The 224,320-nt window shown below is 67.9% G+C and carries 233 protein-coding genes, 2 tRNA genes, 4 pseudogenes and 1 CRISPR repeat array (2 of these 240 cut by a window edge); of the genes and pseudogenes, 113 read left to right on the forward strand and 126 right to left on the reverse strand.

The window, feature by feature from the left end; all coding sequences use genetic code 11:
• Positions 1–690: the 5' portion of a hypothetical protein gene (locus FHS44_RS21800; protein WP_184717472.1), read on the reverse strand. The gene continues 48 nt to the left of window position 1, outside the view; the window shows 690 of its 738 coding nt (coding positions 1–690); it begins with the start codon at positions 688–690; the stop codon falls past the left edge of the window.
• Between the two features lie 343 nt (positions 691–1,033).
• Here FHS44_RS21800 and FHS44_RS21805 point away from each other — a divergent pair, with 343 nt between their 5' ends.
• The gene (locus FHS44_RS21805) at positions 1,034–2,500 is read left to right on the forward strand and encodes an alpha/beta hydrolase (RefSeq protein ID WP_184717474.1); all 1,467 of its coding nucleotides are present in this window, start codon (positions 1,034–1,036) and stop codon (positions 2,498–2,500) included.
• 67 nt (positions 2,501–2,567) lie between these two features.
• Positions 2,568–2,644, forward strand: a tRNA-Thr gene (locus FHS44_RS21810).
• Positions 2,645–2,986: 342 nt separating this feature from the next.
• Here the strand turns inward: FHS44_RS21810 and FHS44_RS21815 are convergent.
• Positions 2,987–3,823 carry an ArsR/SmtB family transcription factor gene (locus FHS44_RS21815; RefSeq protein ID WP_312863763.1) on the reverse strand — a complete coding sequence of 279 codons (837 nt, stop codon included), beginning with the start codon at positions 3,821–3,823 and terminating at the stop codon, positions 2,987–2,989.
• A gap of 229 nt (positions 3,824–4,052) precedes the next feature.
• Between FHS44_RS21815 and FHS44_RS21820 the strand changes: the two genes are divergently transcribed.
• Entirely contained in the window at positions 4,053–4,961 is a 909-nt protein-coding gene (locus FHS44_RS21820) for an aldo/keto reductase (protein ID WP_184717478.1), read from the forward strand.
• Positions 4,962–5,101: 140 nt separating this feature from the next.
• Positions 5,102–5,506 (forward strand): hypothetical protein, encoded by a 405-nt coding sequence (locus FHS44_RS21825; RefSeq protein WP_184717479.1) that lies wholly within the window; start codon positions 5,102–5,104, stop codon positions 5,504–5,506.
• A 236-nt stretch (positions 5,507–5,742) separates the two neighbouring features.
• On the opposite strand, the gene fmdA is transcribed toward FHS44_RS21825, so the two are convergent.
• The 4 genes from fmdA to FHS44_RS21845 form a co-directional block, all read right to left on the reverse strand.
• On the reverse strand, positions 5,743–6,999 hold the full coding sequence (fmdA, locus tag FHS44_RS21830) for a formamidase (protein WP_184717481.1): 1,257 nt from the start codon (positions 6,997–6,999) through the stop codon (positions 5,743–5,745).
• 30 nt (positions 7,000–7,029) lie between these two features.
• Positions 7,030–7,158: a hypothetical protein gene (locus tag FHS44_RS41830; protein ID WP_281401529.1), complete on the reverse strand. Its 129-nt coding sequence runs from the start codon at positions 7,156–7,158 to the stop codon at positions 7,030–7,032.
• A gap of 566 nt (positions 7,159–7,724) precedes the next feature.
• A complete protein-coding gene (locus FHS44_RS21840; protein ID WP_184717485.1) occupies positions 7,725–8,342 on the reverse strand; it encodes a hypothetical protein in 618 nt (205 codons plus the stop codon).
• A gap of 41 nt (positions 8,343–8,383) precedes the next feature.
• A complete protein-coding gene (locus FHS44_RS21845) occupies positions 8,384–8,713 on the reverse strand; it encodes a PadR family transcriptional regulator (RefSeq protein WP_184717487.1) in 330 nt (109 codons plus the stop codon).
• Positions 8,714–8,901: 188 nt separating this feature from the next.
• On the opposite strand from FHS44_RS21845, the gene FHS44_RS41835 reads away from it, so the two are divergent.
• Positions 8,902–9,258 carry a helix-turn-helix domain-containing protein gene (locus tag FHS44_RS41835; protein ID WP_184717489.1) on the forward strand — a complete coding sequence of 119 codons (357 nt, stop codon included), beginning with the start codon at positions 8,902–8,904 and terminating at the stop codon, positions 9,256–9,258.
• A 15-nt stretch (positions 9,259–9,273) separates the two neighbouring features.
• Here FHS44_RS41835 and FHS44_RS21855 read toward each other — a convergent pair whose 3' ends face one another.
• Both FHS44_RS21855 and FHS44_RS21860 read right to left on the reverse strand, forming a co-directional pair.
• Positions 9,274–9,861 (reverse strand): ClpP family protease, encoded by a 588-nt coding sequence (locus FHS44_RS21855; RefSeq protein ID WP_184717491.1) that lies wholly within the window; start codon positions 9,859–9,861, stop codon positions 9,274–9,276.
• Positions 9,858–10,484: a ClpP family protease gene (locus FHS44_RS21860; RefSeq protein WP_184717493.1), complete on the reverse strand. Its 627-nt coding sequence runs from the start codon at positions 10,482–10,484 to the stop codon at positions 9,858–9,860. The genes FHS44_RS21855 and FHS44_RS21860 overlap by 4 nt, the downstream gene beginning before the upstream one ends.
• 180 nt (positions 10,485–10,664) lie before the next feature.
• Here FHS44_RS21860 and FHS44_RS21865 point away from each other — a divergent pair, with 180 nt between their 5' ends.
• The 10 genes from FHS44_RS21865 to FHS44_RS21910 all read left to right on the forward strand — a co-directional run bounded on the left by FHS44_RS21865 (position 10,665) and on the right by FHS44_RS21910 (position 25,231).
• Positions 10,665–10,925, forward strand: a complete 261-nt coding sequence (locus FHS44_RS21865) for a hypothetical protein (RefSeq protein ID WP_184717494.1) — start codon at positions 10,665–10,667, stop codon at positions 10,923–10,925.
• Positions 10,926–11,155: 230 nt separating this feature from the next.
• Complete coding sequence (locus FHS44_RS21870; RefSeq protein ID WP_221461112.1) at positions 11,156–11,593, forward strand: hypothetical protein; 438 nt, start codon at positions 11,156–11,158, stop codon at positions 11,591–11,593.
• 169 nt (positions 11,594–11,762) lie between these two features.
• Positions 11,763–12,281, forward strand: a complete 519-nt coding sequence (locus FHS44_RS21875) for a hypothetical protein (RefSeq protein ID WP_184717495.1) — start codon at positions 11,763–11,765, stop codon at positions 12,279–12,281.
• Positions 12,282–12,393: 112 nt separating this feature from the next.
• Positions 12,394–13,629, forward strand: a complete 1,236-nt coding sequence (locus tag FHS44_RS21880; protein WP_221461113.1) for an MFS transporter — start codon at positions 12,394–12,396, stop codon at positions 13,627–13,629.
• A gap of 320 nt (positions 13,630–13,949) precedes the next feature.
• A complete protein-coding gene (locus FHS44_RS21885) occupies positions 13,950–17,648 on the forward strand; it encodes a nitrate reductase subunit alpha (protein WP_312863764.1) in 3,699 nt (1,232 codons plus the stop codon).
• Complete coding sequence (narH, locus tag FHS44_RS21890) at positions 17,648–19,294, forward strand: nitrate reductase subunit beta (protein WP_184717496.1); 1,647 nt, start codon at positions 17,648–17,650, stop codon at positions 19,292–19,294. Before FHS44_RS21885 ends, narH begins: the two co-directional genes overlap by 1 nt.
• Positions 19,291–20,130 carry a nitrate reductase molybdenum cofactor assembly chaperone gene (narJ, locus tag FHS44_RS21895; RefSeq protein ID WP_312863765.1) on the forward strand — a complete coding sequence of 280 codons (840 nt, stop codon included), beginning with the start codon at positions 19,291–19,293 and terminating at the stop codon, positions 20,128–20,130. The genes narH and narJ overlap by 4 nt, the downstream gene beginning before the upstream one ends.
• Positions 20,127–20,855, forward strand: coding sequence for a respiratory nitrate reductase subunit gamma (narI, locus tag FHS44_RS21900; RefSeq protein ID WP_184717497.1), 729 nt, complete (start codon positions 20,127–20,129; stop codon positions 20,853–20,855). Before narJ ends, narI begins: the two co-directional genes overlap by 4 nt.
• Before the next feature lie 77 nt (positions 20,856–20,932).
• A complete protein-coding gene (locus FHS44_RS21905) occupies positions 20,933–21,850 on the forward strand; it encodes an RDD family protein (RefSeq protein WP_184717498.1) in 918 nt (305 codons plus the stop codon).
• Positions 21,851–22,021: 171 nt separating this feature from the next.
• Entirely contained in the window at positions 22,022–25,231 is a 3,210-nt protein-coding gene (locus tag FHS44_RS21910; protein WP_184717499.1) for an ATP-binding protein, read from the forward strand.
• Here FHS44_RS21910 and FHS44_RS21915 read toward each other — a convergent pair.
• From FHS44_RS21915 to FHS44_RS21925, 3 genes are all read right to left on the reverse strand, one after another.
• Positions 25,160–25,996, reverse strand: a complete 837-nt coding sequence (locus FHS44_RS21915; protein ID WP_184717500.1) for an ABC transporter permease — start codon at positions 25,994–25,996, stop codon at positions 25,160–25,162. The two genes, FHS44_RS21910 and FHS44_RS21915, sit on opposite strands and share 72 nt — an antisense overlap.
• Positions 25,993–27,009, reverse strand: a complete 1,017-nt coding sequence (locus FHS44_RS21920) for an efflux ABC transporter ATPase subunit, DrrA-related (RefSeq protein WP_184717503.1) — start codon at positions 27,007–27,009, stop codon at positions 25,993–25,995. Before FHS44_RS21920 ends, FHS44_RS21915 begins: the two co-directional genes overlap by 4 nt.
• A gap of 83 nt (positions 27,010–27,092) precedes the next feature.
• Entirely contained in the window at positions 27,093–28,883 is a 1,791-nt protein-coding gene (locus FHS44_RS21925) for an asparagine synthase-related protein (RefSeq protein ID WP_184717505.1), read from the reverse strand.
• Positions 28,884–29,010: 127 nt separating this feature from the next.
• On the opposite strand from FHS44_RS21925, the gene FHS44_RS21930 reads away from it, so the two are divergent.
• Positions 29,011–29,502, forward strand: a complete 492-nt coding sequence (locus FHS44_RS21930; protein ID WP_184717507.1) for a hypothetical protein — start codon at positions 29,011–29,013, stop codon at positions 29,500–29,502.
• Here the strand turns inward: FHS44_RS21930 and FHS44_RS21935 are convergent.
• The 7 genes from FHS44_RS21935 to FHS44_RS21965 all read right to left on the reverse strand — a co-directional run bounded on the left by FHS44_RS21935 (position 29,483) and on the right by FHS44_RS21965 (position 34,532).
• Positions 29,483–30,112 (reverse strand): hypothetical protein, encoded by a 630-nt coding sequence (locus FHS44_RS21935; protein ID WP_184717509.1) that lies wholly within the window; start codon positions 30,110–30,112, stop codon positions 29,483–29,485. The genes FHS44_RS21930 and FHS44_RS21935 overlap by 20 nt on opposite strands.
• Complete coding sequence (locus FHS44_RS21940) at positions 30,109–30,441, reverse strand: PadR family transcriptional regulator (protein WP_184717511.1); 333 nt, start codon at positions 30,439–30,441, stop codon at positions 30,109–30,111. Before FHS44_RS21940 ends, FHS44_RS21935 begins: the two co-directional genes overlap by 4 nt.
• A gap of 85 nt (positions 30,442–30,526) precedes the next feature.
• Complete coding sequence (locus FHS44_RS21945) at positions 30,527–30,859, reverse strand: hypothetical protein (RefSeq protein ID WP_184717513.1); 333 nt, start codon at positions 30,857–30,859, stop codon at positions 30,527–30,529.
• A gap of 184 nt (positions 30,860–31,043) precedes the next feature.
• A complete protein-coding gene (locus FHS44_RS21950; RefSeq protein WP_184717515.1) occupies positions 31,044–31,547 on the reverse strand; it encodes a P-loop nucleotide/nucleoside kinase family protein in 504 nt (167 codons plus the stop codon).
• Positions 31,548–31,630: 83 nt separating this feature from the next.
• Positions 31,631–32,428: an NmrA family NAD(P)-binding protein gene (locus FHS44_RS21955; RefSeq protein WP_184717517.1), complete on the reverse strand. Its 798-nt coding sequence runs from the start codon at positions 32,426–32,428 to the stop codon at positions 31,631–31,633.
• A gap of 30 nt (positions 32,429–32,458) precedes the next feature.
• Positions 32,459–33,895 (reverse strand): MFS transporter, encoded by a 1,437-nt coding sequence (locus FHS44_RS21960; RefSeq protein WP_184717519.1) that lies wholly within the window; start codon positions 33,893–33,895, stop codon positions 32,459–32,461.
• 268 nt (positions 33,896–34,163) lie between these two features.
• Positions 34,164–34,532, reverse strand: coding sequence for a hypothetical protein (locus tag FHS44_RS21965; RefSeq protein ID WP_184717521.1), 369 nt, complete (start codon positions 34,530–34,532; stop codon positions 34,164–34,166).
• Between the two features lie 116 nt (positions 34,533–34,648).
• On the opposite strand from FHS44_RS21965, the gene sigJ reads away from it, so the two are divergent.
• The 4 genes from sigJ (at position 34,649) to FHS44_RS21980 (ending at position 37,296) form a co-directional block, all read left to right on the forward strand.
• Positions 34,649–35,542 (forward strand): RNA polymerase sigma factor SigJ, encoded by an 894-nt coding sequence (gene sigJ, locus FHS44_RS21970; protein WP_184717523.1) that lies wholly within the window; start codon positions 34,649–34,651, stop codon positions 35,540–35,542.
• 327 nt (positions 35,543–35,869) lie between these two features.
• Positions 35,870–35,995, forward strand: a complete 126-nt coding sequence (locus FHS44_RS41840; protein ID WP_281401530.1) for a hypothetical protein — start codon at positions 35,870–35,872, stop codon at positions 35,993–35,995.
• A gap of 222 nt (positions 35,996–36,217) precedes the next feature.
• Positions 36,218–36,817, forward strand: a complete 600-nt coding sequence (locus tag FHS44_RS21975) for a TetR/AcrR family transcriptional regulator (protein ID WP_184717525.1) — start codon at positions 36,218–36,220, stop codon at positions 36,815–36,817.
• Entirely contained in the window at positions 36,808–37,296 is a 489-nt protein-coding gene (locus FHS44_RS21980) for a cupin domain-containing protein (protein WP_184717527.1), read from the forward strand. The genes FHS44_RS21975 and FHS44_RS21980 overlap by 10 nt, the downstream gene beginning before the upstream one ends.
• A gap of 7 nt (positions 37,297–37,303) precedes the next feature.
• On the opposite strand, the gene FHS44_RS21985 is transcribed toward FHS44_RS21980, so the two are convergent.
• Complete coding sequence (locus FHS44_RS21985; RefSeq protein WP_221461114.1) at positions 37,304–37,744, reverse strand: GNAT family N-acetyltransferase; 441 nt, start codon at positions 37,742–37,744, stop codon at positions 37,304–37,306.
• 350 nt (positions 37,745–38,094) lie between these two features.
• Here FHS44_RS21985 and FHS44_RS21990 point away from each other — a divergent pair, with 350 nt between their 5' ends.
• Positions 38,095–39,621 (forward strand): DUF2079 domain-containing protein, encoded by a 1,527-nt coding sequence (locus FHS44_RS21990; protein ID WP_184717529.1) that lies wholly within the window; start codon positions 38,095–38,097, stop codon positions 39,619–39,621.
• Here the strand turns inward: FHS44_RS21990 and helR are convergent.
• From helR to FHS44_RS22040, 10 genes are all read right to left on the reverse strand, one after another.
• On the reverse strand, positions 39,580–41,769 hold the full coding sequence (gene helR / locus FHS44_RS21995) for an RNA polymerase recycling motor ATPase HelR (protein ID WP_184717531.1): 2,190 nt from the start codon (positions 41,767–41,769) through the stop codon (positions 39,580–39,582). The two genes, FHS44_RS21990 and helR, sit on opposite strands and share 42 nt — an antisense overlap.
• Positions 41,770–41,942: 173 nt before the next feature.
• On the reverse strand, positions 41,943–43,289 hold the full coding sequence (locus FHS44_RS22000; RefSeq protein WP_184717533.1) for a glycosyltransferase: 1,347 nt from the start codon (positions 43,287–43,289) through the stop codon (positions 41,943–41,945).
• A 143-nt stretch (positions 43,290–43,432) separates the two neighbouring features.
• Positions 43,433–44,326, reverse strand: a complete 894-nt coding sequence (locus FHS44_RS22005; RefSeq protein WP_221461115.1) for a hypothetical protein — start codon at positions 44,324–44,326, stop codon at positions 43,433–43,435.
• An 80-nt stretch (positions 44,327–44,406) separates the two neighbouring features.
• Positions 44,407–45,054: a response regulator transcription factor gene (locus FHS44_RS22010; RefSeq protein WP_184717537.1), complete on the reverse strand. Its 648-nt coding sequence runs from the start codon at positions 45,052–45,054 to the stop codon at positions 44,407–44,409.
• On the reverse strand, positions 45,039–46,298 hold the full coding sequence (locus FHS44_RS22015) for a sensor histidine kinase (protein WP_184717539.1): 1,260 nt from the start codon (positions 46,296–46,298) through the stop codon (positions 45,039–45,041). The genes FHS44_RS22010 and FHS44_RS22015 overlap by 16 nt, the downstream gene beginning before the upstream one ends.
• Before the next feature lie 104 nt (positions 46,299–46,402).
• Complete coding sequence (locus tag FHS44_RS22020; protein ID WP_184717541.1) at positions 46,403–47,497, reverse strand: CU044_5270 family protein; 1,095 nt, start codon at positions 47,495–47,497, stop codon at positions 46,403–46,405.
• Positions 47,490–48,083, reverse strand: coding sequence for an RNA polymerase sigma factor (locus FHS44_RS22025; RefSeq protein ID WP_184717543.1), 594 nt, complete (start codon positions 48,081–48,083; stop codon positions 47,490–47,492). Before FHS44_RS22025 ends, FHS44_RS22020 begins: the two co-directional genes overlap by 8 nt.
• Before the next feature lie 95 nt (positions 48,084–48,178).
• Positions 48,179–48,418 (reverse strand): DUF2283 domain-containing protein, encoded by a 240-nt coding sequence (locus FHS44_RS22030; protein ID WP_184717545.1) that lies wholly within the window; start codon positions 48,416–48,418, stop codon positions 48,179–48,181.
• 11 nt (positions 48,419–48,429) lie between these two features.
• Positions 48,430–49,359 (reverse strand): WXG100-like domain-containing protein, encoded by a 930-nt coding sequence (locus FHS44_RS22035; protein WP_184717547.1) that lies wholly within the window; start codon positions 49,357–49,359, stop codon positions 48,430–48,432.
• Positions 49,350–49,670: a hypothetical protein gene (locus FHS44_RS22040; RefSeq protein WP_184717548.1), complete on the reverse strand. Its 321-nt coding sequence runs from the start codon at positions 49,668–49,670 to the stop codon at positions 49,350–49,352. Before FHS44_RS22040 ends, FHS44_RS22035 begins: the two co-directional genes overlap by 10 nt.
• A gap of 149 nt (positions 49,671–49,819) precedes the next feature.
• On the opposite strand from FHS44_RS22040, the gene FHS44_RS22045 reads away from it, so the two are divergent.
• Positions 49,820–50,218 (forward strand): YbaB/EbfC family nucleoid-associated protein, encoded by a 399-nt coding sequence (locus FHS44_RS22045; protein WP_184717549.1) that lies wholly within the window; start codon positions 49,820–49,822, stop codon positions 50,216–50,218.
• Between the two features lie 13 nt (positions 50,219–50,231).
• On the forward strand, positions 50,232–50,612 hold the full coding sequence (locus tag FHS44_RS22050) for a YbaB/EbfC family nucleoid-associated protein (RefSeq protein WP_184717550.1): 381 nt from the start codon (positions 50,232–50,234) through the stop codon (positions 50,610–50,612).
• A gap of 3 nt (positions 50,613–50,615) precedes the next feature.
• Here FHS44_RS22050 and FHS44_RS22055 read toward each other — a convergent pair whose 3' ends face one another.
• On the reverse strand, positions 50,616–50,930 hold the full coding sequence (locus FHS44_RS22055; RefSeq protein ID WP_184717551.1) for a MazG nucleotide pyrophosphohydrolase domain-containing protein: 315 nt from the start codon (positions 50,928–50,930) through the stop codon (positions 50,616–50,618).
• Between the two features lie 75 nt (positions 50,931–51,005).
• Between FHS44_RS22055 and FHS44_RS22060 the strand changes: the two genes are divergently transcribed.
• From FHS44_RS22060 to FHS44_RS22075, 4 genes are all read left to right on the forward strand, one after another.
• The gene (locus FHS44_RS22060) at positions 51,006–51,434 is read left to right on the forward strand and encodes a hypothetical protein (RefSeq protein ID WP_184717552.1); all 429 of its coding nucleotides are present in this window, start codon (positions 51,006–51,008) and stop codon (positions 51,432–51,434) included.
• Positions 51,428–51,652 carry a helix-turn-helix transcriptional regulator gene (locus FHS44_RS22065; protein WP_184717553.1) on the forward strand — a complete coding sequence of 75 codons (225 nt, stop codon included), beginning with the start codon at positions 51,428–51,430 and terminating at the stop codon, positions 51,650–51,652. The genes FHS44_RS22060 and FHS44_RS22065 overlap by 7 nt, the downstream gene beginning before the upstream one ends.
• 29 nt (positions 51,653–51,681) lie before the next feature.
• On the forward strand, positions 51,682–52,650 hold the full coding sequence (locus FHS44_RS22070) for an NAD(P)-dependent alcohol dehydrogenase (RefSeq protein ID WP_184717555.1): 969 nt from the start codon (positions 51,682–51,684) through the stop codon (positions 52,648–52,650).
• Between the two features lie 120 nt (positions 52,651–52,770).
• Entirely contained in the window at positions 52,771–53,043 is a 273-nt protein-coding gene (locus tag FHS44_RS22075; protein WP_184717557.1) for a DUF6355 family natural product biosynthesis protein, read from the forward strand.
• 4 nt (positions 53,044–53,047) lie between these two features.
• Here the strand turns inward: FHS44_RS22075 and FHS44_RS22080 are convergent, their stop codons facing one another.
• Entirely contained in the window at positions 53,048–53,620 is a 573-nt protein-coding gene (locus FHS44_RS22080) for a TetR/AcrR family transcriptional regulator (protein ID WP_184717559.1), read from the reverse strand.
• A 79-nt stretch (positions 53,621–53,699) separates the two neighbouring features.
• On the opposite strand from FHS44_RS22080, the gene FHS44_RS22085 reads away from it, so the two are divergent.
• The 4 genes from FHS44_RS22085 to FHS44_RS22100 all read left to right on the forward strand — a co-directional run bounded on the left by FHS44_RS22085 (position 53,700) and on the right by FHS44_RS22100 (position 57,550).
• Positions 53,700–54,119 (forward strand): hypothetical protein, encoded by a 420-nt coding sequence (locus FHS44_RS22085; RefSeq protein WP_184717561.1) that lies wholly within the window; start codon positions 53,700–53,702, stop codon positions 54,117–54,119.
• 199 nt (positions 54,120–54,318) lie between these two features.
• Positions 54,319–54,795, forward strand: a complete 477-nt coding sequence (locus FHS44_RS22090) for a hypothetical protein (protein ID WP_184717563.1) — start codon at positions 54,319–54,321, stop codon at positions 54,793–54,795.
• Positions 54,796–54,798: 3 nt separating this feature from the next.
• Positions 54,799–56,883, forward strand: coding sequence for a M48 family metalloprotease (locus tag FHS44_RS22095; protein ID WP_184717565.1), 2,085 nt, complete (start codon positions 54,799–54,801; stop codon positions 56,881–56,883).
• Positions 56,884–56,887: 4 nt separating this feature from the next.
• On the forward strand, positions 56,888–57,550 hold the full coding sequence (locus FHS44_RS22100) for a hypothetical protein (RefSeq protein ID WP_184717567.1): 663 nt from the start codon (positions 56,888–56,890) through the stop codon (positions 57,548–57,550).
• Positions 57,551–57,618: 68 nt separating this feature from the next.
• Here the strand turns inward: FHS44_RS22100 and FHS44_RS22105 are convergent, their stop codons facing one another.
• Positions 57,619–58,194, reverse strand: coding sequence for an SMI1/KNR4 family protein (locus tag FHS44_RS22105; RefSeq protein ID WP_184717569.1), 576 nt, complete (start codon positions 58,192–58,194; stop codon positions 57,619–57,621).
• A gap of 101 nt (positions 58,195–58,295) precedes the next feature.
• On the opposite strand from FHS44_RS22105, the gene FHS44_RS22110 reads away from it, so the two are divergent.
• Together FHS44_RS22110 and FHS44_RS22115 are read left to right on the forward strand one after the other, a co-directional pair.
• The gene (locus tag FHS44_RS22110; RefSeq protein WP_184717571.1) at positions 58,296–58,925 is read left to right on the forward strand and encodes a histidine phosphatase family protein; all 630 of its coding nucleotides are present in this window, start codon (positions 58,296–58,298) and stop codon (positions 58,923–58,925) included.
• 151 nt (positions 58,926–59,076) lie between these two features.
• On the forward strand, positions 59,077–59,499 hold the full coding sequence (locus tag FHS44_RS22115; RefSeq protein WP_184717573.1) for a YjdF family protein: 423 nt from the start codon (positions 59,077–59,079) through the stop codon (positions 59,497–59,499).
• A gap of 24 nt (positions 59,500–59,523) precedes the next feature.
• Here FHS44_RS22115 and FHS44_RS22120 read toward each other — a convergent pair whose 3' ends face one another.
• Both FHS44_RS22120 and FHS44_RS22125 read right to left on the reverse strand, forming a co-directional pair.
• Complete coding sequence (locus FHS44_RS22120; RefSeq protein WP_184717575.1) at positions 59,524–60,273, reverse strand: SDR family NAD(P)-dependent oxidoreductase; 750 nt, start codon at positions 60,271–60,273, stop codon at positions 59,524–59,526.
• 266 nt (positions 60,274–60,539) lie between these two features.
• Positions 60,540–61,712 (reverse strand): esterase-like activity of phytase family protein, encoded by a 1,173-nt coding sequence (locus FHS44_RS22125; protein ID WP_246435786.1) that lies wholly within the window; start codon positions 61,710–61,712, stop codon positions 60,540–60,542.
• 105 nt (positions 61,713–61,817) lie between these two features.
• Here FHS44_RS22125 and FHS44_RS22130 point away from each other — a divergent pair, with 105 nt between their 5' ends.
• On the forward strand, positions 61,818–62,294 hold the full coding sequence (locus FHS44_RS22130; protein WP_312863767.1) for a SigE family RNA polymerase sigma factor: 477 nt from the start codon (positions 61,818–61,820) through the stop codon (positions 62,292–62,294).
• Positions 62,291–63,541, forward strand: coding sequence for a hypothetical protein (locus FHS44_RS22135; protein WP_184717579.1), 1,251 nt, complete (start codon positions 62,291–62,293; stop codon positions 63,539–63,541). The genes FHS44_RS22130 and FHS44_RS22135 overlap by 4 nt, the downstream gene beginning before the upstream one ends.
• Positions 63,542–63,998: 457 nt before the next feature.
• Here FHS44_RS22135 and FHS44_RS22140 read toward each other — a convergent pair whose 3' ends face one another.
• On the reverse strand, positions 63,999–64,640 hold the full coding sequence (locus FHS44_RS22140; protein ID WP_184717581.1) for a response regulator: 642 nt from the start codon (positions 64,638–64,640) through the stop codon (positions 63,999–64,001).
• A 211-nt stretch (positions 64,641–64,851) separates the two neighbouring features.
• Positions 64,852–66,072 (reverse strand): sensor histidine kinase, encoded by a 1,221-nt coding sequence (locus FHS44_RS22145; RefSeq protein WP_246435787.1) that lies wholly within the window; start codon positions 66,070–66,072, stop codon positions 64,852–64,854.
• A gap of 153 nt (positions 66,073–66,225) precedes the next feature.
• On the opposite strand from FHS44_RS22145, the gene FHS44_RS22150 reads away from it, so the two are divergent.
• The 3 genes from FHS44_RS22150 (at position 66,226) to FHS44_RS22160 (ending at position 68,125) form a co-directional block, all read left to right on the forward strand.
• The gene (locus FHS44_RS22150) at positions 66,226–66,990 is read left to right on the forward strand and encodes a hypothetical protein (RefSeq protein ID WP_221461117.1); all 765 of its coding nucleotides are present in this window, start codon (positions 66,226–66,228) and stop codon (positions 66,988–66,990) included.
• A gap of 648 nt (positions 66,991–67,638) precedes the next feature.
• A complete protein-coding gene (locus FHS44_RS22155) occupies positions 67,639–67,941 on the forward strand; it encodes an ArsR/SmtB family transcription factor (RefSeq protein ID WP_184717585.1) in 303 nt (100 codons plus the stop codon).
• A gap of 108 nt (positions 67,942–68,049) precedes the next feature.
• Positions 68,050–68,125: transfer RNA gene (locus FHS44_RS22160), tRNA-Arg, on the forward strand.
• A 292-nt stretch (positions 68,126–68,417) separates the two neighbouring features.
• On the opposite strand, the pseudogene FHS44_RS22165 reads toward FHS44_RS22160, so the two are convergent.
• The 29 genes and pseudogenes from FHS44_RS22165 to FHS44_RS22300 all read right to left on the reverse strand — a co-directional run bounded on the left by FHS44_RS22165 (position 68,418) and on the right by FHS44_RS22300 (position 88,223).
• A pseudogene (locus FHS44_RS22165) lies at positions 68,418–69,408 on the reverse strand (IS481 family transposase).
• A gap of 720 nt (positions 69,409–70,128) precedes the next feature.
• Positions 70,129–71,520, reverse strand: coding sequence for a tyrosine-type recombinase/integrase (locus FHS44_RS22170; protein ID WP_184717587.1), 1,392 nt, complete (start codon positions 71,518–71,520; stop codon positions 70,129–70,131).
• Entirely contained in the window at positions 71,520–71,711 is a 192-nt protein-coding gene (locus tag FHS44_RS22175) for a helix-turn-helix transcriptional regulator (RefSeq protein WP_184717589.1), read from the reverse strand. Before FHS44_RS22175 ends, FHS44_RS22170 begins: the two co-directional genes overlap by 1 nt.
• 346 nt (positions 71,712–72,057) lie before the next feature.
• Positions 72,058–73,662 carry a hypothetical protein gene (locus tag FHS44_RS22180; RefSeq protein WP_184717591.1) on the reverse strand — a complete coding sequence of 535 codons (1,605 nt, stop codon included), beginning with the start codon at positions 73,660–73,662 and terminating at the stop codon, positions 72,058–72,060.
• A complete protein-coding gene (locus FHS44_RS22185; protein WP_184717593.1) occupies positions 73,659–74,558 on the reverse strand; it encodes a bifunctional DNA primase/polymerase in 900 nt (299 codons plus the stop codon). Before FHS44_RS22185 ends, FHS44_RS22180 begins: the two co-directional genes overlap by 4 nt.
• Before the next feature lie 60 nt (positions 74,559–74,618).
• Complete coding sequence (locus FHS44_RS22190) at positions 74,619–75,305, reverse strand: PP2C family protein-serine/threonine phosphatase (RefSeq protein WP_184717595.1); 687 nt, start codon at positions 75,303–75,305, stop codon at positions 74,619–74,621.
• Positions 75,306–75,339: 34 nt separating this feature from the next.
• A complete protein-coding gene (locus tag FHS44_RS22195; RefSeq protein WP_184717597.1) occupies positions 75,340–75,747 on the reverse strand; it encodes a hypothetical protein in 408 nt (135 codons plus the stop codon).
• A 387-nt stretch (positions 75,748–76,134) separates the two neighbouring features.
• Positions 76,135–77,100 (reverse strand): phosphoadenosine phosphosulfate reductase family protein, encoded by a 966-nt coding sequence (locus FHS44_RS22200; protein WP_184717599.1) that lies wholly within the window; start codon positions 77,098–77,100, stop codon positions 76,135–76,137.
• Between the two features lie 10 nt (positions 77,101–77,110).
• Positions 77,111–77,815 (reverse strand): hypothetical protein, encoded by a 705-nt coding sequence (locus FHS44_RS22205; protein ID WP_184717601.1) that lies wholly within the window; start codon positions 77,813–77,815, stop codon positions 77,111–77,113.
• A 227-nt stretch (positions 77,816–78,042) separates the two neighbouring features.
• Positions 78,043–80,214, reverse strand: a complete 2,172-nt coding sequence (locus FHS44_RS22210) for an ATP-binding protein (RefSeq protein WP_184717603.1) — start codon at positions 80,212–80,214, stop codon at positions 78,043–78,045.
• Complete coding sequence (locus FHS44_RS22215) at positions 80,211–80,528, reverse strand: hypothetical protein (protein ID WP_184717605.1); 318 nt, start codon at positions 80,526–80,528, stop codon at positions 80,211–80,213. The genes FHS44_RS22210 and FHS44_RS22215 overlap by 4 nt, the downstream gene beginning before the upstream one ends.
• The gene (locus FHS44_RS22220) at positions 80,525–80,710 is read right to left on the reverse strand and encodes a hypothetical protein (RefSeq protein WP_184717607.1); all 186 of its coding nucleotides are present in this window, start codon (positions 80,708–80,710) and stop codon (positions 80,525–80,527) included. Before FHS44_RS22220 ends, FHS44_RS22215 begins: the two co-directional genes overlap by 4 nt.
• Before the next feature lie 95 nt (positions 80,711–80,805).
• The gene (locus tag FHS44_RS22225) at positions 80,806–80,979 is read right to left on the reverse strand and encodes a hypothetical protein (RefSeq protein ID WP_184717608.1); all 174 of its coding nucleotides are present in this window, start codon (positions 80,977–80,979) and stop codon (positions 80,806–80,808) included.
• Between the two features lie 39 nt (positions 80,980–81,018).
• Positions 81,019–82,017, reverse strand: a complete 999-nt coding sequence (locus tag FHS44_RS22230; protein WP_184717609.1) for a conjugal transfer protein TraI — start codon at positions 82,015–82,017, stop codon at positions 81,019–81,021.
• 13 nt (positions 82,018–82,030) lie between these two features.
• Complete coding sequence (locus FHS44_RS22235) at positions 82,031–82,204, reverse strand: hypothetical protein (protein WP_184717612.1); 174 nt, start codon at positions 82,202–82,204, stop codon at positions 82,031–82,033.
• The gene (locus FHS44_RS22240) at positions 82,201–82,656 is read right to left on the reverse strand and encodes a hypothetical protein (protein WP_184717614.1); all 456 of its coding nucleotides are present in this window, start codon (positions 82,654–82,656) and stop codon (positions 82,201–82,203) included. Before FHS44_RS22240 ends, FHS44_RS22235 begins: the two co-directional genes overlap by 4 nt.
• Before the next feature lie 82 nt (positions 82,657–82,738).
• Positions 82,739–83,368 (reverse strand): hypothetical protein, encoded by a 630-nt coding sequence (locus FHS44_RS22245; RefSeq protein ID WP_184717616.1) that lies wholly within the window; start codon positions 83,366–83,368, stop codon positions 82,739–82,741.
• Between the two features lie 60 nt (positions 83,369–83,428).
• Positions 83,429–83,587, reverse strand: a complete 159-nt coding sequence (locus FHS44_RS22250) for a DUF3970 family protein (RefSeq protein ID WP_184717618.1) — start codon at positions 83,585–83,587, stop codon at positions 83,429–83,431.
• Positions 83,588–83,836: 249 nt separating this feature from the next.
• A complete protein-coding gene (locus FHS44_RS40210) occupies positions 83,837–84,499 on the reverse strand; it encodes an NUDIX domain-containing protein (RefSeq protein WP_184717620.1) in 663 nt (220 codons plus the stop codon).
• Between the two features lie 17 nt (positions 84,500–84,516).
• Complete coding sequence (locus tag FHS44_RS22260; protein WP_184717623.1) at positions 84,517–84,714, reverse strand: hypothetical protein; 198 nt, start codon at positions 84,712–84,714, stop codon at positions 84,517–84,519.
• A gap of 125 nt (positions 84,715–84,839) precedes the next feature.
• Entirely contained in the window at positions 84,840–85,322 is a 483-nt protein-coding gene (locus FHS44_RS22265; RefSeq protein WP_246435789.1) for a transcriptional regulator, read from the reverse strand.
• Entirely contained in the window at positions 85,319–85,621 is a 303-nt protein-coding gene (locus tag FHS44_RS22270; protein ID WP_221461118.1) for a WhiB family transcriptional regulator, read from the reverse strand. The genes FHS44_RS22265 and FHS44_RS22270 overlap by 4 nt, the downstream gene beginning before the upstream one ends.
• A 264-nt stretch (positions 85,622–85,885) precedes the next feature.
• On the reverse strand, positions 85,886–86,089 hold the full coding sequence (locus tag FHS44_RS22275; RefSeq protein ID WP_184717627.1) for a hypothetical protein: 204 nt from the start codon (positions 86,087–86,089) through the stop codon (positions 85,886–85,888).
• Between the two features lie 78 nt (positions 86,090–86,167).
• Positions 86,168–86,392 (reverse strand): hypothetical protein, encoded by a 225-nt coding sequence (locus tag FHS44_RS22280; RefSeq protein ID WP_184717629.1) that lies wholly within the window; start codon positions 86,390–86,392, stop codon positions 86,168–86,170.
• A 95-nt stretch (positions 86,393–86,487) separates the two neighbouring features.
• On the reverse strand, positions 86,488–86,715 hold the full coding sequence (locus tag FHS44_RS22285; protein ID WP_184717631.1) for a hypothetical protein: 228 nt from the start codon (positions 86,713–86,715) through the stop codon (positions 86,488–86,490).
• A gap of 4 nt (positions 86,716–86,719) precedes the next feature.
• On the reverse strand, positions 86,720–86,842 hold the full coding sequence (locus FHS44_RS41845) for a hypothetical protein (RefSeq protein WP_281401533.1): 123 nt from the start codon (positions 86,840–86,842) through the stop codon (positions 86,720–86,722).
• Positions 86,839–87,039, reverse strand: a complete 201-nt coding sequence (locus FHS44_RS22290) for a hypothetical protein (protein ID WP_184717633.1) — start codon at positions 87,037–87,039, stop codon at positions 86,839–86,841. The genes FHS44_RS41845 and FHS44_RS22290 overlap by 4 nt, the downstream gene beginning before the upstream one ends.
• Positions 87,036–87,212 (reverse strand): hypothetical protein, encoded by a 177-nt coding sequence (locus tag FHS44_RS22295; protein WP_184717635.1) that lies wholly within the window; start codon positions 87,210–87,212, stop codon positions 87,036–87,038. Before FHS44_RS22295 ends, FHS44_RS22290 begins: the two co-directional genes overlap by 4 nt.
• 150 nt (positions 87,213–87,362) lie before the next feature.
• Positions 87,363–88,223: a DUF4097 family beta strand repeat-containing protein gene (locus FHS44_RS22300; RefSeq protein WP_184717637.1), complete on the reverse strand. Its 861-nt coding sequence runs from the start codon at positions 88,221–88,223 to the stop codon at positions 87,363–87,365.
• 327 nt (positions 88,224–88,550) lie between these two features.
• On the opposite strand from FHS44_RS22300, the gene FHS44_RS22305 reads away from it, so the two are divergent.
• From FHS44_RS22305 to FHS44_RS22315, 3 genes are read left to right on the forward strand one after another with little or no spacing between them, the layout of a single operon-like run.
• Positions 88,551–89,405: an AAA family ATPase gene (locus FHS44_RS22305; RefSeq protein WP_184717639.1), complete on the forward strand. Its 855-nt coding sequence runs from the start codon at positions 88,551–88,553 to the stop codon at positions 89,403–89,405.
• A complete protein-coding gene (locus FHS44_RS22310) occupies positions 89,405–89,938 on the forward strand; it encodes a P-loop nucleotide/nucleoside kinase family protein (RefSeq protein ID WP_184717641.1) in 534 nt (177 codons plus the stop codon). The genes FHS44_RS22305 and FHS44_RS22310 overlap by 1 nt, the downstream gene beginning before the upstream one ends.
• Positions 89,939–89,949: 11 nt before the next feature.
• Complete coding sequence (locus FHS44_RS22315; RefSeq protein ID WP_184717643.1) at positions 89,950–90,597, forward strand: HAD family hydrolase; 648 nt, start codon at positions 89,950–89,952, stop codon at positions 90,595–90,597.
• Between the two features lie 1,113 nt (positions 90,598–91,710).
• Here FHS44_RS22315 and FHS44_RS22320 read toward each other — a convergent pair.
• On the reverse strand, positions 91,711–92,535 hold the full coding sequence (locus FHS44_RS22320) for an MBL fold metallo-hydrolase (RefSeq protein ID WP_184717645.1): 825 nt from the start codon (positions 92,533–92,535) through the stop codon (positions 91,711–91,713).
• Positions 92,536–92,579: 44 nt separating this feature from the next.
• Between FHS44_RS22320 and FHS44_RS22325 the strand changes: the two genes are divergently transcribed.
• Positions 92,580–93,014 (forward strand): MerR family transcriptional regulator, encoded by a 435-nt coding sequence (locus FHS44_RS22325; RefSeq protein WP_184717647.1) that lies wholly within the window; start codon positions 92,580–92,582, stop codon positions 93,012–93,014.
• Positions 93,015–93,420: 406 nt separating this feature from the next.
• Here the strand turns inward: FHS44_RS22325 and FHS44_RS42730 are convergent.
• The 3 genes and pseudogenes from FHS44_RS42730 to FHS44_RS22340 form a co-directional block, all read right to left on the reverse strand.
• Positions 93,421–93,759: pseudogene (locus FHS44_RS42730) on the reverse strand (tyrosine-type recombinase/integrase); the annotation flags it as partial.
• Between the two features lie 413 nt (positions 93,760–94,172).
• Positions 94,173–94,370 (reverse strand): annotated as a pseudogene (locus FHS44_RS42735) (N-terminal phage integrase SAM-like domain-containing protein); the annotation flags it as partial.
• 1,079 nt (positions 94,371–95,449) lie between these two features.
• Entirely contained in the window at positions 95,450–95,950 is a 501-nt protein-coding gene (locus FHS44_RS22340) for a hypothetical protein (RefSeq protein ID WP_184717649.1), read from the reverse strand.
• Between the two features lie 422 nt (positions 95,951–96,372).
• On the opposite strand from FHS44_RS22340, the gene FHS44_RS22345 reads away from it, so the two are divergent.
• The 4 genes from FHS44_RS22345 (at position 96,373) to FHS44_RS22360 (ending at position 100,615) form a co-directional block, all read left to right on the forward strand.
• A complete protein-coding gene (locus tag FHS44_RS22345) occupies positions 96,373–96,852 on the forward strand; it encodes a hypothetical protein (RefSeq protein ID WP_184717651.1) in 480 nt (159 codons plus the stop codon).
• Positions 96,853–96,884: 32 nt separating this feature from the next.
• A complete protein-coding gene (locus FHS44_RS22350) occupies positions 96,885–97,268 on the forward strand; it encodes a GIY-YIG nuclease family protein (RefSeq protein WP_184717654.1) in 384 nt (127 codons plus the stop codon).
• Positions 97,269–97,309: 41 nt separating this feature from the next.
• Entirely contained in the window at positions 97,310–99,040 is a 1,731-nt protein-coding gene (locus FHS44_RS22355) for an ATP-binding protein (protein ID WP_184717656.1), read from the forward strand.
• A 315-nt stretch (positions 99,041–99,355) separates the two neighbouring features.
• Positions 99,356–100,615 (forward strand): restriction endonuclease, encoded by a 1,260-nt coding sequence (locus FHS44_RS22360; RefSeq protein ID WP_184717658.1) that lies wholly within the window; start codon positions 99,356–99,358, stop codon positions 100,613–100,615.
• 65 nt (positions 100,616–100,680) lie between these two features.
• Here FHS44_RS22360 and FHS44_RS40215 read toward each other — a convergent pair whose 3' ends face one another.
• From FHS44_RS40215 to FHS44_RS22375, 3 genes are read right to left on the reverse strand one after another with little or no spacing between them, the layout of a single operon-like run.
• Positions 100,681–100,926 (reverse strand): transposase, encoded by a 246-nt coding sequence (locus tag FHS44_RS40215; protein ID WP_221461120.1) that lies wholly within the window; start codon positions 100,924–100,926, stop codon positions 100,681–100,683.
• A complete protein-coding gene (locus FHS44_RS40220; protein ID WP_221461121.1) occupies positions 100,907–101,746 on the reverse strand; it encodes a winged helix-turn-helix domain-containing protein in 840 nt (279 codons plus the stop codon). The genes FHS44_RS40215 and FHS44_RS40220 overlap by 20 nt, the downstream gene beginning before the upstream one ends.
• Positions 101,747–101,784: 38 nt before the next feature.
• A complete protein-coding gene (locus tag FHS44_RS22375) occupies positions 101,785–102,138 on the reverse strand; it encodes a hypothetical protein (RefSeq protein WP_184718002.1) in 354 nt (117 codons plus the stop codon).
• A 501-nt stretch (positions 102,139–102,639) separates the two neighbouring features.
• On the opposite strand from FHS44_RS22375, the gene FHS44_RS22380 reads away from it, so the two are divergent.
• On the forward strand, positions 102,640–103,890 hold the full coding sequence (locus FHS44_RS22380) for a hypothetical protein (RefSeq protein WP_221461122.1): 1,251 nt from the start codon (positions 102,640–102,642) through the stop codon (positions 103,888–103,890).
• 195 nt (positions 103,891–104,085) lie between these two features.
• Here the strand turns inward: FHS44_RS22380 and dndE are convergent, their stop codons facing one another.
• Genes dndE through dndB form a run of 4 tightly spaced genes read right to left on the reverse strand, consistent with a single transcriptional unit; the run spans position 104,086 to position 109,093 of the window.
• Positions 104,086–104,475 (reverse strand): DNA sulfur modification protein DndE, encoded by a 390-nt coding sequence (gene dndE / locus FHS44_RS22385; RefSeq protein WP_184717660.1) that lies wholly within the window; start codon positions 104,473–104,475, stop codon positions 104,086–104,088.
• Positions 104,465–106,456, reverse strand: coding sequence for a DNA sulfur modification protein DndD (dndD, locus tag FHS44_RS22390; protein WP_184717662.1), 1,992 nt, complete (start codon positions 106,454–106,456; stop codon positions 104,465–104,467). Before dndD ends, dndE begins: the two co-directional genes overlap by 11 nt.
• Positions 106,443–107,966 carry a DNA phosphorothioation system sulfurtransferase DndC gene (dndC, locus tag FHS44_RS22395; protein ID WP_246435791.1) on the reverse strand — a complete coding sequence of 508 codons (1,524 nt, stop codon included), beginning with the start codon at positions 107,964–107,966 and terminating at the stop codon, positions 106,443–106,445. The genes dndD and dndC overlap by 14 nt, the downstream gene beginning before the upstream one ends.
• Positions 107,963–109,093 (reverse strand): DNA sulfur modification protein DndB, encoded by a 1,131-nt coding sequence (dndB, locus tag FHS44_RS22400; RefSeq protein WP_184717664.1) that lies wholly within the window; start codon positions 109,091–109,093, stop codon positions 107,963–107,965. The genes dndC and dndB overlap by 4 nt, the downstream gene beginning before the upstream one ends.
• A gap of 83 nt (positions 109,094–109,176) precedes the next feature.
• Here dndB and dndA point away from each other — a divergent pair, with 83 nt between their 5' ends.
• A complete protein-coding gene (gene dndA / locus FHS44_RS22405) occupies positions 109,177–110,322 on the forward strand; it encodes a cysteine desulfurase DndA (protein WP_184717667.1) in 1,146 nt (381 codons plus the stop codon).
• Here dndA and FHS44_RS22410 read toward each other — a convergent pair.
• Genes FHS44_RS22410 through FHS44_RS41075 form a run of 6 tightly spaced genes read right to left on the reverse strand, consistent with a single transcriptional unit; the run spans position 110,319 to position 118,922 of the window.
• Entirely contained in the window at positions 110,319–111,767 is a 1,449-nt protein-coding gene (locus FHS44_RS22410; RefSeq protein ID WP_184717669.1) for a DNA phosphorothioation-associated putative methyltransferase, read from the reverse strand. The two genes, dndA and FHS44_RS22410, sit on opposite strands and share 4 nt — an antisense overlap.
• A 7-nt stretch (positions 111,768–111,774) precedes the next feature.
• Positions 111,775–112,260 (reverse strand): DNA phosphorothioation-associated protein 4, encoded by a 486-nt coding sequence (locus FHS44_RS22415; protein ID WP_184717671.1) that lies wholly within the window; start codon positions 112,258–112,260, stop codon positions 111,775–111,777.
• Positions 112,257–114,326, reverse strand: coding sequence for an AAA family ATPase (locus FHS44_RS22420; protein ID WP_184717673.1), 2,070 nt, complete (start codon positions 114,324–114,326; stop codon positions 112,257–112,259). The genes FHS44_RS22415 and FHS44_RS22420 overlap by 4 nt, the downstream gene beginning before the upstream one ends.
• Complete coding sequence (locus FHS44_RS22425; protein ID WP_184717675.1) at positions 114,323–114,505, reverse strand: hypothetical protein; 183 nt, start codon at positions 114,503–114,505, stop codon at positions 114,323–114,325. The genes FHS44_RS22420 and FHS44_RS22425 overlap by 4 nt, the downstream gene beginning before the upstream one ends.
• Positions 114,506–114,522: 17 nt before the next feature.
• Positions 114,523–116,658 carry a DEAD/DEAH box helicase family protein gene (locus FHS44_RS22430; protein WP_184717678.1) on the reverse strand — a complete coding sequence of 712 codons (2,136 nt, stop codon included), beginning with the start codon at positions 116,656–116,658 and terminating at the stop codon, positions 114,523–114,525.
• On the reverse strand, positions 116,658–118,922 hold the full coding sequence (locus tag FHS44_RS41075) for a sigma factor-like helix-turn-helix DNA-binding protein (RefSeq protein WP_184717680.1): 2,265 nt from the start codon (positions 118,920–118,922) through the stop codon (positions 116,658–116,660). Before FHS44_RS41075 ends, FHS44_RS22430 begins: the two co-directional genes overlap by 1 nt.
• A gap of 350 nt (positions 118,923–119,272) precedes the next feature.
• Between FHS44_RS41075 and FHS44_RS22440 the strand changes: the two genes are divergently transcribed.
• The 4 genes from FHS44_RS22440 (at position 119,273) to FHS44_RS42740 (ending at position 123,492) form a co-directional block, all read left to right on the forward strand.
• The gene (locus tag FHS44_RS22440; protein ID WP_312863768.1) at positions 119,273–119,878 is read left to right on the forward strand and encodes a helix-turn-helix domain-containing protein; all 606 of its coding nucleotides are present in this window, start codon (positions 119,273–119,275) and stop codon (positions 119,876–119,878) included.
• A 703-nt stretch (positions 119,879–120,581) separates the two neighbouring features.
• On the forward strand, positions 120,582–122,300 hold the full coding sequence (locus FHS44_RS22445) for a ParB N-terminal domain-containing protein (RefSeq protein ID WP_184717682.1): 1,719 nt from the start codon (positions 120,582–120,584) through the stop codon (positions 122,298–122,300).
• Between the two features lie 41 nt (positions 122,301–122,341).
• A complete protein-coding gene (locus FHS44_RS22450; protein WP_184717684.1) occupies positions 122,342–123,256 on the forward strand; it encodes an HNH endonuclease in 915 nt (304 codons plus the stop codon).
• A 116-nt stretch (positions 123,257–123,372) separates the two neighbouring features.
• Positions 123,373–123,492, forward strand: a complete 120-nt coding sequence (locus tag FHS44_RS42740; protein ID WP_446697305.1) for a helix-turn-helix domain-containing protein — start codon at positions 123,373–123,375, stop codon at positions 123,490–123,492.
• A gap of 646 nt (positions 123,493–124,138) precedes the next feature.
• On the opposite strand, the gene FHS44_RS22460 is transcribed toward FHS44_RS42740, so the two are convergent.
• Positions 124,139–124,654: a hypothetical protein gene (locus FHS44_RS22460; protein ID WP_184717686.1), complete on the reverse strand. Its 516-nt coding sequence runs from the start codon at positions 124,652–124,654 to the stop codon at positions 124,139–124,141.
• A 647-nt stretch (positions 124,655–125,301) separates the two neighbouring features.
• On the opposite strand from FHS44_RS22460, the gene FHS44_RS22465 reads away from it, so the two are divergent.
• Genes FHS44_RS22465 through FHS44_RS22490 form a run of 6 tightly spaced genes read left to right on the forward strand, consistent with a single transcriptional unit; the run spans position 125,302 to position 131,848 of the window.
• Positions 125,302–127,170: an ABC transporter substrate-binding protein gene (locus FHS44_RS22465; protein ID WP_184717688.1), complete on the forward strand. Its 1,869-nt coding sequence runs from the start codon at positions 125,302–125,304 to the stop codon at positions 127,168–127,170.
• Complete coding sequence (locus tag FHS44_RS22470; protein ID WP_184717690.1) at positions 127,157–128,086, forward strand: ABC transporter permease; 930 nt, start codon at positions 127,157–127,159, stop codon at positions 128,084–128,086. The genes FHS44_RS22465 and FHS44_RS22470 overlap by 14 nt, the downstream gene beginning before the upstream one ends.
• Positions 128,083–129,069: an ABC transporter permease gene (locus FHS44_RS22475; protein WP_184717692.1), complete on the forward strand. Its 987-nt coding sequence runs from the start codon at positions 128,083–128,085 to the stop codon at positions 129,067–129,069. Before FHS44_RS22470 ends, FHS44_RS22475 begins: the two co-directional genes overlap by 4 nt.
• Positions 129,062–130,096, forward strand: a complete 1,035-nt coding sequence (locus FHS44_RS22480; protein WP_184717694.1) for an ABC transporter ATP-binding protein — start codon at positions 129,062–129,064, stop codon at positions 130,094–130,096. Before FHS44_RS22475 ends, FHS44_RS22480 begins: the two co-directional genes overlap by 8 nt.
• On the forward strand, positions 130,093–130,989 hold the full coding sequence (locus FHS44_RS22485) for an ABC transporter ATP-binding protein (protein WP_312863769.1): 897 nt from the start codon (positions 130,093–130,095) through the stop codon (positions 130,987–130,989). The genes FHS44_RS22480 and FHS44_RS22485 overlap by 4 nt, the downstream gene beginning before the upstream one ends.
• A 10-nt stretch (positions 130,990–130,999) precedes the next feature.
• Complete coding sequence (locus tag FHS44_RS22490; protein WP_184717696.1) at positions 131,000–131,848, forward strand: alpha/beta fold hydrolase; 849 nt, start codon at positions 131,000–131,002, stop codon at positions 131,846–131,848.
• Here the strand turns inward: FHS44_RS22490 and FHS44_RS22495 are convergent.
• Complete coding sequence (locus tag FHS44_RS22495) at positions 131,835–132,797, reverse strand: LysR family transcriptional regulator (RefSeq protein ID WP_184717698.1); 963 nt, start codon at positions 132,795–132,797, stop codon at positions 131,835–131,837. The genes FHS44_RS22490 and FHS44_RS22495 overlap by 14 nt on opposite strands.
• Before the next feature lie 141 nt (positions 132,798–132,938).
• A complete protein-coding gene (locus FHS44_RS22500) occupies positions 132,939–133,667 on the reverse strand; it encodes a LysR family substrate-binding domain-containing protein (protein WP_184717700.1) in 729 nt (242 codons plus the stop codon).
• Positions 133,668–133,722: 55 nt separating this feature from the next.
• On the opposite strand from FHS44_RS22500, the gene FHS44_RS22505 reads away from it, so the two are divergent.
• Positions 133,723–134,100 carry a DUF5997 family protein gene (locus FHS44_RS22505; protein ID WP_184717702.1) on the forward strand — a complete coding sequence of 126 codons (378 nt, stop codon included), beginning with the start codon at positions 133,723–133,725 and terminating at the stop codon, positions 134,098–134,100.
• A gap of 107 nt (positions 134,101–134,207) precedes the next feature.
• Here FHS44_RS22505 and FHS44_RS22510 read toward each other — a convergent pair whose 3' ends face one another.
• The 11 genes from FHS44_RS22510 to lgt all read right to left on the reverse strand — a co-directional run bounded on the left by FHS44_RS22510 (position 134,208) and on the right by lgt (position 145,160).
• Entirely contained in the window at positions 134,208–134,903 is a 696-nt protein-coding gene (locus tag FHS44_RS22510; RefSeq protein ID WP_184717704.1) for an HAD family hydrolase, read from the reverse strand.
• 98 nt (positions 134,904–135,001) lie between these two features.
• Complete coding sequence (locus tag FHS44_RS22515) at positions 135,002–135,364, reverse strand: nuclear transport factor 2 family protein (RefSeq protein WP_184717706.1); 363 nt, start codon at positions 135,362–135,364, stop codon at positions 135,002–135,004.
• A 267-nt stretch (positions 135,365–135,631) separates the two neighbouring features.
• On the reverse strand, positions 135,632–135,745 hold the full coding sequence (locus FHS44_RS41080) for an ATP-binding cassette domain-containing protein (protein ID WP_184717708.1): 114 nt from the start codon (positions 135,743–135,745) through the stop codon (positions 135,632–135,634).
• Positions 135,746–135,796: 51 nt separating this feature from the next.
• Positions 135,797–136,807: a phosphatase PAP2 family protein gene (locus FHS44_RS22525; protein WP_221461125.1), complete on the reverse strand. Its 1,011-nt coding sequence runs from the start codon at positions 136,805–136,807 to the stop codon at positions 135,797–135,799.
• Entirely contained in the window at positions 136,791–137,636 is an 846-nt protein-coding gene (locus tag FHS44_RS22530) for a sterol desaturase family protein (RefSeq protein WP_184717710.1), read from the reverse strand. The genes FHS44_RS22525 and FHS44_RS22530 overlap by 17 nt, the downstream gene beginning before the upstream one ends.
• A gap of 27 nt (positions 137,637–137,663) precedes the next feature.
• Positions 137,664–138,854 (reverse strand): beta-ketoacyl-[acyl-carrier-protein] synthase family protein, encoded by a 1,191-nt coding sequence (locus FHS44_RS42395; RefSeq protein WP_184717712.1) that lies wholly within the window; start codon positions 138,852–138,854, stop codon positions 137,664–137,666.
• On the reverse strand, positions 138,851–140,554 hold the full coding sequence (locus tag FHS44_RS22540) for a beta-ketoacyl reductase (RefSeq protein ID WP_184717714.1): 1,704 nt from the start codon (positions 140,552–140,554) through the stop codon (positions 138,851–138,853). Before FHS44_RS22540 ends, FHS44_RS42395 begins: the two co-directional genes overlap by 4 nt.
• Positions 140,551–141,621, reverse strand: coding sequence for a MupA/Atu3671 family FMN-dependent luciferase-like monooxygenase (locus FHS44_RS22545; RefSeq protein ID WP_221461126.1), 1,071 nt, complete (start codon positions 141,619–141,621; stop codon positions 140,551–140,553). The genes FHS44_RS22540 and FHS44_RS22545 overlap by 4 nt, the downstream gene beginning before the upstream one ends.
• Positions 141,621–142,718 (reverse strand): 3-oxoacyl-ACP synthase III family protein, encoded by a 1,098-nt coding sequence (locus FHS44_RS22550; protein ID WP_184717716.1) that lies wholly within the window; start codon positions 142,716–142,718, stop codon positions 141,621–141,623. Before FHS44_RS22550 ends, FHS44_RS22545 begins: the two co-directional genes overlap by 1 nt.
• A gap of 8 nt (positions 142,719–142,726) precedes the next feature.
• The gene (locus FHS44_RS22555; RefSeq protein ID WP_221461127.1) at positions 142,727–143,545 is read right to left on the reverse strand and encodes a fatty acid desaturase family protein; all 819 of its coding nucleotides are present in this window, start codon (positions 143,543–143,545) and stop codon (positions 142,727–142,729) included.
• Positions 143,546–144,077: 532 nt separating this feature from the next.
• Positions 144,078–145,160, reverse strand: coding sequence for a prolipoprotein diacylglyceryl transferase (gene lgt, locus FHS44_RS22560; protein WP_184717720.1), 1,083 nt, complete (start codon positions 145,158–145,160; stop codon positions 144,078–144,080).
• Between the two features lie 93 nt (positions 145,161–145,253).
• Between lgt and FHS44_RS22565 the strand changes: the two genes are divergently transcribed.
• From FHS44_RS22565 to FHS44_RS22575, 3 genes are read left to right on the forward strand one after another with little or no spacing between them, the layout of a single operon-like run.
• On the forward strand, positions 145,254–146,465 hold the full coding sequence (locus FHS44_RS22565) for a hypothetical protein (RefSeq protein ID WP_184717722.1): 1,212 nt from the start codon (positions 145,254–145,256) through the stop codon (positions 146,463–146,465).
• A 32-nt stretch (positions 146,466–146,497) separates the two neighbouring features.
• Positions 146,498–147,745, forward strand: coding sequence for an AAA family ATPase (locus FHS44_RS22570; protein WP_184717724.1), 1,248 nt, complete (start codon positions 146,498–146,500; stop codon positions 147,743–147,745).
• Positions 147,739–148,938: a vWA domain-containing protein gene (locus FHS44_RS22575; protein ID WP_312863770.1), complete on the forward strand. Its 1,200-nt coding sequence runs from the start codon at positions 147,739–147,741 to the stop codon at positions 148,936–148,938. Before FHS44_RS22570 ends, FHS44_RS22575 begins: the two co-directional genes overlap by 7 nt.
• Here FHS44_RS22575 and FHS44_RS22580 read toward each other — a convergent pair.
• The 4 genes from FHS44_RS22580 to FHS44_RS22595 form a co-directional block, all read right to left on the reverse strand.
• Positions 148,887–150,158, reverse strand: a complete 1,272-nt coding sequence (locus FHS44_RS22580) for a cytochrome P450 family protein (RefSeq protein WP_312863771.1) — start codon at positions 150,156–150,158, stop codon at positions 148,887–148,889. The two genes, FHS44_RS22575 and FHS44_RS22580, sit on opposite strands and share 52 nt — an antisense overlap.
• Before the next feature lie 362 nt (positions 150,159–150,520).
• Complete coding sequence (locus FHS44_RS22585) at positions 150,521–151,615, reverse strand: endonuclease NucS domain-containing protein (RefSeq protein ID WP_184717728.1); 1,095 nt, start codon at positions 151,613–151,615, stop codon at positions 150,521–150,523.
• A gap of 548 nt (positions 151,616–152,163) precedes the next feature.
• On the reverse strand, positions 152,164–152,544 hold the full coding sequence (locus tag FHS44_RS22590) for a hypothetical protein (protein WP_184717730.1): 381 nt from the start codon (positions 152,542–152,544) through the stop codon (positions 152,164–152,166).
• A gap of 6 nt (positions 152,545–152,550) precedes the next feature.
• Entirely contained in the window at positions 152,551–153,312 is a 762-nt protein-coding gene (locus FHS44_RS22595) for an IclR family transcriptional regulator (RefSeq protein ID WP_184717732.1), read from the reverse strand.
• 279 nt (positions 153,313–153,591) lie between these two features.
• Between FHS44_RS22595 and FHS44_RS22600 the strand changes: the two genes are divergently transcribed.
• The 15 genes from FHS44_RS22600 (at position 153,592) to FHS44_RS22670 (ending at position 171,023) form a co-directional block, all read left to right on the forward strand.
• Positions 153,592–154,728 carry an ABC transporter ATP-binding protein gene (locus FHS44_RS22600; RefSeq protein ID WP_184717734.1) on the forward strand — a complete coding sequence of 379 codons (1,137 nt, stop codon included), beginning with the start codon at positions 153,592–153,594 and terminating at the stop codon, positions 154,726–154,728.
• A gap of 68 nt (positions 154,729–154,796) precedes the next feature.
• Positions 154,797–155,909, forward strand: a complete 1,113-nt coding sequence (locus FHS44_RS22605; RefSeq protein WP_184717736.1) for an ABC transporter substrate-binding protein — start codon at positions 154,797–154,799, stop codon at positions 155,907–155,909.
• A 45-nt stretch (positions 155,910–155,954) separates the two neighbouring features.
• Positions 155,955–157,754, forward strand: a complete 1,800-nt coding sequence (locus FHS44_RS22610; protein WP_184717738.1) for an ABC transporter permease — start codon at positions 155,955–155,957, stop codon at positions 157,752–157,754.
• The gene (locus FHS44_RS22615) at positions 157,751–158,767 is read left to right on the forward strand and encodes an arginase family protein (protein WP_184717740.1); all 1,017 of its coding nucleotides are present in this window, start codon (positions 157,751–157,753) and stop codon (positions 158,765–158,767) included. The genes FHS44_RS22610 and FHS44_RS22615 overlap by 4 nt, the downstream gene beginning before the upstream one ends.
• Positions 158,768–158,775: 8 nt before the next feature.
• Positions 158,776–159,843 (forward strand): alcohol dehydrogenase catalytic domain-containing protein, encoded by a 1,068-nt coding sequence (locus FHS44_RS22620; RefSeq protein WP_184717742.1) that lies wholly within the window; start codon positions 158,776–158,778, stop codon positions 159,841–159,843.
• Entirely contained in the window at positions 159,840–160,718 is an 879-nt protein-coding gene (locus FHS44_RS22625) for a sugar phosphate isomerase/epimerase family protein (protein ID WP_184717744.1), read from the forward strand. The genes FHS44_RS22620 and FHS44_RS22625 overlap by 4 nt, the downstream gene beginning before the upstream one ends.
• Positions 160,715–161,737, forward strand: coding sequence for a Gfo/Idh/MocA family protein (locus FHS44_RS22630; protein WP_184717746.1), 1,023 nt, complete (start codon positions 160,715–160,717; stop codon positions 161,735–161,737). The genes FHS44_RS22625 and FHS44_RS22630 overlap by 4 nt, the downstream gene beginning before the upstream one ends.
• A gap of 45 nt (positions 161,738–161,782) precedes the next feature.
• On the forward strand, positions 161,783–162,661 hold the full coding sequence (locus FHS44_RS22635) for a beta-keto acid cleavage family enzyme (RefSeq protein WP_184717748.1): 879 nt from the start codon (positions 161,783–161,785) through the stop codon (positions 162,659–162,661).
• Positions 162,658–163,518: a fumarylacetoacetate hydrolase family protein gene (locus FHS44_RS22640; protein WP_184717750.1), complete on the forward strand. Its 861-nt coding sequence runs from the start codon at positions 162,658–162,660 to the stop codon at positions 163,516–163,518. The genes FHS44_RS22635 and FHS44_RS22640 overlap by 4 nt, the downstream gene beginning before the upstream one ends.
• 56 nt (positions 163,519–163,574) lie before the next feature.
• Positions 163,575–164,696, forward strand: a complete 1,122-nt coding sequence (locus FHS44_RS22645; protein WP_184717752.1) for a glycerate kinase — start codon at positions 163,575–163,577, stop codon at positions 164,694–164,696.
• Between the two features lie 158 nt (positions 164,697–164,854).
• On the forward strand, positions 164,855–165,100 hold the full coding sequence (locus tag FHS44_RS22650) for a hypothetical protein (RefSeq protein WP_184717754.1): 246 nt from the start codon (positions 164,855–164,857) through the stop codon (positions 165,098–165,100).
• On the forward strand, positions 165,097–166,545 hold the full coding sequence (locus tag FHS44_RS41865) for a PrsW family glutamic-type intramembrane protease (protein ID WP_184717756.1): 1,449 nt from the start codon (positions 165,097–165,099) through the stop codon (positions 166,543–166,545). Before FHS44_RS22650 ends, FHS44_RS41865 begins: the two co-directional genes overlap by 4 nt.
• Positions 166,542–166,898, forward strand: coding sequence for a hypothetical protein (locus tag FHS44_RS22660; RefSeq protein ID WP_184717758.1), 357 nt, complete (start codon positions 166,542–166,544; stop codon positions 166,896–166,898). The genes FHS44_RS41865 and FHS44_RS22660 overlap by 4 nt, the downstream gene beginning before the upstream one ends.
• Before the next feature lie 4 nt (positions 166,899–166,902).
• On the forward strand, positions 166,903–169,158 hold the full coding sequence (locus FHS44_RS22665; protein WP_184717760.1) for a hypothetical protein: 2,256 nt from the start codon (positions 166,903–166,905) through the stop codon (positions 169,156–169,158).
• Positions 169,159–169,562: 404 nt separating this feature from the next.
• Positions 169,563–171,023 (forward strand): MDR family MFS transporter, encoded by a 1,461-nt coding sequence (locus FHS44_RS22670; RefSeq protein ID WP_312863772.1) that lies wholly within the window; start codon positions 169,563–169,565, stop codon positions 171,021–171,023.
• 6 nt (positions 171,024–171,029) lie between these two features.
• On the opposite strand, the gene FHS44_RS22675 is transcribed toward FHS44_RS22670, so the two are convergent.
• Positions 171,030–171,863, reverse strand: a complete 834-nt coding sequence (locus FHS44_RS22675; RefSeq protein ID WP_184717762.1) for an ABC transporter permease — start codon at positions 171,861–171,863, stop codon at positions 171,030–171,032.
• Between the two features lie 253 nt (positions 171,864–172,116).
• Between FHS44_RS22675 and FHS44_RS22680 the strand changes: the two genes are divergently transcribed.
• Complete coding sequence (locus tag FHS44_RS22680) at positions 172,117–173,805, forward strand: tetratricopeptide repeat protein (RefSeq protein WP_184717764.1); 1,689 nt, start codon at positions 172,117–172,119, stop codon at positions 173,803–173,805.
• Positions 173,806–173,850: 45 nt separating this feature from the next.
• Here the strand turns inward: FHS44_RS22680 and FHS44_RS22685 are convergent, their stop codons facing one another.
• Both FHS44_RS22685 and FHS44_RS22690 read right to left on the reverse strand, forming a co-directional pair.
• On the reverse strand, positions 173,851–175,185 hold the full coding sequence (locus FHS44_RS22685; protein ID WP_184717766.1) for a hypothetical protein: 1,335 nt from the start codon (positions 175,183–175,185) through the stop codon (positions 173,851–173,853).
• Between the two features lie 136 nt (positions 175,186–175,321).
• The gene (locus FHS44_RS22690) at positions 175,322–175,987 is read right to left on the reverse strand and encodes an SMI1/KNR4 family protein (protein ID WP_184717768.1); all 666 of its coding nucleotides are present in this window, start codon (positions 175,985–175,987) and stop codon (positions 175,322–175,324) included.
• A gap of 60 nt (positions 175,988–176,047) precedes the next feature.
• Between FHS44_RS22690 and FHS44_RS22695 the strand changes: the two genes are divergently transcribed.
• On the forward strand, positions 176,048–176,428 hold the full coding sequence (locus tag FHS44_RS22695; protein WP_184717770.1) for a nuclear transport factor 2 family protein: 381 nt from the start codon (positions 176,048–176,050) through the stop codon (positions 176,426–176,428).
• A gap of 12 nt (positions 176,429–176,440) precedes the next feature.
• Positions 176,441–176,872: a hypothetical protein gene (locus tag FHS44_RS22700; protein ID WP_184717772.1), complete on the forward strand. Its 432-nt coding sequence runs from the start codon at positions 176,441–176,443 to the stop codon at positions 176,870–176,872.
• A 28-nt stretch (positions 176,873–176,900) separates the two neighbouring features.
• Here the strand turns inward: FHS44_RS22700 and FHS44_RS22705 are convergent, their stop codons facing one another.
• On the reverse strand, positions 176,901–177,296 hold the full coding sequence (locus FHS44_RS22705; RefSeq protein WP_184717774.1) for a ChaB family protein: 396 nt from the start codon (positions 177,294–177,296) through the stop codon (positions 176,901–176,903).
• A gap of 136 nt (positions 177,297–177,432) precedes the next feature.
• On the opposite strand from FHS44_RS22705, the gene FHS44_RS22710 reads away from it, so the two are divergent.
• The gene (locus FHS44_RS22710) at positions 177,433–178,296 is read left to right on the forward strand and encodes an SDR family oxidoreductase (RefSeq protein ID WP_184717776.1); all 864 of its coding nucleotides are present in this window, start codon (positions 177,433–177,435) and stop codon (positions 178,294–178,296) included.
• A 5-nt stretch (positions 178,297–178,301) separates the two neighbouring features.
• Here the strand turns inward: FHS44_RS22710 and FHS44_RS22715 are convergent, their stop codons facing one another.
• A complete protein-coding gene (locus FHS44_RS22715) occupies positions 178,302–179,138 on the reverse strand; it encodes a hypothetical protein (RefSeq protein WP_184717778.1) in 837 nt (278 codons plus the stop codon).
• A gap of 51 nt (positions 179,139–179,189) precedes the next feature.
• A complete protein-coding gene (locus FHS44_RS22720; RefSeq protein WP_184717781.1) occupies positions 179,190–179,780 on the reverse strand; it encodes a hypothetical protein in 591 nt (196 codons plus the stop codon).
• Between the two features lie 125 nt (positions 179,781–179,905).
• On the opposite strand from FHS44_RS22720, the gene FHS44_RS22725 reads away from it, so the two are divergent.
• From FHS44_RS22725 to FHS44_RS22745, 5 genes are all read left to right on the forward strand, one after another.
• Positions 179,906–180,964 (forward strand): sensor histidine kinase, encoded by a 1,059-nt coding sequence (locus FHS44_RS22725; RefSeq protein ID WP_184717783.1) that lies wholly within the window; start codon positions 179,906–179,908, stop codon positions 180,962–180,964.
• A 269-nt stretch (positions 180,965–181,233) separates the two neighbouring features.
• Complete coding sequence (locus tag FHS44_RS22730) at positions 181,234–181,896, forward strand: response regulator (RefSeq protein WP_184717785.1); 663 nt, start codon at positions 181,234–181,236, stop codon at positions 181,894–181,896.
• A 131-nt stretch (positions 181,897–182,027) separates the two neighbouring features.
• Positions 182,028–182,723 (forward strand): ABC transporter ATP-binding protein, encoded by a 696-nt coding sequence (locus FHS44_RS22735; protein WP_184717987.1) that lies wholly within the window; start codon positions 182,028–182,030, stop codon positions 182,721–182,723.
• 2 nt (positions 182,724–182,725) lie between these two features.
• Positions 182,726–183,508: an ABC transporter permease gene (locus tag FHS44_RS22740; RefSeq protein ID WP_184717787.1), complete on the forward strand. Its 783-nt coding sequence runs from the start codon at positions 182,726–182,728 to the stop codon at positions 183,506–183,508.
• On the forward strand, positions 183,505–184,164 hold the full coding sequence (locus FHS44_RS22745; protein WP_184717789.1) for a hypothetical protein: 660 nt from the start codon (positions 183,505–183,507) through the stop codon (positions 184,162–184,164). The genes FHS44_RS22740 and FHS44_RS22745 overlap by 4 nt, the downstream gene beginning before the upstream one ends.
• A gap of 1 nt (position 184,165) precedes the next feature.
• On the opposite strand, the gene FHS44_RS22750 is transcribed toward FHS44_RS22745, so the two are convergent.
• Positions 184,166–185,137: an NADP-dependent oxidoreductase gene (locus tag FHS44_RS22750; RefSeq protein ID WP_184717791.1), complete on the reverse strand. Its 972-nt coding sequence runs from the start codon at positions 185,135–185,137 to the stop codon at positions 184,166–184,168.
• A 235-nt stretch (positions 185,138–185,372) separates the two neighbouring features.
• Between FHS44_RS22750 and FHS44_RS41100 the strand changes: the two genes are divergently transcribed.
• The gene (locus tag FHS44_RS41100) at positions 185,373–186,128 is read left to right on the forward strand and encodes a TetR/AcrR family transcriptional regulator (RefSeq protein WP_221461128.1); all 756 of its coding nucleotides are present in this window, start codon (positions 185,373–185,375) and stop codon (positions 186,126–186,128) included.
• Here the strand turns inward: FHS44_RS41100 and FHS44_RS22760 are convergent.
• Complete coding sequence (locus FHS44_RS22760) at positions 186,119–186,694, reverse strand: DinB family protein (protein ID WP_184717793.1); 576 nt, start codon at positions 186,692–186,694, stop codon at positions 186,119–186,121. The genes FHS44_RS41100 and FHS44_RS22760 overlap by 10 nt on opposite strands.
• A 19-nt stretch (positions 186,695–186,713) precedes the next feature.
• Complete coding sequence (locus FHS44_RS22765; protein WP_221461129.1) at positions 186,714–187,031, reverse strand: hypothetical protein; 318 nt, start codon at positions 187,029–187,031, stop codon at positions 186,714–186,716.
• A 352-nt stretch (positions 187,032–187,383) separates the two neighbouring features.
• On the opposite strand from FHS44_RS22765, the gene FHS44_RS22770 reads away from it, so the two are divergent.
• Positions 187,384–187,527 (forward strand): hypothetical protein, encoded by a 144-nt coding sequence (locus FHS44_RS22770; protein WP_184717797.1) that lies wholly within the window; start codon positions 187,384–187,386, stop codon positions 187,525–187,527.
• A gap of 5 nt (positions 187,528–187,532) precedes the next feature.
• Positions 187,533–188,702, forward strand: coding sequence for a methyltransferase domain-containing protein (locus FHS44_RS22775; protein WP_184717992.1), 1,170 nt, complete (start codon positions 187,533–187,535; stop codon positions 188,700–188,702).
• Between the two features lie 464 nt (positions 188,703–189,166).
• Here the strand turns inward: FHS44_RS22775 and FHS44_RS22780 are convergent, their stop codons facing one another.
• Positions 189,167–189,973 (reverse strand): SDR family oxidoreductase, encoded by an 807-nt coding sequence (locus FHS44_RS22780; protein WP_184717799.1) that lies wholly within the window; start codon positions 189,971–189,973, stop codon positions 189,167–189,169.
• Positions 189,974–190,015: 42 nt separating this feature from the next.
• Positions 190,016–190,675, reverse strand: coding sequence for a TetR/AcrR family transcriptional regulator (locus FHS44_RS22785; RefSeq protein ID WP_184717801.1), 660 nt, complete (start codon positions 190,673–190,675; stop codon positions 190,016–190,018).
• A gap of 104 nt (positions 190,676–190,779) precedes the next feature.
• Between FHS44_RS22785 and FHS44_RS22790 the strand changes: the two genes are divergently transcribed.
• From FHS44_RS22790 to FHS44_RS22810, 5 genes are all read left to right on the forward strand, one after another.
• Positions 190,780–191,424, forward strand: a complete 645-nt coding sequence (locus FHS44_RS22790) for a DUF5701 family protein (protein ID WP_184717804.1) — start codon at positions 190,780–190,782, stop codon at positions 191,422–191,424.
• 89 nt (positions 191,425–191,513) lie between these two features.
• Complete coding sequence (locus FHS44_RS22795; RefSeq protein ID WP_184717806.1) at positions 191,514–192,269, forward strand: SDR family oxidoreductase; 756 nt, start codon at positions 191,514–191,516, stop codon at positions 192,267–192,269.
• A 291-nt stretch (positions 192,270–192,560) separates the two neighbouring features.
• The gene (locus FHS44_RS22800) at positions 192,561–193,460 is read left to right on the forward strand and encodes an RNA polymerase sigma-70 factor (protein WP_184717809.1); all 900 of its coding nucleotides are present in this window, start codon (positions 192,561–192,563) and stop codon (positions 193,458–193,460) included.
• The gene (locus FHS44_RS22805) at positions 193,448–194,524 is read left to right on the forward strand and encodes a sigma-70 family RNA polymerase sigma factor family protein (RefSeq protein ID WP_184717811.1); all 1,077 of its coding nucleotides are present in this window, start codon (positions 193,448–193,450) and stop codon (positions 194,522–194,524) included. The genes FHS44_RS22800 and FHS44_RS22805 overlap by 13 nt, the downstream gene beginning before the upstream one ends.
• 32 nt (positions 194,525–194,556) lie before the next feature.
• Positions 194,557–195,042, forward strand: coding sequence for an Ohr family peroxiredoxin (locus tag FHS44_RS22810; protein ID WP_221461131.1), 486 nt, complete (start codon positions 194,557–194,559; stop codon positions 195,040–195,042).
• A 48-nt stretch (positions 195,043–195,090) separates the two neighbouring features.
• Positions 195,091–195,585: a CRISPR direct-repeat array (repeat unit 30 nt; unit sequence CGTTGCGAACCCTTCAGGGTGATGAGCGAC).
• A 391-nt stretch (positions 195,586–195,976) separates the two neighbouring features.
• On the opposite strand, the gene FHS44_RS22815 is transcribed toward FHS44_RS22810, so the two are convergent.
• The 4 genes from FHS44_RS22815 to FHS44_RS22830 form a co-directional block, all read right to left on the reverse strand.
• On the reverse strand, positions 195,977–196,576 hold the full coding sequence (locus FHS44_RS22815; RefSeq protein WP_184717815.1) for a YdcF family protein: 600 nt from the start codon (positions 196,574–196,576) through the stop codon (positions 195,977–195,979).
• 228 nt (positions 196,577–196,804) lie between these two features.
• Positions 196,805–197,278 carry a pyridoxamine 5'-phosphate oxidase family protein gene (locus tag FHS44_RS22820; protein WP_184717817.1) on the reverse strand — a complete coding sequence of 158 codons (474 nt, stop codon included), beginning with the start codon at positions 197,276–197,278 and terminating at the stop codon, positions 196,805–196,807.
• 141 nt (positions 197,279–197,419) lie between these two features.
• Positions 197,420–197,950: a GNAT family N-acetyltransferase gene (locus FHS44_RS22825; RefSeq protein ID WP_184717819.1), complete on the reverse strand. Its 531-nt coding sequence runs from the start codon at positions 197,948–197,950 to the stop codon at positions 197,420–197,422.
• Complete coding sequence (locus tag FHS44_RS22830) at positions 197,950–199,275, reverse strand: helix-turn-helix domain-containing protein (RefSeq protein WP_184717821.1); 1,326 nt, start codon at positions 199,273–199,275, stop codon at positions 197,950–197,952. Before FHS44_RS22830 ends, FHS44_RS22825 begins: the two co-directional genes overlap by 1 nt.
• A gap of 330 nt (positions 199,276–199,605) precedes the next feature.
• Between FHS44_RS22830 and FHS44_RS22835 the strand changes: the two genes are divergently transcribed.
• The 5 genes from FHS44_RS22835 (at position 199,606) to FHS44_RS22855 (ending at position 201,306) form a co-directional block, all read left to right on the forward strand.
• A complete protein-coding gene (locus tag FHS44_RS22835) occupies positions 199,606–199,929 on the forward strand; it encodes a hypothetical protein (protein WP_184717823.1) in 324 nt (107 codons plus the stop codon).
• Positions 199,926–200,231: a hypothetical protein gene (locus FHS44_RS22840; RefSeq protein WP_184717825.1), complete on the forward strand. Its 306-nt coding sequence runs from the start codon at positions 199,926–199,928 to the stop codon at positions 200,229–200,231. Before FHS44_RS22835 ends, FHS44_RS22840 begins: the two co-directional genes overlap by 4 nt.
• Complete coding sequence (locus FHS44_RS22845; protein WP_184717827.1) at positions 200,228–200,554, forward strand: hypothetical protein; 327 nt, start codon at positions 200,228–200,230, stop codon at positions 200,552–200,554. Before FHS44_RS22840 ends, FHS44_RS22845 begins: the two co-directional genes overlap by 4 nt.
• Before the next feature lie 281 nt (positions 200,555–200,835).
• Positions 200,836–201,069 carry a hypothetical protein gene (locus tag FHS44_RS22850; protein ID WP_184717829.1) on the forward strand — a complete coding sequence of 78 codons (234 nt, stop codon included), beginning with the start codon at positions 200,836–200,838 and terminating at the stop codon, positions 201,067–201,069.
• Between the two features lie 9 nt (positions 201,070–201,078).
• Positions 201,079–201,306, forward strand: a complete 228-nt coding sequence (locus FHS44_RS22855; RefSeq protein ID WP_184717831.1) for a BldC family transcriptional regulator — start codon at positions 201,079–201,081, stop codon at positions 201,304–201,306.
• Position 201,307: 1 nt separating this feature from the next.
• Here FHS44_RS22855 and FHS44_RS22860 read toward each other — a convergent pair whose 3' ends face one another.
• Both FHS44_RS22860 and FHS44_RS22865 read right to left on the reverse strand, forming a co-directional pair.
• Positions 201,308–201,760, reverse strand: a complete 453-nt coding sequence (locus FHS44_RS22860) for a pyridoxamine 5'-phosphate oxidase family protein (protein WP_184717833.1) — start codon at positions 201,758–201,760, stop codon at positions 201,308–201,310.
• Entirely contained in the window at positions 201,760–202,113 is a 354-nt protein-coding gene (locus FHS44_RS22865; RefSeq protein ID WP_184717836.1) for a VOC family protein, read from the reverse strand. The genes FHS44_RS22860 and FHS44_RS22865 overlap by 1 nt, the downstream gene beginning before the upstream one ends.
• 186 nt (positions 202,114–202,299) lie before the next feature.
• On the opposite strand from FHS44_RS22865, the gene FHS44_RS22870 reads away from it, so the two are divergent.
• Positions 202,300–202,728 (forward strand): hypothetical protein, encoded by a 429-nt coding sequence (locus tag FHS44_RS22870; protein WP_184717838.1) that lies wholly within the window; start codon positions 202,300–202,302, stop codon positions 202,726–202,728.
• 575 nt (positions 202,729–203,303) lie between these two features.
• Here the strand turns inward: FHS44_RS22870 and FHS44_RS42400 are convergent.
• Both FHS44_RS42400 and FHS44_RS22880 read right to left on the reverse strand, forming a co-directional pair.
• Positions 203,304–203,684 carry a LuxR C-terminal-related transcriptional regulator gene (locus tag FHS44_RS42400; RefSeq protein ID WP_184717840.1) on the reverse strand — a complete coding sequence of 127 codons (381 nt, stop codon included), beginning with the start codon at positions 203,682–203,684 and terminating at the stop codon, positions 203,304–203,306.
• A 39-nt stretch (positions 203,685–203,723) separates the two neighbouring features.
• Entirely contained in the window at positions 203,724–204,956 is a 1,233-nt protein-coding gene (locus FHS44_RS22880; RefSeq protein WP_184717843.1) for an RNA-guided endonuclease InsQ/TnpB family protein, read from the reverse strand.
• 285 nt (positions 204,957–205,241) lie between these two features.
• Between FHS44_RS22880 and FHS44_RS22885 the strand changes: the two genes are divergently transcribed.
• The gene (locus tag FHS44_RS22885) at positions 205,242–205,799 is read left to right on the forward strand and encodes an ABC-2 transporter permease (protein ID WP_221461132.1); all 558 of its coding nucleotides are present in this window, start codon (positions 205,242–205,244) and stop codon (positions 205,797–205,799) included.
• A 4-nt stretch (positions 205,800–205,803) separates the two neighbouring features.
• Here the strand turns inward: FHS44_RS22885 and FHS44_RS22890 are convergent, their stop codons facing one another.
• Positions 205,804–207,009, reverse strand: a complete 1,206-nt coding sequence (locus FHS44_RS22890) for a cytochrome P450 (RefSeq protein WP_221461196.1) — start codon at positions 207,007–207,009, stop codon at positions 205,804–205,806.
• 192 nt (positions 207,010–207,201) lie between these two features.
• Here FHS44_RS22890 and FHS44_RS22895 point away from each other — a divergent pair, with 192 nt between their 5' ends.
• From FHS44_RS22895 to FHS44_RS42405, 6 genes are all read left to right on the forward strand, one after another.
• Positions 207,202–207,900, forward strand: coding sequence for a GbsR/MarR family transcriptional regulator (locus FHS44_RS22895; protein WP_246435797.1), 699 nt, complete (start codon positions 207,202–207,204; stop codon positions 207,898–207,900).
• 63 nt (positions 207,901–207,963) lie between these two features.
• The gene (locus tag FHS44_RS22900) at positions 207,964–208,704 is read left to right on the forward strand and encodes a GNAT family N-acetyltransferase (RefSeq protein ID WP_184717849.1); all 741 of its coding nucleotides are present in this window, start codon (positions 207,964–207,966) and stop codon (positions 208,702–208,704) included.
• Complete coding sequence (locus tag FHS44_RS22905; RefSeq protein WP_184717851.1) at positions 208,701–210,011, forward strand: M20/M25/M40 family metallo-hydrolase; 1,311 nt, start codon at positions 208,701–208,703, stop codon at positions 210,009–210,011. Before FHS44_RS22900 ends, FHS44_RS22905 begins: the two co-directional genes overlap by 4 nt.
• A gap of 233 nt (positions 210,012–210,244) precedes the next feature.
• Entirely contained in the window at positions 210,245–211,129 is an 885-nt protein-coding gene (locus FHS44_RS22910; protein ID WP_184717853.1) for a DUF559 domain-containing protein, read from the forward strand.
• A gap of 4 nt (positions 211,130–211,133) precedes the next feature.
• Positions 211,134–211,781 carry a hypothetical protein gene (locus FHS44_RS22915; RefSeq protein ID WP_184717855.1) on the forward strand — a complete coding sequence of 216 codons (648 nt, stop codon included), beginning with the start codon at positions 211,134–211,136 and terminating at the stop codon, positions 211,779–211,781.
• A complete protein-coding gene (locus tag FHS44_RS42405; protein WP_184717857.1) occupies positions 211,778–214,900 on the forward strand; it encodes an ATP-binding protein in 3,123 nt (1,040 codons plus the stop codon). The genes FHS44_RS22915 and FHS44_RS42405 overlap by 4 nt, the downstream gene beginning before the upstream one ends.
• Here the strand turns inward: FHS44_RS42405 and FHS44_RS22925 are convergent.
• Positions 214,897–215,937 (reverse strand): acyl-CoA dehydrogenase family protein, encoded by a 1,041-nt coding sequence (locus FHS44_RS22925; RefSeq protein ID WP_184717859.1) that lies wholly within the window; start codon positions 215,935–215,937, stop codon positions 214,897–214,899. The two genes, FHS44_RS42405 and FHS44_RS22925, sit on opposite strands and share 4 nt — an antisense overlap.
• Entirely contained in the window at positions 215,934–216,485 is a 552-nt protein-coding gene (locus FHS44_RS22930) for a DUF4242 domain-containing protein (RefSeq protein WP_184717861.1), read from the reverse strand. Before FHS44_RS22930 ends, FHS44_RS22925 begins: the two co-directional genes overlap by 4 nt.
• A 121-nt stretch (positions 216,486–216,606) precedes the next feature.
• On the opposite strand from FHS44_RS22930, the gene FHS44_RS22935 reads away from it, so the two are divergent.
• The 3 genes from FHS44_RS22935 to FHS44_RS22945 all read left to right on the forward strand — a co-directional run bounded on the left by FHS44_RS22935 (position 216,607) and on the right by FHS44_RS22945 (position 220,123).
• On the forward strand, positions 216,607–217,188 hold the full coding sequence (locus FHS44_RS22935) for a TetR/AcrR family transcriptional regulator (RefSeq protein WP_184717863.1): 582 nt from the start codon (positions 216,607–216,609) through the stop codon (positions 217,186–217,188).
• 120 nt (positions 217,189–217,308) lie between these two features.
• Positions 217,309–219,297 (forward strand): ABC transporter substrate-binding protein, encoded by a 1,989-nt coding sequence (locus FHS44_RS22940; protein ID WP_184717865.1) that lies wholly within the window; start codon positions 217,309–217,311, stop codon positions 219,295–219,297.
• A 46-nt stretch (positions 219,298–219,343) separates the two neighbouring features.
• On the forward strand, positions 219,344–220,123 hold the full coding sequence (locus FHS44_RS22945; protein WP_184717867.1) for an ABC transporter permease: 780 nt from the start codon (positions 219,344–219,346) through the stop codon (positions 220,121–220,123).
• A 4-nt stretch (positions 220,124–220,127) separates the two neighbouring features.
• Here FHS44_RS22945 and FHS44_RS22950 read toward each other — a convergent pair whose 3' ends face one another.
• The 3 genes and pseudogenes from FHS44_RS22950 to FHS44_RS22955 all read right to left on the reverse strand — a co-directional run bounded on the left by FHS44_RS22950 (position 220,128) and on the right by FHS44_RS22955 (position 220,977).
• Positions 220,128–220,418: a hypothetical protein gene (locus FHS44_RS22950; RefSeq protein WP_221461133.1), complete on the reverse strand. Its 291-nt coding sequence runs from the start codon at positions 220,416–220,418 to the stop codon at positions 220,128–220,130.
• Between the two features lie 26 nt (positions 220,419–220,444).
• Positions 220,445–220,519, reverse strand: a pseudogene (locus FHS44_RS42745) (hypothetical protein); the annotation flags it as partial.
• A complete protein-coding gene (locus FHS44_RS22955; protein WP_184717869.1) occupies positions 220,516–220,977 on the reverse strand; it encodes a carboxymuconolactone decarboxylase family protein in 462 nt (153 codons plus the stop codon). The gene FHS44_RS22955 and the pseudogene FHS44_RS42745, both read right to left, overlap by 4 nt.
• A gap of 46 nt (positions 220,978–221,023) precedes the next feature.
• Between FHS44_RS22955 and pdxR the strand changes: the two genes are divergently transcribed.
• Positions 221,024–222,442, forward strand: a complete 1,419-nt coding sequence (gene pdxR, locus FHS44_RS22960; RefSeq protein WP_184717871.1) for a MocR-like pyridoxine biosynthesis transcription factor PdxR — start codon at positions 221,024–221,026, stop codon at positions 222,440–222,442.
• 95 nt (positions 222,443–222,537) lie between these two features.
• On the opposite strand, the gene FHS44_RS22965 is transcribed toward pdxR, so the two are convergent.
• Positions 222,538–223,023, reverse strand: a complete 486-nt coding sequence (locus FHS44_RS22965; RefSeq protein WP_184717873.1) for a cupin domain-containing protein — start codon at positions 223,021–223,023, stop codon at positions 222,538–222,540.
• 319 nt (positions 223,024–223,342) lie between these two features.
• On the opposite strand from FHS44_RS22965, the gene FHS44_RS22970 reads away from it, so the two are divergent.
• On the forward strand, positions 223,343–223,738 hold the full coding sequence (locus FHS44_RS22970; protein WP_184717875.1) for a hypothetical protein: 396 nt from the start codon (positions 223,343–223,345) through the stop codon (positions 223,736–223,738).
• Between the two features lie 147 nt (positions 223,739–223,885).
• On the forward strand, positions 223,886–224,320 hold the 5' portion of the coding sequence (locus FHS44_RS42410) for a DUF2975 domain-containing protein (RefSeq protein WP_184717877.1). It continues 180 nt past the right edge of the window; the window shows 435 of its 615 coding nt (coding positions 1–435); it begins with the start codon at positions 223,886–223,888; the stop codon falls past the right edge of the window.

The raw sequence follows: 224,320 nt of genomic DNA on the forward strand, positions 1-224,320 counted from the left end.
GTTTAGGTTGTTGATCACTTCTGCTCGCTGGGAGAGGTGGATTTCCTTTTCGGTCGAACCTTTGCCGGGTTCCGTGGGCGCCTTTTTTGGAAGGCGGTTGAGCTTCGCCGCGGTGATTTCCGGTGCCCAGATCCAGGCCGGGGCGGAGAGCTCCTTCTCCTGGACCATGACCGGGTGGAAGTCGTCCTTCGCGTAGGAGGTGTGCTCCTGGAGCACCACGTCCTCGAAGACCCGCTGGGAGAGGACGAGGACGATGTGCGCCTCCGGGCTGTCGCCGAAGAGCCGTTTCAGGGGACCCCAGTCGGCCAGCCGGGTCGCCTCGACCACCGCCTGACCCGCGTATCCGTTCGCCGCCGGATAGGCGGTGCCGAAGGCGAGCGCCACCCTGAGCCGGAACCGCTCCTCGGGTGCCAGGGGCGCGTTGCGTCGCACGAGTTCCTCGTGAAGTGCCCGTACGTACTGGTCGACGACGAGGGGATCGGGCTCGCTCGCCGGCAGGACGGCCAGCTCGCCGTCGCCGCCCTGCTGGATCCCCCAGGACCCACGGTCAAGTCCGGCCTGTATGGCGGCGGCCTCGTGTAGGTCGACGAAGGTCTTTTGCATGGTCTCGTGCCGTTTGTCGGTGCCCTGGCCGTAGCCTCTCAGGTCGCTCGACACGACAAGGGCACGCTCGAAGGGGATGTTTTCCATGGTTTTCTTGGCTTCTTGTCCTCTGATTGCCTGCTGCGCTTGATCTCGGACGAGGCATCAGTATGGGGCAGTGTGGCAAGGCACATCCCATACCAATATGGAATGCAGCCCGGTTGAACCGAGAGTGGCCCTTGTTTCCATAAATATGGATATTTCCGGTTAAAGCGGTCAGGTGTTGGCTTCCGGGGGCATCGCGGCTCAGGCGCGGTCGTCCGGTGGACGTTCCGTCGAACACGGCTCCTTCCACGACGTCCGTCCCCCGGGCGTACGATGTGCCGGCGGGTATCCGACTCGCCAGTCACCTCGTGCATCCTGTGGCCTGATCTATAGAGCGGACGAAGGCGTGAGATTCCCCCGTACGGCTGCCGCGCTCGCGGCGCTGGCGTTGTTCGCTACGGCCTGTTCGGGGGCTCGCGGTGGTGGCGGCGAGACGATCCCCTCGCTCTCGTGGGCCGCCTGTGGCGGGGGTTACGAGTGCGCCAAGCTGACGGTGCCCCTCGACTACGCCAAACCGGATGGCGAGAAGATCGAGATCAGCGTCAACCGGCTGCCCGCGACGGGCAAACGCCTCGGATCCATCCTGATCAACCCCGGTGGCCCCGGCGCCTCGGGCGTCGAGTACGCGCGCAACGCCCGCTCCGTGCTGAGCGACGCCGTACGGGAAAAGTTCGACGTGGTGGGATTCGACCCACGCGGGGTCGGCGGCTCCTCACCCGTCCGCTGCCTGTCGTCGAAGGAACTGGACGACTACACCGGCCTGGACGGCTCCCCCGACAGTCCCGAGGAGATCACCGCCCTTGAGGAGGGTGCCCGGCACTACGTCGCCGGATGCGAGGCCCGCTCGGGCAGGCTCCTGCCGTACGTCGGCACCGCAAACGCGGCAAGGGACATGGACCGGCTGCGCGCCGCCCTCGGAGACGAGCGCCTCACCTACCTCGGCAAGTCGTACGGCACGCAACTCGGCGCGGTCTACGCCGACCTGTTCCCCAAGCGGGTGCGCGCCCTGGTGCTCGACGGCGCCGTCGATCCCGCGCTCACCCCGCTGGAGATGAACCTCACCCAGGCCCGCGGCTTCGAGGTGGCCCTCGACGCCTTCCTGGAGAACTGCCTCACCACCCCCGACTGCCCCTTCCACGGCACGGTCGCCTCCGCCAGGGAACAGATCACCGAGCTGCTGAAGCGCGCGGACCGGCAGCCGCTCACCAACAAGACCGACAGCCGCGAGATCGGCGAGTCGTGGACCGTTCTCGGCCTGGCCACCCCGCTCTACGAACGGCAGGCGTGGCCGGTCCTGCGCCGCGCGCTCACCGACGCCCAGCGGGGCGACGGGACCACGCTGCTGCGCCTGGCCGACCTGTTGATCAATCGCGGTCGTGACGGGGAGTACGCCAACCAGACCGAGGCGAACACCGCCATCAACTGCGTCGACGCCACTTTCCCGCGCAGTTCGGCCGAGTTCGCCGCCGCCGCGAGCAAGTCGCTCAAGGACGCCCCCCTGTTCGGGCCGTACATCATGTGGGGGACGCTGCCCTGCGCCTACTGGCCGGTCAAGCCGGTCCCCAGGGAGAAGATCGACGCCCCGGGGGCCGCGCCCATCCTGGTCGTGGGAACCGAGCGCGACCCGGCGACGCCGTACGAGTGGGCCAAGTCCCTGGCGAGCGAGCTCTCCTCGGGGGTTCTGGTCGACTTCGACGGTGACGGCCACACCGCCTACCGCAGCGGCTCGTCCTGCGTTGACCGCATCGTTGACGACTACCTGATCAACCTGACGGTCCCCGAGGACGGTGTCCGCTGCCCGAAGATCGACTGACGTGGTGGAGCGCAAACCCCCGCGAAGCCTGTAGACTGCCGTAGGCCACGTCCTACAGACACGGCACGCCGCCTTAGCTCAGTCGGCCAGAGCACTTCACTCGTAATGAAGGGGTCTCGGGTTCGAATCCCGAAGGCGGCTCCAGGTCAGAGGCCCCCACTGGGTTCCGGTGGGGGCCTCTGCATGACCAAGGCTTTCGCCGCATCCTCAGAAGCCTGCGTCAGAAGGCTGGCCTAGTGACCCATCCGGCTTCGGGCAGGCTGCCAAAGCGCCGGGAGCATGGTCGGGGTGCCGCTCTCTTGCAGCCGGGCCGAGCGTCCGCTTCATGCGGATGTACTCGATCTCCGCTGGCTCGTGATAGACGCGCTCCAGGGCCTTGTCCATGAGCCGAGTGACTGCTTCGGCGTCTTCCTGATGAGGTTTCCGCTGGTGATGCCCTTGTCCTTAGTGGTCGACGCCGGAAGTCCTTCGGGGGTTGACGTGAGGTCAGGCGGAGGCGGCTCGGAGAAGGACTTCGGCTGCGGTGGTGCGTGCGTAGAGGACGGACCGGCCGGCGCGGTGGGCGCTGACCAGGCCCGCGTTACGTAGCGCGGTGAGGTACTGGGATACGCCGGCCAGGGAGAGTCCGGTGCGGTGGGCCAGCTGTGTGGTGGAGGCCGGGATCTCCAACTCGGTCAGCAGCAAGGTCCGTGAGCGCCCTAGGACGGCGGAGAGGGCGTCGGCCCGTGTAACGGGCCGTGCCTGCCAGAGTGAGCCGACACCCCGTGCCTGATAGGCGAGTTGAGGTGGATCCGGTGGCGTCGTTCGGGTGCGCAGCCCTGCTCCGGTGAAGGCCGAGGGAATCAGCAGTAGTCCCGTGCCTGCCGTCGTGCGGGTCAGTGGCTGCTTTCGGCGGGCCATCCGTAATGCGTTGTTATCCCAGCTCAGCGACGTGTGCAGGTCGTTGAGGAGGTGGCCGGTGCCGTGCTCGGCGGCCAGGCGGGCCCGGTAGAGGATGTCTGCGTCCAGGACTGCTCGGATTCGTGTCCAGTAGGGGGCGAGTGCCAGTCCCCAGTAGGTTTCGACTTCCTCTGCGACCTTGGCCAGGAGGCCCTGAGGGTTGTTGCGCAGGGCTCGTAGCCGGGGGCCGAGGGTCCCCTGGTGGCGGGCCAGGTGGTCGAGGTCATGGCGTACCCGGTCGGCGGGCGCGGCCTGGATCGCGTCCCGCTCTTCCGCCAGGGTGGGGGCCGGTCCGGTGGGGGCCGGGTTGAGGAAGTCGGGGATGTAGCCGCCACTGGGCGGGATCAACTCGTTGAGCCATCCCCGGTCCAGTCCGGCGGCCACCAGGCGCGGCCGTACCTGGTCGACCCAGGATCGGTGGACCGAATGCGTAGTGCTGGACCTCAGCAATCGGAAGCTGGGCGTGACCTCCCACATCGGTGAGACGGCGAACCGCACCTGCGCCAGATCGCTCGTCGAGAACGCCAGTTCCGCCAGGACAACCCCTCCTCAATAGATTCAGGCATGTATGAATCAATGGCGGGCCAGCTTATCGCGCGGGGATCATCCCGCCATGACCTCACAGACGATCACCGCAGCGGCATCGGGCACCTGGAAGCTCGGCGACCTGACGGTCAACCGGGTCGGTTTCGGCGCGATGCGCCTGCCGCAGTACGGCGAGGCGTTCGCACCCGATGCCGTTCCACGCGGCCGTGACCAGGCGATCGGTGTGCTGCGCCGCGCGGCCGAGCTCGGCGTGAACCACATCGACACCGCTGCCTTCTACTTCTCGCCGCTGCGCTCGGCCAACGAGCTGATCAACCAGGCGCTGGCCCCCTACCCGGACGACCTCGTCATCGCCACCAAGGTCGGACCGGGCCGCGATCCTTCGGGGCAATGGCTGCCGCACGCCACTCCCGAGCAGCTGCGCGGCCAGGTCGAGGAGAACCTGCGCCAGCTTGGCCGCGACCACCTCGACGTGGTGAACCTGCGCATCGTCGGGACCGATTCGATCGCCGAACGCTTCGGCGCGCTGGCCGAACTGCGCGAGGCCGGACTCATCCGTCACTTGGGCCTGTCCAACGTCCGTCCTCACCACCTCGCTGAGGCCCAGGCCATCGCGCCGGTGGTCTGCGTCCAGAACATGTACGGCATCGGCGCATCGTCCGAGCAGAAGGAGTTCCTGGACCTCTGTGGTGAACAGCGCATCGCGTTCGTGCCGTTCTACGCGATCGCCGGCGCCGGACGCACCGCCGGTGCGACCACCGCCGACAGCCCGGAGGTACACACCATCGCTCGCGCCCACGGCGTGAGCGCAGCCCAGATCCGGCTGGCGTGGACGCTGCACCAGGGTTCCCACGTGCTGGCCATCCCCGGCACTGGCGACCTCGACCACCTCGTCCAGAATGTCGCCGCGGGCTCCCTGCGACTGTCGGAGGAAGAACTCCTTGCCCTGGACCCTCTCCATCACGAGACGGCATGAGCAGGACCCCCATTGCATTGTGATTCACATCAGAGGCCCCCACCGGGTTCCGGTGGGGCCTCTGTGTGTCTATCCGCGTGGCTGCGGATTGGAAGAGTCGGCCACTGGTGGTGGGTTGCTCCTCGTGGGAGGTTGATGCAGTGAGTTCTGTAGACCAGCCTTCTTCGTGGTTCGACGCTCTATCCAGGCCGCAGCGGGTGACCGCAGTTGTTTTTGCACTGGTCGGTTCCGTAGGAGGGGCGGCCTATCTGCTGCTGGAACCGCCCACAACGCCCGCAGCGCTCTTTCTGATTTTTGCTTACATGCTGTTCAGCTTGATGGTTCTCAACGGCATCCCTCGTGTCCGTCTGTGGTTGGACGGGCGAGGCTATCTGCTCTACGCGGGCATCTTCGCCCTGTTCAAGGGAGCAGCGGGAGGGCTTCAGGCTCCCGCCCTCCGTATAGGCGTCTTCGCCGCGGGTGCGCTGATACTGGCCTATCTGATCGTCCGCATTGTCCGCATCGAACAGGGGCGGAAGCAGCGAATAGATCACACCACGCCGTAGCTTCCCCGCAGGTAGTTACGATTGTGACGATGGCGCCGCTCTGGGTGACGGCCCGGATCTGCTTGGGTAGACCAGCTCGGTTATGGACGTGCTGCGATGACCGATTGACTCGGCCGGGGTGGCGATCTTGCTGGTTGAGTGGCGAAAACGCCCCGAACGATCATCGTTCGGGGCGTTTTTGATCCTTGCTGACAGTGATGGTCCCACGCACTCGACTTCGATGTCGGTCCGGTGGTTCAGTTGAAGCTGGCGCGCGGTGCGCTGGTGCCCTGCGGGATTCGGAATGGGCCGGATGCGCCGGGGCGGACGTCGAAGTCGAAGATTGCGGTTGGTAGGTAGACGGTGGCGCAGGAGTTGGGGATGTCCACCACTCCCGAGAGTCGGCCCTCGATCGGGGCGGCGCCGAGCAACAGGTATGCCTGCTCGGGGCTGTAGCCGAACGCCGTCAGGTAGTCGATCGCGTGCAGGCAGGCCCGCTGGTAGGACAGCTGCGAGTCGAGATAGCGCTGCTCGCCGTCCAGGGTGACGGACACGCCGGAGAAGGCCAGCCACTCGCTGTACTGAGGGTCTGTGCGGCCCGGCATGAAGATGGCGTTCTCGCCGACACGGTACGTCTCCATGCCCCCCTTGATGACTTCGACCCGCAGGTCGATGAAGCCGCCCATCTCGATGGCACCGCAGAAGGTGATCTCGCCGTCGCCCTGTGAGAAGTGCAGGTCACCGAGCGACAGGTTCGCGCCGGATACGAACACCGGGTAGAAGATTCGGGAGCCCCGGGTGAGGTTCTTGATGTCCTGGTTGCCGCCGTTCTCCCGCGGTGGCGCGGTGCGGGCCGCCTCGGACGCGACCCGGTCGAACTCGGACGAGGGGACAGCGCCGAGGATGGCGTCCTGGGGCTCGGGAGGCAGGGCCAGCGGCGGCACCCTCTGCGGGTCCGTGGCTATCAGCGCCGCCTCCCGCGCGTTCCATTTCGACAGCAGTGCCGGTGACGGCGCGGTGCCCATGAGCCCGGGGTGGGTGATGCCGGTGAACGACACCGCCGGGATATGGCGTGATGTGGCGACCTGGCCAGAGAAGTCCCAGATCGCCTTGTAGGCGTCGGGGAACTGCTCGGTGAGGAACCCTCCGCCGTTCTTGGTGGGAAAGATCCCGGTGTAACCCCAGCCTTGACCGGCCAGCGGGCCGCTGTCCTCCTGGGGGATGGGCCCCAGGTCGAGGATGTCCACGACCAGCAGGTCGCCTGGCTCGGCCCCCTCGACCGCGAACGGGCCGCTGAGCGCGTGCACCGTCTTCAACGGAGCGTCACGGATGTCCTCGGCGGAGTCGTCGTTGTGGATCGCACCGTCGAACCACTCCCGGCAGTCGACCCGGAAGCTGTCGCCAGGCTTGACCCGTGCCACAGGCGGGATCTCGGGGTGCCAACGGTTGTGGCCGATCTTGGCCTGGTCGGTGAACTTCTTCTTCGAGTCGAGCGGGAAAATCAACTCTGGCACGGCTGGATTCCTTTCGGCACTGCGGGACGGTCACGGCCGCGGCAGGCGGCGGGTGGCGGGATGGATGGCCACCGCGCCTCTGGTACGGCGCTGCGGCAGGGACGTGACGACTTCGGGCTCGGAGGCGCTGCGCTCCGCGCGCTGCAACTGTTTGGACACGGCGGTCGGAATGCGCGCCAGCATCGGCGCTGAGAACGTCCGCGTCGAGACCGCGCCGCAGTCCGGGCACGGCACCGCAGCGGGTGCGGTACCCATCGGAAAACTGGCCTCAATTTCAGAGCAATGCGGACATCGGTACGCATATACCGTCATAGCATGCGCCCTTCGAGCGAATTCAAGCCGGTCCTCCCTGGTCGTGGTTCCTCTCTATCGATGTACCTCGGGAAGCAGTCTCAGAGTCTGATGTATCCGCAATTTAACGTTTGAACTGAATGCAATCCGTCTCACTTTTGCCAACTTGCTCACGCAGTAAGGTAGATCGCTCGGTTCATAGGCGGAAATATGGGGATATGTTTCTTCGTGTTGAATATATGAACTATGTTGCTGTTTGCCGACCAGGCTCTCCTGAAGCGGCCATGACCCATCCCACGGCCCCTCGCCGTGCCCGGGTCACGTTCACAGAGGTGCGATCCCGTACAGCGACGCCGTCTCACGTGAAGCCCGACGCGCGGCACGCCCCAATGCGTCAGCGGCGTAGCAGGGGCATGGACGCCTTCCAGCCCTGGTCAGGCCCGGTCGGTCTGCTCCCCGTCTGGATCTTCGGTGGAGCGCCTGGGCTTCACCGTGATCTCCCATCGGTGACGGAGCCACTCCACTCCGATGTGGAAGCCGATGATGGTCGGCAGCGTGTAGAACGCCGAGCCCCACCCCTGCGACCGGTGTACGTTCACCGCGGCGAAGACCAGCAGGGGGCCGAGAGGCCACCAGGTGCGCCGGTTGGAGGCCAGCACCCAGCGCGCACTCCTCACCAGCAGCCCGCCGAGGTCGTACAGGCGCATTTGTACGGCAGCGGCCACCAGGCCGAGGCCGTAGCGGCTCGGCCGTGGGCTCTCGGTGAGGGCCGCTCGCCAGTCCTCGGCCTGCCATGACCGGCTTCGACCATTGATCCATACGGCGACGGCCAGCGGGGCGGCGACTCTCGTCCGTCCTGCGATACGGCGAAGCCGCCGGGCGAGGTTTCCGGCGTCCACGACGGTGGAGAGGGAAGGGGCGATGGCGACGACAACAGCGACCACGGCGGCGACATTGCCGGTGCCGACATCGGTGAAGGCGGCGACGACGTTACGCACGGTCATGACACCGCCGATGGCGGCGGCGACGGCCATGACGGCGGCGATGAACACGGTGACAGCACTGGGAGAGCGGCGCCTACGGGAAACGCTTCTCAATGCCGCGCACCTCCCGGCGCCCATTTCCAGCGCGGCAGCCGTTCTCGTACGGCACGCAGGGCGGCGTACTGTTGGCGGCCGGTGCCGGACAGGGTGTAGAAACGGCGCCGTGGCCGGTCTTCAGATACTCCGGTCTCCCACGTGGCAGTGATCCATCTGGCCTTTTCCAGGCGTTCCAGAAGCGGGTAGACGATTCCGGGGCCGAGTCCGGTCTCTTCGGTGATCCGATATCCCCATAGTGGATCGTCGGGGCCGGTGGCCAGGAACAGGTCCAGAACAAGGCGCGTGGTGGTGGTCAGGCGGACTTTTGGTGCTGGTTCAGTCATCGCCTTCCCTTCCTCAGCCCTGTGTCGAGAACGATACGCGGCGAGGTGGCTACACGGTCCTGTCCGGATGGTCTGACCGCTGGCACCCGGCGCGACAGGGTCAGCCGCTCGGCGAGGAGGTGGAGGGGATGGTTCTGCTCTGCGCGGATCGGGGTGAACGTGGAGGCGTCGTCTCCCTAAAGTGAGGTATGGCCTCTTCTGTCTCGCCGCTTCGTCCCGTGGTTGATCGGGGTAACTCCAAGCCGGCCCCGGCTCGTGAGCCGTTGTGGCGGCATGCGCTTGGGGAGTGTCTCAGGGGGCTTCGCCATGAGCGGGGCGAGAAGTTGAGTGAGACGGCACGGCGCGCCGGGGTTTCGCCGCAGTATCTCTCCGAGATGGAGCGGGGCCTCAAGGAGCCGTCGAGCGAGATGATCGCCGCGGTCGCCGGCGCGCTGGATGTGACGCTGATCGATCTGACCCTTGCCGTCGCCGACAGCCTGCGGTCCGCTCAGAGCGACGTGTCGAGGGGTGCTACCTGCTCGGCGGCGTACGCCCTGGCCGCGTAGCGTGGCCTGAAGGGGTTACCGCTCCTCGATGATCTGGTCGAGGAGTCCGTACTCCAGGGCCGCGGTCGCGGTGAACACGCGGTCGTGGTCGGTGTCGGCGCGCAGGGTCTCGATCGTCTGGCCGGTGTGCCGCGACAGGATGCGCTCGATGTCCGCTCGGACGCGGACGACCTCGTCGGCCTGCAGGATGAGGTCGGGGATCGCGCCGCGCCCCTGGGCGGCCGGTTGGTGCAGGATCACTCGTGCGTGCGGGAGGGCGGCACGCTTTCCCTCGGTGCCCGCGGCGAGGAGGACGGCGCCCACCGCGACGGCCTGTCCGACGCAGGTCGTTGAGACCCGGGGGCGGATGTAGCGCATGGTGTCGTAGATCGCGAGCATCGCGCTCGGGTCCCCGCCCTCGCAGTTGATGTAGAACTGTATTTCGGCATCGGGATTGTCCGACTCCAGGAAAATCAGTTGTGCGATGAGCGCGTTCGCGACGCCAGCGTCGATCGCGGTGCCCAGATAGACGATTCGCTCGGTGAGCAGGTGCGAGTAGACATCCATGACGCGTTCGCCGCGAGGGTTCTGGGCGATGACGTTCGGGATCGTGTATGTGCTCACTGGTCGACTCCTTCTGAAATGCCGAATCCGAGCCGCGGGCGATTGCGCGGCGCGATTTCGTCGAAATTCTGCACGATCGCATCGATGAAGCCGTAGTTCAGTGCTTCCTGCGCCGTGTACCAACGGTCGTGCAGGGAGTCCTCGAAGATGCGATCGATGGGCTGGCCCGTGTCCTCGGCGATGAGACCGAGCACCGTGTCGCGGGTGTGCCGCAGGTCGTTGGCCTGCAGTTCGATGTCGACGGCGGTGCCACCGATCCCCGCGGAGCCCTGGTGCATCAGGACGCGTGAGTGCGGAAGGGCGCGGCGCTTCCCCCTGGCCCCCGACGACAGCAGGAACTGCCCGGCGCTGTAGGCGATCCCCAGAACGAGGGTCGAAACGTCACAGGGAATGAGCCGGATGACGTCGCGGATCGCGAGCATCGAGGGAACAGAACCGCCCGGGGAGTGAATCCACAGTGCGATGTCCGATGACGCGTCCTGCGTGGCGAGCGCTATCAGTTGCGTGGCCAGAAGTGTCCCGTTGTCATCGTCGAGAGGACCGTCGAGAACGAGAACACGCTGCTCGTAGAGTTCGCGCCTTGCCCGCGCGTCGAACATTGGAAGACTCGATTGTTCGCTCATGCGTCCATCATGTGAGGCGGTTCGGACCGGAGTCGACGTAATCTGCCTGGGGCGGATCTGCTCTGAGCAGCGTGAACCCGATTTCCGGCCCGGCTCGGGGGCGTCGAGCCCCGGACGGAGAGATCGGCCTGGGCGACCGAGGGCGCGCGTGTTCGGGAGGCGGCTCGTAGGATCACGGCCATGAAGGTCGTCGGTGTCCCCGTGCAGGTGTGGGGTGTGGTCGCGCTGGTCCTGGCCGTGGTGTGGGCGTTCGTGTGGCCCCAGCGCGACGTCGATGGGCTGGCCTATCTGATCCTGCGCTGGGGGCACGCGCTGGTATGGCTGTTGCTGGCGGTCACGGCGTTCCTTGCACCTGCCGCGTCGACGGCCGCGAAGAGAACGGGCATGGCCGCCGGGGTGGTCTACTTCGCGTTCCTGGCCACGATCACGATCACCGGCTGACATCCGTTCTGAAGGGAAGGCTCTGCCGTACACCGACCCGGGCGCTGGTGTGCGCGACGGTCCGGGCTTTTCGGCCTGGGTGACAAGCTCGTGAATCTGGGTGCGGGCTGCCGAGCGCGGGCTTGAGACGAGGCGGTTGGTTGGCTACCGCATTGCTCTGGCGGGGTTCGCTCCGAGTTGATTACTGCCATGGTTTGGACAGTTTGTGATCGTGAAGCTCAGCGACGTGGATGTGGATTGTGGATCTCTCGCGTGTGGAGGGCCAGCGCCTGGTCGCGGTCATCGGAGCCCTGTTCGTCCATGGGTCCGATGCCCCGGAGCTGTCCCACGTCTGGCTTCGGCTGGAGTCGGTGACCCTCCTGGTTCGTGTCGCCGCTGATTGGACGCTGCGGATCGAACCGGACGAGCCCGAGGAGAGTTACACCATGCCGGAGTGGGACAGCCGTGTCGACGTCGTCCCGGCCTCTGACGGGGTGCCGTTCGTGCGCCATGTCGGGGAACGGCTTGTGCGGGTGGTCGAGTGGTTCGATGTCGAGGACCACGACGAGTTGATGGAGGCGGAGTTCGTCTTCGACACGGGAAGCGTGGTCGCCTGGAGCTTCGGGGGCGATCTGCACCTGGCCGGAGGCCACGAACGTGTTCTTGGCGGTGGGGATCCCGCGCGGTGAGCGCTGATCAGGAGATTACGCGGACCGTACGGCGGTTGCGATGGCCGCGTCCATGACGTGACCGGTTCGGAAATCCTCAGGCCAGGGATCTTCGGCGTTTTCGCCAATGCCCGAGGTGAGTTCGAAGAATGAGCTGGTCAGGTGGTCGGGTGGGTCATACGCTCCGGTGGTGGCGGATATCGGCTACTTCGAGGCTTGGCGGATGTGGCTGGACGGCAGGTCCACCTTGGGAAACGACATGTTCGGCCTGCCGATGCTCTGGTGGGGCAGGACCGGAAAGATCGCGGCCTTCGTCAGTGGAATGACGATCCTGCTCGACATCGCAGGTCCCGAGCGTCTCGCGTCGTTCGCGGACTGGCTACACGCCCTCATTCAGGCTCTCTGGAGCCGCGCGCTGGTCTACTCGTTTTCGGTCGGCGCGCTTGTCCTGGCATTCGGCTGGGTCGCCATATGGGACATCGTGTGGAGCATTGACATTCCTGTACCGGGCCTGAATGTGCTGAAGGGGGTCGTCGTGGTCGTGCTGCTCTGCTTGGCCCCCCTGGCGGTGGCGGGAGCCGTACTCCTCGTCGACAAGGTGTGCGCGAAGCTCCCCGCGGTCTTCGCGCATCCTCGTGTGGTTCACATCCGCGTTGTGGCGGCCGTGCTCCTGATCGTCGGTTTCCACTTCGATCTCCTCGCCTCGTAGGCGATGGGTGACGCAGGGCCTGGATAGTGGGGTCGAAGGTCCCTGTCGTAGGGGAATGCTGGGCGGAAACGCTGTGTGCCTGGAGCAGCACGGTGACACAGTGGAGGCAACCATGAGTGCGGGAGACGCGCCGGTCGATCGGCGGCCGGCGTTGATGCTGACCTTGGCGACGGTCGGGTTCGCGGTCAACTTCTGGGCCTGGGCGCTGCTCAGCCCGCTGGCGCCGAGGTTCAAGGAGGCCCTGCACCTGAGTCCCTTCCAGCAGGCGCTGGTGGTGGCGGTGCCGGTGGTGGTCGGGTCGCTGGGCCGTATCCCGGTCGGCGCGCTGACCGACAGGTACGGCGGCCGCGTCATGTTCCCGCTGGTTTCGCTGGCGACCGTCGTGCCGGTGCTCTACCTGGGGCTTGCCGGGCAGACGTCCCTGGTCGGGCTGCTGGTCGGGGGCTTCTTCCTCGGCATCGGCGGTACGACCTTCGCGATCGGCGTGCCGTTCGTCAACGCCTGGTTCCCGCCCTCGCGGCGAGGGCTCGCCGTCGGCGTGTTCGGCGCGGGCATGGGCGGCACCGCGATCAGCGCGTTGACCACGGTCAGTCTGGTTGACGTGGGCGGAACCGCGACGCCGTTCGTGGTCACCGCCGTGATGCTCTGCGGGTACGCGGCGGTGGCGGCGCTGCTGCTGCGGGACGCGCCTGGCCGGGTGGTTCCCGATGAGTCGATGGCGCGGCGGCTTGCGGACACGGTCAGGCTGCGGGTGACCTGGCAGGCTTCGGCGCTCTACGCGGTGGCCTTCGGGGGATACGTGGCGTTCTCGGTCTATTTGCCCGCCTATCTCAAGACCGCCTATTCGCTGACCCAGGCCGACGCCGCCAACCGGATGGCCGGATTCGTGCTGCTGGCGGTGGTGATGCGTCCGATCGGCGGATGGTTGTCTGACCGGTTCACGCCGACCAGGGTGCTCGCCGTGACGCTGCTCGTCGTCGTGGTCGGCGCCACGGTCCAGGCGTTCACCCCCGGGCTGGCGCCTCTCGGGACGATCGCGTTCCTGTCCATGGCCGCTGCGCTCGGCGCGGGCAGCGGTGCGACGTTCGCCCTGGTGGCGCTGCTCGCCCCGGCGAACAAGGTCGGTTCGGTCACCGGGGTCGTGGGCGCCGCGGGCGGGCTCGGCGGTTTCGTGCCGCCGCTGCTGATGGGCGTCATCTACGGCTGGTACGGCACCTACGCCCTCGGACTGGTGCTGCTGGCCCTGGTCGCGCTGGCCGCCCTGCTGCTGGACACCACCGCCGTCGCCAGAACGGCCCGCCGCGCCCTCAGCCCGAACCTGGTCGAGGGCTCGAAGACACACGTCTGAGCGCGGGTGGCCGCCCCGGCCTGACCGCGGGGGATCGGCTGGTCGGGGCGGCGCGTGTACGGCGCGCGCCGTCGGCGACGAGGAGCACCCCGACGCGGTGAGGAGAAGCGCCCTGCAGGGCGAGGGGAAGCGCCTTGCAGGGGGGAAGCACCCCGGAGGGCGATGAAGGGGTGTTGTGGGACTTATGGCCCGGCCGATTGGGACCGTCGGCACCTGACGTGACGTCGGCGGCGCGGGAGTCTGATTACGCGGCGCGAAGTGCACCGCGTCGACCCCCAACGAGCTCAAGAACGACCCCCGAGATCGAAGGAGTGCACGTCGTGACACCACACCAGTCCCAGGACGCCCCCGCGACGGACTCGGTGCCCGGTGTGGCGCCGTTGCTGGCCGCGCGGCGCTTCCTGACGAAGGAGACGGTCGGAGACGGCGGGCGGACCCTGCACCAGATCGACCAGAACGCCTGGGAGACCTTCTACCGGGACCGGTGGCGTTACGACCGGGTTGTCCGCTCGACGCACGGGGTCAACTGCACCGGGTCGTGCTCGTGGAACGTGTTCGTGAAGGACGACCTCATCACCTGGGAGCACCAGGCGACGGACTATCCGACGACGGGGCCGGACGCGCCGGACTACGAGCCGCGTGGCTGCCCGCGCGGGGCGTCGTTCTCCTGGTACGAGTACTCGCCCTCCCGGGTGCGGCACCCGTACGTGCGCGGGGTGCTGGCCGAGATGTTCCGCGAGTCGCTGAAGCGCCTCGGGGACCCGGTGCTCGCCTGGGCCGACATCGTCGACAACCCCATGAAGGCCCAGGCCTACAAGAGCCAGCGGGGCCGGGGCGGCTTCGTGCGGGCCTCGTGGGAGGAGGCGATCACCATGATGGCCGCCGCCCACGTCCACACCACGAAGAAGTACGGCCCGGACCGCGTCGTGGGGTTCTCCCCGATCCCGGCGATGTCGATGGCGTCGTTCGCCGCGGGCACCAGGTACCACGCGCTGCTCGGCGGCACGCTGCTGAGCTTCTACGACTGGTACGCCGACCTGCCCGTCGCGTCCCCGCAGATCTGGGGCGACCAGACCGACGTCCCCGAGGCCGGGGACTGGTGGAACTCCACCTACCTGATGATGTGGGGCTCCAACATCCCGGTGACCAGGACCCCGGACGCGCACTTCCTGGCGGAGGCCCGCTACCGGGGCACCAAGGTCGTCGCGGTGAGCCCCGACTACGCCGACAACGTCAAGTTCGCCGACGACTGGCTCGCGCCGCACCCCGGCACCGACGGCGCCCTGGCGATGGCCATGGGACACGTCGTCCTCACCGAGTTCTTCCGCGACCGGGCGGTGCCGTACTTCACCGACTATGTCCGTCGATACACCGATCTGCCGTTCCTCGTCACGCTGCAGGAAAGGGACAACGGCACCTGGACGCCCGGCCACTTCCTGACCGCGAAGGACCTCGGGGACGAGGACCAGGCCGCGGCGCACAGGACGGTGTTCCTCGACGAGCGCACGGCCGAGCCGGTCGTGCCGAACGGTTCACTCGGTTTCCGGTACGGCGAGCGGGACGCGGGCCGGTGGAACCTCGACCTCGGCGAGGCCGTACCCGCACTCGGTCTGCTCGAAATGACCGACGAGGCCGTGGAGGTCGAGCTGGCCAGGTTCGACACCGGGGACACCGAGGGCGGCGCGACGATGCGCCGGGGCGTGCCGGTCAGGCGGGTCGGCGACCACCTCGTGACGACCGTGTTCGACCTGCTGATGGCACAGTACGGCGTGCGCCGCGGCGACCTTCCCGGGAGCTGGCCCACCGGCTACGACGACGCCGAGGAGCCCAACACCCCCGCCTGGCAGGAGAGCATCACCGGGGTTCCCGCCGCGCTCGCCGCCAGGATCGCCCGCGAGTTCGCGCGCAACGCCGAACGCAGCAGGGGCCGTTCCCTGATCGTCCTGGGCGCCGGGGCCAACCAGTGGTTCCACTCCGACATGACCTACCGGGCCTTCATCGCGCTCGTCCTGCTGACCGGCTGCCAGGGCGTCAACGGGGGCGGCTGGGCGCACTACGTCGGCCAGGAGAAGGCCAGGCCGCTGACCGGCCAGCAGCACATGTCCTTCGCCTTCGACTGGCAGCGCCCGATGCGCCACCAGGCCGCCACGCCGTACTGGTATCTGCACACCGACCAGTGGCGCTACGAGCGGGTGCCCGCGGACGAGCTGGCCTCGCCGCTGGGCACCGGCAGGTTCGCCGGGATGACGTTCGCGGACACGGTCGCCGCGGCCCAGCGGATGGGCTGGAGCCCCGGCCACCCCGCCTTCGACCGCAATCCCCTCGACCTCACCGACGAGGCCGCGGCCGCGGGCCGTACGGTCCAGGAGCACATCGTGGCGGAGCTGAAGGCCGGGCGGCTCAGGGGAGTCGCGGAGGACCCCGACGACCCCGCGAACTTCCCGCGTTGCCTCACCCTGTGGCGGGCCAACCTGCTGGGGTCCTCGGGCAAGGGCAACGAGTACTTCATGCGGCACCTGCTCGGCATCGACTCCCTCGCCAGCGCGCAGGAGTGCGAGCCCGGCCAGCGGCCCCGCGACGTGGCCTGGCGGGATGAGGCGCCGACCGGGAAGCTGGACCTGCTGACCGCGATCGACTTCCGGATGACCAACACCGGGCTGCACGCCGACGTGGTCCTGCCTGCCGCGACGTGGTACGAGAAGCACGACATCTCGACCACCGACATGCACCCGTTCGTGCACGCGTTCAGCCCGGCCGTCGCGCCGCCCTCGGACGCGCACACCGACTACGACACCTTCCTCGCCCTCGCCGACCGGGTCAGCGAGCTCGCGGCCACCCATCTCGGGGTACGGCGCGACGTCCTCGCGGTGCCGTTGCAGCACGACACCCCCGACGAGCTGGCGACGCCGGGTGGCAGGGTGCGCGACTGGAAGGCCGGGGAGTGCGAGGCCGTACCCGGCGTGACCATGCCGAAGCTCGTGGAGATCGAACGCGACTACACGCTGATCGGCGCCAAGATGCGGGCGGTCGGCCCGCTGCTCGACACCCTCGGCACCACCACCAAGGCGCTCACCGTGGACGTCACCCCGGAGATCGAGTATCTCGCCGAGAAGAACGGCGTCGTCACCGAGGGACCGTTCGCCGGACGCCCGTCGCTCGCGACCGCCGACCGGATGTGCGAGGCGATCCTGGCGCTGTCCGGAACCACGAACGGGCGGGTGGCCGCCGCGGGCTTCACCGCCCTGGAGGCGCGCACCGGACAGCCGTTCACCGACCTGGTCGAAGGCCACGAGAAGGACCACATCACCTACGCCGACACCCAGGCCGCGCCGCAGCCGGTGTTCACCAGCCCCGAGTGGTCGGGCTCGGAGAAGGGCGGGCGCCGCTACTCGCCGTTCACCCTCAACGTCGAGCGGTCCAAGCCGTGGCACACCCTCACCGGGCGGCAGCACTTCTTCGTCGAGCACGACTGGGTCGCCGAGCTGGGCGAGCAGCTTCCCGCCTTCCGGCCGCCGCTGAACATGGCACGCCACTTCGGCAGGCCGGGCGAGGTCGTCGACGGCGGGGTGACGGTCCGGTTCCTGACCCCGCACGCCAAGTGGTCGATCCACTCGATGTACCACGACAACGAGCTGATGCTCGCGCTGTCCCGGGGCGGGCCGGTCATCTGGATGAGCGTCGAGGACGCCGCGAAGATCGGCGTCAGGGACAACGAGTGGATCGAGGCGCACAACCGCAACGGCGTCGTCGTCGCCCGCGCCGTGGTCAGCCACCGGATGCCGGAGGGCACGGTCTTCCAGTACCACTCGCCGGAGCGGACGGTGAACGTGCCGAAGGCCGAGAAGAGCGGCCGTCGCGGCGGCTACCACAACTCGATGACCCGGCTGCTGGTCAAGCCGACCCACCTGGCGGGCGGGCACGCCCAGCTCACCTACGCCTTCAACTACTACGGCCCGATCGGCAGCCAGCGCGACGAGATCACGGTGATCCGCCGTCGTTCGCAGGAGGTGGAGTACTGATGAGAATCCGCGCACAGGTCGCGATGGTGATGAACCTCGACAAGTGCATCGGCTGTCACACCTGCTCGGTGACGTGCAAGCAGACCTGGACCAACCGCGAGGGCACCGAGTACGTCTGGTTCAACAACGTCGAGACCAAGCCCGGCATCGGCTACCCCAAGCACTACGAGGACCAGGACCGCTGGCACGGCGGCTGGCAGCTCGACCGCAAGGGACGGCTGACCCTGCGCTCCGGTGGCCGGGTGAAGCGGCTGACCCGCATCTTCTCCAACCCGGACCTGCCGTCGATCGACGACTACTACGAGCCCGCGACATTCGACAAGGACATCCTGGTCGGCGCTCCCGCGGGACTGAACGACACGCCGGTCAAGCGGCCCCACTCGGCGCTGACGGGTGAGCCGATGACCGTGGAGTGGGGCGCGAACTGGGAGGACAGCCTCGGTGGCGCCCACGAGCGGGCCGACCAGGACCCGAACATCACCGGGATGCCCCCCGAGGCGGCGGCGAAGGTCAAGTTCGAGTTCGAGAAGACCTTCATGTTCCACCTTCCGAGGATCTGCGAGCACTGCCTCAACCCGGCCTGCGTGTCCGCCTGCCCGTCCGGCGCCATGTACAAGCGCGAGGAGGACGGCATCGTCCTTGTCGACCAGAACAAATGCCGTGGCTGGCGGATGTGCGTCTCGGCGTGCCCGTACAAGAAGGTCTACGTCAACCACGCCACCGGCAAGGCCGAGAAGTGCACCTTCTGCTTCCCGAGGATCGAGGCGGGCCAGCCCACGATCTGCTCGGAGACCTGTGTGGGACGGCTCCGCTATCTCGGCATCGTCTTCTACGACGAGGACGCCGTCCTCGCCGCCGCGTCGGTCAAGGACGAGCGCGACCTGCTCGACGCCCAGCGCGACGTCTTCCTCGACCCCCACGATCCGGTCGTACGGCAGGCGGCCCTCGACGCCGGGATGCCCGAGGAGTGGGTCGAGGCCGCGAGGCTGTCCCCGGTGTGGCGGCTGATCAGCGAATATCGGATCGCGCTGCCGTTGCACCCGGAGTATCGGACGCTGCCGATGGTCTGGTACGTCCCGCCGCTGTCGCCGGTGCTCGACGCGACCGGTGCCGCAGGGCGTGACGACACCGACGCCGACGACGTCTTCCACACCATCCGCGACCTGCGCATCCCGGTCGAGTATCTCGCGGAGCTGTTCACCGCGGGCGACGCCGACGCCGCAGCCGGGGTCCTGATGAAGCTGGCCGCGATGCGCTCCTACATGCGGGCCAGGACCCTGGACGGCACGTTCGCCCAGGAGCTGCTGGAGGGCATCGGGATGACCGGGGAGCAGGTCGAGGCGATGTACCGGCTGCTCGCGATCGCCAAGTACGACGAGCGGTACGTCATCCCGACCGCCTACACCAAGGACGCCGCCGCCCTTGAGGCCCAGGCCACGGCGTCGGACGGCTGCTCCCTGGACTGCGAGGGCGGGCCGGGGATGGGCGGCTCCGACGGGATCAAGGCAGTCACCGAGCGCTTCCACCTGGTGGAGGACGGCGGGGACGGCGGGGACACGGTTCATGTCGGCAGGCGGGAACTCGTGACCCGGCGCCCGGACGGCCGGATGGGCCTGACCATCGACCCGACCCGGGAGCGGTCGTGAACGCCCCGCCGACCAACACGGCCCGCACGCTGTCCCCGGCGACCGCGACCACCACGATCCCCGTGGCCCTCGTGACCCCTGCGACCTCGGCAAAGGCGACCCCCATGACCCCCGCCATTCCCGCCCCCGTGCCCTCGGCGACCGGGACCCTTCACGCCCCCGTGTCCACGACTTCCGCGACCCCCGTGACCGCGACCGACCGTACCCGGCTCTTCCAGCTCGCCGCGGTGCTGCTCACCTACCCCGACGAGGTCCTGCTCGACGCCGCCGACGAGCTTCGCGACGCCGCCGCCCTGATCGAGCACCCCTGGCTGCGCGGGCAGGTCGAGGAGTTCCTCGCCTGGCTGACCGGCACGGCGCCGATCGACGTGCAGCGGCACTACGTGCAGACCTTCGACCTGCGTCGCCGGTCCGGTCTCTACCTGACGTACTACCTGCACGGCGACACCCGCAGGCGGGGCATGGCGCTGCTCGTCCTCAAGCAGCGCTACCGCGCCCACGGCCTGCGGCTGGCCCCCGGTGAGCTGCCCGACCTGCTGCCGGTCGTGCTCGAGTTCGCCGCCACGGTCGGTCCCGGCGAGGGGGAGGCGCCGCTGCGCCAGCACCGGCGCGGTGTCGAACTGCTCCGTGCCGCCCTGGCCGACCACGGCACGCCGTACGGCCTGCTCATCGAGGCGATCACCGCGGTCCTGCCCGAGCTGACCGAGGCGGACCGGGAGGCCGTGGCGCAGCTCGCCCTCGACGGCCCGCCCGTCGAGTCGGTCGGCCTCGACTCCCTCGGCCCGGACGGCTTGGCCCCGTATCCCACCTGCTCCTCGTCGGAGGCCCAACGATGAACACCGTCGTCTGGATCGTCCTGCCGTACCTCTGCCTCGCGGTGTTCGTCGGCGGCCACATCTGGCGGTGGCGCCACGACCAGTTCGGCTGGACCACGCACACCAGCCAACTGCTGGAGAACCGGATCCTGCGCCTGGGGTCGCCGCTGTTCCACCTCGGCGCGTTCGGGGTCATCGGCGGGCACGCCATGGGGCTGCTGGTCCCGGCCTCGCTGACCGCCGCGCTCGGGATTCCCGAGCACCTCTACCACCTGGTCGCGGTCTGGGCGGGCACGGTGACCGGCGTCATGCTCATCGTCGGCCTGGTCCTGCTCATCGCCCGCCGCCTGGTCAACGGCAGGGTCCGTCGGAAGACGACCTCGATGGACAAGGTGCTCTACGCCTCCCTCGCGGTCATGGTCGGGCTCGGCATGGCCGCCACGGTCGTCGTGAACCTGTTCGGTCCCGGCTACGACTACCGGGAGACGATCGCCGTCTGGTTCCGCAGCGTGTTCTGGCTCTCGCCGCGCAGCGACCTCATGATCGACGCGCCGCTGGTCTACCAACTACACGCCATCGGCGGCTTCCTGTTCCTGGCCCTGTGGCCCTTCACCCGACTTGTCCACGTATGGTCGGCCCCGCTGGCCTACCTGTGGCGCCCCTACGTCGTCTACCGAACCCGCCGCGGCCCCGTCCCCACCCCCCAACCTTCCCCGGCCACCGTCCGCGAGGCGACCCGCAGGTAGCTCGAAGTCCGTCGGTAAGGTGTCGTTTCCCATGGGGAAGGAGCGCTTTGCCACGGACGTCCCGGTTGGTGTGGCTGGTGGCCACGATTGTCGCGGCCTTTCCGACGTGGGAGCTGTGGCGGTGGCGACAGGAGCTTGGGACCTCCGAGGGCGGCGAGGTCTTCATGGTCGTGTGCCGGTTCGGCAGTGGATCGACGCTGTCCCCGCTCGCCCCGCTGCGTCGTGATCTCGAAACCGTCGGACCGCTCATCACGGAGTTGGCGATTCCGGCGCTGATGGTCCTCCTCGGCCTTGTCGCCTGCCTGAGCGGCAGGGATCCCGGGGCAACCGGCCGGCGGGTGGCCGGGCTCCTGGTCATGGGCGCGGCCGTCGACCCTCTCGCCTCGCTGTACGGCTATCGCGGGATCTGTCAGGACGAGATCCCGATATTCGGCGCCGAGTGGTTCGCGGATGTGGCCGGTGCCTGGGGAACGACCCAACTGTGCCTTCTGGGGGCCGCGGCGCTGGTGCTCGCCGTGTCACGCGAGGCGCGGGAAGGGTTGGTGTGGCGGCGAGGGGTGGCGGCCCTGGTCGACTACCTCGTCATCTGTGTGATCTTCAGCGTCGTCGTGGGGCTGGTGATCGGCATGAGCCCGGTGAACGGGATGGGGTACGGCTTCCTGAAGCGGGTCGAGGCGCGCCCGACGGACCTGGTCGTCCCGGTCAGTCTGTTCCTCTACTTCTGGCTTCAGCACACCCTGTGGGGGAGGACGCTCGGCAAGCGGCTGCTGGGGATCCGCGTCGTCGCCCCACGAGCGGGAGTGGGGCGGACGGCGCTCCGCTCGGTGGCCTTTCCGCTGCTCGCCCTCGTTCCCGGTGCCGGGCTGTGGTGCCTCCTGGTCGACGGGCTGTGGATGCTCTTCGACCGGGAGGGCCGGGTTCTTCATGATCGGTTGCTGGGCTTCGCGGTGACACGTGATCGGCCGACCTCGGACGTGGCCCCCGTCCCGGTCTGATGGGCCGGGCCGTACCGGACAAAGGTTGTGCCGGATCGGACAGGACCGGAACGGGCGCGAGGACGGTGATCGTCAGCCATCGAACCCCAGGTCAAAGGGTATTTATCCGGAAATTTCCCCCCTGACGCTGAGACGCTCCCGAGACTCCGATATCGCCGTAAGCTGGGATGTGTGGCTCCGGTGCTGACCCTGCTCAGTGGTGTCCGCTGGCAGGGTAGGCCGCTGGCGGGTGATCGCGCGCATGCCCTGCTGGCCGTGCTCGCGCTGTACGGAAGGGCCGGGGTCAGCGACGAGCGCCTGGTCCAGGAGCTGTGGCCCGAGGAGCCACCGGCCAATCCCGTCAAGGCGCTGCAGGTCGTGGTCTCCCGCACCCGCGCCGCCACCGGCTCCGACGTCGTGGTGCGTACGGCACGCGGCTACCGGCTCGGCCTGTCCACGGACCAGGTGGACGCCCTCCTGCTCGCCGATCTCGCCGACCAGGCGGTCAAGGCCCTGGGGCGCGGGGACACCGCCCAGGCTCGCCGGTGCGCCGAGGAGGCGATCACGCTGGCGGGCGACGGCCGTACGTCGTCCACGGGACCGCTGGCCGACCTGCACGCCGTGGCCGCCGGGCAGTTGGCCGAGGCACGCCGGGTGCTGGCCCTGGCGCGGAGCAGGGACGGTGACCACGCGGGCGCGCTGCCTCTCCTTGAGGAGCGCGCGGCCGGTCTCCCGCACGACGAGGAACTGCTGGCCTGCCTGCTGCGCAGTGAGGCGGCGGTGCGCGGTGCCGCCGCGGCGCTTGAGCGCTACGAGCGCTACCGGGCGGACCTGGCCGACCGGTTCGGCGCCGACCCGGGGCCTGAGCTTGCGCGGGTGCACGCCGGGCTGCTGGCCGCCGACCGGCCGGTGCGCGAGGGCCTGCTCTACGACGGCTCCTCGCTGCTTGGCCGTGAGGACGACATCCGTACGGTCCACGCCCTGCTGCAGACCAGCAGGGTCGTCTCGATCATCGGCCCCGGTGGGCTGGGCAAGACACGGCTGGCCCACGTGGCGGGCAGGAACGCCGTGCAGCCGGTGGCGCACTTCGTCGAGCTGGTCGCCGTGTCCTCCCCCGAGGGCGTGGTGGGCGAGGTGGGCTCGGCGCTGGGGGTGCGCGACTCGGTCGCCGGGCGGCGGGTGCTGACCCCCCAGCAGCGCTCCGACGTGCGCACCCGCATCGCCGGGCACCTGGACCAGGTGCCGTCCCTGCTCATCCTGGACAACTGCGAACACGTCATCGAGGCCGTGGCCGACCTGGTGGCCTTCCTCGTGGCCACCACCCGTGATCTTCGGGTGCTCACCACCTCGCGCGCCCCGCTGGCGATCCCCGCCGAGCGGATCCACCAGCTCGGCGAGCTGGCCACGAGCGACGCGGTCGAGCTGTTCGGCCAGCGGGCGACGGCGGCCAGGCCCGGTGTGCGGCTCGACGAGGAGGAGGTCCGCGAGATCGTCACCCGGCTCGACGGGCTGCCGCTCGCCATCGAGCTGGCCGCGGCCAAGACGCGGGTGATGTCGGTCGAGGAGATCAGGAGGCGGCTCACCGACCGGTTCGTCCTGCTACGTGGCGGCAACCGCAGCGCCCCCGACCGCCACCAGACGCTGCTCGCGGTGATCGACTGGTCGTGGAACCTGCTGGAGGAGCGGGAACGGCGCGCGCTACGTCAGCTTTCGCTGTTCGGCGACGGTTTCACGCTGGAGACGGCCGAGCACATGCTGGGCTCCGACGCGCTGCCCGCCGTGGACGCGCTGGCCGAGCAGTCCCTGCTGAGCGTCAGGGAGACGGCGTACGGCCTGCGCTACCGCATGCTGGAGACGGTCAGGGAGTTCGGTCTGATGCGCCTGGCCGAGGTGGGCGAGGAGGCGCGGGCGCGGGCGGCGCAACGGTCCTGGGCCATCGAGTACGGCGTGCGCCACGCCAACGAGCTGTTCGGCCCCCGCCAGTTCGAGGCCGTGGACGCGCTGCGCGCCGAGGAGGGCAACCTGGCCGACCAGCTACGCCGGGCGCTCGGCGAGGACGATCCCGCCACGGCGATGCAGTTGATGGCCGCCATGGGCGCGCTGTGGTCGATCCGCGGCGACCATCCCAGAATCGTCGTGCTCCGCGAGGCGCTCACCCAGACGCTCACCGGCTGGACTCCGCCCCCGGAGCTGGAGGAGATGACCAGGGCGGCCCTGCTCATCATGCTCATGAACACGATGGGGGTGGCCGACCGCGTACTGCGTGACCTGCTCACCGGCCTGCCCGACCATGGCACCTCCGACCGTCGCCAGGCCGCGATGACACAGGTGGTGTTGGCCAGTGATCCGGATGCCGGCGAACACGTCATCCACCGGCTGACGGAGTTGAGCCGGAGCCCCGATCGCCACCTGGCACTGACGGCCGGGCAGATGCTGGCCCACGCGCTGGAGAACGTCGGGGACTCGGTGGCCGCGTGCGCGGCGGCGGAGTGGGCGCTGGCCATGGCGCGGGAGAGCGACGGGCCGTGGGAGAAGGCCATCCTGCGGACCACGCTGGCCCACCTGACCATGCAACGGGGTGACCATGAGCAGGCGGTCCGCCACGCCCGGGAGGCCCTGCCCGTCATGATCAGGGTCGGCGCCACGGACGACGAGGTGCAACTGCGGGCCGTCATCATCCACGCGGCCGTCCAGGCGGGTGACCTGGAGACGGCCGAGTCCGAGCTGGCCGAGATGACGCGGATCAGCGAGAGTGAGGCGGTGCAGGGCGGGATGATGCTCATTCCGATATGCGCGGCCGAGCTGTTCCTCGCTCGCGGTGACGTCGCACGCGCCCTGGCCGACTACCGCCTGGCCGTACAGCAGGCCCGTGACGTGCGGATGACCGTCGGCTTCCCCCAGACCGGCACCGAACCGTGGGTGATCATCGCCGTGGGCTTCGCGCTCACGGCCCACGCCTACCACGCCGGCCCGGCGGACCTGTGGTACGGCGAGGAACTGTTCGCCACCTGGTCCATCCTGCTGGGCGGGGAGACGCTGAGCCCGGGCAACCCCTTCATGGACTATCCGGTGGTCGGGACGGTGCTGTTCGCGCTCGGCACGTGGGGACTGGTGCGGGAGGCCCTGCCCGCGGACGAGGCGGTCAGGCTGCTGGTGCTGGCCGAGCGCTTCTCCTACAACCGGATGACGTCCAGCATGGCCTTCGAGCGGATCGAGCCGTACGCGGAAAGGGCCGCGCCGGGTCTGCTCTCCGCCATACGGGCGGAGTACGGTGACCGGCGCGGCCCCGAGTTGCTCGGCGAGGTCAAGAAGACGCTTCGCGCCCATGGTTCAGATGTGCCGCTTGTAGGAGCGCACCGCCAGCGGCGCGAAGATCGCGACGCAGACCAGGCAGGCCAGTAGCGTCCAGGCGACCTCGCCGCTCACGACACCGGTGTTGGCCAGGTCCCGGGAGGCCGTGACCAGGTGCGAGACCGGGTTGACCCTGACGAAGGCGGCCAGCCAGCTCGGCAGCGTGTCCACCGGCACGAACGCGTTGGACAGGAACGTCAGCGGGAACATGATCATCATCGAGATGCCCTGCACGGCCTGGGCACTGCGGGCGATGGTGCCGACCCAGGTGAACGCCCACGCCAGCGACCAACCCGTGACGATCGACAGCACGATCGCGCCGAGCGTCCCGAACACGCCGCCGCCCGGCCGGTAACCCATGAGGATGCCCATGCCGAAGGTCAGCGCCGAGGCGATCGTGTAACGCACCAGGTCGGCGATCATCGGCCCGGCCAGCGGCGCGATGCGGGCGATCGGCAGCGACTTGAACCGGTCGAAGACGCCCTTCGTCAGGTCCTCACGGAGCTGGGTCCCGGTCGCCATGCAGGTGGTCAGCACGGTCTGGGCGAGAATGCCGGGAATGATCAGCGGCAGGTAGCTGCCCACGTCCCCGGAGATGGCGCCGCCGAAGACGTAGGCGAACATCGCCGTGAACAGGATCGGCTGCAACGCCACGTCGACGAACTGCTCCGGGTTGCGGACCATCTTCTTCAGTGCCCGCCAGGCCATCATCATGGTCTGGCTGAGCGTCTCGCTGAGTGAGACGTGCCGCCGCGCGGACGCCACCCGGTCGGCGGCCCTCACGGGCTGGCGGGCCGGTGCGGTCAGGGTGCTCATCGGGTCTCCTCGGTGTTGTCGTTCTTCTCGTCGGTCTCGTGGCCGGTGAGGGCCAGGAACACCTCGTCCAGACTGGGCTTGTCCACGCTGACCGACGCTACGGACACCCCCGCGGTGCGCAGCGCGATCAGTACGTCGGCGGCCAGGTCCGCCTGGCTGAGCGGGGCGGTGAGCCGTCCCTGCTCCGGGCTGAGCACGGGCTCGACACCGAGCACACGGCGCACGATGTCCGAGGCCTCCCGCGTCTCACCGGGTACGGCGAGCACCACCTGAAGGGCGGAGTCGCCGACCGTGGTCTTCAGCTCGTCGGGGGTGCCCTCGGCCACCTTCACGCCGTGGTCGATGACGGCGATCCGGTCGGCGAGCTGGTCGGCCTCGTCGAGATACTGGGTGGTCAGCAGGACCGTGCACCCGTCGGCGACCAGGCCGCGGATGGTGTCCCACATCTGTCCGCGCGTACGCGGGTCGAGCCCGGTGGTCGGCTCGTCCAGGAAGATCAACGGCGGTCTGGTGATCAGGCTGGCCGCCAGGTCGAGGCGCCGCCGCATGCCTCCGGAGAACTGCGAGATCGGCTTGTTGGCCGCCTCCTCAAGCCCGAACCGTCCCAGCAGGTCGGTGGCGATCCCCTTGGCCTCCCCGGAGCCGATGCCCTGCAGCCGTCCGAACAGCCACAGGTTCTCGCGTGCGGTCAGGTTCTCGTCCACCGACGCGTACTGTCCGGTGACCCCGACGAGCTGCCTGATCACGTGCGGGTTGGTGGCCACGTCCACGCCGAAGATCTCGGCGCGTCCGGCGTCGATCTTCAGCAGCGTCGCCAGCATCCGCATCGTCGTGGTCTTGCCCGCGCCGTTCGGCCCGAGGACCCCGAAGACCTCGCCCGGCCGTACGTCCAGATCGATCCCGTCAACGGCCCGGTGCGTGCCGAACGTCTTGACCAGCCCCTCGGCCCAGACGGCGCTCACCGCCCTCTCGGCACCGGACCTCGTCTGTCGTGTCTCTTGTGTGATGCTCATGGAAAGAGATTCGCGGACCCAGGTTTCACCACCCCTTCACCCCGGTTTCGCGCCACTTCCCCCGTGAAGCCGGTTGGTGAGCGTCAACACGGAATGGGAATGCGCAGGGAAGGCAGATCGGGGGAGTCCGGGGTGGCGAAGGCGTCGGTGAGCATTGTCGAGACGGTGTAGAGGTGCCACAGGACGTCCATCCGGGAGTCCGGCAGCCGCGCCACCTCGGCCGCGTTGACGATGTTCGCGAGTTCCCCGTGCTTGTCGATGACGGCCGCGCGCAGCAGGCCGGTCAGTTCCGGCGAGGGCTTCGTCCGCCAGTTCCAGGGTTTTCCGGCAGGAGTGGTCACGACGGCGGCTCGGGAGCGGAGCCGGTCCCACAGGCTGGGGCGTTGCTCCTTGGTGAACCGCCATGGGCGGCCCTCAAGGGGAATGCCACGCAACGAGGGCGCGAAGGCGTTGATCACGCCGTGGATGAGCGCCTCCGAGCGTCGCCATAGCGGGTCGATGCCGAGCGCGGTCCCGACGACCAGGTTGTCGAGGAACGGCGGGACCGGATTCTGGCCGCGCAGCAACGACGCGCGGGAGGCGGCGTGCCAGCGGCCCACGCGATAGGTCAGATACAGCCGGTCCAGAGCGCCGGGGCCGTCCAGATCCCGCCAGGGAGAGGCCAGAGTCCGGGCGTGCTGTCTGCCCTGGTCGGTCAGCAGGTCGGCGTTCCTGCTGAAAAGACCGTCGATCCGCCGCCTGACGGCCCTGTCGTCCAGGTCGTCCTGGTTGTGCAGGAACCCGCCCCGCAGAATCTCCCCGCCGTGTCCGGACATGCGAGGCGTGGGGTCGAACCGTACGGCGCCCGGAATGTTCTCGTAGGCCGAGATCATCCCCTCGCAGGCGAACAGCACATTGTGGCCGCGAACGTGGGGATGTGGAATGACCAGTTCCGTACCGTCGTCGGACCGCTTCGGCCGGGCGACGCTGTGCCGTACACCAAGGGCCTGGGCGACACGCCCGGCGAGCACCACGTCGGGGCTGTCGTCATGTCCCGAGGTGGCCGTCACGAACGGAATGTCCGCCCTGTGCAGCAGCGCGGCGAGGAGACGGCTGTCGCGGCCACCGGTGAGCGACAGCCGTACCGGCTCGACGGTGTCCCGCAGGGGCCGCACGGCGGCGAGCAGTGCGTCGGCGAGTTCGTCGACCTGGGCCCGCGCCGCACGCTTCGAGGCCGGCGTGGCGCGCGCCTCGGGGAGGGGGATCTCGGTGACGGTACGGCGCCCGCCCACGACACCGATCTCGGCGGCCGGGGGCAGCGCGCCAACCCCGTGGAAGGGCGTCTCGTCCGACAGGAAGTAGCCCGCCCGCACCATCGACTCAAGGGCGGCCAGGTCCCAGACGATCCCGGGGCGGCTCGACGACGTCTCGGCGGCCCTGGCGACGAGGTGGACGAGCAGCGCGCGACTGCCGATGACGTGGACGTCCGGCGTCTCGGCGTGGAAGACGGGGCACGCCCGGGTGAACCCCGTGGCCGCCCTCACTTCCGTCTCGGAGGCCCGGAAGACAGAGAAGACCCCGCCCGTGCGGGTGACGGTCTCTCCGAGGTGGGGTACGGCCAGCAGCCGGGCCACGTCGGCGGGCTCGGCCAGGTGCCCGGTGAGGCCCGCTACCCGGCCGTCGCCGGAGCACATGAGCGGCAACCCGTGCCCCTCGGGCTCGTTCGACCAGGAGAGCAACGCCGTGTCCCCGGTCGCCGAGCGCCATTCGTCCGAGGTCACGGTCGCGACGGGCACCGGGAAGGCACGGGAGATCGCCTGCCGCGCCGCGTCGAACACCACGGACGGCAGCGGAACGCCCGTCCGTCTGCCGACAACCACCAGATGAACACGCAAGGCGACCTCCCCGCTTGGCGACCCACACCGTTACTCCGCCGATGCCCGGGTTCGCCTTCACGAGGGCCGACGACGGCGGAACTGTCGTGGCCGCGTGCTGGAATGCCTGGACGAAGGGATGGTGTTCGTGGCCGAGTTGCTGGAGAGCGTGATTCTTGGCGTCAGCGAGGCGTTCTACGTGATGGACGGAGAGATCCTCGAAGGCAATCAGTCCCCGGGGCCTGGTTCGTGGGGCGAGGAGATCAGCCCGCCGGGGCAGGACTGGCTCGACGTCGGCTCCAGCAGCATCACTCTCTGGGGTTCCACGTCAGCCGAGGGGCGTTACATCCGGTTCGAGCTGTGGGACGGACCGCCCGCTGACTCCCCCTGGCCGAGGACCTGGGAGGGTGATCTTCTCCTGACCTCAGGGAAACTCCACGTCGTGCCGTTCAGCGATGTCGCGTTCCATTCGCTCCTCTTCGACGTGGGGCGAGGAGGAGAGGTCTGGCGGGTCCGGATGCGGACGAAGCTCGTCGAGAACGACCATGAGCCGGATTTTCCCCCCGGCATCTACCGGGTGGATCTGTACGTCATGCAGGTGTGGACATCATCCGGGCAGGTCAGTCGCCTTTCCGCTTGATGTTCCAGCGGCGGCGGAGGTGTTCGATGCCGAGGTGGAAGGCGGCGATGGTGGGGAGGGTGTAGAAGGCCGAGCCCCAGCCCTGGGAGAGGTGGATGTTGATCGCGGCGAAGGCCAGTACGGCGCCGAGGGGCCACCAGGTGCGGTGGTTGGAGGCGAGCATCCAGCACGCGGCCCTCAGCAGCAGGGTGCCGAGGTCGTAGAGCCTCATGTGCACGGCGGCGAGGACCAGGCCCAGGCCGTACCGGAAAGGGTGCGGGGACGTCTCGACGGCGACCTGCCAGTCTTCGGCCTGCCACCGCCGGGCACGGCCACCGATGCGCAGGGCGAGGTTCAGCGTGAGGGACAGGCGCACCCTGTCCCAGATCGTCAGGACGTCGAGGTTGATGACGATGACGGAGCCACCGGCGAACAGTGACAGCCCGGCGAAGGCGAGACCGGTTCCCAGTTCGCCCGTATCCAGCCCGGCGTAGACGCTGAAGGAGAGGAAGACGAAGGTCAGGAAGATGCCGATGCCGATGACCCCGCGGCGGTCGCGGTCGCTGAGTTCGGCGGGTTCCGGGGAGTCGGGGTCGAACCATGCCACTATGCCGTTCGGGTCGTCGATCACTGACCGGCCCTCCTCGGGTTCCACGACCACAGGGGGGTACGGCCCCGCCGGTCCTGCCGAAGGGTGGCGTACTCCTGGCGGCCGGTGCCGGACAGGATGTAGAGGCGCCGGCGGGGCCGGTCCTCGGGGACGCCCGTCTCCCAGGAGCCGGTGATCCATCCGGCCTTCTCCAGGCGTTCGAGCAGGGGATAGATCGTGCCGGGGCCGAGCCCGGTCTCCTCGGTGATGCGGTATCCCCACAGCGGCTCTTCGGGATCGACGGCCATGAACAGGTCCAGGACGAGCCGTGTGGTCGTGGTCAGCCGGATCTTCGGCGGCGGATCGGTCATCGAACACCCCCTATATCGATGACGATACAACCGCCGTGCCCCGAGCGCTCCGAGAACGCCCGGGACCGGGCTCATGCGGTAAAAATCAGCAGAAGACCGCCCCTACCACCTCGCGCTGTCCCCAGGTGTAGTTGAACTGGAGGAGCTGCCCGGGGGACACGCACTCGGTGCGGTAGCCGTACAGCCACGCGTCCACCTGGGGGTTGGGGTGTTTGACACGGTAGGAGAAGGCGTACTGGCCGTCTCCGCCGCTGCAGTAGTACCAGGCGGTTCCGCCCGTTCCGGTGGGGTTGAGGGTGCCTCCGCTGCATCCGGTCGGCTGGGCCTGGGCGGGGGCGGCGAAGATCGTGGTGGTGAAGAGCGCGGTGGCGGCGAAGAGGGACGCGGCCAGGGCCGCGGCGTGCTTTCCGGTGTGCATCTGCTGGCCTCCAGCAGGTAGAAGGGGGGCGCACTGTTAAGAAAGCTTCCTAAAAGGAAGATAGACGCACCCCGCCCGCCGTCAAGGCCCGGAAACGCACACATGAGGGAGACCATGGAATCGCCCGTGGACGACGACCGGAAGCCCCGGTTCGAGAACCTCTACCTCCGGTTGGGCGGCTGCATCAGTTCAGGTGGGTCATGGCGGTCTGCACGTTGGCGGGCAGTGGAGCGGTGGAGTCGAGGACGAGGCGGTCCTCGTCCCAGGAGCCGAAGGCCGTACGGCGTGCCTCCACGGACGCCCAGGTCGGCTCGGCGAAGCCGTCGATGTCCCGCTGACGGCCTTCCAGCCGTCGCCGATGCAGGGCACGATCGGAGCAGATCACTTCGATGTAGCGCAACGCGACGCTTCGGCGGTGGGCGAGGTCGCGCCATTGCTCCCGTGCCTCCCGCGCACCGTTCACCGCATCGACGATGACCGTCTGACCGAGCGCGAGAGTGTCGGAGGCAAGCGCCTCCACGACGACGTAGGCCGCCAGTCCAGTCGGCTGGCCACGGTCGATTCCCGCTCGCCACATCGCGGCCTCCACCGGATCGACCGACAGCACCGGAGCCGGAAGCAAACGGCCCAGCTCCTGGGCGATGGAACTTTTGCCGACGCCAGGTAAGCCGCTCATCACGATCAACATGCTCGGAACCCTGTCACACGGGCCAGACGGGTTTCCGCGTCGCCTCGTGTGGGGGGACGCGGAAACCCGTCGGTGTTCAGGTGCTAGAAACGGTTCGCGTGTTCGGTCGTCCACTGGGTGAACGTGCGGGCCGGGCGGCCGATGATCCGGGGGACCGTGTCGTCCACGGTTCTGGACGAGTCGTTGGATTCGGCGTACCAGCCGACGACGTATTCGGCGTCGGCCTGGGACACTCCGGTGGCCGTCAGCCTGTCGATCGCCTGTTCGTGGGTTATCCGCTCGAAGGTGAGGTCGCGGCCGAGTGCCCGGGACAGGATCGCGAGTCGCTCGCTCGGGGTGAGCGACTCGGGGCCGGTGAGGTTGTAGGCCTGTCCCGCGTGGCCGTCGTCGAGCAGTGCGACGGCTGCCACGGCCCCGATGTCGGCCTCGTGCACCAGGGCGCTGGGGAGGTCGTACGGTTCCCGGACGACTCCTTCGGCTCGGATCGAATCGGCCCAGGTCAGGGTGTTGGACATGAACTCCTGTGCTTCCAGACGCGTCCATTCCACACCCGAGTCCGCCACCGCCTGCTCGACCGGGCCGACCCAGCCGCCCCACAGCACGGTGAGGCGCCGGACGCCCGCGGCGACCGCCCGCCGGACCAGCTCGGGCCCGACCTCGGCGAGTCCGGGCGTCACCGTGATGTGCAGCCGGTCGACGCCGTGGAGCGCGGTGTCCAACGTCTCCGGGGCGTTGTGCGTACCGGTCACCGGCTCCACTCCGGCTGGAAACCTCGCCGCCGGGTTTCTTGTCAGGGCCCGCACCCGTTCTCCTCGGCGGACCAGCTCCGCCACGACGTGTCGGCCGGTGTTCCCGGTGGCACCTGTCACCAAGGTCGTCACAGTCGAATTCCTTTGCTTGATAAGTCGCTGTCAGCTTGCGGGGTACAGGTCGGCGTTGTCCTGGTCGGAGACCAGTTGGGCACGCGAGCCGGGGAGCCTGAGGGCGGCCAGGACGGCGGTCAGCATGACGGCGCCCAGGACGTAGACGGCGACGCGCATTCCCTCCGCGGTGGCGGCGGCCACGGCCTGCCCTTCGATGCCGTGGTTGGCGACGGCCACGAGCGCCGCCAGGCCCACGGCGGTTCCGACCTGCAACGCGGTCGAGGCCACCCCGGAGGCCAGGCCCTGTTCGTCCGCGGAGACACCGGTTCCGGCGGCGATCCACATGGCCTCGTAGGTGATGCCCATGCCCAGACCGATGACGACGACCCCGGCCAGCACGGTGAGGAAGGATCCCTGCGCGTGCATGCCGGGAGCGAGGAGCACGGCACCGACGGCGTTGGCGACGATGCCGATGATCAGCGTGTTCCGGGTGCCGAGGCGGTGGATCAGCCGTTCGCTGAGGAGGTTACCCGTCGTGATCGACAGGGTCGGGCCGAGGAACGCCAGCCCGGTCTCCAGGGCGCTGAAGCCGAGGACGTTCTGGAAATACAGCGTCAGGAAGTACGGCACGGCCTGCATGGCCAGTCCGAAGATGAGGATGACCACGACCGCCCCGCTGAGCGCGCGGTTGCGGAACAGCCGCAGCGGCATCAGCGGTGTCCGGCCACGGGCCTGAAGACGCAGGAACGTGGCCAGCAGGACCACCGCGAGAACTGCCGCGACGATCACCTCGGCCCGTGCCCAGCCGACCTCGGAGCCGTGTGCCACCGCGAAGATCAACAGTGTGATGCCCGCCGTACCGGTCAGAGCTCCGGGCACGTCGATGCCTCCTCCGGTGGCGGAGCCGTCGGGAGGCAGCAGGCTGAAGGCGGCGACGGCGCCTATGGCGGCCAGCGGGACGTTGACGTAGAACACGGCCTGCCAGCCCAGGGCCTGGGTGAGCACCCCACCGGCCAGCGCGCCCGCCGTGAGCCCACCGGCGCCCGCCATGGCCCAGATCGTCAGGGCGCGGTTGCGCTCCCTGCCCTCGGCGAAGGTGGTGTTGACCAGGGCAAGCACCGCCGGGAACAGCACGGCTCCCGCGAGTCCCTGCAGGGCACGCGCGGCAAGCAACACCGTCGGTGCCGTGGCCAGGCCGCCCAGCACGGAGGCCACGCCGTACAGCACCATGCCGAGCACGAACATCCGCCGACGTCCGACCAGGTCGGACAGGCGGCCGCCGAACAGTAGGAAGCCTCCGTAGAGGACGGCGTACGCGGTGATCACCCACTGCAGGGTGTGCGGGGTGAAGCCGACATCGGCCGCGATGTCGGGCAGAGCCACATAGATGATGGTGAAGTCGAGACTGATGATCAGGTGCCCGAGCGCGAGCAGCGCGAGGCTCCACCCCGGCCGCCTGCTGGCCGGGGGTTGGGTTGCGGACATGGGTGTGCCTTTCGTCCATATGTGGTTCGTTGGCCTGTCATGGCTGCACCGGAACCGGCGGACACTTGTTGGCACACCCCTTGAGGGCGCTGGGGTGGGCGGCGCTCGGGCTCGGCCCGTCCGGTCCGATCATCGCCCCTCCCCTCCTATGCGTTCTGCGCTGTTTTGTATGACTCTGCCGTCTGTCGTTGTTCACGACATCGGACATCGGGGGGGACCTTGGACCTAGGACCATCGGGCGGGGGTCCTGACAGGCCAACGGCGACCCTCACATCTGGGCGGCGGAGGCTCGGGTGGGCCAGAGGCGGGTGAGCTGGAGGAGGCTCGTGCCGAACATCAGGGCGCCCAGGGGGACGTGCAGGGTCGTCAGGTGCGCGATGCCCAGTGCCACCTGCGCGGAGGTGATCACCAGGAATCCGGCCGCGTACAGGATGGGCCCGGGGGAACCGCCGCCCGGCCGCCATGCCAGGATCGCGACGACCAGGTGCAACACCGCCACGACGAACACCGTGTAGGCCCCGGCGCTGTGCAGGGGGCCGTTGGTGGGCGAGGACAGCAGCAACCCCGCGGTGATCGTCTGGATGAAGACGGTCACGGTCAGCAGGACGCTCGCGGCGCGCAGGAACTTCGTGGGCATGGCGGGGTCTCCCTTCCTTTGAGGCTTTTGGTAGTCCGACGAGGCAGTCGCCCAGAATGTGAGGTATCGCAGTTCGATGGGCTGTCTTGTCGGTCTGGTGAGGGGAGGGGAGCACGATGACCACGCCGTCTGATCCCGGTCTGAGCGCGATCATGAGTGAGCGGCGCCAGTTGATCAATCTGGCGTACCGGCTGCTCGGTTCGCTGGCCGACGCCGAGGATGTCGTGCAGGAGACGTACGTCCGGTGGTACGCCATGTCCCGGGAGCAGCAGGAGGAGATCGTGTCTCCCGGTGCCTGGCTGACGAGGGTGGCCAGCCGGATCTGCCTGGACCTGCTCGGCTCGGCGCGGGTACGGCGTGAGCGTTATGTGGGCGAATGGGTCCCGGAGCCGTTGCCGGATCGTACGGAATGGGGCGGTGTTGGCGATCCGGTCGATCGGGTCACGCTCGACGAGTCGGTCAACATGGCCTTCCTGGTCGTGCTGGAGTCGATGACCCCGGCCGAGCGGGTCGCGTTCGTCCTGCACGACGTCTTCCGCTACCCCTTCGGGGAAGTGGCCGAGATCGTCGGCCGTACCCCCGCCGCCTGCCGCCAACTGGCCACCTCCGCCCGGCGCCGCATCCGCGCGGCGCGGGCCTCCACGGCTCCGACGGGGCTGCGGGCCGGGCTCGTCAGGGACTTCAAGCAGGCGTGGGAGGCCAAGGACATCGGCGCCCTCGTCGGCCTCCTCGACCCCGACGCCACGATGGTCGCCGACGGTGGCGGCCAGGCCAGCACGGCGCTCCGTCCAATCGAGGGCAGCGAGCAGATCGCCCGTTACGTCATCGCCATCGCCGACCTGGTCCCCGGTCTGACGATTCTGGAGCGTACGGTGAACGGCCAGCCCGGCCTGGTGGCGCAGCGGGACGGCGTCACCGTGACGGTGGCGGCGTTCGACGCTTCAGGCGACCGAATCAGGCAAATCTGGGTGGTCCGGAATCCGGAAAAACTCTGGCCCTGGACGGAATAGCATTCGTTTTCAGTGAGCACGGTCGCGCGTTCCCAAACTTTAAAGTTTCTTAAGCCAAGAAGGCGTGCACGTTATAACTGTGGCGTGGATGGACAAAGACGGCCCGGATGGGCTTCTCTATCTTGAGACGGGAAACTGGCTGATCATTTCGGCGCCTACGACGGCGCTGGGCAGACTTCCTTTCGGAGAGCGACCGGGGGCATACTCCCTGATCCTCAAGCTCTCCGACCGGGGCCGGTCGGCCAGTGGCGTGCGTGTTTCCATGCCGTTGGCCGCTTTCGAGAAACCCGGCAGGCAGGCCAGGAACGGTACGGGACAAGGAGAGAAATGTTTGGCATCGGCGCCACGGAAGCGATCGTCCTGCTGATTTTCATCCTGATGGCCGTGGGAGTCGTCCTGGGCATGACGGCGATCGTGAGGCTGGTCGTGAAAGGACGGCGGGAGAAGGAGTAGCGGCCTGAAAGGCCATTTTCCCGCCGGGTTTGTTTCGGGAGCCGTGGGATCGCCTCTCGGGGCCGAGGCTCCTGGCGCGGGCTCTCCGGCCGTGACGCCGGGGCCCGCCGTACGCCCGTGCCTACCCCGGGTCGCCCGCAATTACGAAACATGTGTTGCGTAATCGGGGTGCGAGGGGTAGCTTCTGTTTCGCAACAAGGGTTTCGGAAATGAGGGGTCGCCATGGCGCCGCGCGGACGGCCACGTGACACGCAGGTGGACGAGCGGGTGCTCCGCATCGCCGCCGCGTTGATCTTCGAGCGCGGGTACGGCGGGCTGTCCATCGACGAGGTGGCCGAGCAGGCGGGCGTGGCCAAGACCACGCTGTACCGCCGCTGGCCGACCAAGGACCACCTGGCCGTCGCGGTGGTTGCCCGCCTCCAGGCCGACGACGAGATCACCGACACCGGCGACATCCGGGCCGACCTCGTCGACTATCTGGAGAAGATCGCCGCCGCGCTCAACCGGATGCGCGCCGCGGGCGGACACAGGGGCCCGTCTGCGGGAACCGTCGGCGAACTCGTGGCCGCCGCGGCCCGGCACGAGGACATCGGCCACCTGACCCGCGAGCAGTACGCAAAACGCAACACCCTCGCACTCGCCCTGATCGAACGCGCCCGCCTACGCGGCGAACTGCGCGCCGACCTCGATGCCGAGGCGCTGTTCGACCAGCTCGCCGGAGCCCTCTACTACCGAGTAATGATCACAGGCGCACCGGTTGACCGAGCCTACGCGGAGCGGCTCGTATCCTGCGCGCTCGAAGGGAACATGACATGTCGCTGATCGTGGAAACCGCCGTCGTTCGGGAGATCGACGCCGAGACCATCATCTCGCCCACCGCCACGGGACGGCTGCTGCTCGACTCCAGCGACACCGGCGGCGCGCTGAGCACCCTCAGGATGACCCTCACCGAGGGCGCCGACGGCGCCGTGCCCCACCACCACGCCACCTCGACCGAGCTGTTCTACATCCTGGACGGCAAGGCCCGCGTCCTGGCGGGCGAGGAGATCGTGACACTGGAGGCGGGAGACGTGGCGGCCGTGCCCCCGATGACCCCGCACGCCTTCGCCGCCGCCCCCGGCCACACCGCCGACCTCCTCATCATCGTCGCGCCCGGTATCGAGCGCTTCGAGTACTTCCGGCTGCTCGACCGCCTGCGCAGGGGCGAGGCCACGCTTGAGGAACTGCTGGCCTCCCAGGAGCTGTACGACAACCACTTCCTCGACAGCCCCACCTGGACCCGCGACCGCCAGGCCTCCTGATCGGGGCTCACGGGCGGGCGAGATAGGCCGTCTTAGCGTCGGGCGAGAAACCGCATGCCCTGTAGAACGCGTGCGTGGCGGGATCGCGCGAGCCCGTCATGAGCATGACCTTGTAGCACCCCGAGTCCCACGCGGCCCGAAGCGCACCGGCCATGACCCGCCTGCCCAGCCCGGCGCCCCGCAGACTCTCCTCGACGACGACATTCTCAATGACCCCGTACGGCGAGGCCGAGCGCGTGAGGTTCGGGATCACGTTCAGATACGCCGTGGCGACCACGGCCCCGTCGGCTTCGAGCACGAACAGCTGCAGACCGGGCGATTCGAGGATCCGCGCGAAGGCCGCCACGTCGGATCCGTCGCTCAACACCGGATCCCCCGGCTGCAACTGCCGATAGAGCCGCATGACGTCAACGAAGTCATCGGCTTCGGCCTCACGAAAGAAAACCACAACCGCAGGCTAACGCCTACGTCCAGAATTTTCGCCGTGTTTTGGCCGGTATTTCGGGTGGCGTCTGATTTGGTGATAGGGCGACAACTGTGATTCTGGTCGACACCTCTTCTGCCAGGGGTCCCGCGACTTCGGGTTGGGAAAGGCCCATTGATCTCACCGAGAGTTGTGGTCCGGTCGCTGGGATGTCCAGCCTGCCTGATTCCAACTGAAAGCCGCTGAAAACGTCGGCAACCTCGCTGAAGGGCGGGTAGGCTGACCGAACACCGAAGAAGCTGCCGGTTTCTCCCTGTGACGGGATTAAACGGCAGCTTTCTTGGTGTCCTGAGGCTTCCGGGCAGAGAGGGCGCATGACCGAGACCTTGAGCAGGAGGAACTCCTTAGGAGGAGCGAACGTCCCGGAAAAGGGCCTGGTTGGAGCTCGGTCGAGGGCCCCTCTTTTTTTCGTCACGGTTCTCTCCGCCCTGCTCTACTCCGCGTACTCTCTCGTATCATTTGCGAGGTTCAGGGCGGGCGCCTACGATCTGGTGATCTTCGATCAGGCGGTACGGTCGTATTCGCGCCTGGGGCCGCCGGTGGCCATCGTCAAAGGTGTCCACAATGATTTCGGCGCGCAGTTCTCGGTGCTGGGGGACCACTGGTCGCCCATCCTCGCCGTGCTCTCCCCGTTCTACCGGATCCATGACGGGCCGGAGACGCTGCTCGTCCTGCAGGCGATCCTGCTGGCGTCGGCGATACCGTTCCTGTGGAAGTACGCCTTCCGGGCGTTCAGCGCCAGCCCGATGGTTTCCGAGCGTGGTGCCGAGCGCATGGCGTACTGCGTCGCCATCGCCTACGCGATCTCCTGGCCTGTCGCGGAGACCGTCGCCTTCGACTTCCACGAGGCCGCCTTCGTCCCGCTGCTGACGGCTGTCCTCCTTGAGCGTCACCAGGCGAACAGGAAGTGGCACGTCCTGGTGGTGGCCTTCCTGATCCTCCAGGTCAAGGAGGACATGGGACTCCTCGTGGCCGGTCTGGGGCTGTTCTTCATGACCAGGAAAGGGGACCGCGCCTTCGGGGCGCTTTTCGTACTGATGGGCGCGGCGGCGACCTACCTGTGCACCCAGGTCCTCATTCCACATTTCGGCGGCCGATCGGACTACTACTGGGCCTACTCGGGGTTGGGGCACAACTTCAGAGAGGCCGCCCTGCACGCTCTGACGCATCCGTTCGATGCCCTGGCGCTGCTCGCCACGCCTCCCGTCAAGGTTCAGACGGTGATTCTGCTCCTCGCCCCGCTTCTGTTCGCGTCGGTCATGTCGCCCATCACGATCTCCGTCGTTCCCCTGGTGATGGAGCGGATGCTCTCAAGCTCCTTCCCGAACTGGTGGGATTCGAAGTACCACTACAACGCCTTCATCGTGATGGTGATATTCGTCGGGGGAGTCGACGGATATCGAAGGCTGACGGCCCTCATGCCGATTTCCAGGGGCCCCGGACGACTCGGCCGCGCGGTTCTATGGTGGCCTTCCCTGGTCCTTCTGGTCAGTATCGCGATGATTCCCTTCTTCGCATTCGGAAGGTTCTTTAGCGCGGACTTCTACGCTTCGACGCCCAGAACCGAGGCAGCCGCCGTGGCAGTGGCGGCCGTTCCCGACGATGCCCTGGTCGAAGCCGCGAACAACGTCGCCCCCGCACTTTCGAGCCGGACCCGGACGTTGTTGTGGGACAGAACCGTACGCTGGGCGCCCTGGGTGATCGCGGACGTCCAGAAAAGGGTTTTTCCGTTCCTGTCACTCGACGAGCAGACCGCGCGGGTCACCTTTCTGCTCAGAAACGGCTACAGAGTCGTTTTCTCATCGGCCGGTTACATCGTTCTGGCCCGAACCGGGAACTGACCATCCGGTGAGGATGACCAGGCGCTGAGTTGCTCGGGTCATGGCGACGTAGCGGTCCACGGCGCCCTCTGTGCCTTCGCCGTACCTCTCGGGATCGACGAGGACGACCAGGTCGAACTCCAGGCCCTTGGCCAGTTCTGGGGTGAGGGAGCGGATTCGGGGGGTTTCCTGGAAGGTGGGGTGGCCGATGACGCAGGCGACTCCTTCGGCGTGCTCGGTGAGCCAGGTGTCGAGGATCGTGTCCAGGTCGGAGACGGGGCCGTGCAGGACGGGGATACCGCTGGTGCGGATGGACGTCGGCACGTTGGCGTCCGGGAGGACGGCCCGGATGACCGGTTCGGCCTCGGCCATGACCTCCTCGGGGGTGCGGTAGTTGACGCTCAGGGCGGCCAGGGTGATCTGGTCGAGCCCGACGCGTTCGAGCCGTTCCTGCCACGACTCGGTGAAGCCGTGCCTGGCCTGGGCGCGGTCGCCGACGATGGTGAAGCTGCGGGACGGGCAGCGCGACAGCAGCATCTGCCACTCGGCGTCGGTCAGCTCCTGGGCCTCGTCCACGACGATGTGCGCGAACGGCCCGGCCAGCGGGTCGGACTCGGCGCCGGGGAGCACGGTCTCGTCGACCAGGGAGTTGCGCATGTCCTCCCCGCGCAGCATCGTCACCAGCCCCTCGCCGTCAGGGTCGGCCTCGATCAGGTTGTCCACGACCCGCGACATGCGTTCGCGCTGGGCGGCGATGGCGGCCGCCTGCCGACGCCTGTGCCGCGCCGCCTCGGGGTCGCCGAGCCGTTGGCGTGCCGCGTCCAGGAGCGGCAGGTCGGAAACCGTCCAGGCCTGGGCGTTCTCGCGCTGGAGCCTGCGGATGTCGTCGCGACTGAGCCAGGGGGCGCACAACCGTAGGTAGGCGGGCACCGTCCAGAGGTCCCCGACGAGGTCGGTCGCCTCAAGCAGCGGCCACGCGCGGTTGAAGGCCGTCACCAGCTCCCGGTTGCGCGTCAGCGACCTGCGGAGCAGGTGGGCGGGAGCCTCCTCGTCGCCGTGCTTGTCCACCAGGATCGTGAGCAGCTCGTCCCAGATCTGGCCGCGCGCCTCGTTGTGCGGGGTCCCGGGATCCGGTACGGCGAACGCCTCGGCCCAGTCGTCGGGACCCAGCCAGATGTCCGACCAGTGGGTCGTGACCGTCATCCCCTCGGTCGGCGGGTTCTCGTAGAACCTGACGGCCTTGTCGATCGCCCTCACCAGGTCGGCGGACGACTTCAGCCTCGCCACCTCGGGATCGGCCTCGACCGCCGCCGCACCTCCCTCGGGGACGAGGTCACGCAGGGTGCACAGCCGTACGCCCTCCTCGCCGAGGCTCGGCAGGACGTCGGCGACATAGGCGAGGTACGGCTGGTGCGGACCGACGAACAGCACACCGCCCCGGTTGTGCCCGAGCCGGGGATCGGAGTAGAGGAGATAGGCCGAGCGGTGCAGCGCGACGACCGTCTTGCCCGTGCCGGGACCGCCGTCCACGACGAGGGCGCCACGGGAGCCCGCGCGGATGATGGCGTCCTGGTCGGCCTGGATGGTGCCGAGCACGTCCCGCATCCTGGCCGACCGGTTGCTCCCCAGGCTGGCGATGAAGGCCGACTGGTCGTCGAGCGCGGCGTGCCCCTCGAACCCCTCCTGGGTGAAGACCTCGTCCCAGTAGTCACTGATCCGGCCCCGGGTCCAGCGATACCTGCGGCGGCTCGCGAGCCCCATCGGGTTGGCGTGGGTGGCGCCGAAGAACGGTTCCGCCGCCGGGGAACGCCAGTCGAGCAGCAGCCGACGCCCCTCGCTGTCGGTGAGACCGAGCCGCCCGATGTAGACGGGTTCGGGGTCGTCCTGCCCGACCATGTGCCCGAGGCACAGGTCCAGACCGAAGCGGCGCAGGGTGCGCAGGCGGGCGGTCAACTGGTGGACCTGCATGTCCCGGTCCATCGCCTGGCGTCCCGCGCCTCCCGGCGCCCTGAGCTCGGCGTCGAGACGGTCGGACAGGTCGGCGATCGACAGTTCGAGGCTCTCGGCGATGGCCGCGAAGTGCCGTTCGTCACGGGCGATCAGCGCCGGGTCGGCCTTGGCGGCGAGACGCTCGGGCAGGTCGAACGCGCTGGTGCTCCGGGAGTTCACGTCTGTTCCGATCTGAGGGCCTTTGGCGGTGCGGCGGTTGGAGAGATCGGAGGCGTTGGTGCTCCGGGAGTTCACGTCGTTTCCGATCTGGCAGGTGGGGCGGTCGGTGCTGGTGCTCCGGGAGGCCGGGTGGCGGCTGGCGAGGCCGGACGTGCTGGGCGGTTCCGGATGGTTCACGGCCTCTGCCCACCGATCACGTTCCCGCCACTCAAGCCTTTGTCGCTCATGTTCCCGCCGCTCGTGTTTTCGCTGCTCATATTCCCGCTGGTCGCGTTCCCGCTGTTCGTGCTCTCGCCGGACGTGTCCCCACCGATCATGTCGAGCAGCAGTTGGGCGGCGACCGCCGTACCGTCAACGCGGATCGCACCGGCCACCGCCGTCGCCCGCGCCCGCGTCCCGGAGGTCAGCGCGCTCCCGAGCGCGGCCGACAGGGACTCCGCGGTCGGGACCGGACCGTCATGTGCCACGCCGATGCCCAGCTCGGCCACCCTGCCCGCCCAGTACGGCTGGTCCGCCGCCTGGGGTACGACCACCTGGGGCGTACCGGCTCTGGTGGCCGTGGTTGTGGTGCCCGCGCCGCCGTGGTGCACGACGGCGGCGACCCGGCCGAACAGCGCCTGCTGGTTGACCTCGCCGACGACGAAACAGTCGTCCCGGCCGTCGATCGGGTCCAGGTCGGCCCAGCCACGGGCGACGATCACCCGGTGCCCCTGGGCACGGACCGCCTCCACGACCGCCTTCGCCACGTTTTCCGCGGCGTGCATGAGCATGCTGCCGAAACCCACGTAGACCGGTGGCGTACCCGCATCGAGGAACGTCGTCAGCTCGGCCGGGAGCGGGCGTTCGTCGGGCAGGATCCACGCGCCGGTCTGCACGACGTCGCGCTCCGGCGTCTCCCGCCACGGGTCCAGGACCGGGTCCGTCGCCAGCCACGGCCGCTCGCCGACCACGTAACCGCGGACGTCGTCAACCGGTGGCAGCCCGGCCGACACCCGGTTGACGTTGAGCGCCTCGCCGAACAGGGCGTTGATGCTCTCGGCGTCCAGGTCCCACAACACCCGCCTGTCGGTCACCCCCGGTGGGAACGGCCTGCCCGGATAGGCCAGCGGCGCGTGGTACGGCGAAGGCAGGGTGACCTGCTGGAAGGTCACGGAGACCGAGGGGACGCCCAGCCTCTCGGCCACCGACAGCGCGCCCGCGGCGGCGGGCATCATGCCGGTCGCCACCAGCGCGTCACACCCCTCGGCCGCCTCGGTGAGCACGTCGAACTGACCGGCAATCACCTCGGCCGCGCGCTGGGGCAGGCCACCTCCCGACTGTGGCGCCGTGGCTGCCAGCGCACGGGCCGACCGGCCGACCGGCACCAGTGGCACGCCGACCCCGGCCAGCCGTCGCGCGAAGTCCTCGTCCGGCGGCGCGCACACCCGGACCTCCACATCGAGCTCCCGTAGCCGCACCGCGAGCGCCACCAGTGGTTCGACGTCCCCGCGCGAGCCGTACGTCGACAACACCACACGCATTCCGCGTCCCCCGTTTTCGCAGATCCTGGCCTCGGCCGACGATTCTGCGCCATCCCCGGGGCCTTGTGGCAAGCCCCCCTGTGCGCTATACGTTAAGAGTGGAAAGGGGCGAAGGCCCCGTTTTTCGTTCCCGGGTCGGGGCTCTAGACCGAGGGCGGAGATTTGAGCAGCGACGCCGCCTCCGGAAGATAGCCGCCGCGGCGTTGCCGTAGTCCGTATGCCGCGATGCGGACCAGATCGACGATCACTCCGGCGCCGCCGCTGGGGTCGTGCACCTTCAGTTTCAGGTCCAGGCTGACCGACGTCCCGCCCCACGCCTGAGCCTCGATGTTGATGTGCGCAACCTTGTGCGACCCCAGGTGCGGCAGGTATCCGAGCGGGGCCAGCTCCACCCGGCCCGCCGTGTTCAGGGCGTTGAGCTTGGACTCCATCTTGGTGTTGTCGTTCTCGACCAGGTTGCGGAAGTCCTCGGTGCCGCCCAGATTGACCTGGTAAGAGCTGGTCAGGGTGAGACCGCGCTCCTCCAGCAGCCGCAGCAGGGCGTGGTGCACGACCGAGGTGCCGAACTGGCTGGCCAGGTCGTCCCCCAGCAGGGGCAGCCCGGCCGCGACGAACCGGTCAAGCCATCGTGGGTCGCGGGCCACCGTGTCCGAGGTGATGTTGACGAACGCCGCGCCCGCCCGCAGCGCCGCCTCGGCGTAGGCGCTCGCCGTCTCCTGCCTGCCGCTGGGCGCCGCGTAGAGCACCACCTCGGCCCCGGCGAGGTCCTCGGCCACCCGCTCAATCTCGGTGGCGTCGGTGAGGCCGCGCCGTACCGTAACGCCTGATGGTGGCAGGTCGTCGGTGATCCGCGGGAAGTTGTTGGGCGGCGCGAAGATCGCCTCGCTGAGGTCCTTCCCGACCTTCTCCGGCGACATGGCGAACGCCGTCACGACGTCGATGTCACCGACGCCCATCCCGCCGAGCTCCGGATGACGGACCCCGACCAGGCTCCCCGTGCTCTGACACAGAGCCATCCCCTGGACCAGCGCGGACACGTTATTCCCGACGCCGACAAGTGCGACTTTCGCCCGCTTGATCACAATTTCAGGGTACGGCAGCGCTGTCCCAGACGGTGTCACGCCTTGTTCAGGTAGGTGAGGACGGCCTGGACTCGGCGGTTGTGGTGGTCGTCATTGTTGATGCCTAGCTTGTCGAACATCGTGGTTGTGTATTTGCTGATGGCGCTCTCGCTGAGGAACAGGCGTTGGCCGATTGCCTGGTTGGACAGGCCCTCGGCCATGAGGGCGAGGACCGCGTGTTCGCGTTCGGTGAGGCCGTCGAGCCGTCTGTTCGAGGAGCCGCTGGAGAGCAGTTTGGTGATGACGGCCGGGTCCATGGCGGTTCCGCCCCTGGCGACGCGTTCCAGGGCGTCGGCGAACTGGTCGGCGTCGAACACGCTCTCCTTGAGGAGATAGCCGACACCCCCGGCGCCGTCGGCCAGGAGTTCGCGGGCGTAGAGCTGCTCGACGTGCTGGGAGAGGATCAGAACCGGCAGTCCGGGCACCTCGCGGCGGGCGGCGAGGGCCGCCTTCAGGCCCTCGTCCGACTGGGTGGGCGGCATGCGGACATCGACGACGGAGACGTCAGGCCGCCACTTCAGCAGCGCGTCGAGCGTCTCGGGGCCGGTCGTCGCCGTCGCCACCACCTCGTGCCCGTACGCCGCGAGGAGGCGGATCATCCCGTCACGCAGGAGGTAGAGGTCCTCGGCTACAACGATTCGCATGGCACCATCATCCTCACGTGGGTCGGGCCGCCCTTCGGACTGGTGACCTCCAGGGTGCCGTCGAAGACGGCAAGGCGGCGGCGCAGGCCGTCGAGGCCGCCTCCGGTCCGCATGTCGGCCCCGCCCCGGCCGTCGTCCTCGACCTCGACGACGACGCCGGTCTCGTCCCGGACGACGGAGACGTGTGCCCGGGTCGCGCGGGCGTGCTTGGCCGCGTTGGTGAGCAGTTCGGCGACCCCGAAGTACAGGGCGGACTCGATCGGCGGATCCAGGTTCAGCCGTTCTTCGGCGCTGACCGCCGTTTCGAGCTGACTGTCCAGGGCGAGGGCGCGGACGGCGTCCACGAGCCCCCGCTCGGTCAGCACCGGTGGGTTGATGCCCCTGACCAGGTCGCGCAGCTCGGTCAGGGACGTGGCGGCACCGGCCCGCGCCTCCCGCAGCAGCTCGGCGGCCTGGTCGGGGTCGGTCCGCATCAGCCTCTCCACGGTCGCCAGCGACATCCCGAGCGCGACCAGGCGTGCCTGCGCCCCGTCGTGCAGGTCCCGCTCGATCCTGCGGATCTCGGCGGCCTGCGCGACCGTGGTGTCCGCGCGCTGGGCCGTCAGCTCGTCGATCCGCTCGCCCAGCGCCATCGCGGGCGAGGGCCTCAGGAAGCGGGCCGCCACCGGCTCGATGATCCTCCAGGCGTACGGCGCGCAGCCCACGGCCACGACCGCGCAGAGCACCCCGGCGAGACGCGCGACGGGCGACGGCTGGAGGAGGCCGAGGACCGCTCCCGCGACCCCGGCCGGGGGGACGGCGGCGACCACGCCCGCGGTGAACGGAATGATCCCCACGAACCGCAGGTCACGCCGGTTCGCGGGGTCACTCCACCGCAGCCGCCACCTCTGGTCCATGAGGGCGTCGCGGCTGGTGCGCTCGTAGGAGTGGCCGTTCCACCAGTAGCCGGTGGACAGCCGCGTCACCGGCCCCGGCTCCCGGTAGCCACCGGGGATGACGGTCCCCGTCCACTTCTCGACGAGGGAGCGGACCATCTGGCAGACCGGGCGGATCAGGGCGATCGTGCCGATGGACGCCCACAGGAACGGGACGATCCACGACCACCGGTCTCCGTGCCACCACCAGATCCACAGCACCACGCCCGCCGCCCACACGGCCGGGACCAGCAGGCTGACGCCCGTCACGACGCACGCCCGTACGAACCCGACACCCGCCCGCGCCAACCACGAACCCCGCCAACCCATGACTTTTCCTTCTTTTCCTCCGGTGCTCTCACTGTGCACCGTGCGGGGTGCGCGAGGGAGTGGGCCTGACCCCACTCCCTCGTACGTCCAGACCGATACTAGGTTTACGGCCGTGCCGGACGGTTCATGGGACTCTGCTTGGCGGGAAGGGCGGGCTCCTCGTCGGTCCAGGCGATGGAGTCGATCGCCGTGTAGATCTCGTACTGTCTGCCGTGGTAGGTGTAGGTCGACTCGGAGGCGAGCGGCTGTCCCGTCGCGGTGTCCAGCACGAACCGGGTCCGTAGGGCGGGCCCCTCCTGGAAGCTGACCGCCTGACCGGTACGGCCGAGCGGGTCGGTGACCTTGCCCAGGGCCGTCACCCCCGGCAGTGCGGCGCACATGCGGTAGACCGCGGCCCGCACCTCGGGGGAGACGGGGAAGTTCGTGACGAGCTGCGTGCCGACCCCGTAGAGCTCGGCGTTCATGTCGATCGGCTCGGAACTGTAGCCCTTGGTGATGACCTTCTCCAGGTAGGCCCGTATCCCCTCGGGGGTCGTCGGCAGCGCGTTCAGCGTCTCCGGGGTCATGGGGACGCCGAGCAGCGTCAGTGACTTGCCGGTGTCGTCCCACAGGGCGTGACGCTCACCCGGCTCGGCGCTGAGCGTGCTTTCCGGGTCGTGATAGGTCCAGCTCCGGGGGGATCCCGCGGCCCGCCAGGCCTTCTCGTCCTTGGGCGTCGCCGGGGCGGCTCCCTGCTCCTGCCTGATCAGCCACACGCGCCCACCCGGCGTCCGTGGGGCCCAGGTCTCGACCGAGGTGGTCTCCTGCAGGACGTAGCGGTTGTCGGGAGTGCCGTGCTGCATGCCGTTGACGGCTTTGCGCACCCAGTACTTCCCGGTCGCGGGCGTCCTGGAGGTCGAGTCCGCGGCGGCGAGGAAGACGTCCCTGGCCGACAGCGTCGTCACGGAGTGTCCCGGCGCCGGGGCCGGGGTCTCCGGCGACGCGAGCACGATGGCCGCGGTGGCCGCGACACCGAGCAGGCCCGCGCCGAGCGCGGTCCACCGAGCAGCCCGTACGGCCCTGCGGATCCTGCCGACCGTGGGTTCTCGACGAGTGGACTCCTGGAAGGCGGCGGTGAGAAGTGCCCTGCCTTCGGCGACCACCTCGGGCGTGGGCGGCGGCACCGACATCAGCGTGCGGATCTGGGCGAGGTCATCCATCCGATGCTCCGATCAAGGGGTTGACGCCGCCGAGGGCGGCTCGCAGCTTCTTGCGGACGCGGTTGAGCCGCGATCCGACGGTTCCCGTCGGGACGCCGAGGGCGTGCGCGATCTCCTCGTAGCTGAGGTCGGCCAGCGCGAGGAGCAGCAGCACGTCACGGTCGCTCTCCGGCATCGCCTCAAGGGCGGTCGCGAGCGGCCCCCGCACGCCCGCGGCGGTGAGCCGTCCGGCCACCAGCTCCTCGTGCCCGGCGTCGATCCCGTCGTCCGCCGACACCCGGCGCAGGGCGCGCAGGTGGCGTGCCTCCTGGCCACGGTGGTGGGCGACGAGGTTCGTCGCGATGCCGTACAGCCAGCCGCGAGCCGTACCCCGTGCGGGGTCGAAGCCGTCGCGCCCGCGGAAGGCCGCCAGGAAGACCTCCGCCGTCAGGTCGTCGGCAGTCTGGGTGCCCAGCCTTCCCGCGACATAGCGGTGGATGTCTGGAAAGTAGCGGTCGTAGAGCACCGCGAACCGTTCGGGGAAGCGCAGGGACTCCTCGATCGCGAGGGCGTCCTCGGTCTCCCGGGAAGGGGCGCTGACCTTCACGTCCTCACCCCCACCGGCGTTCTCTGTGGGTTCACACCTCTACTTGCCGCGACGAGCCCGTCTTCTTCACGCCGCACTCGTGTACGGCACGGGGCTCAGCCCTCGTACGGTGTGCCCTCCTCCTCGGAGCCGGTCAGGGTCTCCGGGGAGAGTACGGCGGAGGCACCGATGACCTCGATGCCCAGCAGGCGGCCGTGTTCGTCGAGGTCGAGGATCACCTCACCCCGCAGCTCCGGGTCCTCGACCAGGATCTGGGTCTTCGCCTCGCCCGGGGCGATCTCCTCGACCAGGTAGACGTAGGCGACGTCGTTCTCCCTGTCGTGTTCTACACGCAAGGTCAACCTCCCTACTTGCGTCGCCACATGGCCGAGACGATGCCTCCGGCCTTGTTCACCACGACGCGGACGTTCTGGCTCTCGTGGACCTTGGTGTCCTTGGTGTTGCCGGGCTTGCCTGGCGACTTCATGGCCTGGTCGATCATATCGTCGCTGATCCCGCGCTGGACCTGACGGATCTCGGTGTGCCCCGACTTCTCCCCGGCACCGGCCTGGTTGCCGCTACGGCCGCCGCTGCCACCGCTGCCGCGCCTGCCGCCCCGGCGGCCGTTGCCGCCCGACCTGGCGTTGTTGTTGCTGCGGCCCATCTGGGCCATGCCGTCCCTGGGGGAGGCCGCCCTCGGGCCGACGGTGCGGACCGGGACGCGGCCTCCGGCGAGCGCGAGGGGCGGCCCACCGGGGGGACGGAGGTTGTCGAGGATACGGCGGAACCGCTCGGTGACGCGGCGGTTGAGCGCGGGGGTCAGCACCCTGCCCGCGCCCTCGGCTCCCTCGCGCTGGAGGCGGCCGATCAGGGCACGCGTGCGGTACATCTCCGCCGTCGCCGCGGCCCCGCCGAGGGGGCCACCGGCCAGCAGTGCCCTGGCCACCCGCACGGAGGCGTAGACGGCGGCGGTCCCGACGGCGAGTTTCACGCCGGTGGTGAGCCAGGCGGTGTTGTCGAGCACCACGGGGGCGGACCTGACGGCGGCGGCCGCCTGGCCGAGATGACCGCCGGTCTCCTCCCAGTAGCTCGCCAGCTCGGTCGCGGAGTCGCCGCGGTAGCTCTCCTGCGTGCGCTGGACCGAAGACCGGGTCCCGGTGGCGGCCGGTTCGGCACCGGCGAGCACGGTCCGCCAGGCGTCGGCGTCCTTGCGGATCTCGTCCTCGTCGATGTTCGGCCAGGGCATGCCGAGCAGGCCGAGCATCATGTCGACCTGCGGCGGAACCGTCACGCCCATGCTTGGCCCGCCTGGCCGTACGGCATGCTCGCCTGTTCCGCGACCTCGGTGTTGGCGACCACGGTGCCCATGGCGCCACCGGTGCCGTCGATCACCTGGGACAGGCCGGTCAGGGCGTCGAGCCCGACCACACTGGCCTCGGAGTAGGAGCGGACGAACATGGCCAGCAGGCCGTTGTCCCCCCAGGACGAGCCGCCGAGTCCGCGTTCTCTGAGCCGTCGTACGGCCGCGGCGTAGTCCTCGCCGTGCGTCCGCATCCGGGAGGACTCCTGCTCCAGAGTCCCCCGGGAGATCTCGAATCCGTAACTCATGGCCGTGACCTTAGTCTGAAGATCCGGTGAACAGGCCATGAAAATGCCATAAATGGCGACATTTAGTGATCTATATCTCTTCGATGCGTTCGTCACCGGAGGGCGTTCTAGAGTTGGGGACCCATCAGCGCCTCACCGCCGGAGCCGACATGTCCACCGACCCTTCGCCCGACGACGACGTCGAGCGTCTGGAGCGGGTCCTGCTCCAGGGGCGCGGGATGATGGAGCGGCTGCGGGAGGCGCGTACCGAGGTCCGCGAGGTGTCCGGACGGGCGCACAGCGCCGAGGACCTCGTCGAGGTCGTCTCGAACGGGCAGGGCGACGTGACCGAGGTCCGTATCGACCCCCGTGCCATGCGGCTCGACCACGCGACCCTGGGCAGGCAGGTGACCGCGGTGCTCCAGGCCGCCCAGGACGAGGCGGCGCGGCTGGCCCGGGAGATCGTCGACAGGGCCCTCGCCGATACCGAGGGGCTGCCCGAGCCGCCCGACGAGCACTTCATCCGCGACCGGGTGGACCAGATCGCCCGCAACTGCTCTGAACTCTGACCCGGAGGCGCGCGTGTACGGCTCCCACATCGACCCCGCCGACATCCGTGAGGCGGACCTCGCCGAGGCCGACGCCAGGGCGGAGCGGGTCACGACCTGGATCCAGGAGACCGAGGGCGCCCTCGACGAGGTCGTCGGCGAGGGGCGCGGGGACTCCGGGCAGGTCACGGCGACCGTGACGGCCGAGGGGCGGGTTCTGGAGGTTGTGTTCGACTCCCGTGCCATGCGGCTCGGCAGCCATGTCCTCGCGGAGGAGGTGCGCTCGGCCGTCGCGCGGGCCAGGCTCGACGTGACGCGCAGGATCGAGGAGCTGATGCGCGGGGAGGTCGACGGGTTCGACCTGGCCAGGGCCGCCGCCCAGTTCGAGAACCTTCTCGACACCCCCTGGCGGTAGTCCTCACGCCCGGTCCGGATGCCAGGGCATCCACTTGCGGTCGATCTCGGCCTCCAGGTCGACCCCGTGGTGGCGGGCCATCAGCAGGACGTGGGCCAGGACGTCGGCCAACTCGGCGCGCAGTGCCTCATCGAGTTCCTCGGGGGAGCGGCCCTTGGTCCTGGCCTGCCCCGAGCGCATCAGGAAGGCCTGCGTCAGCTCGCCGACCTCCTCCTGAAGCTTCAGCAGGAACCAGGTGGCGTCCCTGGTGATGCCGTGTTTGCGGGCGTAGGAGCCCGACACGGCCTCGACCTCGTCCGTGAGCTGTCCCAGATCCATCCCGGGAGCGTACGGCCACACCCGGTGATGTAAAGAAAAGTAGACATGGTGTTTTGTTTGCTTTACATTTGAGGCATGTCGGCGGAAGAGAAACGTGCCTGGGTCATGCTGGTGGTCACGGTCGTGGCCTACGCGACCTACGTGCTGGTAATCCTCGGGCGGGTGGGAGACGCCTCCCTGGTCGCCGTGCCGTACGTCCCGGTGCTGCTGTGGACCGTCGGTTCGGCGATCGTCGCGACGATCGTGCTCAATGTGGTGATCGCGATAGCCTCACCCGAGGACGCCGACAGGAAGGACCAGCGCGACCGGGAGATCTACCGGTTCGGTGAGCATGTCGGCCGGTCGTTCCTCGTCGCGGGTGGCGTGGCGGCGCTCGGCATGGCCATGGTCAGGCTGGACCACTTCTGGATCGCCAACGTGATCTATCTGGCGTTCGTCCTGTCGTCGATCCTCGGATCCGCGACCAAGATCATCGCCTACCGCAGGGGTTTCCAGTCGTGGTGAAGCCGACCAGGGTCACGAACACGATCCGGTCCCTCAGGTTCGCCCACGGGGAGATGACGCAGGCGGAGCTCGCCGAACGCGTCGGCGTGACCCGTCAGACCGTCATCGCCATCGAGCAGGGCCGCTACTCGCCGTCCCTGGAGATGGCCTTCCAGATCGCCCGCGTCTTCGGCGTCCCGCTCGACGACGTCTTCCAGTACCCCGAGACCGAGGAGTAGCCGCTCCTCGTCAGTGAGGAGAGATGACCATGCGCGCGATCACCCACGAGCGGTACGGCCCGCCCGACGAGGTGCTACGACTCAAGGAGATCCCCAGGCCCGTCCCCGGCGACGGGGAGGTGCTGGTCAGGGTGCACGCGGCCCCCATCGGGGGAGACGACTGGCACATCCTGCAGGGCATGCCGTACGTCGCGCGCTTCGTCACCGGGCTGCGCGGGCCGAAGAACCCCGTCGCCGGGCTTGAGGTCGCCGGGGTCGTCGAGGCCGTCGGCGCGAACGTCGGTGACTTCCGGCTGGGCGACGAGGTCTTCGGCTGGTGCGGCGGCTCCTTCGCCGACTACGTCGCGGTCCCCCAGGGGCAACTCCTGCCGAAGCCGGTCAATCTGAGTTTCGAGCAGGCCGCCGCCGTACCCATCTCGTCGTTCACCGCCCTGCAGGGCCTGCGCCACGGGGGGATCGGCCCCGGTCAGCGGGTCCTGGTCAACGGTGCCTCCGGTGGTGTCGGCACGTTCGCCGTGCAGATCGCCCGCTCGTACGGCGCCGCCGTCACGGGCGTCTGCGGCCCGGCCAAGGCCGACCTGGTCCGTTCCCTCGGCGCCGAGGACGTCGTCGACTACACCAAGGAGAGGTTCGCCGACCGGGGGGAGCGCTACGACCTCATCCTCGACGTGCAGGGGAGCCCGTCCCTGTCCGACTGCCGCCGCGCGCTGACGCCCCGCGGGACCCTCGTGATCGTCGGGGGAACCGGTGGCCCCTGGCTCTGGGGAACCGGACGCTGGCTCAGGGCCTTCGCGCTTTCGCCGTTCGTCGGGCAGAGCCTGCGGGTGCGCGTGCACAGCGACGACCGCGACGACCTGCTTTTCATGAAGGAACTCATCGAGACGGAAAAGGTCACCCCCGTCGTCGATCGCACTTATCCCCTGGAGCGGGTGACCGAGGCGATTCGCTACGTGCAGAAGGGAAACGCGCGGGGCAAGGTCGTCATCACCGTCGCCTGATCAGGACTTTGGCAGCAAACCTTCCACGTTTGGCAGGAATCACGGTGGGGCGGAACCGTTCCCGGTGGATAACTTTGACGGAATTCCCGCGCGACAAGAAATGAGGTGCGCAATATGCGCATGAGGATTCTCACGGCGATCGGTGGAACGCTGGCCGCCCTGGCGCTGACCGTCACACCGGCGTCCGCGGGCACCACGGGAACCCTCGCGTGCGGCTGGGATCCCTCGGGCGCCGTCGCCTACTACAACCACTGCGGCTCCTCCGACTGGGTCCTCATCCGCGTCGAGCAGACCTTCGACCGGCCCGGCTACGACCAGTGCGTCAGGCCGGGCCGGACCCTGCTCGGCATGCTGTACGACATCAACTACGCCTGGGCCAAGGGCCCCTGCTGAACCGTCATGCCCGGCCCGGCTCTGGGCGGTCCAGGAGGTCGGCGAAGGCGTTGGCGGCGGCGTCGGCGCGGACGGGGTCGGTGCTGACGAGTCGGCTGAGCAGAAGCCCGTCGAGGGTGTCGAGGATGAGGTCGGCAAGGGTGGGAACCTGTTCCCGTGGTGTGCCGAGCTCGGCGAGGGTCTCCCGCAACATGGCCAGCCACGGCTCGCGTATCCGCTGCTGGGCCGCGCTCCAGCGGTCTGGTTCGCGTAGCGCCAGGACACACATCTCCAGGTAGAGCCGGATGGCGCCGGTGGCGTCGGAACCGGTCAGGGCCTGCCAGGCATAGCGGACGAACTCCCCGGGGCTCCGGACGGGCGGGGCGGCCCTGACCATGGACTGGAACGACACGGCGAACCGTTGGTTCGCCAGCGCGACCACGGCGGTGATCATCCCGTCCTTGCTGCCGAAATGGTAGATCAGCATGCGGTCGCTGGTGCCCAGCGCGGCGGCGAGGGGACGCAGCGAGAGGCCGATCAGTCCATGGGTGAGCACATGGTCGAGGACTTTCTCGGTGAGTTCGGTACGGCGGTCCACACCCGGCAGTGTAGCGACCGCTTCACATCCCATGTAGCGGTCGCTACACTGCGACGGGAAGGGGGAAATCATGATGAGAGTGTCCACAACGACACGCGCCACGGTCCCTGACGTGCGGTGGCTGCTGCGGCTGGACGCCGGGCTGGAGACGGTGCTGACGGTGGTGTGCGTGATCCTGGCGTACGGGCTCCTGGGCACCGACCGGTGGCGTGTACCGTCCTGGCTGTCCACACCGGTGCTGCTGGTGGTCGCGATCGCCCTACTCCTGGCGGCCGCGCTGCTGTGGTGGCTGAGCGACAGGCCCATCCCCGCCGCCGTCCGCGCGGTCGCCGTCGCCAACGGTGTCACGGCTCTGGCCTTCCTCACCTGGGCGATCATCGGTCTGGGGGCCGACGTCCGGCTACGCGTCCTGCTGGCGGTGACCGCCGTCCTGCTCGGCGTACTCGCCACCACGCAGTTCTCCTGGACGATCCGCCCCTCCGGGGAAAACACTTCCTGAACCGGGTGAACGTCCCCGACCTCAGAGATTCCTCCCCCATACGACGAAATATCGCTCTTGAGGGATATATCTTCCTTAAAGGTTAATATTCAGTTTTGGTATGGCTCATCTGCCGAAAATACCGCGACAGATGGCGCGATTCCCCATCGGGAGGAGTAGCTTCTGATACGCCTTATTCCCCTTGGCATCGGGAGCGTCAGTGTCGCAACGGCGCACGGCCTACGAGATCGTCGAGGCGGTCCTCACCCGGCTCGGACCCAAAGAACTTCCCTACCTGCCCCAGCTCTGGGCGGTTTACGTCAAGGACCCCACCGACAGCGAGCGTTCCAGGGAACGTCTCATGGGTTCGGGAATCCTGACCGAGGTCACCGCCTGGGCGCCCGTGGTCATCTCCTTCGTCGGCGGTGCCGTACTGGACGCCGCGAAGGACGAACTGTCCGACCAGACCCGCGCCGGGATACGCGGCCTCGTCGGACGGGTTGCCCGGCGTGGGAAGGCGCAGATCGTCGAGGAACCGCTGCCGCCCTTCGACGACCTGCAACGCCGCAGGATCGGGGAGTCCGTCCTGTCCCGCGCCCTCGCGATGGGCCTGCCGCGGCCCCGCGCCCAACTCCTGGCCGACGCCGTAGTAGGTGAACTCCAACGCGACCCACGACCTGACGAGCCCGAAGGCTGACCCGTGGCGGGGAGCGGCGCGTCCGGTCTGCCGCCGCCGAGCTTCGAGCGCCTGCGCCTGCTGTTCCTCACCGTCGCGGCGGGGGCGCTCTTCGGCGGCTACTGGTTCCTGGTGCTCCTCCAGGACGGCTGGAGCGAGCGCAACCGCGCCTGCGGGGCGCTGACCGGGCTCGGGGAGTTCCTCGACTGCACGACCCGGACCCTGGTGCTCCAGGCACTGGTCCCGCTGGCCGGTCCCGCACTGGTCGCCGTCCTGGTCGTGCCGACCTACCTTGTGGCGCCCGCCGTGATCACCCGCTGGCACGGCGCCCGCCCGCTCGACCCCTGGCCCGAGGCCGTACGAGAAACCGTCGAGCAGGCGGGTCTCGAACGGACGCCGACGCTGATGGTCAGCACCCGGGGCCTGTCGCTGTGGATGTTCACCTACGGCCGCCGCCCCCGACACCGCGTCATGCTCTCCGCCGCTACCGGCCTCTACACCCTGACGGACACCGCGAAGGTCACCGCGACGCTCGCCCACGAGCTCGGCCACCTGCGCAACCGGGACGTCGACCGTACCTACCTGGCCGTCCTCGCCGCCGCCTGCCTGGCGCTGGTGACGATCGTGCCGGTCGGGCTCTCCGCGGCGCTGACCACCGACCTCGCCCCGGCGCTCGCCGTCACCTGGCGCGACCTCGTGGTCGCGCTGCTGCTCGCGGGCACCTGGGCCGCCGTGGTCAGGACGCGCGAGCACGAGGCCGACCTGTGGGGCGGCGGCCTGCGGCCCCGCGACATGCTCGACCTGCTGACCGACGGAAAACAGGAACGCCGTCACCTGCTGCGCCTGCACCCGCCCCTCGACCGCCGTCTGAAGGTGCTGCGCGACCCGGACCTGCTGTTGCGGCCCTCCGCCGTCGAGGCCCTCGTCACCGGGATCGCGGCGGGCGTCGTCGTCACCGAACTCGGCGTGAGCCTGCGGGCCGTACTGCCCGTGCCGCCGCTCGTCACCTACTGGGCCGCCGGTCTCCTCGCCGCCGTGCCCGTCTCGGGGATCGTCGGCCTGGCCGTCTGGCGGGCGGGGGCGGCGCGGATCCTCACCCTGGAACGGGCCCTGGCCTGCGGTCTCGCGCTGGGCGCCGGGCTGGTGGCCGGGCTGGTCCTCGCGCCCAGGTCGGGGGTCCGGTGGAGCCGCTGGATCCCCGAGGCACCCGACTTCACGGCCGTGGCCGAACCGACCGGGATCCCACCGATCACCGCGCTCTGGATGACGGCGACGCTCCTGGTGCTGACCACCGCGGTGACCGGCTGGTTCGCCCTGGCCTCGCGCACGTGGACACCCCGGATGGGGACGCGCGCCTGGCGGTACGCGACCCCGCTCGCGGCCCTGATGCTCGCCGTCGTGATGGGCACCTGGTCCCTGGCCGCCCGCCTGGCGGCATCGGAACAGTGGAGCGCCGCGGCCCTCATCCACCTGCTGATCACCCCCCAGACCGCCCTGTTCCTCCTGACCCTCACCCTCCTCGCCCTGTGCCCCCTCACGCCCCCGCCCCGGTCCATCCGCCGTTCTCGTACGGCCCCGCCTCCTCCCACCCCGCCTTCTCGTACGGCCCGACCCTTCCCGCTCCCGCGTCCCCTCACGGCCCTGTCCCGGCTCACCCTGTATCTCCGCTCCCGCACGGCCCTGCCTCCTCGCACCCCGCGTCCCCGTACGGCCCCGCTCCTGCTCGCCCTCGGCGTCGCCCTCGTGCTCTCGTTGGGGCTGCCGTTCCTCTCGCCCGCGCCCGTCCTGTCCGTGACGACACAGGCGGCGCTGCCCGACTCGCCCCAGGCGGGGGTGATCTGCCTGGGGCTCTACACCGTCGGGTCGGCCGCCGCGGGTGCCCCGGCCGACCACGCCGCCAAGGAACGGCTCGGCGAGGTGCTGCGCGGCTCGGACGACGACCTGCTGCGTCAGGCCGGGGAGCTGTTCCTGCGCGGTGCCCGCATCCGGTCCCAGGACCTGGAGGGACTGGCGTGGACCGCGTTCGTCAGACGCTGCGACCACCTCAGGCGCTATCGCGGCGCACCGGTCCCCGAACCCGTCTCCCCGTTTCCTACAGAAGGCTGGTGACGCCATGTCCCGTGCCGGGACGCTTGGCCGTACCCTCCTGGTCGTCCCTCTCCTGCTCGCACTGCTGAGCGGTTCCACCCACGGCACCGCGCCCGCGCCTGCCCCCGCGCTCGGCCGTGGCCTGCTCACCCTGGCCGACCTGCCCGCCGGTTACGCCCCCTGGAGGCCCGAGTACGAGCCCTACAGCGCGAGCACCAGCCCGGAGTGCGCGGTCATCCTCGACGAACTGGAGTTCAACCGCTTCCGCTACCGAGGCGTCGAGTACGCCACGGCCGGGTTCGCCGCCGAGGGCCCCTTCGGGCCGTGGATCCTGGAGAACCTGCGGCGCTACCCCACGGCCACCATCGCCGACCACGACCTCGACCGCGTCCTGGGGGTGCTGCCCCGCTGCTCGTCCTTCGACCTCGCCTACCGGGGTGAGCGACCGTCCGTCTCCACGGTGCGGGTCACCCCGATCACCATGGCCCCCCTCGGCGACCGGAGCCGGGCCCTGTGGATCACCGTGAACGTCAACGGCGAGTGGGCCTACGGCGAGGTCCTGGTCCTGGCCAGGGCAGGCGACGTCCTGATGGTCCTCAGCCAACTCGCCTTCCGCCCCCCTGAGGCCACCACCGCCCAGACGATCGCCACCCGAGCGATCGAGAGACTCCGCACGGCCGGGTTCTAGAGCCTGTTCTGTAGGTCTTCGTCCCGATCTCAGGGCCGTGGAAGTTGTGCCAACTGGAAACGGCGAGGTCAGGAGCCGCGGTACTGGTCCTGCATCAGGTCCCAGAACGATCGGAAGCGGGAGGCTCCGGGCATCCATGGGGCCATGAACCAGGCTTCCCACTCGCCTTCGGCGGTCTTGATATGCGGATTGAGCAGGAAGACGCCGTCGTCGTGTTCGCCGATCCAGAGAGTGTCTGGAATGTACTCGGTCCGAAGGTGCAGGCAGCAGTCTTGTTCCTCGCCATAGATGAAGTACTCCTCGTCGGGCACCGGAGGCCCGGGGGGCCATGCCTCGGTCAGTCCTGGATCCACGTCTCGGAGCCAGCCGATTGCCGTGGTGGATGCGAGGTGTCCTGCTCCGTAGCCGACGATGTCCCAACCGTTGGCGACCTGGAGATAAAGCCGGTAGCTGGGCGGAAGGGTGATCCCGAGACGTTCCTCAGCCTGGGCGATCTCCTGCTCACCGGCACCGGTCGAGCCCAGCCGCTGAGGGTCTCGGTCCTCGTACTTCCGGTCCTCGGGATTGTCCTGGTAGGCCCGCTCAAGGATCTTCTCGCTACCGGTACGTAGAAGATCGAGCCAGTCGTGGGAGGGGGTGCTCATGGACGAAAAAGATAGGGGCGTGTCCCGACATTCAGCTCCCGAGACCGGAGAGCCAGCCGTGCCGTACCAGACAGGAAACAGGTCCGGGCACACTCGGCCCCATGAGAACTCGTTTTCTCTTCGTCAGGCACGGAGACTCCCTGCACAAACAAGAAGGTGTGACGGGCGGTCCCAGAAGCTGCCGAGGGCTCACGGTGGCCGGTAGGGAGCAGGCGCGGCGGCTCGGGAGGCGGCTTGCCGCTGAGATAGCCGGGACCGGGGCGTCGGTCTACTCCTCCGTCCTGCCCCGGGCTGTCGAGACGGCCGCCGCGATCTCGGCGGTCTGCGGTCTGCCCTTCTCCCGGGACTCCCAGGACTGCGGGCTGTGCACCTGGCACATCCCACCGGAGGCGGACGGCCTGTCCAACGAGGAGTTCCTGCGGCGCTTCCCCGCCGAGGGTGGCGGGGTCCACCGGCCCTTCCAGGTGGGCAACGAGAGCTGGGCCGAACTGGTGACGCGTGTCAGCCGTACGGTCGCCGACCTCGCCCACCGCCACCGTGGCGAGACCGTCATCGTCGTCGGTCACGCGGAGACGGTCGAGGTCTCCTTCAACGCGCTCGGGCTGCTGCCCGCCTACCGGTCCTTCGACCTGGAGGTCTCCCCGGCCTCGGTGACGGAATGGGTCACCGACGAGGATCCCGGGCAGTGGCCGCCGCCCCGGTGGACGCTCACGCGCTTCAACGAAACCTGAAACGGGGCGTACCATGTGATCGCACACGAAAACGCGGTCCGGTTGGTAGCCCGGGCATTGTCGCTCTCGTAACCGCCCTCTCCAGGGATGTCCGGTGTGTCGGAAAACGGTCTCGTCAGGCCGTTGGTCGGCATACACCTGGGAGGGCGTCGTGATCTCGCTGTCCGTTTACTACGAGGGACCTTTCTGGGTCGGTGTCCTGGAGATGGTCGAGGGCGACGAGCTGCGTGTGACGCGGTTCGTCCTCGGCTCCGAACCGACAGACCCGGAGCTGTACGAGTTCCTGATGCGGCACGGCAGCGCCCTGCTCGCACAGGCCGCGGGCTCGCGCGCCGTACCGGCCGGGGAGCGTGCCGAGCGGCGGACCAACCCCAAGCGTGCCGCCAAGCTCGCCGCCCGCCAGGCCGCCAGGATCTCCACCAGGAGTACGGCCTCGCAGGAGGCGATGCGGATCGAGCTTGAGAGCCGCAAGCGTGAGGCGGCGACCGACAAACGCGAGAGGAAGCGGGAGCTGGCCGAGTACAAACGCGAGGTCGCCCGGCGCAAGCGCATCGAACGCCGCCGCGACACCTGACCGGGACTTGCCAGGGACGGGGTGTTAGACGCCGCCGGTGACGGAGATGGTCTGACCGGTGATGCCGGTGTTGGCGGCCGAGCCGAGATAGACGACCGCGTTGGCCACCTCGCGGGCGTCGAGCAGTCGGCCGATGGCCGCCAGGTTGACGTAGCGCTGACTGAACGGCTCGATCCGCTCCTGGTTGCGCTCGGTCGCGGTGAGGCCGGGCAGGACGACGTTGGACAGGATGTCGCCGTCCCTGCCGAGGCTGAAGGCCGCCGACCGGCTGAAGCCGTGCACCGCGGCCTTGGCCGTCGTGTAGTACTCGGAACCGGCCATGCCCTCGTCCACGAGTCCGCTGGAGATGTGCACAAGACGTCCGAAACGGCGTTCGCGCATCCCCGGGGTGACCAGCCTGCTCAGATCGAGGTAGCCCTCGACGTTGCGCCGCAACATCTCACGCCAGGCCTCGTCCGGCACCTTCTCGAAGGACTCGCCGGGGCTCCATCCCACGGTGAACAGGGCGTTGTTGACCAGCACGTCGATCCGGCCCGTCCATTCGAGCGTGGCCGAGACCAGGGTGCGGGCCGAGTCGGAGTCGCCGAGATCGTAGGGGACGACCAGCGCGCGCTCACCGATTTCCTTGGCCACCTGCCCCGCCTCCTCGGGCGAACTGCGGTAGGTGAGCACCACGTCGGCCCCCTCGGCGGCGAAACCCCGCGCCACCTCCCTGCCGATCCCACCCGAGGCTCCGGTCACGATCACCGTGCGGCCGTCAAGTCCCAGATCCATGAAAATCCCCTCAACCGGTCGGTTCACTACGAAACATCGAAGCACCGGGGCAGGGGTCCCGGACGTGCGTTGGTGGTGCGGGCGGCGCCTGACCCCGCCCCTCCATACTCCGCTCCCCTCAAGGACTGTCAACGGTCATCCGGTTGAGGCTTGTAAGGGACGCCCTATATATGTCATTTTCGTTTCGCACAAAAAAGGGGTGGCGGGCTTCCGGACCCCGCGGGCTCTCCCCTCCTGCCGGGGAGGGTCCGCGGCCTCGGAGCCCGTCAGCGCTGGACGCGCGGGTCGGCCCCCAGCGGGCGCGGCAGCCGTACGGTGATGAACTCGTCGTTGTCGGGCTTTCCAGGAGTACGGCCCGCGGAGAACGGGAAGTTGTTGTCGTTCAGCACGCCCAGCGTCCTGTCGTCGAGGATCACCACGTCCTCGATGGTCTGGAACGGGAAGCGGAAGGTCTCCCCGAACCCGCCGAGCCCACGGGGGTTGGCCAGGTCGAGCAGGTCGGCGACCAGGGTCTTGCGCCCGTCGCGCAGGTCGATCTGGTAGATCCGCTTGAACGCCGCCGAGTCCCCCTGGAGGTTGTCCCGCTCGATGACCAGGAAGCGGTTCCTGTCCACCGCGATCATGTCGCCGATCGCGTTGTCCGGGCTCTCCAGCCGGTAGGTCCACCGCCTGCCGGTGTAGGAGCGCGAGCGCAGGTCGAACTCGTTGATCCGCAGCGTCCCCGCGAGGTCGCCCGCCACGGTCCCCTCAAGCAGCGGGTAGAGGACGCGCCCGTCGACCGAGCGGGCCATGCCCTCGAAGCCCTTGCTGGAGGCGAGGTTCGGCTGCTCGCCGTTCAGGGACGGGTTCTCCGGCGCCCTGACGCCCGGCAGCGGGACCGGCGCGTCGAGCAGCCTTCCCCTGGCCGAGAAGTGCAGCAGGAACGGGCCGAACTCGTCGCCGATCCAGTAGGTCCCGTCGCCGCTCCGCACGATCGACTCCACGTCGAAGTCGGCGCCGGTCAGTTTGCGGTCGGGGCGGGTCAGCGGCCAGGTCACCCGGCCTTCGGGGTCGCTCAGGTCGAACCCGCCGAGCACCCTGACCGTTCCGCGCCGGAAGTCCGGCCTGATCCGGTGGACCCGCAGCAGGAAGTCGGCGCTGTTGGCCCTGGCGCCGTAGCCGTTGTCCGACAGCACCTCGAAGGTGCCGTCGCCGCGCCGTACGACCCCGCTGAAGCCCTGCACCGGCTGGCCGGGGAAGGGCGGGGTCACCCCGTTGACCGGGGCCGTGCCGAGCTGGGCGCCGGAGGGCTCACTGCCGGGCACAAAGGTCTGCGCGGGCAGCGAGGCGAACCCTGTCAGTACGGCCCTGCGGTCGCCGGGGTGGTTGGCCGCCGCGGGGGTTGCCGTCGCCAGTGCCAGTACGGCCGCGCCGACCGTGATCGCCATGCGTCGTCTCATGTCGGCACGCTAGGCATCGTGCGTGAACGGGCGGTGGTGTGCCGCGGGCCGTACGGAAAATCTCGGGGGATGCAACAGATGGGCGGTGTCATACGTCCCTGGGGTGTGGAATTCGCCGATTTCGTCGCCGCGCGAGGGGACGCGTTGTACCGGTACGGATACGTCCTCACCGGCAACGCGGAGGACGCCGCCGACCTGACCCAGGAGGCGTTGATGCGTTTGGGGAACGCATGGCCACGGATCAAGAAAAAAGATGATCCGGAGGGATATGTCCGTACAACCATGGCGCGGCTGCACATCAGCATCTGGCGCAGGCTGCGCAGGGAACGGCTGGTCGCGACGGTTCCCGAAGGCACCCACACCGACGCCCGTCCCGACGAGACAGGCCTGTGGGACGAACTGCGGGACCTGCCGCCGAAACAACGGGCCGTGCTGGTCCTGCGGTACTACGAGGACCTTCCCGACCAGGAGATCGCCGACCTGCTCGGCATCTCCCGCGGCACGGTACGCAGCCAGGCGTCCCGCGCCCTCGACAAGCTCAGGATCCGGATGGACCCCGTGAAGGCGGAGGCGTTGCAGTGAACGACAGGACCGAGGCGGACCTTGTCCGCATGCTGGCCGACGCCGCCGAACGCGCGCCCGTCCCCGACGGAGACCTGGCCGGGGCGGTCCGGGTCAGGCGGCGCGCCCACAGGACGCGGATGGCACTCGCCTGCGCGGCCGTGGTCGCGATCGCGGTGGGCGGCACCGTCGCCGTCAGGGACGCCCTCCCGACCGCGAGCGAACCGGTCTCCCCGGCGGCCCAGGGGCCCTCGGAGGAACCTGCGGAGTTCGCCGTACGGCCCGCCTCCGAAGTCTGGCCCGAGGCGGTGACCACGATCCCGAAGAAGGCCGCGGACGGCCTGACCTACCGGCCGGTCGCGGCGCTGGGTCCGACGACACTGCTGCTGATCGCCGAGTCCTCCTTCGAGAAGGCGGCCAGGCTGGACACCTACGACACGACGACGGGCCGCGGCACGCCACTCGTCCAGGTGCCCTCCCCCGAGGGAAAGCGGCGCTACTACGCCCAGGCCGTCGAGGTGGGGGACGACACCGTCGCCTGGTGGGGCAACGTCCAGGGCAAATCCACCTGGGCCGACTTCTGGGTGGCCCCCAGATCGGGCGGTACGGCCAGGCAGGTCGGCGAGGTCACAGGGGCCCTCGCCGACGTGGAGCGGATCGGCGTCACACGGGACTCCCTGATGTGGTCGGTGCGTGGCGGTGGCGTGTACCGGATACCGCTGGAGGGCGGCACCCCCCAGCCGGTGCCGGGAGGGGAGGGGCTCAGTCTGGTCTCGTGGCCCTGGGCGTCCGACGCCTCCGAGGACCGCTCCAGAAACCAGACGAAACTCGTCAACCTCGCCACAGGGCAGACCATCCCCGTCAACCTTCCCGAGGGGGCGGACGGCGTCCGGTGCAGCCTCGTCTGGTGCGCCGGCACCCTGGGGGAGGGAAGCGTGGTGCAGCGCGTCGACGGAGGCGACCGCAGGACCCTGCCCGGCACCTCCTCCTGGGAGATGACCTCCCTGTCGGGAGCCAGAACCGGGTTCGTGGGCATGACCCAGGGGGACCGCTACGCGGCGGTCATCTACGACCCGGAGACCGGCCTGGCAGGGGGAATCGGCGGCCTCGCCAAGGACCGCGGAAGCTGGTTCGGCGTCGGCGTCTCCTCCTCCCCTCCCTCACTCGTCTACACGGACCCCCCCTCCGGGGAGGCGTGCAAGGGAAAGCCCGCGAAGTGCCAGAAGGAATACCTCGTCATCAACCTCCTGGCCCTACCTGCCTCATAGCCCTTCCGGCAGGACACGAGTACGGCGAGGCCACGCGCGGACCGGGTGACCACCGGGAGAGGGGGTCACCCGGCCTGGCCAAGGACTGCGGAAGCTGGTTCGGCGCCCCCTTCTCTCCCTCATCGCCCGGCTATACGGACTCCCCCTCCTCCAGAACGCCTGCCAGGGAAAACTCAGCAAATGCCGCCAGCACTACCTCGTCATGAACCTCCTGGCCCTCCCTGGCTCACAACTCCAGGCACGGGGACACGAGTACGGCGGGGCCGGGCGCGGGCGGGGTGGTCGTCACGAGTGGGGTGGGGCGCAGCCGTACTGGGCCTGGTGTGGTGCGGGCCGGGTGGTTGTCACGAGTTGAGCCAGCGCGGGAGAGAGGTCAACCGGCCTGGCGGGAGTATGAGGACGCGGGTGGGGCCGGGCGCAGCCGTACTGGATGCTCATGTGGCGCGGGCGCCGGGAGTCATGGTTGGTCGGGGGAGAGTTCCTGGGCGAGGATGGCGGCCTGGACGCGGCTGCGGAGGCCCAGTTTGTTCAGCAGCCTGCTGACGTGGGTCTTCGTGGTCGCCTCCGCCATGTCCAGTTCGACGGCTATCTCCGCGTTGGACAGGCCTCGCCCGATGCACGCCAGCACCTCGCGCTCGCGCGGCGTCAGGCCGCCGACCTCCGGCACCGGCCCGCGCGGGGGAGCCGCCCCCCTGAACGCCGCGATCAGCCGCCGGGTCACCGCGGGGGAGATCAGCCCGTCCCCCCGCGCGACCACCCGGACCGCCTCGACCAGTCCGTCGGCGTCGGTGTTCTTGAGCAGGAACCCGGCCGCCCCCGCCCGCAGCGCGCCGAAGACATATTCGTCGAGGTCGAACGTGGTCAGGATCAGCACGTCCGTGATCCCGCTCAGCGCGCGGGTCGCGGAGATACCGTCGAGCCTGGGCATCCTGACGTCCATCAGCACCACGTCGGGCCGCAGGTCACGGGCCATCGCCACGGCCCGCTCCCCGTCCTCGGCCTGCCCGACCACCTCGATGTCGTCGTGGCCGTCGAGGATCAGCACGATCCCGCTCCGCACCGCCGCATGATCGTCAGCGACAAGAACCCTGACCGTCACAGCGACCTCCCCTCCCGGCTCCTCGTACGGTCCGCGCCGCCTTTCGCAGGACCTTTTCGTGCGGCCCGGCCCGGAAACCGCAGCCTCGTGCGGCTTTGAGGACCGTCACGACCCCCGAGCAGCACTGCTTTTCCTCGTACGGCCCAGCCCTGAGGACCGCCCCCGGGTCCGTGGTCCTCGCCGCTCCCGTACGGCCCGGCCTCGGGGATCGTCACAGCACCCTCCCGCCGGGTAGCACCGAGGACTCCTTCGTTGGCAGTTCGGCGTGGACGCGCCAGCCGTCCTCGTACGGCCCGGCCTCGAAGGAGCCGCCGACCAGGCTCGCGCGTTCCCGCATCCCGACGATCCCGGCCCCGGCGCTGGGCAGGTCGGGGGAGCCGTGCCGTCTGAGGGCCCTCCGGGACGCCCCGACCGGGTTGTCGGCGACCAGGATGATCGTCCCGGCGCCGTACTCGACCGTCAGATCGACCCGTTCCCCGCCGTGTTTGAGGGCGTTCGTGAGTGATTCCTGGATGATCCGGTATCCAGCGAGATCGACAGCCGCGGGCAGTTCCCTGGGCTCGCCTTCGACGCGCAGCCGTACGTCAAGACCCGCCTCCCGGGCCCGCGTCGCCAGTTCGTCCGCCTCCGCGACCCGGCGCCGGGTCGCCTCGGCCTTCTCGCCGTTCTGCCTGAGCAGTCCGATCATGGAACGCATCTCGGCCATGCCCTGGACGCTGTTCTCCCTGACCGACTCGAGGATGCCCCGCACGGTCGCCATGTCGAGATCCTTGCGGGAGAGCACCGCCGTGGACTGGATGGCGATGGCGCTGAAGTGGTTGGCGATCATGTCGTGTAGCTCACGGGCCATCCTGGCCCGCTCGGCCTCGACCGCCTCCCGCCGGTCGAGCTCGGCCAGCCGCGCGACCTGCTCGGCCCTGGCCCGCTCAAGCTCGGCCTGGGTCCTGAACTGCCTGACGATGAGCGCGGTGGCGACCGGCATGGTCCCGATCAGGCCGAGTTCCGCCGTGGTGACCGCGAAGAGCCTCAGATCGTGGAAGAAGAACGCGATCATGGCTCCGCTGACGATGGCCACGGCCGAGATGACGCCGAACAGCCACCTGCCCAACCTGGCCGGGCCGTACAGGGTGGCGGCGTAGAGGTTGTCGGTGAAGATGATGATCGTGCCCAGGGAGTAGCCGAAGACCAGATCGAGTGTGATTCCCGTCGTCCCCAGCGCCAGGGCGCCGACCGGGCGGCTGCGCCGTACCGCGACACCGAGACAGGTGAGCAGCACCGGGATCGCGAGCAACTGGACGGGCACGGTCGCGGGCAGGAAGGTCGCGACGTCCTGCAGGGAGGCGGACAGCGGCCGGCGGTTGTAGGCGCCGGCGGCGAGCAGGATCAGCCCCATCACCAGGGCTACCGTGGCCCACAGGATGTCCCGTCTCATGGGTTCCATCTCATCATCCCGAGGTCGGCGCCCCATCCAGCGACAGACGGGTTCGCCGTACACACAAGGATGTAGACCGGTCCGCCGACTTCGTCAGCGCAGACGATGCCCTCTCCGGGGGTGGACGCCGATCCTTGAACCATGGTTCTGGCGGTGATCATCGGATGTGAGATCGGCTTCTGGGTCCTCCTCGGACTCGGCCTCGCCACGCGTTACCTGTGGCGCATGCGACGGCTCAGTACGGCGCTGCTGGTCGCGGTGCCGCTGCTCGACGTGATCCTGCTGGCCGCCGCGGTGATCGACATCCGTGGCGGCGCGGAGGCGAACTGGCGCCACGGCCTGGCCGCGGGCTACCTCGCCTACTCGATCGTCTTCGGCCACCGGACCCTCAGATGGGCCGACCAACGCTTCGCCCACCGCTTCGCCGGAGGCCCACCCCCTTGGAAACCCCCTCCCGGCGGCATGGCCAGGGCCCGCTACGAATGGACGATGTGGCTACGCACCGTCCTGGCCTGCGCCATCGCGGCTGTCTTGCTGTACGGCCTGGCGTGGCTGGTGGGGGACTGGTCGAGGACCACGGCACTGCTGGAGTTCGGGAGCGTCCTGCCAAGGATCGTCGTCATAGCTCTCCTGTGGCCCCTGAGCTACACCTTCTTCCCGAAGAAGGCTGGTGCTTCTGGGGCGCCTCATGCTTCAGAAGGTCCCTTCGCCCCTGGGACGGCCGGTTTCAACCCCGCCCCTTCGGAGGGGGCCGGTGTCTCCGGGGAGCAGCACCGTGTTCCTGGAGCACCTCATACTTCAGAAGGCTTCTCCGCCCCTGGGACGGCCGGTTCCGATCCCGCTCCTTCGGGGGAGGCCAGTATCCCTCACGCTTCGACTCCTGAGGCGGCCGGTTCCAAGTGGACCCCTCGCTCCTGAGGCGGTGGGGCATTCCCTGCGTCTGGAGAGCCTCACACTTCGGGGGTCTCTGCCCTGAGGAAGCCCGTCCTCCAGGAGGGCACCTTCGCTTCTGAGGCGACTTGGCTTCATGCCTGAGGCGGCTTGGCTTCCTCAAGGATCTCCTGTTTCTGAGGCGATCGGCGTTGCTGGAGCACTCCAGTTTCTGGGGAGCCTCATGTTTCAGGCTCTACGAAGATGTGCTCGCTTCTGAGGCAGAGGTTGTGTTCCTGGGGCTTTCATGTTCCAACGAGGTGTGCTTGCTTCTGAGGCTGAGCTCCTGGGGAGTTTTCGTGGTCCTGTTGTCTCTGCGGAGGGACTGCCAAAGGCTGAGACGTTCCGGTCAAGCTCGAGAGTTTCATGATCCCGTTGCCTCTGCGGAGGCTCTGGTTCCTGGGGGAAGCCCGGGTTCCCCCAGGAAGCTCTCCTCCCAGAGGCTTTCTGGAAACCGTCGAGGCGTAGGGTCCCCGTCCAGGAAGCTTGCCGGGGACCTCTGCCGACACCGAAACTCCCTGACACCAGCTCGTCGCGTTCACCGTGATGACGAGATCCCCGGGGCCATCGTCAATGCGTCGATACCCGTCAAACAGCCCCATGCTCGCCAAGGCCTCGATGCGTACCATGCGGGATATGCGCCCCCTCCACCACCCGGACGTCTCGACGATCACCCTGCCCATGATGCTGAGCGCCCTGGCCGACGAGGTCCGATTGACGGTCGTCCGCAGGCTCGCCGAGGCCGGGGGCGTGGTCTGCGGTCAGTTCGACGTCCCGGTGAGCATGTCCACGCTCTCCCACCACCTGAAGGTCCTGCGCGAGGCCGGTCTTCTGCGCGTCACCCCCGAGGGCAGCTTCCGGCGCCATGAGCTTCGCCTCCCCGAGATGGAGGCCCGCTTCCCCGGCGTCCTGTCCTCCATCATCAAGACCGCCCCCTGAGGACTTTGAGGACCTCCGGTGCCACAGCCGATTATTTGGCAGAGCACCCACCCACGCCTGGTAGAGTTATCCCCGTCGCCACGGCCACCAGGCCCCAACGACAGGCAAGCGGCCGTAGCTCAATGGATAGAGCATCTGACTACGGATCAGAAGGTTAGGGGTTCGAGTCCTCTCGGCCGCGCCATGCGGAAGCCCAGCTCGCCATCCGGTGAGCTGGGCTTTTTCGTGCTCTGGATCTCCGCCGGTGTCCGGCCGTGTCCGGCTGACACTGGACGACTCCGGCTGGCCGTGCCGAATACGTGCCGAAGATCAGCTAACGGCGCAGGCTCTGCCTTGACGATCAACGGTCCAGCTCTTGCCGTCCATGATGCAGCTCGTGTCGCGGGAACTAGGCCAGGACCGGGGCGGTAGAGCTGGCGTCCACCATGGACGTTGGCCGAGACTCCGTCCGACCGAGAAGTTTCAACTAGTCCCCGCTAGTTGTACTGACCTGAGAGGTTAGGTACGCGGCTGGCGGGTGGGCGGCCGCCGAGTGCGGTGTGTGCTCGGTGGTGATTGTAGGCGTGGAGCCAGGGGGCGAACGCGTGGCGGCGTTCGGTCTCGGAGGTGTAGGGGCGGCTGTAGGCCCATTCGTCGGCCAGGGTGCGGTGGAAGCGTTCGACTTTGCCGTTGGTTTGGGGCCGGTAAGGGCGGGTGCGTTTGTGGGTGATGCCCAGGCCGGTGAGAGTGTCGCGCCACAGGAAGGACTTGTAGCAGCTGCCGTTGTCGGTCAGAACCCGGCGGACGGTGATCCCCAGGCCGCGAAAGTGGGCATGGGCCCGGAGCCAGAACGCGGCGGCGGTTTCCTTGGTTTCGTCCGGCAGGATTTCGGTGTAGGCCAGGCGGGAGTGGTCGTCCAGGGCGGTGTGCAGATAGCTGTAGCCGATCTTGGGTTTGCCGTGCTTGTAGCGGGCGGTTGTGGTGGCCTTGCGGTTGTGATGGCCGGTCTGCCGGTCGGTGATGCGATGGCCGCCTCCGTCGGGGATGTTGCCGAGTTTCTTGACGTCCACATGCACCAACTCGCCCGGCCGGTCATGTTCGTAGCGGCGGATGGGCAGGGCGGTGGCGCGGTCCAGATGCCGCAGCCGGGCCAGCCGGTAGCGGGCCAGGACCCGGTGCACGGTGGAGGGGGGGCAATCCCAGCAGGTAGCCGATGCGGGCCGGCCCCCAGCGGCGCAGGAGCCGCACGTTGATGATCCGCCGTTCGGTTCGGGTCGGGGTGCGGCGGGGACTGCGGTGTGGCCGGGAGGATCGATCGGCCATGCCGGCCGCGCCGTGTGTGCGGTAGCGGTCGGCCCAGCGTTTTGCCGTGCTCACTGCTACCTGGAAGCGTTCGGCGGCCCGGCGCAGGGGCCAGCCGTCGTCGACGACACAGCGGGCCAGCCGGAGCCGGCCCGTTTCACTCAGCGGGGCGTTACGGTGGGACACGAGGGCCTCCGGGAAGCTCGGCGTAGATGTCGCAATCCACACCGAACCCGCAGGCCCTCACTCATTTCAACTACATCGGGCTCGTGTCCTTGGCGTACTCAACCTCTGTGGTCATTACAGCTAGTACTTACTAGGTGCTGGTATTGGTTTCCAGTACCTCCAAAGCCGCTTATCCGATACCTTCGAGCGTAGATGTTGCGTGCGTGCATGCAATCCATGCACGCACGCAACGATTCGGTGGAATCGCTACCAAGTGATCAAAGGCAGATTCTTAACCGCGATGAAGACGCCTACTGCTGCGGCGATGGCCAGCAGTAGCAGGCACATTCGGACGGTACGGCCCCAGTTCGCTGCAACGAACCGGGCCGTCCGTCCGACCTCTTCGGATGCTCCCATGCTCCTCCTTTCTACGTAAAAAAGCGCCACAGGAAGCTCACTCTCCGGGCGATCTCCGACGTCACACGGGTGAGTACCTGTAGCGCTTTGCCAGTGCATGCCCCAAGAAAGACTCCAGAGTTTTCCGCGCCCTGGTGAACAGACGCGTAGCCACGTCGGAGGTGGCAGCTAAGGATCCCTTAGTCGTTCTTGATGACGCACCCAAGATATAGGTGGTGTCCTGGTGGCGTAGCTAAAACGGAAACTTTTCTGGGGATGAATGGAGATTCTGTGGCCCCAGTTGTATTTACGCCCTAAATAGGATCTAGTTCTAGATATCTACGGTTATATGGCTGATTGTGCCGAATGTCCTTGTCCTAGCACCTCGCTGATTCGGCGCATCGAGATCTCGTCTTGTCCAACGAGGCACTTGGCGTAGGTGCGCAGCAGGACCTCCACACTGTTGCCCGCCCACTCGGCCACCTGCTTCGGGGAGACCCCGGCGTTGAGCCAGGTGGACAGGCAGGCGTGCCGTAGGTCGTAAGGCCGCCTGGCCAGTGGTGAGGCGTACTCCTCAGGGCTGAGCGCGAGCTGTCGGGCCTTGCCCCAGATCCGATTGATGGTGCTCGTGGCCAAGACCTTGCCTTCCACACCGAAGAAGACGCGTCCATCCGGGCCGGTTCCGAACGACTTGAGGTGGTCGCGCAGGATGGCCACGAGTTCCGGAGCGCACGGCACCGGGCGTCCTTCACCCTCGGGACGGTGCTTCAGGCCGCGCTCGTCGCGCTGCTGGCCGGAATCGGTCCACTCCTTACCAGCGTCCGGTGTCGCACCGGTCAGATAGAACTCTCCCCACGTGTCGGGAGCATCGGGCAAGATCATGTCATCTTTCCGGAGGTTGACTGCCTCCTCGGGCCGTAGCCCTGCGAAGTAGAGCACGGCGAAGAACGGCATGAGCAGGGGGCCACTGGGCTTTTGCGTCCGTACGGCTTCCAGCAGCTTGCGAGCCTGCTCAGGATTGATGACCGATCGCCGGTCTACCTGCGATGTGGTCTTGGGCACTTTCCACTTGAGATCGGGGATGGGGTTCTTGCTCAGGAGCTTCATTTCTACGGCGTGGGCCATGGCGTTGGACAGGATCACCCGGTGCTTGCGGGAGGTACTCGCTGCGGCTCGCTTGCCGTCGAGCCGAGACGTGGCGGCGTCGAGCAGGGCTCTTGCCATGGCAGGCGTCGAGAGAGAGGAGACCGGCAGGCTGTTGCGCGCCACCCAGGCCAAAGTGCCAGACACCCGCTCCGAGCACTTCTTGCGCTCTCGGGTGTTGAATCCCCAGCGGCGAAGGGCGGTCCTGACCTCCTGGTCAGAGCAGGGGCGGGTTGCGCCGTTCAGCATCGCAAACGTCGCCAGGGACAGCGCGTAGGCGATGCCCGCTCGGTGCTTGGCCGACGCGTCTTTCCACTTCATGTCCACGTAGGAGACCGCGAAGTCATACCAGCCCATTTGCGGGCTGTCCGTGCGGCCCCATGAGACGGGTTCACCGGTAAGGAGGCTGAATGCTTCTCCCTCGCTCGCAGCGCCCTGCAACTTGCCACGGAAGGTGTCGGCCTGGGCAGCCCTTCGAAAGGGGCGCTTCCACGGCTTGTCAGCGGTCTTCCAGCGAACGGTGTAGGTGGTGACCTTCTTGCCCTTGTAGACCTCGGTCTTGTAGACGCGGACGTCGTAGGTGATGTCCTTCATCAGGCGGCGATCTCCAGGGCCTCAAGCCAGTTCTCGTAGTCGGTCAGGTAGATGCGCAGGTCCCCGTTGGGGAGCTTGGTGCACTTGGGCGCGCGGCCCTTGGTGCGCCAGTCGTAGAAGGTGGACCGGCTGATACCGAGGTCTTCGCAGATGTAGTCAACGGTGATCTTTTTGGCGCTGGCCCTGGGCATGGGGCGTGTCCTTCCGGGTCCGTGGTCGGCGGTGACGTGTGGTCGAGGGCCTGGGCATCGCAGGGAGAGGGAAGTCGTGCGGCTGTTGCAGGGAGGGCTGAAACATCTCGGCAAGTCGGCAAGTCGGCAAAAGTGCCCGTGACCTGGGGTGATGCTTGCCGACTTAGGAGTTGCCGGGGTGAGTGCATCTCGGCAAACGCTGGCTATCTCGGCAACGGGTGCCGACTTGCCGAGATAGCCGTTTGAGACCCGGGTTATCTCGGCAACAGTTAGTGCAGGTCAGAGCCGTCTTTGCCGACTTGCCGACTTGCCGAGATGTTTCAGCGCTTTTCTCTTCACCGGTGCCTCATGCCGAGTGGCGCTCGACCCAGAAGACGTTTCGGTTGCCCCGCTCGTGCTTGCCCGAGCGGATCACGTACTCGCCGCGCCACCGGCCGATCTGGCCGGTCAGCAGCCGCCCCAGGGACATCGCGTTGGGCAGCCGTCCGGAGGGGGTGGTGATGAACATCCCGTCCCACCGATCGACCTCCTCGAACCCGACCCGGTCCGGCTCTCCAGAGTGGCGCAGTTCGGCGGCGGCCATGGGCTGCTGGCCATGCAGGCGGTGCCAGCAGGACAGGAACGCTCCCCAGCGGGATTCGTCCTCGTCGATGTCGCGGACGTCGGCGGCGTTGGTCAGGAACCCCTCGATGCCGTGGTGAGCGAGGAATCCGCCCAGGGCCTGGGTCCAGGGGGTGAACTGCCGCATGGCCATTCCGGCGGAGCGGGGGGCACCCTGGCCGGTCCAGTCGAGCACCAGGATGAGCAGGTGCCACAGGACGGTCATCTGGTTGCCCGGCGCAGTGATCCACTGGTCCAGGTGCGGGATGCCGAACGTGCTCTGATCGCGTTGGTCGGGACGGGGCATGTTCGGGTCGAGGTGCACCCGCACCGTACGGGAGGCCATGTCGCCGCCGACCTGAAGGTTGTTGCCGGTGGCCATCCACAGCCGGTCGTTGACGGTGGCGATGTTGCGGGAGGCACCCAACTGCCGGTCCGACCACACCCCGGCAGTCACCAGCAGCGCGAGGGTCGCGGAGTCGATCACGGTCCCTTCGGGCAGGTTGTCCCAGATGACCACGCCGACCTGTTCGGCCAGCACCGCGGTGATGCTCTTGCGGAGTTCTTCCTCAGCGTCGGCCCAGGGCATGATGCGCTGGCCGTAGAGCATGCCAGGGCCGCCGGTCAGGATGGACTTGCCGGAGGCGGGCATGGTCGCGTCGATCATCGCGAACGGGGTGAGGCTGCGGGTGAAGTGCCGCAGAATCGGCGTGGCCAGCAACGCCAGGTAGTTGGCGCGATCGGCCGTGCTGGCCCATGGGAAGTCCCGCAGGAACCGGTTGAGCAGGAAGTCACGGGCCTGCTGTACCTGCTGGGGGGTGGGCCAGTCCGGGACCGGTGGCAACGCGACTTTCGAGGCCAGGTACAGGCCGGTCGCCGGGTCGTAGCCGGGTTTTTGCAGGAGGGTGCCGTCGCGGCGCAGGATCGGGGCGCCGATGACGCCGCGCAGCGGCGGCAGGTGCGGCCAGGTCTTGCCCGCCAGCACCGAGGAGAGGATCTCCCGGGGCGGGGTGACCTCCTCCTCGACCAGCTCGCTCCCGCCGGAGGCGTCCTTGCGCGAGCGCATCCGGTAGACGTAGACGTGCTCGGCCAGCAGCCCGGCCAGGGTGGCCGGGGTGATCGGGCTGGCGGTGGTCGGCAGCGGCGAGTCCTCGTCAGCGGCCGGGCTGGCCTGTCCGCCGGAGATGGTCTCCATGTGCACCAAGGCGCCACCGGAGACGTAGGTGTCGGGCAGCAGCCCCTCGGCCAGGCGCCGTTTGAGCACCCGGATGGTCTCCGGGCCGGAGCCGACCTGGACCCGGGGCGTGTCCTGCCCGGGAGCGGCCGGGGTGGGTGGTGTGGTGCTGGTCATGCGGGAACGCTCCGAGGTCGTCGAGCCCCGGCGCGGAAACCGGAGGCGATGGTACGGCGGGCCTCGCCCTCGGCCAAGCCCGTACGGACGGCGGCGTCGGTCAGCAGGTCGGTGACTTCGCCCTCGCCCAGGGCACCTCCGGCGACGAGCTGTCCGAGCGCGACGGCGGCGCCGTAGAGGGTGGCGTTGCGGTTGGTGTGGGCGGTGGTCGAGGCCAGGGCGGTCAGGCTGGCGCGGATCGCCGCCGTCAGGTACGCGCCTCGGCGCCCGGACCGGAGCTCGACCACGACGGGCTGTTGAGGCGGGAGCGGGGCCGGGCGTAGTCGTTCGGCCAGCCAGCCGGGCAACGGCGCCACCTCGGCGGTGTGGAGGGGTTCGTACCATCCGGCGCCATCCGGCAGGTCCACGTGGCTGCCGGGGCCGACGACGTATCCGCCGGTGGCTCGGGTGTCGATCCGCCAGCCCAGGCCACCGCCCGCCTCACCGGAGGTGTTGGTCAGGGTGAGATCGGGCGGGGCGGTGAAGTACCAGTGCAGGCCGCCCCGGCGGGTGCGGACGGAGAAGGTCTCCCACGGCACCGGTTGCCCAACCTGCTCACACAGGAGGGCGAACACGTCGGCGCCATCGGTCACCCCGGGCCGCTGCCACTGGTCGGGGACCTGCTCACCAGGCTTGGGCAAGTCGAGGTCGATCACGACCAGGCGGGACGGCCCGCAGGAGATGCCGATGTTGAACGGCTGGCGCGCCCAGATCCGGGAGATGACCTGCGGGTCGGTGGTGGCGTGCCGCTTCCACCGGAAGCCGGACAGCGGGACCTTGTCGCCGATGGCGACAGGAAAGACGTGCCAGCCGCGAGCGGCGGCGGCCAGGGCGTAGCGGAGCTGTGGCGAGGTCACGAGTTCTCTCCTCGGTCTGGAAGTCCGGCGCCGGAACCACGTGCCCGGCGCCGGGATGGATCACTGCTTGGTGAGACTGAGGACGACGGCCGTGGCGTCGTCCCGGTAGCCGGTCTCGTCAGGCCGCGCAGCGTCCACGAGGGCGTCGGCCAGGCGCTGCGGGTCGGCGTGGTGCTCGCGCACCAGCGCGGTCAGCTCCTGGTGGGACATCTGGTCGTGGACGCCGTCAGAGGTCAGCAGGACCAGCTGCTCGCTGGGGATCTGCGCCTCGTAGACCGTCGCGACGGTCGCGCGCCCCACGGTCGTGCGGACCCAGTTGTCGTGGTCGGCGGCCAGGTCGAGCGCGACGCCGTTGCGGCGCAGCTGCTCGCCCACGGTGTGGTCGGTGGTGTACTGCCGCAGCTCGACCCCGTCCCAGCCGTAGGCGCGGGCGTCGCCGATCCAGTGGATGACCGCGACGTCAGGGTGCGCGACGGCCAGGACGGCGACCGCGTCCGGGTCCTCCCGGTCGTCGGCGGGGGCGTTGAGGAGGCCGCTGGCGGACAGCAGCCCGGCCATGCCGCCCCGGTCGGCGGCGACGCGGGCGGCGACGTCGGCCAGCAGCGCCGAGTTCGCGGCGACCTCGGCGCTGTTGCCGATGCCGTCCACGACCACGGCGACGGTCCGGTCGTCAGCCCGCCACATCAGGGCGGCGTCGCAGTTGTACGGACGAACGCCGCGGCGGGTCGCCGTAGCTGAGATCCACATGGGGTGCCCCTTCGGTTCGGTCGTCGGGCGCACGTCAGCGACGTGCTTTCTCGGTGTGCGGGTCGCTGCCGTACTCCACGACCACCGGCACCGGCGCCCCTCCGCTCTGGTGGTCGTGGGCGTGCTCCTGGGCTGCGGAGCGGGCGACGGCCAGGCTGCGGTAGTTGCTGCCGGTCCACGGGCAGTCGCCGCACCGCCAGGCCCAGTCGGCTCGGTGTGGGTTGGCCCAGATGTCGATCCCTGCCCCGACCACGACCAGCCCAGCGGGGATGGTGACCGCGGCGGCCAAGAATTTGAGCAGACCGGTCACCGCCGCCGGGTTGCCGTGGACGGCCCGGCGGAAGTGTTCGCGGGCGGTGGTCAGGTCTCGGTCGTCGAGGGCGTCGAGGATGGCCTCGACCGCCTCGCTGTACGTGGCGGCGGATGGCTCAGAAGAGAGCATCAGTGACCTCCTGGGGTGCGGGGCGGCGGAGCCCTCGGAAGGGGCGGACGACGCGGGAGCCGTCCGGGCGTCGGATCAGGACGTTGCGGGGGCCGGTGCCGCGGGTGGGCAGGGCCCCGCCCGGACGGGGCGGGGTGCACGGTCACCGGGGCCGTCCCGACCGGGCGGCGGGTCTGCCACCGGGCCAGGATGACAATGGGCGTGCCGCGCTCCAGGTAGGTGCGGCCAATCACGACGCGGCCTGGTGCGCCGCACGCAACGCGATGGTCTTGCCGCTGGTTGAGGCGGGCAGCTGGACCACGGCGGAGGCGGCCGGGGACGCGCAAGCGGACGCAGGGGCAGGTGGCGTTGTTGGGGTGAGGAGTCCCTGCTGGATCCAGGTGTCCATCAGGTCGGTCTGTCCGGCCAGGGGGGCCGGGCAGGAGGAGCACAGCCGTCCGGCGATGCTGCCGGGCTTGGGCTGGTTGCCGCCGGGTGGGGCCAGGCCCCACTTGCAGGCCGCGATCCCGGCCTGCTCAACGCGCTTTTCCAGGCTGCGGATGGTGTAGGCGGTCTGGGGTAGAAGAAGGCGATCTCGTCCAGTTCGCCGGGTTTGGCGTAGGCGCCGCACAGGCATTCGCCGGACATGTGCAGGTGCTCAGCGACCGGGTTGCGCGGGATGAGGTGCCGGTCGCGGTATTCGCGCATCTGGGCGTTGGTCCAGTGCGCCAACGGCGAGCACCAGATGATCCCGCCGTCGGGGTCGATCTCCGCAGCGGTGCGGAAGCGGCGGTCGGATTCGTCCCAGCGCATCCCGGCCAGGTAGAGCACTTTTTGGGAGCGGCCGTGGGTGCCGATGATGGCGGCGCGGTTGCGCTGTAGGGGTTCGTTCTTCAGCCGCCGGTACATCACGCTGTGCCCGGCCGGGCCAGGAAAGCCTTTCCACACCGCCCGGATTCCGGCGTTGGGGCCGGTGCGGGCGATGACCTGGCCGAGTACGAGGTCTTCGTAGGAGTCGCGCGGGTGCAGCTCGCGTAGTGGCAGGTTCCAGGCGGCGGCGGTGTCGCGCACGTGCTGGCGGGTGTCGTCGATGCCGATGCCGGTGTTGACGTGCACCACCGCGTCATGGTGTGAGGAATCGAGGTAGGGGCGGACCAGGTGCAGCAACACCATGGAGTCGTTGCCGCCGGACACCAGCGCTTGGCGGGCCACGATCGGGTACCGGTCGAGAGCTTGAGCGATGATGTCGTGGCTACGGGCGATGGCCTGGTCCAGGGTGCGCAGCGGCGGCCGGGCAGAGGCCTTGGCCGGGCGGCCCGCGACCGCGTCCGGCATGCCGGGCAACATCGGCATCAACGTTTGATGACGACCCATGACAGGCTCCTCAAGCATCGGGGTTCGTGGTGACCATGTGCGGGGCAGCGGCCGGGATCACGGCCTGAGTCAGCTGCTGACGCAGCTTTCCGACCAAGGTGATGAGCTGGTCGGCAGCGGTGATCCCGGCGGCGATGTCGAGCGTGTCGTCGCGGTCGTGGCGGACGGCGTCGGGGTGAGCGGCCAGGTAGGCGTCCCACCGGGTCAGCCAGCCGAGTGCGTTGGCCTGGTCGATCAGGACGGCCACGGCGGCGGTCAGGTCGGCGCCCTCGGGCAGGCTGGCGTGGTCCCAGTGCAGGTACCGGATGAGGGTGTCCTCGATGGGGTAGTCAGCAGGCGAGAGCTTGCGGACGGGCTTGGCCAGGTAGATGTTGCAGCGCTCGCAGACCTGCCCGTCCTGGAAGGAGACGCCGGTACGCCGGTCGAACCAGGAGGCCATGGGGCTGGGCTGGTGGCCGACAGCGGCGCAGATGCGGGCGGTGGCGCAGTCCCGGCAGCGCCACCGCTCGGCGTCGGCCGGGACGTCGCGACCGGGAGACTCGGCGTCGTGGGCACGACTCCAGCCGGTGGACTCCAGGTCACGACGGGCGGCCTCAAGGGTGAAGAAGTGGATCTCGCCGTCGTAGCCGAACGGGGTGGCGCAGTCGAAGCAGCGGACCACGAAACAGGTCGTGGTGGTGAAGGTCAGGCGACCGGTGGCGGGCGAAGTAGACATGACGGTTCTCCTGTCGTAGGCGTGCGGAAGGGACTCGATGGCATCCCGAGGAAGAAGGAAGGGCAGTTAGGCCGCCGGATTCGGGGTTAGATTCCTAACCCGGCCGCCCGCGACCGGGGTAACCCGCCCTGGCCTGCGGAAAGTTAGGTCAGTTAGCCGGGTTAGCCGCCCCCGCCGATGCTCGGAAAACCCCTGTAGGAGGGCATCGGCGGGTAGGGGAAGGGCGGCTAACTGGCGGCGTCGGCGTCCTGGCGGTCGGCCAGCGCCTGCCGTACCAGTTCCGGGGAGACCGGCCACTTGTTGCCAGTGGAGGGCACCTTGACGCCCAGCTCGGCCAGCTGCTCGCGCAGCGCCTTGCCGGTCAAGGACCGGTACGGCACCCACTGCGGGGCGTGAGCGGCCAGCAGCGGCGGCAGGTCCGCGGCCGGGACGGTCAGCTCCCCGAGCACCGCGGCCAGGTCGGCCAGCAGATCCCGGTCCGGTTCGGCCTGCCGGGCCGGGCGGGTCGTGCCGGGCACGCCGGTGCCGCGCTTGGCGATGGCCTCCATGGATCGTTCGATGATGGGCGTCAGCTCATCACGGCCCTTGGCGATGGAGATGAAGTACACCTGCACGATGTCGGAGCGCTCCCCGGTCAGGCCCTTGCACACCGCGGTGCCCTTGTCCACGCCGGGGATCAGCTCGGTGGCGCGGTGCCCGGCCGAGTAGGCGCCCTGGCCCAGCAGCGCGTCGTTGGCCACGTGGTCGCCGACCGCGAAAGCGATGCCGTTGGAGCAGTTGCGGGTGACATCGCGCGGCATGCTGTCCTTGGTCGGCGCCTGGGTGGAGACCAGCAGGTGGATGCCGCGCTTGCGGCCCAGCTTGACGATCCTGATCAGCAGCTCGGCGATCTCCTTGCCATAGGTCTTGTGCTGGATCGCGATGTGGGCCTCCTCCAGCAGGTAGAACAGCGGGTGCAGGCCAATCCCGGCATCAGCCAGCTTGCGGGTGACGGCCGGTTCCTGGTGCTGGATGAGCAGCTCCCCGCGCTGTTGCACCTCGGCGTCGAGTTCCCGCAGATCGTCGAGGATCTCGGCGATTTTGTCGTCTTCGGCGCCCATCACATACCGCGAGCAGCGGGGCCGGAACAGCTCGAAGTCGAAGTTGCTGTCCGGCACCCCGATGCGGATCTCGGCGGTGGGGTCCAGGCTGGCCCCGGCCAGGATCACCCGGGCGGAGCTGGACTTGCCCTGACCGGGCATGCCGCCAGTGATGGTGTTGCGCTCCATCAGCGGCGCCATGATCGGGTCTCCCCGCAGCGTCTTGCCCAGCGGGACGCCCTTGAAGACGTCCACCACACCCTCGGTGAGCAGCGGGTACGGTCCGGCGCCCTCGGCCAGGGCGCCCTTGTCAGCCACCCACAGATCCAGGATGCCCGCCTCGCTGCCGGTGGTCGGCCAGACCTCTTTGGCCGCCCGGTACAGGCCGGTGGCCAGCGCGGCGCGGCGCTTGGTGAGCTGCTCGGCGGTGACTCCGGCGGGCAGGCGCAGCACCGCGTGCGTGCCCCGGCCGTCGCGGCGGGCGGTGGTGAGGTATTGCAGGGGCAGGCCCTGCTTGAGGTAGGTGGTGATCTGCGGGATGCGCAGCGCTTCCAGCGCGCGGGCGATGGTCGTCTCGTCGATGCTGATGTCGAGGTCGGCGTCGGCGGCGGTGGCCAGCCACGAAGGGGCGTTGCCGCGTCGTCGTCCTTCCCGCCAGGCCGCCCACACCAGAGCGATCGGCGCGACGGTCAGGGCCGGGGAGAGGCCGAACGCCACAGCGTCGAAGACCCACCGCAGGACGGTGCCCGCGGCTTTGGGGACGGTGAGGAACTCACCCGCGCCGGTGGCCCACACCAGGGTCGAGGTGCCCAGCAGCACCACCCCGGTGGCGGCCACGCCCCCACCTGCGACCTTGGCCAGCCCCAGCGCCAAGCCAGGCAACGCCGCCAGGCGGGCGTGACGCCGGTCGGCCGCCTGTGCCTTGCGGTCCATCCATTCGGACAGCGCGGCCCGATCGCCCATCGCTTCGGCCGCCCGGATCTGACGGCGGTAGGCGCCCAGGGTGAGGGCGTCCCAGGCACGCACCAGCCAGGAGTGTCCACCCTGGCCGATCGTGACGGTCACGCCCAGCGCGCCCCGGGTCAGGCGTACGGTGCGCTCATCGGCGCGCACCCGCGCCGCGTGCTCGACGGCCTGCCCCAGCAGCCGCACCAGCGGCGCGGCCTGCGAGTCATCCGGCGCGTCGGGCAGCGCTCGGGGCACCACCGTGCCCTCCAGCGGCGCGGCCCCGTCACCGTTGTCGCGGCGGGGGAAGCGCACCAGCTCGCCCATGGAGTCACCACCTTCGGGCAGCGGATCAGGGGTGTGGTGGAGCGTCATGCCCGGCCTCCCGCCGTGCGGACCATGCGGAGCGCCCGTCCGTCCATGGCCAGCGCGCTGGCCGCCCGGCACGCCGCCCAGGCCAGCGCGGCCAGGGCCAGCCACAGCGCGCCCCGGGTGGCCACCAGCAGCGCATACAGCGGAGCGGCGATCAGTACGGCTCCCGCCCACCCCACCCAGCGAGGCGCCGACGCGGTCGCGATCCGGGCGCTGACCTGGGTGGGGGTCCGTGCGCTCTGCTCCGGGTCGGTGACCGATCCGGCCAGCAGCACGACCAGCAGCAGAAAGGCCATCGCCGACATCAGGGAGTTCATGCCGTCCCTCCGTCCAGGTCGTCGCTGTGCTGGGGGTTCTTCAGGTCCGTGATGGTCAGCGTGCGGCCGGACGTCAGCGCGGCGGCCAGCATCCACCGGGCGGCTCTGCTCTTGCCGCGCCCGGCGATGGCTCCCATCGGGTAGGTCGTGCGGGTGTTGGCCGGGGTGATGTTGTCGGTCATGATGAGGGCACCTCGTTCTCGTGTTCATGGATGCGGTTCGGGTGGCCGGGGCACGGCCGGAGTCTTGGCGGATGAGGGCCGTGCCCCGGGCGGAGCTACTTGCCGGGCTTGGCGGGCTTGGTGATCAGGGCGCCGCCGGGCAGGCGCAGGAACTCGGCGTTGCCGTCGCGGTGCCTGACGTGCGGGCTGTCCGGGCGCTGGCAGGTGTAGGACTCGGCGCCGTCCCGGCTGACGAACCCGGCACCGCAGGTGGGCTTGTTGGTCTTCATGGCTGTTCCTCAGTGAGTGGTCGATCGGCGGTTTTGGGTTCAGGGGTTGCGGAGTTCGTCGCGCAGGGTGCGTGACAGGTCTTCTCGGCAGCGCAGCGCGTTCTGGATCGCCCGCGCTGAGGGGACGGCGGGCAGTTGTCCGGAGGCGATCAGTCGCCTCAGTTCGGCGCGGTGCTCATCGGGCGTCCGTCCTCGGCCGGTCTCGGAGGGAGGGTCCTCCGCCCCTCCTCCGTCCCTCCTCCATCGCTGGTCAGCGCCCTGAGGCGTCGCCGAGGGCGGGGCGGTGTGTGGGGTGTGGTTCATGCCCGCGAACGCGGCCAGGATGATCGGCAGGACGGTCACGATCGCCACGGCCACGACCGGCCCGAGCAGGTGCAGCACCAGGGCGGCCATGCTGAATGTCTCGGCGATCCCGGGCAGGTAGGGCCAGGCGTTCATGGTCGCGGTCAGGCCCAGGAACAGCCACTCGATGCGGATCACGGTCGGGTGGTTCAGCATCGTGCCGCGGGTGCCCAGGTAGGCGCGGGCGCCGACCACGACGAGCAGGGCCATGGACATGAACGGCTCGACCAGCCACGCGAAGATCCAGGCGGGCGATCCGGCGGCGGCCCCGTCGGCGGCGAACTTCTGCACCCCGGCCGTGGACCACGCCAAGGCCAGGGTCAGGGCCAGCATCGCGGCGATGACCAGCAGCCGCCGGACCCGTACGGTCTGGTAGATCTGCATGGCCGGGGCTTGGGCCAGCTCATACAGCCGGGCCGCTTCGTGCGCGGCCCGGCGCCGTTTGCGGACCTTGTCGGTGTCCAGCGTCAACGGCGCGTCATCGTCCTGAAGAACGGCCAGCGCGTGCGCTTCGGCGACCTGCTGGCGCAGCTGCCGCACGCGTTTGGTCTCACCGCTCGGCGGATCGGTCGGACGTGCCAGCACGGGCTCGGACGGAGGCGCGGGTGGCGCCTGGGCGGCAAGGTGACGTTCGAGCGCGGCGATGCCGCGCGTCACCTCCTCCGGACTCGGGTCCGGGACGGGCATGGTGGTCATGATGCTGCCTCCTTCAGGGGCGGCGGTTGGTCGGGGCCGGACGGCGGTCGTAGCCGTCGCGGGCGGAACGGGTCATGCCGCGCTGGCGGTCGGACTCCAGCCAGGCGTCCTCGCGCTTCTTCAGGGCGGGCAGCGCCAGGCCGTGCACCAGGTGCCCGAGGCTCTTGTCGCTGTCGAGGCGTCTCACCGGCCGGTCCACATCCGGCGGAGCCGGTGGACGGCGGCGATGTCGGGCACGTCCTTGGGACGGCGCGCGGCCTCCTTCCAGGCCAGCACGCAGGCCAGCCGCATGAACGGCAGGCCGTCGATGACGTCAGCGCTTTCGATCAGGTGGTCGGTGCACCAGCCGGGAGTCCACCGGTCCACGAACTCGATGGGTACGGCCGGGTGGTGGATGGCTAGGCCGTACCCGGAAGGGGCGGGACGCGGGGCACCGAGGGTGGCGGCGATTCGCCAGGCCGGGCCGGTGGCCAGCACATCCAGGTCACCGATGCGCTCACGCAGGCCACGCACGTACAGGGCCGCTGACCCGCAGATCACATACGAGCCGCGCGGCAGGCCCAGGCCGGTCAGAGTGGCGAACAGCCCAGCGGAGTCGGTCAGCAGACGGTCAGCGCCAGAGAACGGGGAGAAGGTCACCGGTTGCCTTCCGTTTCGGGAGATCACAGGCGCCAGCCGCGGGGTGGGCGGGAGTGAGTACCGCCCACCCCGCAGGGGAGGATCACCAGCTGGTGGAAACCTTCAGCGGGTGGGCGGTCGGGGTAGTTCCGCGCATCCAGGCGCTGCCGTAGTCAGCGCGCTCCCCGGAACCCAGCCAGGGGACGTGAGTCTTGCTGGACTCCCAAGGGCCGTACTTGTCGCTGATCAGGCGCATCCCGTCAGTGGAGACCTCCAGGCGCACCTCCAGCCCCGTGGGCAGCTCCGCCACTTGGAACAGGCCGATCTCACGCGCGGGCAGCTCCGCCGCCCAGGGGATGAGGGCGGCCAGCAGGTCGGCGTGAGCGACGGTGGAGGCGGACGGCGAACGAGGGTCGCTGACGTAACCGAAGCTCGACACGCTCTGCACCAGCACTCTCACGCCGTCCACCTGTCCGGACGTCTCCCACCAGTCGTCCGGCTGGGAGACCTCCCATCCCTGGGCGTGGGCAAAGGCGTGAACCACGGCGAGCTGCTCAGCCGCCGTCACTTCCACGCAGGGGGCGATCAGCACCATGCTGGGAGGGATTACCTCCGCCCCGGCCTCGACGGCCTGGGCGTCCTCGTCGTCGGCCAGCAGGGACACCACCAGCGGCGGCAGGTCGCCCGCGTCACGCACGACGCGGGAGGCGGCGGTAAGCAAGGTAGGAATCATGAAAGCTCCTGAGGTTGAGAACGGCCCTGCCCGCCGGACGGTGGGCAGGGACTACTGGGGTCACGAACGGGGCAGGCGAACCTCCAGGTAGACGCGGACCTGACGGCTGTTGCCCCGCGACGCGTACGGGTCGGAGACCTCGACGACGTCGAAGGTCTCCTCGATCTTCTTCGTGGCCTGGGCGACCTCATCGGGCATGCCGAAAAGACGGATCTTCAAAGGGTTCCTTTCAAGGGGGACGGAAGCGCGGTAGGCCAGTGACAGGCCCCGCGGCTACTTCTGGGGCTTCACCTGCTGGGGGACACGGCCGGTGCCGTCACAGACGTGACACTTCTTGCCGTGGCTGCACCTGCCGTTCACGCAGGCCGTGCAGGCGGTGGTGTCGTCGGGCACGGGCCTCCTTCACGGTGATCGGGAGCGCTCTGCTCCGGACACGCGCCCGCGCGGGGGCGGGCGCGATCCGCAACCTCAGCGCTCGTCGAGCAGGTCGCGCAGCAGCGAGACATGCGCGGCGAACACGCTCCCGCCGACGTCGGCCAGCGCGGCCACCACGGCGCGGTAGCTGTCGGCCCGCACCCACGCGGCGTGGCGGGCGTCGTCGGCGCCGGTCACGGCGGGTAGCTCGGCGACCTCGCCCAGGTCCGCGGTCGCAGGCCAGGTGACCATCCACGCCTCATCGGTCGCGCGAGGGTCGGGCACGTACCGGACGGGCAGCACCGTCCAGATCACGCCGTCGCCCAGGACGAGGCCGGTCTCCTCTGCCAGCTCACGGATTGCGGCATCCACCGGAGCCTCACCGTCGTCCAGACAGCCGCCGGGGGCGGCCCAGCCGTGCCCGTCGTCGCGCTCGACCATCAGCAGCCACCGGCCACCGTCGTAGTGGGCGGTGACGAGGGCGTCCGCGGCGACTTTCTCGCCCCAGTGGCCCAGCTCGCCCCTGCCGTACCGGATGCCGGTCGGGTAGCGGTTCCGGCCGGGGTTGACCGGCCGCCCGTCGATGACCTCGAAGGGGATCGCCGCGGCCTGGAGGCGCGCGGCCCAGTCGATCCGGCGGGGGTCGCTTTCCTGCTCGGCCCAGCCCTCGCTGACGCCTCGTCCGAGAACGTCGGGGTGGGTGTAGGTGATGCTCACGGTGCTCTCCTTGGGGGTCACAGGCCGATGGTGACGTCGCCGGTGATGACGTCGGTCTGGTGGCCGACGCGGGCGTTGCCGGAGCGGATGTTGGTGACGGCGCCGGGGGCGGCGTCGGTCTCGGTCTCCTCCGGGGTCGGTCTGTCGTCGGTGGGGGCGACCCGCCCGATCTGAACGGCCAGGTAGCCGCCGGTGGTGATGTTCGTCTTGCCCATCTCGATCTCCTTCGCGGGATCAGGGAGCGCTCTGCTCCGGGCACTCGCGCGGCTGGCACGGCCGGGCGAGCACCCGCAACGGGGCGATCAGATGCGGGGACGGAGGCACTCCCACCGAGGGCGCGTCACGTCACGTTCCCGGCGATGATCAGGGCGGTGATGAAGAGCCACGCGTGGTGCCAGGACTGGTCCAGCTGGTAGGCGCCGGTGCCGGTCGGGGCGAGCATCCGGTCGCCGAGCTGGTAGAACCCGGCCTTGCGCACCCGCATGGCGAGCCGCTCCAGGGTGACGGCTTGTGTGCGGTCGGGGTGGGGGGCTGACCGGTCGGCCCAGTAGTGGGAGGCGGCATCGGCGCCCAGCGCGATCACCACGGCCGCCGGGGACAGCCTCAGGCCGGTCAGCAGGATGAGCGCCAGGAGAGCCCCGAGCTTGGTGGCGGTGAGGGTGAGGACGTGCCGCAGGCACGCCAGCCGCCCGACCAGGCCGGGGGCGCCCTTGGTCGTGGCCTGACAATGGGTCTGAGCCCAGTGATCCCCCACGGAGTGGCCGGTCCACAGCGCGGCCCACAGCGCGGCGAACGCCGCCACCGTCAGCATGCTGGTGGTCATGCTCGCCCCAGCTCGGATGCGGCCGGGACCAGGCCGGTGAACATCCCGTCCCAGTCGGTGGTCTCGGCGTCCAGACCCGCCCACACCCCTACCGTGGGGCGCACCCGCAGCGCGCGGGCCAGGCACAGCACCCGCACCGGGCACTCGGCGCAGACCTCGACGGCGACCTGCACCCGCGCGGTCCGCTCCTCGGGCGCCTCGGGGGCGCTCTCGGGGTCGGGACCGGTGTGCAGCTCGGGGCAGGTGCACAACGCGCCATCGGCCAGCTCAGCGGGCAGATCAGCGACGGCATCGAACAACGCCGCAGATGCGGCGGGGACAACAGGGGTACAGGTCAAGGGCATAGCGGTCCTTTCAAACGGTCGTCTCAGACGCGATCAGGGGGCTACTTGAGAAGCGCGTTCATGAGCGCGATCAGGCCGACGTTGGCCAGGACGAACGCCAGCGCGAACGCGAGCATGGTGAAAGCGGTAGGACGCATGACGGTCATCTCCCTCAGGTGGAGAGCGCCGGTCTGACGCTCCGGACACGCGCCCGCACAGGGGCGGGCGCGATCCGCAACCTCAGCGCCGTTCGTTCTTCTGGCGCCTCTGCAACATCTCCTCGACACGCTTGCGGGCCAGGTCACGGGCCCGTGCGTTGCCGCCGTACTGCTCCAGCTCGCGCGCTTCCTTCTGCTGCCGGACGAGCTCTCCGCGGGCCTTGTCGCGCAACTCCTCGTCGGCGAAGTCCTGTAGGGAGGTGCGGTAATCGGGCTTCTTGGCCATGCCGGTCTCCTTCGGGCGAAGGGAGCGCTCTGCTCCGGGCACCGGCCCGACCAGGTGGCCGGGCGGGCACCCGCAGCCTCAGCCCTCCTCCAAGGCGCAAAGGCACTCGTCGCAGCAGATACGGCGGTCCCAGACCGTTCCGGCCACGAACGCGGTGACCGCCGCGACGCCGTACAAGGCGGGCACGGCGAAGGTGACCGCGAGGGCGAGGGCGATCACGGCCAAGGCGGTCAGGACGACACAGCGGGGAGTCAGCCCCAGCTCGGCGGCCAGCTTGCCGCCCTTCGTGGGCATCGAACCCATGACGATCTCCTCGGTGGGGTCGGCGGTGGGGAGCGGCTGCTCCGGGCACCCGCCCACCCCGGTCGAGGTGGTGGGCGAGCACCCGCAACAGGCGGTCAGCCGATCCAGCGGCGCAGCCCCTTGGGAGGGGCACCGGCCCGTTGGAGAGCGGATTCGCGGTAGGCGGCGGCCTTGCGGCGGCCCACCGCCTTCTCCAGCTCGGCGGCGGCCTTCTCCCGCTGGACCCTGGTCACGCCGAGCCCCTCGGCGGCCTCGGCCAGCTGACCGAAGTACGTGGCATCGCTGGAGGCTTTCTTGGCCTTGGCCAGCTGCTCGGGCGACATCCGGCTACGCACCCTTGCCCCCCTTGCCCTCGGTCTTGTCCTTGTCGTCGGCCGACTGCTGGACCATGGCGCTGTCCAGGGCGTTCTGGGCAATGAGAAGGGCGGCGAGCCGCTCGGCGGGCGTCACGACTTCGCCCCCTCGGCGATCGCCAGCCAGCGCGGGTCATGCGCGCCACTCACGTAGTCACGCAGGTCACCGAGGAAGACAGAGGAGTCACGGGCTCCGGCTCGAATCTGTGGGTCGTCGGCCCCGCAGAGCTGGCAGCCGTCCACGTGCTCGGCCAGCTGCTCACGGGTCATCCGGCTGACGTCGGGGGCGCTCACTTCTTGCCGCCCTTCCCGCCCTTGGGGGCCAGGACGGGCAGGCCCCGCTCCACCCGGAGCTGGGCGTCGTAGGCGTCGCGCATGGTCTTCGCCTCACCGGACTCGGTGAACAGGACCCCGCCGCGGCTGAGCAGCCTGCCGGGGCTGTTGGCGGGGGGCTTGGGGTGCGTCATGATGAATGCGCTCCTTGTACGGAGACGAGGGCGGCCCCGGGTCTTGGCGGATTGGGGGTCGCCCTCAGCGGTTACCGGCCGGACGGCCGGAGCGCCCCGGCAGGGAGTCGAACCCTGCCTTTCGACCATCGGGGCTGAAAGGTCGGCGGCTCAGATCACCGGCGCCGCGTAGCGAACGCCACGCGAGCCGGTCAAAGCCGACGCCAGACGAGGCGTATACACGTCGCCCCTGGTGGAACGGGCCTCCACGACCAGGCCGCCCTCGCCGAGAGCGGCCAGGTCAGCGGTCGCGGTCACGGTGACGTCGCCCGAGGTGGACGCCGCGCAGAGGCGGCCGGGCCGGGACGCGGTCACCGTGATGTCGCCCGAGGTCGTGGTCAGCCGACCCGACCCGCCGAAGTCGGTGATCTGGATGTCACCTGAGGTGGATCGCAGCACGGCGACCGTGGTACGGCCGATCCGGATGTCACCGGACTTGGTGCTCACGCTGACCCCGTCCGCGTCCCCGACGCGCACGTCACCGGACGTGGTGGTGGCGGTGAGCGACCGGACGGTGTCGGCGGTCAGGTCCCCGGAGACGCTCTCGAAGTCGAGCGTCTCCAGGAGGCCGCGGGTGCGGACGTCGGCGGAGCGGGTCTCCACCCGCAGGGCCGATCGGCGCGGCAGACGGATCGTGGCGCGAACACCCCCGCCACCGGTGATGACGATGCCTTCACCGAGGAAAACCATGTCGGCGTCGATCACGAGGCCGGTCACCACGGTGTTTCGGCTGATGACGGTCACGGTGTCGTGCTCCGGGGCGGGGACGTGCAGACGCACGACGGAGCCGCGGGTGGTCAGGGTGGCGTCCGCGATGGCGCGGGCGGCCGGGCTGTCGGCGGTGGCTTCGAGGGCGATCTCGACGTGGTCGATGTCGTCGGCGATCACCTCGACGGCCCCGTCCGGCATGGCCAACTCGAAGACGAGATCGGCCAGGAGCGGGGCGGACAAAGTCCGCGTGGTCATGGTCATGATGCTCCTTGATGGAGTCGAAACGATGGATCATGCGCAGGCGTTTTCCCTGCGTAGGCCGCCTTTTGTCGGGGAGGCGGTGGCCCACGTCTTGAGTTGTCAGGCATCGAGTGCGACAGCCTGCTGGGCGCGCGGCACGAGAGCCGCCTTCCCTGGCTTCCAGCTGTGCGGGACTGCGTTGCCAGGAACCTAACAGTTGAATGGGCTAGCTATCAACTGTTAGGTCTCAAGATTTTTTTAGAGAGGCTTCTGAGCAGGCAAAATGCGCCTCTATCAACTGATAGATAGGCTGGCGGTACACCTGGCCAGCGGAAGGATCATCGGCACATGGCAGCCTCACGAGAGCGGCTCAATCGCTCCCAGTCCTTGCATCAGCAGGTAGCCCGAACCATCCGCAACGACATCGCGGCTGGCGTGCTTCGACACGGCCAAGCGCTGCCATCGTCACGTGTGCTGGCGCAGGAGTGGGGGGTCAGCGTCTTCACGATCACCGAGGCCATGAAGGTGCTGGCCGAAGAAGGCATCGTGCTCAACCAGTCCAGATCAAAGCGCGTCGTCAATGCTCCTGATCAGACGCTCAGGAATGATCTGCGCGCGCAAAATCCGCACGTAATTATCATCGGCGGATATGCGGGCAGCGGAAAGACTGAGCTGGGCAGAATTCTTGCTAGAGAAACAGGCTGGTCCATGCTCGACAAGGACACGATTACACGCCCTGTCGTTGAAGCTGCTCTAGAGATTCTCGACCTCTCCCCGAACGACCGAGAATCTGAGGACTATCTCACCAAGATACGCCCCCGCGAGTATGAAGCACTGATGGCGGCGGTGGAAGAGAATCTAGCCTGCGGCAATAGTGTCATCGCAACCGCGCCGTTCATTCGAGAGTTTAATGACGCCGCATGGCTAGCGCGGACAGAGGCTTCCTTCGCTTCCAAAAATGCGGCAATATCGCTGGTTTGGGTCTATTGTGACCCAAATACCATGCACACTTACATTCGGCATCGTGGTGCGGCTCGTGATGCCGCAAAGCTGGGGAACTGGTCAGGCTACCTATCGGGCATTGACGTGGCATTCCGTCCGGCGGTTCCTCATAGCGTGATCGACAATAGTGTGTCCAGTGAGCCCTTGCAGAATCAGGCACGTAATCTCCTTAAGGAGATTATTAATACGAAGGAAAGTTGATGCCAGGCATCGTCCTCTACGGCCCACCGGCAGCTGGGAAAGACACGATCACAACGGAACTCGAAAAGCTTGATAGGCGCTATCAGGCGTTCGCTCGACTCAAGTCCGGAGGTGGTCGCACTCGCGGATATCGCATCACGACCGATGCCGCCATTGCGGAACTCCGGGAGGGGGGTGATGCCATCTGGGAAAATAGCCGATATGGGGCTACCTACGTAGTCGATCGCCCCGGATTGGCACAAAGTCTCGAAGAGGGAATCCCCGTGGTTCACCTTGGACAGGTTGAAGCTGTCAGCAGGATTACCGAATCAATTCCTGACAGGTGGCTGGTGGTGTCCCTTTGGTGCCCCCGGGATGTAGCCGAGGAGAGAATTGTCGCCCGTGGATCGACCGACCTAGCAGAGCGACTGTACGCCTGGGATGCAACAGGGCCTCTCGTCGGTGCGGACCTAGCCATTAACACGGCCAAGGTTTCACCTGAGCAAGCGGCGCAACTGATCGACACTGAGGTGCGCAGGGTTGCGGACCTGTAAAGTACGCGCTTATGCAGCAGCTTGCGCTCTTTGACCTCGACAACACCCTTGTGAACTTGGATAAAGCCTTTGCGGTGTGGGTAATCGAATTCGCCGATCTACATGGATTGGGCTATGAAGCGGTTGATCTGATGATGTCGCTAGACCGGGCAGGCTATCCCCATCGTGAGGTGTTCTTCGCCAAGATTCGCGAACACTTCGCTCTGCCTGAACCGGCCGGAGAGCTGTGGAGACAGTACCGCCAGCGCATGCCGTACCTCGTTCGCTGCCAACCTGAAGTCAAGGACGGCCTTATTCGACTCCGCGCGTCCGGCTGGAAAGTGGCCATCGTTACTAACGGGACAGCAGACAACCAGTTCGGAAAGATTAACCAAACGGGGCTGTCCGAGATAGTGGATGCTTATGTGCTCTCGGGAATTGAGGGAATTCGCAAGCCCGATCGCAGACTGTTCGAGATCGCAGCCGAACGGTGCGGCATGAGCCTCTGCGCTGGGGGCGGATGGATGATCGGAGACAACCTTGTAGCCGACATAGCTGGGGGACGCGCAGCAGGTCTCCGCACGATTTGGATCGACCATGGGAAATGGTCCGACTGCGAACATAGCGCGGACTACGTTTTCACGGACGTACTCCAGGCGATGGAAATTCTGCACGAATAAAGTTGAGCGGCGTGACGGCAGCAGAGGTCTGGCGTACGGTCGAGCTATGGCTAGGAATGATGAGGAGGAAACTCCTCAGCGTCATCGGTGTGGCGCCTGCTTGGGCGAAGGCGGTAACTGGGAAGACCGCAACGGAACTGGCCCCAAACAGTCCGTGTGGGTGAGGTGCCGCGCTTGCCGCGGCACAGGATGGCAGGACACATGACCGATCCGCTCACCTGCCCGGAGTGCGAGGGGACCGGCGAGGATCGCAGCCTGCCGGGATACGTACTGAAGTGCATGTGCTGCTATGGGCGCGGCGTCGTAGGCGGCCCTGACGACCCAGAGGAGAACCCGCTACCGCCGCCGACTACACCACCCCCCGCGTGGAACCATCGCGTCTGGCACGACCCGATGATTTCCGCCGCCCTGCCGTGCCGCCTCTGCCTCGGGTCAGGCAGGCTCGCCCACGTTGATCAGGTCACTAGGAGCTTGACGACACTGCCCTGCCAGTGCCAGGCAAGCCGGTAGCTGTGCCGAATACGTGCCGAAACCCAAGCCTCTGGGCCTCATATCTGAGCGTTTTCCCTGGTAGGCGGTGTCCTACGAAGGACATGAGGCTTCCACTACGGATCAGAAGGTTAGGGGTTCGAGTCCTCTCGGCCGCGCAGCAGATCAGAGGCCTTCCGGGATCATCCCGGAGGGCCTCTTTCATGTCCGTACAGCAGCGCAATACAGCAACGCAGCCGCTCACAGACGCGTCCCGCCGCAGCTCGTACCCTCCGAGTCGCCGGCCGCTCTGCTCAGACGCCGCCGAAGCCCTCCTGCAGACGGCGAACCCAGCCCGCAGGAAAGACTCGTACAAGCCGCTCATTGCTGGTCGCCTGGCAGACCTCGTCCGCCGGGCGAAGCAGGACGTCGTCCGATCGCCATGGGGCGCTCGAGGTCTGTCGCGGTCGGGGCGATCGAAGAGCCAGGGTTCGTTCTTCACTCCGGCTCACTGGGAAGCGCGGTCGACCGCGCGCCGCAGTCCGGATGCCCAGCGGCAGGGATCAGGCCGCGTGATCACGCGTCGCTCCGGTGGTGGCGCTCCGTCTCGCGGAGCAGATCCGGTTGCCGCATGGCCCTGTGAACCTACTGCAGCACCAAGGGTTGCCCGGGATGACGGTAGTGATGGAGTTCCCAAGGGTCGTGAGCGCTGAAGATCGACACCTGGTCGCCGTGGCGGCGGAGGAGTTCGCGCAGCCGGGCCTGAATGCCGAGCCTGAGATCGTGGTGAACTTCTGAGCTGGTTTGCACCACGTCCAGGAGCGGGTGAGGCTGGGGGTCGTCACCGAGTTCCCGGTGGTAGTAGTAGGCGTCACCGCAGTGCAGGAGCCAGCGGTCGCCGTCCTGGACCGCCACTCCGGCGTGGCCGGCGGTGTGGCCGCCGAGCGGGACCAGGCGGATCTGCGGTGGAAGGCCCTGGGGCTGCAGGGAGGCGAAGCCGAACCAGTCCTCGCCGGGGCCGGTGGGATAGGTCACCCAGTTCGGGTGGTGCGCCCAGTGGGCCGGGCGGTAGCGGAAGCTGGGCGCCTGGCTGGTCGCGGCTTCGAGTTCGGCCGCCAGGACGTGGACCTGGGCGGTGGGGAAGTCGGGCAGGCCACCGCAGTGGTCCACATCGAGGTGCGTCACGATGATGTGGCGTACGTCGCCGGGGTCATACCCCAGCCGGGCGATCTGGCGTATGGCGGTTTCCTGCTCGTCCAGCAGGGGCTGGGCCATCTCGACCCAGTCGGCGCCGAGGGTATGGCTGGGGTCGCTTACATCGTCCAGGCCGAGACCGGTTTCGATGAGGACCAGTCCTGCGGAGTCGGTCTCGACCAGCAGGCAGTGGTTGACGGCGTGCGCGGGGGCCGGGCCCGGGTAGGTGGCTTCGATCTGCCGTACGGACCCGCAGTTGAGGTGATGGATCTGCATGGCGGCTAGCCTGCTAGTTGAAGCGTGGTTCAAGTCAAGGAGGCATGGTGGGCGAGCAACTGCTGGACATCGCAGAGGTAGCCAAGCGCTCCGGACTGACGGCGTCGGCGCTGCGGTTCTACGAGAAGCGGGGCCTCGTCGCCCCGGCGGGCCGCAACGGGTTGCGCCGGACCTACCACTCCGAGGTCCTCGATCACCTCGCCTTCATCACCTGCGCACGCGGCGCCGGGTTCACCATCGCCGAGATCGCCAGATTCCTGCGGGCAACCCCCGGCGACCTGGAGCTACGCACCCGCATGATCGGCAAGGCCGAGGAACTGGAGGAAGACATCGTCCGCCTGATCCGCATGCGCGACGGCCTCCGCCACGCCTCGACCTGCACGCACGAGCCGCTCGTGGAGTGTCACGACTTCAAGCGCACCTTCCAACCCGGCACCCCTCCCGGCCCCCTGGGACCAGTCCCTGTAGACCAGGCTTGATCCCGATGCGCCCTGTTCTTGCGGTGAAGGCTCCCTGCTATGCGGGCCAGAGCCCCTGGTCGCCCTTCCTGGCGTGGGAAGCCACCCTGGGATCCGTACGGACCTGAACAGCCGGAGTCCTGAGGAGCAGCCCGGCGAATGGCTCTGAACGATCCCGGTCATCGTTTGGGGACCTACGGATCAGAAGGTCAGGGGTGCGAGTCCTCTCGGCCACGTAGCAGGTCAGAAGCCCTCCAGGATCATCCCGGAGGGCCTCTTTCATGTCCGTACAGAAACGGGTTCAGCCGTCACCGTCCAACTGGCTGTTCAGCCGGCCGAGCGCCTTGCGCGTCTCGGGCGACGGGATCTGCGTGTAGACGTCCATGGTCATCGAGATCTGCGAGTGCCGCAGGCCGCGCATTGCGACGAGAGGATGAACGTCGAGGGCGGCCAGGAGCGAGGCGCAGGTGTGCCGGGTGTCGTGGACACGGATCGTCGGCACGCCCGCCCGGCGGCAGTGCGCCTCGAAGGCCCGGTTGAAGTTGCGCGGCTCGATCGGTGTGCCGTTCCGCGTGGTGAAGACGAGATCGGAGTCCTGCCACTTCTCCTCGGTAGCTTTGCGGCGTCCTCCTGGACGTGCTGACGGTGCTTGAGCGCGGTGACGCACAGACCGAGGAGTGGCAGCGACGCCGTCGAGTCGTCGGTCTTGGTCGTCTCCCGGTGAAGAAGCTGTCCACGGACCCGGTTGAGTTGACGGGAGATCCACAGCTGCTCGCCACCGAGGTCGACACAGTCCCAGGCCAGCCCGAGCACCTCACCACGCCGCAGGCCCAAGACGAGGATCAGCACGTAGGCGGCGTAGAGCGGGTCGTCGATCGCCCGCAGGTGTTCGAGGAACCGTCGTGCCTCGTCGACGCCCCACACCACGCGCTGTCGCTTCTTCTTCGTCTTGCCGGCGGCGGGCAGGGTGGTCAGCGCCGCGACGTTCTTGGAGATCAGTTCCTCCCGTACGGCGTTGCCGAGCGCAGAGCGCAGGACACGGCGGATGCCCGCGATGGTGCTCCGGGCGGGGTACCCCCTGCAGCACTTCCCGACGGCGCAGCACCGGCGCTTGTTCTCCGGGCGCCGGTGGTCCTTCTTCTGGTCACAGCAGGTGCACAGAGTCGGCAGTGTGTTGAGCCAGATCTGTACGTCGCGGACCGTGAGCTTGTCGAGGCGCTTCTTGCCCAAACTGGGGATGATGTAGAGGCGGACCAGCGGTTCGTAGGCCACATAGGTCGTCGGCTCCCGGTTGGGTTCGATCACCTCGGCGAGCCAGCGCGTCAGGTAGGCGGCAAGGGCGGGGTGCTTGGTCGGCACCGGCCCCTTGCGCGCCATCTCGTGGAGCTTGAGCCACTTCTCGTGGGTCTCCTCACGGGTCTTGCGCCGGTCGCAGCCAGCACCGCCCACGCGCCAACTACCGCAAGGCGAGCCATTCCAGACCCGGTGGCTTCACTGGAGATTACTGAAGGAGCTCGTCTCCCTCGCGTTGGCCTCGGCCGGAACACCAATGGAAGGGTATGTCGCTGGTTACGATGAGCAGCCGAGAACCATCAAAATGTCACATTCACAGCAGAACATGGTCGGGACAGCCTCTGAACGGACATGAGACTGCCGCTCCCGGTAGGGGTATGGGAGTCGATCGGAGATTGTTCAGCCAGGTCACATGTGTACGTTAAAACGGTGACGTGCATACGCTAGAGTGATCCACGTAACCGTGCTCGCGCAGCCAAGATTGGCCGGTTCATTGGGGGATCGACCAATGTCCGGTTTGGGTGGTTGATCCCTTCGACTGTGAACCCAACCGGGGAGGGATGCCCTATGGCTGCTCGAAAGCGGCGCCGCCGAAAGCTGCCCGCCCTTCCTGAGTGGGGGTCGCACGTAGCGAGAGCGATCCTCATCGCAGTGGACTGGTTCGTGAACGGCGGCGGGTCCAAGTAGACGTACGTCTACTTGGACCCGAGGATCCAGCAGGGGCCCCCGTCAGGTTTGACGGCCAACGTCGGGGGCTTCTTGTTGTATCTCTACTGTACGGAGTTTGTATAGCGCTTAGTACACGGGGTCAACTACTCACAGGAGTATCTTGCATCTGGACTCCTTCTCCCAGACTGGATGTCCACACGATGCCGTAACGATCGCCGAGGTGGCTGAGCGGCATAGACGGCTGGGGCGATCGGCTGCCGCGGCCCTCCTCCGTCGGGTCTTGCCATCGGATGGCCACGATCCAGGAGCGTTTTTTATCTTGAGTAGCGATTCTCTTCGACGAGCTGCATGACGACGATGGCCTGGGCGATCGTCGTGGCGCGGTACGGGCAGCAACGGAGTCGGACCCGCACCTTCAGGCCTTCAGGGTTGCGGCTACGCATTCCCTTGATGGCCGGATGCAGGGGTGAGAGCGAACGTTGCCTGATGCGGCACTAGAGTGCAAGAACGCCCGAGAGACGCAAGGTTGGAACGACGCGGGTGGCGACGGGAGCGGCCTCCCAGTCGGACGCGAAGAGCGCGCACAACTCGTTACGACTGCGTCCGGTCTCGCCCAGGGCCTCGCCCTTGGTGCCGATCTCGTGCACGCCATGTTCTTTGAGCCCGTAGATCAGCTCTTCGCCGCACGTGTCGAAGAGCTCCCCGAAGTCAAGTTTCTTCTTGAACCGGGGCCAGCCAGCGGCGTCGGGCATGACCAGATAGACGGACATGTAGAGCATCGAGCGGTCAGCGACACATTCGACACTGGCCCTCCTCTTGCCGAGGAGCAGCGCGAGTTCACGCGGAAGCTCGGGCAGTCCGGCCGGCACGCCGAGCACGATGTCTCGCTCCCCGCCCGCCCAGGTCGTGTCGCAGACAGGGAGCCTGATGCCGTCAGGCAGCACGAGGTCCCAGGTGTGCTGTTGGCCGACGCTTGCCTGATTGCTGACCGTCACCCCTGAACTGTGACCGTCTGTCCTGAGTTCTCAAGCTTCAGACCTTCCCCAAGATCAACAGTCATACTCCCCGCCCCTTCTGCTATAGGCCGTTCAAAGCATGGCCGATATGACCGATAAGTCTAGGTTTGCCCCGAAGATCAATAGGCGGTGAGACTACACCCCTCGTAGATCAAGAAGCCCCGTGAGACACATGAGACGGGTGCGGTGCCGTGGTGATTGAGAGGGCGAAGCGCCGCCAGAAAAGTCAGTGTGGTGCTGTACTCTCACGTGTAGCTGATGCTCCCGTGGACCGGATGGCCGGGGGAGCCAAAGGAACAGCGCTGATAACTGAATGCGGGCCGGGCGAGCCAAAGGAGCCGCCGGGCACCAGAGAGGAATCCCCCATGGTTGCTACGTCCATGGACGCACGTTGGGCTGTCGTGGCTAAGCTGCAGAACGATCTCGCGCGCGTCAACCCCGGATCGGACCGGGAGCAGATCATCGAGCGAGCGATTGATCTTGCTCTTAGTGAAAGCCGTACGCAGCAGAACCCCGACCACCTCTACCGGGACGTTCTCCGTAACGCGAAGTACACCTTCTACCGCTCCAAGCAGCGCGGACAGACCGCCTGGGCCCGCTACAACGGCCAGTTCGACATCTCCTTCGCCGAGGAAGGCGTCGACGTCACAGAGCATGGAGCCACGGTCGAAGAAGAGGCGGAAGGCGGCAACCTGCTGCGGTATCTGAGGATGGCCGCAAACCAGCTCGGCAGTGTTGGCGTGGCCTTCCTGGAGCACCTCGCCAACGGCAAACGGCCCGCCGAAGCCGCCCTCGCTGTAGGAATCTCCCGGGCCACCGCTTACCGCAACATCGCGGCCCTCCGAAAGCACGTAGACGCCTGGACCGGGGAAGCAGCCTAAACCTTATGTCTGCACTTCTCGAAGATGGAGTCGTGCGACTGCACAGCGTCTCCATCAAACGCTTCGTATTCCGCCTTACCCCACCTGCGATTAGAGCGATGATGCCGGAACGATGCATCGGTGTATACATCCTGTTCCGAAACGACACCCCTATCTACGTCGGCCGCTCTGATCACTGCCTCCGTCGAAGGTTGTCCACCCACAACCACCTACAGGAAGCCACCCATGTGGCCTGGGAGTTTACCCCTACGGTGCAGCAGGCGTACGTCCTCGAAGCCCATCTCTTCCATCAGCACCGCGATCACTTGATCAACAAGATCCATCCGGCTTTGCCCGAGGGATCTTCCATCAGCTGCCCGTTCTGCGTACGCAACACCAAACAGGCGCTCGCTAGAGCGTTCAACCGCGTCGCATAGAGCTACAGAAAATACCGCCAAAAATGTCAGAGGAGAAGGAAATGACCAGGATCCCTGTAGTCCTCACGGGGCAGGCCCTCCAGTCGCTGCGCGACTCGGGCTACAGTCTCGCCGCCGCCATGGGCGAGGTCATCGATAACTCGCTGGAAGCTGGCGCCAACAACGTCCTCATCCGCATGGATGAGGCACCCGCCGCCAGCCGCTCCAAGAAGAGCCACATTCACCGCATCGTGTTCTCCGATGACGGCTCCGGCATGGACACCCACACCCTCCACCACTACTTGCAGATCGGGTACTCCACCCGCTACATGCGCACCGACACGATCGGCAAGTACGGTGTAGGCGCCAAACTCGCCGCTCTGAACTTCGGCAAGCGCATCGACGTCTGGTCGCGAACCGACGCCGACGCGCCGTGGCAGTACGTGTACTTCGACCTTGACGAGGCACTCGCGGAAGAGCAGGAAGGCAAGGGCTCATCCATCGGAGTCGACGCCCCTGAAGCAAAGCCTGTCCCGAGCGACTTCGACGACATCCTGCCGAAGGGCACCGGCACCCTGGTCGTCTGGTCGAAGGTCGACCGCCTCGAAGAAGGCCGGCGTGCCAAGGACTTCAACAGCCTGCGCCTGGAAGCCGAGAAGGAGATCTCCCGCATCTTCCGCGTCTTCCTCAACGACGGCCGCAACATCGAGATCAACGGTAAGAGTCTGCTTGCACACGACCCGCTCTTTCTGATGCCTGATACGTGGGCCGACCAGCAGCTTCGCGAGTACTACCGCACCGGCGAAGGACCCCGGCTCGGCCTGAAGATCACCGAAGCTAACTACGAAGCAGAAGAGATCGCCAGAGAGCCGGTCAAGATTGGCGACCACACGGCATACCTGACGGTGACCCTCTACCCGAAGGCCGCTACTCGCAAGCGAGGACTGGGCGGTGACGAGCTGGCGAAGAAGCTCCGCATCCCCGAAAACGAGGGCAGCATCAGCTTCATGCGCATGGACCGGGAGATCAGCTACACCAACGTGCCGATGATCTTCGGACGCCGTGTGGACGACCCCGACCGCTTCATCGGTATCGAGGTCTCCTTCACTCCTGAGCTCGACTCCTACTTCGGTGTCCGCAACGTCAAGCGGGGCTTCGAGCCGCACGACGAACTCCGTGACAAGCTCCGCACCGCTCTGAAGCGCCACGTCAAGACGGCAAGGGACCGGCTTGAGGAGCGCTGGGGGGACGTCGCCAAGGAGCGCAGGGACCACGTGGGTGACCATCGCGAGATCACCCAGGCCGCCGCTGAAGCCGCGCGTACCCTGCCGACGCCTCAGGCGAAGACCGACATCAAGCCTGAGGAGGCCTACGAGGAGTTGGCCATCGATGTCCTGGGAACGGACGCTGACGAGCAGGCGAAGGCCAACTACACGGCTCAGGTCAAGGACCTTCCGTTCGTCGTTGAGTCGGTCAACTTTCCCGGCAAGCAGTTCATGGACGTTCAGCACGTCGGCGGCAAGGTGATCATCCGACTCAACACGCGTCACCGGTTCTACAAGGAGATGTGGGAGCCGCTGTCGGAGATCTCCAAGATGAACACCACCGCCATCAGCCCGGAGCAGGCAAGCAAGGCCACGCGCCGTGCGATGGAGGCTCTCACTCTGCTCCTCATCGCCTACGGCAGGGCGGAGTCCATGCACGAGGACCCGCACGAGCAGTACGAACAGCTCCGTGACTACTGGGGGATGTTCCTCGACTCCTTGATGAGCAAGGTGAAGGACGTCCTGTAGGGCAATCAGCTGTGGCCTGGCTCAAGCTGCTTCGCATCGGCCAGGCGCACGTCCCCAATGCCGTTGGCCTCCCTGGCTGACAAGCACTCACTCTATTAACTAGAGAGTGAGCAGTACAGCACGTCTCCCAAAAAGAGAATAACTATCTAGCTGACTCACGATAGAAGGGGTGCCACGAAATCTAGTGGTACCCTTTCTCGTCCTCTTCTTCCGTAGTGTAAACAAATGCGTAGGCCGCACGAGCTGCGGCAGTGTATCGTCGTACCCCACTTCGATAACGCCGTCGATGTCAGGCCCCGCTGGGACCGTAGGAACATGTCACAGAAGGATCGCTACTCCCCTATGGATACCCCTGTACGTATTACCGCCCCTGGTCAGACCACTTCAAATCGCGTCTATAGCATCCTCCAAAAGCGCAATGGAGGCCCCCTGGAGCCTGAGCGCATCTTGAAGGAGCTAGGCAGTGGACAGGCAGCCAACAGCACTCTGGAAGAGGAGCAGCTGCTCGAGACCTTGTTGCGAGATGACAGGCTGCGCTCCACTCGGGGCTATCGGCAGCGCTTCTCCCTATCAGGCCGATCCGTCCGCCTCCGGCCGCCCGGAAACACGGCCGAGCAAGCTATCGAGCAGGAGAACAAACAAGTTAAGAAACAACTGCTGGAGCAGTTAAGAGAAGTTCCTCCCGAAGTTTTCGAGCACATCGTCGCGGCTCTATTTACAGCGATGGAGTATGCGGAGGTGGAAGTCACTAGACGTTCCAAGGATGGTGGCATCGACGTCCGTGCCACCCTTGTTGCGGGCGGCGTGACGACCGTTCCTACCTCGATTCAGGTCAAGCGCTGGACGGGGAGGTCAGTGACAGTCAAGGAAGTGAGAGAACTTAGGGGCACACTACTCCCCGGAACTCAGGGCATCATCGTAACTACTGGAAAGTACACCCGAGAGGCACCCCTCGAAGCATCGAGCAACGCGCTCGCCCCTATCCACCTCATCGATGGTCAGCTGCTGGCGGACCTGCTCACCGAACATGGGATAGGGGTCCAAGCTTCGCGCCTTTCCCTGCTCTCTCTCGACTTAGATGCCCTAGCGACGATCACCGGCAAGGCCGAAACTTCCGATCAGGACACCCCTTCACTTCCATCTAGCAACACTCAGCGCCGCTACTACATCGAAAAGATGCCCTCTGATCGCAAGGGTGACCTCGTTAACTCCATCGTTACTATGATCTCACTTGCCACCGGACAACCGTCCTGGGATGACTACATCATCAATTTCCAGCAACACTTTCCGACCATCACTCGGTCCGATGAGGCGCGTCGACGATCACGCGTTCTCGTTTCCCTTGGTCTCGTCGACATCGAAGACGGCCATATGAACCTGACTCTCATCGGCAGAAAGCTGCTGGAAAATCCGGACGCAAATTTCCTCCACGACATCTTCCTGAGCCGTATCGCAGGAGCTCAGGAGATCGAAGATATTGCTCTGTCTCTGACACGCGCGGAGCTACGTACCAGACTCCAGACCGCACCTCCAGTAGGCCTCTCACCCACCCAAGCAGCACTGGTCGATAAATAGCTTCGCCACTTGAAGGAGTCTGCGCCCTCCAGGTACTGAGATTGAACTCGTGATGTCGTGTGTGGTTATGCCGGTGTGAGGGTCAGGCCGGTTCCGGCGAGGCAGCCGTCGATGAGGTCGCTGCGGTATTGGATGACGTGCAGTCCTTGCCGGACGGTGCGGATCAGGTGCTCTGGACCGGTGAAGGCGACGTTGGCCAGGAAGCACCGCCGCAGCAACGACCAGACGCCCTCCACCGGATTCAAATCGGGGGCGTAAGTGGGCAGCTGGACGACGGTCAGCCAGTCCTGATCAGTGACGAAGGCGCGCATCTCGGCGGTCAGGTGGGTGCCCGAGGTTGTCCCACACCAGCACCATCGGGCCGCCGAGCTGGCGGTGCGCGGCGATCAGCAGGTCCCGGTAGTCGCTCCAGGCGAAAGACTTATGCCCGTCCGGGCGGGTGTCCAGGCGGGGCCGGTAGATCAGCCGGGAACGGTGCCCGGGCTTGTAGCAGGCCAAAGCGGCGATCGAGATCCGGCGCCGGGACCGGCCGCGCACGGTGATGACCGGGGTCTGACCACGTGGGCTCCAGGTACGCATGACGGGCGGCGTCATCGGACAGGCCGGTCTCGTCTTCGAAGAAGATCCAGGCGCCGAGCGCCGCCGCGTATCTTCCAGGCTTGGCCAGGTCTCCCTCACCCACCCGGTCACCGCCGCCTGATCGCGCTCCATCGCACGCCGGGCCAGGACCTGGCAGGAGTAGCCATTACGGACCAGCAGCTTGCGCACCCCTTGCAGGGTGTAGGCCACATGGAAGCGTCGGCCGATCACGGTCTTGACCCGAGATAGGGTCCAGCGCTGATCCGGCCAGCCGTGCCAGACGGGTCCCTTGATCAGTTCCTGCTCCAGCTCGGCGAGCTGCCGTTCGCCGAGCCTGGGCAGGGAGGCCGGACCGTGTGAGCATAGCGCTCCGGCCCCGTCGGCCCGCCAGTTCCTCTTCCATCGCTGAACAGATCGGAGGCTGATCCGCAGGTCCCGGGCGATGACCGTGCTGGATTCATCGCGGGCGAACCTCTCAGCCGCCTGCAGCCGCAGCTTTTCGTGGAACGCTCTTCGTTCGGCGGACAGTCCTCCACCTTGTGCGTACCTCATGACGTCGGTCTACCCGGGCAATGAAGGCATCTCAGGAGCTACGACACCACGAGTTCAGCCTCAGTAGGTGTGGAGTCACTCACCCCTAGAACCCTTGCCGTCTCCAGATTTGTTGGCACATCGATATCAAAGATGCGGATGGTACGAGGTGAATCGGCCGGATCCGTGCTGTATTGGTCTGATACCGGCACCAAGAAGCAAACCCCCTGGAGAGTTCCGTGGCTCCTAACGAGGAGATTGGCCAGCAGCCAGCAGTTCAGCCACCCTCGCTCGACGATCTCTTCAAGGCACTCATGCCTACTCGGGAGGTTCCCAACCCCCTCCCAGTCGGCATCACAGATAGCAGCCTCGATGTCGATCCGGCACTGATCCGCCAGTGGGCTCGCAACCATGGGCTAGAAGTTACTGATCGAGGACGTGTTCCCGAGTACGTGATCAACGCCTACCTGCGCTTCCAAAGGTCGGGAAGCACCGCCACTTCTGGAACGATCCGCCCCACCCCTTCATCGGAAGGTTCCCTCCCCGAGGGGACCACCTCAGCACCAGTCGCTCCAGCGTCGAACCCCAGAGGTAAGTGCCCGATCAAAGTCGGCCGACCGCTGAGGATGTACGAGACGGTCTACCTGATTAAATTCGTTCAATGGATCAAACGTGATGGCACCACCCGTACTGAGGATGCTCTGGTAACGGAGGTCCTCCGGGAACTCAATCTCCCTGAACCACATTCGGAGTGGACTATTGACCGGATTCGAGGCGTCATTCAAAAAGTAAAGGAGCTGGAGCGATCCACGAAGACCTCGCCGTCAACATCGCCCAGCACTCCGCCCAAGCTCAGCGCATCTCCCGGGAAACCTCGAGGTAAGTGCCCTATCACGCCAGGCCACCCACTGTCAGTGTACGGAACACGGAACCTCGTCCAGTTCGTCCAATGGATCCAACGAGACGGCATTCCTCGAACCAAAGAGATCCTTATCCAAGAAGTCATCCGTGAACTGAAGCTTCCTGTACCTGCTTCAGCATGGGCGGTAAGCCGCATCAAGGACATCATTAAGGAAGCTGCCGACCAAGCGTCAGAGAAGAATGCTCCCGCCGCCAAAAAGCTACTACCTCGCCCCAATGCAGCTCCCGCGTCAGGTAATGCAGCGCGCTCATGTTTAAGTGAACTAGCATATGAGTTGCTGAGTTGCGGAGCCCAGATCAGGTTCTCAGATAGCGAAGATGTCCTCATTGTGCTTAGTTCTAAATCCGTAACCTCTGCTGTTGGGACGCGCGTCGAAGCGTCCCTATCCACTGGGCATTTCATCTGGGGCACTGGTGCTCCCCGTTCCACCCACCCCATTAAGGATTACCGAGGTGCGGCCCAGGCGATCCTTGCGATGCGTGTCGCATCCACTCGGCAGATTGCAAAATCCTCACGCGCCGCGGCCACTCCGAACAGGGTACAACCTACTTGTCCCGTTCCGTGCGGTCGTAGCATCTTTTCGTACACGGACTCCGAGATCATCGCCTTTGCCAAGTGGATGAAGAAAGACGGCGTCCAGCGGCCTGAATATCAGCTTATCCGCGACGTTATTGAGGAGCTCAGCTCATCAACCCAGTCATTTGGAGCGCTGAGGCGCGTTCGTGAGGCTCTCAAACATATTGATCAGGACGATCGTGCGTCGAAAGCCGCCGATGGTGTGGCCGACGACCGACGGGGACCTATCGACATAACGTCACACAGGACATCGAAGCATAGAGAGGATCCACCCTCTGTAGCACATTGCTTCCGAAGTAGCCGACCTATCACCGCGTATAAGCAGGAAGAGCTTGTCGCCCTCATCCGTATGTTGACTGACAAGGGCGACGCGAATACTTATGACGACCTGATCGAAAACATGATCAGCGAGCTCAACTTGCCTGCACGTACACCTTTTCGCATTCAGATAATCGAGCAAGCAGCAACTGCCGCCGGCTGGAAAGCGCGTGCGGACGAGCAGAGTAGCGTATCAGGTGCAGCTTCCTTCACCGACGTCGTTCTCTGGGTGCGCAGCCAACGCTACGAGTTCCAGACAGACAGAGAGATTCCGGAGCACGTAACCTTTCAGTACAACTACGCCCACCCCGAGCGTCCCTACTTGCCACGGGGCCGACGTCGTCCATGAATCCCCACCCCATGGCCAACCTCACGAGCTCGGCACCGTTACTACCAGTAGGAGCCTCTGGGTGAATGACGCGACCTGGACAACCAACGTTATGTGAACCTCCACAGGTGGTGGCGGTCAGTGTGTAGATCACCCCAACAGTACGGCACCGCCAGCTGTCGCAGACCCCGGATCACATCCTACGTCTGAGGAATTTCAGGATGTGCTAGACAGCAGCGCCAACCTCATAAGGTCCTCAATTTTAACCAGGTTACGACCTCCGGCTAGATAACCAATCCCGCGATGGAGATGAATCGTGAGTGTTCTAGCAACCCCTTCGTCCGACAGAGAATCTTCATCCCGCATGCAACGCTGCTTGAGAAGCGCCAGATAAATATCCCCATGGGAGCCGGAGAAGGTGCGCCAGCTCATCTCCACGTTCGAGTCAGTGACGATTTCGCGGACCAGGGGTGGACTTAGGTCGGCCAGGGAGAGCGCCAGGGACCATCGGCAGAGGACATTCCAGTTTTTGATCCCGGTTACTCGCTTCAGTTTGATGAGTTGGTCGCGCGCGGTCTGCGAGAGACGGATGGTGTCAAGCGACATGAGGTGCTCCTGATTGCCACCAGTAACCGTGCTCGATCGTGGTGGTAAACGTTTGGTCGTCATGGACCAAGGTGTACGTCTGGGCAATGGCAGGCTTGAGGCGCGACAGCAGGTACTCGTCGATCTCCTCATCCGTCGAGAGGAGGAGGACCTGGTCGCCGGCCTGGGGGAAATAGCGTTCGACGAGGTTCTGCCGGTGGCGGCTGTCCAGCCGCCCCAGCGGGGTATCGATCACTGTGGGCAGACGATTACCTGCAACTCGGGCTAGGCCCCAGAGCAGGGAGACCGCGAGGAGCTGGCGTTCTCCGGCGCTCAATCGGGTAGGGTCCAACGCCTCTCCGTCAGCGCCGATCAGCGTGAGCGTGAACTTGTCCGTATCGATACGAAGGTCTTGAACCAGCCCGCTCTTCCGCATCAGGCGCGTGAAGCTATCGAGCACCGCAACCTCAAGCGCATTGATATGCCTGCGCAATAGCGCATCTCCGAACTGCTGCAGGGTCGTCCGTACGCGGTCGGCATAGGTGATGATTCGTGCCACGTGCTCCGCCTTGGCAAGCCCGGATGCCCGCTTCTTGTACGCATGCTCCCGCGAGGTAACCAGCTGTTTCCGATCGTTGTCGGCAGTTGCGTGGGCCTCCCTCGCCCTGCCGAGATCCGCCTTGAGCCCCGCGACCTGAAGACGTGCCGCTTCTAGCTGCTTGATGAGGCTCAGGATCATCTGCTCGTCGGGAACCGCAGCGAGCTGCCGCTCAACCGTGTTGAGCCGCTCACGTAGCCGTGTCACCTCATCGACCAAGGCAAGAGCGTTGCTGTGCTCCTTGTCCAAGATTTGATCGAGAGAGGCCAACTGCTGTGCGGCGGAACGAGATAGCTCCAAGAAACGTGGGGTGTCTGCCTCCGCGGCTCGTTGCAGGCGGTCGGCCACTAGGTACTTCTCTGCCTCAGCGGTCGGTTCTGAGCCGACCAATTGGTTCAAGAAATCCAGGAGCTGCTGATCCCGTGTGGCGAGGGTTTCCAGCACCTGGCCTGCTTGAGCCGCAGCTTCTTCACGTTCCGCCTGCTTCTTGATCTGTTCAAGCTGCGAGCTGAGCAGTAGTAGCGGTAGCGGTCCCGCTGCGACATGGTTCGCGAGGTTGTCCTGCATACCCTGAAGCTGCTCCTCAAGGAGCTTCTTCTCTGCCTCCAGCTCCGCACGCCGCTGGTAGAGATTGCCGCCCTTCGTGGCGAACGCATCCTCCGCGACGACTAAGGCGGCCTCCGCAACGTCCAACGATGCCTGAGCGGATGCCACACACTGTAGAGAATCCGCGCATGCTTGATCCGCTTCCGAGATCTGCTGCTCGATCAGCTTGATCTGTTCAAGCGCCTGCTGGTCCTCGTCCGACACCTTTTGGCGCCGTTGAAGGGCGAGGAGGTCGGTGCGGAGTTGTTCAACCGTGTTGACGCCAAGCAGCGAGTGCACTGCGGACTCGATGACGGGGGCCGCTCGCTCGGGATCGGCGAGAGATTCAATCTTCTCGCCGTCGAAGAAGAACAGCGACGCAACTTCAAGAGGGAGCAGGTCCTCGATGTAATCGGCCCAGCTTTCGCTGACGACCAGGTCGAGTTCTCCGTTGATGAAGACATTGAGGAATTCCCGGACGCTCTTCCCGCGGACCTGCCATGCCCGCACAACCCGGTAGTGACGCTGCTCACCCTCGACTGTGGTCGAGAAGCGCAGAGTGATCCGCGCGTCCTTAGGGCTCGCCTCGCGGTTGATGGTTTCCCGGAGATACGCATCGTATGAACGCGTGCCGCGCCCGCTGCATCGTGCGCGAGAGCCGTATAGGGTGTGTTGAATAGCGTCGAGGAGGGTGGTCTTACCACATCCGTTAAGGCCGCCGATCAGGATGATCGGCCTGCCCTCTCGGACCTCAAGGTTGATCCGCTGCTTGCCCTTGTAAGCGCCGACGTTTTCAAGCGTAATTTCATGCAGGAGCATTGGTGCTCTCTTCGTTCGGGAAGGGGAGTTCGGGGACGATCTTGCTGTCCCGCGCCCGTCGGGCATGCTCGGCGGCGTCGTCGGCGTCCTTGTAGTAGCCGCGCTGGATAGTTTTCTCTAGAGCTTCGAACAGTCCCGAGCGGCGCGTCATCGTGCGGAACTTGCGCTCCACGCTGAGAAGCTCGCGCATCGTGGTGAAGTGCAGTTCGTCACCGTCGCAGATCTCGCGCAGGAGCTCGACCTCATCCGAGGCGATCATGAGATGCTCGTCGAGGGGACGGCCAGGAAAATCTTCGCCGGTCTCCTCCTTGTAGATCCGCGGCAGAGAGTCTTCGACCTCGTGTTTGTCGAACACCCAAATGCGGCGGATTTCGTGTAGCTCGTCGAGTGTGATGAGCTCAATCCCGCGTACGTGGATGGGAGCGTTAGCTCGGATCCAGGTTTGAGCCTCAAGCACCCGGCGCAGCCAGTTCTCGCGAGCGGCCTGAGTGTAGGGGCCGTGGACCATGCGGTCGTTGAACAGCTGAATGTTGCCGTTCATCTTCCGGAAGTCCCGCAGGTGGCGGTCATCGGCCACATCCAACTCATCGCGGAGCTCAAGGAGCGGGAGCATCCATTCCTTCTCCTCGTCATTCTGGATCATCGCGGACATGGACTTGTCCTTGTCTACGAGGGTGCACGTCCAGCAGCCGAATCGGCTGTCTCCGCAGGAAGGGGTTGTGTTGTCCACGACCAGCGGACACTCACCGTCGCTGGAGGCGCCCTGGTACATGGTCAGTAGATCCTTGTTGGGATGTCCCCACGGGTTGGACTTTTGCATGAGGAACGTCCAGACCTCGTCGTTGCTCCAGTCCTCGACGGGGCTATAGACGAGCGAGTTGGGCAGATTGCCATTGGGCGAAAGGCGATCCCGGACCCGGCGCTTCTCGTGCCTCTCCATAACCCGGGCGCGTGCCTGACTCTCCGCCTTGCGAATACCGAGGACGAGGATGGCTTCGCCATGCTGACGTACGACCCGATGGATGAAGTCGTTTGACGGACGGATCTTCAGACGCTCGGTACACCAACGGAACTTCGGTCGAGGAGCGGGATATCCCTTGCCGATGAGCCCGACCCAGAAGGTGTCTTTGACCGCCGGAGTGAGCCGGTTGGGCTGGATAGGGAGCTGTTGCTCCTCTGCGGCCTGGCGCATGGTCTCCAGCGACTGCGTCACCCACGCCGCGACAACCGGGTTCTCCACGAGGGTGTCGGTGCTGATGACGTAGACCGGCTTCATCCGTTGATCTGTCTCGAGCCCTTGAAGAGCGAGCCAGACAAGCTGGAGCACAGCGGTGGAGTCCTTTCCACCGCTGTAGCCGATCACCCAAGGGACTTCGTCCGCGAGATAGAGCTCGCGAATCTCATCGGTCAGTGTGCCGACCACCGCGGCAAGTCCGCCCTGTGCTTCGAACGGGACGACACGTCGCGTCGGGGTGTTCAGCGATACGACCGTGCGTGATGGGGTGGTCATCGCTCTCCTCGCTGGTAGGCGTCTTCGGCGTGCTGCTCTTCAGGACTCAGCTCAAAACCGAGATGCCGACTGAGATAGTTGACTGTGAGTACGACGTTCTGATGATTTTTGGAGACGCGTCCACCGATAACGGCCCGCCCCTCCCAGACGCTGCTGGTGCGCGACCAGTCGATCTGGCGGAGCGGCGCCAGCCGCGGTTTCCACACCTTTGGATCAAGCGACTGATGCAGCAGCGTGTTCCCGAGACGGCCGAGGGCGTGGAGAGCGATCCCGTGAGTGTGGAGAAACTGCTTGCGGACCTCCGCTGCGGACAGCGTCTTGTTACGGACCTCCGCCCACTCCGGGATCAACTCATCGATCGCCTCCCAGAACTCCCAGGCAATGCGCTGAGCTTGATCGGAATTCAGCTCCAGGCCCCGGAGCAGTGCCGTCGTCGCGGTATACAGCGCGCTCAAGGTGCACAGCTTGCGCGAGCGGGCGGAGAGGGTGCTGGCTTCCATCTCAACGTAGTTGCGGAAGACCGGACACTTCAGTGCGAGCAGCTTGGTTAGCTGAGACAGCTCGTCGCGGTGGTCGTAAAGGACCCCGATGGACCTGGCCGGCCGTACTGCGTGCCGGTTGAGGTCGGCGAAGAGCTGCTGGCTTCGCTCAAGGCCGGCGTCATAGAAGAAGACGACCGCGATGGTCTCATCGCCTAGTGCCTGGTTCTCCCGCAACGCGGCCTCGATGGCTGCCCGCCGGTGTTGACCGTCGTTGATCAAGAAGCGGGATGCCATCGGGATGCGTAGCTGGCCGACCCGCATACCTGGACCTTGGTCGGAGACGCCCTCGAAACGCATGACGCCGTCGACTGACGCAGTGAGCGCACTGAAGACGTAATCATCCGGGTTGTCGAGGATGTACCTCGTTAGGGCGGGGATTCGTCCCTTGTTCAGGACCCGCTGAGCTCGAACCTCGGGTGCGAGCTCATCCTCATCAAAGAGAAAAATTTTGGGGATGAGGCGTAACGGACACATCGAGACGTAATACTCACGCCCCGCCTGGATCCCGCGAATCGCTGGGAAGATGTACTCGAAGCCTGCTGTGGTCGCTTCCTCAGCAGGCTTAGCGACTCCCTGCGTTCCCATGCGTCACACGATAGCGTAACGTACGTGAAAGAGGAAACGTACGTACGCAAGTCTCCCACGTAAACACACCATCAGGAGCTGTTGTGGTCGCTTACCTAGACGCCGCGGCAACCACTCGGGTTGACCCCCGGGTAGCGGAGGTTGTGCTGCACTGGATGGTCGAGGAGTTCGGCAATGCCGGCAGCCGGACTCATGCATGGGGCACCAGCGCTAAGAGGGTTGTCGCCCGTGCCAGGGAGTCGATCGCCCAGCACCTCGGTGCCAGGCCAGATGAGCTGATCTTCACCAGCGGCGCCACCGAGTCCAACAACATCGCGTTGCTCGGGCTTGCGCCGTACGGCGAACACCATGGTCGACGCCACATCATCAGCTCCGCGATTGAGCATAAGGCCGTGCTCGAGCCTCTGGAGCACCTGCAATCACGTGGATTTGAGGTTGACCTCATTACCCCTGGGGCATCGGGGCGAGTGCCGGTTGAAGCGGTGCTAGAGCGACTGCGTCCGGACACGCTTCTGGTCTCCCTCATGCACGTCAACAACGAGACCGGCGTGATCCAACCCGTAGCTGAGCTAGCCGAACGACTCCGTGAGACACCGACGTACTTCCACGTCGACGCCGCTCAGGGCTTCGCCAAGTTCCCCGCTGACTTGCAGGCCCCGATAGATCTCATCAGCTTCAGCGGGCACAAGACCGGAGCCCCAAAGGGCATAGGCGGTCTGCTCACCCGGCGCCGAGGCAGGGCTACCGTCCCGTTGACCCCCCTGATGTACGGCGGGGGCCAGGAACGGAAACTCCGCCCCGGCACCCTGCCTGTTCCACTTGTAGCCGGGCTTGCCAAGGCCCTCGAGGTCTTCGAGGCTGACCGCGTGAAGTGGCTCGCAGAGGCCGAAGATTTCCGCGGCCGGCTCCTAACCGCGCTTAGCAGGACCAAGTACCGCCTCAACGGGGATCAGGACCACGTCGTCCCGCACATCGTCAGTCTCTCCTTCGAGGGAGTAGACGCCGAGGCGCTGATTTTGCAGTTGCAGGACTATGCTGCGGTCGCTACAGGGTCAGCGTGTACCAGCGCCTCCTACACGCCTAGCCATGTTCTGGCGGCAATGGGGTTGCCCGAAGAGGAGGCCGGCAACGGTCTACGTCTCTCATGGTTCCCAAGCCAAGCCCAAGAGCTGGATCTCGACGGGTTTGTGAACGTAATCGCCGACTTCCAGGCCAACGCGACAATTTAACGGCGCCGAATCAGACGATGTCCCCGGAGCGTCCTGCCACATCGGACAAGCTCGGCTTCCCAACCCTCTTCCGTTCCGATGAGGTGAGGGTTCGCATACAGCCCCGCCCGGAGTTCGCTCTCGGTCAGCCGTCGGTACTTGGGCACATCCGGGTCATCTGAGTGTAGGAACTCATGCTTGCGGTGGAGCAACGGCCGGTTCGTGGACTCCTCGTACGACAGGTACGAGATTTTCAGCGTGCTGAGATCCACCAGATAGGAGGACCTCAGCCGGGGGTGGGGGTCGGCATCGAACTCTGGATAGTCCAGCCAGCTGACCCCGCGCCCCTGGTGCCGGAGCTTGGCGATCGTCCACTCCAGGGGGCGCCCCGCCGCGACTGAGGCACAGTGTTCATAGAGCCTGAGCACCACCGGCATCGCGTCGATCGCTCGCCTGTGCACGTAAAGCGCGGTTGGAGTCACCTTGCCGACCTTGGATCCGTTCATGGCTCCCCGGACGTACGCATCGTCGCGAAGCTTGAGCAGCAACCGATCGGACCGTCGGCACGCCTCCTTATAGGAGCTGAAGAACGCCCGCACATCCAATTGGACGGAGAGCGGAAGGCAGCCGAACGGTCCGCGCCCGTTGAAGAGCTCTACGCCTAGGAAGAGCAATGTTGTCAGCGTGGAGCGCTTGGCTCCCTCAGCGACCTTTTCTGGGTCGACAGAGCTTCTGACGAGGCGCTGCAGCTCCGAGGCACTCAGGTGCGCCAGGAGCTCAGCCATCTGCGTGGGCATTTCTTCCACCCGGGGGACCCTGCCACGCTGCTCGGTGTGGTCGACTACCGCCGCAATCGCGGATGCGGCGTCGCCGGAGACGAGCCAGGTGATGTCTGGCGCGATCCGCCGGGCCAGGTAACTGAGACGTTCCTCGTCCTGTTTGAAGGCGTACACAATGCCCGGCGCCGCCGAGACACAGCGCACTCCCGTGGTGTCTTCCACGTAGCTGCGCAGTTCGTTAGGGCCGAACAGGTGCTGGAACGTCCGGCGGCTCGTCAGTACCCCGTCCCCGAACTCGGCACCCTTGACTTTGGTCTTTTCCCACGTCAACCGGGTGGACACGACAAGCGCCTTGCCCGCCAGTTCCCAGGCCCGCATCAGGGTACGGCGGCGCTCCCCGGGGTCCTCAATGATGTTGAGGACGTATGTGAGGAGCACGACGTCCGCCGGGCCAAGGTTGCCGCCGGGATTGAAGTGCGGGTCCCACCCCGACGCCTCGATCTCCATCTGCCTGAGTGCATGGACATCATCGCCACGCCCGCACCCATAGTCGAGGACCGAGCGCTCAGGAGTGATCTGCTGGTCGACGACAGCCTGACGAGCGGGCGTGGAAAGCCCGGTCCTGCTGATCGCGGTGAGGCGACGCTCGGTCTCCCAGGCGCCGCCCGTCTGCTGTGCGAGGGTCACTCCCCCATCATGGGGTCGTGAAGTCCGGTGGGCTGAAGAACTGGTCGAGAACCAAGGGAAGGTCTGATTCCTTCCGGGTACGGCCGGCCTGACGAACCATCTCAAGCAGGATGTCCATGACCCGGGACTTGCTGGCGTTGATCTCCCCCTGAATGTGGTTGAGTCCGCCGTTGGCGTACCCCTCGAAGATCGCCACCCGCTCGCCGAGTCGCTCCTCGCTGAGGATGCTGGGATCTCCCGGGTGCCTGAGGACGCCGAGGGAGTCGATGAAAGCTTCGGCGGTGGCGTACCGCCGGAAGACCTCGTATCGAATGGGCTCCCCCGCCTCGGTGAACTCTTCCCACCTGTCGTTGGCGAAGCCCACCGAGGCGGCGAACAACATCGTCGTGGCCATACTGGGGAACGGGCCGTCACCATCCTTCATCAGCTGCTGAATCAACTTCTCATGCGCCTTCGGGCGCCGGACCCGCTGCTCGCTGAGGGTGGTCGTCATGCCGTCACCTCAGTGATCTCCGCGCCGTCGAAGGACGAGCCCACCACCTGGTACGGGTAATCTCTTCCGTCCACGCTGATCTTCTCTGTGACGTCTACGAGGTCGCTCTTGGTGGTGTGGGTAGTAATGATGTACTGCTTGCCGATCCGCTGCGCGAGCGCCTCTTCGGCGACTCCATCGGCCTGCGCTTTGCTGGAAAGCACGACCACCTGGGAGGTCATCTCGGGGAGAAACTTGGCGATCTGACGCCGGTAGTCATCATCGAGGTTGCCGAAGACCGCGTCCATTACCACTGGATACTCCCCGCCGACACCGCCGAAGAATGGGTTCGTGTTCGTAGCGGCATCGCGGCACTCTTGAGCGATCGCCCCGACGAAGGAGAGCGAGAGCAGCATGTTCTCGCCGGTTGACTTAGGGGCGGGCATGGTCTCGCCGCCTACCCGCTCCCAGTACTCCAGCTGGAAGTCACTGGTCAGCTCGGGCTCGTAGTTCTTCAGGGACGCCTGCTTGAAAAGGTCCCGGATCCGGGTGTCCAGTCGGCGGCGGATGCTGTCCGAGAGCAGTTCGAGGATCTGCTTCAAGGCGTTCTCCGTATCGCGGATCACGGTGATGCGACGCTGGATGCGTTGGTTGTTCTCGTCCTTGACCTGGAGCTTGTCGACCTGCTCTTCCTTCTGCTTCTTCTGGGCGGCGAGGAGCTCCAGGTGCTCGTCGATGCCGCCGAGCCGACGACTGGTCTCGCTCAGCCTGTCGATCAACTTCCCGCGGTTGACCTCAATCGCGTTGATGTCCTCCTGAGGAAGCTTCTTGAGCTCGATGGAGACCTCGTTAAGCTGATCCATGAGGCTGCGTTCCTTGTCGGACGCCTCCCCGATCAGACGGTCGGCGTCAAACAGCCGCTCGAGCATCGTGGACCGGCGTTCCTCGAGGGTGGCTACGTTTCCACGAAGCTGGTTCCACGCGGCTTCGACCTCCGCCAGTCCCGCCTTGGCGCGCCAGGTCTCCAGCGCGGCACGCTCCAAGGAGCCCTTTGGAAGGTGCGTCCCGCAGATACAGGCCCCCTCCGTGAGGAGGTCCTCGATGAAGGTGCGCTTCAGTGGCGCCGGCAGCTGCCCCTTTTCCCGGAGCGCGTCACATGCTGCGATGATCTGTTGGGGCAGTTCGGGCAGGAACGCTAGGTAGCCCGATCCCGCGAGAACACGAGCTCGGTCTTCCTCGAGTTTTCGAAGCGAGGCATGGACGCTCTCCCGCTCTTGCTCGAGCCGCTCGCGCTCTTGTTGTAATTGCTTCGCACCGTCGAGCGTTTTGAGACGGGCGGAGAGCAGGTCAATCTCGTCCTTCAGATGCTGGACCTCGGTCCTGAGGGACTCCTTCTCCTGCTTCTTCTCCTCGGTCTCCTTGAGGATCGCGTCGATCTCGCCGGTGAGGCGCCCGGCCTGCTCGCCGTCCGCGTCCTTGGACTTCAACTGGTGCCGCAGCTTGTTGGCCGCCAGCGGAAGGTGCTTCAGCGCGCGCTCCAACTGCTCCAGGCCGAGGAGCGTCTTGATGGCGTGCTGGATCTCCGCGTAGGCCTCCTTGCGGACTAGCTGCTCAATACGCTCACCGTTCACAAAGAAGAACCGGCTCAGCCGCTCGGGGAGGATCTTGTCGATGTGTCCCTGGGCGCTCTCCAGCTCCCTGGTGAAACCTCTGTCATCTCGCTCACGCAGGGTGAGCTGCGGCTTGGGGAGCTTCTGATCGGGCCCCTGCTTCTCGGCCATGAGGTGACGACGGGCGGTATACACGCGACCCTCGTGCTCGAACTCGGCCTCCACCGACATCTCGATCTGGCTGCCGACAGGCGCGTCTTGCCAGACCCGATTGTTGATCAGCCGCTCCTGCTGCTCGACGTCAGAGCTGAGCTTGCTGTAGAGCGCCCAGGTGAAGGCGTTGAGGAGGGTCGTCTTACCACCGCCATTGGTCCCGTAGACGAGCGTGACGTTGTGCCCAGACTCCTGCGCGAATGAGAGACGGTGTCTCCCGCCGTACGGTCGGAAGTTCTCGAGTTCGATGGACAGGAGCTTCACTTAACGATGCCCTCGACCTTCCGGATAATCTGGTCACTCACAGTGCGAGCTGCGGCCGTGTCCTTGAGGTGGAGGCTTTCCTTCTCCAAGGTCAGGACGTCCACGACGAGGCGTTTCGCCTCATTGCTCAGCTCTGCGTAGATACGACCCACGATTTCGCGTTCGTCCTGGTCGCTCACTCTTCGTTCTCCACCCTTCACACGTCGAGGAGCTGGTAATAGTCGCGCAGATCCCTCAATTGTGCTAGAGCCTCGCCGTGATTATCCGCGTATCCGGCAAATTCTACGCATCGAGCGAGCTCTCTACGGAAGAGCGCACGCTCGGTCTCGAACAGCGCCGGGTCTTGTGGAGGTGCGACCACGAAGTCGATGACCTCCGCGGTCGTCTTGCCAGGTGCCCGTCTGAGGATCCTGCCGCGACGCTGGATGAACTGCCTCGGATTCATGCTGCTGGCCAGCATGTAAGCGACGCGGGCATCCGGTAGGTCAACCCCTTCATCGAGGCACTTCATAGAGACCAAGACCTGCAGGTCGCGTCCTGTCGCGAACGCACGCAGCAGACCCTGGCGTTCCCGCTTATCCTCACGAGAGGTGAATGGGTGTGCCTTGAGTCCCATCTGGTGGCCGACTAGCTCCATGACCTGCTCGACCTGCCGAGGGCCTGTGCCACCTTCGGGAAGAGGCACCCCGCCCTCAGCACAGTAAATGAGCTGGAACCAGCTCTCTCGGTGCCGCTCCAATGCCTCCTTGAGCGCCGGCAGCTTCGCGCGGGCGTGACCCAGGACCTTGGCCCGCTTACTCAACAGCAACCCGAGCGGCGAAGAGTCATCATCAGCCACGGATTCCGGGTCTCGCAATCGGATTAAGGCTCCGATCTTGATGGTGAGCTCGGTGTATTGCTCGACCTCGTCCTCGGCAAGAGGGACGAGGATCGGGTAGTAGCGGTACCTCGTCAGCGCGCCGACGTCGATGGCCTCCTTCAAGCCCAGCTCGATGAGGGTGTCCCCGAAGTAGTCTTTCAACGCGTCCGTTCCCAGCGGGTCAAACCAGCGCTCGGGCGTTGCCGAGAGAGCGAGTCGGAACTGAGCGTGCTCGGGGAGCAAGGAGCGCAGGTGCTCAGCCCCCAGATGGTGTGCTTCATCGGCGACCACGAGCAGCGGTAGGTCGATGCCGCTCAGAACTCTCTGGAAGGCTGCCCCCTGGAAGGTCTTGTTCGTAACCACCAGCGTGACGCTGCCCCGCCCCTTCGCGCGGAGTGCAGCGAGAGCATTGCGTAGGGCCGGCTCCCATGACTTGGCGGCATCGCGGCACTTGATCGGCACAATACCGAAGTTCCGGAGCTCTACGGACCACTGCTCAGCGAGGTCAAGCAGGGGGACGACGATTACGGTTACAAGAGAACCATTGCGAGCATGGAGCTGTCGGCCGATCTGGTCGAGGGCCGCCAGCGCGGTGATTGTCTTTCCAGTGCCGGTCGCCATCTGGCACATGCCACGGCCGTTGGCACTGAGCCATTTGGCGATGGCAGTCTTCTGGTAGTCCCGCAGTTCGATGCCGCGCGGTAGCCGGGCCCAGCCAAGAGTGGTCAGGTCCTCCGAAACCACGAGCGGACGGGGCTCGCAACCGCTGTCTTCCGGCGGAGTTGTGAGTGCCCGTTCACCGAGGGCGACGAAGCGCTCGCGAGCCACAGCCGGGAAGTCCAGTACCTCGAGCCGAGGTGTGCGTCCAGCCCAGAGCTCGTCGAAGTCCGTACGAAGCCTGCCGACCCGGCCTCTGTCGCTCTCAAGCCACGACTTGAACACCTGGATGGATTCGAAGTTGTCAAGGAAGGCGGATCCGGTCTCGTTCATGGAGCCGGTAAAGGCCAGTTCGTCGCCGTACTGGTCGGAGATCAGGCCGATCTTCTCGTGGTAAAGCGCGAGCCCCTCGCGCCCGTGGACGATGGCGATCTTAATGTCCAGGGTGCCCTGCGCGACAAGCTGGCCCAGCAGTCCTAGTCCGGTGAGCTCCCGCGCCGGACGGTCCGTGTTGGGGTCCAGCTCGCGGATGACCGCTTTGGCGATCACTTCACGGTAGGCATATCCGGACCGGATTTCCTCGATGTCACCTTCGGTGAGGTGGGGGCTTGCGATCAGTCGCATTCGCCCCTCATTGCCCTGAAAGCTTTCCAGCCCGCGGGCGACGAGAGCCAGCGCCTTGCTGCTGAAGTAGCCAACGGCTCGGTCGTACCGGTTCGCGTGTGAGAGGCAAGGGACGTAAAACTCACTCACGATGTTGCTGCGGTTGCTGCGGTAGCTGTCCTCGATTTCGAGGCTTCGAAGCATGTCTGCCATTACCGACCGCCCAGGGCTGCGAAGAAGTCACCCAGGTCGGGGACGGCATCCTCCGGTCGCGTCATATCACGCACGGTGTACGCCTCCACTACTTCGGCTAGCTCGAGGTCGCCCCGGGATCGCAACGTTGTGACTAGCGCCTGCCACGAGGTCTCTTCAGGGAGCATGAGTGCGCTGGCAACGGCCATGCGAAGGCCCTCTCCGGTCAAGCCGCGGGGGACACCGGTGCAGATGGCGATTTCGTCATCCTCGCCCTTATTCCATCCCCGGACCAACCGGGTTCGGACGGCGCCCTGCTCTGTCGGCGCTAGCCAGAGAACGTCACCTTCTTTCGCGTCGAGCCGTACGGCGAGCGGACGGAGGCTGCCAAGTTGTGGCTGCGCCGCTGTCCAGGAGACTCGGATGTCCTGACCGAGAGCAGGAAAGATGCGTTCTGTTCCCTCGTCGACTTGGAAGAGGAGCATGGCACCCACAGGCGCGGTTAGTCCCGACCCGCGAAGCAGCTCTCTTCCCACGTCGACACGGAACCACCACTGCGCCTTGTGGAAGAAGCAGCGTCGGGTCTGCGCGGGTGTTGCCATCACACGCCGCGCACGCTCAGATCCTGCACTTCCCTGTCCCGCAAGGCTGATCCATCCGTCCCTGCGGGTGAACTCCTTCTGGGTCGCGTAGGCTCGGACGCTAAGTGGTGAGACCCCGAATTGCTCCACGAGTTCGTCCACGACGGCGGAAAGCAGGGCGCGCCCGCCGCCCCGCTCGATCCGCTGCACGATCTCCTCGCGGATGCCCTCATAAGTTTCGAGCTGCCATTCTGGTAGGCCGAAGGAGTTCGGCCCCACCCGGACAATCCTCTCGTCGTCTAAGAGCCGATTCCGGAGCGAGCGGATGGCGTCGAGCCCGAGAAGCGCAGCGATCTCTTCCGTTTGCAGTGGATGCCCTGCTTGACGTAGAACCGCTATGGCCAGTTCTGGTTGGGAGGCCGTCTTTCGTGCAACCAGCCCTCCGATCCTGCGCAGGCCGCAGGACTCCAACCACTGGGCCCACTGCTGATCGTCCAGCAAGGCTTGATTCCGGAAGGCGTCGAGACCGGACCCTGCAGCAGCGCGAACTGTCTCGTCCCGCAGATCCGGCAGCGGTCGTGTTGCCAGCCACTCTTTCTCCACGTAAAGCTTGGGAAGCAGCACTCCGAGAAGGTTGCCGAGACTCGTCCCCAAGGAATGAATCTCCTCTACGAGCTGTGGGACTCTTTGCATCAGAGTGGCCAAGTTGATCAATGTGGGGACGGTGGACTTCACCTCTGCCTCGAGTGTCTCCAGGCGCCATCGCACTGCCGTGCCCTGCCGCCAGGTTTCGAAGTCCTCGACGAGCCTCTTCTCGACCTGCCGGATCCGCTCCCGGCTAACCCCGAACTCTTTCCCTAGGTCGTCAAGAGTTTGGTCACGGCAGATCACCCGATGCATCAGCGTCGCCTGCTGACGCTCGTCGAGCTGTGAGACCCATAGCTCAAGCAGATCCGTGAGCGTCATATCGGGGTCGACTCCAGCTTTGTCGAGGACGTCGCCATCTGTGGCGCCGTCGTCGTCTAAGGCTGTGAAAATGAGGGCTTGCAAGATGTCTTCGACCACGTCTCCGCCGCTTCCCTGCAGATCCCAAAGATCCTGCACAGACAGCGACGCAAGATGAGAGGCAGTAGCAAGACCGCTCCCGCTCAGCACACCTACGGAGCGAATCAACCGGCATCGTGGCCGAATGTCACGACGATCCGGACCCTCTACACCTAGGAGACGGCCCAGAGATGCCAGGCTCTCGCTTGTCGCGAGTTGTTTCGCCCCCCGGTTTACTAAAAGGTGCCGGTCCTCGGGAGTCGGCGACTCGCTAAGTTCCATGATTAACGCAGCGTGGAGGGGATCCGCGTACTTCAAATCCCGCAGACTCGCGTCGGCTGCGGTCAGAAGAAGAGCAGTGAGGATGTCTGTGACGCTCCGCGGACCGCAGTTCCTAAGCTCCCGGAGCTCTGGCACGGAGACCTTCAGCACCGATGAGAGCTTGGAGAAGCCAGCGACCCGCAAGATGTTACGCGCTCGGACTGTGGCGCACCGACGGCTGACGTCGAGAGATGGAAGAAGATCTACTTCCAAGAGGACGCCGATTGGGTCGCCGGTCGCCACCTGGCCCAGACGCAGAGCCCAGGTAGCAGCTCGTGCAGCGCGCGCGTCCCGGTCGGAGGTTGCCCGGAGCTCCTCCAAGACACCACCGAAGACCACCTATGCCTCCTCCTTGGACCTCATTGACGTCCCATGTCTATCAGGACTTGGCGACAGATCTCAGGGTCGCTCTCGATCCTGCTAGGGATAACCGCCCAAAGATCGAATCCTCGATGCCGCCCTCCGCTTCGCACCCCAAGAGGAGATCTACATTTACGAATCGAATTGCAGATAAAGGTCATTTATCGGGGCATAATCCCCAGGACATTCCATTGTGATCATGCTGCTCAGGTTGGGTGCAGGAGGCGGGAGGTCCGGAGAAGTTGGGGGTTAGATGAGCTCATACGGCTGACCTCTGGCCCGCCCACAGTGATGACGCTAAGGTACTTGTCTGCAGAGGAGGGCCTCCTGTGCTGCAGGTAAACCTCAGCGACGCCAAACCTGTCTACGGCAGACTTGGTCACATGTCGTCCTCAAGAACCCCCTCCGTCGGCGACTCCATTCGCACCCACCGGGTACGGGCCAAGGTGTCCCTGAGGCAGCTAGCTGAGCGCGCCGGGATCTCCAATCCCTACCTCAGCCAGATCGAACGCGGCTTGCGGACGCCGAGCAGAGAGATCATCGACAAGATCGCCAAAGCGTTGGGCACCACAGCGCAGATGCTTCTGATGGAGACCGAAGCCGGGGAGAACCGTTCGGTATCCGGAGTCATGGCTGCACTGCAGGCCGACGAGATCCTGGACGCCCGCCAGCGACGGATCTTGATCGAACTATACGAGTCGTTTTGTCGTGCGAACCAGACCCTTGCACACGGTGTTCCCGGGGAAGGTGCGGCGGTGCCGACCAGGAGCGACTGGGTAGGCGATACCTTGTTCGACCTGGCCGATGTGGGCAAGGGCGCTGAAGCTGATCAAGTCGAGGTGCCCTCCGCTACAGCTGCTATGGATGAAAGTGCCGAACCGCACCTACAGGATTTCCTCGAGGTACTGATGCCAGGATTGCCGTGGTCATCGTGAGAACGTAATAGGCGCATCGCTCGCCGCAAGCGGCCTCATTTGGCAATTTGGTGTTCGGGGTTTTCCGGACAGTTGGCTTGTGGGCGCGTTTGGCCCGGACAGTGGTTAGTCGGCGTCGGGGTGGGCGGCTTTGCGGGTGCTGGTCCGGTGGTCGAGGGCGGTGGGGTTCATGCCGGACTCCCAGGCCACCGCGGGGATGGGCCCGTCCAGAACCATGCGAACGGCTTCCTCCCTGAACTTGGGTGAGGACTGCCTGCAGTGTATCGTCACGTGCTTACCTTTTCGGGCTCTCTGTCAGGTTATGTTCCTGACCGTCCGGAAACTGTTAAGCACCCCAAGGCCGACGTCGGACCAGCGCAGGTTGAGCAGCCATACCTGCTCACCGGATGCCTGACTAGAGCTAGGCCGACTATCGATCAAGTTGACTTCATCGCGATCCTCTACGCATTCGACCGACGTACATCTACATTGCGACTCCACCGGCCGAGATCTCCATATTGCAACCTCTGAAATATCTCGATGCTTGATACATCGCGCACTGTTCGTCAAGACAAGATGATCAGACAGGCCGGACCCCGCAAGCTCAGGACATTTCTACACATACAGGGCATCGCTGGACATAAATGCGTGGCCTACATGACCTCGCGTCAATCGACTCATGACGCTAACATAACCAGCATCATCCTCTACTAGCAGGAGAGCCATGTACTTCCGCTATCCCGCCTGCCTGATGCGGCAAACGCCTGAGGCGAAACCGCTCATTCTCTTCTCGGCTCCGGCAACGGAAATCGAGCAATGGGCAGGTGTTCCCCAGCGGCAGCGACTCCATGGTGAGGAAACGGTTGGCTTTCAACGAGAAGAAAACCCCTCTCGTGTCACCGAGATTTCAGCTTTCTTTGACAATCCACACAACATTGTCCAGAACCCACTACTTGGCGCTCTCCAAAGCGCACAGTCAGTTACTTTTGTATCCGTCGATGAAGACCAAAGTGTTGGTCACATAGTCATCGAATACGAAAGTCTCGATGAGCTTAAACTTTTGGATCTTCTTAAGCGACTCCGTGACCGACTAGAGGAACGTCTGCCAGGACTCCTGAGCGCTTCCATCCCGCAAGGTCGGTATCAGAGAACTCTGGCAGAGGCAGCTAAAGAGCATGGAATTCCGCACGATCCCGACGTTGATCTGGATGGGATGGACAGTGACGATGATTTCGATCCGTCGACCGATGATCCGGAAGACATCTCGGGTATCTTGCTCGCCGAAGAAACCAGAATAGTCGACTTCTACATAGAGATTCGGGCCCGTATTGCTGTACTGGAGAAATTCCCAGCAGAGGAAGACCCCGAATCAATAGTGGGTTTTACGAAAGAAGCCGTAAAATCATACCTTCTTCCGATAGTCCTGGTAGACGGACAGCATCGTCTTCGCGGAGCAGTTAGAGCGGCCCGGGCGTCGCTCGAGACACCTGTTGGGAAGACGAGGCTAATGGAGGCCATCTTTGGCAAAGATAGCGCCGACCTTGACGATATTGACCCTGACTCGCTTGCCAGTACTCTTATTAAAAATAACGATAGGTGGCTCCCCGTATCACTTCTGATGGATGACAGGCCCAGTGAACATGTTTTCCAATTCGTTGTAGTCAATCAGAAAGCAACCCCTATGGGAAAGGCTCTTCTAGGTACGATCGTCTCAACGAGTTTGAGTAAAGAGGAACTCGAGCCAGTCGCTCAACGCCTTATAGAGGCTAAAATACAGCTCGATGACTCACGTGCGGTCGCCTATCTGACTCGTGCCGAAGAGAGCCCATTTAAAGGACTGGTCCAAACTGGAATTGCCGGTGACAACTCAGAGCATCTGCAATGGACGGTGCTTAAGAGTCTCGTCCAGATCTTCCGTGAACTAATAGGCGGGAAACTATATGGTCAGAAGAACGACTATGCAAAAAAGTGGCGACGCGAATTCCTTCCTCAAAGCGATCTCGTATCAGAGGGGGATGCGGACGAGGCCAAGTTTAAGATCTGGAGTCAGGTGGACGGGCCATGGCGTACCGTCTTTATCAGATTTTTCACGCTCGTAAGAGATAAATTTGGCGTCATTGATGATATGCAAGCGCCGAACGCATGGGGAAGTAGTAGAGGCAACCTCTTCAATATGGTTAGCCTCACTATATTGACAGCCGACTACTTCGAATACCTGTGCATGCGGAAAAAGACACTTAATCACATTGCCGATGTCGACGCAACATTCGAGGATTGGCTCGATGGAGTTAAGGAGTCCTATTTTGCACGCGAATGGCCGCTACCTACGGGCATGAAGAAAGATCAGCGGCCCGTTAAAGTGAAGTGGGCATCGCTTTGGTCCGAATATCGGCGCGATCCTTCTGCCGGGCTTCCCAAAGTCATCGAATACGTTCCTAAGTAGAAGTTATGCAATCGAACCAAGTGCGAGGTTTCCTCCGTTCTTTGGAAGAGCTTGATAAGAATCGGTGGGATCGTGAAGCACTCCAGGAGTTCGCAAAACTCAAGGTGCCTCACCACATGCTTGGGCCGAAACAGTTACTACTAGAAGTCGATGTAACTGTACTCCACGCCTGGTGGTTTATCGAAAGCGTAGCTGATCTAGCTATTTATGTACATGATGAAAATAAGCATATCTTGCACCTGGGAATAGATGTCGTCCGTGAGATCCGGCGACGCTACTCGGCGCTCCCACTCGATGAGGTTAAGCAGCTGGCCGAAACAATTACGGAGATAGCGTGGGGAGAGGTCCTTCAGCGGCGTGCGAGAAAGAGACACAACATCGCTCTTGCCGACAGGAGACTACTTTGGTCTAACGCACAGCCGGACCCTCGGTGCTACCTTTGTGGCTACCAGTTTTCTCCTCAGGCCGGCGCCCGGCTTGTCCGTTCAGGAACTGCGCCTATCCCAGAACCGCCGTTCGTGGATTTCACCCGGCCGCGTGGCCTCAACCTTCGGGATCTTAGGATAGAGGTAGATCACGTCCGGCCTGTCACGGCAGGAGGTTTAACTGACATCAGTAACCTTAGGCTAGCTTGTGGCTGGTGCAATCGCGTTAAGAGCAAATATGGCAGCTTGTATGATGTTGGTTCGTGGGCTTTTGGAAAAATCCTAAATCCTCATCTTGGATGGGTTACAGTTCCTCAACCCTTCTGGGTATTACGTCTCGTCAGTATGATTGGCCGCTGCGAAGAAGCATCTGGCTGTACTGCTACATTGAACACCCATGAACTGTTTGCCGGGCCGCAGAATGCTCGTGGTGCGCTTAATCCAGCCAACTTTGCTGTCTACTGCTCTGACCACGACCCATGGTCTTATGAGAGATATATATCGCTTTCTACTGCGAGGTCGCGTATTTGAAGCTTAGGGTCCGAAGAAGTTCCGGAAAGAAGAAAAATTACCACTCCTGCTACGTCTAGTCGTCAAATTAAAACACAAGCCACGCCTATGAATACCTCAAGAACCAGCGCTGAACGCTGGCTCGGGTTGCCGACCTTATCCCGGTCTTGTTCCGCGCCCGTTATACCTTGCGCGGGGTGTCGTATCTGCTGCACCGTCTCGGCTGGAGTCCGCAGATCCCGTCAGTAAGCCGTTGAGCGCAGAGAGGGTGATTAACTCGCGGGTCGCCAAGGAATGGCCGGTGATAAAAGGTCGGCGCTCGACCTGAGCGTCTGGCTGCGTTGGGCCGACGAGTGTGGGCAGAGCCTGAGACCGCCCAGGGCGGCCATCTGGATGCCGCGCGGCCGTACTCCGGTGGTGACGCGACGGCAAAGGGGTACAGGCGAGGGCGCTGGCTGGGCTGGCGTGTACTAAGCCGGGTTAGCGTACCCGGCTGATGTACCCGGCCTGAGTTCGGCGCAGGCAGCTGGGTGAGGTCAGGAGTTTTGGGCTGCACAGTTCGCGGCGTTACTGGATACCTCGCACGCTTACTGGGCGGGCCCGCTTGCGGGTGGGGTGGACGACGACCGCCGTCGGTTGCGTCTACGGAGGCGATGTACAGCAGCCGTGTACAGCAACACCGCCTTACGTGATCACACTTCGCCAGCCTGTATCCGCCGTCCGACCAGCGTGTGAGCCCACGGATCTGGGGCCTGCCATTCCCTACGGATCAGAAGGTTAGGGATTCGAGTCCTCCCTTGACCGCGCAGCAGGTCAGAGGCCCTCCAGGATCACCCTAGAGGGCCTTCTTCATGTTCATACGGCAGTGTCATCTTCTGAGCGGCTGGTTGTGGGGTCGCTCGCTCAGGCACCGTAGCTGTCGTCAGGGGCTCCGATCGGGATGGGTGGGCAGTCGTGCGGATTGATTGACGCGGCGGCGTTCTCCAGGAGTAGTTCGTCCTTGTCGTCGGCTCGGAAAGTGAAGACGACGTCTGAGGGAATGGTCTGCAGGTAGACCCCTTCGGGAAATTGGTAAGGAGCCGGTCGCCAACGGCAATTGGTGGCGTCCAGGGCTTCGGTGATCTGTCGGTAGGTCATGTGGCCGGGGAAGGACGTGATCGTGTTCGTTCGGGGGTTGAGTAGTTCGATGGGATTGTGCCAGGTCTGGATGCTGAACGAGATTATGAGGCGGCAGCGGCAGACACACAGTTCGATGTCGCCGTAGGCGAACAGATGGGGCCATCGGGTGCGTTTGCTGATCCGGCTGCTGTCCCATGGCGGACCGAGGACTGCGGCGATGTCAGGTAGGGACGCGCCGCACCGTAGCGGTCCGATTCTCCCTGTTGCCCCGAAGCCGGCCATCACTTCCAACGGCATCATGTGGGGAGCCTGCCAGTCGGTGTGCTTCGGCGTCCTCAGTATTAACTGGGTGATGGGCGCGGGCATATGCGAAGGGCCCGGATTTCCGAGGGTTTGCGCTGGTCGCTAACGGTCACCATGGTCGGAGTCGAGGCTGGCATTCAGCCGATCGAGTGCCTTCGGTGACGTGGTCTGTGCGTAGATGTTCATCATCAAGACCTGTGAGTGCCGCAGAAGCACATCGCGACGCCGGGGCGGACGTCGAGGGGGGCCAGGAGCGAGACGCAGGTGCGTCGGGTGTCGTGGATGCGGATCGTCAGCACGCCCGGGCCCCAAGGGTCCGGTTGATGATTGGCGAAGACGGGGTCGGAGCGCGGGCATCCTCCCGCGCATGCTGGTCGTACACGTTGGTGATTTGTGGAGTCGTCTGGGCGCTAGCTATTGATGATCTACACGTAATATCGTTGTTCTCCCAGGTCAGAACCGCCATCCGTGGCGACAACACGCGTTGGGATTCAGTAACACCGGGGCCACAGATGTTTCCAGATCGTCCATGGGGCGCCGCGGGCAGCAAAGGCCCGCGCGGCGCCATGGACGGGGCAGCACGGGGCTCCACTCACGGATGTGTACCGTGATCTTCCAGACGTCGGAGCGGCAGGCTATCGTGGATGGCACACGTGCGGATCGCCGCGATCTATCAGATTTTCTTAAAGATCCTGTGCAGAACTCCTCGATGGACGCGTGCTCTCGACCGCCAACAGACTCCCTTCCTGAGATCCAAGCAGCGGACCCGCCCGTTCGGGGCCGCCTCACAGGAAGCGCGATCTATGGCGAATCGATCCCGGAGAGTGGCGCCCGTAGGGCTCGCGCTCGTTCTGACCCTCGTGATGGCGGGCTGTAACGCGAACTCGCAGTCTCCCGAGCCGGCGAAGGAGAAAGCCAAGGCCGCGGCGGCGCTGGAGTCCGTGCCCCAGGGCCAGACGCTGCACTATCTCTCACGGCGTGCGAACGAATCCTTTGAAACCGCCAACGCGCAGATGGTGCCGACCAGCCGGTTGCGGTGGGTTCACCGCGGGCTGACGTCGTGGCAGACGTTCCCGGACAAGGACACGATCCTGGTGCCGGACCTCGCCACCGACACCGGTACGACGGCTGACGGTGGCAAGACGTGGACCTTCACGCTGAAGGAGGGCTTGAAGTTCTCCGACGGCAGCCCGATCACCGCGCAGGACGTGAAGTACGGCATCGAGCGGTCGTTCGCGCCGATGTTCCAGGGCGGCCTTGGCTACCACAAGACGCTGCTGGTCGGCGGCACCGACTACGACGGCCCGTACGACGGCAAGAAGCTCGACTCCATAGAGGTCGTCGACGACCACAAGATCGTCTTTCATCTGAAGCGTCCGTTCGGCAACTGGCCGTGGATCGTCAGCATGCCGGCCTTCGCGCCGGTGCCGGCCGCGGCCGACACCAAGCCGGAGACGTACGGCGAGCACCCGGTCGCCAGCGGGCCGTACCAGGTGACGAGTTTCCGCAAGGGTTCGCAGGCGGTGCTGGAGCGCAACCCGAACTGGAAGGCCGACACCGACCAGGCACGGTTCGCAGGGCCGGACAAGATCGTCCTCGACATGGGCCTGAACAACGACACGATCGTGCAGCGCCTCATCGACGACAAGGGCGAGGACAAGGCCGCGATCAGCAACGCGCTCATCTCGCCGTCGCAGTTCCAGCGGATCGAGTCTGACCCGTCGATCTCCAACCGCATGGCCAACAGCCCGTCGGGCTACTTCCGCTACCTCGCCATGAACGTCAAGCGCCCAGGCCTGTCCGATGTCCGGGTACGGCGGGCGATCAACTACGCGGTCAACAAGGCCGAACTGCAGAGCGTGTACGGCGGCCCGAAGTTCGGCGGCCAGATCACCTCGACCATCATGACGCCCGGCATCCCCGGCCACACCGAGTACGACCTGTACGACGGCGGTGACACCGGCAACGTCGACAAGGCGAAGGAACTGCTCGCCGAGGCCGGAGTCTCAGAGCTGAAGCTCACGCTGACCTACCCGACCGACGTGAGCGCGATCGAGGAGAAGGAAGCCCAGAGCATCAAGAACTCGCTGGCGCGGATCGGCGTCAAGGTCGAACTCAAGGGTCTCGACGGCGACACCTGGTCCGAGCTCGTCTCGTCCGACGACGGCGACTACGACATGACGACGAACGGCTGGGGAGCTGACTTCCCGAGCGGCATGAGCACCATCCAGCCGCTGTTCGCGTCGAGTGAGATCGGCAACGGCGGCGGCAACGCCTCGAAGTACTCCAACCCCAAGGTGGACGCCGCGATCGACGCCGCCATCGCGGAGCCGGACCTCGGCAAGGCCGCCACGATGTGGGCCGCGATCGACAAGCAGATCATGGAGGACGCGCCGGTCGTGCCGATCCTCGTGCAGCGCACGCAGGCCCTGGCCGGTTCGAAGATCATGAACTACTTCATCCCCGCCTACCCACCGTTCGCGAACGAGTTGGTCGTCGGTGTCGGTCGCTGAGATCCAGCGGGCGGAGAGCCGGGGCACGTCGGCTCTCCGCCGTTTCCTCAGGAAGCGGTCCGGCGTCGCCGGCCTGGTCATGCTGGTCGTGCCGCTGCTCGCGGGGCTCTGCGCCCCGCTGCTGGTGTGGATCGAGGGGCAGGACCCGAGCACCCTGCACACCGAGCTGCTCGACCCGGACGGTGGCCGCCCGCTGGGCGTCCTCGGTGGCGTCAGCGCCGACCACTGGTTCGGTGTCGTCCCGGTGACGGGCGTCGACCTGTTCGCCCAGATCGTCTACGGCATCCGTTCGTCGCTGTTCATCGCGTTCGGGGCGAGCATCCTGTCGATCGTCGTCGCCGCCGTCCTCGGTACGGCCGTGGGGTACTTCGGCGGCTGGTTCGCCGCCGTCGTCGGGCGGTTGATCGACTTCATGTTCGGCTTCCCCGGCCTGATGTTCGTCATCGCGATCATGGCGATCGTGCCGCCGGAGATGCCGCGGGGCCTGGTCCTCGTGCTGGTGCTGGCCTTCTTCGGCTGGACCGTTCCTGCCCGGATCATCGGCGCCCAGGCCGGTGCCGTCAACGCCCGCGCCTTCGTCGAGGCGGCGCGTGCGACCGGGGCCCCGCCCTGGCAGATCATCCGCCGCGAGATGCTGCCGCACCTCTTCGGCCTGGTCGTCGTCCTGTTCGCGATGTCGCTGCCCGGCAACGTCAGCGTCGTCGCGGGACTGTCGTTCCTCGGCGTCGGCCTCCGTGGCGATGTCCCTGACCTGGGCAAACTGCTCTCGGACTCGCTGCCGTGGATCTACAGCGGCGCGGACGTCTGGTACATGCTCTTCCCGGGCGCCGTGGTGTTCCTGATCGTGTTCGGCGCCACGCTCGCCGGTGACGCGCTGCGCGACGTCCTCGATGTGCGCACGGAGGATGCTTCATGATCGTCTACGTAGCCCGCCGTATGGTCACCGCGGTGTTCATGCTCCTCTCGATCGCCTTCGTGACGATCTGTCTCTTCTTCGGGGCCTCGAAGGACCCGGCCCGCGCCATGTGCGGCAAGCCGTGCCCGCCCGAGACCCGGGCCAAGGTCAGCGCCTACATGCAGACCGACCAGAGTGCGGTGTGGCAGTACGTCGAGTTCGTGAAGGGCCTCTTCGTCGGCCGTACGTACGGCACGGGCGCCCAGCAGGTGCACTGCCCCGCGCCCTGTTTCGGCTACTCGTTCCCGAACCGCAGCGACGTCACGACACTCATCGCCGAGCGGTTGCCCGTCACGCTGTCGCTCGCGCTTGGCGCGGCCATCCTGTGCCTTGTCGTGGGCATCGGCCTCGGCGCGTTGTCGGCGATCCGCAAGGGCGGGATCGTCGACCGGTTCTCGACCGGCTTCGCGATGTTCGGCCTTTCTGTGCCGACCTTCCTCGTTGGCCTGCTCGTCCTCCAGGTCTTCGGCTTCATGCTCAACGCGCTGCCGTACTCCGGCTTCGTGTCGTTCTCCGAGTCACCGGCGGACTGGGCCTGGCACCTGATCGGCCCGTGGATGGTGCTGTCGTTCATCCTCGCCGCCGGCTACGTCCGGGTCACCCGCACCCAGCTCCTCAACGAACTCTCGGCCGACCATCTCGTCGCGATGACCGCGCGCGGCGCGTCGAACCGGCAGGTGAACCGGCACGCCGTCCGCGGTGTGATGGTGCCGGTCGCGGCGATGTTCGCGCTCGACGTCACCGCGCTCCTGGGCGGGTCGGTGATCGCGGAGAAGGTGTTCAGCCTGCACGGGCTCGGCGACCTGCTGCTGTCCGGCGTGAACGAGTCCGACCTGAGCATCGTCGTCGGGGTGACGCTCTTCTCCGCCTTCCTCATCATCGTCGGCAACCTGGTCGCCGATCTGCTGATGCCGCTTCTCGACCCGAGGATCCGCCGTGCCTGACCCCGTGCTCCAGGTCGAGGACCTGTGCGTCTCGTTCACCGGCGGTGGCGTCACCGCCGACATCGTCCGGGACCTCTCCGTGACGCTGTACGGCGGCCGCACGCTCGCCGTGGTCGGCGAGTCGGGGTCGGGAAAGACGATCACCGGCCGGGCGATCATGCGGCTGCTGCCGCGCGGGGCGAGCGCCAGGGGCCGGATCGTCGTCGCCGGAAGGGAGATGCTCTCCGCCGACGAGCGTGAGCTGCGCCGGGCCCGGGGCTCAGACGTGGCCATGGTGTTCCAGGACTCGATGTCCGCGCTGAGTCCGTACCTCGACATCGGCGCGCACATCGCCCAGGCGATCCGCCTGCACAACCCGTCCGTCACCCGCCGCGCCGCGCGGGCCCGCGCGGTCGAGATGCTCGACCGGGTCGGCATCCCCGAACCCGCGGACGCCGTACGCCGCTTCCCGCACGAGTTCTCCGGCGGCATGCGGCAACGCGCGGTGATCGCGATGGCCCTGGTGAACAGACCGGCGCTCCTCATCGCCGACGAGCCGACCACCGCGCTCGACGTGACGGTGCAGGCGCAGATCCTCGCGCTGCTCCGCGAACTCCAGCGGGAGTACGGCATGGCGATGCTCCTGATCAGCCACGACTTCGGGGTGGTGGGGAGCGCGGCGGACGAGGTCCTCGTGATGTACGCCGGTCGCCAGGCCGAGTACGGCAGCCTCCGCGACATCTTCGACCAGCCCGCCCACCCGTACACGGCCGGTCTCCGCGCGGCCACGCCCCGGCTGGACGTCCGACGCGAGATCGGAGGGGAGCGGACCCGGCTCCGCGCCATCCCCGGCGCGCCCACGTCGCTGCGTGACGCGGGACCGGGTTGCGCCTTCGCGCCGCGCTGCGGCCTCGCCGACCAGGTCGGCGAACGCTGTGTCGTCGAGGCGCCGCTGCCCACCGTCCGCCCGACCAGCGAGGTCGGCGGCCTGCACCTCGCGGCCTGCCACCTCGATCGTCTCCCCGCACCGCAGGAGGTCGCCTCGTGAGCGAGCCGATCCTGGAGATGACCGACGTCAGCAAGCGTTACCGTACGGCCGGCTTCGGCCGTGGGCGCGGGGGTTTCCTCGCCGTGGACGGTGTTTCGCTCCATGTCGGGCGCGGTGAGGCGCTCGGCCTGGTCGGCGAGTCCGGCTCGGGCAAGTCCACGCTGGCGCGGATGGCCAACGGCCTGGTGGTGCCGACGTCCGGCACCGTCCGGACGGACGGGCGGGATGTCGCCCGCCTCGGTCGGCGAGGACTGCGGCGGCTGCGGCGCAACGTCGCCATGGTGTTCCAGGACCCGTTGGCGTCGCTGAACCCGCGGCAGACCGTACGGCAGACGCTGGAGAACGTCTTCCGCGCGCACGGCGAGACGACGTCAACCGCGGAGCTGGTCGCGCTGCTGGAGTCGGTCGGCCTCGGCGCCCACTACCTGGAGCGTTACCCGCACGAGGCGTCCGGCGGGCAGCTCCAGCGCGTCGCCGTGGCACGCGCGCTGGCCCTCAAACCGGACCTGATCATCGCGGACGAGCCGACCTCGGCGCTCGACGTTTCGGTACGTGCCCAGATCCTCAACCTGCTGGCCGACCTGCAGCGTGACCAGGGGATCTCGTTCCTCCACGTCAGCCACGACCTGGCGGTGATCCGGCTCTACAGCGACCGCGTCGCCGTCATGCAGCGCGGCCGTGTCGTCGAGACCGGCCCGTCCGAGGAGATCTTCCGCTCCCCACAGCATCCCTGCACGCGCGCGCTGGTCGAGGCGACGCCGGAGGCGGAGCTGCCCGCCCGCCCTGCGGGAGCGTTGCGCGGCGCCGACCGGGCGTGCCACGATCGCGACCATGACTCACCGAACGATCACCCCGTCGTGAGCCGGCCGGAGGCCGGCGCCACAGAGTACTGAATGAGGACACGTGGGAACCGACCTGTTCGTCCGAGAGTATGGGCGGGCCGCAGCAGATGCGCCCGCCATCCTCATCCTGCACGGCGCCGTGGAGTCCGGCGCTTGTTACGGTGACGCCGTCGACCGCTGGGGCGGCGACTACCACATCGTGGCGCCGGACGCCCGGGGCCACGGGAAGTCGCCTGGCCGCCTGCCCGAGCACGAGGGCGTTCCGTCCACCGACGTGATGGTGCAGGACGCGATCGACATCCTCAAGGACATGCTCGACGAGACCGGGCGCAGGACGCTCATCGTCGGACACTCCATGGGCGCGCGGATCGCCGCCTTCGTCGCCGCCGACGCCCCGTACCTCGTGGCCGGGGTCGTGCTTGAGGACCCGCCGTGGTGGGTTCCCGAGGCCGGTCCCAACCCGTGGCTCAGCGTCGAGCAGACCACCAAGGACCCCTTCGACTACGCCGACACGGCGTCGGTCGAGGAACTCGTGGACATGCAGCGCGAGCTCAATCCGCACTGGGCGGAGCAGGAGCTGCGCCCGCTCGCCGAGGCGATGAAGGCCGTCGACATCGACTACATGGAGCAGCGGGTCCACGAGAAGCGCCGGATCTGGACGCCGACCGCGCGGCAGATCACGGTCGGCCCGGCCGGGGTGCCGGCGCTGCTCGTCACCGGCACCGGCGACGTCATCGTCGACAAGCACTCCCGTGACCGCCTCACGGCCGTCGCGCCCGGCTTCGACGTCGTCGTGATCGAGGGCGCCCACCACTGTGTGCGCCGCGACAAGCCGGACGAGTATCACCGGCACGTCGACGCCTTCCTCCGCGAGAACGCCCCGCCGGTCGGAGCCGTCACTCGACGCTGAAGGTGTCGGACCGCGCGAGCGGGCCGTAGATCTCCGAGTCCGGCGAGGCGACGGCGGCTCGCATCGCGTCCAGTCCCGCGCGCACGACGGGGTGACCCTGGTTGTCGCGCCGGGTCGTCATGATCACCTTGCGCAGCGGCGCGACGCCGCGCGTCGGCAGGATCGCCACCCAGTCGGCGTCCCGGGCGGAGAGCGCGGACTCCGGCGCCAGACAGATCCCCGCCTCGGCGGCGACCAGTGCCAGCGCGGCACGGTAGTCGTCCGAGACGTGCGTGATCGGCGGATGGAAGCCGAGCTCGGCGCACGCCTGCAGCACCATCGTGCGGCACGGGTTACCGGGAGAGGGCATGATCCAGCCCTCCTCGGCGAGCTGGGTGAGCCCGACGCCCTCCTCGCCCGCCAGCGGATGCGTGTGAGGGAGGACGGCCCTGAACCGCTCGATGTAGAGCGGGAACTTCACGATGTCGGGGGAGTCACGTTCGGGGCTGGACTCGTACTCCATGGTGACGGTCACGTCGATGTCGCCGCGCATCAGCATCCGGTGGCTCATGTGCGCCTCCGCGTCGACGACCGTGACGTCCACGCCTGGCGCCTGACGGCGCAGCTCGACGATGGCGGGTGCCACCAGCCAGCTGATCGCCGTGGGGAAGGCGCCGATCCGGAGCTGTCCGAGGACACCGGCCGCGTGCGCGGCCAGGTCGGCCTCGGCGATCTTCAGGCGGGAGCTGATCTCCTCGGCGTGCTCGGCGAGGATGCGCCCGGCCGGGGTGAGCGTCAGCTTGCGCCCCGCGCGTACGACGAGCACGTGGCCGACCTCGCGTTCGAGCGCCGCGAGCTGCTGTGAGACCGCGGACGGCGTCAGGTGCAGCGCCGCCGCGGTCGCGGTGACCGAGTCGGACAGCACGAAGGCGCGGAGAACGAGGAGGCGTCGAGGGTCGATCGTGGGCACGCGGGCTCCCTCGCGAGTCGGCCGGGCGTCCGTCGCGGTAAGGGCATCCGCGAGGCGGGACCGGGAAACCTTGATGCTAGCGGGAGCTTCCGGGGTGGAACGTCACAGTATGGGTGTTTTGTCGCCCGCAGTTGTCGCCGGTCACCGAGGCCTGCGGCCCTTCTTCCTACGATCAGCCGGTACGGCCCGGCGACCGGAGCTTTTCTGCGCGGGTTTCGGTGTCCGCCGCTGGGCTGGTTTCTCCGCGGGAGCGGCGGGAGTACGGCCCCGCGAGCTGTTCACCGTACGACCGCGAACGACACCGATGAAGTCCTCCACCAGGTCGGTGGTCGCGTCCGTGGGCCAGCTCAGCGCGACCTGCGACTGTGGCGCGTCAGAAACCGGCCGGTGGGTGAGATCCCTGCGGTGGTGGAGGCGTGCCAGCGACAGCGGAACCAGGAGAATCCCCGTGCCGGACGCCACCATCTCGACCGCGTCCGCCGTCGTGGCCGGACGGGTGAACGCGGGCAGGCCGGGCCGTACGGGCCACTCGATGGTGTCGTCCAGCGGGTGGAACACCTCGTCGTCGGCGAGATCGGCGATGGAGACCTCGTCGGCGGCGGTCGCCACGTGGTCCTTGGGCACCACGGCCACCGTGGTCTCCACGTAGAGAGGGATCACGCTGAGCCCGTCCCGGTCGATCGGCAGCCGGACGAGTCCGGCGTCGGCACCGCCGTTCCGCAGAAGATCCACCACCTCGGCGGCGGGAACCGCGACCAGGGTGATCGGCACGTCGGGCATTCTCTCGGTCCAGACGTTGACCCATTTCGCGGGTGTCACTCCGGGCACATACGCCAGTCGGAACGTCCTGCCGGTCTCTCCATCAGCCACTTCCTCAGGGTACCGATGTCAAAGGAACCCGTTCCGGCTGACTACTCTTGACGCCATGACCTCGCCCAAACCCAAGTCCGTCCAGACGATGAAGGCCACGACCGCGGCCAAGAAGCTGGGTGTCCCCTTCTCGGCCACGCCCGCCGAGTTCCAGGCGAGCGTCGTCACCAGGGACGAGCTGAACCAGTTGCAGTCGAATCCGCCCGCCTGGCTCGCTGACCTGCGCCGGAACGGCCCGCACACCAAGCAGGTCGTCGCCGCGAAGCTCAAGGTCTCCGTCGCCGGTCTGACAAGGAACGGAATCACCGAACCGCTCACCACCGCCGAGATCGACGCGCTGAAGGCGGAGAAGCCGGAGTGGCTGGAGCGCGAGCAGGCCAACCAGGTCGAGGTCCGCAAAGAGGCCCTCCGCCTCAAGCAACGCGACAACTGAGATTCCGCGGCGCCTCACCGAGAAAGCTTCCGCGGAGACCGTACGGCAGCGCGGCGACGCCCTCATGTCCCACCGAACCGGCCTGTCCCGGTACGAGGCTCACATGGTCACGCCGGAGGAACGGCCGTGATCGCGTCGGCCAGTTTGGGGAGCGAGGAGACGACGACCGCGCTGCTGGTGAAGGCGAGTTGCTTGCGTGTGGAGTGCCTGCTGACCACGCCGATCGCGTGGGTTCCGGCCTCTTCCGCCGCGAACATGCCCTCGGGGGACTGGCTGACCAGCGCGCAGTCGGACGGTTCCACGCCCAGTGCTTCCACCGCCTGCCGGATCAGCCTCTGCGCGGAGAGCCGCCGCTGCCCACGTCCGATGACCGGTCCCACCAGGTGCCGCAGGTCGTGTGCCTCAAGGTGGGACTCCATGGCCGTGGGGCAGGTGTATCCCATCACGGCGACGGGTCTGCCGCTGGCCTGGCAGGCCCGCAGCACCTCGTGAATCCCCGGTTCGGGCGTGGCCGTCCTGGCCGCGGCCCGCTCCGCGTCACGGACGATCTTCTCGGCTTCGGCGCCGGAGGCCGGGCCGACACTACGGGCGTATGCCATCATCCCCAGCGGATCGGCCGTAATGGCGACCATAAGTGTCATCCGGTGCCCACGCTTGAAGAGCCGGGCCCGGATTCTTTTGGCGATCGCGGCGGTGTCCACATCGGCGAAGAGATCGCAGACCGTGCCGTCGAAGGGGAGCAACACCGCACGGGTGTGCTCCAGGACACGGGCGACATGGGGCCGTACCCTCGTGCTCGTCAAGCGGACTCTCCTGATCTTGGCGTCGCGGCCGGTCGTATGTGCGACCGTACGACCTCGGAAGCGCCCAGGCGAGCGGGTTTTCCGCCGTCCCGAAAGACCTAAGCCGCGTAGACAGGGGTCAAGTCGACGAATATGCGGTAGTTCGTGATCAGGTCGTCGGCACCGGTGTGCCAGATCGACACGGCCACGGCGGTGGCCTCCCTGCCGTCGGGGCGTTGGTAGGTCACCTCGGTCTCGGCGATGATGTCGGCGTCCACCTGCCAGTTTCTGATGATCCGGTGCCGCAGGCCGCCGATGGTCGAGAAGAACGCCCGCAGCCCGGCGACGATGGCTTCACGACCCACCAGCGGCTCGGCGTTGCCGAACACCAGCGTGGCGTCCTCCGCCAGAAGCCGGGCGAACTCGTCGGGGTCGAACGAGTCGACCGCCCGGAAGACACGTCGCACCACGTCGTCGGTCATGCCATCCCTTTCCCACACAACCGGGATCACTGAGGGGGACGGTACGGGGCGAAGGCCAGCGCACAACTGTCCCCGGCGTGGGAATCATGTCGCCGAATGGATCACCCAGAAAGCCGGAGAGCTCACCGGGACGGTGCCTCGCCCGGTTTCACCGACGCCACCGGGAGCGGGATCAGGTTGAAGCCCTGGAACACGAACCCATGCGCCTGGCCCGGTGAGCCGTCCGTTTCCTGTCCGGCAGCGCGTGGATGTAGAGGCCGTCGGTGATCAGATGGTGTCGATCCCGGACAGACAGTTCATCAGCGTCGATTTCCCGGTCCCAGGCGGGCCGACGACGGTGACGAACTCCCCGGCCTCGATCCCGAGCACGGGCACCGTCATGTCGCCGGAGCGGACAGGTCTTGACGATCTCGTGTGCGCGGATCATGGATATCACTCTTCGGACCACGTCCGCCGATCGTGTCCACCGAGGACCGCCGGTTCCTGCCTCTCCGTGATCCCAGATCTCGCCGGGGTACGGCGGGGCGCCCTCGACAGCCGGGTGGGCCACCAACGGTTCCCGGTGAGGACCAGGGCGTAGGCGCCGACGGCGAAGGCCATCCCCACCAGCCCGTCGACGATGTAGTGGTGGTTCAGATAGGCCGACGCCAGGACGACCACCAGCCAGCCCGTGGTCGCGACGATCCGCAGCGAGCGGAACCGCCAGGCGAACAGGACGGCCAGGAAGATCTGCCCGACGTGCAGCGAAGGACAGGCACCGAAGACGTTCGCGCTGTTCGTGTACGAGTTGGCGAACCAGGAGATCCCGAGCAGCTCGTCGAAGCGCGTGGCGCCCGCGGCCTCGGCCGGTGCGGTGAGAACGGCGGGGCCAAGGCCGTAGCGGTCGACGTACCAGGGCGGCGCCGTCGGGTAGGTCAGGTGGACGAGGTAGCCCCCGAGATGCAGCAGGAGCGTCGCCCACGTCACGAGCTGGGACCTGTCCCGCCGCAGCCCGAACCGCCACCACGCCGCCATAACCATAAACAGCGTGAAATACCCGATGTAAGCCAGGCCGCAGATGAGGTCGAGCACCGCCGAGGTGTGCGTCTGGAACCACGCCGCAGGCGTCACCCTGCCGGTCGCGGTGGGGATGCCGAACCACGCCAGCTCCCAGGTGTGCAACTCGGCCACGTGGACGGGGACGGAGGTGACCCTGGCCACCAGGAAACGCTGAAGGTCGTAGACGCCGAGCAGGACGAACAGCGGCAGGAAGAACATCGTCACCGGCCGCCAACGGTCCAGCATGAGGACCGCCAGCAGACACACCCCGGCGAAGAGCACGTGAACGAGCGTGAGCCTTCCGGAAGCGGCGTGGGCACCGAGGAAGACGGCCACGACGACCGAGGCGACAGCCACCCGCGTCAGGGGCCGGACCCCGGCGCGACGCTCACTGCCCAGTTCCACGACGGCTCTCCCCGGAAGCCCGAGCCTCGGAAGCCCGAGCCTCGGAAGCCCGAGCCTCGGAAGCCCGAGCCTCCGAAACGCGGGCCCCCGAAACCCGAGTCTCAGGAACCTGGACCTCGGAAACCTGCGCCTCGGAAACCCGGATCCCAGGAACCTGTGCCCCGGCAGCCCGGACCTCAGAGGCCCGAGCCCCAGAAACGCGGGCCTCAGGAACCCGCGCCCCGGAAAACCGATCCTCGGAAAGCCGACCCTCGGAAGCCCGCGTCCCAGACCCCCCAGTGGCCCGGCGCCGGGAGATGACGTAGGTTCCCGCGAAGGCCGCAGCCACGTCGCCGGTGGCCGGGTCGAGGAGCCAGTCGGGCGCGTGCCGTTCCGGGATGGAGACCGGCAGCTCGACCCGCACGTAGGTGCCGAACACCCTGTCCCAGATCGGCGACGTCACGCCCAGGTTGGTCCTGGGGCCGTGGAAGTGGTGGTGGACGTGGTGGATCCTGAGCCACCGGCCGTACCGGCTCCTGGGCGGACGCCGGTGGATGAGGCGGTGCACCAGCTCGTAGTAGAGGTACATGAGGGTCAGGCCCGCGACGAGCCCCGCCGCGTCGGGGCGGCCGAGGACCGGCGTGACGAGGGCCCACAGGACGAGGGCGACCGGCGTGACGATCAGGAACTTGAGCGTCCACCCGGCGATGTACTGGGGCGTCGCGTGGTGTTTGGCGTGTTCGACCGCGAAGCGGTTCCTCGCGCCGCGACGGTGACCGAGCCTGCCGTGGATGAACCACTCAAGGAGCGTCCACAGCGCGACTCCCAAAGCGAACCAGCCGAGGAACATGGTGCACCGCCTCCCACGTGTGTGGATTCAGATCCGCTGGAAAACGACGGAGGCGTTCAGGCCCCCGAAGGCGAACGAGTTCGACATCACCGTGCGCATGGGGTGCTCCCTGGCGACGTTCGGCACGCAGTCGAGGTCGCACTCCGGGTCGGGGCCGTCGAAGTTGGCGGTCGGGGGTGCCATGCCGTACTCCATGGCGAGCAGGGTGGCGACCGCCTCGATGCCGCCTGAGGCGCCGAGACTGTGGCCGGTGGTTCCCTTGGTCGAGGACATGACCGGGACGGAGCCGAACACCGCCCTGAGGGCGGTGACCTCCGTCGGGTCGTTGGAGAGGGTGCCCGTTCCGTGGGCGTTGATGTAGTCGATCTCCTCGGGCCTGAGCGCCGCCTCCCGCAGGGCCTTCGTCATGGCCCTGGCCATTCCGTCGGCGGACGGCCTGGTGAGGTGCCCCGCGTCGGCGCTCCAGCCGGAGCCGACCACCGAGGCCCGGGGGACGAAACCCCTGGCCCGCGCGTGCTCGGCCGATTCGAGGACCAGCATGCCCGCCCCCTCCGCGAGCACCAGTCCGGTACGGCTCGCGGAGAACGGGCGGCAGGTGTCCTTGGTCAGCACCCCGAGGGCGTGCCACGCGCGCAGGGGGCCCTCGGCCAGGCAGGATTCGGTGCCGCCGCACACGGCGACATCGACGACGCCCGACTCGACGAGCCTGGCCGCGATCCCGATGGCGTGCGTCGCCGACGCGCAGGCGCTGGAGACGCAGAAGGCCGGTCCCTGGAAGCCGAAGGCGGTGGCGATCCAGCTCGCCGCGGCGCTGTTCATCATCTTCGGCACGGTCAGCGGGCTGACCCTGGGCCTGCGTCTGCGGTAGAGGAGGTCGTACTGCTCCTCGATCGTCGCGACGCCCGCGGCCCCGCTGCCGACGATCACCGCGACCCGGTCGGGGTCGCAGTCGTCGGCCGTGAGGCAGGCGTCGTCGAGCGCGTCGCGCGCGGCCGCCACGGCGAGCAGGGCGGAACGGTCACACAGCGAGGGCCGGGGCAGGACCGACTCCGCGACGAGGTCCGTGGCGAGGATCTCCCCGACGGGAACCCCCACCTGCGGACAGCTCGTCGGCGGCGCGAAGTGCGGGAACGGATCGGTCAGCGCCTTCCAGAAGGTGTCCGGGGTCGCCCCGATCGGCGTCAGCACCCCGAGACCGGACACCCCGACGTCCCTCACCGGGCAACCCGGACACGCTCGTCGAGTTTTCCGGCCGTCGTCCTGAGCGTGGCGTCCAGGTCGACCAGGACCTCGCGCAGTTCGAGGCGGACCGCGAACTCCCGGTCGATGACGAAGAGCAGTTCGAGCGCGATGAGCGAGTCGATCCCCAGCCTGAGCAGCGGCCGGTCGGGGTCGATGTCGTCCGGCGCCCGGTTCAGCATGTTCGCGAGGTGTTTCCCGACCACCTGGACGATGTACTGGACGCGTTGTTCGTCCGCCAGCTCCGCCAGGTGCTCCAGCGAGAGCCCGACGGGTTCCACGGCCGACAGCGCCTCAAGGACCGGACGCTGCCTGAACCACGGCGGCGTGCCCGGCGTCGACCCCTCCCACGTGACCACCGAGAGGTTCGGCTCGTCCTGGGACAGGGCCATGTCCACCGCCGACAGGACCTGGCCGACCGTCAGCCGCCCGAGGCCGAGCCGTTCCCACACCTCGTGCAGGTCCGCCCCCTCGCGCGTGGCGCCGAACCCCACATCGCCGACCGGCCCCCACGCGATGCTCACCGCGCGCACGCGCCCGCCGTGGAGACGACGCGCCACCCCGTCGAGTACGGCGTTCGCCGCCGCGTAGCCGGTCTGGCCGGGGGAGCCGAGCGTGGCCGCGGCGGAGGAGAAGAGGACCATCGCCTCGGCCCCAAGCTCCTCGGCCAGCTCACCCAGCAGCAGGGCGCCACCCGCTTTCGCCCCGATCAGCAGCCGGGTCTGCTCCGGGGTGGCCGAGGTGGCGTGCGGGTGGGAGGCCAGGTGGAACACGCCGCCGACCGCCTCGCCGCGCAGCCGCGCCGTGAGCCGCCGCACCGATCTCGGGTCGCCCACGTCCAGGACCTCGTGGTCCACGGCGCAGCCCATGCTTTCCAGCCGCCGGAGGTTGCGCTTCCTGTCGTCGTCGAGGGGGGTGCGGCCGAGAATCAGGAGCCGTTTCGCACCGCGGCCCGCGAGCCAGCGTTCGATCTCGAAGCTGAGCCCCAGCGCCCCGCCGCTGACGAGGTGCAGCCGGTCCATCGAGACGCCGTGCCCGCTGGCGGCGGGCGGCAGCAGGGAGGCCCGCAGCCGGGCCACGGACGGGCCGTCGTCGGCGAGCAGGACCTCGTCCTCGGGAGAGCCGGAGAGCAGGTAGTCGGCCAGCGCCCTCCCGGCCACGCGGGGGTCGTCGATGGACACGTCCACGAGACCGCCCCAGCTCTCCGGGCTCTCCGCGGCGTGGCAGCGGCCGAGCGCCCAGACGAAGTCCTGCTCGGGCCGGGTGACGGCTCCGCGTGCCGGGCCGTTGAGCCCGGTCCGGGTGACGATCCACAGGCGGGCCCCGGGCAGGGACGCCACGTGCCGGCAGAGGCGCACGGCGGCGTGGGCCCACGCCCAGCTTCCCTCGTCGGCGAGGTCGAGCCCGGTCAGCGGCACCGCCTCGTCGAGGAAGAGGACGTGGTGCTCCCCACGAGCGCCGCCTCCGGTCGAGGCGTCCTCGCGGACCAGGGTGACCTCGGCGCCCTCGGTCAGGAGCGCCGTGACGAGGGCGTCGGCGCAGCGGCTCGGCCCCCACGTCCGCACGACCCATCCCGTCCGCGCCGCCGTACCGGACCGGGGCGCGAAGTCGTCTGTCCGCTCCCAGTGCCGCGTCAGGATGCGCGTCGAGTCCTCGGCGTGCGGTGATCCCATGGTCATGGCGCGTTCCCCTGTCTCGCCCCGGGTGCGACGTGGTCGTTGACGTCACCGAGATACGGCATCTGCTGGAGGACCTGTTGACCGCGCAGGCCGAAGTCCACGAGGCACGCGACCTCGTCGACGCCGAGATCCCGCATGGTCCCGAGCGTGTCGAGGGCGTCCTTCGGCGTTCCGATCAGCGACCGGCCGTCCACGGCGCGCTCGAAGTGGAGGCGGGCGAACTGGTCCACGTGGCCCGCGCTCAACCGGTTGAGGTCGACGTTCCTTCTCCTCGCGGTCGCCAGCCCCCTGGCCAGGGGAGCGATGTGTTTGAGGTACTCGCAGTAGGGGCCGCGCACGGTCTCGACGACCTCGTCGCGGTCAGGCCCGACGAAGGTGTGGAGCATGACCGCCACCCGTCCGTCGGCCGGGTCGCGCCCGGCGCGTTCGAACTCTTCGCGGTAGGCCGCGATGTTCTCCCCGAGCTTCTGGAGGTCGCCGTCCAGGACGTGGGTCAGCACTCCCTCGCCCCGGCGCCCGGCACCGCGGAAGGTCTCGGTGCTCTGCGCCGCGGCGATCCAGACGGGCAGGTCCCGCCGCACGGGCCGGGGCAGCGGCCGTACGTGGATCGCCTCGCCGGTCCCGGAACGGGCGTCGTGCAGACCGCCCCGCCACAGCGACTGAACCTGGTCGATCAGCTCGAAGAGCAGGGCGTGCCGTCTCTCGTAGCGCTCGGGGAAGAACGCGAAGTCACTCGGCGCCCACCCGGAGGCGAACCCGGCCTCAAGCCGCCCACCACACAGATTGTCGAGTACGGCCAGCTCCTCGGCGAGCCTCAGCGGGTCGTGGAGCGTCGCGACCAGGCTGCCGGACCTGAGCGTGAGCCGTTCCGTCCGCGCCGCGACGGCGGCGAGCAGCAGCAGGGGGTTCGGGAAGGGGGCGCCGAAGGTCGAGAAGTGACGCTCGGGCAGCCAGATCCCGGCGAATCCCCGCCGGTCCGCGATCTCGGCGAGTTCGAGGATGGTCCGGTACTGCTCGTCGGCCCCGGCCGCGAGGGCGCCGGAGAAGAACATCAGGCTCAGGCGCATCAGGGCGACACCGTCTCCTTCGGGCGCGTGCCCTCGACGTAGGCGAAACCGCCGTACATGAACTTCGTGGCCTCGGCCCCGAGGACGCCAAGCACCTCGCCGGGACGCAGGAGCCGCTGCTCACGCACGCTGTGCAGGCCGATCCAGGTCGAGGCGGAGCCGGTGTTGCCGTGGTCGGCCGCGCAGTTGTGGAACCTCTCCTCGGCGACGCCGAGCATGGGACCGAGCACCGAGGCCAGCCGCCCGTTGGCCTGGTGGGTGAGATAACGCGACACCTCCCGCGGACCGACTCCGGCGGAGCGCAGGACCTCGAACCCGGCGCGGAACAGCTCAAGGCCGTGTTCGCGCGTCAGGGTGTAGTCGTTGACGAAACCGCGTCTGGCCCCGGGGTCGTCGACGCTGTGGGCCGGTTGCGACGACCCCCCGGTGACGAGGCTGAAGCCGGAGGGCCTCCCGAGACCCTGGGTGCCGAAGTAGACGCTGTGGAGGTGCGCCCCGGAGCCTCCCTCGTGCCGGGACAGGACCACCGCGCCCGCCCCGTCACCCATCTGCGCGACGTTGATGAGCTGCCCCCGGTCGGAGAGCGCGTCGTCCACGTCGAAGAGGGTCGAGCCGGTCTCGCTGCCGACGACGCACACCCGGTCGGCCGCCCCCGACGTGAGCATGCTTCCGGCGATCATGAGCGCGTTGGCGAAGCCGGTGCACGCCTGCCTCAGCTCCATGTACTGGCCCGGGTAGCCGAGCCGGTCCGCGACCCACGAGATGTTCGGGGGCAGCAGCGTGTGCGGCGAGGTCGTGTGCCCGATCAGGAGGTCGAGGTCGCCGACCGCGAGCCGGGCCTCGTCGAGGGCGGCGCGGATCGCCCGCTCGCACAGCTCCGGGTTCGTGTCGCCCTCGCGGGGCAGCTCACGGGGCTTGGCGAGGTCGCGGGAGAGATGGCGGTGGTGGACACCGAGCTGGCCCGCGAGGCTTCCCACGAATCCGGACAGGTGCCTGCTCGCCCTCAGGGCCATGAACGCGACCATGTCGTCGTTGGAGCGGGCACTGCCGGGAAGCGCGACGCCGGTTCCCAGGACGCCCAGTTTGGCGGGGATCATCCGGTGACTCATCTCCCGGCCTCGGCCAGCTCCTCCCGCCGGGGTTTCGGCAGGAAGACGGGGTTGGCGGTCAGGCGTTTGACGAAGGCGAGGGTGAACCCGCGCTCGTAGGGGACCCCCATGGCCTGCAGCTCACCGCGCAGCACCTTCGCGGCCCCGACGAGCCTCGGTCCGGGAACCCCGGGATACAGGTGGTGCTCGGCGTGGCGGTTCGCCCCGCTGAGGAAGGCCTGTCCGAAGACGTCGCAGTCGAAGGAGGTGCTGGCCCGCAGACTGTCCTCGTCCACCAGACCCTGGTGGTAGACGATGTCGTTCATGCTGCCGAGCACCCACCCGGCGAGGATGGTCCACAGCAGGAAGTGCCACTGTACGGCGGGCAGCACGAGGCCAAGTCCGCCGTAGAGGGTGATGGCCGCGACCGGTCCCCTGAGCGCGTGGAAGGCCCCTCTCCGCCGCCACGCGATGAGCGGCGCGCGCACCAGCAGGAAGATCGGCGCCCCGATCACGGCGGCCACGACCAGCAGCGTCACCATGATCGGCTTGGGGTGCGGGGGATGGATGACCTCCTGGGGGTCGAGATCCGTCCTGAACCGCGCGTGGTGCGTCAGGTGGGCGGCGCGGTAGCCCGGGTAGGACGTCCCGACGACGAGGGACAGCGCCTCGCCGAGCATCCTGTTGGCCCTGCCGGTGCGTGCCAGGTGCTCGTGGGCGGCCTCGTGCATCAGGCCGAAGACACCGATGAACTGGAGCGCGCCGACGACGACGGCGACGCCTTTGACGAGGGGCTCGAACGGCCCGGAATAGGTGGAGCCGAACGAGACGGCCAAGACCAAAAGAACGGCATATACCGGAAATTTCCACATCTGCCAGGAGACCGGGTGGAAATATTCGGGCGGCAGCGTTCCCCGAGGACCTTTTCCTGGCGCCATGATTTGCCCCTTCCCGTCGTATTCCCCGTCAAGAGCCAAGTGACCGCGCGGAAGTCTCACATGTGACGCGCCTGAGCAGGGCGGAGGGAATCAGCGGGTCCCATCGGAGTCGAGTTTCCGCCGGCGAGAAGTGACGCTTATAGAATTGCGCCGGTCTGCTTGGCTTACGGGCGAGTATAAGTACGGCCGATGACGCCCGACAAGTGGATTAAAGTATGCCACTTGGTGTGATTGGTGGAGCGTCAGGGGATTCTGTGTGTTAGGCCAGGCCCGTAAACGCGATAAACGCGGGAGTGAATTCCCGGGTGTCGGTCATTCTTTGTGGTGTTATTTACCTTATTTCTGGAAATAATACGCCGATGGCAATCATATTGGCGTTGTACGGCACCGATCGGGGCATGGCCGTACGGCATCGGCGAGGGTGGGGTCGTCAGCCCTTGGTCGATGCCTCGTCGGGCTCGGCCGTGGTCTGGGGTCCGGCCTCGGCCGCCGCCCTGTGCGCGAGGAACTCCTCCTCGGTGACGGTCAGGTAGCCCTCACCGCCGGGGGCCGGGACGAGATAGTCGCGCGGGCCCCTGCGCAGCAGGAAGTAGGCAAGGGCGCACAGGAACACCAGGATCGCGACCCAGAAGTTGAGCCGCTGGCCGAAGAAGACCAGGGCCTCGTCCGACCTGATGGTCTCGATCCAGGCGCGGCCCGCGGTGTAGGCCATCACGTAGAGCGCGAACGCGCGGCCCCTGCCGAACCTGTACTTACGGTCGAGCCAGTAGACGAGTCCGGCGACGCCGAGGTTCCACACCATCTCGTAGAGGAAGGTGGGGTGGTAGAGGCCCTCCAGCAGGACGGGTTCGCCGCCGGACATCCTGTGCACTTCCAGGCCCCACGGCAGGTCGGTCCTGCCGCCGTAGAGCTCGTTGTTGAACCAGTTGCCCAGCCGGGCGACCACCTGGCCGAGCGGAAGGCCGACGGCGATGCAGTCGGCCAGGAGCGTGTAGCTCAGCTTCAACTGCCTGCAGGCGATCCAGGCGCCGAGCGCGCCCCCGGCGACGGCGCCCCAGATGCCGATGCCGCCCTCCCACACCCTGAGGGTGCCCAGAATGCCCTCGCCGCCGACGCCCCAGTACTTCTCCGGGGTGGTGACGACGTGGTAGAGGCGGGCGCCGACGATGCCGAAGGGCACCGCCCACACGGCGATGTCGAGGGCGGCCGTGGGAGGCGCGCCACGACTCCGCATGCGCCTGCTCGTGACGATGCTCGCGACGACGACGCCGGCGACCATGCACAGCGTGTAAGCCCGGATCGGAATCTCGACGAACCCGAGATTCACATACCAGACCGCCGTTTCCGGGCTGGGAATGCTCGCGAGTATCACGGGAGAGAACACTAGCGGCACGCCATGGGGCCGTACAGCGACGGCGTATCCATGAAGACGATTCACGGTGGTGAATGGGCCCCCAAGCCAAGCGGAAAGGCCTCCAGAAATATTGGTGCGTTCCAGGGCTGAACATTTCATGCTTGGCAAATCCGGCGGCGGTGGTTATATGCTGATCGCGATGAATACCTACTCCAGCGGATTGGGGGGCACGTTCCGGCAAGGTGAGTGCTGATGCGCTCCTTGACCGTGAACGAGGACTCCCGTCTCTCCCTCTGGCTGCGCGTGCGCGAGTTCGCCGTGCCGCCCACCATGATCGAATCAGCGACCGCCCGCCGTACCGTCGGGGACTGGGCGGGGGCGTGCGCCGCCGCGCGTGTCGACATCGACCTGGACCTTCACACAACGGCCCGCACCCACGGCCGGGAGCTGGCGAACCGGGTCCGGGACGACCTCCGACATCTCGCTCCTGACCTGCTGCGATGGCACATGCCACGGATCGCCCCCGACGGTCTGCTGCGTCCTGGTCTGACCGTCTCCCTGGCCAGATACCGTGACACCGCGGTGCACCTCGTGGCGCGGACCCCACCGGCCTGGGCGGGCGCCGGGCAGCGGATCAGCCTGGCGCTGTGGGACGGGTCCGGCGCGGGGCAGCACCCGCATCCCCATCCGCACCGGCGTTTCCGCCTCGACCTGCACCGCCACCTGTGGGACGCGCGCAGGGCCGCTGAGCTGCGGGTTCGCTCGGAGCCCGATCGGTGGGTGCCCGAGGCGCGGATCCTGCTCCACGCGGAGGGACGCGCCGAGGGCGCGGTCGCCGTACGTCTCGGAAGAAGGCGTCGGTTGCTGCTGGACCTGACGGCGGGGTGGGTCACGGCGGCTCCCGCCGGGGGTGACTGGCCGCTGCTGCCCGACGCGGCGACGTGGGTGCTTCCCGACCTGGCGTTGCTCCGCGCCGGGCTGATCGAAGCTGACCGGCTGCACCCGCTCGTCGCCGCGGCGCTCGTGCCGGGCCACTCCCCGGCACCCGCCCGACGGTCCTGCGGTGAACGGCTTGTCGAGTGCCGTGGCGTCCAGCACAGGATCGGACTCGTGGACGGGGTGCTGGTGCCGCTCGACCACGATCCCGCCGAGATCCACTGCGAGAAGCTGCTGTCCGCGCTGACCGGCACCCCGCTGCCCTGCCTGCGGGTGATCGAGCAGGCGCACCGCGACCCGGTGGGACTCCTCGACATCCGGGCGCGTCTCGACCACGGCGACGTCTCCGGTGCCCTGGCCGCCATCGAGGACCTCCTCGGCCCCGGCGCCTCGCTGCCCGAGGGCGCACTGCGGGACGAACTGGAGAGGGCGGCCCGGCGCCGCGTTCTGCATGGCCTGTTCCGGTCCGGTCTGGCCGAGGTGGGCCAGGAGGACCGCGAGGTCCCCCGTCAGCGTTCGCGCCGCTGAACCCCTTTCCCCTGACCTCAAAGGTGATCTTCATGCCCACACCGTCATCCGGTACGGCTCCCGCCTCCAGACTGGAGGTCGCCGCCGACCTGCTCTCCCTGCTCAACGACACGACAACCGAGCCACGCGCCGACGCCCAGTTGGAGGCGCTGACCCTGGCCGTCGCCGCCGACCTGCCGGTTCTCCTCTGGGGAGAGCCGGGGATCGGCAAGACCGCGGCCCTCGAACAACTCGCCGTCGCCCTCGACCTGCCGCTGACCACGGTGATCGCCAGCGTGCACGAACCGTCCGACTTCTCCGGCCTGCCGGTGGTCGGTGACGACCCCGCGGCGCAGGGCGTCCCGATGGCCCCACCGGACTGGGCGGTACGGCTGGCCAGGGCGGGGCGCGGGCTGCTCTTCCTGGACGAGCTGTCCACGGCGCCGCCCGCGGTCCAGGCCGCCCTGCTGCGGCTCGTGCTCGAACGGCGGGTCGGCGCCCTGCGGCTTCCTCCCGGGGTGCGGATCGTGGCGGCGGCCAATCCGCGATCCTCGGCGGCCGACGGCTGGGAGCTGAGCGCGCCGCTGGCCAACCGGTTCGTCCATCTCCGGTGGGCGCACGACCACGAGGTCGTGGTGCGTGGCCTCGGCGGGACCTGGCCGAGGGCGTCGCTGCCCCTGCTCGACCCGGACCGGTTGCCGGAGGCCGTGCGGTTCGCCCGGCGCGCGGTGTGCGAACTCCTCGCCGCCCGCCCCGCCCTCGTACACCAGTTGCCGAAGGACGAGGCCCGTATGGGCGGGCCGTGGCCCTCACCCAGGAGCTGGGAGATGGCGCTGCGGCTCACGGCCTTCGCCACCGCGGCGGACACGTCGAAGGACGTGCTGTCCATGCTGGTCAGGGGCACGGTCGGGGACGGTCCCGGGCTTGAGCTGCTGGCCAACATGGACAGGATGGACCTGCCCGACCCCGAGACGCTGCTGGCCGACCCGGCGACCGCCGACCTTCCCGAACGGGGCGACCTGCGCCAGGCCGTACTCGACGGGGTGGTCGAGGCGGTCAGGAGGCGACCGGAGAGAGCCAGGTGGGAGGCGGCGTGGGTGCTGCTGGTCAGGGCGCTGGAGACCGGGCCGCCTGACCTGGTGGTCGTGCCCGCGAGCACCCTGGCCGCGCTGCGCCGCGCCGACTGGGACGTCCCGGCGTCGATCGAGAAGCTCACCGGGGTGGTGTCCCTGGGCGGCAGGGCGGACAGGGCGGCGGCACGGATCACGGCCGCCACAGCCGCCACGGGGCCGAAGTGGTGACCCTGGACCGGGAGAAGCTGTTCGCCGCCCGGCTGCTGGCCGCGCGGGCCAGGCCGTACCTCGCGACGGCGCTCTTCGCGCTGCACGCGGTCGAGTCGCGGCGGGTGCCGACGATGGCCGTCGACCGGTACTGGCGCTGTTACGTCTCGCCGAGGTTCGTCGCCGGGACCCCCGTCGAGGAGCTGGCGGGGGTGTGGGTGCACGAGGTCTCCCACCTGCTGCGCGACCACCACGGGCGCAGCGACCGGGTCGCGCGGGAACGCGGGCTGACCGGGCCTGGGGAGCGGCTGCGGATGAACATCGCCGCGGACTGCGAGATCAACGACGACGTCTACGGGGACGGGCTGGTCAAGCCGGAGGGTGTCGTCGAACCGAAGACCCTCGGGCTGCGCGAGGGCGAACTCATGGAGGACTACCTGCGCCAGTTCAGGCTGGGGCCGTACACCCAGGGGCTCGTCTGGCTCGACTGCGGCAGCGGCGCCGACGGGCTGGAGCGGGAGTGGGACCTCGGCCCCGACGGCGCGTACGGCCTCAGCCCGCAGGAGCAGGACGCGGTGCGGTTCCGGGTCGCGGAGGGCATCGTCGGCCGTCCCGGCGACGCCCCGAGAGGGTGGCGGCGCTGGGCCGAGGAGGCGTTCCACCCGCCGCAGCCGTGGCGGGACCTGCTCGGTGCCGCGGTCCGCTCGGCGGTGTCCGCCTCCGGCGTGGGAGAGGACCACGTGTACGGCAGGCCGTCGCGGCGGGCCACGAGCCTGCCCGGCGTCGTCCTGCCGAGCCTGCGCCGCAGGCCGCCCAGGGTGGCCGTGGTCGTCGACACCTCGGGGTCGGTCAGCGACGCCGAACTCGGCGACGCGCTCGTCGAGATCGCCGCGATCGTCCGTGCCGTGGGTGGCAGGCGTGACCTGGTCAGCGTGCTGTCGTGCGACGCCGCTGCCCAGGCCGTGAACCGGCTGGGCCGTACCGAGGGAATCACGCTGGTCGGCGGGGGTGGGACGGACCTGCGCGCGGGCTTCGCCAGAGCACTGCGGGCGAGACCCGCGCCGGACGTCGTCGTGGCCCTGACCGACGGTCAGACCCCGTGGCCCAAGGTACGGCCCGCGTGCAGGACGGTGGTTGGGCTGTTTCCCAGGAGGACCGGGTCTTATGTGCCGGATTCGCCACCGGAATGGGCGCGGGTGGTCACCATCGGGTGAGAGCGCAGGCGCACGGGGAGTTCCCGGTGGCCGTTGCTGATGAGGGAGGGGACCGGGCGCAGCGTGTCGGCCGGGGCCGCGAGCGTCATGTCGGGGAAGCGTTCGAAGAGCTGGCGCAGGGCCTCGGCGACCTCAAGGCGGGCCAGGGGAGCGCCGAGGCAGAAGTGCACGCCGTGGCCGAACGCCAGGTGGTCCTTCACCGCCCTGGTGACGTCGAAGGCATCGGCGTCGGGGCCGTGCCAGTCGGGGTGCCGGTTGGCGGCGCCGTACGCGGCGAGGATGGGGTCTCCGGCGGCGATGACCTGTCCGTCAGGCAGTTCGAGGTCGGTCACGGCGAAGCGGAGCGGGAGATATTTGACGGCGGGTTCGGCGCGGAGGGTCTCCTCGACCACGTCCTCCCAGGTGGCACGGCCCGCGCGGACGAGGTCGAGCTGGTCGGGGGAGGTCAGCATCGTGAATACGGCCTGGTCGATGACGTTGACGGTCGTCTCGTATCCGGCGCTGATCATCAGGATCATCGTGTCGCGCAGTTCGACGTCGGTGAAGCCGGTGCCGTCCGACTCCTCGTCACGCGCCGCGATGAGGAGGGAGGTCATGTCGTCGCCGGGTTCCTCGCGCTTGGCGGCGATCAGCCGGTCGATGGTCTCGTAGAGGAGCACGGTGTTGGCCATGGCCTGCTCGGGCGTGAGCGTGCTGTCGAAGACGTTGTCGACGAGCTGCCGGAAGTCGTCCCGCCGCTCCTCGGGCACGCCCATCAGATGGCCGATCACGGCGATGGGCAGCGGGTAGGCCAGGCGTTCGCGCAGGTCGGCGACCTGGCCCGGGGGCACGGTGGCGAGGTCGTCGAGCAACGCGGTGACCAGGGACCGGATGGTCGGCGCCAGCGCGGCGATGCGGCGGGCGCCGAAGGCGGGGGCGACCATCCTGCGCAGCCTGCGGTGGTCGGCGCCGTAGGCGGTGAACATGCTCTGCACCTCGATCCACAGGGCGAGCGGCCACGTGCCGACCGTCTGCTGGAAGGCCGGATAGTGCGCCCGGCCGTTCTTGGAGACGGCGGGATCGGTGAGCAGGGCCTTGAGAAGGGTGGGATCGCTGACCGCCCAGGCACGCAGCCCGAGAATGTCCACGAGGGTCGCCGGACCTCGCTCCCGCAGGGCCCGATACTCGGCGTACCGGTCGGCACCGGCGGGGTCGATAACGAACGGGAGAGCGTGGGACACGTGTCTTCTCCTTACGATCGCGATGACGGGCGGAGCGAGATCTCGCGGGCGTTCCCTGTGGAGTTGTGGCCTACGTCCTGACGAGGACCCCGCGGACGATTGACCGGACAGCCCGACTGTATGTGACAGCGGGCCGCCTCCCATGGGCTTCGGTCACGTACGGCGAGGCCCCGGACGCGACCACGCGGTCAAGCAGACCTACTACGACGGTGATGTCTCCAGCCGCTGGTGCTGGACGCCCCTCGCCCGAGACAGCTCCTGTTCCCTGTCCAGCGCGTTCCGATCCGGGCGAGACGACGATCGGAATACGAGCGTGGGAACTCGGGGAACCTTCGAGTGCGGGGCAAGGAACAGAAAGCTGATCAGCCTTCCAGGTCAGTCAGGTTGAACTCCTTGTAGAGATGGTCCAGCGTGAATTTGTTGCGTAGCTTGCAGGCGCTGTTCTGATTGGCGAACATCCCCTGGGCCCAGCGGGCACTGTCGCGGGGAACCGTCTGGATCCATGTGACGGGAACGATGTACTCCGCCAGCGTCTCATCGTGCTCGTCGCCCTTGTGCCGGTAGCTTCCCTTGAGTTCGAGGTCGGTGAACCGGCGCAGCTCTCCGTCAATCTCCAAGATCGCTTCGTGCGCGGGACGGGCCTCACCGGTGACCGTGCCAACGCCGACATATCCGGCCTTCGGAATGTGCGTGAAGATACGTGCTCCACTGGGCAGGCTGATGAGGGTTCTGGAGAACCAGGTTCCGCCTCCGGCGGAGACGAATCCATACTTGCGTGCGTCGTCCCAGGCGCGGGTCTCGTCTTCGCCCAGGGCCACGTACCAGTCCTGGCCGTTCCATGTCTCCTTGGTGCCGCTTCGCCTCTGGACAGAGGCCGTACGCGATGGCTTGGTCTCGTCGATCAGCCACGTACGTGCCAGGTATCGACGGCCCTCGTCTTCGAAGTATCGGAAGAACGCGACGTTGACCGGGACCGCGAACGAGCTGAGGTAACCCACGATGCGTTCGGTGGCGGGATCGGCGTCGTGGGCCACGATCGTCAACCGGTGGTCGGTGTTGAGCTCGTCCGGAGGACTGACGCCGAACAGGGCGGAGAACGCCGTCTCGAAGGGAGACTCCTGGCGGGACGCGCCGTAGATGGCCAGGACGTCATCGTGGCTCAGGTTCTTGACCCATGAGGCGTAGTCGAGGATCTGAGCCACGACCTCCCGTGGCGTACGGCCACGCTTCAACTCAAGGACGTGAAGCGTGCCGTCGCCGTCGATCCCCAGCAGGTCGACGAATCCGCCGAAATCCGTGGGGACCTGCCTACCGATGATCATCAGCGGTTCGCCCAGAATCGTGGGGTCCTGCGCGATCAGCGTTTCCAGCTGTGATTCCAGTGGAATCGCACCGGAGGTGACACGAACGGGTTCACCGCTCCCGCCGATCCGCCAGAGTCCCACCTCGTACGCCATGCGGAGTCCCTTCGTCCGGGAGATTTACAATTCGGCAGGCCTCGTTCGCGACCGTTGCAGCACCTCGGCGATCGCGGCGAACTCACCGGGCGCGGCCTCCAGGCCTTCAGCGATCTCCTCGGGAGACGGCAGCGAATCGGTGTCCTCCAGTGCCAGGTCCTTCGGTCGTGTGATGTCGAGGTTGGCCTTGTCGCGCTCTGCATGCCGATAGGCCGACTGCTCCCGATGAGCCCGACCAAGGTTACGTGGTGAAGTTGGATATTTGCTATGCGTATAAGAGGGATTTCAATTTAAGGCGTACTAGAAGTGTCATATCAGTCATGTCAAAAAATAGGAGGGCTGTATCGGGATGAGGCAAGGTCTGCGGTACTGGCGAACGGATGAGCGGCAGCGCGGACTACAGAGATGGTGGTTCGGGGGCGACTACTCCGATGGGGTCGCCTGGGCAATGTCGGTGGGGCGCTCCGGCTCGGTGACCGAACTGTCTGAGTACGGCGTCCATCCGCTGACGCTGCCGCTCCCAAGGTCGGTGACCGGGCTCGCAGCGTCTACTGGAACGTCAAGCGGTTGACGACGACGTCGTCCTCAAGGTGTTCCGGCGCGACCGGTTGGCCGTCGAGGGCGGTGCCGCCCTTTGCGGCGGCCATGAAAGTTCGGCACTGGACCGCGGGGGAGACCCGGTTCACCGGTGGGGACACGATCGGCCGTTCCTGGGGGACCGCCGTACCGCCGAAGAACCACACGTCCCGCGGCTGGTTCCTGGTGCAGAACCTTCCGCTCGTGTCCCTCACCAGGCTGGTGCGCTCGTCCCCCGAGTACGCCCAGTTCCACCAGCGTCCCTGGACCGGCGCAGAGGCTCCGGGCCCGGTCCCGCAGCCGGTGACGAGTGCGAGAGCCAGCAGAAGGGACAGCGCGGATCTCAGGAGCATCCGTGATCAGAACGTGTTCGTGATCTCGTTGACCAGGAAGGCGCCGAGTTCCGTGAGGCGGTCCTTGGGCATGCGGGAGGTGGGGCCGGACAGGGCGATCGAGCCGATGCACCTGCCGTTGTTGTTCAGCGGGGCCGCGACGCAGGAGGCGCCGACGAGGGTCTCGTCGATGTCGAGGGCGTAGCCGGTGACCCGGGCCTCCTCGACCCGTTGGCGCAGTTCGAGCGGCCCCTTGGCGGCGCGGTCCGTGCCGCCCGAGTAGTTCAGGGTGCCGAGGACCTCGTCGAGGGCGATGTCGTCAAATGTCAGGAGGTAGGCCCTGCCGACCGCCGAGCAGTGGATGGGCCGTACGGTGCCGAGCCGTTCGCGGAGGGTCAGGACCTCCGACGAGGGCTGGTACTGGACGTAGACCATGTTGCCGCTGGCGGGGGCGGCGAAGAGTGAGGCCTCGCCGGTCTCGCCGGTCAGCCGCTTGAGCAGCGGCCCGACCTTCTCTATCAGCTGTTCGTGGGCGGGGTGGTTGACGATCAGCCCGTAGAACCGCTCCGGGCGGATGGTGAACTCCTTGGTGGCGTCGTCGCGGGCGACGTAGCCGGCGTCCACGAGATCGCCGAGTATCCGCAGCGCGCTGCTGCGGTTCACGTTGACCAACCGCCCCACCTCGGCCGCCGTCGCAGACTTGGTGGCCAGTTGCTCAAGAACCATGAGACCGCGCCTGATGTGCGACATGCTCCCGAGGTCGCTGTTGTCCCGTGATGTGTCTGGCATAGAGAAATTCTCTCCTTACCAAGATCCTGGACTGACCGTCTTCTCGGAATCTTCTCAGTGCGGCTGGGGATGTGCCAGGCACTGAGGTGTGTTGCGTTGCCGACAACATAGCACGCTCGTGTTGGGCCAAGGAAGCGTCTGTCTCCTCGCCTGGATCGGTCCACACCACCAGGAATGTCTACTTCGTCGCTGGTGGACCCCTTGACACGCCTTCCGGGCCTGCCTATGTTCGTCAGCCATACGCGTTGCATTGATTGCAACTTTACCGAGGAGTTGAGGATGTCCGAGGTGTCGGAGGGCGTCCAGGTCGTCGACCAGGTCGCGACGGGCGGTGAGGTTGAGCTGGACGGCCTGAAGAAGAAGTACGGGGCCGTCGAGGCGGTACGTGGTGTCTCGCTGAACATCCGCCGCGGTGAGTTCCTGGCGATTCTGGGTCCCTCCGGTGCGGGGAAGACGACGCTGCTCAACATGCTCACCGGCTTCGAGAAGCCGACGAGTGGCGCGATCCGGATCAACGGCAGGGACGTCGCGCGGCTGGCGCCGCACAGGCGTGGGATCGGCGTCGTGTTCCAGCACTACGCGCTGTTCAAGCACATGACCGTCGCCCAGAACGTCGGCTTCCCGCTACGGATGCGGCGGATGCCGCTGCGGGAACAGCGCGGCCACATCCAGAACGCCCTGGAGATGGTCAAGCTTGAGGACTACGGGACCCGCTTCCCCGACCAGCTCTCCGGCGGCCAGCAGCAGCGGGTCGCGCTCGCCCGCGCCATCGTGTTCCGTCCCGCGCTGCTCCTCATGGACGAGCCGCTCGGCGCGCTCGACAAGCGCCTGCGCGAGCACATGCGCGTGGAGATCAAACGCCTGCAGCGCAGCCTCGGCGCGACCGTCATCTACGTCACCCACGACCAGGGCGAGGCGCTCACGATGGCCGACCGCGTCGCGGTGATGAACGACGGCGCCGTCGAGCAGCTCGGCACGCCGACCGACCTGTACGAGAGACCCGCGAGCGCCTTCGTGGCCGACTTCGTCGGGGAGACCAACTTCTTCCGTGGCCGTTCCGTCCTCGACGCCGACGGCCGGGTCCGGGTCGTCCTCGACGGCGACCCCTCCGGGAACCGCCGTGAGGTGGACAACGACGCGGCGCTCAGGCCCGACCGGGGCGTCGAGGTCGGGGTGCGTCCCGAGCAGGTCTCGCTGCTGCCCGTCGAGGGCGCCGACCCGCTGGCCGTACCGGGCACCGTGAGCGAGGTGCTCTACGAGGGCGCCACCGCCCTGCACGTCGTCGAGACGGCGCTCGGGAGCCTGAACGCGCGCCTGTCGCTCAAGAACGTCCGGGAGACCCGATGGGCCGTCGGCGACCGGGTCGCCGTCCACTGGGAGACCCATGCCGCGCGGGGCTACCACGTCGCGGGCTGAGACCCGCCCCTCTTCGTGACGTCGTGGCGACACGCGTCAGAGATTTGCACGACAGAAAGGTTCGGCTGATGAGGATTTCCCGGAAGACCGTGCTGGGGGCGGTGGTGACGGCCGGAGCCCTGCTCACGACGGCCGCCTGTGGAGGTGGCGGCGACGAAGCGGCGGGGGCCTCCTCCGCGGGCACGGTCGTCGTCCCCGACCCCGGTGGTGACCTGGGCAAGGCGATGAAGCAGGCGTTCTTCGACCCGTTCGAGAAGCAGACGGGCATCGACGTCGTGCTCAGCCCCGGTGAGTTCGACGCCGCCGTGGTGCTCACGGGCGTCAAGGCCGGTGCCCCCGCCTTCGACCTGGTGAACATCAACGGCGCCGTGCTCCAGCGCTTCCGCGACGGCGCCGCGCTCGAACCGGTCGACTACACGCTGTGGAAGGCCGGCGACCGCGACAAGATCTCCCCGGTGAAGGCCGCCGACGACGCGGTGCCCGCCTACTACATCTCCGTCGTCCCGGCGTGGAGTACGGCCAAGCTCGGCGGACAGGCGCTGACCTCCTGGGCGGACTTCTGGAACGTCGGGAAGTTCCCCGGCAAGCGGACCCTCGCCCCGGGCTCGTGGGGCGCCGGTGGCGCGACGTTCGAGATCGCGGCGCTGGCCGACGGCGTGGACCCCAAGAACCTCTACCCCATCGACTACGACCGGGTGTTCGCGAGCCTGGACAAGCTCAAGCCGAACCTCGTCAAGTACTGGGAGACCGGCGCCGAGCCCATCCAGTTGCTCACCGGTGGTCAGGTGACGGTCGCCAGCGCGTGGAACGGCCGCGTCGCCGGTGCCCAGGACAAGGGAGTCCCGGTCGCCAGCACGTGGAACCAGTCGATCCTCCAGTACGACAACTGGGCGATCCTCAAGGGCGCCAAGAACGCCGGGAACGCCCAGAAGCTCCTGGCCTTCATGATGGAGGCGCAGCCCCAGGCGGAGTTCGCGAAGGCGATCACCTACTCGCCCGCGAACTCGGCGGCCTTCGACCTCCTTCCCGAGGAGCGCGCCGCCCTGCTGCCGACCTCGCCGAAGAACGTCGCCTCCGCCGTGACCCAGGACTACGCCTGGTGGACCTCGCCCGCCCCCGGGACGACCAAGACCAATGAGGAAGTCGCCATCGAGCGCTGGCAGACGTGGGCCTCCAAGTAGCCCACGGTCCGTCCGCGACCGAGACGACCTCGACCTAGGAGATCCATGTCGGTCGACAGCTCCCAGGAGCGGTTCACCGGTGATCCGGCCAGCGCCGTCAGCGCACGGCACAGGCCGGATCGCCGGTGGCTCACCCTCGTGCCGCTCCTCGCCGTCCTGATCCTGCTGTTCGTCGTCCCGCTGTGCTCACTGCTGGCCGACAGCTTCCGCGGCGGGCAGGGATTCACCCTGGAGAACTACCACGAGCAGGTGACCTCGCCGGTCTTCTGGCGGGCGATGCGCAGGACCCTGGTCATCGCCGCGCTCTCGACCGGCATCTGTGTCGTCCTCGGGTACTGCATGGCCTACGCGCTCACCCGGGTGCCCCGGCGCCTGCGCGGCGCGCTGATGGTCGTGGTGCTCGTGCCGTACTTCACGAGCATCCTGATCCGCTCCTACGCGTGGATCGCGATCCTCGCGCCGAACGGGCTGGTGGCCAGGACGCTCGCGCTGGTGGGCGTCGACAACCCTCCCGACCTGGTGTTCAACCAGACCGGCATGCTGATCGGAACCGTGCAGATCCTGCTGCCGCTGGCGCTGCTGCCGATCTACAGCGTGATGAGCGGCATCGACCGCGCCGCCGTACGCGCCGCCCAGAGCATGGGGGCCTCGCCCGCGGTCGCGCACTGGCACGTGTACCGGCCCGCCACCTCCTCGGCGGTCCTGGCGTCGGCGGCCCTGGTCTTCATCAGCACGCTCGGCTTCTACGTGACGCCCGCGTTGCTCGGTGGGCCCGGTGACACGCTCATCGCGCAGTCCATCCTGGTGCAGTTCTCCAACCTGGTCGATCCGGCGGGGGCCGCGGCGCAGGCCGTACTGCTCCTGCTGATCGTCCTGCTGCTCTTCGTCGTCCTGTTCCGCTATCTCGCGCCGTCGCTGTCCATCGGGGGCACCACCGCGCCCGCCCGTCGTGGTTCCGCGGAGCGGCATGTACGGCACGAGCGCCTCCTTGACCTGCGTGCGCGCGTCCTCGACACCGTTCTCGACGTCGTGGGACGGCTGCGGCTGCCGATCCTGGTCGGCGGCTGGGTCGTGGGCGCCGCGCTGCTCGTCACGCCGCTGGTCGTGGTGGCCATCTGGTCCTTCAGCGACGCGACCTACCTGATCTTCCCGCCGGAGGCGTACTCCACCCGGTGGTTCGCCGACTACTTCGCCGACGACGCGTGGATCGACTCCACGCTCCTCAGCCTGGGCATCGCCTCCGCGTCCGCCGCGATCGGCGTCGTCATCGGCGGTCTCGGGGCCTTCGGTCTCGTACGGGGTCCGCGGCGCTCGCGGGTGCCGGTCGCGGTCCTGGTCGCGATGCCGATGATCGTCCCTCCGATGATCTACAGCCTCGGATTCTTCGTGCTCGTGGCGCCGCACGGCCTCGTCGGGACCCGGCTGGGCCTGGTCCTGCCGTACGTGGTGCTGGGGCTGCCCTTCGCGGTGTCGATCACGGCGGCGGCGCTGCGCAACCTCGACGTGCGGCTGGAGAACGCGGCGCGCAGCCTGGGCGCCGGACCGCTGTCCGTGCTCAGGCACGTGCTGCTGCCCGCGCTGCGCCCGGCGCTGGTCAGCGGCTTCGTCTTCGCCTTCCTCGCCGCGTTCGACGACGTCGTCGTCGCGACCTTCATGTCCGGGCCCACGGCGGTGACGCTGCCGCTGCGGATGTTCCAGGACATCAAACTCGAAGTGAGCCCGAGGACAGCCGTGGTCGCCGTCGTCCTGCTCGGCGCAGGGGTGATCGCGGTAGTCCTCAGGTTCGTCACGGCCTGGCTTGTGCGCGCCGTACGGGTGGCGCTGAGCCGAATGGGAGCATCATGAACACCCCCTCGGTCATCGCGGAGATGACCTCCCCCTATGTCGAGAACCAGGAGTTTCCCGGCATCGTCTACCCGACCTCGGTCACGGCCACGCTGGCGGCCTTCCGCAGGTCGTTCCCGGACGCGGAGCGGCTCGCGCCGGAACCGGACGGCGGTACGGCGGCGCTGACCGTGCACAGTCCCGACTACGTCGAGTTCGTCAAGGAGGGCAGCGGGCGGGCCGAGGGATCGACGAAGTTCCCGCTGAACGTCATCGCGGTCCCCGCGCTGAAGGTCTCCGAGCCGCGCACCTTCGTGGGACGGCACATCCAGTACTTCTTCGACGAGATCACCCAGGCCACGCCCTCGGTGTGCGAGGGGGCGCTGCTCAGCGCGGCGGCCTCCCAGCAGGGGGCGCGCAGGCTCGCCCAGGCCGACCGGTCGGCGCCGGGGCTGGTGCTCGTGCCCTCCCGGCCTCCGGGCCACCACGCCCTGCCGACCGTGGGCGGTGGGCTGTGCGTGTTCGCCAACGCCGCCATCGCGGCCCGTGAACTCTCCCGTAATGGCCGGGTCGCGGTGCTCGACATCGACCAGGACCACGGCAACGGAACCCAGGCCGTGTTCTACGACGACCCGTCCGTCCTGACCGTCTCGATCCACGCCGAGGGCTGGCCGCACGTCGCCGGGTTCGCCGAGGAGACCGGTGGCCCCGGCGCGCCCGGCGGCAACCTCAACCTGCCGCTGCCGACCGGTTCGGGGTTCGACGCCTACCTGCCCGCGTTCGAGACGGCGCTTGGGGCGATCCGCCGCTTCGAGCCCGACTATCTCGTCCTGGCGCTGGGCTACGACGCGCACCGGGAGCAGGGGTTCGGGCTGCTCCGTCTCGACGTCGAGGACTTCGGCGTCCTCGGCCGCCGTATCGCGGAGCTGCGCCTGCCGACCCTGGTGACGACCGAGGGGTGCTACGGCTACTACGACTCGACAGCCGAGGTCGCGAACGCCTTCTTCGAGGGGTGGGCCGAGCGGTGGCGGTGAGTGCCACCATGCGCGCCGCGCTCCTGACCCGGATCGGCGGGCCGCTGGAGGTCCGCGAGGTCCCCGTGCCCGCGATCGGGCCCGACGAGGTTCTGGTACGGACGCTGTCCAGCGGGGTGTGCCGGACAGACCTCCACATCCAGGACGGTTTGGCCTACGTGCCCGGACTGCCGCACATCATGGGCCACGAGCCCGCCGGTGTCGTGGTCGAACGCGGTCCCGACGTCTCCGGGATCGAGGTCGGCGACGTGGTCGTGCCCCACCTGTTCGTCGCCGACGAGCAGTGCCGCTTCACCAGGGCGGGGGCTGACGCGCAGGCGCTGCACCTGCGGGGCATCATCGGGGTGACGCTGCCCGGGGGCTTCGCCGAGTACTTCGCCGCCCCGGCGCGCAACCTCCTGAGGGTTCCCGAGGGGCTCGACCCCCGGATCGCGGGGCTGTCGAGCTGCGCGGTCGTCACGGCGCTGCACGCCTACCGGCGCGGCACGGTGACGCCGGTGCGGACCGCGGTCGTGATCGGCGCCGGGGGCATCGGGCAGATCATCCTCCAGCTCCTCGCCGGTGCCGGGATCTCGGCCGCCGCCGTTGACGTCGTGGAGGAGAACCTGGCGCTCGCCGTACGGAACGGGGCGGAGCACACCGCGTCGGCGGGCGCGGTTGACCGCGCGTCCGTGCTGCGCGCCTGGGCCGGGTCGCGGGCCGGTGACGAGGGGCCCACCGATGGTGCCGACCTGGTGATCGACCTGGTGGGGACGACGGCGTCCATGGCCGACGCCGCCGAGTACGTCCGCCGCAGGGGCCGGATCGTCGTGGTCGGTGAGGAACCCGACTTCCCCGGCATCAGCTCGACGGTTCTCGCCCAGCGCGAGCTGGAGATCGTCGGCTCGCGCAACGGCGACAGGAGTGACCAGGAGGACGCGCTGCGGCTGCTCGCCGAGGGCGTCATCACCCCGGCGCTGGACGAGGAGTATCCCCTCGACCGCGTCAACGAGGCACTCGCCCGGCTTCGGAGCGGCAGGGCGCGGGGCCGGGTCATCGTCACGCACACGCACAACGACCAGCGAGGAACGAGATGAAGATCGCGACCGACACGTGGATGCTGCGTCCACACCCCATCGACACGGTGTTCTCGACCGTCAGGGAGGCGGGATTCGAGTATCTGGAGCTCTCGCCACGGCCCGACGTGATGCCGAGCTACGGAGGCAGGCGCGCGTCGAAGGCGAAGATCACCGAGATCGCGCAGGCGTCGAAGGCCCACGGCGTCGGGATCGTGTCCATCTTCATCGAGCAGGCGTGGGGAAGCTCGGAGGAGGACATCCGGCAGGCGGCCGTCAGCTACTGGAAGCAGACGATCCAGCTGGCGGTGGACCTGGGCTGCGACCGGATCAACTCCGAGTTCACCGGACGGCCGAGCGCCCCGCAGGCCGGGGAGGCCGCGATGCGCCGCTCCCTTGAGGAGGTGCTGCCGCTGGCGGAGGCCGAGGGCATCACGCTCGCGCTCGAACCGCACCCCGGCGACTGGCTGGAGTCGGGCATCGGGGCCGTGGACTTCATCCGGGGCCTGCAGAGCGACAACGTGACCTACCTGCACTGCGTGCCGCACACCTACTACCTCACCGGGGTCGAGGACGAGCGCGGCCACTTCGAGCACGTCAACCGCGACATCATCACCTACGCGGGCGACACCATGGACCACGTCCACCTGGCCGACACGCTGCTGCCTGGCCGTACGTTCCTCAACCCGGGAAGCCCGGGGGTGCGTAACCACCAGCACCTGGACATCGGCCAGGGGGACATCGACTGGGACGAGGTGTTCGACGCCCTGCGCGAGGTCGCCTTCGACGGCGTCCTGTCGGTTGCCGTCTTCAGGCACGAGTCACGGGTGACGCAGTCGCTCACCCACAACCTTCGCATCATTCGCGAACGTCTCGAAGGGGGCGTTGACCAGTGACCGCACCGGTACGCTTCGGCGTCGTCGGACTCGGCGAGATCTACCAGCTCGCCCACCACCTCGCCTACCAGCGGGCGGACGGCCTCCAGGCCACGGTCGTCTGCGACCTCGACCAGTCCGTGGCTGAGCGGACGGCGCAGTCCCTCGGCGCGCGGGCGTCGACCGACTACCGCGAGCTGCTTGAGGACGACGAGATCGACGCCGTGGACCTCGTGCTTCCGCACAACGTGCACTACCGGGTCGCGCGGGAGTTCCTTGAGGCGGGCAAGCACGTCCTCATCGAGAAGCCCATGACCGTGGACGCCGCGCACGCCCGTGAACTCGTCGCCCTCGCGGCCGACAGGGGCCTCAGGTTCACGGTCAACGAGAACACCCGGTTCATCCCCGCCTACCAGGCCGCTCTCGACGCGATCAACGCGGGCGAGATCGGGGACGTGACCCTCGTCCGCACCCTGATCAGCGGCAACGAGTTCGAACGGCTCGGCAACCCGAAGCTGTGGAAGGGCCGTCAGGACGGCTCGGGCGGCGGCACCATCATCGACGCCGGTGCCCACTCCTTCTACCTGCTGAAGTGGATGTTCGGCGAGGTCGCCTCGCTGCGGGCCCTGTCCGACCGGCTCGTGGACGTCAGCCAGGTCGAGGACTGGTCGATCGTGTGCGGCCGGATGCGCTCCGGCGCCCTCTTCTCCGTCGAATCCTCCTTCACCTCGGGAGGACCGTGGAACGAGCGCCTTGAGGTGCACGGCACCGAGGGCCTCATCGTCGTGGACCAGCACCAGAACCCCCCGGCCATGATCTTCCACGGCAAGCGCGACCACGCGGGGACGTCGCTGCCGGGCACGGCCTACGAGCCGACGACCTGGAAGTACACCTCGATCGCGGCCGGAATCGAGAGCTTCGCCCGTTCGATCGCGAAGGACGAGCCGACCGCCGTGGCGCCCGACGACGGTGCCTATGCCGTACGGATCATCGAACTCGCCTACGAGTCGGTGGCCACGGGTCGGCCCGTCACGCTCTGACCGCTTTTTTATCTATAAATCCGCTTATAAAAGGAGAAAACCCCCATGGACCCGCTCGTCATCACCGTCACGGTTGACAGCACGATGTCCTATCCCGGCTACAAGGGTATGCCGGCCATCGAGGACACCGACAAGGTCGGCCAGGAGTACATCGACTCGGTGAACGCGGGCGCGACGCTGTGCCACCACCACGGTGTCCACTACCTGGAGGATGCCATCCAGGAGGACGGCAAGAAGCTGTCCAAGATCGACTTTGACGGCTGGAAGAACCTCACCGAGAAGATCCGGACCGTGGGCACCGATCCGATCATGCAGTTCGGCATCGCCAGCGCCCGGCTCCCCGAGAAGGTCGAACTCATGTCGCTCAAGCCCGACATGATGTCCTACGCCTTCAACGTGCACGACGAGTACTTCCAGCCCGACCCGGCCTACCCGGCCAACGAGATGTACTCGCTGCACCCGAGGGACGAGCTGGTCGAGTTCGTCACCGCGGCCGAGGCCCACGGGGTGAAGCCGGAGATCGAGTGCTTCTACACCGGCGCGTTCTGGAACCTTGAGTACGTCCGCCGTCAGGGCCTGCTGAAGGAGAAGGCCTGGGCGACCCTGTTCTTCGGCTGGCAGGGCGGCGCGTGGACGCCCCCCACCCCGGACGCGCTCATGTACATGGTCAAGCACCTCCCGGCGAACACGAACTGGAACATCAGCGTGATGGACCCGGTCGCGCAGTGGCAGCTCCTGCCGCTGGCCATCGCGCTGGGCGGCCACGTCCGCGTCGGCTGGGAGGACAACCCCTACCTGCCCGGCGGCGAGCCCTCGCGCAGCAACGCCGAACTGGTCGAGGTCGTGGTCAACATGGCCCAGCAGATCGGCCGCCCGATCGCGAACATCGAGGAGGCCAGGAGCATCGCCGGGGTGAGCAGGTGACGACAACCCGGGGGCTGGCGCGGGCTCGCCTCGGTGACCGGGTCGTGCTCGTTCTGATCGAGCAGGACAAGGCGAGGGTGCTCGCGACCGAGTCCGGTCACCCCGCCGCCGACGTCCTGCGGGAGGCGCTGCACACCGGCGCGCTGGACCAGGCGGGGGGAGAGACCGTCCCGGTCGACGACCTCGAACTCCTCGCCCCGGTCGCGAACCCCTCGAAGATCCTGTGCGTCGGGCTCAACTACCTCGACCACGCAGAGGAGTCGGGGGTCGAGCCTCCGGCCAGGCCGCTGCTGTTCGCGAAGTTCCCCAACGCGCTGCGGGCGGACGGCGCCGTGGTCGAGGTGCCGCAGGACCTGTCCGGCGAGCTCGACTACGAGGGCGAACTGGGCGTCGTGATCGGCCGCCGGGCGAGGAACGTCGCCCTGGACGAGGCGCTCGGCCACGTCCTCGGCTACGTCGCGGTCAACGACCTGTCGGCCAGGGACGCCCAGTTCTCCGACGGCCAGTGGCTGCGCGGCAAATCCGCCGACGGGTTCTGCCCGGTCGGGCCGGTCGTGACGCTCGCCGGGGACGTCGCGGACCCCCAGGCGCTGCGCATCGTCACCCGGCTCAACGACCAGGTCGTCCAAGACGGCTCGACGGAGAAGATGATCTTCTCCGTCGCGGAGATCATCTCCTATGCCTCCCGCTACCTGACCCTCGAACCGGGAGACCTGATCCTGACGGGCACCCCGCCGGGCGTGGGCTTCGCCCGCAAGCCTCCGCTGCTGGTCAAGGATGGTGACACGGTGACGGTGACCGTCGAGGGCGTCGGCGGCGTCACCAACCGGGTACGCGTGGTGTCAGAGATTCGATGAGGGGGGCGACGGGGCTCCTGGAGGATCCAGGAGCCCCGTCGCGGATCGGGAGAGTCATGACAGGCAGTACGGCGGGCCGGGTCGTCGTCGCGCCGGACAAGTTCCGTGGGTCGCTGACCGCCCCCGAGGTGGCCGCCCACGTGGCCGCCGGGCTGCGTGCCGCCGGTGCCGGGCGGGTGCCCGTGGTCCCGCTCCCGGTCGCCGACGGCGGTGACGGCACCGTGGAGGCGGTGGTCGCCAGCGGGTTCACCCGGGTCGAGACCGAGGTGACCGGCCCCCTCGGCACCCGCGTCACGGCGGCCTACGCCGTACGCGACGAGCCCGAAGGCCGGGTGGCGGTGGTCGAGCTGGCCGAGGCGTCCGGCCTGCGGCGGCTGCCCGAGGGAAGCGCCCCCGCGCCGCTGACCGCCACGAGCCACGGCACCGGTGAGCTCATCGCCCATGCCGTACGGCACGGCGCGCGGCGGATCGTGCTCGGTCTCGGCGGCAGCGCCTGCACCGACGGCGGCGCCGGGATGCTCCAGGCCCTCGGCGTGCGGTTGCTGGACGCGGCGGGGAACGACCTGCCGCAGGGCGGCGCCGCGCTGCGCGACCTGCGCGCGATCGACACCTCCGGCAGACTGCGCGGCTTCGAGGTCGTCGTGGCGAGCGACGTGGACAACCCCCTCCTCGGCCCGTACGGCGCGGCGGCCGTCTACGGCCCGCAGAAGGGCGCGACCCCCGAGGATGTGGCCGTGCTTGAGACCGGTCTGGCCCGGCTCGCCGTACACGCACCGGGTCTGGCCGGGCGGCCGGGGGCGGGGGCCGCGGGCGGGGTGGGGTTCGGCGCGCTGGCCTTCCTCGACGCGGAGATCCGGCCGGGCATCGGCTACCTGCTGGACCTGGTGGACTTCGACCGGCACGTGAGAGGCGCCCGGCTGGTGATCACCGGTGAGGGTTCGATCGACGAACAGACGCTGCGCGGCAAGGCCCCCATGGGCGTCGCGGCGGCCGCCGCCAGGCACGGTGTCCCGGTTGTGGCGGTCTGCGGCCGTCGTTCGGTGAGCGACGAGGAACTCAGGGCGGTCGGCATCGAGGCGGCGTACGCGCTGACCGACATCGAACCCGACCCCCACCGCTGCATGACCGAGGCCGGTCCCCTCCTCGAACGCCTCGCAGCCGCGTTCCTCGTTCCCTGAGGGCCAGCTTGATACGCATTTAACGGGAAATTTCCGGTGGTATAAAGTCCGCTGTCGGCCCCGTTTTCTTTTTCTCTTCTCGATTCCCGTGGACGTCGATACGCTCTGCGGCTGTACGCCCCATGAGCGAATTCCGAGTCGCGTGAGGCAGCGGAATCATGAACGAGAAGAACACGGCAGAAACGGCCGGAGAAGTGTCGTCCCGGCAGGTCAGGCTCGTGACGATCGGCGCCGCCTTCGGCGCTCTCGCGCTGGTCGCCTCCATCGTGGTCAGCCTGACGGGGCTTTCTACGCCGGAAATACCCCAATTTCCCGCCATGCAGAATCCATTACCCTCCTCCTTTCCACGGAATTTCCCTACGGACCTGCGCATTCCGGACTTCGTCCTGGAGAAGGCCCCATGACCGATGACCTGTCGATCACCTCAGGCTCCGTCCGCGACGACGCGAGCAGAAGGCGGGCGCTCCTGATCGTCCGGCTGCTGGTCGGCGTCTTCCTCGTCTACCTGCTGCTCGATCTGGTACGGCCCCGCCGACAGCCCGACGAACCGGTGCTGGCGGTGCTGAGGCAGTTGAAACTGTCGGACTCGCTCGGCCAGACGCTCTCCATCCCGCCCCGGCTCCTCGCCGCCGTCGCGGTGGGGATCGTGACGGGGCTGATCCTGCAGGCGCTGGCCGCGAACGCCAGGTTCGCCGGGGGACGCCGGGTGGTCGTCCTGACGTGGGCCACCATGGCGGCCATGCTGGGGCCGTTCGCGCTGGTCTCGCTGGTCATGCTGATCGTCTTCGGCTCAAGCCTCCCGGTGGTCGTGGCCTGTGCCGCGAGCAGCGCCTTCGTGCTGTGGCTGCTGCACCACTGCCAGGGCTTCGCCCGGCTGCCCGTGCGGATGCTGCTGGCGGCCTTCGGCTGGGGCGCGCTGATCGTGTTCGGCCTGAGCCGCGTCTACAACGCCATGGCGCTCGGCGTCATCGACGGCTACCTGGGCACGCCGAGCGAGCTCGACATGCTGGTGGTGCACATGGGCGTCGTGGTCGGGGTGGTCACGGTGGCCGGGGTGCTGCTGTCGCTGATCGTGTTCCGGCACCGCGTCACCGACGCCGTGAGCGGCCTGGTTCTCGGGGCGGCCATCGGCCTCGGCTACAACTTCACCGAGAGCGTCCCGCTCATCCAGGTCTACGGCCTGCTGAGCTGGGTGACCGGCGCGACGGGCGGCTTCCAGTACTGGATCCGCCAGTCGATCGGCCTGCTGGGGGGACACGTCACCTTCTGCGCGCTGCTCGGCGCCGCGGTCGGCCTCGCCGTACAGACCAGGGGGCGTGGGCGGCGGGTGCTCATCGTCGGGGCGGGGCTGCTCGCGGCGGCCGGTGGGTCCGCGGCCCACGAGATCCTCCCGGCCTGGTTCTCCCAGCTCGCGAGGCAGAGCCTGCCGACCGGCGGACCGCTGGACACCCTGGTGGTCTCCCCGGCGCTGTGGCTGGTGGTCCAGGTGCCGTTCTTCGTGCTCGTCCTGGCGCTGCTGTGGACCGGGGTGCGGGCCAGGGCGGCGGCCGCGCGGGAGGCGGTGGCGGCCGAAGCCACGGTCGGTGGGGCGATCACCACGCGGGAGGTGCCGTTTTTGGTCGATCCGGCGCTGCGGTTGTGGGCCGTGGTGAGCACCTGGCGTGGATACGGACGTGACGCCGCGCTGGCGCTGCGCCGGGTGCAGACGGCCCAGCTCGACCTGGCCGCCTGGCACTGGCAGCACCGGCGATCCGGCCGGGACGAGGGCGCGAGTGAGGGAGAAAGGCTGCGTGCGAAGGTGATCCGGCTCAAGACGAGGACCGCGACCGGCCCGGCGGTGACGCCATGACGGGCTCCTTCTCGCGTCACAGGGGCGTCGCCCTCGGGGCTCTGCTGCTGAGCTGCCTCCTGCTGCCGCTGGACGCGCGGCAGGCCCACGCCTGCGACATCGGCTACAGCTACCGGCCCTCCCTCACCTTCGACCTGTCCGCTCCCGGCCTGGGGCGGACGGAGTGCTCGAACGCGACCTCGCTGACCGGGGTCGCCGTCGTCGCCGCGCTGGCGGTGACGGCCCTGCTCGTCGCCGGTGCCCGCGCCTTCCGGCGGGGCGAGCGGGCCGCCGGGTCACTCGCGGGCCAGGCGACCGTGGCGCTGTCCGGCTATCTGGACGAGGCGGGCGTGACCCGCTCCTCCGGTGGGTGATCGCATGCCTCAGGTACGGCGACGCCTGGCGGCCCTGGCCACCCTGCTGGGCGTCGCGCTGTCACTCCTGGTCCCCGGGGCGTCGGCGGCCCCGAAGCCGTCCCCCTCGCCGCCGGGCCACTACCGCCTGCTGCGGCCACCGGGGACCACGGCGGAGGACGCGGAGGTCGACGCGGCGATCCGTGAGGGAATGCCTGGGGAGCCGATGGTGCGCGAACTCACCGAGGCCGCCGTGCGAATCGGCGGGAAGAACTCCGTCATCAGCCAGGACGGAAACATCTCCGTCCAGTGGTTCGACCTGAAATCCCTGGCGAACGCCGAAGACCTCCCCGAATGGGTTCGGAAGAAGGTCCCCGAGATCCATGATCTGCTGCTGGACGCCGGAGCCGAGTCGGCCCGCTCCGGGGCGGCGGAACGCATGATCATAGAGGGCGTCGAGTACGGCGAGGCGAACAAGGAGGTTTACCGGGCGATCGGGGCCACGCCGGACAGCAGACTGGTGAAGATCACGTCGGGCAGCACGTCCAGGAAGACCAACCCCGACGGGGAGCACTCCGAGCTGCGAGCCATCCAGTGGCTTGAGAAGTATCTCCCGAACGTCCTGATGGAGGTGTCCAGGAGCAGGACGGACGGGGACCCCATCCGGGGCAGCAAGGCGAGAATTCTCGCGCGAAGAATAATGGACAGGACGGGCCTGTACTTCGCCAGTCCGAGAGGCCCGTGCCTCGACAAGTGCGACAGAGCAACCCGGATCTTCGCCGGAGGCTTCGCGCTCGTCCACTACGGCAGGATGGGAAGCCGCGAATCCAAGGCTGCCGGAGCCTTCGTCAGCCTCTTCATGCCGAAAGCGCGCATCGCACTGGGGCTGTGGAAGAGAAATCCCAGCCGGGACGCCTTCGTGAAGGCGTGGGACGAGAAGGCCACCGCGATGTCGCGACAGAAGAACGCGCGGCAGGAGGAGGCGCGCCGGGACAACCTCGGGCTCGGCGCCTGCCCTCCCACGGGCGCGTCCGGGTACGGCGGCGCCGGTGAAAGGCGGGTCCTGGCGATGGCGGCACGTCCCCTGGCCGCGTCCTGCGCGGAGAGCGGGTCGAGTGCCCTGGCCGAGGGCGACTACGGCGGGGTCGACCTGTCGACCCTGGAGCTGCGCTACCTCTCCGACCGCCCCGACGCCGGTGACGTGCGCTACGCCTTCTCCGCGCGTGCCGCCTCCCCGGGGGGAACCTCCGGCGACGGTCCCCAGGCGGCGGCAGCGGCGACAGCGGCCACCGCGGACCTGCGGACCTGGCTGGTGCTGAGCCCGCAGACGTTCTGGGTCAACCTCAACCCGACCGAGCCTGACCGGGTCATCGATCCCGCTCTCGGCCAGACGGGCGCGGGCCGGGCGATGCTGGAGGCCGACCTGCGGATGAAGCGCACCCAGGGGAAGCTCCTCGACCCGGACACGGCCTTCGGCGCGCGCTACTGGAAGGCCATGGCCAGGAGCGAGGGAAAGCTGTGCTTCTCCTCCCGGATGTGGATCGTCCCCGGCGACGTGCGGGTGTACGAGGACGACGACTCGCTCTACGTCCTGCAGGCGCCGCTGACGGTGAAGATGAAGGCCGAGGACATCGGCGGCTCCTACTCGTGCGGGTCAACCGATCCGGCGGCCAGCGCGCGCAACGAGGAGCTCGAACGGTCGACGGTGCTGCCCGAGATCGTCAAGGCGGTCAACACCGCCCCCGAGTACGCGCCGCTGCGCCGGGCCTTCACGGCCCGCGTGGTGGCCGAATGGATCCGCAGACGGCACGAGGCCGGCCACAGGACGTCGTTCGACGACCTCATCGACTCGGGAGATCTCGGCGGAGCCAGGCGCGACGACGGCTGGCGGCCCCGGCAGGTGTTCGACGACTACGTCCGCTCGATCCGCGACCGTGAGTTCACGTTCAGACAGACCGTCCGCCGGGGCCGGACGACCCTCGTCCGTACGCTGACGTTCGGCGGCGTCGACTTCGGCAGCGTCCCGACCACCACCGTCGACGCCGCCGAGATGAACCGGCTCCACCCGGACCTGCCGCGGGTCGTACGGGCGTCGGCGAGTCACCCGGAGAAGGGCAGGGACGGCGTGATCTGGCTGGGGGAGAGGCAGACGTTCCCCGAACCCTCTCTCTGGACCAGGGCGGGCGACTTCCTGAGCGGGCGCACCGGCGTCCTGGTCCTGGTCGTGGCCGGACTGGGCGTGGTCCTGTTCGGCTTCCGTGGGCGGCGCCCGAAGCGGTGACCCGGTGTCACAGGGACGTCCTGAGGGCCCGCCGCCGGAGAGTCCGGGGCGGGCCCTCTTTTGTCGGTGCCTCGCCGTACGGTGTCGGGCGTGTGGGGTGATCGAAGATCATCGGGGTGTTTGTCGCGGACAGATGTATGTTCCGGTCGGCGGCGTCGGGTTGTGATCGGCTGAGCTGTTCTTGACCAGGTCACGGGTGGTGCGGGGGTGGTCCCGCACGGTTCGGAGGGTATCTGCCGGGGGTGAAAATCGGGTGACATTTCGGGGTGGATGGCGGAATGTTGGGCGTGAGCGATGAGTTTTGTCGGTGGCACCGGTCAGTCTTTGTACGAACACATTTTCGTGTCTCGCGGCTGGAACGCCAGCAACGACGACGTCCTGTCCGACAACCTGATTGAGGTTCCGTGTCCCGCACACAGCTCGACTCACCAGTCAAGCCCGTGACCGCCACCCCGGCGCGCACCCCGGCCGTGATCCGGCTGCTCGTGCTCGCCACCTTCGTGGTCATTCTCAACGAGACGATCATGATCAACGCGATCCCGAGGCTGATGAGCGCGCTGCACATCACCGAACAGACCGCGCAGTGGCTCTCGACCGCCTTCATGTTGACCATGGCCGCCGTCATCCCGATCACCGGCTGGTTCCTGCAGCGGGTGTCCACCCGCAGCGCCTACACCACCGCGATGGGGCTGTTCCTGGCCGGTACGGCACTGGCGACCGTCGCGCCGACGTTCGAGGTGCTGCTGGGCGCCCGCATCGTCCAGGCGTCCGGGACCGCGGTGATGATGCCGCTGCTGATGACCACGCTGATGCAGGTCGTGCCCGAGGGCGACCGGGGCCGGGTGATGGGCAACGTCACCCTGGCCATCTCGGTCGCGCCCGCGATGGGTCCCACGGTCTCGGGAGTGATCCTCCAGTTCGGGTCATGGCGCCTGCTGTTCGCCGTGGTGCTCCCCATCGCCGCGTTGATCATGTGGGGCGGGCTGAGGCAGCTGAAGAACGTCGGGGAGCCCCGGTTCAGCACCATCGACTGGCTGAGCGTCGTGACGGCCGCTCTCGGCTTCGGCAGCCTGGTCTACGGGCTCAGCCGGTTCGGCGGCGACGACACCCGCGTCGCCCTCGCGTTCGCGGCTGTCGGTCTGCTGTCCATCGCCGTCTTCATCCTGCGCCAGCTTTCGCTGCAGAAGAACGGCACGCCGCTGATGGACCTGCGCACCCTGCGCCACCGCACCTACACGATCGCTCTGATCATGATGTCGGTCGCCTTCCTGGCGATGATCGGCTCGATGATCCTGCTCCCGCTGTACCTGCAGAACGTCCGTGGGCTCAACCCCCTGGAGACCGGGCTTCTCGTGATGCCGGGTGGTCTCGCGATGGGGCTGCTCGGTCCGAGCGTCGGCCGTCTGTTCGACCGCTTCGGTGCCCGGGTGCTGATCGTCCCCGGGGCGGTCGGCATCACGGTCGCGCTCGCCGGTTTCACCCAGGTCGCGATGAGCACGCCGTTCTGGCTGGTCCTCGGGCTGCACGCGCTGCTGATGGTGAGCCTGGCCGCGACCTTCACCCCGGTGTTCACCCTCGGCCTCGGGGCGGTTCCGCCCTCGCTCTACTCGCACGGCAGCTCGATCCTGAGCACGCTGCAGCAGGTCTCCGCCGCCATCGGCACCGCGCTCGTGATCACCGTGATGGGCGCGCGGGCCGCGGCGCTGCGGGCGGAGGGCGCCACCGAGGCGTTCGCCAACCTGGGCGGCATGCGGCTGGCCTTCATCGTCGGCGCCGTGCTGTCCGTGATCGTGATCGTCACCGCCCTGCTCCTCCCGGCCCGCGCGGCGAGCACGGAGGAGCAGCAGCCGGTCGCCGTTCACTGAGCGGCGTCACCTGCCGATCCGCTGATGCTGGCGGGTCGCCAGGGGGACGAAGACGGCGAGGATCGCGACCGACCACAGCAGGACGGCCGCGATCGGATGCTGGAGTGGCCAGGCATCCTGGGGTACGGAGGCTCCCGGGTTGCCGAACAGGTCGCGGCAGGCGGCGACGAGCGCGCTGGCCGGGTTCCAGTCCGCGACGAGCCGCAGCCACGCGGGCATGCCGTCGGTGGGCACGAAGCTGTTGGATAGCGCCGAGACCGGAAAGATCAGCGGAATGAACGCGTCCGCGGTCTCGGGGCTGATCGACAGACCGACGGTCACCCCGATCCAGCTCACCGCGAAGCGGACCAGGAGGATCAGGCCGAAGGCGGCAAGCGTGGCGGCCAGGCCGTGGTGCGCCCGCCAGCCGACGAGCAGCCCCATCCCGGCCATCATCGCGGTGGTGACGGCGCCGACGACCAGGTCCGCGACCGTACGGCCCGACGGGATCGCCGAGCGTGCCATCGGCAGGGAACGGAACCGGTCCATGACCCCCTCGGCGACGTCCTTGGAGATCATCAGGGCGCTGGCTATCACCCCGGTGACGGCGTTCATGGCGAACAGGCCGGGGATTAGATACTCGCGGTAGTCCCCGCCCTCGGGCACCGCGATCGCGCTGCCGAAGTCGTAGCCGAACAGCACGACCATGACGGCCGGGACAACCAGCGCGCCGACCAGTTCGCCCGGATGATGGCGGATCTGGCTGAACTCCCTGCCCGCGACCGACCACGCGTCGCGCGCCCCCCAGCCAGCCTGGAAATGGTGCTGGACGGCCTCGCCCTCGGCCTGAGGTAGCGCCAATTGTCATATAACGCCCGAACCAAGCGATAAGTGACCAATCATGAGGGGTCCACATATTTCGGTCGAGCCGGATTATGCTCTGGGCAGTTCTGAAGTGGATCAACGGAGGTGTCCATGAGGAAGATGACCGTCCGTCGCAAGGGCGCACTGCGCCTGCTGTCCGGCGCCCGCCGTCTCTGGATCGAGTGGTGCTGGTAGTTGCCGGTACGGCGGGCACCCCGGGGTGCCCGCCCTCACGGGAACCGGACGGGCTATGACGCGGGAACCGGACAGGCCGGAAGGCTACGACTGCCACCGGGACGGCGGGCCGTACGCCGGGATCGCCTCCTTCCTCGCCAGGATCGCCGAGGAACGGCCTCGCCTGGCGGCCCACCACCGGGTCGAGCTGCACGCGATCGCCCCCTGGCTCGACCGTACGGCGCGCCCCGCCGCCGAGGAGGAGCCGATCCGCTTCCACCCCGCCCGGCGCACCGCCTGCCTGGCCTACGGCGCCGTGGAGTTCGTCACGGCCTGGGCCGACACGCTCAGGCGCCCGGTCACCGTACGGCTCGACCACGTCGGCGACGCCGACGAGACCACCCGCGAGCTGCTGGACGCGCTGGCCAGGAGGAAGCCGTCCCTGCTGCGCCTGGAGTCGCGCGACGGCGGCGCTCCCCGGCGGGCGGCGGCCGAGCCGACGCGTACGGCCCTGGGCGAGAGTCTGGCTCGCGGTTTCTACCACCACGCGGAGCGGATCGCCCGGCGCGGGCGCGCCACGGTGACCCCGGACGGCGACCTGCGGCTCTGGTGGGCGTTCACCACCGGCCTGGCCACCGCCCTGGCGGCACTGGACCGCGCGGCCGAGGCGCTCGACCTCTACCACGAGGCGCGCGCCGCCACCGACGACCCGAAGATCACCATGTCGGCCGCCTACGCCACGGCCATGCTGTACGCCAGGCACCTGCCCGCCTCCGACCAGGACCCCGAGCAGGCACGGCGCTGGCTGGAACGGGCGATCGACCTCGCGGCCGGGCTGGACGACCCACGGCGGCGGACGCTGTCCACGGTCTTCTACGAGCAGGGGCTCGCCCTGCTGGACGCCAGGGCCGGGGAGCACGCCTACGCGCTGCGGCTGGTCAACGACGGGCTGGCCCGGCTGACGGCGATGCTCGGTTCCGGGGAGCGGTCGCAGGACGTGGCCCGGCTGCGCCACAACCGGGCGCAGGTGTACCTGGCCATGGGGGAGCGGGACCTGGCCCTGGCCGACCTCGACACCGTGATCGAACACGACCCCGACAACTGCGAGTACTACGTGGACCGGGCCGCCCTGTACCGTGCGGCGGGACGGGCGAAGGCCGCGATCGGGGACTACGGCACCGCGATCCGGCTGGGGCCGCACCTGCCGGAGGCGTACTACAACCGGGCCGTGCTCCAGCAGGAGCGGGGCCGTACGGCACGGGCGTGTGAGGACCTGGAACGCGCGCTCGCCGTCGACCCCGGGCACCTCGACGCCAGGATCACCCTGGTCAACCTGCGGGTCGAAAGCGGCGCGCTCGACGAGGCCGAGACCGAGGCGCGGGCCGGACTCGAACTGGCGCCGAGGGATCCCGCGCTGCTGTGCACGCTCGGGCTGGTCCGCTCCGAACGCGGCGGCCTCGCCGAGGCGGACGAACTGCTCACCCGGGCCCTGGCCGGGGACCCCAAGCTTGTCGAGGCCTGGACGAACCGGGCAGCCGTACGGTTCGACCGCGGTGAGGTGGCCGCCGCGGTCGCCGACCTGGACCGGGCGGTCGCGCTGTCGGAGGCGCCGGTGCCCCGCTACAACCGGGGGAAGGCGCTGGTACGGCTCGGCCGGACCGAGGAGGCCGCCCGCGACTTCGCCTATGCCCTCACCCAGCCCGGCCTGGACCGGGCGCTGCGCCGCGACCTCCGCGCCGAACTGGCCCGCTGCCGCCGCCCCTGAATCACAGCCGGTACGGCGTCGCGCGGTGCGCGCCGTACCGGCCGGTCAGCGGTAGTGCAGTGCCGGGAGGCACTCGGGGAAGGGGCGTCGCCAGCGGTGGCCGTCGGGGGGCACGTGGGCCTCAAGGTGTTCGCGCACCGGCGGCACCATGGCCTTGAAGAAGCGCCGTGGCGTGGCGCGCGGATTGGTCTCGGCGAGGTGGCGCAGGGCGTCCGCCCCGGTCAGCAGGGTGTAGCGGCCCTGGCCTCGGCCGTAGAAGACGTAGGTCGGAGTGCTCCACCGCCAGGCCGACCTGCCGGTGTTGCGGTTGCGGACGGCGGTGGCGATCAGGCGGCCCCCGGTCCGCCAGGCGGGCAGCGACGGCCTGCCGGTCCGCTCGCCGATCGGCCAGGCGTCGAGCCACACGCGGTGTCCGTCGAAGATCCAGCGCACGTCCCAGCCGTGCTCACGCAGGACGTCGGCGTGGCCGTCGAACACGCTCGGGTGCGGAGGCCGGGGTGGGGGACGGTGGTTGCGCGGGTCCTGCCGGGCCTGCTCGACAAGCTCGGCGTACCGGACGGGATGGCGGTCGACGAGGTGCCGGTGGAGCGGCGCGTCGGCCCGGCGGCTCAGCCGGTCGTGCTCGACCAGCGCGGCCCGCACGTGGGTGAGGAAGGTGAGCTTGGAGGCCCACCGCTCGCGAGGGGTGTCGTGGCGCGCCTGGATGAGGTGCGGGTCGGGGACGGCGAAGAGGTTGCGCACGCGGGCGGGCGTCACCTCCAGGCCTATCTCGGTGAACGCCATCGTGCCGATCGCCACCAGCGCCTCGTACCACCGGGACAGCAGCGCCGGGTGGCGCAGCGCGTGGCACACCCCGCTGTCCTTGATGTCGTTGCCGACCAGCTCGCGGAAGGCGACCGCGCCCATCGTCAGCAGTCTGGCGACGTCGTCGTTCCTCTTCGGGTGGAACAGCGGCTCGGCCTCCTCCCGGTGGTCCGCCATGAGAGTCGCGAGCGCCGAGGCCGTCGCCCGGTCGGCGGACAGCCCGGCGCGCGCCTCGACGATGAGCCGCGCCTCGACGCCGCGCTGGCGGATGCGGGCCAGGCGCCGTTCCGCGCGCCGCGTGGCCGGGTCGTCGAACCCTGAACCGAGCACGCTGTTCCACCACGAGAGCTGGTGGAGCCCCTCCTGTCGGGTGAGGACGTCCTCCCAGACGTCGCAGACCTCCTCGGAGACCAGCCAGCGGCTCAACCCGGAGGGCACCCGGTTGAGGGTCGCCTCGGCCACCGTCAGGAGGCTGATGGTGTCGGGGTCGTCGCCGTACTGCTCCTGCAACTCCTCCGGGGTGATGCCGGGGTCGAGCTGCGCGACGTCGGCCAGTCGCATTCGCGTGCCGCTCACCTGATCTCCTCGCCGTAACGGTAGTGGTACGCGCATGTGGAGTTCAGCAGGACGGTACACCGGCGACGGCCGGTCACAACGGCGATTACCTCACACCGGTCCCTTTCGGATCGCCCGGGAGGTGAATACGGGCGTATCAGCGGGTACGGCGGAGCACCTTGGCCTCGGTCTCCTCAAGCCAGCGCAGATACCAGCGGGCGAACCCGATGGGCTCTCCTTCGTCGTCGCGCAGCGGCCAGAACCCCTCGTCGCTGGTGAGACTCTCGGCCCACATCTGGCCCCGGGCCGGGCCGGTGACCACCAGGACCTCCTGATGGGCGCAGCCGAGATGGCACAGGTACAGCAGCCCGATCGAGTGCCGGTAGTCATCGAGGGTCGTCTCGTACCACTCCCAGTACTCCTGCCGGGCCGTCTCGAACTCCTCGACGGAATCGAAGTCCGCCTTGTCTGGAGGATTGGCCGGGTTGAACGCCTCGACGTGAGGAAACGGCTGGTCCAACATGTCCAGGCTGGTGCGGTCGGCGCCGTCGCCCTCCCAGTGCCACCGCCCGTCCACGTGCCGCACGGGGAAGAGCCCGTAGGAGGGGCCCGCCCCGCCGCGTCCCACCCGCAGCAGGAAGGAACGGTACTCCTCGGGCAGTTCCACCCGGAGCTGCCCTTCCAGGTCGGCCAGTTCCTCGGCGCTCAGCGGCGCTTCGAGGACCCAGCGGTGCCCATCGGCGCCGAACACCCTCCTGGCGCCTCGCTTCTTGGCCAGCCGCGAGAGCCGTTCACGCACACCCGACCAGTCGTGACGCGTCATGCGCGGCACCCTATCGTCGCGATGGGATCATGGGCGTACACGACGGACGAAAGGTGCCTCATGGCCACACTTACCGACGAGCTGTACGAGGCCGAGCGCCGGCTGCAGGCGGCCATGCTCGCCGGGGACGTCGAGGGACTCGACCGGCTGCTGGACGAGCGGCTGGTCTTCACCGGCCCACCCGACGGCGCCTGTCATCCACAGGCCAAGCAGCTCGACCTGGACAACCACCGCTCGCGCAGGCAGATCATGACCAGGCTCGTCGAGGAGGAGCTGACCGTGGTCGTGGCGGGCACCACCGGCGTCACCTGTTTCCTCGGCCTGCTTGAGGGCTCGTTCGCGGGCACGCCGTTCACCGCACGACTGCGCTACACCCGCACCTGGGTCCACACGGTCGAGTACGGCTGGCGCGTCCTGGCGGCCCACGCCAGCCCGGCGTAGGGGGCGGGCCCGGTGTCGATGCGGTTGATGCTGGCGAAGATCGACCCCGAGGTGCTGCGGGCTGTACGGATAAATGGTGATTTAGTGGGGCAAATCCTTGGCGGGTCTTCCCGGGAGGATGGGTTCGAGGACGACTACCTGGCCCTCGGTGTCATCGCGGAGGGCAGGGCGGAGGCCGAGCACGGGGACGCGCGGTGGGGGCGGTGCTACCCCTGGCTGGCGGCGGCGACCGGTGCCGACGGCACTGACGACCTGCCTGGCCACACGTTCGGGTACGGCCCGCCGTTCGCCCTCGACCCGGAGCGGGTCGTGCGGGTGGCGCGGGGCCTGGCGGGTGAGGGGTGGGGGTTCGCCGCCGCCCGGCGCGACGGGTTCGAGGGACTCGGCCCGTTCTACGCGGCGGCGGCGCGGGAGGGCAGGGCTGTCGTGGGAGGGGTGAGCTGACTGTCACCCCTCTCCACCGCCCTGCGCGTCAGGAGCGAGCCTTGGCGGACGCCCTGCGGTTGGCCTTCTTGATCGCGTTGACGAGTTCGGTCTTGGTCATGGTTGACCTGCCCGGGATGTCCAACCGCTTCGCCACGTCGTAGAGGTGCTGCTTGGAGGCGTTGGCATCGACGCCTTCGGCTGTCTTGCCGCGTTTGGGAGTGTGGCGGGCCGCCTGCCGGTCGGAGGGTCCCTTCTTGCTCTTGGGCTCCCAGTGGTCGCCGATCTTCTCGAAGGAGTGCTTGAGGGCGGCGTTGGCCGTCCGGTGGGCGCGTTCGCCTTCGCCGTACTCCTTGACCGCGGAGTCGTGGGCCTTGATCCACGTGTCCTGGGCCTTCTTGGGGGAGCGTTTGAGTGTCTCGGGTAGTTCCTGACGGACGGGCATGATCGTCACCTCTTCTCAGGGCCGGATGTTGGCCTCGTCCCGGGCATACCCCTCACTGTCTCCCGAAACATCATTCAATTGTGAAATCAACAGTTATGTCTTGTTATCTGATCAGAGGGTGGGGCAAGTGGGGGAAATGCCTGATGAACCACGCCAGACACCACCGGAACAGCAGCAGCCGTACCCGGGCAGCAGCGGTGACATGACGCCGGAGCCCCGGGACGAGATGCGCGACTACGAGGGCCGAGGTCTGCTCAGGGACCGGAGGGCGCTGATCACCGGGGGTGACTCGGGTATCGGCAGGGCCGTCGCCGTGGCCTTCGCGAAGGAGGGGGCCGACGTCGCCATCGCGTACCTCAGCGAGCACGAGGACGCCGAGCACACCCGCAAGCTGGTCGAGGAGACCGGACGGCGGTGCGTGCTGCTGCCGGGAGACCTCGCCCAGGCCGCCCACTGCGACGAGGTGGTCGAGCGTACGGTGGCCGAACTCGGCGGGCTCGACGTGCTCGTCAACAACGTCGCCTACCAGCAGCCGGTGGACTCGCTCGACGAGCTGGACGACGAGCAGTGGGAGCACACCTTCGCCGTCAACATCCACAGCTACTTCCGGGTCACCAGGGCGGCGCTTCGGCACATGGGCGAGGGGTCGGCCATCGTCAACACCTCCTCGATCAACGGGCTGCGCGGCAACAAGAGCCTGATCGACTACGCCACGACCAAGGGCGCGATCAACGCCTTCACCTACTCGATGGCCCAGAACCTTCTCGAACGCCACATCCGGATCAACGCGGTCGCCCCGGGCCCGGTGTGGACACCGCTCATCCCGGCCACCATGCCACCGGAGAAGGTCGGCAAGTTCGGCGAACAGGCCCCCATGGAACGGGCCGCGGAACCCGACGAGATCGCCCCGTCCTACGTCTTCTTCGCCTCCAACCGCCTGTCGTCCTACTACACCGGCGAAATCCTCGCCCCGGTAGGCGGCGAGACCCTCCCCGGCTGACGGACTCAGCTATAGGAGGAGACGACCAGCCAGAGGGCGGAGAGGACGACCACGGCCGTCACGGCGACGGTCCTCATCCGCCTGAGGGACCCGAACCCGGCCCGCAGCCGGACGGGCCAGACGACGAGAAGGGCGGCCAGGACCAGGTGCCACCGGACGAGGAGGGGGTCCCCGCCGGAGGTCACGGCGTCGAACGCGGGGAAGAGCAGGAGGGCCGCCGCGGCCGAGACGCCGACCCGCCGTGACAGGCCGACGGCGCACGTGAACGCGGCCAGGGCGACGAGCACGACCGGCAGGCCGATCCTGTCGGCCTCGACGAACCACAGGGGAAGGGCGTTCGGGGCCTCGGAGGGCGCGTAGAAGGCGGTGAGCGAGCGCTCGCCAACCTCGGGAACGAGGCGACAGAACAGCGCGCCCCACGAGGCGAAGAAGACAGCCACCCACGGGGCGACGCCGTACCGCCTGCCTGACGCGGGGAGCCGGGGCGCCAGGAGCAGCGCCGCGATGGCCACCGGATAGCAGATGAGCAGGGGCCAGGGGAGCGCGCGTGCCTGGCCGGGGCCAGAGACGAGGAGTCCGAGAACGAGGACGGCGCCGGTCACGACGGCGGCGGCGAGCGTGATCCGGCGTGAGCCGTACGCGACGAGCCCGGCCACGACGACCGGCAGCAGCAGGACCCCGAGGAACAACGCCTCCACCGGGGTGCCCTCCAGGGCGTAGGGGCCCGCCGAGGAACAGAACCACGGAAGGTCGCTCCTGCCGACGCCGAAGGCCGTCAGGACCACCGGTCCCGAGGCGGCCAGAACCGCGCAGAGACGCGGCATCACCGTCAATTCCCGCACCGTGCATCCTTTCGGAGACCGTCGGTCCGGGACAGCGTAAACGATCTTCGGTCAGTGGGTCAGGCGGTATTTGGTGGAGTAGCTTCCCTGGTTGATGCTGCAGTCGAGGTTGGTGTCGGTCTGGGTGTACGTCCAGCCGGTGGGGACCGTGCAGGCCCACAGGCCGTTGGCCGGTGTCCTGATGCGGTAGGTCGAGGTGGGGACGTTCGGGTTGAACTGGCAGTCCACGGTGTAGGTGAGCAGGTCGTAGGTCCAGCCGGAGACGGTCGCGCAGGAGGTCAGGCCGTCGACGGGGGTGCGCAGCCGGTAGGTCGTCGTCGGATATCTGGTGGGGTAGTAGCTGCTGCACTCGTTGGTGAAGTAGCGCCGGTCGAAGACGAACCCCGGGGCCGTCACGCACGATGTCACGCCGTCGGCGGGCGTGCGCAGGTGGTAGGTGGGATAGGGGAAGCTCAGCGTGCCGCCGCACTGGACGTCACGCCCGATCTCGTCGTAGACGTAGCCGGTCGGTACCGTGCAGGACCAGGTCCCGTCGAGTCCCTGGGCCTTCGCCGAGGCGGGGGAGGCGCCGGTCAGGTTCGTGACCAGCAGGGTTGTCGTCGCGAGTACGGCGAGCAGGACGCGTTTCCAGGGGATGGGCATGGGTGTCCTTCCATATCCCGAAATATCGCCTTAAAGGGGAAATTTCTTGCTTTATACATTGGGATATGAGGGGCGGAAAGTGTTTTCTCGCAGGTGGAACGAAGGGCTGGATTTCCCGGGTGTGGATGAGGAAAAACGGTCGGGAAGCGGTGGCGGCCGTCGCCGTCGTCGGGATGTTCTGGGCGCCGCCGATCATCGGTGCCGCGGGGCCGTACCCGATCGTGGGGGTGGTGCTCGCGGCGGTGACCGCCGGGGCGATGGTCCTGCGCGGGCGGCTGCCGTTCGCCGCGACGGTGACCGCGGGGGCCGCGACCTTCGCGGGTGGTGTCCTGGGGATCTGCCACGACCCGATGCTGGCCGCGGCCTGGTGCCTGTATCCCCTCGCGGTCAGCCGTGCGCGCCGTACACACGTGGCGGTCGTGGTGCTCGTGGCCATGTTCGCCGCGCTGGCGCTGGTCACCGCCGCCCCCGGGGAGGACGCGCGGGGCATCGGCACGCGGGTGATCGTCGCGATGGCCGCGCTCAGCGTGTCGTGGCTGCTCGGTACGGCCACCGGCAGGCAGATCGAGTCCGCGCGGGAGGCCGAGCGGATGCGCGTGCAGCTCGCGGTGGCGCGTGACGTCCACGACGTGGTCGGGCACGCGCTCGGGGTGACGCTGGCGCAGTCCGGGGTCGTCCTCAGCCTCCCCGACGCCGACGAGCGGGAGCTGCGCGAGACCCTGGAGGAGGTGGAGACCCACACGCGCAGGGCCCTTGAGGACGTGCAGGCGCTGGTACGGACGCTCCGCGACCCGGACGGCGATGACCGGAAGAGGTTCGACGGTATCCCTGCAGCCGTCGCCGCCACCCGCGCCGCGGGGGTCGACGTCGAGACGCGGATCGACGTGGGGGACGGGGTCGGCGACACGGCGTTCCAGGTGGTGCGGGAGGCGTTGAGCAATGTTGTACGGCACGCTCCCGGCGCCAACTGCGTCGTGCACGTCCACGAGGACGGCGACACCGTGGTGGTGCGCGTCGAGGACGACGGCGGGACGCCGGGCACCAGGTCGGTGGGGGCGGGGGTCGGGCTCCGGGGGATGCGCGAACGGGTCCACCTGGTGGGCGGAACGGTGACCTGGGGTTCCCGCCCGGAGGGCGGGTTCGCGGTCGAGGCCAGGTTGCCCCTTGAGAGCCGGGGGCGCTGATCGGGAGTTCAGGAGCCCGAGGGCTGACGGGCGGGCGCGGTGCCGGGCTCGTGTTGGAAGGGTTTGCAGGAAGGCGCGGGGTCGAAGTCGAGATCGAACCGCTTCCCGGGTGGGTGTCGCATGGAGGTCGGATGCTCAGAAGCCCGAGGGCTGACGGGCGCGTGTTGGTGGGGATTCGCAGCGAGGGCTGACCGGCGGGCGCGGGGCCAGGTTCGTGTGGCGAGGATGGAGGGGCCGACAGGCGGGCGCGGTGCTGGGAGGGAAGGACGATGGTCGGGGAAGCGGTTTCGGTCTTTCTCGCGGATGACGATGCCGGGCTGCGCGGGGCCTACCGGAAGCTGTTCGAGCGTACGGCGGGCTTCCGGTTCGCCGGGGAGGCGGCCGACGGGCTTGAGGCGGTCAGGTTGGTGACCGCGCTGCGGCCGGACGTGGCATTGCTCGACGTGCAGATGCCGAACGCCGACGGCATCGAGGCCGCGCGGCGCATCCTGGCCGAGACGATCACCAAGGTCGTCATGCTGACCACCTTCGACCTGGACGAGTACGTGCACCGGGCCCTCACGGTCGGCGCCTCCGGCTTCCTGCTGAAGAACGCCTCCCCGGCCGAGGTGCTGCGGGCCGTCCGTACGGTCCACGACGGCAACGCCATGCTCGCCCCCGAGGTGACGGCGCGGCTGCTCGACCGGTTCGCGCCGAGGCGGCCCGCCGAACGGCATCCCTTCGCCGGGCACGTCCTGTCGGAACGGGAACTGCAGGTCATCCGGCTGGTCGCCAGGGGCCGCTCCAACCAGCAGATCGCCGACGAGCTGTTCCTGAGCCTGGAGACGGTCCGCACCTACCTGCGCCGGATGTTCGCCAAACTGGGAGTCAACGACCGCACCCACCTGGCCATACTCGCCCACGAGGCAGGCCTGCTCCGCGACCCACGCTAGCCGTACCCACTCACAGGGCGACCCCGCGACAGCCGTACCCGCTCATAGGGTTTGTCCACTTTCGGGGGACGCGGGGATGGGACAGGTGACCGCATGCTGGGCGTTCCTGCACCGGTGACGCGAGGTGGATGATGATCGAGATTTCACGGCTCAGCAAGCGCTATGGCGCGAAGACGGCGGTTGACGATGTCAGTTTCAGCGTACGGCCCGGCAGGGTGACCGGTTTCCTCGGGCCGAACGGCGCGGGAAAATCCACAACACTGCGGGTGCTGCTCGGCCTCGACCATCCGACGAGCGGCACCGCGCTGATCGACGGCAGGCGCTACCGCGACCTGAGGCATCCGCTGCGTACGGTCGGGGCGTTGCTCGACGGGGCGGGGCCGGTGCCCGAGCGCCGGGCGATCGACCACCTCACGTGGATCGCGCAGAGCAACCGCATCCCCCGGCGCCGGGTCCGTGAGGTGCTCGACCTGGTCGGCCTGGGCGACGCGGCCGGGCAACGGGTCAAGAAGTACTCCCTGGGCATGGGACAGCGGCTGGGGATCGCCGCGGCGCTGCTCGGCGACCCGGAGATCCTGGTGCTCGACGAACCGGTCAATGGACTCGATCCGGACGGTATCCGCTGGGTGCGCACCTTCCTTCGGGAGTTCGCGGCCGGTGGCCGTACGGTGCTGCTGTCCAGCCACCTGATGACCGAGATGGCGGAGACCGCGGACGAGGCGGTCGTCATCGCCAACGGGAGGATCGTCGCGCGGGGCTCGATCGAGGAGCTCACCGCGGGACACGCGTCGCTGGAGACGGCCTTCTTCGCGCTCACCGAAGGATGAACATGACCGGGGCCGAACTGACGAAGATCCTCACCCTGCGCTCGGTGTGGATCGTCACCGGGGTGATCCTCGCCCTGCACCTGCTGGTCTCGTACCTGAACGTGGGGACCAACATCGAGGCGGTACGCGCGATCACCCCGGACGGCACGATCGAGCTGTTCGCCGACGATCCCCAGCCCGCCGGCCGGGCGATCATCGACTTCCTGGTGGCGTCGTCGTTCCAGATGGGGTTGTTCCTGCCCGGTCTCGGGGTGGTCATCGCCGGACAGGAGTTCCGTACCTCACAACTCGGACAGACCCTGCTCGCGGTCCCCCACCGAGGGCGGCTGATCGTCGCCAAGGCGGTAGCGACCGCCGTCTACCTGCTGTTCGCGGCCCTCGTCGTCGCCGGGGCCAGCACGGCCTTCATGTACGCCGCGGTCAGGGACTGGAACCCGGGCCTGCTGGTGAGCCCCGACGCCTGGCTCGGCCAGGGGAAGTTCGTCGTCTTCGCGGTGCTGACCGGCCTGGTCGGCTTCGCGGTCACGATGATCGTCCGTAGCACCCTCGCGGGCGTGGCGGTCATCGTCGGGCTGGCCACGGTCACCATGACCCAGCTCCTTGCCGCGTTCTCTCCCGCGCTCGACGCGCTGTTCCCGCTCAGCGCGGGCCGCAACCTGCTGCTCGACCCGGTGGTGAACCGCCTCTCCGCGAGCCCGGTACACGCCATGGCGGTGCTGGTCGCCTGGCCCCTGGTGACCACGGCCGTGGCCGCCTTCCTGCTCGCCAGGAGGGACGCGCGATGAGGGCCGAGTTCACCAGGATCCGCACTCTGCCCGCGACCTGGATCGCGCTGGCCGTCACCCTGGCCGCCAACACGCTGCTCGGCCTGCTGGCGGCCACCGACACCGTGCGCGTCGCCACCTCGGACGGACAGGTCGCCGTCTCCCAGCTCGGCACCGTCATGCTGGCCCCGGTCTATGCCTTCCTCGCCGTCCCGGTCTTCGCCGCGGGCAGGGAGCTCCGGATCAGCCTCCTCGCGACGCCCGACCGCAACCGGTTCCTCCTGGCCAAGCTCCTGGCAAGCGCGGGGACGACCATCGTGGCGGCGCCGGTGCTGCTGCTCCCCGGCCTTCTCGTACGGCACGCGGCCGGGAGCCTGCCCGCCGAGATGACGGCCTATCTGCTGCTCGGCCTGGTCGGGGGCGGGTTCGCGGTCCTGACCAGGACTGCCGTCATCCCGCTGGCCGTACTGCTCGCCCTGCCCGTCCTGGTCTCCCCGATGCTGGCGGGCCTGCTTCCCGGTCTCGTACGGCTGCTGCCGCACGAGGCGACGCTGAGCTTCCTCGGCACCTCCACGGGCCCGGCGCTCAGCCGTACCGCCGGATTCTGGGTGCTCCTGGCCTGGGCCGTCGTGTTCGTCGGCGCCGCCTGGGTGGCCACCGTACGGCGGGACAGCTGAGCTAGCGGACCCGCAGGACGATCTTGCCCTGGATGTGTCCCTGCTTGGCGCGTTCGTGTGCCTTCGAGGCGTCCGCGAGCGGAAAGACGCTGTCGATCCCGACGCGCACGTGACCGGCGTCGATCAGGCGGGCCAGCTCGGCCATCTGCCGTCCATCGGAGTGCACCTGGCCGGAGACGAAGGTGATGCCCAGTTCGGCCGCGCGGTCCCGGTGGTACTCGCCGTAGAAGACGGGACTGATCGTGCCGCCCGGCCTGACCGTCGGCAGCAACCGGTGTCCGTGCGGCCCACCGACCGTGTCGAAGAGGTGATCAACGTCCTGTACGGCTTCCGCGACGGAGGTGGCCGTGTAGTCGACGAACCGGTCGACGCCGAGCCCGCGCAGGAACTCCTCGTGCCGTCCCGAGGAGACCCCGGTGACGTGTGCGTTCCTGGACTTGGCCAACTGCACCAGGAAGTGGCCGACACCCCCGGCGGCACCGTTGACCAGGACGTTCCTGTCGGGCGCGAGCCGTACGAGATCGAACAGGAACTGGTAGGCGGTCAGTCCGGCCATCGGTACCGCGGCCGCCTGGACGTGGTCGATCGTGTCCGGTTTGCGGGCGAGGTGGGAGGCGGGCGCCGTGCTGTACTCGGCGTAGCCCTTGCCGCCGTTGTTCAGGTTGGGGAAGCGCACCAGCCCGAAGACGGGGTCACCCTCACGCCACTCGGTGACCTCCCGGCCGACGGCGGCGACGACGCCGGAGACGTCCGAACCCGGGGTGTAGGGCAGGCGCAGTGCGGGACGCATCTCCTCGGGAATGTTCAGGAATCCCCTGCGGGCGTACCAGTCGGGCGGGTTCACCCCGGCCGCGTGCACCTGGACCAGCACCTCGTCCGGTTCCGGCTCGGGAAGGGGGACCTCCTCGTAGGTCAGGGCGTCGGGGCCGCCGAACGCGTGCACGCGCACGGCCATCATCGTCTCTCTGGGCATGGCTGTTCCTCACCGGCTAGTATGCGGAGCACTGCTCCGAATATACGGAGCACCGCTCCGGAACAGCAAGTGGAGCGATGCTCCGATTTCTGGGGTCTGTACGGCAGGGCCTCGCGACGGTGAGGTCGCTCCGGCACCGGACGTTCGTACAGGGGAGGGCGATGACACCGCAGGGAGTTGTTCAGCCGGTCACGGCTGATGGGAGGGTTCGCGAAGTGGGTCCTAGGATGGCCCGGTGACGGAGAAACCAGAGCCCACCCCTCCGGCACCCCACGCCCAGCCGGATGAGCCAACGATCGACGCCCCGGCACGCCGCGTCCAGCCGGAGGGGCCGAGGGCTGATGCTCCGGCCCCCCGCGCCCAGCCGGATGAGTCGACGGCCGCCCCGGCCCCCCGCCTCCAGCCGGATGAGCCGACGGCCGCCCCGGCACCCCGCGCCCAGCGTGCTGATGCGCAGCGCAATCGTGCGCGCATCCTTCAGGTGGCGCAGGCCGTCGTCGCCGAGCAGGGGACCCAGGCCTCACTGCGCGACATCGCCCGCCGCTCCGGGGTCGGTCTCGGCACGCTCTACCGGCACTTTCCCAACCGCGACGAACTGCTCGAAGCGCTGCTCCGCGACAGGTTCGACCGTCTCGCCGCCAGGGCGGCCTCCCTTGAGGCCACCCACTCGCCCGAGGACGCCCTGACGGAGTGGCTCGGTGCCTTCGTGGTCGGCGCGACCGCCTACCGAGGGCTCGCGGCCTCGATGATGGCGACGCTGGGCGACGAGAACTCCTCCCTGCACGCCTCGTGTCTGGCGATGCGGCAGGCCGGGAGCCGCCTGCTGAGGAACGTCCAGGACGCCGGGCTCATCCGCCCCGACGTCGACGGGACCGACCTGTTCGCGCTGGTCAACGCCGTCAGCTGGATCGCCGAGCAGGCGCCCTCCCTCGCGGCCCGGCGCGAGCATCTCTTCTCACTCGTCATCGACGGGCTCAGATATCAGCCCTGACCGGCCTCACGTGCCACCTTCTCCAGCCGGTCGCGGTAACCCGCCCACCACGCCTGGTCGCCCGGCACCATGTTGTCCCTCTCGGCCCGCAGCCCGGCGGCCCCGTCGACCAGCTCCCTGACGATGTCGGCGTGCCCGGCGTGCCGGTTGGTCTCGGCGATCACGTGGACCAGGATCAGGTGCAGCGTGACCTCATTGCTCTCCGACGGCCACCACGGCACCCGTCCGGTGGCGTCCAGCGTGAGCGCGTCGATCGTGGCGTCCGCGTGCGCCCACGCCCTGCGGTAGAGCGCGACGATCCCCTCGCGGGTCTCGCTCTCGTCGGCCCACATGTCCGCGTTGGGCTCGGCCTCCCTGGACATCCAGGGCATCTTCTCGTCGTACGGTCGCCCGAAGGTGTCGCCGAAGTAGCCGTACTCGACCCCGGTCAGATGCTTGACCAGCCCGAGCAGGTTGGTGCCGGTAGGCGTCAACGGCCGCCGGGCGTCATACTCCGACAGCCCGTCGAGCTTCCACAGGATGGCCTCCCTGGCCTCCCGGAGGTAACGGTGCAGATCCGCCTTCATACCCGGCACTCCTTCACAATCATGCTCTGATCCACAGTTCGACCACCCCATCGAACAGCAGCCCGCCGATGACCGCGACCGCGCCGGGAACCCACATCGGCGCTCGATCCCCACCTCGGGAGAGCAGCAGAGGATCAGGACCGTACGGCCGCTGCACCCCGACCTGGACGATGTTGACGACCACGGCGATGAGACTGCTCGGCCAGCGATAGGCCTCGACCCCGAGGTTCACGGCCACGACGACACTCAGGATCACCCCGGTGAGCCCGAGGCAGACGATGACCACCTTGCCCCTGACGGACACCCCGAGCCGGGCGGCGTTGATCAGCGCGATCACGGTGACCGGGAGACACCCTCCGAACAGAGCCACATACCCCTGCGACTGAAGCCGCCACGGCCGAACCATCCACACCCTCCAAGAAATCGACTTCGGAATTCTCCCTTCACCCACCGCACCCCTGCCACCTCATTTTTCTGTACGGCAGGCCGTCGCCATTCCGCTGAATGTCCAACTCGATGAAAGCGCTTGTCGCCTATCCCACTCACGATCAAAACGCCAGGTCATCCGGGATGCTCCTTATGCGTTCGGGAGGTGGCCGACAAACGCGGGGACGGCTTTTCCTTCGGTCGGGGGAAGAAAGCGATTAACCCTTCCCGATTCCAGATGGTGAGGCTATGGTTACGGAGAGTTGGCGAGAAAGGAGAAGGCAATGGGTGATCACGCCGGAAAGCCTCAGGAGAGGGAAGAGGAGTTCGAGCCGCCGAAGATCACGAAGGAGATGTCCGACACCCGTCCTGATGGCGGCAAGCACGCGAAGCCCCGTTCGAAGTGAGCGACATGGGGCCGGGACGGCGGAGCCTGCGGGAACGTCTGCTGTCCTCCGGCGCGATGGCCCCCGACTGGGCTTTCGCCTTCGACGCCGTTCCCCGGGGGCTGTTCCTGCCCGAGGTGATGTGGCCTTCCGCCGAAGGGGAGCGCGTCGTGGTCTCCAGGACCGACGATCTTGAAGAATGGCAGCGGTGGGCCGATACGGACGTGTCCATCGTCACCCAGTGGGACGACGGCGACCACACCGGCCTGGAGCGCGGCGAACTGGCCACCAGCTCAGGTTCGATGCCCGGGGTGGTGTTCGACATGCTCCGGGAGCTGTTGGTGTTCGACGGCGCGAAGGTGCTCGAAATCGGCACCGGCACCGGCTGGTGCGCCGCCCTGCTGTCGGCCCGTCTCGGTGAGACGAACGTCGTCTCGGTCGAGATCGACGAGGCGGTGGCCAAGGCGGCGCGGGAGGCGCTGGACGCCGCCGGGTGGCACCCCGAGCTCGTTGTCGGCGACGGCCTGCTCGGCTGGCCGGACGGCGCGCCGTACGACCGGGTGCTCGTGACGGCGGGCGTGCGGGAGGTTCCACGGGCCTGGATCGACCAGACCCGGCCCGGTGGAGTGCTGGTGATGCCGTGGGGGCCGATCTTCACCGGGCAGACCGCCCTCGTGCGACTGGTCGTGAACGACGACGGCACCGCGAGCGGCCACTTCGTCGGCGCCACCCGGTTCATGCACGTGCGCTCCCAGCGCGGGGAGTGGCCCCGGCACCGGGACTATCTGCCCGACGGCTGGCCCGCTGACACCCGCGAGTCCACCACCTCACTCACCGCGTCCGACGTCCTGCCCGAGGACGACTACGCCGCCGTCGACTTCGTGCTCGGCCTGCTGGTGCCCGACTGCGTCCACGCCCATGGCCGCAGCCCCCGAGGCACCATGACCATGTGGATATACGGCCTGGGCGACCTGTCCTGGGCGGCGGCCTACTTCGACGAGGAGACCCCTTCGGCTTCCCGCGTCTACCAGGGAGGCCCACGCAGCCTGTGGAACGAGGTCGAGACGGCCTACCGCTGGTGGACCGAGCAGGGCAAACCAGGCCACGAGCAGTTCGGACTGACCATCACCACCGAAGGCCACCAGCATCCGTGGCTCGGCGAACCATCCACCCTCGTGCGCCACATCCGGGAGTAGGGCTGTGCCGTTCGAGACTCCGCTCACCGGTAAGCGCGAAAGGTGCTTTCGGGGCAGTACGGCGACGGCTCGATCGCGCGTCGTCTCGAAATCGACTCGTGTTGACCACACATGGCCGTGATCGAGCAGGTCAGGGGCTTCCCGCTGCCCTTGGAGGTTAGAGAAGTACAGTTATCATAACTGTACTTCTCTAACCTGGACCGGACGTCATACCGTACGGCCCGGCCCTCCCGTACCAGGTCAGGCCCCATGCTGTTGATGGCCTTCTCCATCCTGCGATCGATGTCGTCCTACCGAACTTTGCTGATGCGCCTGAAATGTCCAACTCAATGAAAGTGATGATTTTCAGCGTTCCTCGCCGATAAACCCGCAGGTCGGCGAGGGTACTCCCCGCGCACGCGGGGATGGTCCCCGAACGAGTCGCGGCTGGCCGGCTACGGAACTGTGCTCCCCGCGACGCGGGGTTATCGCAAGAACTCCCTCGCCCCCCGCAGCCTGGTTCGTAGGTGTTTCTGGGTCTGGACACAGTTCAAACGGACGTCCAGAGGACGAGAGGAAGGAGCAAGACCGGAGGGGAGGTGTGCGGGGTTGAGGGAGTCGCGGTGGGCTATGAGGAGGCCGAGGTCGTGGCGTGACATCGCGTCGGGTCCGGCCACGTGGTGGGTTCCCGAGCGGTTGGAGGCCGCGAGTTCCAGGAGGGCCGAGGCCAGGTCGGAGACGTGCACCGGGCAGCGCACCTCGTTGGTGAACAGGAATCCCTGCTTCCGACCTGTGGCCAGGGCGTGCACCAGCTCTTCGTGGGAGGAGCCGCTGTCGCCGATGATCAGTGATGTCCGGGCGATCAGGGCCGAGGGGTCGATCGCCTGCACGGCCACCTCGGCCGCCGCCTTCGCCGCGCCGTACGGGGTGATCGGGTCGGGGACGCAGTCCTCGGTGTAGGTGACCGCCCGGCCGGAGAAGACCGCGTCGCTGGAGACGTGCACCAGGCGTCCGCCGCAGGAGCGGGTCGCGTCGGCCACGTGGGCGGCGCCGAGGGCCGTCGCCGTCCAGTCCGACTGGTTGTAGGCCGCGTTGACGACGACGTCGGGGGCGAAATCCCTGATCAGGTCGGCCACCGCCGTACGGTCGCGGACGTCGAGCGGCAGCCAATCGACCCCGGCCGTCGCCCCCGGGCGGCTCAGATAGGTCGCGCCGACGACATGGCCGGTCGCGGCCTGCCGTACGAGCTCGCCGCCGAGGAAGCCACTGGCACCAACCACGCAGATTCTCATGGACCGTCACCGTAGAGGACCGTACGAAACGTGCTTACGGTCCTACTCCGGGGTCGGCGAGGAGGCGTAGCCGGACAGGGCGGGTTCCAGGAGGTGGAAGGCCTGGGTGGCTTCCGCGGCGATGACGTTGGCGATCTCGTCGTTGGGGTGTCCGGCGAGGGTGAGGGTCTGGATGCGCTGGAACAGCACGCGGTGGACGGTGCTCAGCAGCCCGGCCGCGGTCTGGACGGTGATGTCGTACGGCTGGGCGCCGGTGGCCTTGGCGAGTTCCAGGGCGAGGTGGTGTTCGCGCTGGTCGTGCAGGCCGCGCAGGCAGACGCCCAGGGTGGGGCTGTCGGCGACCATGCGGGCGAACTCCTGACCGGAGAACCCGGCGACCGGGTTCTGGGCGTTCACGGCCTCGGCGAAGGTGCGGCGTAGCGCGGCCAGGGCCGACTCTCCCGGGTGTCGCGTGGCGACGGCGTGGGCCAGGGAGATGGCGAACTCCTCCTGGTGGTCCAGGGCCAGGTCTTCCTTGCGGGGGAAGTAGTTGGTGACGGTCTTCTTGGCGACGCGGGCGGCGACGGCGATCTCGGCGATGGTCGTCTGCTCGAAGCCCTGGGTGATGAACAGCCTGGTCGCGTGGTCGGAGATGAGCTGCCGGGTCTCCTGCTTCTTCGTCTCGCGCAGCCCGGTCGTCGGCGCGGATGCCTGGGTAGCCATGGACGTAATCTTACCATCGTCGCATCTTTATGTTGACACTCTCTGGATCCTTGGGCTAAGTTTACCACCGTACGAAGTTTGTGACGGTGCGATGAGAGGACCCCATGACTACGATCGCCGCAGGCGCGGAATTCGACCGCCAGGTCCACAACCTGGTCAAACTGGAGGACTCGGCGACGGCGGAGCAGCTTCGGTCTCTGGTCGCTCCTCTGCGCGACCTCGCCACGGAGCTCGGGAGCGTCACCTGCGAGCCCGACACCGGGCGGCTTCCCTTCGTGCTCGTGGTCACCCGCCAGGTCGTCCCGATCGAGCAGATGATGCCGCGCACCACCGTGCACGGGAAGACCAAGCCGGGCTTCGTCGACCGCTCCTTCGAGCCCGGCTCCCTGGAGCGGTTCGTCGCCACCGGGGAGACCGGCCTTTCCGACGACCAGACCGCCTACCTGCTGCTGGACGTCGAGCGCGGTGAGGAGTTCTGCGGCGCCGTGCCCCGCGACGCCATGAACACCATCAGGACCAGGGGACGCACCCCGATCACCATCGAGGAGGGCATCGCGGTGATCACCCAGTTCCCCGAGGTCCTGGCCAAGAACAAGTGCTTCTCCCTCGGTGGTTCCCGCTCCGGCGACCGCCGCGTCCCGGCGCTCTGGATCAGCCAGCACACCCCCAAGCTTGGCTGGTGCTGGGAGGGCAACCCGCACACCTGGCTCGGGATGGCCTCCGCGGGCGGGCGCCGTACGACCACATAGCCGGGAAAAGTTTTTCGCGGGAGCTGTCACAGGTCCGGAGGCTGCCCTGTCTTAGCTGGTGACCGGTTGGCACGCGGAGAGGGGCTGCTATGAAGATCGTCGTGATCGGCGGGACCGGCCTGATCGGGTCGAAGCTCGTGGCGAAACTGGGGGAGCACGGTCACCAGGCCGTGGCGGCGGCGCCGAGCACCGGGGTCAACACCCTCACCGGCGAGGGGCTCGCGGAGGTGATGGCCGGCACGCAGGTGGTGGTGGACGTGTCGAACTCGCCGTCGTTCGAGCCCACCGCGGTGATGGAGTTCTTCGAGACCTCCACGCGCAACCTGCTGGCCGCGGAGGCGGTGGCCGGGGTTGGTCACCACGTCGCGGTGTCGGTGGTGGGGACGGAACGGCTGCCGGAGAACGGCTACTTCCGGGCGAAGATCGCCCAGGAGCGGTTGATCGAGAAGTCGTCGATCCCGTTCTCCCTCGTCCACGCGACCCAGTTCTTCGAGTTCGTACGGCACATCGCCGACGAGGCGACGGACGGCGACACCGTGCGGATCGCCCCCGTGTCCTTCCAGCCCATGGCCGGGGACGAGGTCGCCCAGGCGGTCGGCGGGGTCGCGGTGGGCACGCCGCTCAACGGCCGGGTCGAGATCGGCGGTCCCGAGCGGTTCCGGATGGATGAGTTCTTCCGTGACGCCCTGGCCGGATGGGGCGATCCACGCCAGGTCGTCACCGACCCGCACGCGCGCTACTTCGGCAGCGAACTGGAGGAACGGACGCTGGTTCCCGGTGACGGCGCCACTCTCGGCAAGATCCGCTACCGCGACTGGCTTGGCCGTACGGCACAGGCCGGGTGACACGGCCCGCGACGCCGTACGGCCCGGCCAGCCATACACGAGCTCTGGGCCGAGGTCCAGGTTGAGCTGACCCGGGCCGAGGCGAGTCATCCCGAGAAGCTGGCCGGGCTGCCGGTCACCGAATGGCTGTTCGGCCCGACGGACGTCGAACGCGAGGAGGGGGCCTGCTCGACGCGGTGGAGGCCCTGACCCGGGTCCCCGGCGACCTCGGTGCGATGGTGGAACGTAGGTGATTTCGACCGGGACCGATGTGGACGAACTACCGCCGACGTAGTGAAGGCAAGGGTGAACATGCGTACAGAATCCCGATCTCTGGAACAGGTCGCTTCCGCCTTTGTCGAGATGCGTCCCCGCCTGTTCGGTATCGCCTACCGGATGCTCGGCAGCGTGACCGAGGCCGAGGACATCCTCCAGGAGGTCTGGCTGCGCTGGCAGAAGACCGACCGCGAGACCATCGAGAATCCCCCGGCCTTCCTGGCCCTGATCACCACACGACTGGCCATCAACGTCATCCAGTCCGCACGTTCGCGCCGCGAGTCCTACATCGGACCCTGGCTTCCCGAACCCGTGGACACCAGTCTCGACCCCACCCTGGGCGCGGAACGGGGCGAAGCACTCGAACTCGCCTTCCTGTTGCTGCTGGAGAGGCTGACCCCCACCGAGCGGGCCGCCTACGTGCTCCGTGAGGCGTTCGTCTACCCCTATCCACAGATCGCGGAGATCCTCCAGCTCAGCCCGGTCAACGTTCGCCAGCTCGTGAGCCGCGCTCGCAAACACCTGACCGCCGCCCGCCGCGAGTCCATCGACAGGTCGGAGCACCGGCGCCTGCTGAAGGTCTTCCTCACCGCCGCCGAGACCGGGAACATCGCCGCCCTCGAAGACCTCTTCGCGGCGGACGTCGTCAGCTCCTCCGACGGCGGCGGCATGAGGGGATCGGCGCGCTTCCCCATCCTGGGCGGCGACCGCGTGGCGCGGTTCATCGGCACGTACGCGCCACGCTACTGGCCGGGAACCGACATCAGATGGGTCGAGGCGAACGGCCGCGCCGGGGTGCTCGTCCCCCGCAGCCGAGGCGTCACCTTCCTCACCATCGACGCCTCCCCGGAGGGCATCCACCACGTCCTGTGGGTCGTCAACCCGGCCAAACTCAACGCCTTCGAACGGTCACGGGGCGAACCATGGCTGAGGTGAGCGCCGGGACGCTGGCGGAGATGCTCAACGAACGCCGGCACCTGATCGAGATCGCCCGCTGGATGTTCGGCTCGGAGACCATGGCCGACCGAATAGTCCAGGAAACCTACCGCCGCTGGTACACCCTCACCGACGAGGAACGCACCAAGATCACGATCCCCCGAGCCTGGCTCACAAAGGTAGCCGGAAGCATCTGCCTCGACCTCCTCGCCACTTCCGGTACAGCCCGGTCCATCGTCGGCCCCGATGTCATCCCGCAGCTCCCCGGCATTCCCGATGCCGCCGACGTCTCCGGTGGCGTGCCGCAGCCCTCCGGAACTCCCGGCGACACGCCACAACCAGCCATTTCCGGTACGGCCCGGCCTCCCGGGCCTGTTGTCAGTCTCGGTGGGATGCCACAACCAGATATTTCCGGTACGACCGGGCTTCCCGGACCTGTCGCGGGCCCCGGTGACACGCCACAACCAGGCGCTTCCGGTACGGCCCGGCCCCCCGAGTCTGTCGTGGGCCCGGGTGGGATGCCACATCCAGATATTTCCAGTACGGCCTGGCCTCCCGGGCCTGTTGTCAGTCCTGGCGACATGCCACAACCAGGCATTTCCGGTACGGCACGGCAGCCTGGTTCTGTCGCCGGGCCCGTGCCCCGGCCCGAGTTCGCCAGCGGCCTCGCGCGCCACCAGGCCGGATCGAACCGGGCGGTGCTCGACGGGGATGACCGTGTCGTACGGCGGTTCGCCGAGGTCTGTGCCCTGGGAGACGTGACGGCGCTGGGGGAGATCCTGACCACGGGCGCGACAGCCGTCAGCGACGGGGGAGGAAAACTACGCGCCGCCGTACATCCCGTCTATGGGGCGGACTCGGTAGCCCGGTTCGTCATAGCCCTGCTGGCCGGTCAGCCCGGTACCGAGGTGACTGCCGAGTCCGTGAACGGCAGGACGGGCCTGGTGCTGCGTCAGGCGGGTCAGGCCGTGGCGGTGGTCGGCATGAGCGTCGCCGGAGCCATGGTCACCGCAGTGTGGATCGTGCTGAACCCCGACAAGTTGCAACCCTGGCACCGTCCATGACCGGCGTGCCCGCACCACCGAAAGGCCGTACGGTGAACGACCCGAGACTGTCCACGGAGCACGACTACAGCGGCTCCGCGTTCAAACCGCTCTACGTCACGAGCGTCGAGGTGAGCGGCGGCAGCTCCGCCCACGGCCGGGCCACCGGCAGGGCCCGTTCCGCCGACGGCTCCCTTGACCTGGAGCTGCGCATGCCCGAGGAACTGGGCGGCGACACCACGGGCCCGAATCCCGAGCAACTCTTCGCCGCCGGGTACGCCGCCTGCTTCCACGGCGCCCTCAGCCTGTTGGCCCGTCAACACCGCCTCGACCCGGAGCCGATCACGGTCAAGGCGACCGTCGCCTTCGGCCGCGACCCCGCCGACGGCGGCTACCAACTCCACGCCGACCTCGTCATAACCTGGCCCGAAGTCGACCACGCCCAGGCCGCCCCCCTCCTATCCCAGGCCACGGCCCTCTGCCCCTACGCCAAAATGACCCGCCAAGGCATCCCCACCACCATCACCCTCGCTCCTTGACCCTTGCGGTCCTTGTTCGATGGCTCGTGGGACGGCTCGACATCCTTACCTTGCGAACCCTTCAGGGCGATGAGCGACGTCCAGTACAGGACGCCGTCCTCGCCCAGGGCGCCCCGTTGCGAACCCTTCAGGGTGATGAGCGACCTGGCCGTGCGGGGGGAGAGGGCATGAGCCGCCGCACGTTGCGAACCCTTCAGGGTGATGAGCGACGGACAGTCCCAAGACCGTCCTGGACGTACGGCCTGCGTTGTGAACCTTTCAGGGTGATGAGCGACCCGGGTGACCGCGTGGCGAGCCCGCCGCAAGCAGCAGGCCACGTTGCGAACCCTTCAGGGTGATGAGCGACTTGCCCAACAGACGTCGGCCAACCTCCTGAACCGCCCGTTGCGAACCCTTCAGGGTGATGAGCGACTTGCGCTCCCTTATGCCCGGGGCCGACGACCTGAACACGTTGCGAACCCTTCAGGGTGATGAGCGACGCCTACGCCGTCCTTGACCGGCTGACCGTCGCCCCGTTGCGAACCCTTCAGGGTGATGAGCGACCCGAGGGTAAAGCCCCAGGTCGGGCCTACCGCTGTGAGAGCAGGAGGCCCTGTTTTTGCAGCAGTCCGGCGGTAGTGCAGAAGCGCAGGTCAGAGCGTTGATCGTCTTTGGGAGGGCGGTCGTGTCCAACGACGCTTTCCTATCAGTTTCCCGAAGGTGAAGCCAGGGGGGTGAATGCGTTCGTGAGCACCGCGTCATGGTGTCTCCGACAGGGCCAAGATGCGGGCTCCGTCCTCAGGCAGGATTCGGGTCATGTCCTGGCCCTCATCCGTCACCGTGACGATCAGTCAGATAAGGCCTTGTGCGAGGGCTGGGACATCGCGAGGCGCCTTCGTTTGGTCAGCGAAGTTCCAGAGGAGAACCGATACCGGGGTGGCTCATTGTTCTCTGTTCAGTGCCAGGCTCCGTCGATGATTTTCGCGTCCGTGAAGCTGCCTTCGGCCACGCGCCGGGGCACCTCCTGCCATTCACGGATCACTCGGCGTCTGCCGTCAGGGATATGGGGCCAGTCAGTACGGGTGACCGGCTGCCCGGCGTAGATGGGGTCCCAGGTGATGACGTGGAGGGCGCCGATCTCGGGTGCGAGGGTTTTCAGGATGTGGACCGCGCGGCGGTGATACCACTTGCAGATGGCCGTGATGGTCAGTCCGCTCTCCAACGCCTCGTGCAGGAGTGGTAGCGCGAATTCGACGTTCTGCCAGGTGTTGGCGGAGCGGTCCTCGTAGCGGATCGCCGCCTCGGGGACGTCGCGTTCGAGGAGGAGGCGGTGGAACATGGTCCCCTCGACGACGCCGTTGTGGCGGTTGACGCCCCCGGTCGCGATGATCAGCGGGGCGAGCCCACGGTAATACCGCTCGGCCGCGATCTCGGCCGGTTGGGTCTGGTAGGTGCCGAAGATGAGATGAGCGGTCGGCTCATCGGGCGGCGGGGCCGCGGTGTCCACGAACGCGGTGACAGCGGGAATCTGCTCGTCGTCGGTGTCGTCGCTCATCCATTTTCCTTGGTAGAGGCAGATAGCTTTGACGGATGTTCGGCTGGGTCGTTGGCTATTTCCAGGTATCGGGCATGGTAATCCGCAGTTCGGCGTGTATTCCCGAAGTCGCTCCTTCATGGATCACCCTGTTGACGGGCGGCAATTCCATATCGCGAGTCTTTAGCTGCTGGAAGTCACCCGAGCGGATGTCACGCGGTCTTTCCGTCGTCCACGCCACCTTGTAGGTCATTCACAGGCGATCACCTGTCGGGGTTGGTCGGGGAAGTTCTCCTCGTCGAACAGCACCCACTCGGTCACCGTGACCTCGTACAACCGTGTCGGTGTGTGTCCGGCTGCGAGTTTCTCCCTGTCCAGGGCTCCTGCGGCGGCCGGCCAGCGGGTGACGAAGTCGGTGATCTCCTGGTCGATGCCCTCGGTGGGAAGTTGGCGGGCCTGTCCGGTGAAGGACACACCGCGTACCGTCTGCCCAAGCCCGTCCAGAGGGATGGCGACGATCGCACCGGCCACCCGCGCGTCCTTCGTGATGGCCCGGCTGTGGGCGCGGTCATGGCGGGAGATCCACCGCAGCACGTCAGGGGCGAAGTGCGGGTCGTACCAGACGCTGCACACCCGAGGATCGCCCTCGCCGGTGAGGGTTGCCACCTGCATCAACGATCCGCTGGCGACGTACTCCTGGAGCAGAACTCGGGCCGTGGTCATCTGCGAGTCCTTTGGCGGGCTTCAGGGCTTGGGGAGCCAGGAGCGTGCCGAACCCGTGGGCGCCTTTCACAGCGCGGAGGCACGCTCGAAGCGCATCAGAGCGAGTTCGGCGGTGTCGGTCAGGGAACTTTCCCGAGCGGACTACCCGGGCAGTTTTCGGATCAGGGCGTCGGAGACCATGGCGTCGGGTGTGGCCTGTACGGTGCCGACCTTTCGCCATCCCCATCGCAGGTACATGTCGTGGGCCGGAGCCGCTGGGTTGGCCAGCACCGTCGCGTACGGTGCCTCCTGACCCGTCAGAAGCTCATCGAGAAGCTTCCTGCCGATGCCCTGGTTGCGGTGGTCCTGGCAGACGTTCAACTCGATCACGGCGAACAGGCTGGATGCTTCGGTGACTTCCGGTGGGGCGGGGGTGGCATGCCCACCCCACCAGCTCGCCAGCGGAACTCCGAACGCGAACCCGACCAGGATTGGTCCGTCCTCGGCCGACACCGCGGTGAAGCCCGGCCGCTTGACCTGGCGGCCGGTGCGCTCCAGGTATCGGTCGGGCTGGTAGAGCGGACCGGACAGGTAAGGCGGTTCGGCACGCGTGGCGAGATACAGCTCCACGTGCCGCTCGTCGAGCACTTGAGCAGCGGCTTCGCCGGTCACACGACGAAACTCCAAACCCATCAGCTTTCTCCTCGGGACAGGGCGAACTGGCGGCGGTAGTCGAGCACGGCGTCATGGGTCTGAGCTGTGGCAGGAGCCGCGTCGGCGACCAACGCCGCAGTACGCAGCACGAATCTGTTGACATTCGAACCAAGTTCGGTCACGACGCGACGGGCATACTCCAGGCCGTCGTCAACGTCACCGCCCCGCACGGCGGAGATCGCCTCGTGCAACCGTACTTGAGCAGTCTGGCGAGGACGTCCCACGGGATGAGCGGCGAGCGCTTCTTGCTGAGCCTGCGCGGTGCGCGGGTGACCGCACAAGGCATAGACCAGGGATCGAGTATGCAAAAGCCGAAACAGTGGCCATCCGTCCATGGCGTAAGACAACTGGTTGCGGGTGACCTCATCAGGTAGAGCGTCGAAAACGTCGGCCTGCTCATCGAGAGCGGCATAGGCCGAAGCATGATCCCCCGCGAGAGCCAGAGCGTGCGCGCGGGCGCCGAGCGCTCTGGCCATGGCCTGGCATGGCCGACCTTCCATAAGGTCAAGCACGGTGTTCACTCGGGACAGCACCAATGCGAGCGGGCGGTCCTCGTACAGCCCTTGAACGGCTTCTGAGGCATGGGCCAACGCCATAGTGTGACGATTTCCGGTCTGTTCGGCCGCGCGCCGTGCTGACGCCCACCAGTGGCGAGACTCCCGGCCGCGTCCCGCTGAGCCGAGGGTGTCGGCCATGAGAAACGTGAACCGCGCGTTGAGGAATCTCCACTGCCCCGCTTCGTGGCTGGGAGCACGATCCATGGCCTGCTGAAATGCGAGAACGTCCAGCGACAAATCGTGAATCACCATTGACGGCGGACGCCCTGCCATCTGCAGGCCGTACTCCCATGCGATCTCTTCCCACTCGGCGAGAACCGAGACGCCCGTACGGCGGTCAACGACCGTGCGTAGTTGCTCCAGTCCTTCAAGAGGCGCGACCGCAGACACGCCTACTCCCGCGATGCCTGCGAGAAGTGTGCGGCGCAGCAACTCACTCTCCTGTTCCGAGTCGTTACTCGGACCAGCATACGAAGGGACCGCAAGTTTCTTGGACGGTGCTCTCTCCAGGAGATTCAGTTCCACGCCGAGGACTTGCGCGAGGGCGGGCAGCCACGCGCCTGGCCTGACGCGGCCCTGTTCCCATCTGCCGACCTCGTGCCGGGTGAGGGTCCAGGTGCCGGTGTGGGCACACAACCTTTCCGCCTCCTCCGCCTGTGTCATTCCGGCAGCTTCGCGGAGGTGTTTCAGTAGGTCCGGAAGTGGTAGATCGGGTGCTTCCACCGGGGGATCCTTTTCGGTCAGCATGGGGGCACGCTGTGGGCACGCACGAGCGCCCCTCCATAGTGCCGTCAAATGGCAGATGCTGCATGCGCCTGGCAACAAGCGACGCGAGCAGCGGGAAACTTAGGACATTTATCTCCTTTCGGCTGCGTGAGGCCAGGCGAGTAATTCCTTCCGAAGAAATACCAAGACGACCATCTATCAGCGCAAATCCGGATGAAAGGAACAGCCCTCGCCCGATGCGGGGGCACCAGAGCCGCTACTTCCCCGCCAGCCCGTTTCTCGTTGTGTCGACAAGTGCCCCCTGGGGCTGCCTCACCCAAGGAGTTCACCGTGTTTCCACTCAATACGCCCATGACCGATGCTCTGCGCCGGAAGTTCAGCGAGGGGTTCTACGACCCCAAGGCGCCTCAGCTGCGTCACCTGCAGAGTTTGCTGGCTCGGTTGCGGGTGGAGACGGTGTTCGTGTGTGAGGACGGTGCTCCCCGGGTGGAGGTCCCGGGGCGGGAGGTTGTCATCTGGACCGATCGTCGGGAGCGGATCTACTTCTGGAAGCACCGGAACGAGCGGGCGCTTCAGGTGCCGGTGGAGCAGGCCGAGGAGGCGGCCCGTCAGATCGCCGACCACCTGGCCCGTCTGGCGGCGGGCTCCGGCGCGGAGGAGGGGGCGGCCTCGTGATCGGACGCTCCCGGCCCGCAGGACGCCACCGCGACGGGCAGGCGCACACCCCGGTGTATCGGCGGGTGTGGGACGGCCCGGCTCGGGCGGAGGCTGAGGTGTTGGGAAGCATCTCGCCGGGATGGTCGGTGCTCTACAGCCTGAGCATGCGCCGCTTCTTCGGCCTGTGCGCTTGGCCTTCCCCGCAACCGGTGATGATCAGTGACGCCACCGCCGAAGGCTTGGAGCAGCGGATGCGCGAGACCGAGACGCTGCTGATCCTGCGGATGCCGCTCTCTGAGTCGTTGGGGAGGGCGGCGTGAGGAGTTGCGAGGCCGTACAGCAAGCCCACCCGGACTGGCTCGTGTTCCACAACTCGGCGACCGGGGTGTGGAGCGCTTATCGGCGTGCTCTGCCGTACAGACCGGGATCTCGAAGCGTGTCGCTGGTGCGGGCCGCGTCGGTTGAGGAGTTGGACCGCAAGCTGGCCGCTCAGGTGTTCCCGGTGGTGCCGCCGAGCATCCGGGCCGTGGCCGTCGCCCGTGCGCTTCAGGCCCGAACCGCTCATGCCGTCCGGGCCGTCACCGTCCAGGCCGGGCGGGCCGGTCAGCGGCCACCTGGCCTGCGCAGACTTCTGCGCTCCTAAGCCGGTACGGCGGGCAGGGGAAATCATCCCGTCCTCTGCCCGCCGTACCCCATGAACGTGCGGCTCAGGTTGGAGGGCTTGGGCCGCACACCTCGCAAGGCGGCTCCCATACACGTCGGGACATGGCAGGGCGTGTTGGGGAAGGGGGAGCCGCCTGGCGCACCGGTCTTCCACAACGTGTGGAAGGCCGGTCCTCCTCCAGGGTGCCCGGTCTGTGCTCCCCGGCTCGGGGCCGGGCACCCGCCCCATCCATTCCTGAAACTCCCGCACCAGGGACGACCATGACCGATCTCGAACGGCGGCTGATCGACGTGCTCGTCAGCACGCACCCCGGCTGGCGCTACGAACAACGCGACCTGCCCGGACTGCCCCGGTGGTGGGCCATCCGGTACTACCCGCTGCGGCCCGACCAGCGCAAAGCCGGGGCTCGGGACGTGCTGGGCCGTACCAGCCTGCGCCGGTTGGTCAGCGCGTTGGCACGCCACGACAAGATCCTCCACAACCTCCGCTACTGAAGGCCACGCATGCCGTACAGGACAAAGAAGAAACCCCCCACGCCCGACGGAACCTTCGCCACAGGAGAGACCACCGACCGGCTTCTCACCCCCGGCGAAGTGGCGCACATCTTCGGCGTCGATCCCAAGACCGTCAACCGGTGGTCGCTCACCGGGAAGATTCCGTCGATCAGGACGCCGAGTGGGCAGCGCCGTTACCGACAGAGCGACATCAACGCCCTCATCGTCTCGCGGTGATTCAGACCAGCCAGTGGCCGTCGCGCATCAGGTCGCGTTCTCGCAGTTCGTCGACCTCGCGCCAGGACTGGATGCGGTGGGGGACGACCCTGAACCAGCGGTACGGCGTGGTTGACTCGCGGGGGTCGAAGCCGGTGCGTTCGGCGAACCGGTCTCCCAGCTCCGGTGGCAGGGCGTCGATCTCCAGGACCTCGACCTCGCCCTCGATCATGGACACGTCGCGGGTGTGGCCGAGTGCGAGCCGTACGGTCCGGGTGGCGGCCAGGTTCCTGCCGGTCGGGCTCGCGGCCGGGGTGGACAGCAGCAGTGCCTCGCCGTCCCAGTCGAAGGACAGCGGCACGAGGTACGGCACGCCGTCCGCCGAGGCGCTGGCCACCCAGAGATCGACGTCGTGGGCGAGCCGGTACTCGGTGTCGCGACGGCGGCGGGCGCGGGAACGCGGTTCGGGGCTCATCAGTCCTGGAGGAGGCCGAGGACGTTGCCGTCGAGGTCGGTGACCGTGGCCACCAGACGACCGCCGCCGACGTCGTGAGCGGCCTCCTTGAGGGTGGCACCCGCGGCGGTCACCTCGGCGAGCTTGGCCTCGATGTCGGTCACGTGCCAGTAGGCCACCGGCGAGTCCGGGCTCTGCGGTCCACCGGCGGGCACCAGGCCGATGTGCTGGCCCTCGACGTCGAAGCCGACGTAGTAGGGGGAGTCGGCCTGCGGCGCCACGCCGAGCAGGGCCGTGTAGACCGCCTTGGCCTTCTCGAGGTCGGTCACCGGGTGCAGCACGGTCTTGATGCCCTGGTGGGAAGAGTCGGCCATGATCACTCCTGGGTGGATCGTCTGTGTCGGACGGGAACCACGCTATCGACGGCCCACGGTCGGGCGCTTCTCGAATCCTGACCGGTCACCTGTATGTGGACATAAATTACGGCTTATATGGATAAATCGTAGAAGACGGTAACGCGTCGTCTTTTTGGGTCGATGGGAACCTCGGGGGTTGTCCGGGTGTTCGCTCGGTACCGCTGGCGTCCCCGCGCGATGGCCCGATGGGAGAAGGCGCAGACCATGGTGGGGTTCGTGGTGGTGGTCGGGATGGTCGCGTTCGTGGCGCTCGGCGCCCTGGTGTGGACGGTCCCGGTGCGGGGCGCGCGTCCCCGACCTGCGGCGCCGTGGCCGGTCGAGGCATACGCGCTGGGCACCGTGCCGAAGGACGGCGAACTGGAGATCCAGCACCTCAGAACCACCTGGCCGCAGGCCGAGGAGTGGGCGGTGACACACTCCCTGGCGGCCGACGTGGACGAGGTGTACGTCAGGCGGAACAGGACGACGTGGATCTGGCGGAACGGCGAACAGGTCAGAAAGATCACCCGAGGCGACCACGGAGACGCGCCGCACCCGGTCGTCGCCAGGCTGGCGAAGGACGAACACGTATGACGGTACGGCCCACACCGTGAAGATGATCACGTGGGGGTACGGCCCGCAGAGCGGGTCACCGGGACGAGCGTGAGGGGACGGGCTCGCATCACGGGGACGAACGCGTGACGTCTACGCTCCGCCTCGCGGAGCGGACCGCGACGGTACGGCCCGCAGAGCGGGTCACCAGGATGAGTATGAGGTACGGCCTGCGGAACGGGTTGCCGGGACGAGCGTTGAGGGGACGGGCCCGCACCACGGGGACGGACACGTGACGTCTACTCTCCGCCTCGCGGAGCGGACCGTGACGGTACGGCCCGCAGAATGGGTTGCCGGGACAGGCGTGTGACGTCTATGGCCCGCCTCGCGGAGTGGGTCACCCGGGACGCGCGTGAGGGGACAGCCCGCATCGCGGAGTGGGTCACGGGGACAAGCGGGGGGGTACGGCCTGCGGAACGGGTTATCGGGACAGGCGTGTGACGTCTGTGGCCGCGCCTCGCGGAGTGGGTTACTCGGGACGCGCGTGGCGGTACGGCTCGCAGCGTGGGAGCGGGTGTGCGCACACGGCCTCCACGGATCGGCTTCGCCGTACGGGATCAGGAGTGGCCCGCGTCCCTGACCAGTAGGGCCGCCTGGACGCGGTTGGAGCAGTTGAGTTTGGTCAGGATTCGGCTCACGTAGGTTTTGACGGACGCCTCGCTCATGGACAGGCCACGGCCGATCTCGGCGTTCGACATGCCCTCGGCCAGCAGGCGCAGGACCTCGGACTCGCGGGGGGCCAGTGTGCCGAGCAGCTCGGAGGCCCGGCGTCCGCGTTCGATCTCGGCGGGGGTGACCATGTCCAGGACCAGCCTGGTCACCGGGGGAGAGAGGTAGGCGTCGCCGCCGTACGCCGCCCTGACGGCACGGATCAGCTCGTCGGGCGTGCAGCTCTTGAGCACGAACCCGGCCGCGCCGCCCCGCAGCGCCCGCACCACGTTGGGCTCGGTGCCGAACGACTTGACTTCCTCCCGGCCCTAAAGGACCGGGATTCCCCGTGCCGCTGGCGCGGCATGCTGCCGCGCTCGTGGCCGGGGCGGTTGACGCTTCACAGACCGCCTGATGGCGAGGTCTCCACGTCCTGAGACCGCCTGCCCGGCGGCCTTGATGTTCTTGGCCGCGTTCACGTCGGCGTGCTCGACATGGCCGCAGGAGGTGCAGGCGAACCGCGCTTGGCTCTCACGCGATGCCGCATCCACCACCCTGCATGCCGAGCACGTCTGGGACGTGTACGCCGCCGGGACCTTGATCACCTTGCTGCCGGTGTGCCGGGCCGCGTTGTTCACCGCGAGTTCCAGCCCATACCAGCCCTTATCCAAGATCGCTCTGTTGAGGCCGGACTTCTGAGTGACCCGAGAGCCAGGCCGCTCGATGGTGCCCTTCGCTGTGGCCGTCATGTTCCTCGTGGTGAGGTCTTCCAGCACGACCGTGCCGTACCGGACGGTGACCGTCGCGGCGAGCTGGGCGTTGAAGTCCGCGCGGCGGGAGCGGACCCGCCGCATGAGCGCGCCCAGTTTGGCCACCACGCGCTTGCGCCGGTTGCTGCCCTTACGGGTGCGGGCGAGCTGGTGCTGGAGGCGGCGATACCGTTGCCTCTCGCCGCCGGTGATGAACGGCCGGTCGTGGAACGTCCCGTCGCTCGTGGTCGCGGCGACCACCACTCCCCGGTCGATCCCCACAGCCGGGCCGGGATGCGCCTCGGGAGTGCTCTTGCCGTCCTCGACGAGGAACGACACGAACCAGTTCCTGCCGTCGCGGGTGATCGTGGCCGAGCGCACGACACCGCCGAGGGGACGCGACCAGCGAAACCGCACCCATCCAAGCTTCGGCAGTTTCACCCGGCCCCACCGGCGGCCGATCTGTTGCACGACGATCTGCTTGGCGTCGGGGAACCGGAACGACGGCGACCACCTGCGATGGGACCGCCACCGGATCTTCCAGGCCCCGTGGGTTGTGACCGCCTGGTCCAGATCCTTGAGCGTCTGCTGGAGCACGTGGGAGGGCGCGTCCGACAGCCAGCCGAAATCCCGTTTGGCGTCGGCGAGTTGCCTGCACTGCTCGGCGTAGCCGATGAATGCGCCGCGCCGCCGATACTCCCGGCGCTGCTCCAGGCCGGTGTTCCACACCGACCGGCAAATACCGCCGATCTGTTCGGCGAACTCGGCCTGTGCCGGGGTGAACTCGATCCGATACCTGCGGCCGGACAGCATGAAACACCTCCCTCCACGGAACACCCAAGATATCCAATGGTACCCTGCGGGATCATGGTTGAGCGTATGAGCGTTCGGGAACTCCGAGACAACCTTGGCCATCGCGTCGGAGCGGCGCACCTGGCCGGGGAGCACACCATCGTGGAGAAGTACGGCGAAACCCAAGCCGTCCTCGTCCCCTACACATGGTGGGCCGAACGGCAAGACACGCGGGACGGTTCCGGGCTTACCCCGCCCTGAAGAACGGGGCCTGCACCCTCCAACGAGAGCGGTCAGCTTCCCCTGGTGGTGTTCGGTGTGCTGCTGGTCGGCGGCGAGTACACCTCGGGGACGATCACGGCCTCGTTGACGGCGGTGCCGCGACGCGGCCTGTTCTACGCGGGCAAGGTGCTGGCCGGGGCGCTGACGGCCCTGGGCGTCTCGGCGGTCTCGGTGGCCGTGTCCTTCGTCGCCGCCCAGGTGGGGCTGGGGCCGTACGGTATCTTGATCGGCGCGCCGGGGGTGGGGCAGGCTGTCGTCGGCGCGTGGCTCTATCTGGGTCTGATCTGCGTGTTCGCCATGGGGGTCGCGACGATGCTGCGGGGTTCTGCGGGGCCGCTCGCGATCCTGATGCCGCTGCTGTTCCTCGGTTCGCAGGGGCTCGGGAACATCTCCGGCCTGAAGACCGTGACCCAGTATCTCCCCGACCAGGCGGCTTCGGTGATCATGCACCTCACCGGGCCTGAGGGCGACCCGAGGTTCGGCCGTGACTTCGGTCCCTGGACGGGGATGGGCGTTCTCGTGCTCTGGGTCGCGCTCTCGCTCGGGGGCGGCTACCTCGTGCTGCGCCGCCGCGACGCCTGAGCCGTCACACGTCCCAGGTCACCGGCAGGCTCTTGACGCCGTAGATGTCGGCGGTCTCCGGGCGCAGGACTACCTCTTCCTCGGGTACGGCGAGGCGCAGCGTGGGGAAGCGGTTCAGCAGGGCCGGGAAGGCGACGCGCATCTCGACGCGGGCGAGCTGCTGGCCAAGGCACTGGTGGACGCCGTGGCCGAAGGCCAGGTGCCCGCCGTCGTCCCGGCGCAGGTCGAGTACGTGGGGGTCGGGGAAGTGCTCGGGGTCGCGGTTGGCGGTGTTGTAGGACAGCAGGACCGTCGTCCCGGCCTCGATGGTCCGCCCGCCGAGCTCGACGTCCTCAAGCGTGGCCCGCATGAACATCTTGGCGACGCTCAGGTAGCGCAGCAGCTCCTCGACGGCCCGGTCGGTGAGCGCGGGGTCGGCGCGCAGCGCGGCGAGCTGCGCCGGGTTGCGCAGCAGCGCGAAGGTGCCCAGGGCCAGCATGTTCGCTGTGGTGTCGAGCCCGGCCGCCAGCAGGAGCAGGCTCATCCCGCGCAACTCCTCGTCGGTCAGGTCGCCGTGGGTGAGGTCGCTGAGCACGTCGTCGGTGGGGTTGGCGCGCTTGGCGGCCACCAGCTCCGCGAGGTAGGCCTGGGTCGCGACGTAGGCAGCCATCAGGTCCTCGTCGCTGGTCTCGCCGCTGACGAACGACTCGACGTGCCGCTGGAAGGACCCCCGGTCCTCGTACGGCACGCCGAGCAGCTCGCAGATCACGATGGCGGGGATGGGCTTGGCGAACGCGGTCACCAGGTCGGTCGGCGGCCCGGTCTTCTCCATGGCGTCCAGGTGGTCGGCGGTGATCCGCTCGACGCGCTCGGTGAGCTGTCGCATGCGCCGTACGGTGAACTTGCCGACCAGCGGCTTGCGGTAGCGCGCGTGCCGGGGCCCGTCCATGAGCAGGAACTCGCCGGGCGGCGCGGGAGGGACCTCGACGTCGCCGTAGTCGATCAGCGGGTGGTGGCGCATGAGCTCCTTGCGCGAGCTGAAGCGCCGGTCGCCCAGGGCCGCCCTGACCAGGTCGTAGCCGGTGACCAGCCAGCCCCGGTGCCCGTCGGGGAAGGTGAAGCGGCTGATGGGACCGTGCTCCTGGGCCTCGACCAGTTCCGCGGGCGGGTCGAAGGGACAGCCGGGCCCGCGCGTGGTCGGCAGCGTCGTGACGGTGTGTTCCACGGTCATCCTCATCTCGCGATAGTACGTGTTTTGTATATCTCGAAAGCTACGTTGCGTTCAGAAATCCTGTCAATCGGGGGTTGAGTGTTTGCCCAGATAAATGGCGATAAATCAGTGCAATGACGCTGGGGGTGAACGCAACCGATCGTTGCAATGGATGGAGGCGAAGGCAATAATGACGGCATGCCAGGAGGACGGTTGACCCAGCGGGACCGCCAGCGCATCGCGACCGGGCTCGCCGACGGACTCCCCTACGCCGAGATCGCCAGGCGGCTCGACCGGCCGACCTCGACGATCAGCAGGGAGATCGCGCGCAACGGCGGTGCCAGCGGCTACCAGCCCCAGCGGGCACACCAGGCCACCCTCCAGCGGGCCCGGCGCGGCACCCCGGCACCCCCGCGCGGGGCCGAGTCGCCGACCGGCGCGCTGGAGGAGGAGATCATCGAGATAGCGGTCAGGACGGGGCTGCCGAGGATGATGGCGCGCGTCCACCTCGACCTGCTGCTGTCCGAGGGCGGCAGGCGCACCGCGGCCGAGCTGACCCGCAGGCTGAAGGTCAGCCCGGCCTCCGTCTCCGTCGCCGTGAACTACCTGGTCGAGCAGGGGTTCGTCCGGCGCGAGCGCGATCCCCGGCGGCGGCGCGACGTCTACGTGGTCGACGACGACGCGTGGTACCACTCGATCGTGGTCAGCTCGCAGCGGACCCTTGAGGTGGCGCGGCGCTCGAAGGAGGCGGCCAGGGCATTCGGGCTCGACAGCTCTGTGGGGCGGCGCCTGGCCAGGGGAGGAGAGCTCATGGAGCGGGTCAGCCTGGACATGCTGGCGTCGGCGGAACGCTGGCACACGTCCGCCCGGGCCCGTGTCGTGTTCCGCTGGCCCCGGCGGGCGAGGGAATAACGCCGGACAGGAGAGAATTATCCCTTCTATTCAAGTAGGAATGCAGGGTTATTGGAGGGCCGGATGTCGGACGTTCCCCTCGACGCTCACTCGGCACGGGTCGCGACGGGCGAGCCGCACCCCCTGGACGCCCCCGCCAGGTCGTCCCTGAACGGACCGCACGCCCACTTCGCCGAACGACGTGGCAACGTGCTGCGCTACCCGGCCGATGTCGCGACCTTCGCCGCGCTCCCCGAGGATCCCGACGCCACCGACTGGGAGGACATCGCCGCCCTGGTCGGTCCCGGAGAGGTCGTCCCCCTCAACGGGGTGAAGGTCCCGCCGCCCGACGGCTGGGAGGTGGTGATGCGCCTTGCCGGGGTCCAACTGGTCGACGACGGCGTGGCGGCCGCGCCGTACGAGGAGGCGGTCCGGTTGGGGAAGGAGGACGTGCCGGAGATGCTCGACCTCGTCGAGCGGACCAGGCCGGGGCCGTTCCTGCCCAGGACCATCGAGCTGGGCACCTACCTTGGCGTCCGCAGGAAAGGCGCGCTCGTCGCGATGGCGGGCGAACGGCTGCACCCGCCCGGCTGGACGGAGATCAGCGCCGTCTGCACCGACGACGCCTTCCGGGGACAGGGACTGGCGACCCGGCTCGTGCTCGCCGTGGCCCACGGCATCCGGAGCAGGGGAGAGACGCCGTTCATGCACGCCGCCGCGAGCAACGTGAACGCGATCCGCCTCTACGAGTCACTCGGCTTCCGGCTCCGCCGCAGGACGACGTTCCTCGCCGTGCGGGTGCCCGACCAGGTCCCGGTCGCGTGAGCGTCGAGCAGGCCGTCGCCGAGGTCGTGACCCTGGCCAGTGAGCTGATCGCGATCGACACCACCAACGTCGGCGACCCCACGACGCTGGGCAGGGAACGGGCGGCCGCCGAGTACGTCGCGGCCAAGCTGTCCGAGGTCGGCTACGAGACCACCTACGTCGAGTCCGGAGCCCGGGGCAGGGGCAACGTCGTCGCCCGCCTTCCCGGCGCCGACCCCACGCGGGGCGCGCTGCTGGTCCACGGCCATCTCGACGTCGTGCCCGCCGACCCGGCCGAGTGGTCGGTGCACCCGTTCTCGGGGGAGGTGCGCGACGGCTACGTGTGGGGACGCGGCGCTGTCGACATGAAGGACATGGTCGCCATGACGCTGGCCGTCGCGCGCTCCTTCAGACGCGACGGCGTCGTCCCGCCCCGGGACCTGATCTTCGCCTTCCTCGCAGACGAGGAGGCGGGGGGCTTCTACGGCGCCCGCTGGCTCGTCGACAACCGTCCCGAGCTGTTCGAGGGCGCGACCGAGGCGATCAGCGAGGTCGGCGGCTTCTCCGTCACGCTCGCCGACGACGTGCGCGCCTACCTCGTCCAGACGGCGGAGAAAGGGGGCCTGTGGCTTCGCCTGCTGGCCAGGGGTACGGCGGGGCACGGGGCGATGCTGCACGAGGACAACGCGGTGGCGAAGCTGGCCGCCGCGATCACCCGTCTCGAACGGCACCGCTTCCCGCTCGTGCTCACCGATCCGGTGCGTGAACTGCTCACCGGCGTCGCCGAGCTGACCGGCGTTCCGTTCGACCCCGACGACCCGGAGGCCGCGGTCGCCCGGCTCGGGAACCTGTCGAGGATGGTTGGCGCGACCCTCAGGGACACCGCGAACGTCACGATGTTCGAGGCTGGATACAAGGCCAACGTCGTCCCCTCGGTGGCCAGGGCGACCGTGGACGGCAGGATGCTTCCCGGCCGGGAGAAGGACTTCGAGGCCGAGCTCGCCGAGATTCTCGGGCCGGAGATCGTCCGTGAGTGGGACAGCCTGCCGTCGGTTCAGACGACCTTCGACGGGGCGCTCGTCGAGGCGATGGCCGCGGCCGTCACGGCGGAGGACCCCGGCGCCCATCTCCTGCCCTACATGCTGTCGGCGGGTACGGACGCGAAGTCCTTCCAACGGCTCGGCGTGCGGCACTTCGGCTTCTCGCCGCTGAAGCTGCCGCCCGAACTCGACTTCACGGCGCTGTTCCACGGGGTGGACGAACGCGTGCCGGTCGACGCCCTGGAGTTCGGCACCCGGGTTCTCGACCGTTTCCTACGTGCGTGCTGACCTCTGACTGCTTTATCAACCTGAAGAGCATTTTCCGGGAAATGTATACATAGATCGGTACGCTCCCCTAGGGTCTGCTGGGTCGAAACTCCGTACCCCGGCATCCCGAAGGAAACGGTGTGGCGCAGTCGTGGACCGAGTTACCCGCGCGCCGGGTCGTTTGGATCCGTCAGCCGAATTCCACGGCCCCGCCGACGCTTCCCACGAGTTTTCCTGCGATATTTCCCCACATTGTGGGTGGTGGCCGGGCCGTACGGGAGACGGTCGCCGAGATCCTCGACGCGCTTGAGAAGGCCGTCACCGGTCTCTACCCCGCCTGGCTCCCCGAGGCGGCGGACCTCACCGGGCCGGGAGGCCTCGCGCTGCCCGCCGTACGCGAACTGGCCAGGCGGAAGGTCAGGGGCCGTCGCGACCTCGCCGCCTTCCTCGCCGACCTCGCCGCCCGCTCCCTCGCGGCCGGAGCCCTGCGCCTGCCCCACCGGCCTGTCCCCGTCGAGACACGGGCCGAAGGACTGGCCATGGCCTACGCCACGAGCTTCGGCCGCCCACAGACCGTGGTCCTGGCCACGGTCCCCGAGGGCCTTTCGCCCGTGGGGGAGGAAGCGCTGGTCGCGGCCGGCGAATGGCTCACCCACCGAGGGGGCCTCGGCCTCTGGCTCACCGGCGCACCCTTGCGCGCGGTGGACCGCGTCCCGGTCCTGACCATCGGCGAGTACGGCCCCGCCGCTCCTTCGGTGGTTTCCGTCACCGGCTCCGTGGCCGTGGCGGGGCGGCCGCATCCGGGCAGTTCCGTCGAGGCGGCCCTGGAGCGGGCACTCAGCGCGCACGCCTGGGCGGCGGGACGGGCCTGGAACCAGACCTACCAGCCACATCCGCTGGTCAACCCCATCAAGGTCGATCTGCTCTGGCAGGCGGAACGCTGCGTCGTCGAACTCGACGGCCGGGAGCATCGCAGTCCGGATCACCTCGCCGGGGATCGTCTACGCGACGAACGACTCATTGAGGACGGTTACGCGGTCATCCGATTCACCAATGAGCGCGTCTTGACCGATATGCCAGCCGTACTGCGCGAACTGAAGCGGTTTCTCCGCTCCCGCCGCGAAAAGCATGAAGGGTAGAGATATGTCTGATTCAGGGCTTTCGTTCACTGAAATCACGGTTTTGATGGTTTTGGCGGTTGAGGGGGAGGAGATCGCCAACCCCGACCTGGAGAAGCGCTATGGCGTTGCCCTCAAGAAGGCGTCCCGCGAGAGGTTGAACGACCTCAAGCTCATTGAGAGCAGCAAGCAGGGGCGTTCTTTTGTCCACATCCTGACGGACAGGGGGTGGGAGGAACTGAAGCTCGCGGTTGTGTCCGATATCTCCGCCCCCCGTGGCGCGGGTGGAGCGATGAGCCTCGCCCTGTTGTCCCTGGTCCGTGGAATCCTGACGCGGACCGGACGAGGGTTCCTCGAACTCTTCCTTCCGGAGGATGCGCCAGAGGCTCCTGTCGAAGTGGAAGTCGAAGGAGATGTCACCACGCGCATCCGTGCCGCCTACGCGAAGCTGGCCGACAAGCCCGGTGACTGGATCAACCTGGTACGGCTGCGCCCGCTGCTCGGAGACGCCACGCGGGAAGAGGTGGACATCGCGCTCAAGGGGATGATCCACATTCCTGAGGTGAGCATCGTGCCGGAGAGCAACAGGAAAACCCTCACTCCGGAGGCCAGGGCCGCCGCGGTGATCATTGGGGAGCAGGAGAAGCACCTCATCGCGATCGAGGCGCTGTGAGCACCCCGGAGCTCGAAGCCCTCCGGAGGTTGAGGGGCAACTACGTCGAGGGACTGCCTGACGTGTGGAGCCCAGCGGCCTTCCACGTCGAGGGTCTGAACCGGACCGTGGAACGCGCCATCCTCAGCGGCCTCGACGATGTGGTGACCGGGGGCGCGACCAACCCCATCGGCCTGGTCCTGCGCGGGCAGCGGGGTACGGGCAAGACCCGGCTGCTCGGTTGGATTCGGGAACGGATCCAACAGGACGGTGGTTACTTCTTCCTTATCGAACTGCTGGACGCGCAGGCTTTCTGGGAGAGCGCCCTTTCCGCCATCCTCGACGGCCTGTCCAGGAACGGAGCCGAAGGGGAGAGCCAACTCAAGATCCTGCTACGGCGGCTGTCCGAACTCACCGACATGCCCCGTGGGGTGCACCGCGAGGTGATCGGGAACCGTGCGGTGACACGGGAGAGCCTCGACACCTTCGTGAACGGGGTGCGCACATTCAACTCCCACGTCGGCAAGGACACCAGGGACACCCTGCGTGCCCTTGTGCTGTACGCGGGAGCCGACTACGGTGCCCAGGACATTGGCGAGGGATTCCTGCGCGCGTTGCGGGAGGAGGAATCCGATGGGCGCGCTGCCTGGGGCATCCGGCAACTCCCCAAGACGCCGCAGGAGATGGTCAAGGACATCTCCCGCCTGCTCGCGCTGACCGGACCGTCCGCCATCGCCGTTGACCAGATCGACGGGCTCGTCATTCGTTCCTCGCTCAGCACCGACGGTACGGCGGTACACGACTGGAATGACCTGATCACGATCGACCAGGTGGCCGGTGGTCTGATGGCGTTGCGCGAGGCCACCCGCAGGACCCTGACGATCGTCTCCTGCATCCAGCAGACCTGGACCCTCATCGAGACGTACGCCGTTGACACCGCCCGCGACCGGTTCAATGTGATGCCCGACCTCAAGCCCCTGCCCAGCGCCGAGGCCGCCCAGGAATTGGTGGGAAAGCGGTTCGCCCTCAGGTTCGCGGAGGCTGGCTTCGCTCCGCCGTACCCGACCTGGCCGATTCGGCCGACCGTCTTCGAGAACGCCAGCGAGTACACCCCCCGGCAACTTCTGACGAGGATCGACGCCCACATCAATGCCTGCCTGGCAGATCAGCAGGTAAGGGAGCTTGAGCGTCTCGACCAGACTACTGACCCTCTGCCGCCGAAGATCGTTCCCCTCTCTGCCTTCGCTGAGCTCGACGCCCGGTTCGCCGACCTCCGGCGGCAGACCCCCACCGACGACGCCCTGAACGCCACCGTCGAGGACGCCGTCATGCCCGCGCTGCTCGCGGCCGGGTTGTCGGCCTGGATCGACGGGCTCGGGGAGGCCGGAGCGCAGTTCAGTGTGGATCCGCCGCCCAGCAGCAAGCCCCCGCTCCACGCGCGGTTGCGGCGCACCCTGAACGAGGAGACCGAGGACGAGGAGCACTGGGCGTTCCGGGCTATCGCCGCCACGCACCACATCGCCGCCCTCAGCCGCCTGCGCGCCGCCTCCGTCACGGCCGGGCTGAACGCCCAGGTCTCCCGGAGACGGCTGTTCGTACTGCGCAACGTGGCCTGGACGCAGGGGCCGAAGACGATCGCCGCCGTCGCCGAGTTCGAGAAGGCGGGCGGCCGGGTGCTCACGGTGGACGAGGAGGATCTCAGGGTCCTGGCCGCGCTGCGGCAGCTCTACGCGGACAACCCGCCGAACCTGCGGGCCTGGCTGGCCGTACGGCGCCCGGCCCGGGACGTGAAACTGCTCCGCGAGGCCCTGGGGGACACCCTCCCGGAGACCGAGATCGACGCCGGGCCGTACCCCACAACAGATCCCGCACCGGAGACTGTCCAGATCGTGACGCCCGAGCCCGCAGGGCAGCCGCCGTACGTCCCGCTCGGCAGCACCGTCACCGGGGGGCGGCCCGTGTCGGTTGATCTTGAGGCGCTCAGGAAGCACACCGTGATCTTCGCCGGGTCGGGGTCGGGCAAGACCGTCCTCATCCGCCGTCTGGTCGAGGAGTGCGCGCTCCGGGGAGTCTCCGCGATCGTGCTCGACCCCAACAACGACCTCGCCCGCCTCGGCGACGGTTGGCCGGAGCCGCCGGAGGGCTGGGGACCCGGCGACGAGGCGAAGGCGGCGGAGTATCTCGCGGCCACCGACGTCGTGGTCTGGACGCCGCGCCGTACGGCGGGGCGGCCGTTGAGCTTCCAGCCGCTGCCGGACTTCGCGAGTGTCGCGGCCGATCCCGACGAGTTCGGGGTCGCGGTTGACGCCGCCGTGGCCGCGCTCGCGCCGCGCGCCAAGCTCACCACGAAGACGGCGAAGACCGAGGTCGGGCTGGCCGTGCTTCGGGAGGCGCTCGTGTACTACGGGCGCGGGGGCGGGGTGGGGATGCCCGGCCTCATCGAACTGCTGGCCGACCTGCCGTACGGCGTGAGCGAACTCGCCAACGCGGGCAAGGTCGCGGCCGAGCTGGCGCAGACGCTGATGGCGGCGATGGTCAACGACCCGCTGTTCGCCGGGGAGGGGACGCCGGTCGATCCCGGGGTGCTGCTCACGCCGCCGCCGGGGAAGCGGGCGCGGGTCTCGGTGATCAGCTTCGTCGGCCTGCCGTCGGACGAGCAGCGGCAGAGCTTCGTGAACCAGCTCCAGATGGCGCTGTTCGCCTGGATCAGGAGGAACCCGGCGGGGGACCGTCCGCTCGGCGGCCTGTTCGTGATGGACGAGGCGCAGACCTTCGCGCCCTCCGGTGGGATGACCGCCTGCACGCGGAGCACGCTGGCGCTGGCCACTCAGGCCAGGAAGTACGGCCTCGGCCTGGTGTTCGCCACCCAGGCGCCCAAGGGGCTGCACAACTGGATCCCGGGCAACGCCGCGACCCAGTTCTTCGGCCTGCTGAACTCCCCGGCCCAGATCGAGGCGGTCAAGGAGATGGCCAGGTCGAAGGGCGGCGCCGTCAGCGACGTCTCCCGGCTGACGACGGGACAGTTCTATCTGGCGGCCGAGGGGACCCCCTTCGCCAAGACCCTGGTCCCCCTCTGTCTGTCCCACCACCCCAAGGCTCCGCTGACCGCCGAGGAGGTCGTTGCCAGGGCCAATCCCTAGAACCGGGAGAGTTCCCAGCGGAGCTGGACCTCGCTGGGTGACTGCGCGGGCAGGAACGCCGCCTCGCGCAGTCTCCGGTTCGTCGGGCTCGACGTGACGTAGCCGAGCCCGCCCCGCGCGGTCGCCTCAAGCCGGGTCGCCGCCAGCGTCAGCTCCGCCGCGTCGAAGCGGAGCTGGGTGACCGCGCGCGGATCGGCCTCGGCGGGCGCCCGCTGTGCGTGGCGGGCCCGCCCGCGCACGTCGGCCAGCCGTACGGCGAGGGCCTCCACGTCCGGTGCGAGCACCGAGCCCTCGCCGGTCGCGGCGGAACGCGCCTCCTCCAGGGCACGGTCCGTGAGCCCGACGCAGAACGCGGTCTGCAGCAGGAGCAACACCGGGCGGGCACGCCGTACGAAAGAGCGCAGATCGTCGGTGACGACGTGCTCGGCGGTGGCCCGCGCGCCGTCGAGGGTGACCGAGGACGACGCGGTCGCGTTGAGGGCCAGCAGCCGCGCGGGCGGGGCGACCGAGACGCCGGGGTCACCGGCGCGCACGGCCACGACGACCCGGGCGTCGGTGTCGCCGACCCGCGCGGGCAGCACGATCACGGCGCCGGGGACGAGGTTCGACGCCCAGCGGATCGGGCCGTCCAGCCGGTAGCCGTCCGCCTGCGGGGTGGCGACGACGGGGACGGTCCGCATGCCCGCCGCCTCCTGGAGCGCGGCGGCCATGGCGGTCGAGCCGACCACGGTCCCCTCGACGAGCTCGTCACGCAGCCGCCGCAGGGCCGGGCTCTCGGCGGCACCGAGATACTCGATCACCATCCGGTGCGCCCAGCAGGAGAAGGCCGAGCTGAGGCACTCGGCGGCGACCAGTTCGAGCAGCTCGGCGACGTCGGTGACCCCGGTGTCGCCGGGGGTGGCGTCCAGGCCGAGCAGGCCGCGTTCTCCCAGGTGGCGCAGGGTGTCCCGCAGGTCGGTCTCGCCGCGGTCCGTGGCGGCGGCCCGGTCCGCGACGTACTCCCGCAGACCGGGCAGGTTCTCGCGCCAGTTCGTCACCGCGTCGGCTTTCCGTCGGCGCCGCGGTCGAGCTCGAATAGGCGGCTCACCGGGGTGGACACCGCCTCGCGGGCCCGCAGTACGGCCGACTCGTCGGGACCGTCGTAGAAGCACAGGCACTTGGCGGTGTCCTCGCGCACGTAGGTGCGCAGGAAACTCACCTCGGGGACCTGCGCGTACAGCGGCGCGCGGGCCTTCTTCCTGGCGAGATAGTCGTCCATGCCCAGATCCTCGGGGATGTCCCACTCGACGAGATAGTCCGCCGTGCCCTTCGCGCGCTTGATGTCGTCGAGTTCGGCTCCGACGAGCCTGACCTCGTCGGGACCCGCGACGGTGGTGATGCCGGGGAGCGCCGCCAGGTCCAGGCGGGGGGCGCCGGGCGCCTCCGAGCTGACGACGACGTAGGCGCGGGACAGGTCTCCCGTCACCTGGGACTCGATCAGCTCGCCGCCCGCCGTGGCGGCCCGCCGTGCGACCTCGGCGATCGCTTCCTCGACCGTCGGCCGGTCGGCGGTCCCGATGCCAAGCTCGATGAGGTACAGCGCCATCGTGCCCTCCTCCGGGTGCGGAAACCGCACCCATGTAGACAGACCTGTCTGTAGACAAGGTGAGCATACGCCACGCCTCGTCGGGCACAACTCCCCGGGCGCGGAAGCGTAAACTGCCGTGATGACCGCCCTCTCGTCTCCCCGCCCCGCCGAGCGCCTGCTGGAGACCGTGAGCCTGCTCTTTCCCCTTCACGGCATCCGCGCTGTGGGAATCGACCAGATCATCGCCGAGGCCGGAGTCGCCAAGGCGAGCCTGTACCAGGCGTTCGGGTCGAAGGAGGCGCTCGTCGTCGCCTACCTGGAGCGGCAGGACGCCACCGACCGCGCCGTCTACCGGGCCGCGGTCACCGGGGTCGAAGATCCCGTGGACCGGGTGCTCCTCTCGTTCGACCTGGCCATAGCCGCCGCGCGGCGACGCTCCTACCGGGGCTGCGTCTTCCTCAACGCGGCTACCGAGTTCCCCGACTCCAGCCATCCGGTCGCGGAGGCCGTCGAGGTCCACCGGTCCTGGGTGCGCGCCCGGTGGGCGGAGGCTCTCACCGGTCGGGGGGAGCGGGTCCCCGCCCTGGTCGAGCGCCTCCAGGTCCTCTACGACGGCGGGATCGCCGGGATGAAGGCCGCGCGTTCCACGGCGCCCGTCGAGCTGGCCCGTGAGATGGCCCGAGAGCTGCTCTCCTCCGGTGCCCGGGAGGGCCTTCAATAAAAACATGTCTGTCTGGTAGGTTTTTCCGGCGAACGGGCTTTTCGAGCCGTGCGTTCGCCGTTGTGGCGCTCCATGGGGTGTTGTGCTCCGTGGGGCCACCACCTTCCAGGGGACGGTCACATGCCGCAGTCCATCGCCGAACTCTCCGCCGTCAGCGTCCGCTACGGCCGTCACGACGTCCTGGCCGGTATCGACCTCCGGCTCGAACAGGGGGAGTTCCTCGCCCTCGTCGGCCCCTCGGGAGCCGGAAAATCCACCCTGCTGCGCGTCCTGTCAGGGCTCCAGACCCCGACCTCCGGCACCGTACGGCGCCCGCAGGACACCCGTTCCGTCTTCCAGGCACCGCACCTGCTGCCGTGGCGGACTGTCGCGCGCAACGTGCGCCTCGGCCTGGAGTACCGCGCCAACAGGGTGTCCAACGCCGATCTCAGGGTGGCCGAGGTCCTCGCCGAACTCGGCATCGCCGACCTGGCGCACCGCTACCCGTCCCAGCTCTCCGGCGGGCAGGCGCAGCGGGTCGCGGTCGCCAGGGCCGTGGTCGCCGGGCCCTCGCTGCTGCTGCTCGACGAGCCCTTCGGCGCGCTCGACCCCCTCACCAGGGCCGATCTGCAGGACTGGCTGCGCGCCGTACACGAAAGGCTGGGGCTCACGACGGTCCTGGTGACGCACGACCTGGACGAGGCACTGTTGCTCGGGGACCGGATCGGGTTGCTGCACACCGGCGGGGAACCGCTTGAGGTGCTGCCGTCTCCGGTACGGCGCCGCGAGGACCTGGCCGACGGCTCCGCCAGGCGTGACCTGCTGACCCACTTCACCTCCACCGCGGAACGCTCCGACCTGGGCGGCTCGGACGCCGTGTCTGATTTGGGCGGCTCTGAGGCGGCGCCTGATTCGGGTGCTTCGGAGGCGGTGCCGTACGAGACCCTGGTGGAAAAGGGCGCGACCCGCAGGGAGGCGCTGGTCGTCGCCGGTTCGCTCGCGCTGCTCGCGTTGCCCGTGGCCGGGGCGGCGCTGACCCCGGCGAGCAGGGCCGGAGCCAGCACGGCCGGAGGGGGTGAGACGCTGCGCATCGGCTATCTCCCCATCACGGACGCGGCGCCGCTGCTGCTGGCCCACGACTCGGGGCAGTTCGCGAACCGGGGCATCACGACCCCGCCGCCGATCCTCTACCGGGGCTGGGCGCCGCTCGTCGAGGCGCTCCAGGGTGGCAACGTCGACATCGTTCACCTCCTGATGCCGCTGGCCGTCCAGTTGCGCTACGACGCCAAGGTGCCGGTGAAGGTGCTCGCCTGGAACCACACGAACGGCTCGGCGCTCACCGTCGCCCACAAGGTCAACTCGGTGGACGACCTCGTGGGCACGAACGTGGCCATCCCCGCCTGGTTCTCGGTGCACAACGTCGTCCTGCAGAAACTGCTGCGCGCCGCCGGGATCACCGCGGTCATCGACACCCCGCCGAGCACGGCCGCCCGTACGGTCCAGCTCGTCGTCATCCCGCCCGCCGACATGCCCGCGGCGCTCGCCTCCGGCTCGATCTCCGGCTACATCGTCGCCGAGCCGTTCTGCGCCGTCGGGGAGGTGCGCGGGATGGGCAAGATCCTGCGCTTCACCGGCGACGTGTGGAAGGACCACGCCTGCTGCGTGACCGTCGTGCGCGAGTCTCTTGTACGGCAGAGCCCCGATGTGGCGCTGCGCGCGACCGAGGCCATCGTCGCCGCGCAGCTCGCGATCAGGAAGGACAGGAAGGCCGCGGCCGGACGTCTTTCGGCGGGCGGTTACCTCCCCCAGCCGCTGCCCGCCCTGGAACGCACCCTCGCCGAACACCAGGACCCGGCCTACGTCACCTCCGGCGCGGTACGGCACCCGGAGTGGAGGTCGAACCGCGTCGACTTCCAGCCCCACCCCTACCCGACCTACACCGACGCGCTCGTCCGGGCGATGAAGGAGACGACCGTGGACGCGGACGTGAGCTGGCTCCAAACCCTCGACCCGGCCACCGTGCACCGGGACCTGGTCGCCGTGGACATCTCCTCCACCGCGATCACCCGCGCGGGCGGGCTCGGGGCCTTCGGCGTGGCAGGGACGCGCACGGAGGTCGTCGAGCCATGAGCTTTCTGAATACTCGGCATGGGAGCGGTACGGAGGTCGTCGAGCCATGAGCAGTGTCCTGATCATTCGTCGCGGGAACGGTACGGCGGCGCGGATCGCGGCCCGTGCCGGGACGGTTCTGCTGGTCGTCGCGCTGTGGTGGCTGGCCACGCGGGTCGTGTTCGCGGGCAACGCCATCCTGTCCAGGATGGGACCCGCCTCCGCGTTCGCGGCGCTTGTGGAACAGCTCGGCGGGCACGCGACCCTCTCGGCGATCACCGCGTCGCTGCGCAGACTGCTCCTCGGCCTCCTCCTCGCGACGGTCGCGGGCGTACCGCTGGGGCTGCTGTTCGGCTCCAGGGCGCTGGTGGAGTACGCGACCGCCCCGGTCGTGCAGTTCCTACGCATGACCTCCCCGCTGGCGTGGGCGCCCCTGGTGATCGTCCTGCTCGGGTCCGGTGACGCCCCCGTCGTCGCGCTGGTCGCGCTCGCCGCGGTGTGGCCGATCGTGCTCGGCGTCTCCGCGGGCACCAGGGCCCTTGACCCCGGCGCAGTGCTGGTCGCGCGCTCCCTGGGGGCGACCCGCTGGGAGGTCGTCCGCAGCGTCGTCATCCCCGCCCTCGCGGGTCCTCTCCGCACGGCCCTGCGGGTCGCCCTCGGCGTCGCCTGGGTGGTGCTCGTCCCCGCGGAGATGTTCGGCGTCTCACAGGGCCTCGGCTACGCCGTCCTCAACGCCCGCGACAACCTCGACTACGAGGGCCTGGCCGCCACGATGCTCCTCATCGGAGCCATAGGCTTCCTCCTCGACCGAATCCTCAGCGGCAACCGCACCGGGTCCTCCTCCTAGGCCTTCACTGCTTTGCGACCGTGCCGGGGTTCCAGGAGCGGGTGCTGAGGACGAGGCGGTAGCCGTCAGGGTCGGTGTGGGTGACGCCGTGCGCGTCCCAGTAGGGGTTGTGGGAGGGGACGCGGACGCCTCCCGTGGACAGGAGCCGGTCGAGCAGGGTCTGGTCGATGGGACCGGCCAGGTAGAGGACGAGGAGGTCGTCGACCGTGGGTGTGTGCTCCAGCGGGGCGTCGGGGTCGTGGGTCCGACCATGAGAAGGTCGTGCTCGCCGGGGACGTGTTCGGTGGTGCGCCACAGGACGTCCAGGCCCAGGCCCCGGACGTAGAAGGTCTCGGCGGCGGCCAGGTCGCGGGAGGGTCGCGCGACGCGGATCCGGACGGAGGCGTCGATCGTCATCGGCGCTCGTCCGTTCCGGCGATCTTGGCGGTGGCGATGGCGACGCGGTTCCAGGTGTTGATGGTGAGGATGACGGCGAGCACGTGGGCCAGCTCGGCCTCTTCGAACTGGGCGGCGGCTTCGGCGTAGACCTCGTCGGGGACACCGGCGTCGGCGATCAGGGTTACCGCTTCGGTCAGGGACAGCGCTGCCTGTTCTCGGGGGGAGAAGAAGTTCTTCGCCTCGCGCCAGACGCCGATCATGTGGAGGCGAAGGTCGTCCTCACCGGCCTTGCGGGCATCGGTGACGTGCATGTGCAGGCAGTAGGCGCAGCCGTTGAGCTGGGAGGAGCGGATCTGGATCAGCTCGACCAGGGCGGGGTCGAGGCCGTCGCGGGCGGCGCCGTCGAAGCCGATCAGGGATCTGAACGCCTTCGGGGCGGTGGCGGCGAAGTTGAGGCGGGGCGCGGTGTTCGTCACGGCACTAACCTAGGGAGCTCATAGACCGCCCAGGAGGTGCATTCCAGTGCCGAAATCATGGGTCAATTCCGCAGAGCGCATCGGTGCTGACCTGCATCTTGAGCTGGACGGGACCGGATCACGGCGGGCCGCTCTCGGGCGGGCGCTGCGGGCGGCGATCCAGGACGGGCGGCTCGCCCCGGGGGTGCGGCTGCCTCCTTACCGGTCGCTCGCGGTCGACCTCGGGGTCGCCAGGAACACGGTCGCCGACACCTACGCCGAACTGGTCGCCGAGGGCTGGCTGACCGCGCGGCAGGGCTCGGGAACCCGGGTCGCCGAACGCGCGGCTCCCGCGAAGACGGCGCGGGTGCCGAAGAAGCCGCGGGCGTTGCCCACCGCCCCGGCGCACAACCTGACGCAGGGCCAGCCGGACGCGTCGTCGTTCCCCAGGAACGCCTGGTCCACCTCGACCCGCCGCGCTCTCGCGTCCGCGCCGAACGACGCGTTCGGGCCGGGTGATCCCCAGGGGCGGATCGAGCTGCGCACCGCGCTCGTCGACTATCTGGCCCGCGTCCGTGGGGTGCGGGCCGTACCGGAACGCATCGTGGTTTGTGCCGGTTTCGCCGACGCGCTACGCCTGCTGTTCGGTGGCGGCGTGCTGCGCGGCACGCTGGCCGTCGAAGCGTACGGCCTGGCGTTCCACCGTTCCCTGCTGGCCGCCGACGGGGTCAGGACGGTGCCGCTCGGCCTGGACGACCACGGCACCAGAACCGAGGACCTGGCCGGGCGGCGAGGTGTCCGCTCGGTGCTGCTCACCCCCGCCCACCAGTTCCCCATCGGCGGTCCGCTCACCCCGGCCCGCCGCAACGTCGCCGTCGACTGGGCACGCGAGCGCGGCGGCGTCGTGATCGAGGACGACTACGACGGCGAGTTCCGCTACGACCGGGAACCGGTGGGCGCGGTCCAGGCGCTCGATCCCGAGCACGTCCTGTACGTCGGCTCGACGAGCAAGAGCCTCTCGCCCGCCCTCCGGCTCGGCTGGATGGTGCTCCCCGAACGCCTGGTCGACCCGGTCCTGGCGGTGAAGGGCCAGCGCGAACGCTGGACCAGCGTCGTGGACCAGCTCACGTTCGCCGACCTGATCGTCTCCGGCGCCTATGACCGGCACATCCGCCACATGCGCCAGCGGTATCGCGAACGTCGCAACCGTCTGGCGGAGGCCCTCGCCGACCAGGCTCCGCACATCGAGGTGGCCGGCATCGCCGCGGGCCTGCACGCCGTCCTGCGCCTGCCGTACGGCACCGAGGCTGCCACTTTGAAGGCCGCAGCCTGGCGCGGCGTGTCCCTGGACGGGCTGGCGGGCTTCCGTCACCCCGAAACCTCCGCCCACCTTGAGGGCCTCGTCGTCGGCTACGCGACCCCGTCCGACCACGCCTACGCCGCCGCCCTCGCCGCCCTCTGCGAGATCCTGCCACCTGCCCCGTGAACCCGCCGGAACGGCGAAAGCCCCGTCCGTGGACGGGTCGCGACGCCGGGTCCGGTCAGAGCGGTCATGATGAAGTCCTTCTTCGCGGCGGGGTGTCAGCGCTGCTGCCATACGGGGCTGTCGAAGTAGTGGTTGTCGAAGTGCTCGGAGCTGTCGCGGATCTCCTGGACGGAGGCTTCGCCGTGGTGGACGCGCTCAAGCAGCCGGTAGTAGTCGAACCGGTCCATTCCGGGCGTGAAGACGACGAGCATCTCGGCCTCGGACCCCGCCGACGGAGCGAACGCGTGTGGGACGGTCGGTGGAACGGTGAGGAAGTCGCCCTGGCCGAGGGTCACGACCGTGTCGTTCAGCAGGATCCGCATCGAACCGCGCAGGACGTAGAACATCTCCGTGGCCCGGGTGTGGAAGTGCGCGGGCGCCCCCGGCGACCCCTCCAGGAACGTCGCCTTGTTGGCGGTCAACGCACCACCGGTGTCCCCGGAATCCGCGAGCAGGGTGATCAGACTGGTCGCCCCGTCCCGCAGGACCTCGGCCTCAAGGGCCCGAACGAGAACGGGCTGGTCAGCGGCGGCGAAGTTCATGATCTCTCCAATGTTCGGTGACGTCACCGGACCATTTCTCCGTGGCGACATCACCGAATCTAGAACCCGAAAAGACCCGCCACATGGTTCATTTTGGCTCTGAAAACATGGGTCAATCTACGGCCAGACCTCCCTGCGTGGCCCCCGCGACCTCCCAGTGGCCGAGATGCCATCGGGAGCTTGGCTCCCTACCGCGTGCCTTCGGCATGCGGCACGAGCGGGCTTCGGTAAAGGCGGTTTCGTCGTGTGTCTCATCCGGAGAACATGGGCACGACCTATCCGGAATTCCGGGAACCGGCTCCAGTCTGATCGTCAGAGGATGATGAAGAATCTCCGGGAAGATCGTTTACGGCGGATCATGGGCCTTCTGGGACGGGCCGGTGAGGTGGACTGGGCGCGGGTCATCGTAGGACCCACGCTCGACGGAGCTCCCAGGCCCCCACTCGTGGTCTGGCGCTTCAAACCCGGCTACGAGCCCGGCGAGATGAGGTTGGCGGCCTCGGTGAGGTCGTATCAAGGTGAAGTCGGCTGGTCGCTGGAGCACCGAAACCGTAATTGGTCACTTCAGCCCCGCCTGGTCGCGGAAGCCTTCGAAAAAGGCGGATGGCGGCTGGACACGGAGCTGATTCTGCACTTCTCGCAGCACGAACCCGACTTCTCCCGGAAGTCGATGGGTGACTTCGATGGTCTCATCGCTCATCTGGAGGAGGGGTGAGGCCAGATGTCCCGCCGGTGACCTGTACGGATTCGTGCGAGCCGTAGCGTGCCTGCCAGCCCTTGGGTCTCAGAGGAGTCGGCTTGACTTATCGTTTTTCGATAAATTATCGTCCTGTTTATCGAAAAACGATAAGTGGGGGGCGTGGTGTCCGAGAGGAAGCTTTCGCTGGAGCCTTTGGCCGCCGGGGCGTCGGGCGGGCTGCTGTCACTCGTCGTCCTTGCGGTGGTGGGGGTGGTGCTGGTCGTCTCCGGGAGCGGCAGCGTCTTCGGGCTGGGTGGCGGGACCGCGTGTGCCGTCGATCCGGGCCTGGCAGTGGGCGGGGTTCTCGCTGAACGTGCCGCTCCGGGGGTGTCGACGACGGCGACGGAGGTGCAGTTCTGTACGAGTGACCCCAACGGGGCTCAGATGATGTGGCAGGCACTCACCGCCCTCCCTGGCTTCGTGCTCGCTGCGGGTGTGCTCGTCCTGGTGTGGCGTCTGATTCGCGTCGCGGGCAGTCGAGGTGCCTACACACCCGATGTGGTGAGGGGACTCCGCGCCCTGGCGTGGTGCCTGCTGGCCGGTGCCGTCCTGGCGCCG

The sequence above is a fragment of the Streptosporangium saharense genome (assembly GCF_014203715.1).
GTDB lineage: Bacteria > Actinomycetota > Actinomycetes > Streptosporangiales > Streptosporangiaceae > Streptosporangium > Streptosporangium saharense.

Excerpts from the sequence above, each read along its gene's own strand:
- FHS44_RS22775 (WP_184717992.1), top strand. The coding sequence starts at position 187,533 with ATGGGGCCGGGACGGCGGAGCCTGCGGGAACGTCTGCTGTCCTCCGGC.
- FHS44_RS22190 (WP_184717595.1), bottom strand. The coding sequence starts at position 75,305 with ATGTGGATCTCAGCTACGGCGACCCGCCGCGGCGTTCGTCCGTACAAC.
- FHS44_RS22375 (WP_184718002.1), bottom strand. The coding sequence starts at position 102,138 with ATGGTTGCGAGCCCACTGGCGGATCAGTGCCGGATCGACATCGAGGCT.
- FHS44_RS22620 (WP_184717742.1), top strand. The coding sequence starts at position 158,776 with ATGCGCGCCGCGCTCCTGACCCGGATCGGCGGGCCGCTGGAGGTCCGC.
- FHS44_RS22790 (WP_184717804.1), top strand. The coding sequence starts at position 190,780 with ATGACTACGATCGCCGCAGGCGCGGAATTCGACCGCCAGGTCCACAAC.
- FHS44_RS22805 (WP_184717811.1), top strand. The coding sequence starts at position 193,448 with ATGGCTGAGGTGAGCGCCGGGACGCTGGCGGAGATGCTCAACGAACGC.
- FHS44_RS41865 (WP_184717756.1), top strand. The coding sequence starts at position 165,097 with ATGACCGATGACCTGTCGATCACCTCAGGCTCCGTCCGCGACGACGCG.
- FHS44_RS22820 (WP_184717817.1), bottom strand. The coding sequence starts at position 197,278 with ATGACCACGGCCCGAGTTCTGCTCCAGGAGTACGTCGCCAGCGGATCG.
- FHS44_RS22305 (WP_184717639.1), top strand. The coding sequence starts at position 88,551 with ATGGCAGCCTCACGAGAGCGGCTCAATCGCTCCCAGTCCTTGCATCAG.
- FHS44_RS21980 (WP_184717527.1), top strand. The coding sequence starts at position 36,808 with ATGTCGCTGATCGTGGAAACCGCCGTCGTTCGGGAGATCGACGCCGAG.
- FHS44_RS22430 (WP_184717678.1), bottom strand. The coding sequence starts at position 116,658 with ATGGCAGACATGCTTCGAAGCCTCGAAATCGAGGACAGCTACCGCAGC.
- FHS44_RS22585 (WP_184717728.1), bottom strand. The coding sequence starts at position 151,615 with ATGGCGTACGAGGTGGGACTCTGGCGGATCGGCGGGAGCGGTGAACCC.
- FHS44_RS40215 (WP_221461120.1), bottom strand. The coding sequence starts at position 100,926 with ATGCGCGCCTTCGTCACTGATCAGGACTGGCTGACCGTCGTCCAGCTG.
- FHS44_RS22835 (WP_184717823.1), top strand. The coding sequence starts at position 199,606 with ATGACCGATGCTCTGCGCCGGAAGTTCAGCGAGGGGTTCTACGACCCC.
- FHS44_RS22915 (WP_184717855.1), top strand. The coding sequence starts at position 211,134 with ATGTCTGATTCAGGGCTTTCGTTCACTGAAATCACGGTTTTGATGGTT.
- FHS44_RS21950 (WP_184717515.1), bottom strand. The coding sequence starts at position 31,547 with ATGTTGATCGTGATGAGCGGCTTACCTGGCGTCGGCAAAAGTTCCATC.
- FHS44_RS41840 (WP_281401530.1), top strand. The coding sequence starts at position 35,870 with ATGTTTGGCATCGGCGCCACGGAAGCGATCGTCCTGCTGATTTTCATC.
- FHS44_RS22275 (WP_184717627.1), bottom strand. The coding sequence starts at position 86,089 with ATGGCCAAGAAGCCCGATTACCGCACCTCCCTACAGGACTTCGCCGAC.
- FHS44_RS22515 (WP_184717706.1), bottom strand. The coding sequence starts at position 135,364 with ATGACCGACGACGTGGTGCGACGTGTCTTCCGGGCGGTCGACTCGTTC.
- FHS44_RS22930 (WP_184717861.1), bottom strand. The coding sequence starts at position 216,485 with ATGGCGCTGTACCTCATCGAGCTTGGCATCGGGACCGCCGACCGGCCG.
- FHS44_RS21960 (WP_184717519.1), bottom strand. The coding sequence starts at position 33,895 with ATGTCCGCAACCCAACCCCCGGCCAGCAGGCGGCCGGGGTGGAGCCTC.
- FHS44_RS22935 (WP_184717863.1), top strand. The coding sequence starts at position 216,607 with ATGACCGCCCTCTCGTCTCCCCGCCCCGCCGAGCGCCTGCTGGAGACC.
- FHS44_RS22070 (WP_184717555.1), top strand. The coding sequence starts at position 51,682 with ATGCGCGCGATCACCCACGAGCGGTACGGCCCGCCCGACGAGGTGCTA.
- FHS44_RS21880 (WP_221461113.1), top strand. The coding sequence starts at position 12,394 with ATGAGTGCGGGAGACGCGCCGGTCGATCGGCGGCCGGCGTTGATGCTG.
- FHS44_RS22285 (WP_184717631.1), bottom strand. The coding sequence starts at position 86,715 with ATGTCGCCCGAGCAGCTGGCCAAGGCCAAGAAAGCCTCCAGCGATGCC.
- FHS44_RS22780 (WP_184717799.1), bottom strand. The coding sequence starts at position 189,973 with ATGAGAATCTGCGTGGTTGGTGCCAGTGGCTTCCTCGGCGGCGAGCTC.
- FHS44_RS22355 (WP_184717656.1), top strand. The coding sequence starts at position 97,310 with ATGACCAGGATCCCTGTAGTCCTCACGGGGCAGGCCCTCCAGTCGCTG.
- FHS44_RS22720 (WP_184717781.1), bottom strand. The coding sequence starts at position 179,780 with ATGCCCATCCCCTGGAAACGCGTCCTGCTCGCCGTACTCGCGACGACA.
- FHS44_RS22730 (WP_184717785.1), top strand. The coding sequence starts at position 181,234 with ATGGTCGGGGAAGCGGTTTCGGTCTTTCTCGCGGATGACGATGCCGGG.
- FHS44_RS22320 (WP_184717645.1), bottom strand. The coding sequence starts at position 92,535 with ATGCAGATCCATCACCTCAACTGCGGGTCCGTACGGCAGATCGAAGCC.
- narI (WP_184717497.1), top strand. The coding sequence starts at position 20,127 with ATGAACACCGTCGTCTGGATCGTCCTGCCGTACCTCTGCCTCGCGGTG.
- FHS44_RS22105 (WP_184717569.1), bottom strand. The coding sequence starts at position 58,194 with ATGAGCACCCCCTCCCACGACTGGCTCGATCTTCTACGTACCGGTAGC.
- FHS44_RS22570 (WP_184717724.1), top strand. The coding sequence starts at position 146,498 with ATGCCCACACCGTCATCCGGTACGGCTCCCGCCTCCAGACTGGAGGTC.
- FHS44_RS21975 (WP_184717525.1), top strand. The coding sequence starts at position 36,218 with ATGGCGCCGCGCGGACGGCCACGTGACACGCAGGTGGACGAGCGGGTG.
- lgt (WP_184717720.1), bottom strand. The coding sequence starts at position 145,160 with ATGAAATGTTCAGCCCTGGAACGCACCAATATTTCTGGAGGCCTTTCC.
- FHS44_RS22795 (WP_184717806.1), top strand. The coding sequence starts at position 191,514 with ATGAAGATCGTCGTGATCGGCGGGACCGGCCTGATCGGGTCGAAGCTC.
- FHS44_RS22860 (WP_184717833.1), bottom strand. The coding sequence starts at position 201,760 with ATGAGCCCCGAACCGCGTTCCCGCGCCCGCCGCCGTCGCGACACCGAG.
- FHS44_RS22965 (WP_184717873.1), bottom strand. The coding sequence starts at position 223,023 with ATGAACTTCGCCGCCGCTGACCAGCCCGTTCTCGTTCGGGCCCTTGAG.
- FHS44_RS22615 (WP_184717740.1), top strand. The coding sequence starts at position 157,751 with ATGAACACCCCCTCGGTCATCGCGGAGATGACCTCCCCCTATGTCGAG.
- FHS44_RS22170 (WP_184717587.1), bottom strand. The coding sequence starts at position 71,520 with ATGAAGGACATCACCTACGACGTCCGCGTCTACAAGACCGAGGTCTAC.
- narH (WP_184717496.1), top strand. The coding sequence starts at position 17,648 with ATGAGAATCCGCGCACAGGTCGCGATGGTGATGAACCTCGACAAGTGC.
- FHS44_RS22045 (WP_184717549.1), top strand. The coding sequence starts at position 49,820 with ATGTCCACCGACCCTTCGCCCGACGACGACGTCGAGCGTCTGGAGCGG.
- FHS44_RS22175 (WP_184717589.1), bottom strand. The coding sequence starts at position 71,711 with ATGCCCAGGGCCAGCGCCAAAAAGATCACCGTTGACTACATCTGCGAA.
- FHS44_RS21870 (WP_221461112.1), top strand. The coding sequence starts at position 11,156 with ATGTGGATTGTGGATCTCTCGCGTGTGGAGGGCCAGCGCCTGGTCGCG.
- FHS44_RS22595 (WP_184717732.1), bottom strand. The coding sequence starts at position 153,312 with ATGCCAGACACATCACGGGACAACAGCGACCTCGGGAGCATGTCGCAC.
- FHS44_RS22590 (WP_184717730.1), bottom strand. The coding sequence starts at position 152,544 with ATGCTCCTGAGATCCGCGCTGTCCCTTCTGCTGGCTCTCGCACTCGTC.
- FHS44_RS22760 (WP_184717793.1), bottom strand. The coding sequence starts at position 186,694 with ATGAAGGCGGATCTGCACCGTTACCTCCGGGAGGCCAGGGAGGCCATC.
- FHS44_RS21865 (WP_184717494.1), top strand. The coding sequence starts at position 10,665 with ATGAAGGTCGTCGGTGTCCCCGTGCAGGTGTGGGGTGTGGTCGCGCTG.
- FHS44_RS22195 (WP_184717597.1), bottom strand. The coding sequence starts at position 75,747 with ATGCTCTCTTCTGAGCCATCCGCCGCCACGTACAGCGAGGCGGTCGAG.
- FHS44_RS22625 (WP_184717744.1), top strand. The coding sequence starts at position 159,840 with ATGAAGATCGCGACCGACACGTGGATGCTGCGTCCACACCCCATCGAC.
- FHS44_RS22460 (WP_184717686.1), bottom strand. The coding sequence starts at position 124,654 with ATGATGCCGTTGGAAGTGATGGCCGGCTTCGGGGCAACAGGGAGAATC.
- FHS44_RS22660 (WP_184717758.1), top strand. The coding sequence starts at position 166,542 with ATGACGGGCTCCTTCTCGCGTCACAGGGGCGTCGCCCTCGGGGCTCTG.
- sigJ (WP_184717523.1), top strand. The coding sequence starts at position 34,649 with ATGACCACGCCGTCTGATCCCGGTCTGAGCGCGATCATGAGTGAGCGG.
- FHS44_RS22865 (WP_184717836.1), bottom strand. The coding sequence starts at position 202,113 with ATGGCCGACTCTTCCCACCAGGGCATCAAGACCGTGCTGCACCCGGTG.
- FHS44_RS22750 (WP_184717791.1), bottom strand. The coding sequence starts at position 185,137 with ATGCCCAGAGAGACGATGATGGCCGTGCGCGTGCACGCGTTCGGCGGC.
- FHS44_RS22565 (WP_184717722.1), top strand. The coding sequence starts at position 145,254 with ATGCGCTCCTTGACCGTGAACGAGGACTCCCGTCTCTCCCTCTGGCTG.
- FHS44_RS22530 (WP_184717710.1), bottom strand. The coding sequence starts at position 137,636 with ATGTTCCTCGGCTGGTTCGCTTTGGGAGTCGCGCTGTGGACGCTCCTT.
- FHS44_RS22610 (WP_184717738.1), top strand. The coding sequence starts at position 155,955 with ATGTCGGTCGACAGCTCCCAGGAGCGGTTCACCGGTGATCCGGCCAGC.
- FHS44_RS22705 (WP_184717774.1), bottom strand. The coding sequence starts at position 177,296 with ATGCCCGTCCGTCAGGAACTACCCGAGACACTCAAACGCTCCCCCAAG.
- FHS44_RS22680 (WP_184717764.1), top strand. The coding sequence starts at position 172,117 with ATGACGCGGGAACCGGACAGGCCGGAAGGCTACGACTGCCACCGGGAC.
- FHS44_RS22055 (WP_184717551.1), bottom strand. The coding sequence starts at position 50,930 with ATGGATCTGGGACAGCTCACGGACGAGGTCGAGGCCGTGTCGGGCTCC.
- FHS44_RS21965 (WP_184717521.1), bottom strand. The coding sequence starts at position 34,532 with ATGCCCACGAAGTTCCTGCGCGCCGCGAGCGTCCTGCTGACCGTGACC.
- FHS44_RS22230 (WP_184717609.1), bottom strand. The coding sequence starts at position 82,017 with ATGACCACCATGCCCGTCCCGGACCCGAGTCCGGAGGAGGTGACGCGC.
- FHS44_RS22145 (WP_246435787.1), bottom strand. The coding sequence starts at position 66,072 with ATGAGACGGGACATCCTGTGGGCCACGGTAGCCCTGGTGATGGGGCTG.
- FHS44_RS22260 (WP_184717623.1), bottom strand. The coding sequence starts at position 84,714 with ATGGGCAAGACGAACATCACCACCGGCGGCTACCTGGCCGTTCAGATC.
- FHS44_RS22010 (WP_184717537.1), bottom strand. The coding sequence starts at position 45,054 with ATGCGAATCGTTGTAGCCGAGGACCTCTACCTCCTGCGTGACGGGATG.
- FHS44_RS22265 (WP_246435789.1), bottom strand. The coding sequence starts at position 85,322 with ATGACCACCAGCATGCTGACGGTGGCGGCGTTCGCCGCGCTGTGGGCC.
- dndC (WP_246435791.1), bottom strand. The coding sequence starts at position 107,966 with ATGACCACCCCATCACGCACGGTCGTATCGCTGAACACCCCGACGCGA.
- FHS44_RS22300 (WP_184717637.1), bottom strand. The coding sequence starts at position 88,223 with ATGACCATGACCACGCGGACTTTGTCCGCCCCGCTCCTGGCCGATCTC.
- FHS44_RS22035 (WP_184717547.1), bottom strand. The coding sequence starts at position 49,359 with ATGGGCGTGACGGTTCCGCCGCAGGTCGACATGATGCTCGGCCTGCTC.
- FHS44_RS22605 (WP_184717736.1), top strand. The coding sequence starts at position 154,797 with ATGAGGATTTCCCGGAAGACCGTGCTGGGGGCGGTGGTGACGGCCGGA.
- FHS44_RS22210 (WP_184717603.1), bottom strand. The coding sequence starts at position 80,214 with ATGACGCTCCACCACACCCCTGATCCGCTGCCCGAAGGTGGTGACTCC.
- FHS44_RS22015 (WP_184717539.1), bottom strand. The coding sequence starts at position 46,298 with ATGGGTTGGCGGGGTTCGTGGTTGGCGCGGGCGGGTGTCGGGTTCGTA.
- FHS44_RS22020 (WP_184717541.1), bottom strand. The coding sequence starts at position 47,497 with ATGGATGACCTCGCCCAGATCCGCACGCTGATGTCGGTGCCGCCGCCC.
- FHS44_RS22650 (WP_184717754.1), top strand. The coding sequence starts at position 164,855 with ATGAACGAGAAGAACACGGCAGAAACGGCCGGAGAAGTGTCGTCCCGG.
- FHS44_RS22220 (WP_184717607.1), bottom strand. The coding sequence starts at position 80,710 with ATGACCGACAACATCACCCCGGCCAACACCCGCACGACCTACCCGATG.
- FHS44_RS22125 (WP_246435786.1), bottom strand. The coding sequence starts at position 61,712 with ATGAGACGACGCATGGCGATCACGGTCGGCGCGGCCGTACTGGCACTG.
- FHS44_RS22940 (WP_184717865.1), top strand. The coding sequence starts at position 217,309 with ATGCCGCAGTCCATCGCCGAACTCTCCGCCGTCAGCGTCCGCTACGGC.
- FHS44_RS22310 (WP_184717641.1), top strand. The coding sequence starts at position 89,405 with ATGCCAGGCATCGTCCTCTACGGCCCACCGGCAGCTGGGAAAGACACG.
- FHS44_RS22880 (WP_184717843.1), bottom strand. The coding sequence starts at position 204,956 with ATGCTGTCCGGCCGCAGGTATCGGATCGAGTTCACCCCGGCACAGGCC.
- FHS44_RS22110 (WP_184717571.1), top strand. The coding sequence starts at position 58,296 with ATGAGAACTCGTTTTCTCTTCGTCAGGCACGGAGACTCCCTGCACAAA.
- FHS44_RS22635 (WP_184717748.1), top strand. The coding sequence starts at position 161,783 with ATGGACCCGCTCGTCATCACCGTCACGGTTGACAGCACGATGTCCTAT.
- dndE (WP_184717660.1), bottom strand. The coding sequence starts at position 104,475 with ATGTCGCTTGACACCATCCGTCTCTCGCAGACCGCGCGCGACCAACTC.
- FHS44_RS22900 (WP_184717849.1), top strand. The coding sequence starts at position 207,964 with ATGTCGGACGTTCCCCTCGACGCTCACTCGGCACGGGTCGCGACGGGC.
- FHS44_RS22945 (WP_184717867.1), top strand. The coding sequence starts at position 219,344 with ATGAGCAGTGTCCTGATCATTCGTCGCGGGAACGGTACGGCGGCGCGG.
- FHS44_RS22295 (WP_184717635.1), bottom strand. The coding sequence starts at position 87,212 with ATGACGCACCCCAAGCCCCCCGCCAACAGCCCCGGCAGGCTGCTCAGC.
- FHS44_RS22415 (WP_184717671.1), bottom strand. The coding sequence starts at position 112,260 with ATGACGACCACCCTCAGCGAGCAGCGGGTCCGGCGCCCGAAGGCGCAT.
- dndB (WP_184717664.1), bottom strand. The coding sequence starts at position 109,093 with ATGGGAACGCAGGGAGTCGCTAAGCCTGCTGAGGAAGCGACCACAGCA.
- FHS44_RS21920 (WP_184717503.1), bottom strand. The coding sequence starts at position 27,009 with ATGAGCATCACACAAGAGACACGACAGACGAGGTCCGGTGCCGAGAGG.
- FHS44_RS21915 (WP_184717500.1), bottom strand. The coding sequence starts at position 25,996 with ATGAGCACCCTGACCGCACCGGCCCGCCAGCCCGTGAGGGCCGCCGAC.
- FHS44_RS22665 (WP_184717760.1), top strand. The coding sequence starts at position 166,903 with ATGCCTCAGGTACGGCGACGCCTGGCGGCCCTGGCCACCCTGCTGGGC.
- FHS44_RS22360 (WP_184717658.1), top strand. The coding sequence starts at position 99,356 with ATGTCACAGAAGGATCGCTACTCCCCTATGGATACCCCTGTACGTATT.
- FHS44_RS22815 (WP_184717815.1), bottom strand. The coding sequence starts at position 196,576 with ATGAGCGACGACACCGACGACGAGCAGATTCCCGCTGTCACCGCGTTC.
- FHS44_RS22215 (WP_184717605.1), bottom strand. The coding sequence starts at position 80,528 with ATGAACTCCCTGATGTCGGCGATGGCCTTTCTGCTGCTGGTCGTGCTG.
- FHS44_RS21860 (WP_184717493.1), bottom strand. The coding sequence starts at position 10,484 with ATGAGCGAACAATCGAGTCTTCCAATGTTCGACGCGCGGGCAAGGCGC.
- FHS44_RS22740 (WP_184717787.1), top strand. The coding sequence starts at position 182,726 with ATGACCGGGGCCGAACTGACGAAGATCCTCACCCTGCGCTCGGTGTGG.
- FHS44_RS41835 (WP_184717489.1), top strand. The coding sequence starts at position 8,902 with ATGGCCTCTTCTGTCTCGCCGCTTCGTCCCGTGGTTGATCGGGGTAAC.
- FHS44_RS22475 (WP_184717692.1), top strand. The coding sequence starts at position 128,083 with ATGATCGTCTACGTAGCCCGCCGTATGGTCACCGCGGTGTTCATGCTC.
- FHS44_RS21940 (WP_184717511.1), bottom strand. The coding sequence starts at position 30,441 with ATGACCGATCCGCCGCCGAAGATCCGGCTGACCACGACCACACGGCTC.
- FHS44_RS22725 (WP_184717783.1), top strand. The coding sequence starts at position 179,906 with ATGAGGAAAAACGGTCGGGAAGCGGTGGCGGCCGTCGCCGTCGTCGGG.
- FHS44_RS22545 (WP_221461126.1), bottom strand. The coding sequence starts at position 141,621 with ATGCGCCTGAGCCTGATGTTCTTCTCCGGCGCCCTCGCGGCCGGGGCC.
- FHS44_RS22000 (WP_184717533.1), bottom strand. The coding sequence starts at position 43,289 with ATGCGTGTGGTGTTGTCGACGTACGGCTCGCGCGGGGACGTCGAACCA.
- FHS44_RS22785 (WP_184717801.1), bottom strand. The coding sequence starts at position 190,675 with ATGGCTACCCAGGCATCCGCGCCGACGACCGGGCTGCGCGAGACGAAG.
- FHS44_RS22060 (WP_184717552.1), top strand. The coding sequence starts at position 51,006 with ATGTCGGCGGAAGAGAAACGTGCCTGGGTCATGCTGGTGGTCACGGTC.
- FHS44_RS22040 (WP_184717548.1), bottom strand. The coding sequence starts at position 49,670 with ATGAGTTACGGATTCGAGATCTCCCGGGGGACTCTGGAGCAGGAGTCC.
- FHS44_RS22600 (WP_184717734.1), top strand. The coding sequence starts at position 153,592 with ATGTCCGAGGTGTCGGAGGGCGTCCAGGTCGTCGACCAGGTCGCGACG.
- FHS44_RS22120 (WP_184717575.1), bottom strand. The coding sequence starts at position 60,273 with ATGGATCTGGGACTTGACGGCCGCACGGTGATCGTGACCGGAGCCTCG.
- FHS44_RS21945 (WP_184717513.1), bottom strand. The coding sequence starts at position 30,859 with ATGCACACCGGAAAGCACGCCGCGGCCCTGGCCGCGTCCCTCTTCGCC.
- FHS44_RS22970 (WP_184717875.1), top strand. The coding sequence starts at position 223,343 with ATGATGAAGAATCTCCGGGAAGATCGTTTACGGCGGATCATGGGCCTT.
- FHS44_RS22155 (WP_184717585.1), top strand. The coding sequence starts at position 67,639 with ATGCGCCCCCTCCACCACCCGGACGTCTCGACGATCACCCTGCCCATG.
- FHS44_RS22695 (WP_184717770.1), top strand. The coding sequence starts at position 176,048 with ATGGCCACACTTACCGACGAGCTGTACGAGGCCGAGCGCCGGCTGCAG.
- FHS44_RS22465 (WP_184717688.1), top strand. The coding sequence starts at position 125,302 with ATGGCACACGTGCGGATCGCCGCGATCTATCAGATTTTCTTAAAGATC.
- FHS44_RS21845 (WP_184717487.1), bottom strand. The coding sequence starts at position 8,713 with ATGACTGAACCAGCACCAAAAGTCCGCCTGACCACCACCACGCGCCTT.
- FHS44_RS22325 (WP_184717647.1), top strand. The coding sequence starts at position 92,580 with ATGGTGGGCGAGCAACTGCTGGACATCGCAGAGGTAGCCAAGCGCTCC.
- FHS44_RS22100 (WP_184717567.1), top strand. The coding sequence starts at position 56,888 with ATGTCCCGTGCCGGGACGCTTGGCCGTACCCTCCTGGTCGTCCCTCTC.
- FHS44_RS22690 (WP_184717768.1), bottom strand. The coding sequence starts at position 175,987 with ATGACGCGTCACGACTGGTCGGGTGTGCGTGAACGGCTCTCGCGGCTG.
- FHS44_RS22735 (WP_184717987.1), top strand. The coding sequence starts at position 182,028 with ATGATCGAGATTTCACGGCTCAGCAAGCGCTATGGCGCGAAGACGGCG.
- FHS44_RS22540 (WP_184717714.1), bottom strand. The coding sequence starts at position 140,554 with ATGACCATGGGATCACCGCACGCCGAGGACTCGACGCGCATCCTGACG.
- FHS44_RS21990 (WP_184717529.1), top strand. The coding sequence starts at position 38,095 with ATGACCGAGACCTTGAGCAGGAGGAACTCCTTAGGAGGAGCGAACGTC.
- FHS44_RS22645 (WP_184717752.1), top strand. The coding sequence starts at position 163,575 with ATGACAGGCAGTACGGCGGGCCGGGTCGTCGTCGCGCCGGACAAGTTC.
- FHS44_RS22800 (WP_184717809.1), top strand. The coding sequence starts at position 192,561 with ATGCGTACAGAATCCCGATCTCTGGAACAGGTCGCTTCCGCCTTTGTC.
- FHS44_RS22550 (WP_184717716.1), bottom strand. The coding sequence starts at position 142,718 with ATGATCCCCGCCAAACTGGGCGTCCTGGGAACCGGCGTCGCGCTTCCC.
- FHS44_RS22710 (WP_184717776.1), top strand. The coding sequence starts at position 177,433 with ATGCCTGATGAACCACGCCAGACACCACCGGAACAGCAGCAGCCGTAC.
- FHS44_RS40220 (WP_221461121.1), bottom strand. The coding sequence starts at position 101,746 with ATGAGGTACGCACAAGGTGGAGGACTGTCCGCCGAACGAAGAGCGTTC.
- FHS44_RS22225 (WP_184717608.1), bottom strand. The coding sequence starts at position 80,979 with ATGAAGACCAACAAGCCCACCTGCGGTGCCGGGTTCGTCAGCCGGGAC.
- dndD (WP_184717662.1), bottom strand. The coding sequence starts at position 106,456 with ATGCTCCTGCATGAAATTACGCTTGAAAACGTCGGCGCTTACAAGGGC.
- FHS44_RS22200 (WP_184717599.1), bottom strand. The coding sequence starts at position 77,100 with ATGGGTCGTCATCAAACGTTGATGCCGATGTTGCCCGGCATGCCGGAC.
- FHS44_RS41080 (WP_184717708.1), bottom strand. The coding sequence starts at position 135,745 with ATGACGGTGCCCGTGCTCGGGATCGAGGCCGGGGAGTTCGTCACCGTC.
- FHS44_RS22850 (WP_184717829.1), top strand. The coding sequence starts at position 200,836 with ATGACCGATCTCGAACGGCGGCTGATCGACGTGCTCGTCAGCACGCAC.
- FHS44_RS22180 (WP_184717591.1), bottom strand. The coding sequence starts at position 73,662 with ATGACCAGCACCACACCACCCACCCCGGCCGCTCCCGGGCAGGACACG.
- FHS44_RS22505 (WP_184717702.1), top strand. The coding sequence starts at position 133,723 with ATGACCTCGCCCAAACCCAAGTCCGTCCAGACGATGAAGGCCACGACC.
- FHS44_RS22445 (WP_184717682.1), top strand. The coding sequence starts at position 120,582 with ATGTACTTCCGCTATCCCGCCTGCCTGATGCGGCAAACGCCTGAGGCG.
- FHS44_RS22855 (WP_184717831.1), top strand. The coding sequence starts at position 201,079 with ATGCCGTACAGGACAAAGAAGAAACCCCCCACGCCCGACGGAACCTTC.
- FHS44_RS22205 (WP_184717601.1), bottom strand. The coding sequence starts at position 77,815 with ATGTCTACTTCGCCCGCCACCGGTCGCCTGACCTTCACCACCACGACC.
- FHS44_RS22075 (WP_184717557.1), top strand. The coding sequence starts at position 52,771 with ATGAGGATTCTCACGGCGATCGGTGGAACGCTGGCCGCCCTGGCGCTG.
- FHS44_RS22315 (WP_184717643.1), top strand. The coding sequence starts at position 89,950 with ATGCAGCAGCTTGCGCTCTTTGACCTCGACAACACCCTTGTGAACTTG.
- FHS44_RS22830 (WP_184717821.1), bottom strand. The coding sequence starts at position 199,275 with ATGCTGACCGAAAAGGATCCCCCGGTGGAAGCACCCGATCTACCACTT.
- FHS44_RS21820 (WP_184717478.1), top strand. The coding sequence starts at position 4,053 with ATGACCTCACAGACGATCACCGCAGCGGCATCGGGCACCTGGAAGCTC.
- FHS44_RS22745 (WP_184717789.1), top strand. The coding sequence starts at position 183,505 with ATGAGGGCCGAGTTCACCAGGATCCGCACTCTGCCCGCGACCTGGATC.
- FHS44_RS22245 (WP_184717616.1), bottom strand. The coding sequence starts at position 83,368 with ATGATTCCTACCTTGCTTACCGCCGCCTCCCGCGTCGTGCGTGACGCG.
- FHS44_RS22280 (WP_184717629.1), bottom strand. The coding sequence starts at position 86,392 with ATGGGTTCGATGCCCACGAAGGGCGGCAAGCTGGCCGCCGAGCTGGGG.
- FHS44_RS22890 (WP_221461196.1), bottom strand. The coding sequence starts at position 207,009 with ATGACCGTGGAACACACCGTCACGACGCTGCCGACCACGCGCGGGCCC.
- FHS44_RS22825 (WP_184717819.1), bottom strand. The coding sequence starts at position 197,950 with ATGGGTTTGGAGTTTCGTCGTGTGACCGGCGAAGCCGCTGCTCAAGTG.